Source organism: Pandoraea terrae (assembly GCF_902459695.1).
Taxonomy (GTDB): domain Bacteria; phylum Pseudomonadota; class Gammaproteobacteria; order Burkholderiales; family Burkholderiaceae; genus Pandoraea; species Pandoraea terrae.
This window is the reverse complement of the sequence record NZ_CABPRZ010000001.1, coordinates 56,388-287,073: the sequence shown is the minus strand read 5'-3', so window position 1 is coordinate 287,073 and position 230,686 is coordinate 56,388. Positions and strand designations below refer to the sequence as shown.

Here is a 230,686-nt window from a genome sequence, read left to right as displayed (position 1 = left end):
CCACCGTCAACATAGATGTTCTGTCCGGTGATCCATTCGCCTTGATCACTGCACAGGAACGCGACCAGGTGTGCGATGTCTTCGCCAGTACCTGCGCGTCCCAGGGAGATGTAGGCAGCAATCATGTCGTCCCACACCTTACCCCGCGGTACGTCGTCCAGTCGGCTCGTCTCGACGATCCCGGGAGCAACGACGTTTACTCGAATTTTCTTTGGCCCCAGTTCCCGTGCCATGATGGTCGTCAGTCCGTTGATAGCAACTTTCGTGGTGGCATATGCGCTGGTATCGGGGGCCAGCAGTTGCGCCGCGAGCGACGAAATGTTGATGATTGCTCCACCCTCACCTTGTTCGCCCATGCGCCTCGCAAACGCACGAGACATGTAGAATGTGCCGTTCAGGTTGGTGTTCATCACCCGTTGCCAGGTTTCGATCGACATCTCTGTAGCTGGCACGCGATCACCGCCGCGCGTTGCGCCGGCGTTGTTCACCAGGAAGTCCACTCGGCCGAATTCGTCTACCACACGCTCTAGCAGCGCATCCACCGACTCCGGGTTGCTGACGTCGGAAACCACCGGCAAGGCGCGCCGGCCGATCTGGCGAATTTCGTCGGCCACCGATTCGATATCGCGCCAGTTCACCTCGCGCTCGTCCTCAGGATACTGCTCCGCAGGGCGTCCTGTGCCCGTCAACACGACGTCGCAACCCGCTTGAGCCAACGCCAACGCAATCGGTCGGCCGATGCTACGCATTCGGCCTGCGCCGGTGACTACTGCAACCTTGCCTTCAAAACCGGTCAAAATGTACGACATGTCACCTCTCCCCTCTGAGTGTAAAACGCTGGGTGTTGCGTTAGACGGTGCCGGTAGCGCCATCGACTTGCGCAAGAATTTGTCGACGCAATTCATGACGCATGACTTTTTGGGTCGAATTGACGGGCAACGATGCAAGAAACACAACGCGCCGAGGCACTTTATAGGCGGCGAGTCGCTCGCCTAGGTGCTGCTTCAAGGCGTGCTCCGAAAGCGCTTTGCCTTCGATCAGCACGACAGCGACCACGATCTGTTCCCCGAGCCGATCATCTGGCACGCCGAAGGCGGCGGTCTGTGCAACGCAGCCATGCTCCATGACTGCAGCCTCCACCTCGTTGCATGAGATGTTTTCACCGCCCGAGATGACAATGTATTTTTTGCGATCGACGACGTGTAGATAACCTTCTGCATCCAGTCGGCCGATGTCGCCGGTTCTCAACCAACCTTCCTGCAAGACTTCCGCCGTGGCATGTGCCTGCTTGCAGTACTCACGCATCAGCATGGCGCCACGCACGAGAATTTCGCCTGGCTCACCGAGGGGGACTTCAACATCCTCTTCATTCACGATCCTGATATCGACGGAAGGGAACACTCTCCCGGACGCCGTCACATGGCTGTCCAACTCCTCACCGGCGATAGCGCACACCGTCCCACCGCACTCGGTCATGCCGTATCCAACACCGAGCACTGCTAGTGGAAAGGCCGTGGCAATCTCCTTGTAGAGTGCCGGTGCCAACGCCTGGCCACCGACACCAACCGAAAGCAGGGAATTGAAGCGCCGTCCGCTCCGATCCAGGCGTAGCATGTCCCAATACATCGCCGGTGCGCCGGAGAATGACGCGATGTGCTCTTGCGCAATCAGCGTCAGCGCGACGGCCGCGTCCCATTTGGGCAGGATGACAATCTTGCCGCCGCGCATCAGGCTAGTCAGGAACACCGCGTAGCAGCCGCTAACGCGAAACAGTGGAAAAGCCAGCAGTGACGCGGGTTGATGGGCCTCAGCTGCCCCGAAGGCATCCACACCTCGAAGCGCGACGATATGCGGGCGAACCAGTGCGCCTGACAGTTGGATGTGGGCCAGCCCTGTCAGCACACTGCGGTGGCTGAAGAGCGCTGCTTTCGATTTACCCGTGGTTCCGGAGGTGAACATGACGATTGCTTCGTCATCGGGTTGCACCGAAACCGGTTCGAGCGTCGCGCGCGCCCAGCCGTGCGTTACCTCGGTGAAGCTGAAGTTACCGAGTCGCGCGGTGCTGTCCGTTTCGCCATTGCTGACAACAATCATCGGGCACGATTTGTCGCCAGCTGCCAGCAGATGCGCTCGTCGCTCGTCGGCGATGACCATGACGCTGTCTGTCTCATCCAGCGCCGCTTCGACTTCCGCCATCGTTCCGCGGCTGTTGACCAGCACGGCGGTAGCACCTATTGCCGTCACTGCAATGAACGAGATCATCCATTCGGGTCGGTTGCTCATGACGATCGCAATCCGGTTGCCGTGCACGTTCGGCTTGCCGATTTTCTCTGTGAGGAACTGCCCAAGCGCAGCCGCCTTGCCAAAGACTTCGGCATAGGACATCAGTTGGTCATCGATGACGGTGAGGGTCCGTTGAGCATGCGTTGAAGCAAGTCGATAGATGTCGCACAAGTTCTGCGGACCGTTGCAAAAGACTCGGCAAGGATGGCCCTGGACCTCGACGGTACGCATCTCAAACGGTGCCCCAGGCGCTGTCAAAACGCTGATTGCATCGTCGAAGCCCGCGTGATACTCCGTGCTTGTCATTACGTTAGCGTCTCTTTTCTAGTTGTTTAATCAATCCATGACCAAGTCGCCGTGGCACGGTGAACGTGGAAGATGGCCGAAAACCGAGCCCTATTTTTACCCTGTGAGGAAGATAAACATCGTCCGATAAGACTATGAGACGTTCTCATTTTGAACCAAGGCCCTAGTCCAAACGGCCGTGTTTCAAACGTATTACCACGACGTACCATGGCAAGTTAAAGCCAAAGGCTGAATGCGTTTATCGCCTTGGTGACGATAAGTCAAAAGGGAGTCGAGCTATGAAGCTTGGTCGGATGCAACGCGTTGTTCCTGTTCCCCTCGTTTATGCAGGCTGGCGTTCATGATGCCGAGTGCCGCATTCAGTAATTCACCCGCCGCCGATGCGCTGGAAAGTGACCCGGCCAAAATGAGCTGGATGGTCGGGTCGCCACCACCGCCCGAGCGCATCATTCGTTTCGAGGATGGCAGTTACTTTCAGTATCCGCAGATGCGTTGGAGTGTCGCGCACTTCAGGGAGTTGATGCCGACAACTAACGTGTCGCGTGGCATTGGCGCACCCAACACGCTTGAGCGTTCGCTGCAGGCGGGTATTGATGAGGTGAGTTTTGTTCCGATGGGCAGTGATCGTCCGATGACCTGGCGCGATTCGTTGTTGGCGAACTACACCGATGGCATCGTCGTGCTGCACAAAGGGCGCGTCGTGTACGAGCGTTATTTTGGCGCATTGAAGCCCGAAGGGCAGCATGCGGCGATGTCGGTGACTAAGACCTTCGTCGGTACGCTGGCGGCGATGATGGTGGCCGACGGCACGCTTGATCCCGATCGCAAGGTGGTTGAGTACGTGCCGGAGCTGGGCAAGTCGGCGTTTGGCAGTGCGACTGTGCGCCAGTTGATGGACATGACCACGGGCATACGCTTCAGCGAGAACTACGCCGACCCGAAGGCTGACGTCTGGGCGCATGCCGCCGCCGGTAACCCTCTGCCAAAGCCGAAAGACTACACCGGGCCGCGCTCGTACTACGAGTTCCTGCAAACCGTGCAGCCAGAAGGGGTTCACGGTGAGGCGTTTCATTATCGCACGGCCAATACCGACGCCTTGGGCTGGGTTATGGCGAGGGTGAGTGGCAAAAGCGTCGCACAGCTGCTTTCCGAGTGTATCTGGAGCAAGCTGGGGGCTGAGCAGGATGCCTACATGACGGTCGACTCTACGGGTACGCCGTTTGCTGGCGGTGGTCTCAATGCGGGGCTGCGTGATCTGGCCCGGTTTGGAGAAATGATCCGCAACGATGGGCAGTACAACGGGCAGCAGGTCCTGCCAAAAGCGGCAGTCGACGACATTCGTCGCGGTGCCAGCAAGGAGTTCTTTGCCAAGGCGGGTTATCCTTTACTAACTGGCTGGAGCTACCACGACATGTGGTGGCACACCCATAATGAGCATGGTGCCTTCATGGCCCGAGGTGTCTATGGCCAGGCACTGTATATTGATCCAAAGGCCGAGGCCGTGATAGCGCGGTTCGCCAGCCATCCCGTCGCCGCCAACGCTGCTAACGATGCGACTTCCTTACCGGCCTATGATGCTGTTGCAAAGTACTTGATGAGCCGGTAACGCCAAGTTGTTGGCTCTGATTTGATTTTGAACCCGGGCTGCGCATCCCGCTTCGTAGGTGGCAATCATCGCCGTACATGGTCGGGTCAAGGTCCAGTCTGTGTGAAAACGCATGCGCCGTTTTGAAGTCTGCGTTGCTACGTAAAATCTGCCAGCATATGGTTGGTCAGCGGCCCCGTAATTTAAGTAGAAACGGAATTTTCGCCCCGAATTTGACTGTCAAACTTGCTCTAAAACGTTTTCACACAGCCTGGGTGGGATCCGGTCATCCGCGCAGGCTTGCCACGTGCACCGGTTCTTGCGGATAGCCGACAAGGTAGCAGACGTGACAATATCGACGCGAATGACCCGAGGCGGATATCAAAACTGACCAGCCTCGATGGCAAACCGCACATGCGGAGTGAAGGGCATCACAACTGACCGGTTCACGCGAGAAAATAGCATTGTGTTGGCGTCGGAATTCGGCAGTTCGGCGCCCATATGACGGTTGGTTTGGTCGGACTACTTGTAGTAACCGACGCCGCATCCCAGGCCGGCGACCGCGGTAACGAAGCTCGCCTTCGGCACCCACGTCTTGTCAGCGCCGGCCTTGGGAGACATGTAGCTGACCTCATTGACCTGGCCCTCTCTTGCCGCGTCATAGAGCCTTGGGCCATACACGTCGCCCGTAGGGTCCTTAAATGTCCTCGCATCCTTGCCGAGCAACCCCTTAACGTTGGGATTGCCGACCGCTACGAGGAGTCCGTCGTTGACATTGAAGCAGAACGGATAGAGGTCGCCAACAAGGAAGCCGTTTTCGCCCTTGTTGATCTGGTCGAGCGCCTTGGCCCTATCGGCTTTGATGGCCGCAACCGTCTTTTCAAGCATGGCCTTAGCGTCCGCCGCAGTACCTTGCGCGAATGCCGTAGTCGAGAACAAGGTAGCCATGGCGCCTAGCGCGCCAATCACGAGTTTACGAAACATGGACATTCCTCCCTGCTCTTCGAGCAATTTGCAATTGTCATGCACCGTGCACAGGCAGCAAGTCACCATATCCAAACATTGCCCCAATTATATCTGCCCGAGAAGCTTGGAAACGTGACAATCGAACGTACTCGCGTGTCTAGAATCGTCTAATAGACAACAAAGCACGCAGCGGGAACATGGGTAGAAACATGGGGAGGCAACAACAAAAACAAAAAAGCCCTTTAAATTCAAGGGCTTAATTGTGTGCTTGGCGGAGAGGGTGGGATTCGAACCCACGGTACGGTATAACCGTACACCGGATTTCGAGTCCGGCGCATTCGACCACTCTGCCACCTCTCCAAGCGTGTTCTGCTTTGGCTGCTGCCTGAGTGGCCTCAAGCAGCGAGAAAGAGATTATAGCGGATTTTTTCTCGCTGCCAAGACCCACGGCGAAAAAATTTACGCCGCCGGTGTCAGTGTTTCGATACCGCCCATGTACGGGCGCAGGACTTCCGGCACGGTCACCGAACCATCTGCGTTCTGATAGTTCTCAAGCACCGCGACCAAGGTACGCCCCACCGCCAGGCCCGATCCGTTAAGCGTGTGCACCAATTCCGGTTTGCCCTGCGCGTTGCGATAGCGCGCTTGCATGCGGCGGGCCTGGAAGCTTTCCATGTTCGAGCACGACGAAATTTCGCGGAAGGTATTCTGCGCCGGAATCCACACTTCCAGGTCGTACGTCTTTGCACTGCCGAAGCCCATGTCACCCGTGCAAAGCGTCACGGTGCGGAACGGCAGTTCCAGCTTCTTCAGAATCGCCTCGGCGTGCGACACCAATGCTTCGAGCGCATCGTACGATTGCTCGGGCGCCACCACGTGCACCAACTCGACCTTGTCGAACTGATGCTGACGGATCATGCCGCGCGTATCGCGGCCATAGCTTCCCGCCTCCGAACGGAAGCACGGCGTATGGGCGACCATGCGCATCGGCAATTGGTCCGCCGGCACGATTTCGTCTCGCACGAGATTCGTCAGCGACACTTCCGCCGTCGGGATCAGGTAGAAGTTCTCGACACGCTCGCCTTCTTCCGTACCCACCGTGCGCGGCACCTTGAACAGGTCTTCCTCGAACTTGGGCAACTGCCCCGTGCCGCGCATCGACGCCGCGTTCACGATGTACGGAACGTACGTCTCCGCGTAGCCGTGCTCGCTCGTATGCGTGTCAATCATGAACTGCGCCAACGCACGGTGCAAACGCGCAATGCCCCCCCTCATCACCGAGAAGCGCGCGCCCGCCAGCTTTGCCGCGGCGTCGAAATCGAGACCCAATGCGGCGCCCAGATCCACGTGATCGCGCGGCGTAAAGTCGAACGCGCGCGGCGTGCCCCAACGGCGCACTTCCACATTCTGCGTTTCATCGTCCCCCACCGGCACGCTTTCGTGCGGCAGATTCGGCACCCCCAGCAGCAAGTCCGACAAATCCGACTGAATCGTTTCCAGACGCATCGACGAGGTCTTCAATGCATCGGCAATCCCGCCCACTTCGGCAATCTCCGCCGAGGCGTCTTCCCCCTTGCCCTTCTTCATGCCCACCTGCTTCGAAAGCGCATTGCGGCGGGCCTGCAGTTCCTCGGTTTGTGTCTGGATCTGCTTGCGTTCGGCCTCGAGCGACGCGAATGCCTCCACGTCCAGCGCAAAGCCGCGCGCCTTCAGACGCGCTGCAACGCCGTCCAGATCCTTGCGAAGAAGTTGAATGTCGAGCATGGTGGGTAAGAAAATTAGAAACCGCTTATTCGGAACGGCGGTTCATCGCGCATTCGGCACGAAAAACCGCTTCAAGACGGCGATTTTACCGCAGGCGCGGCCGCAAATCGCCAAAGTGATCAGTTTTCAGGATCGTCCGAGGTCTCGCTCGGAGACGATCCGATCGGAGACGCGGCGCGATCGGCGGGCGGCGCGGTCGGGCCAGACGCCTCGGCGCCACCGTCTGGCGCACCGGCCTCCTTGCCGCCGCGCTTTTGCTTCGCCTGCGATTTGCGCCACTCTGCGTCGAGCGACTTCAGCCAGTTGAGCTTCTCGCCGATCTTGCCTTCGAGTCCGCGCGGCACCGGCCGATACCATTGCTGCGCGCGCAGGTCGTCCGGGAAATAGGTTTCGCCGGCGGCGTAAGCGTCAGGCTCGTCGTGGGCATACCGGTACTCGTGGCCGTAGCCCAATTCCTTCATCAGCTTGGTCGGCGCGTTGCGCAGATGCACCGGCACGGCACGCGACTTGTCCTTGGCGATGAATGCGCGCGCCTGGTTGTATGCGTTATACCCGGCGTTCGACTTGGGCGCCGCCGCCAGATACAGCACCGCCTGCGCCAAGGCCAGTTCGCCCTCGGGCGTGCCGAGGCGTTCATAGGTTTGCGCCGCGTCGAGCGCGATACGCGCCGCGCGCGGGTCGGCCAGGCCGATGTCCTCCCACGCCATGCGCACAATGCGCCGCGCGAGATAACGCGGGTCCGCCCCGCCGTCGAGCATGCGGCAGAACCAGTACAGCGCGCCGTCCGGCGAACTGCCGCGCACCGATTTGTGCAGCGCGCTGATCTGATCGTAGAACGCATCGCCGCCCTTGTCGAAGCGGCGAAGATTTTCCGCGAGCGCGCTGGCCAGCAGGGCCTCGTCGATTGTGTCCGAGTCCTGCGCGCGTGCCGCCTGCGCCACGATCTCGATATTGTTCAGCAGCTTCCGGCCATCGCCGTCGGCCGACCCGATCAAGCCTTGCTTCGCTTCGTCAGTGAACGTGAGGCCGCCCAACGCCGTGCCTGCACGCGCGAGCATCTCGCCCAGGTCATCGTCAGACAGGCTTTTGAGGACGTATACCGCCGCGCGCGATAACAGTGCGCCATTCACTTCGAATGACGGATTCTCGGTCGTTGCGCCGACAAAGATGAACAGCCCCGATTCGACATGCGGCAGGAAAGCGTCCTGCTGCGCCTTGTTGAACCGGTGAACCTCGTCGACAAACACGAGCGTCTGCTTGCCCTGCGCCCGCTGGATCTGCGCCGCCTCCACCGCATCGCGGATGTCCTTCACGCCCGAGAGCACCGCCGATAACGCAATGAAATAGGCCTTGAAGGCGTCGGCCATGAGGCGCGCCAAGGTGGTCTTGCCCACGCCAGGCGGGCCCCAAAGGATCATCGAATGCGGCCGCCCGGCCTCGAACGCAACACGCAGCGGCTTGCCCCGGCCCAGCAGGTGGCGCTGGCCGATGACGTCGTCGATGGTGTGCGGCCGCAAACGTTCGGCAAGCGGTACCGCGGCGGTTAGCGAGGCATCAAGCATGGTAGGAAGCAAAACGCGGCGGGACAGGCGCCCAGCCGCGTGAAAAATTCGGACATGACATCATTATGCCAGCCCGTCCCAAGTCGGGCTTCGACCGTGGCGGCGCCCCGGCTTTCAGCCCTGAATCACGTCGGCGCCCTTCGGCGTCACGAACTTGAAATGATCGGCAGGCAGCGGGGGATTCTTCTGGATGTTGCTGAAGGTGAGCAAGGTGACGTTGCCGAACGCGTCGTACAGTTCCATCGCCGCCAGATTGCCGTCCTTGAAGCCGATACCCACGCGCTGGAACTGGGTGTCCTTCGCTTTCGGCGTCAACTCCAACCACTCGATGCCGTTCTTCGTGCCGGAATCCTTGAGGTTGAAGTTCTTCTCGATGTCATTGCTCCCGAACAGGATCGCGGCCGGGCTCGCGCCGAGCGAATCGCCCAGCTTGCGGATCGTGACCTGATTCAGATCCTTGTCGTAGATATATAGCTTCTCACCGTCGGCCTGCAACAACTGGTCGTAAGGCTTCACGTAGCGCCACACGAAACGGCCCGGACGCGAAAACTCGAACGTGCCCGACGACGTACTCGCCACCTTGACCGCGCCATTCTGGCCCGGCTTCACCTGGCGCTGCTCGAAATTGCCGCGCGCCGTCTTCACTTGCGACGCAAACGCTTTCAACTGATCGCTACCGCCCGCGAATGCCGGCGCCACAAGCGCCGCCACGGCCACACCTGCGACCACGTGGGCGACACCCCGCATCACGCCACGCGCCATGCCCGGCGCAAAAAACTTGAATCCCTGCATACCTGTCATTCTCCCTCGCGATTCGGCACCAGGATCTCCCGGTTGCCGTTGCTCGCCATGGCGGATACCACGCCCGACTGCTCCATCTGCTCCAACAGCCGCGCGGCGCGGTTGTAGCCGATGCGCAAATGCCGCTGCACCAGCGAAATCGAGGCCCTGCGCTGCTTGAGCACCACCGCCACAGCCTGATCGTACAAAGGATCGGACTCGCCGCCGCCCTCGCCGGTTCCGCCGTCGAGGCTCCCGCCCTCTTCGCCGTCCGCCGCGCCGCCCTCGAGAATGCCCTCGATATAGTTCGCTTCACCCTGCTCTTTCAGGCGTTCGACCACGCGATGCACCTCATCGTCGGCCACGAACGCGCCATGCACGCGCAGCGGCAGGCCGGTGCCCGGCGGCATGTACAGCATGTCGCCCATGCCGAGCAGCGTTTCCGCGCCCTGTTGATCGAGAATCGTGCGCGAGTCGATCTTCGACGACACCTGGAACGCCACGCGCGTCGGGACGTTAGCCTTGATGAGGCCGGTGATGACGTCGACCGATGGACGCTGCGTCGCCAAAATCAGATGAATCCCCGCCGCACGCGCTTTCTGGGCAATACGCGCGATCAGCTCTTCGACCTTTTTGCCGACGACCATCATCAGGTCGGCCAGTTCGTCGATCACGACCACGATGTACGGCAAACGTGTCAGCGGTTCCGGTGCATCCGGCGTCAGCGAGAACGGATTCGGAATATGCTCCTCGCGCTTGGCGGCGTCGTCGATCTTGTTGTTGTACCCGGCCAGATTACGCACGCCCAGCTTGCTCATGAGCTTGTAGCGGCGTTCCATCTCGGCCACGACCCAGTTCAGCGCGTTGCCCGCCTGCCGCATGTCGGTGACGACCGGGCACAACAGATGCGCAATGCCCTCGTACATGCTCATTTCGAGCATCTTGGGATCGATCAGGATCAGCCGGACTTGATCGGCAGTCGCCTTGTACAACAGCGACAGGATCATGGCGTTGATGCCGACCGACTTGCCCGAGCCGGTGGTGCCCGCAACCAGCAAGTGCGGCATCTTCGCGAGATCCGCCACCACCGGCTTGCCGCCGATGTCCTTGCCGAGCGCCAGCGTCAGCAGCGACGCCGAGTCGTTGTAGATCTCCGAGCCGAGGATTTCCGTGAGACGCACCGTCTGACGGCGCGGATTCGGCAATTCGAGGCCCATGAAGTTCTTGCCGGGAATCGTCTCGACGACGCGAATCGACACGAGCGACAGCGAACGCGCCAGATCCTTCGCCAGGTTCACGATCTGGCTACCCTTCACGCCAGTGGCCGGCTCGATTTCGTAGCGCGTGATCACCGGGCCCGGATAGGCCGCCACCACATTGGCTTCGACGCCGAAGTCCTTGAGTTTCTTCTCGATCAGGCGCGACGTGAACTCCAGTGTTTCGGCCGACACGGTTTCCTGCGCGGCGGCCGGGGCATCGAGCAGCGCCAGCGGCGGCAGGATCGAATCGGGCAGTTCGGTGAAGAGCGGCACCTGCTTCTCTTTCTCGACGCGCTCCGACTTCGGCACCGCCATCACCGGCGGCACGATCTGCACCGGTTCGTGCACTTCGGCACGCACGCGGTTCTGCACGACCGCGCCCTCGCGGGCCATCGCGGCCTCTTCGCCCAGGCGGCGATCGCGCCGCGCCTCGCGCTTGCGTTTGATGTTCGTTGCGGTATCGAGGATCAGCGAGCCGAGCTTCTCCGACACGGACAGCCATGAAAAATGGAAAAACAGCGACAGGCCGAACGCCAGCAGCAACAACAGCGCCAGCGTCCCGCCCGTGAAGCCGAGCGCATGCTGGGCCGCGTTGCCGATCGATTCGCCCAGTACGCCGCCCGGCGCGCGCGGCAGTTGCGCCTTGAGCTTGTACAGGCGCAACGCCTCGATCCCGGTGCTCGCGAACAGCACCATGAGGAACGCGATGATCTCGACCCAGCCGCCATTCGACAGACGCTCGCGCAGCGGCGGCGTGGCGCTGCGCGCCGTAATGCGCCGGTAACCCGACACCAGGCGGCGGGCGAGGAATACCACCAGCCAGTACGCAGACAAGCCCAACGTCAGCAGCAGCAGATCGGACACCCATGCGCCCACGCGCCCCGCCCAATTGGCGATGCGGTCGATGTGCGCGGCATGTGTCCAGCTTGGATCCTGGCGGCTGTATGAGAACAGCGCCATCAGGAGGAAAACCGTCAGCGCAACCTGCGCCATCCAGCGGATTTCATGAAAAAGATGCGTCACCCGGTTGGGCAACGACGATCCGGCACCAGCAGAGTAGGAAGATTTGGTCGTCATCAAGCCAAGGGGTTGGGCGGCAGACGGGCGGCCTGCCACTCGGCAGGCTCCATTGTAAACACGTATTCGCACGGCTCCGCCACAAAAAGGTGACAAGGCGTGACAAGCCGGCGATCCGGCGGTGATCTTCTGCAAACGGCGCCGGGTTCGCCCCGCGCGATTGGCCGCGATTGGCCCATTATCCGGCCCAAACATGTCCGAATGGGCCTTGAAACGGCGAGATCCTCCCCAAAATGCACTTTAAGGACGCCGCCGGCGCCGCCATCGGACACACCCGCATGCCAGGCATGCGCTATCGCCGCGATTGCGAGGTCCGATGAACGAAACCGGCTCGGCCCCTTATAATGGCGCTTTATACGCGCTGCGTTCCATCCCGTTCAAGGGCCATCGTGCCCCCACGACAGGTCGGCCCGCGTCGCCAGCCCCCACTTCTTTCCGGTGAGTTCATTCATGTCCGCTCCCAAGCACGCAAAAGTCCTGATTCTCGGTTCTGGTCCGGCCGGCTACGCCGCCGCCGTCTATGCCGCGCGCGCCAACCTCAACCCCGTGTTGGTCACCGGCATCGCCCAGGGCGGTCAACTCATGACCACCACCGACGTCGAGAACTGGCCGGGCGACCCGACCGGCGTGCAAGGTCCCGAACTGATGGCCCGCATGCAGGCGCATGCCGAGCATTTCAACACGGAGATCGTGTTCGACCATATCCACACGGCGAAACTCGGCGAGCGTCCGCTGCGCCTGATCGGCGACTCGGGTGAATACACCTGCGACGCCCTGATCATCGCCACCGGCGCCTCGGCGCAATACCTCGGCCTGCCGTCCGAAGAAGCGTTCTCGGGCCGTGGCGTGTCGGCCTGCGCGACCTGCGATGGCTTCTTCTACAAGCAACAAGACGTCTGCGTCGTTGGCGGCGGCAACACCGCCGTCGAGGAAGCGCTTTACCTGTCCAATATTGCGCGCAAGGTCACCCTGATCCACCGCCGCGACAAGTTCCGCGCCGAACCGATCCTGATCGACCGCCTGCTGGACAAGGTCAAGCAGGGCGTCATCGATGTGAAGTACGACAGCGTGCTCGATGAAGTGCTCGGCGACGACTCGGGCGTCACCAGCGTGCGCATCAAGAACGCCAAGACGGGTGCCAGCGAAGACCTGCCGGTCCACGGTGTGTTCATCGCCATCGGCCACAAGCCGAACACCGACATCTTCGCGGGCCAGGTCGAGATGAAGAACGGCTACATCACCACGCACAGCGGCCTGAACGGCAACGCCACGGCCACCAGCGTACCGGGCGTGTTTGCCGCCGGCGATGTGCAGGATCACGTCTATCGCCAGGCCATCACCAGCGCCGGCACGGGCTGCATGGCCGCGCTCGACGCGCAGCGCTACCTGGAAGAAACCATTAACAAGTAAGCCAACGGCCAGCGCCGCGTTCCCGTTGCAAGATGAGCAAGAAGCCCCCCAAGCTGACCCTCGGCGATCTCGCCAGCCTGCGCGAAACACTGGCGCAGGATTCGGCCCGTCGTGAAGCCGAGCGTCTCGAAGCCGCGCGCCGCGCCAAGGCGGCCGCCGCCGACGCCAACATTTTCCGCAACAGTATTGGCGAGATCGCCCCGCTATCATCCAAGGGCGCACAGAACCGCGCCGAGCTGCCGCGCCGCACGCCCGAGCCGGTCGCCCGCCAGACGCAGGAAGATGAAGCCGCCGTCCTGCATGAATCGCTGTCGGACGAATTCGATCCCGAAGCGCTGCTGGAAGCCGACGACCGGCTTTCCTACCGGCGGCCCGGCATCAGCATGGACGCGCTGAACAAACTGCGCCGCGGCGACTGGGTCATCCAGAAACAGCTCGACCTGCACGGCATGCGCCGCGAAGAAGCCCGCGAAGCACTCGCCGCCTTTCTGAACGACGCCGTCAAACGCGGCCTGCGTTGTGTTCGCGTGATTCACGGCAAGGGACTCGGTTCCGTCAACCGGGAGCCGGTGCTGAAGGACAAAGTGCGCGGCTGGCTGGCCCAGAAGAATGAAGTGTTGGCCTATTGCCAGGCACGCGGACAGGACGGCGGGAGCGGTGCGCTGGTCGTATTGCTGCAACCGGCGCAACCGCGCCCGAACCGTTCGCACGACTGACTATACGCTGTCGATCGCCGCGCTGTCGGTGATCGCCGCCCGCCCGCCTGTGTGGGGTGTGCTGTGCGGTGTCAGACGGCCGCTTCGCCTTCCTCGCCCGTCCGGATACGGATGACGCGTTCGACGTCTGTCACGAAGATCTTGCCGTCACCGATCTTGCCCGTACGTGCAGCGCCCAGGATCGCGTCAATGACCTGATCGGCCTGCGACGATGCCACCACGACCTCGATCTTGATCTTCGGCAGGAAGTCGACCACGTACTCCGCGCCACGATACAGCTCGGTATGCCCCTTCTGGCGCCCGAAACCCTTGACTTCCGTGACAGTCAGGCCGGTTACGCCGACTTCGGCGAGCGCCTCGCGAACTTCGTCGAGCTTGAAGGGTTTGATGATGGAAGTTACGCGTTTCATTGTCGCCTCGATATATTTTCTGGATGTTGGGTGGATCGAACGTGACTATTGTAACGGCACCGCCGGCGTCCCGATGTGACACGCCGGCAACCGCTCAGGCATTGACGTCGTCGGGGATCGTGTCGAGCCGGGCCAACCACACGGCCGCTTCGCCGTCGCTCGGGGCGCGCCAGTCGCCGCGCGGCGAAAGCGAGCCGCCCGTGCCGACCTTCGGCGCATTCGGCACGCACGAGCGCTTGAACTGGCTCGTGCGGAAGAACCGGTCGAGGAAAATGCGCAGATTCTTCTTGATGGCCGGCAGGTCGTACTGATTGCACGTAGCGTGCGCGGCATCGGGCCACCGCCCCGCGTCGCGGTCATGCCACGCAGTGTATGCCAGGAAGGCGACCTTCGACGGCGCAAAACCGAAACGCAGGGTGTAGTAAAGATTGAAGTCCTGCAACTCGTACGGCCCGATGAAGTGCTCAGTCTTCTGCTCCGGCGCACCGTTGCCTTTGCCCGGGACCAGTTCGGGGCTGATGTCCGTCTCGAGAATGTCGATCAGCACATTCGATCCGGCGGCCGCCTTGGCCTTCGCCGGCGGTTCCGCGCCGCCGCCCAACTGGCCGGTTTCCGCCACCCAGCGCACCAGATGCGTGATCAGCGTTTTCGGCACGCTGGCATTGACGTTGTAATGCGACATATGGTCGCCCACGCCGTAGGTGCACCAGCCGAGGGCGAGTTCGCTCAAGTCGCCCGTGCCGATCACGATCGCCTGCTTGTGGTTGGCCAGACGGAACAGATGGTTGGTCCGCTCGCCCGCCTGCACATTCTCGAACGTCACGTCGAAGACTTCCTCGCCCGACGCATAGGGATGGCCAAGATCCTTCAACATCTGCATGCAGCTCGGACGGATATCGATTTCCTCGGCAGCACACCCGACCGCCTCCATCAATCGCCGCGCCTGGCGCAGGGTGCGGTCGCTCGTGGCAAAGCCTGGCATCGTATAGGCGAGAATGTTCGTGCGCGGCAGGCCCAGCCGGTCCATCGCCTTCGCGCAGACCAGTAGTGCATGCGTCGAATCCAGGCCGCCCGACACGCCGATCACCACCTTCTTGATGTGACTCGACGACAGCCGCTGCATCAGCGCCTGCACCTGAATGTTGTACACCTCGTGGCAGCGTTCGTCGCGCCGCGCCGGGTCGGCGGGCACATACGGAAAACGCTCGATCGCGCGCTCGAGCGGCAACGCGACATCGCGCGGCAACGGCAGTTCCATGCGCACGACGCGGAACTTCGCAACTTCGTCCGCGTGACGGCGCACGGACTGGCCGAAGGTCGTCTGATGCATGCGTTCGTGCGCGAGGCGCTCGAGATCGACGTCCGCAAAAATAATGTGGGAGGTGTCCAGGAATCGTTCGGACTCAGCCAGAAAATCACCGTTCTCGTAGATGAGCGCCTGTCCGTCCCACGCGAGATCGGTCGACGACTCGCCTTGTCCGGCGGACGAGTAAAGGTAGGCGGCCAGGCAACGGGCCGACTGCTGCGCCACCAACTGGCGCCGGTACGCGGCCTTGCCGACGAGGACGTTTGACGCGGACAGGTTGACGAGCACCGTGGCGCCCGCGAGGGCTGCGAACGACGACGGCGGGATCGGCACCCAGACATCTTCGCAAATTTCGACGTGGAAGCGTAGCAACGGCTGGTCGGCAGCCTCGAAGACAAGCGACGACCCGAACGGCACGGCCTGGCCCAACAGCGTGATCTCGCTGACGGATGTGCAATCGGCAGCGTTGAACTGACGTGCCTCGTAAAACTCGCTGTAGTTCGGCAGATAGCTCTTGGGCACGACCCCGTGGATACGGCCCCCGGCAACCACGACGGCGCAGTTGAAGAGCCGCTGGTCAACGCGCAGCGGCATGCCGACGATCAGCGCCGGCGCCAACTTGCCCGAGGCCGCCACGACCTCGGCCAGCGCCGCCTCGCAGGCATCGAGCAGTGCCCGTTGATGAAACAGGTCTTCGCATGTATAGGCCGACAGGCCCAGTTCGGGAAACGCGACGAGCGCCGCCCCCGCCTTGGCAGCCTGGCGCGCCACGGCGATCGTCTGTTGCGCGTTGTACGCGGGATCGGCGACCCGGCATTGCGGCACGCCCACGGCCACACGCGCGTAGTCGTGGTTGTAGAGATTGAGGAATCGGTTCGTCATGTCGGCGGCTACCTTGTGCATTCGCCCAGGCACCGGGAGATGCGGCCGGCCCGCGCGTCCCGGATTTGCGGAAACGGCTGAACTGGCGCGGCCCGGCGGGCGGTCAGACAGCCAGTATATTACGAGAGCGCCAGTTTCCGCGCGTGCGCGCCTTGCCAGGCCGTTGGCAGGCGCGCCCCGCAGCGCAGGTTTTATATGGCTGCGTTACTATCGGGCGTTGACGGCGGCGTTGCTGCTGCCGCCGGCCTCACGCGCGCCCCCGCTTATCCTTGATTGACCGAATGACCTATCGCACGCAAGTCGTCGAACGGCTCGACGCCCTCGGCCCGGCCGGCAGCGCCGCCTGGGACGCCCTTCTCGCCGCCCAAACCAATCCGACGCCGTTCCTGCGTCATGCCTTCCTGCAGGCACTCGAAGTGACCGGCTGCGTCACGCCCGAGACCGGCTGGGCGCCGCGCCACCTGCTGCTCTGGGACGGCGACACGCTCGCTGGCGCCGCGCCGCTGTACATGAAGGCGCATTCCTATGGGGAGTACGTGTTCGACTGGGCCTGGGCCGACGCCTACCAGCAACATGGACTCGCGTACTACCCCAAGCTCCTGTGCGCCGTGCCGTTCACGCCGGTGGCGGGAGCGCGCCTGCTCGCGCGCGATGATGCCGCGCGCCGGGCGCTCGTCGAGGCAATGATGGCGCTCGCCGCGGCCGAGGAAGTGTCCTCGCTGCACGTGCTGTTCCCAGACGACGCCGACTTCGCGGCGCTGCGCCACGAGGGCATGCTCGCCCGGCGCGGCGTGCAATTTCATTGGCAGAACCCCGGCTATGCCGACTTCGACGCCTTCCTCGCCACGCTCAATCAGAAGAAGCGGAAGAACATCCGCGCGGAACGCCGTACCGTCCGTGAGGCTGGCGTGACCTTCCGGCACGTCGACGGCTTCACCGCGACCGAAGCCGACTGGCGGCACTTCGCGCAGTGCTACCGCACCACGTACCGAGAGCATCACAGCACACCGTACCTGAACCTGAAGTTTTTCCTGAAGCTCGCCGAGACGATGCCCGAAAACCTGTTCCTCGTGATCGGCGAACGGAACGGCCAGGCGATCTCGAGCAGCTTGCTGGTGCATCAGCCCGGACCGGACGGCGGCACGCTGTACGGCCGCTACTGGGGGGCGCTGGAGCGGGTGCCGTGCCTACATTTCGAGACGGCCTACTACCAGCCGCAGGACCTGTGCATCGCGCGCGGCATCGCCCTGTTCGAGGGCGGCGCGCAGGGCGAACACAAGCTATGGCGAGGCTTCCTGCCGATTGTCACGCAATCGGCCCACTGGCTGGCTCATCCGTCGTTCTCCGACGCAGTGGCGCGCTTTCTTGCACGCGAACGCGGTGGCATCGACGCTTACGTGAGCGAACTCAACGACCACGCGCCCTTTCGCCAGGATCTGCCGGACACCGCCGCATCCTGATGCACACGTGAGGCGCCCATGAAAAAACCCGGCAGGGCTCAGCGCCGCTGCCGGGTTTTCGATGTGCCGCTACCGGGCTTAGCCCTTGTAGTTGGCGACGCCGTCGGTGATTTCCTTGTGGGCTTCGTCGATGCCGCCCCAGCCTTCGACCTTGACCCACTTGCCCTTCTCGAGCGCCTTGTATTGCTCGAAGAAATGCTTGATCTGGTCCTTCAGGTAACCCGGCACGTCGTCCAGCGACTGAATGTGTGCCGTCATCGGGCAGATCTTGTCGATCGGCACCACCACCAGCTTCGCGTCGACACCCGACTCGTCGGTCATCTTCAACATGCCGACCGCGCGGCAACGGACGACCGAACCGGCCAGCAGCGGGAACGGCGTGACGACGAGCGCGTCCACGGGGTCGCCGTCGCCGGCCAGCGTACGCGGGATGAAACCGTAGTTTGCCGGATAGCGCATGCCCGTGCCGATGAAACGGTCGACGACCAGCAGGCCGGTTTCCTTGTCAGCTTCGTATTTCACCGGATCGCTTTGCGCCGGGATTTCGATGATGACGTTGAAATCGTTGGGGATGTCCTTGCCCGCCGGCACGTTGTTAAAGCTCATGGTCGACTTCCTGTACTTGTAGAGAAATTTGAACGCGCCGGACCGGCCTCACCCCCGCCCGCACGGGCGCAGGCGGCAAACCAGCCGCGCGAGGGCCTGTTCACGCGCCCTTGACAGGGGCATATTATAGCCGGTTTGTCCTGCCAATCCGTGACGGCCGGGGCTTCGTCCGGCGGTGCACAATCCATGCCACATTGTTCTGCAGATGAGTAATAATGCCCTTCATCCAATCCGGGGCGTGCCCACGCCCTCATCGGGGGATGACAATGCCGGAAGCGCTCCACTTCATCGCCAACCGCTGGGTCGCCTCGGACAAGAGTCCGACGATCCCCGTGCTCGACCCGTCCGACGGCCAGCCGTTCACGAAGCTTGCCCGCGGTGACGCCGCCGACATCCATCACGCCGTCTCGGCTGCGCGAAGCGCGTTCGAAGGCGACTGGGGGCGGCTGTCCGCCGCCGAGCGCGGCCGGATCCTTTACCAGATCGCCAATACCCTTGCCCAGCATCACGAGGCGCTCGCCCAGCTCGAAGCCCGTGACACCGGCAAGCCGCTCAAGCAAGCCCGCGCCGACGCGGCGGCCATCGTCCGGTATTTCGAGTTCTACGCCGGCGCCGCAGACAAGCTGCACGGCGAGTCGCTGCCCTATCAGAACGGCTATACGGTCTTCACCCTGCGCGAGCCGCATGGCGTGACGGGGCACATCATTCCGTGGAACTACCCGCTGCAGATCTTCGGGCGCAGCGTGGCCGCCTCGCTGGCCGCCGGCAACGCCTGCGTGGTCAAACCGGCCGAAGACGCCTGCCTGTCGCTCCTGCGCGTGGCGGAACTCGCAGCCGAGGCCGGCTTGCCGCCGGGCGCGCTCAATCTGGTGACGGGTTACGGCGCGGAAGCCGGCGCGGCGCTCGCGCGGCATCCCGGCATCGATCACCTGTCCTTCACAGGCTCGCCCGCCACCGGCACGCTGATCACGCAGATGGCCGCCGAGCATCACACGCCGGTCACGCTCGAACTCGGCGGCAAGTCGCCGCAGATTGTGTTCGCCGATGCGGATTTCGACGCCCTGGTGCCTGTGGTCATCAACGCCATTGTCCAGAATGCCGGACAGACGTGTTCGGCCGGCAGCCGCCTGCTGGTGCAGCGCGACGCCTATGAGCCCTTGCTCGAACGCCTGGCCGCGGCGTTCTCCGTCTTGCGCGTGGGGCCGGCGAGTGCCGACCTCGATTGCGGGCCGCTCATCAGCGCGCGCCAGCAGCAACGCGTGTGGGATTTCCTGTCCGAGGCGCAACACGACGGCATCCCCCTGATGGCGCACGGAGAAGTCGACCCCGCAGCGCCCGAAGCGGGCTTCTATCAAGCGCCCACTCTTTTGCGCGACGTACCGCCCGAACACCGTCTGGCCCGCGAGGAAGTTTTCGGCCCGGTGTTGGCAGCGATGCCATTTGCCGACGAATCGGAGGCCGTACGCCTGGCCAACGGCACCCTGTACGGCCTCGTGGCCGGCGTCTGGACCCGGGATGGCGGCCGCCAGTTGCGCATGGCGCGCGCGGTGCGGGCCGGGCAGGTGTTCATCAACAACTACGGCGCCGGCGGCGGCGTGGAGTTGCCCTTCGGCGGCATGAAACACTCCGGCCACGGCCGCGAGAAAGGCTTCGAAGCCCTTTACGGCTTCACGACGTTGAAGACGATCGCCATCCGGCACGGATAACACATTCGCGACGACGCCGGCCGTCCCCCGGACGCCGGCGCGATCGCGGCATCCCTCAGGAGACACGCATGCGTTTGCAAGACAAAGTGGCTGTGGTGACAGGCGCCGGTTCCGGTTTCGGCGAAGGCATTGCCAGGACGTTCGCCCGCGAAGGCGCGGCCGTGATCGTCAACGATCTGAACGTCGCCGCTGGCGAGCGCGTGAGCGCCGAGATCGTCGCGGCAGGCGGACAGGCGGTCTTCGTTCATGGCGACGTCTCACGCGAAGGCGACCACGTCACGCTGCTGGAGAATGCCGTGACACATTTCGGCAAGCTCGACATCGTGGTCAACAACGCGGGCACCACTCACCGCAACAAGCCGCTGCTCGAAGTCACCGAGGCGGAGTTCGACCGCGTCTATGCCGTGAACGTCAAAAGCATCTTCTGGAGTGCGCGCGCGATGATGCCGTACTTCCTGCAGCGCGGCGGCGGCGTCATGATCAATATCGCCTCCACGGCCGGCGTGCGCCCTCGCCCCGGGCTTGTCTGGTACAACGGCAGCAAGGGCGCCGTCATCACCGCCAGCAAGGCCATGGCCGCCGAGTTCGGGCCGCACAATATCCGCGTGAACTGCGTCAACCCGGTGATCGGCGATACGGGCCTGACCGCCGAATTCATGGGCGTGCCGGACACCCCCGAGAACCGTCAGAAATTCCTCGCCGGGATTCCGCTCGGGCGCTTCTCCACGCCGCAGGACGTCGCCAACGCTTGCCTCTACCTCGCCTCCGACGACGCCAATTTCATTACCGGCGTCTGCCTCGAAGTGGACGGCGGGCGCTGCATCTGAAGCGCCGTCAGCACAACATAAGAAAAAAACAAGGCACCGGGCACACCGGTGCCCGTCACTGAGGAGAAAAGATGGAACCCATGAGCACCCCCATCGCCGGCATGCCGTCGGCGGCTTTTGAGGCGACCACTTACCGCAAGGTCGGCTGGCGCCTTATCCCGTTTTTGCTGCTGTGCTATGTCGTCGCGTACCTCGACCGCGTGAACGTCGGTTTCGCCAAATTGCAAATGGTGGGCGACCTGAAGTTTTCCGAAACGATTTTCGGCCTCGGTGCGGGCATCTTCTTCATCGGCTATTTCCTGTTCGAAGTCCCGAGCAACGTGATCCTGCACCGTGTGGGCGCGCGCGTGTGGATCGCGCGGATCATGATCTCGTGGGGCATCATCTCGGGCGCCACGTTGTTCGTGACCACGCCGTCGATGTTCTACGTGATGCGCTTCTTGCTGGGCGTGGCCGAAGCGGGCTTCTTCCCGGGCATCATCCTGTACCTCACCTACTGGTATCCGGCATCGCGGCGCGGCCGCATGACCGCCCTGTTCATGACTGCCGTTGCGCTTTCCGGCCTGATCGGCGGACCGATCTCAGGCTGGATCCTCAAGGACCTGAGCGGTGTGCGCGGCCTCGCCGGCTGGCAGTGGATGTTCCTGCTCGAAGCGATTCCTTCGGTCGTGATCGGCATTGCCGTGCTGTTGGTGCTCGATGACCGCATCCGCGACGCGAAGTGGCTCGACGATGAAGAAAAGACGCTGCTCGAACGTAATATTGCGAGCGACGTCGCCCACAAGGAAGACCTGCCGCTGCGGCGCGTATTCTCGAACGGCAAGGTCTGGGTGATGAGCCTGATCTATTTCTCGTTCGTGATCGGCCTGTATGGCGTCGGCTTCTGGCTGCCGACGATCATCAAGGGCACCGGCGTCACGGACCCGCTCACGATCGGCCTGCTCACCGCCATTCCCTATGGTTTCGCGGTCATTGCGATGGTGCTGGTGGGACGCCGCTCCGACCTGAAGGGCGAGCGCCGCTGGCATATCGCCATCCCGGCCTTCATCGGCGCAGCGGGCCTTTTCCTGAGCACGACGTGGAGCCACAACACGCAACTCGCGATGCTCGCGCTGACGTTCGCGACGATGGGGATCATGATCGTGCTGCCGCTCTTCTGGAGCATGCCGACGGCCTTCCTCGGCGGCACCGCGGCGGCGGCCGGCATCGCCATGATCAACTCGCTGGGCAACCTGGCCGGGTTCGTCGGCCCGTATCTGATCGGCTTCCTCAAGGACACCACGCAAAGCACCAACAGCGGCATGTTCCTGCTGACAGCCTTCATGGTGCTGGGCGGTCTGCTGACCTTGATGGTGCCGGCCCGAATCGTGAACCGGTGACGGCGATCAGCGCATGAGGCGCATGCGGCGAAAGGCTCGCGCGCAGTAGCGCAGCCTGCGCTCTGGGCGTAAGATGACACGGGCCGCCCCTTCGGGCGGTCTGTTTTTTTCTCCAGAGTGCCATGCGTCCCAACGACATCAGCGCCCATCCCGGTTCGCCCGGCGCCGCCGGCGCCGCGGCCCTGACGCCCGCCGACGTCAAGTCGATCCTGTCCGGGCTGTTGCTCATCATGTTTCTCGGCTCGCTCGACCAGACGATCGTCGCGCCCGCCCTGCCCACGATCGCCCGCGATCTCGGCAACTTCGACGCGGTGTCGTGGGTCGTCACCGCGTACCTGCTGTCGTCGACCGCGATCACGCCAATTGTCGGCAAACTTTCCGACCTGTTCGGGCGGCGCGGCATTATCGCGATCAGTGTCGCGGTCTTCCTCGTCGGCTCGATCCTGTGCGCCATTGCGCCCACCATGCTGGCCCTTATCGTGGCACGCGGCGTGCAAGGCCTGGGCGGCGGTGGACTCATCGCCCTCTCGAACACCGTGATCGCCGATATCGTCTCGCCGCGCGAGCGCGGACGCTACCAGGGCTACATTTCAGGGATGTTCGCCGTCTCCGGTGTCCTCGGCCCTGTCACCGGCGGCGTGTTTACCGAGTATCTGAACTGGACGCTCATCTTCTGGATCAACCTGCCGCTCGGCCTGCTCGCCATCTATCTGAGCGACCGGGCATTGAAGCACCTGCCCCGGCGCCAGGGGCGTCCGCGCATCGATTACGCCGGCTCGCTGCTGCTTATCGTGGCGACGGTTTGCCTGCTGCTCGCGCTGACGTGGGGCGGTCATCGCTATGCGTGGGTCTCGGCCGAGATCGCAGGGCTGCTTGCCGCGGCCGTGGTCGTCACGGGGCTTTTCCTGCTGCGCCAGCGAACGGCCGCCGAACCGCTGCTGCCGCTTGCCCTGCTGCGGCATCCGGTCTTCCGCATGACGTCGACAATGGCGGTACTCGTCATGATGGTCAACATCAGCATCGGCATCTATGTGCCGCTGTGCCTGCAGATCTACCGCGGCATGTCGGCAAGTACCTCGGGGCTCATGCTGATCCTGCCCCTGCTCGGCATCGTGGCAGGCGCGCTGTCTGCCGGGCGCTATATGCGCAACACCGGCCGTTACAAACTTCCGCCGCGCATCGGCCTGCCATCGGCGTTCGTCGGCCTGGTGGCCATGGCCATCGGCATCGGCTGGCTGCCGCTGGCGGCGATCGGGTTCTGTCTCGCGCTGGTCGGCATCGGTTTCGGGTCGTGCATGCCGGTGATGACGGTCGCGACGCAAAATGCCGTGCCGCCACGCGATATCGGCATCGCCACGGCCAGCCACGCGTTCTTCCGTGCGCTCGGCGGCATGATCGGCGTGGCCATGTTCGGCGCGGTGATCATCGGCTTGCTGCTGGTGGGATCGGACGCGGGCGCCCCGCGTGAACTGGCGGACCTGCTGCGCGCGGGCGGCCCGCCCCCCGCCGTGATCCCGCATTTGCGCGGCGCCTTCGGTGCATTCTTCGGGGGGTGTGCGCTGGTCACCGCGCTAGCGATCGTCGCGCTGGCGCGCCTGCCCGAATTGCCGTTGCGGCAAAGCTCGGCGAACGAGGCCGGCGGCCTCGACTGACGAAATCAGACCAGGGCGCACTCGCGATAGTGGCGGTTCGCGGCGTCCGTCTGACCGAGCCCCTCGAACAATTGCGCCAACGCCAGATGCAGGCGCACCTTGAGCCGGTGGTCGTCGGTATGACGCAAACCGCCTTCGAGGAACGTCTGCGCCTTGCCCCACAACCGCTGGTGCTGGCACAGCTTGCCGAGGGCAAACAGCAGGTCCGGATCGTTCGGATGGCCCGATTGCCACTGTTCTGCCTTCTGGATCAGCGGGAGCGCGTCGCCGCCGGCGCAGTCCGCATAACGGCGCAGCAGGCGTCCATCCCAGTGCTCCGCCAACGACGCTTCGACGATGTCGCGCGCCTCGCGCGGACGATCGAGCGACACCAGCAATTCGGCAGCGACGTCGGCCAGGCGCGGCGACAGGCGCACGTCCGCCGGCAGGCCGCGCCAGCAGGCGAGCAAGGCGTCTGCATCGTGGCGGTGATCACGCAGGATGCCTTCGCTGGCCGTTTGCTTGAGCTTCGCGGCCAACGCCGGATGCAGCGCCTCGCGCTTCTCGAGCACCTTCAGCAGGTTCAGGACTTCCGGCCACTGCTTCAAATGCTGATGCGCGCGCAACGCCACGAGCTGGGCCTGCATGCGGCGCGCGCCCTGGGCGCGCATTTCGGTCAACGCTTCGAGCGCACCCTCCGCGTCGCGCGCGTCGACACGCAACTCCGCTGTCTGCAGCAAACGCGCCTCTTCGAGATTGGTGCCTTGCGCATCGGCCAGCCACGCGTCGCGGCGCGCGAACTCGCGCATCCGGTGCGCCGCGCGCGCGCCGATGATCGACGCGACGCCGCGATTGTCGGCCTGTTCGGCCGCTTCGCGCGCGGCCTTCTCAGCGCGCGTATAACGACCGGCGAACAGGAACGCGACGGCGTCGCGCAACGCGATATTCGCGCGGCGGCTACGCTGCCGGTTGCGATAGGCTGCCACGCGCTCCGGCATCTTGTAGATGTTGCGCAAGATGCGGACGATGACGTACAGCGCCAGGAACAGCAAAAGAATGGCCAGTACAAACAGGTTCAGCGATACATCGATGCGATACGGCGGCACGAGCATCACGACCTGGCCGTGATTGAAGGTGGCCAGCACGGCAAACCCGGCGGCCACGGCGAACAGAAGCGTCAACCAGATCAGTCCCCGCATATGCGGCGCCCCCTTACGGCTTGTTCGTGACTTGCCCGATGGCCGCGAGGCTACCTTCGAGCGTGGGCAATTCGATCTTGCGTGCGCCGGTGTCGACCTGTTCGAGCAGTGTCTTCACGGCAGCGATGCGGCGCGATTTCGTATCGAAATACTTGTCCAGCGCCGTCTGCGCAACGCTCACGTCGCCATGCACGGCCGACGCATTGCGCGCCAGCAACGCAAGCCGTGCGTTGAGCAAGCGCAGCTTCAGGTTCGCCCGCAGGAATGCGCCCTGCTCCGGCGCGACCAGCATGACGTCCGGATCGTCCAGACGGCGCACCTGCACCAACTGCTTGAGGCTGCCCCACATCTCGGCCGACAGGCGATGCCACGCGGCAGCCCAGGCGTTCTTGTCACCGGCGCCGTCGGGGCCGGCCACATCTGCCTTCGGCGCCGCGCGTTGCTCTTCGGCCTGCAATGGCAGCGTGTCGATCATGGCGATAGCTTCGTCGAGCTTGCCGGTGAGTTGCGGCAAGTCGGCCGCCGGCACGGCTTTCAGGCGATCGATGTCCTTGCGCAACGCGTCGCGCACGCCGGCGAACTGCGCCGCTCCGGTGCGCGCCAGCCGTGCGTCCGCCCCTTCGAGCGCAATCAGCGCGCCGCGCACATTGCCGGCGAGCTGCAATTGCTGGTTGGCGCTCGTCACGATCTGCTCGGTTTCCGCCAGCACCCAGTCGTCGCGGTTGTGCGCGAGTTCCTGATACAGCTGCTCGAGCGCGACCTGCTGACTGCGCGAATCGGCGACGCGGCCTTCGAGCGCCGTGAGACGGCTCTGCACGTCACGCAGCGTATCGAGCGCCTGTTCGGTCTTGACCTGCGCCTGCATCAGGGTCGCATCGCCCGTCTGTTGACGCTTGGCGATTTCCTGCTGGGCGCGCTCGATCTTGTTGTTGAGCGTCAGCCCGCCGATGCCGGCCGCGACTGCGACCAGCACGAACAGCAGCCACGGCAACGCCGCGCCGCCGCGCCGCTTCGGCGCGGGCGGGGTCGGCCCGAGGCTTGGATCGAAGCCTGGCCCGAAGTTGGGCTTGCCGTACGACGCTTCGCCGCCGACGGCGGCAGGCCCCGTCGCAGCGGGATTCTGGGAAGACTCGGGAACGCGGTTATCTGTCGTCATGCTTGGCTTGAATGGGGTCCGCCCACGATTGTAGTGCCGCCAACAAGTTGTCGTCGCCGGCGGCGCATTGCGTAATCCTATCAAACCCGGCGGCACGCGCGGCATTCGCGATGCGCGCGTGCGACGTAAAACAGTCAGCGCCGTAGATTCGCGCCTGCGTGGCGGCGTCATATCGCGCGGCCACCAGGCTCGCAAGATGGCGCGTTGCCTCGGAACTCGTCAACACCCATGCGCAGCGCGTAGCGCTTGCCAGCAGGTCGTCGAGCGCCTGCCAGGCGGCATTCCCGGGGGCCGGCGCGCGGCGCGTATAAGCGCTCACCACATCGAGCCGCGCGCCGTGTGCGCGCAGCGTATCGGCCAACAGTTCACGTCCGCCCCCGCCACGGACCAAGAGTACGTGGCGCCCCGCATACGCCGGCAAATCGAGTTGCGCGAGCAGCGATTCGGAGTCGAAGCGCGCCTGCGCCCCCCCCGGTGGCACGATCACCGCGTGCGTGGGCGCGGCAATGCCGGCCTCGGCCAGTGCCGCCGCGCTGCCCGGACCGACCACGGCCACCGGCACACTCGCCGGCCATGCGCGGCCCAGCCGTTGCAGCGTGTGTGTGACGGCGTTCGGGGAAACGAACACGACGAGTGCGTACGCGCACAGATTGGCGAGCGCGTCGTCCAGCGCGCCAAGCTGACCGTCGTCGGACTGCGGCGCGATGTCCAGCAGCGGAAACGTCAGCACATCGATCCCGGATGCGCGCAACGCCGCGGCGAGACCGTCGGCCTGACCGGCGGGGCGCGTCAGGATCGCGCAGGGGCGAATGCCGGGCCGGCGCGTCGTCACGAACGCGTGGCGTCCTGTTCCGCCGCGCGTACGAGCGCCAGCGCGCCGTCGTCGACGAGCCGTTGCGCGACACGGGCGCCGAGCGCTTCGGCGTCGCCGGAGCTGACCACGGCCGCCGTCTCGCTGGCCGCCAGCGTGCGGCTGCCGTCGATCGCGGCAACGAACGCGCGCAGCGTCAGTTGCGCCCCTTCGAACTGCGCGAACGCTGCCAGCGGCACTTGGCACGAACCGCCGAGCGCACGCGAGACGGCGCGCTCGGCCGTCACGGCCAGCGCCGAAGCGACGTGATGCAGGGGCGCCAGCCAGGCCGCCAGTTCCGGCCGGCCGGCACGGATCTCGATACCCAGCGCACCCTGGCCGGCGGCCGGCAGGCTCGCCTCGGGCGGCAACACCGCGCGGATGCGCGGCGCAAGTCCCAGACGCTTGAGACCGGCGGCCGCGAGAATGATCGCCGCGAAATCGCCGCGATCGAGCTTGGCCAGGCGCGTGTCGAGGTTCCCGCGCAACGGCGCCACCTTCAGGTGCGGATAACGGGCACGCAGACTCATTTCCCGGCGCAGGCTCGAGGTACCGACCACGGCGCCCGCAGGCAGCGCGTCGAGACTGTCGTAGTCGTTACAGACGAACGCATCGCACGGATCCTCGCGCTCGAGGATCGCGCCGAGCGCGAAACCGTCGGGCAACTGCATTGGCACGTCCTTGAGCGAATGCACAGCCAGATCGGCCCGCCCGTCGGCCAGCGCAAGCTCGAGTTCCTTGACGAAAAGGCCCTTCCCGCCGACCTTCGCGAGCGACCGGTCGAGAATCTGATCGCCGCGCGTCGTCATTCCGAGAATACGGACGTCACACTGCGGATATAATTTGTGCAGCGCGTCACGCACGTGTTCGGCCTGCCACATCGCCAACCGGCTCTCGCGCGAGGCAATGACTAGTGTTTCAGGAGCAGCGAAGTTCATCAGCAACCGCGTGAATACCAAAAGAAAATGGTAACACGCTTGCCGGTTCAGTCGTTCTGGCCGGCCATGAGAGGAGCGTCATGAAGAGCAGCGCAACGGCAGGCGCAACGGTACTGCGCCCCACGAATTCCTCCGCAACCACGGTCGCCGGCAGCGCCGCCGCGCGCCGGGGCCGGGATGACAAAGACGCGCCCTTGCGGGAGGACATACGCTTCCTCGGCCGTCTGCTGGGCGAAGTCTTGCGCGAACAGCAGGGCAGCGAGATCTTCGACATCGTCGAGACCATCCGCCAGAACGCGGTCCGGTTTCACCGGGAAGGCGACGCCGCCGCCGCCGAAGCGCTCGATGCGCAGCTCAATGGCCTCACGCGCGAACAGTCGATTTCCGTCGTGCGCGCGTTCAGCTACTTCTCGCACCTCGCCAATATCGCGGAAGACCGCCACCATAATCGCCGCCGCCGCGTACACGCGCTGGCCGGCAGCAAGCCGAAGGCCGGCAGCCTCGCGTGCGCCCTGCAAAGCCTCGTTGCCGCCGACCGCGCCGATCCGGCCACGCTGCGGGCGTTCTTCTCGAGCGCGCTGATCGTGCCGGTGCTGACCGCGCACCCGACGGAAGTGCAACGCAAGAGCATTCTCGACGCGGAGCGCGAAATCGCCCGCCTGCTCGCCGAGCGCGACCTGCCGCTGACCGCTCGCGAGCTCGCGCAGAACACCGAGTTGATGCGCGCGCACGTCACGTCGCTGTGGATGACCCGCATGCTGCGCAGTTCGCGCCTGACGGTCGCCGACGAAATCGAAAACGCGCTGTCGTACTACCGCAGCACGTTCCTCACCGAAATCCCCGCGCTGTATGCCGACATCGGCGCCGAACTCTCGGCGGTGGCGCCCGACCTGCGTGCGCAGACGCTCGCGCCGTTCCTGCAGATGGGCAGCTGGATCGGCGGCGACCGCGATGGCAATCCGAACGTCACCGCACCGACGCTGACGCTCGCCATCACGCGCCAGGCGACCGAAATTTTTGCGTACTACCTCGACGAAGTGCACGCGCTCGGCGCCGAATTGTCCGTCTCCCACTTGCTCGCGGGGGCTAGCGACGCCCTGCTGACGCTGGCACAGCGCTCGCCCGACGACTCGCCGCACCGCGCGGACGAACCGTATCGCCGCGCGCTGATCGGCATCTACGCGCGCCTGGCGGCCACGTCGCAAGCCTGGGTCGGACATGTGCCGCACCGCGTGGCGGTCGGCCCGGCGCCGGCGTATCACAATGCCAGCGAGTTCGTCTCCGACCTGAACACGGTCGTCGCGTCGCTGACCGCGCATCACGGCGCGGCGCTCGTCAAGCAGCGGCTCGGACCGCTGGTGCGCGCGGCGGAAGTGTTCGGCTTCCACCTGGCCAGCATCGACCTGCGCCAGAGCTCCGACATTCATGAAGCCGTCGTCGCCGAACTGTTCGAGAAAGCCGGCGTCGTGGACGATTACGCGTCGCTTTCCGAGGACAGGAAGCTTGCGCTGTTGCTGGCGGAACTGCGCCAGCCGCGCCCGCTGTTCTCGCCGTACCTGGACTATTCGCAACGTACCCTCGACGAACTCGCCGTGTTCACCGCCGCACGCGAGATTCGCGCCCGCTTTGGCGGACGCGCCGTACGCAACTACATCATATCGCACACCGAAACGGTCAGCGATCTGGTGGAAGTCATGCTGCTGCAAAAGGAAACGGGCCTCTTCGACGGCGCACTCGGCGACATCAAGCATCCGGCGAAGCTCGGCATCATGGTCATCCCGCTGTTCGAGACGATCGCCGACTTGCGCAACGCGCCGGTCATCATGCGTGAATGGCTCGACGTGCCCGGCATGGACGCCGTCGTCACGCAACAGGGCGGCGAGCAGGAAGTCATGCTCGGTTACTCCGACAGCAACAAGGACGGCGGCTTCCTGACATCCAACTGGGAGCTCTACAAGGCGGAGCTTGCGCTGGTGCATCTTTTCGACGAGAAGCGCATTCGCCTGCGCCTGTTCCACGGCCGCGGCGGCACGGTCGGCCGAGGCGGCGGTCCGACCTATCAGGCCATCCTGTCGCAACCGCCGGGCACGGTCAACGGCCAGATCCGTCTGACAGAACAGGGCGAAATCATCGCCAGCAAGTTCGCCAACGCCGAGATCGGCCGGCGCAATCTGGAGACGATCGTGGCGGCCACGCTCGAAGCCACGCTGCTGCCGAGCCGCAATCAGCCGCCGAAGCTCGCGGCGTACGAGCAGGTCATGCAGGCGCTGTCCGATTCTGCGTTCTCCGCTTACCGCGCGCTGGTGTACGAAACACCGGGCTTCACCGACTATTTCTTCGCGGCCACGCCGATCGCGGAGATCGCCGAGCTCAATATCGGCTCGCGCCCGGCATCGCGCAAATTCTCCGACCCGAAGCACCGCCGCATCGAAGATCTGCGCGCGATTCCGTGGGGTTTCTCGTGGGGCCAGTGCCGCTTGCTGCTGACCGGCTGGTTTGGCTTCGGCAGCGCGGTCTCGGCCTACCTGGGCGGCGCGAAAACCGCGGCGGATCGCGAGAAGCGTCTGGCGCTGCTGCAGCAGATGCACAAGCGCTGGCCGTTCTTCTCGAACCTGTTGTCGAACATGGACATGGTGCTCGCGAAGACGGACCTCGCCGTCGCCTCGCGCTACGCGGAACTGGTGGCGGACGAAGCGCTGCGTCAGCGCGTGTTCGATCACATCGTGCGCGAGTGGGAGAGCACGACGCAAGCGCTCGGGCAGATTACCGGGCACGATGAGCGCCTGGCCGACAATCCGCTCCTGGCGCGTTCGATCAAGAACCGTTTCCCGTATCTGGATCCGCTCAATCACTTGCAGGTCGAGCTGCTGCGGCGTCACCGAACGGGCACGACCGACGAGCGCGCGCGGCGCGGGATTCACCTGTCGATCAACGGCATCGCGGCCGGCTTGCGCAATACCGGCTGATCCGGCGGAGCACGGCATCGTTGCATGACGGCGGGCGCGGCACATGCAGTGCCGCGGCCCGCTGCCGGCGGCGTAGGGCTAACTCAGCCCACAAACGCGCCCGGCACGGAGTCTTCACCGAGTACATTCAGCAGAATCGCCCAGTGCATGCTCTCGTCCCCGAGAATGCTCGCGGCGGCCTTCGACAAATCCCTGTTGTGGAACATGGGCACGGCGCCGAGATACGCGCCGGTCGCCCCTTTTTCCAGGCCGGCGGCGAAGCGCAGGACATCGGCTTGCGTCTTGAGTTGCGCGACGGGAAACTGATACTCCGCTGCTGCCTTGGCCGCAACCGGTTTCCCGCCCATCTTGTGCACCGCGCCGGCGAGCGCGTCGACATGGGCCTTGTGATGCCCTTGAAACTTCACGGCGACATCCAGCACCGGCTTTTGCAGCAAACCGCTCTCCGCACCCACCTGATAGGCGGCGATGGCTTGATATTCCAGTCCGATCGCAGTGTTGAGAATCGCAATGTCTTCGGTTTCGCTCTTCGACATCGTCGCGCCCCAGGCACCGCCACTGCGGCCCAGACTGACGGCCGCCAGCGCGCCCAGCGTCATGAGGCCCTGCGCGCGCAGGAATCCCCGGCGCGCCAACGTGGGGGCGTCATACGCATCTTGCGGGAGGCGGTCGGCGGACGAGACGGAATCGTTGTGTTCTTGCATGATGAGGCTCCTTTGGGGACCGGGCGTGATGCCCGTAACCCAGATACGAGCCTGCGCGTGCGCCGGATGCATGACGGTCAACATTTTGTCCGGATGACCGCCATTCGCTGGACAGATTGAGATTCCGCCCAACGACAGCCTCGGGCGTTCGCGCTAACATTCGGCTGACGTCGATTCGGCGCGACGCGTGCCGCCGTGACTTAGCGAGACTCCATGAGGCCTTTTGTGTTCCTTGCTCATCGTGTCGGGCGCCTGGCCTGCCTGAGTGTTCTGGCTGCGGGATATTCATGTGTCGCCCAGGCGGCATCCGATGCGACGGCGGCCGCCCAGCCCGCACCGCGCGGGGTTCGCACCATTGCGGCGCAGGCCGCGCAAGCCGCCGGGGGCTATCGCGCGGCAGCCTTGCCCGCGACGCCCCGGGATCCCGCCGGCGTCCGGCCGGCGGCAGCGGCCGACCCGGTGGTCGACCCGTTGCTGCAAGGCGTGCTCGAGCGCCTGGCGATCGGCGAAGCCGTCGCGCGGTCGAAGTTTGATACGGGCAAGCCCGTGCAGGACACGCCGCGCGAACAGGCGTTGCTCGATGCCGTGGCCAGGCAGGCGCCGCAATATGGCGTGACCGGGGCGCAAGCGCGCACATTCTTCCGCGCGCAGATCGAGGCGGGCAAAGTCGTGCAGACGGCGTTGCTGGCCCGCTGGCAGCGTCAAGGCGGTGCGCCGGGCAAGGCGGTGGATCTCGGCGCCACCCTGCGGCCGCGTCTCGATGCGCTGTCGGGCGAGCTGCTGCAAAATCTCGGACGTGTCTGTGCGCTGCCGGCCGGCTCGGCGCGCCAGGCCCGCATCCTTCAAGCGCGCGAGCGGCTGGCGCAGGCCCGCAAGCTGGGCGCGCTGCAGCGGGCGGCGTTCGATCAAGCCACGTCCGGGCTGTGCGCGGCGTCGGCAAAGCGGGGCATGACGCTGGCATTGCTATAATCAGGGTCTCGCGGCCCGCGTCTTGCGGTTTTTGACGCGCCCGACCGATTTCCCTAGTGCAGCCACGACAATGACATCCCAATTCTCCAAGAAGGGCGAAGCCTGGTCGGCCCGCTTCTCCGAACCTGTCTCCGATCTCGTCAAGCGTTATACGGCCTCGGTGTTCTTCGACAAGCGCCTGGCCCTGTTCGACATCGAAGGATCGCTCGCGCATGCCGACATGCTGGCGGCGCAGGGCATCATCGGCGCGCAGGATCTGGCCGACATCCAGCGCGGCATGACGCAGATCCGCGGTGAAATCGAGCGCGGCGAGTTCGACTGGCAACTCGACCTGGAAGACGTCCACCTGAATATCGAAGCCCGCCTGACGTCGCTGATCGGCGACGCGGGCAAGCGCCTGCATACCGGCCGTTCGCGCAACGACCAGGTCGCGACCGACATCCGTCTGTGGCTGCGCAGCGAAATCGACCAGATCGGTGCGCTGCTCGGCAATCTGCGTCGTGCGCTGCTCGACCTGGCCGCGCAACACAGCGCCACGATCCTGCCCGGGTTCACCCACCTGCAGGTGGCACAACCGGTCACGTTCGGCCATCACCTGCTCGCCTACGTCGAGATGTTTTCGCGTGATGCCGAGCGCATGGTCGACTTGCGCCGCCGCGTGAACCGTCTGCCGTTGGGCGCCGCCGCGCTGGCCGGCACCAGCTATCCGATCGACCGCGAACGCGTTGCCAAGACGCTCGGTTTCGACGAAGTCTGCAGCAATTCGCTCGACGCGGTGTCGGACCGTGATTTCGCCATTGAATTCTGCGCCGCAGCCGCGCTCGTCATGACGCACGTCTCGCGCTTCTCGGAAGAGCTGGTCCTCTGGATGAGCCCGCGCGTCGGCTTCATCGACCTTGCCGACCGTTTCTGCACCGGCAGCTCGATCATGCCGCAGAAGAAGAACCCGGACGTTCCCGAACTCGCGCGTGGCAAGACCGGCCGCGTCAATGGCCACCTGATCGCCCTGCTGACCCTGATGAAAGGCCAGCCGCTCGCGTACAACAAGGACAATCAGGAAGACAAGGAGCCGCTGTTCGACACGGTCGATACCGTTGTCGATACGCTGCGCATCTTCGCAGACATGGTGCCTGGCATCTCGGTGCGCGCCGAAGCCATGCGCAACGCTGCGCTGCAAGGCTTCTCGACCGCGACCGATCTGGCCGACTATCTCGTCAAGAAGGGCCTGCCGTTCCGCGATGCCCACGAAGCCGTGGCGCATGCGGTGCGCATCTGCTCGGATCGCGGCATCGACCTCGCCGATTTGTCGCTCGCCGAGTTGCAGGCGTTTTCACCGCTCGTCACCGATGACGTGTTCGGCTTCCTGACGCTGGAGGGCTCGGTGGCCAGCCGCAACCACATCGGCGGCACGGCGCCGGCGCAAGTCGAACGCGCCATCGCTGCTGCACGCGCCAAGCTGCCGCCACAATAACCCGCTCACGGGCAGGTGCGACGAAGAAAAAAGGGCCGCTCATTGAACGGCCCTTTTGCCATGCCCTGTTGCGTACGGCCGCAGCGCTCAGTCGCGCACGCAGTCCACGAAATACTCGGGACGGCCGTCGATTTCCTCGACGACGAGGCCATGGACATCCGTGTGGAAGCCCGGGAATCGCTCGTTGAAATCGCGGGCGAAGCGCAGGTACTGCACGATGGCGGCATTGAAGATCTCGCCGGGGATAAGCAGCGGAATGCCCGGCGGATACGGCGTGAGCAGCACGCTGGTCACACGGCCTTCAAGTTCGTCGATGGGCACGCGGTCGATATGGCGATGCGCGAGCTTGGAGAACGCGTCCGTCGGCTTCATGGCCGGCTGCATGTCCGTCAGGTACATCTCGGTCGTCACGCGTGCCACGTCGTTGGCCTTGTACACGCTGTGGATCTGATCGCACAGATCGCGCAGGCCGATACGCTCGTAGCGCGGGAATTGCTGCACGAACTCCGGCAGTACGCGCCACAGCGGCCGGTTGTGGTCGTAATCGTCCTTGAACTGCTGCAGCTCGGTGACCATCGAGTTCCAGCGGCCCTTGGTGATGCCGATCGTGAACATGATGAAGAACGAGTACAGCCCCGTCTTCTCGACAATGATGCCGTGTTCCGCGAGGTATTTCGTGACGATCGCGGCGGGAATTCCCGACTCGCCGAATTCGCCGTCGACGTCGAGGCCCGGGGTGATGATCGTGGCCTTGATCGGATCGAGCATGTTGAAGCCTTCGGCCAGCGCGCCGAAGCCATGCCAGCGTTCATTGGCGCGCAGCACCCAGTCTTCGCGCTCGCCGATGCCTTCGTCCGACAGATGCTCGGGGCCCCACACCGAGAACCACCACGAATCGCCGTACTCCTTGTCCACCTTGCGCATGGCGCGGCGGAAGTCGATGGCTTCGAGAATCGATTCCTCGACCAGCGCGGTGCCGCCCGGCGGCTCCATCATCGCGGCGGCCACGTCGCACGATGCGATGATCGCGTACTGCGGCGACGTCGACGTGTGCATCAGATACGCCTCGTTGAAGCGGTGCGTGTCGAACTTGCCGGCTTCCGAATCCTGCACCACGATCTGCGAGGCCTGCGAGATTCCGGCGAGCAGCTTGTGGGTGGAGTGCGTGGCGTAGACGATCGCTTCGGACGAGCGCGGACGGCCCTCGCCGATGGCGTGCATGTCGCGGTAAAACTCGTGGAAGGTCGCGTGCGGCAGCCAGGCTTCGTCGAAATGCAACGTGTCGATCGTGTTGCCGAGCATGTCCTTGATCATCTCGACGTTGTAGACAACGCCGTCGTAAGTGCTTTGCGTGATCGTGAGAATGCGCGGCTTTGCATCCGGATTGCGCGCCAGCGCTTCGCGGGCGAACGGATTCGCTTCGATCTTGCGGCGGATGCTCTCCGGCTCGAACTCCGACTTCGGAATCGGCCCAATAATACCGAGGTGATTGCGCGTGGGCGTAAGAAACACGGGCACCGCGCCGGTCATCGTGATCGCGTGCAGGATCGACTTGTGGCAGTTGCGGTCGACCACGACGATGTCGCCCGGCGCCACGGTGGCGTGCCACACGATCTTGTTCGAGGTCGACGTACCGTTCGTCACGAAGAACAGGTGATCGGCGCTGAAGATACGCGCAGCGTTGCGCTCGGAAGCGGCGACGGGACCATTGTGGTCAAGCAATTGGCCGAGTTCTTCCACGGCGTTGCAGACGTCGGCGCGCAGCATGTTCTCGCCGAAGAACTGGTGGAACATCTGCCCCACGGGGCTCTTCAGGAAGGCGACGCCGCCCGAGTGTCCGGGGCAGTGCCACGAGTACGAACCGTCGGCTGCGTAGTGCGTGAGCGCGCGGAAGAACGGCGGCGGCAGCGAGTCGAGATACGAACGCGCTTCGCGGATGATATGTCGCGCCACGAACTCGGGCGTATCCTCGAACATGTGGATGAACCCGTGCAGTTCGCGCAGGATATCGTTCGGGATATGGCGCGAGGTGCGGGTCTCGCCATACAGGAAGATGGGAATGTCCGGATTACGGCGGCGGACTTCCTCGACGAAGGCGCGCAGGTTGATGATGGCGAGCGCAAGCTCACCCTCGCCCTCGCCCCCGGATTCGCTGCTGAAGGTACCGAATTCGTCGTCGTCGATGGACAGGATGAAGCTCGACGCACGGCTCGCCTGCTGGGCGAACGAGGTCAGATCGCCGTAGCTGGTCAGGCCGAGCACTTCCATGCCCTCGGCTTCGATGGCCTCCGCCAACGAGCGGATCCCGGACCCGGAAATGTTTTCTGAGCGGAAATCCTCGTCGATGATGACGATCGGAAAACGGAATTTCATTGGCGTTCCTTCAAAGAAACGAGCCACACGCCGGATAGACGGTGGCTCATTGGGGGCGATGCGTGCGCATTCACCTGGGGCGGGTGGCCAGGGGCGCGCTAGGTCTTGGGCAGCGTGACGCCACGCTGTCCCTGATATTTGCCGCCGCGATCCTTGTACGAGGTCTCGCAGACTTCGTCGGACTCGAAAAACAGCACCTGCGCCACGCCTTCATTGGCGTAGATCTTGGCCGGCAACGGCGTGGTATTGGAGAACTCCAGGGTCACGTAGCCCTCCCATTCGGGTTCGAACGGCGTCACGTTGACGATGATGCCGCAACGCGCATACGTCGACTTGCCCAGGCAGACGGTCAGGACGTTCCGGGGAATGCGGAAGTACTCGACCGTGCGCGCGAGCGCGAACGAATTGGGCGGAATGATACAGACATCGCCTGAAAAATCGACGAAAGATTTCTCGTCGAAGTTCTTCGGGTCGACAATGGTCGAGTTGATGTTCGTGAAAATCTTGAATTCGGCGGCGCAGCGGATGTCGTAGCCATAGCTCGACGTGCCGAAGCTGACGATTTTTTGCCCGTCCTGCGAGGCTCGGACCTGCTTGGGCTCGAAGGGCTCGATCATGCCGTGCTCTTCGGCCATCCGCCGGATCCATTTATCGGACTTGATGGTCATATTGCGCCTGAATTCCGTGGTGCGTGGAAAGAAGGCGACATTTTACGCGATTGTTGCGGTGCGGGGCGGAAAGTGCTCCGGCCCCGCCCGCGCCTCAGGTGTTCTGCACCACGATCGACGGGAACTTGCTGCTCATGTCCTTCGCCTTCGACGCAATCTTGACCGCCATCTGGCGCGCAATGGCGCGGTAGCGCTCGGCCACCTTGCCGTCCGGCTCGGCCGCCACGCTCGGCACGCCCGCGTCGGCATGCACGCGAATGCTCATCTCCAGCGGCAACTTGCCCAGCAGATCGATACCGAAGTCGTGGCACATGCGCTCGCCGCCGCCCACGCCGAAAATCGGCTCCTCGTGGCCGCAGTTCGAGCAGATATGTACGCTCATGTTCTCGACCAGACCGAGAATCGGCACACCGACCTTCTCGAACATCTTCACGCCCTTGCGCGCGTCCAGCAACGCCAGATCCTGCGGCGTCGTGACAATCACCGCGCCGGTAACCGGCACCTTTTGCGCCAGCGTCAGCTGGACGTCGCCCGTGCCCGGCGGCATATCCACGATCAGATAGTCGAGGTCCTGCCAGTTCGTCTGGTTCAGCAATTGCTCGAGCGCCTGCGTCACCATCGGGCCGCGCCATACCATGGGGTTATCGGGCTCGATCAGGAAACCGATGGAACTCGCTTGCAGGCCGTGACCGATCATCGGCTCCAGCGTCTTGCCGTCCTTCGATTGCGGCTTGCCGTGGATACCGAGCAAGGTCGGCAACGACGGGCCGTAGATGTCGGCGTCCAGGATGCCGACGCGCGCACCTTCGTCAGCCAGCGCCAGCGCCAGATTAACCGCCGTGGTGCTCTTGCCCACGCCGCCCTTGCCCGAGGCCACGGCCACGATGTTCTTCACGCCCGGCAGCAGCTTCACGCCGCGCTGGACGGCATGGGCGACGATCTTCTGGCCCACCTGCACGATCACCTGTTCGACGCCCGGCAGCGTCGACACGGCCGCGACGATGCGCTCGCGCATGGCCTCGAATTGGCTCTTCGCGGGATAGCCGAACTCGATCTCGATGCCGACGTGGCCATTGTCGGCCGCCACCTGCTTGACATACTTGCCGCCGATCAGGTCGAGCCCGGTATCGGGGTCGACGATGCCGCGCAATACGTCGTTGATGCTTTCAACGTTCATCTCGGTCTCTCTCACATGTCCTGTCTCGCTGCCGCAAATCAAAATGCGCAGCAGCGCTAACAACTTGTAACAAACGTGGCGCACAGACTCGTCTACGATTCAAGCGCACGTGCTTTCGGGGAACTCCTCGCTGGAACTCCGGTCCCTTGCCTGCTGCCAGTACTCGGCAGTATTGTAAGAGGTAGTGCGCCGGCGCGATCAATAGCCCTGCCCGGCGCGCGTGCTTCGAGGCGGTTTCCACGCATGTCACACCACACAGCAAGTTAATCGATAAGGAGCCTTCCATGGACAAGAATACTCTTCGCGTATCCGCCGTCGTCGTCGCCGCCGCCGCACTGCTGGCCGGCTGCCAGACGCAGCAGGGCACCAACACGGCCGTCGGCACGGGCGTTGGCGCCGCGGTTGGCGCGGGGCTGGGCAACCTGATCGGCGGCAACACCACCGGCACGTTGGTCGGCGCCGCCGTCGGCGCGGCGGCAGGCGGTGCGGCCGGCTACAACTGGTCGGCCATCAAGGGCAAGCTGACCGGCGCGACGCAAGGCACGGGCACGCAGATCTCGGAACAACCCGACGGCTCGCTGAAGGTCAATATCCCGAGCTCCGTGTCATTCGCCACCAACAGCGCCACGATCGCGCCGAACTTCCGCAGCGTGCTCGACCAGGTCGCCCAGACGCTCAACCAGAGCCCTGAAGTCACGGCCGCGGTCGTGGGCCACACGGACAGCACCGGAAGCATGCAGTTGAACATGAATCTGTCGCGCGCGCGCGCCGAAAGCGTGGCCAACTATCTGGGTGACCACGGGGTGGCCCGTCAACGCCTGTCCGCCGAAGGCCGTGGCCCGAACCAGCCGGTCGCGGACAACGGCACGGAAGCCGGCCGCGCGCAAAACCGCCGCGTGGAGATTTATTTGCGCGCTGCGCAAGCAGCACCGCGCGGCTAAGCATGCTGCGCCGCACAATGAATCGTTTGAACTTATCCTGCGCGGGCGCCTCAGACCTCACGGAAGCGCCGTCCCGGCTTCCATCTCCTCTTTGTTTTTGACGTTTAGTGTGCCTAGTTCAGCCGGAGCCATGGTTCCGGCTTTTTTTTGCCCGTTATCCGCGTGAACAGGCACGAAAGCGGGGCGCGCCGCCCGCCCGAGCCCCGCGCCTGCTAAAATCACTGCTTGCGTCACTGACGTCCACTCCCTTCTTCACCCAACCCATACGACATGTCCCGCCGCATTCTTGTCACTTCCGCACTGCCGTACGCCAATGGCCAGATCCACATCGGCCACCTGGTGGAATACATCCAGACCGATATTTGGGTGCGGTTCATGCGAATGCAGGGGCATGAGGTGTACTACGTCGGTGCCGACGACACGCACGGTACGCCGGTCATGCTGCGTGCGGAGAAGGAAGGCATCACGCCCAAGCAGCTGATCGACCGCGTCTGGCTCGAGCACAAACGCGATTTCGACAGCTTCGGCATTTCGTTCGATAACTATTATTCGACCGATTCCGACGAAAACCGCGTGCTTTCCGAGCAGATTTACCTGGCGCTGCAAGCCGAGGGCCTGATCGAGGCGCGGGACATCGAACAAGCCTACGACCCGGTCAAGGAAATGTTCCTGCCGGACCGTTTCATCAAGGGCGAGTGCCCGAAGTGCGGCGCCAAGGACCAATACGGTGATTCCTGCGAAGTCTGCGGCTCGACCTACTTGCCGACGGAGCTGATCAATCCGTATTCGGTCGTGTCCGGTGCGACGCCTGTGCGCAAGACTTCGACGCACTATTTCTTCAAATTGTCGGACCCGCGCTGCGAACAGTTCCTGCGCCGGTGGGTCGCGGGCCTCGCCCAGCCCGAAGCTGCCAACAAGATGAAGGAATGGCTCGGCAATGGCGACGAGGCCGACGGCGGCTCGACGCTGGCCGATTGGGACATTTCGCGCGATGCGCCGTATTTCGGCTTCGAGATCCCGGGCGCACCCGGCAAGTATTTCTACGTCTGGCTCGATGCGCCGGTCGGCTATTACGCCAGTTTCAAGAATCTTTGCGAGCAGAAAGGCTTGAATTTCGAGGAATGGGTCAAGCCGGGGACGAACACCGAGCAGTTCCACTTCATCGGCAAGGACATCCTGTACTTCCACACGCTGTTCTGGCCCGCCATGCTCGAGTTCTCGGGCCATCGCACGCCGACCAACGTGTTCGCGCACGGCTTCCTGACCGTCGACGGCCAGAAGATGTCGAAGTCGCGCGGGACTTTCATCACGGCACAAAGCTTCATCGATTCGGGCCTGAATCCGGAATGGCTGCGCTATTACATCGGCGCGAAACTCAACAGCACGATGGAAGACATCGACCTGAACCTCGATGATTTCGTCGCGCGCGTGAACAGCGACCTGGTCGGCAAGTACGTCAACATTGCCAGCCGCGCGGCCGGCTTCCTGCTCAAGCGCTTCGAGGGCCGGATCTCCCCTGCCGCGATGTCGCTGCCGCTGCTGGTGGAGCTGCGTGCCGCCGCGCCGCAGATCGCCAGCCTGTTCGAGGCCCGCGAGTACGGCAAGGCGTTGCGCCACGTGATGGAGCTGGCGGACACCGTCAATGGTTACGTCGACACGGTCAAGCCCTGGGATCTCGCGAAGGACCCGGCCAACGCCGCGGCCCTGCACGAGGCATGCAGCGTTTGCCTGGAGGCATTCCGCCTGCTCACGCTGTACCTCAAGCCGGTGCTGCCGGGTACGGCCGAAGCGGTCGAGCGCTTCCTGAACATCGCGCCGCTGACGTGGCTGGACGTGGCCTCGCCGCTCTCCGAAGCCCATCCGGTGGCCGCCTACAAACACCTGATGACGCGCGTCGAGGGCAAGCAGATCGAAGCGATGCTCGCCGCGAACCGCGATTCGCTGCAGGCCGCCCCGCCCGCAGCTGCCGCCGACGCAAAGGGCAAAGCCGCGGCCGCAGCCAGGACGGCGGCTGTGCCTGCCGCTGATGTCGGCGACGGGTTCATCAGCATCGACGATTTCGCGAAGATCGATTTGCGTATCGCGCGTATCGTGGATTGCCAGCCAGTCGTGGGTTCCGACAAGCTGCTGCAACTGACGCTCGATGTCGGCGAAGAGAAAACCCGCAACGTGTTCTCGGGCATCAAGTCGGCCTATGCGCCTGAGCAGCTGGTCGGCAAGCTGACGGTGATGGTCGCCAACCTCGCGCCGCGCAAAATGAAGTTCGGGCTGTCAGAAGGCATGGTGCTCGCCGCCTCCGCCAAAGACGAAAAGGCCGAGCCGGGCATCTACATCCTCGAGCCCAACAGCGGCGCGAAGCCGGGCATGCGAGTGAAGTAAGCCCGCCGGGGCGGCGTGGGTGCCGCCCCGGGCCGATGGATCAGGGGCGCTCGCCCGCCGGATCAGGCGCGCGGGAGGTCGTGACGATGCGGCCGTCCGGCCCGAAATGCGCATTGAACAGCGCGCTGGTGTTCACGCCGTCTTCCAGCCAGCGCCAGCTCCAGACTTCTTCGCGCTTCAAGCGGTATTCCGCGACTGAGGTCGGCTTGCCGAGAAGGCGCCGCACGTCATCCTTCGTCATCCCGGGCCGCACTTGCTGGAAATTCTGGTCGGTCAGCGCCTGCGAGACGGCGCGCAACTTGCCGTCCGGGCCGATATCGACCATATAGGTCCGCAAGCCGCCCGGGCTGCGCGGATATTCAAGCCGGCGCGAGCCGTCCTCGTTCTCCCACACGATTTCGGGCTTGCCCATCTGGCCGCGGATGTCCGCTTCCGTCGACTCGCCGGGTTTCAAGTCCTTCAACATCAAATTGTCGGGCTTGACCGCATTGACCGCGTCGCGCGCCTGTTGGCGCACCTTGTCGATCTGCTGCTGGTCGCAGCCGAACAGCGCGAGCAGACTGGCAAACAGACCCATGGCGACTCCTTTGCTCAACGTTGTGGATAGCGGCATTGTGGACTCCTGCATATCGGGGCGTGGCGGGTGGCCACAGTGTACGACGACCACCGCGGCATTGGCATGCCGCGACAGCCGGCGCTCAATCAAAACGGCGGTTGAACAGGACGTCAAACCCGTTCAGCGAGCCGGCGCGCAGCACCAACTGCCAGCGGCGCGACGCCTGCCACGTCAATTTGACGATGGTCGCCGCGCTGGTCAGGCTCTGTTCGGCGCCGAGCGAGAAGTTGTCAGAGAGCGCGCGGCCGACCTTCACGACCTGCTGATCGTCGGGCAAGCCCGAATCGGACGTGCCGATGCCGAACTCGTCGATGCCGAGGTCCTTGATCACCTTCCTGCCGCCGGTCGCGCCCAATAGCGCCACAGCCGCGCCCGCCATCGCCTGCCGCTGCCCCAGGCCGGCGCTGTCGGGACCGTGGCCGAACAGCAGCCACGACAGCTTTTCCTCGTCGGAGACGTTCGGCTCGGACACCAGCGCCACGCGCAACTGACGGATGGTCCCGGTGACCAACACGCCGGCGGCCACGTCCTGATTGCGGCGCATGGCCTGAATGTAGATATCCGGATTGTCGAGCGGCCCCTGGAAGTTGATCAGGCCACGGTCAATCGCCAGTTTTCGGTCGAACGCTTCGTATGTGCCCTCGGCCACCTTGATCGTCCCTACGGCGCGCAGGGGGGTGAGCGGCTCGCCCTGCAATCGCAGGCTGCCGCGCAACAGCAAATCGGCGCCGGCCCCCTTGAAGCGGAAATCGCGGCCAAGATCGATCTCGATATCGATGCGTGGCGAGAAGCGGCCGGCCGGACGCGCGCCGATGCGCGCGGCTTCCTCGGTTGCCTTCACCGGCGCGCCCCGCGCCGTGGCGCCGCCGCGAACGACCAGAACGTCGTCGCCGAGCTTTGGCGCGCTCGCCGGCGGCATGTCGAAGCGAGCGCGATCCACCGTGAATTTGCCGGTGACGGCCAGCGTCTCGCCCGACCCCGCCGCTTTCGCCTGCCCTGTCAGCACCAGTTCCCGGTCCGGCGCGGCGAACAGTTGCAACTTGTCTGCGACGATGGAGACGTCCATGGCAGGTTCGGGCGTGTCGAGACGGATCCGGCCCGTGGCGCGCAGCGTCCCGCCGGCGCCGCCCGTGAAGACGACATCGCGCAAATCGATCGCATCGGGCGAGAGCGCCACGCGCACGCGGCCGTCGTTCAGACCGATGCCCGTATCGAACATCGCGACGGACAGCCCGTCCCCAGTCAGTTCCCCGGTGGGCCGCGGCCGCCCGACCGTTCCCGCCAACGTCATTTGCAGCTTCGCGCGGCCCTTGAATGCATACTGCGCGCCCGCGAGCGTCCCGAGCTTCGACAGGTCCGGTACCGCCATCGCGATCCGCCCCGACAGCGGCGCGTCATCGGGCACGCGCGGCAGGCCATTGTCGAGCTTGAGGGTCGTCGCGGCGTCCGCATCGAGCGTGCCTGCCAGTCCCGACGCAGCCCGCACGGTCGCCTTCGCCGTATTGCCGGACAGTTCAAGGCGGGCCTTGAGATCCGACAGTCCCAGCGCAATGCGCGAGATCGCGCCGCGCTCCGTGGTCAGCCCGGGAATGCCGGTGACCGTCACATTGACGTGCGGGTTCACGCCGCCGCGCGGCAGCGAAACATCGCCGCTGCGCCGAACGACTTCGACGAAGCCGTCGGCACGCTGGCCCAACTGCACATTCCAGCGGCCGTCCAGCACGAGATCGCTCGCGACGCTCGGCGTCTCGCCCGTCAGCGTGCCCACGACACTCAGGATCTGCCCGACGTCGAGCGCCTGCAACGCACCTGCGGACCGCATCTGGCCCGCGCCGTAGTCAAAGTTTGCGAGGACGAGCGTGCCGGCGGCCGTCGTCAACGTCGCCGCGCCCAGATGAATGTGCTCGCCCGAGGCCTCGACCTGCCACGGCGCAGCCAGGTGCAAACGGGCCGAGCCGCTGTTCTCCAACGTTTGCACGGTGCCCCGCCAGCCGACGCCGGCACGGGTGTCCGTCATGGCGCCCGCCGCCGCGACGGACACCCCGAGCGCCGCCTGCCGCACCTTTCCGTGCGCAAGCAACTTGAGCGTGTGCGCGCCGCGCGTGCCGGCCAGCGCGACGTTCACGCGATCCAGCGTGACGGCCGGGCTGGAGAATCCGGTACCGTCGAGCGTTGCGTTGAGCCGGTCCTGGGGCTGGCCATGCAGCCCGCCGCTGATATCGAGCTTGCCGCTCAGATGCGCCAGCTTCTGCTCGCCGAACGCCAGACTTTCCGCCCGCACGTTCGCGACGGCCGTCGGCCGTTCGATCGTGCCTGCCAATTGCCCATCGAGCTTGAGCAGGCCCGACAGACCGAAGCCCAGTTTGTCGAGCGCGGGCGCGTCAACATTGACCGACAACTTGTCCCCCGCCGCACCGAAACTGCCCTTCAGGACCACGCGGTTGCCCGCGACGAGCAGGCTGGCGTCGCTTGGCATCATGCGCGAACCGGCCAGGCGCAGCATGCCCCCGCCGCTCATCGGCAAATTGGCGTACGCGCTGTCGTGCAGCGCGAATTTCAGCGCCAGGCGCAATTCGGGCCGTAATTCGCCTTCCGCGTCGAGCTGCCCCGTGACGCTTGCCAGCGGCAACTTCGCCCCCTTCTTTTGCGGGCCGTAGAGGTCGTACCACGCCGCCGGATCGAAGCGTGTGAGCTCGATTTGCGCACGATACGGACCTTTCTCGCCGTTCCCGAGCGAGCCCGTGGCAGCCACCTGCCCGGCGCCGGCATCGAGCGACAGCGCGTGGATCGTCGTGCCATCCGCATTCAGCGTGACGTCGGCGCGCATGCGGCGGGCGGCGTCGCGCCAATCCATCACGATCCGCTGACCGCTGGCGTCGAGCGTCACGTCGAGCGGCCCCGCCAGCGCCGTCGCCGGCAGCTTGCCGTGGAGTTCGCGCAGATCCAGATCGCGCACGGCGAGCGCAAAGGCCCCGGCCATGGCCTCGGTGGCCTCTCCCGACGCCGCGTTCTTGACCGCCACCCGGCGCACTTCCCCGCTGCCCGTGAGCACCGCGCGCCGGGCCAAACGCACATCGAGCGACGCCAACGCCTGCCGCTGCGCGTCGAGTTCGACCTGGGCGCGCAATGAGGACACCGGCACGCGTGCGGCATCGATCGCCCCGGGCGCGGCATTGATCACGGTCAATGGACCACTGACGCGGAAGGTGGCGGCGTCCGGCACGGGGCGCAAATCGGCCTGCACCGACACATCCGCGATCGGCGCCGACGGCGCAAACTCGCGCGGATTCAAATGGTCGACGGAAATCTGTGCGCGCTTGAGCGGGACCTCGGCGAACGGCGCTGCATCCACCACGGCATGCCCATTCAGTTTCTCGCCGGTGGCGTCGAGCGTGACGCCGAGCGCCTCGAGCGAACCGGTCAGCCGCGCCTGCACCTGCACCGGCATCTTGCCAGCCGTGCCGCGCAAGCCCAGATCGCCACCCAGCACGAACGGGCGCAAACCCGACAGTTTCAGGTTCGCGTTGACGTCGCCGTAAGGCGTCGCCACACGATCGAGCAACAGCGTGTGGTCGCGGCCATCGCTGCGGCCCGACAAGCGCACGTCCTGCAACACCAGGTCGGGGGTGTGGAGCGTGAGCTTGGTCACGCGGATGTCGCCGAGCGTGAGTCCCAGGGGTAGCGTCAGGCTTTCGGGCAATTTGGTCGGCGTAGTGGTTGGCGGCGACGGGGGCAGCACGATCTCGACGTCGCCCGCGTGCAGACGATCGACGTTCAGATGCCACGGCTGCATGCCAAGCTGCCAACGGCCGTCGAGATGACTCACCGTAATGCGCGTCGCGCCGTCGAGATAGCGCACGTCATCCACACGAATGCCGTGCGCGAAGGTGCCGCCGCGCCATTCGCCAGTGAGCTTACCGTCCATCACGGAAACGGCCGTTTGCCAGAGCCAGCGGCTGCCGCGTTCATTCGTCAGCGCCCAGCCGAGCAACGCCGCGGCCAACGCCACGATCAGCAGCGGCGCGACGACGGTCCCGGCGAACCAACGCCCCCAGCGGTGCGGGCGACGGGGCGGCGTGGGCGGCGTGGGCGGCGTGGGCGGCGGGGTGGCGTCGCGCGTCATCAGAAGGCCACCCCGAGCGAGATCGACGGACGGAACTGCTTGTTGCGCGCGCCGTAGGCCAGATCGACATTGACGGGCCCGACGGGACTTCGCCAGCGAACGCCGACACCGACGCCGTTGTATATCGGCCCCTTGTTCAGGCCGTCCGTGGCCGTGCCGGTGTCCCAGAACACGGCGCCGCCCCATTCGCGCGTGAGCCAATGCTGGTATTCGGCGCTTGCGGTGCCCAAGTACTTGGTCGGAAATGTGGTGCCGCCGCGCACGATGCCGATGCTCTGGTACGTATAGCCGCGAATCGACCCCGATCCGCCGGCAGCATACAGGAGCGAAGCCGGAATACGCTGGTCGCTCCCGTTCGTGATGACCGCGCCCAGTTCGAGGCGGGCGATGACGATGTCGCGCTGCCCCACCGGGAAATATTGCCGGATGCGTCCGTAGACGCGCCCGAACGTCTGATCCGTCATCGCGCCCTGCACCGCCGCGCCGATCTGCGCGTTGATGATGTTGCCCTTGCGGGGAAAGATGAGGTCGTCCACGTTGCGGCGTGTCCAGGAAAAGCTTGGCACCATGGCGCGGTTCAGGAAGCGTTCGCCGGTGGCCGGCCGTTCATCGTCGCGGTAGAAGTCAAGCGCATAACTCCAATCATAGAACTCGCGTGTTCGCGCGCGCTTGACACCGACTTGCAGGCTTCGCTTGTCGAGCCCATTCAGATCGGTGCGGTCGAACGACGTGCGCAAACTGTTCACATAAGCGCCGGGGTCCGGCGGCATGGCGAGTTCGGCATAGCCGGTCTGACGTTTCTGTTCGATGCGCGCCTGCGTGTCGAAGACCCACGCGCGATCGAACACGTTGTAGTAGGAATAACGCCCCTGCACGCTGGCGCCCGTGTCGGTCGTATAACCGACGCCGCTTTGCACGCGCTGCGCCGGGAATTCACTGACCTTGACTTCGACCGGCGCACCGCTGGCCTTCGCCGGGTCTTGCGTCACGCCAATGACCACGTTGGAGAAATACGGCGTGTTCTGGATCTGGCGCTGCAATTCCTGCAGACGGTCGCCATCGAACGCCTCGCCCTCATGCAGCGGATTGACGTTGCGGATGATCTGCTCGGGATAGCGTTTGGTCCCGGTAATGACCAGCGGCCCGAGTGTAAACGGCGGCCCGCTGTCGTACGCGGCCGACAACGTCGCCTGCTGATGATCCGCATCGACGACGGCGCGCGAAAACCGCATGCGCGCGGCGTGATAGCGCTTCTGGCCCAACCGGAACAGCGTCTCGCTTTTCGCCTTGTCCCAGTCTTCCTGGCGAAACGGCTCACCCGCCGGCAATCCCCACGCATTCTTGAGTTGGGCGACGCGCTGCGGATCCTCCGACGCGACCGCTCCGGTGAATTCGAGGTCGACCCCTTCGATGTGCGTGCGCGGTCCCGGGTCGACCGTCACCCGGACGGTGCGCTTACCGTTATCGGTCTTGACGTCCACGTTCGTGACCGGCGAGAAGTACCCCTCCGTCGACACCAGTTCCTGCACCTGCTCGCCGGCGGTCGTCACGAGGTGTTCGAACTGCGCGTCGCCGATGTCGTCGCGGCCGGCAAAGCGCACCAGATCGAGGTGCGTCCTGAGGATTGTCGCCAGTGCCCGCGGCGCTTCGACCTGGACGCGATACTCGGCCTGTGCGGGCGTCGTCGCCAGCCCCAGCCACGCGAGAAGTGCCGTCAACGCGCAGGCAGCCATGTGGCGGCCACTGCGTTGGCGGGGAGATGTGTCGAATGCTGTCGTCAAACCTGTCCCTTTCGTGGAAGCTGCATAATGCTGAGGGGAACGTACGATTCCAACGCCCGCGAGGCGTATTTGACCATATCCCCGCAGCCGGTTCAGCAATTCGCGGGAAGTGTCGGCCGTTTGCGGTAAAATCGCCCTCGTTCGGCAGTGTTGGCTACCCATTCGGCTGCTCCGCCCATTTTTTAAGCACAACAATCATGTACGAGTCAGACATCACGCAATTCATCAAGCAACTCAAGGTTGAAAAACCGACACTCGAAGCCGAACAGCGCCAGGGCCGCGCCCTCCTTTGGGACAAGGCACCGATCGACCTGGACGAGCGCGCCCGCGCCGCCCAGTCGCGCGTTCAGCAACAACCGTACGTCTATCAGGGCGAATAAGACCGGGCATCCGCCCATTTGGTGCGGCCAGAATTTTCCCAAAATCACATCGACGTGAGCATCGCCACGCCCGAAGAATCGCCGGTCGAGCCGACGGAAATGCCGCCGGATGCCGCCGCACCGCCCGCACCGGGTCCGGATACGGACACGCCGGATGCCGTGCCCACTGGCCTCGATGACGCGATAACGATCGAAGCCCCGGCCGGCGCCAGCGCGCACGCGGCCGTGGTGGCGCACGCCGGTGCACCCGGCCATGCCGCGCAGAACGGCGCGACGCCGCCTCGCGCCGAACTGCACGCCCTCACCGACGGCCACGACAGCACGCCGGACGTCGTCGACGGCGTGGCCCGCGCGCGCCTGTACGGCGAGCCGCTGTTCGCGCTGCCGACCGATCTGTACATTCCGCCCGACGCGCTCGAAATCTTTCTCGAGGCGTTCGAAGGCCCCCTGGACTTGCTGCTGTACCTGATCCGCAAGCAGAACTTCAACGTCCTCGACATTCCGATGGCGCAGGTCACGAAGCAGTATCTGCTCTACGTCGAGCAGATTCGTCGCACCAACCTCGAGCTCGCATCGGAATATCTGTTGATGGCCGCGATGCTCATCGAGATCAAGTCGCGCATGCTGCTGCCGGTCAAGAAAGCCGACACCGGCGAGGAAGCCGAGGATCCGCGCGCCGAACTCGTGCGCCGCCTGCTCGAATACGAGCAGATGAAGCTCGCGGCGCAGAAGCTCGACACGCTGCCGGTGCTGGGCCGCGACTTCCTGCGCACGCAGGTGTACATCGAACAAAGCCTGCAACCGCGCTTTCCCGACGTCGATGCGGACGACCTGCGCGCCGCCTGGGCCGACGTCCTGCGCCGCGCCAAGTTGGTGCAACACCACAAGATTTCGCGTGAGGAACTGTCCGTTCGCGAGCACATGAGCCAGATCCTGCGCCGCCTGCAGGGCCAGCGCTTCATGGAATTCACGGAATTGTTCGACGTATCCCGCGGCGTGCCGCTTGTCGTCGTCAATTTCATTGCGATGCTCGAACTGTCGCGCGAATCGCTGCTGGAAATCACCCAGGCCGAGCCCTTCGCCCCGATTTACGTGCGCCTGACCTACCTGCCCAACTAGGCGCCGGCCGCGCCCTGGACATCCCGGAAAACGGGACCTTGGTTCCGTTTTCCGGAACGAAAACGGACCGTCCCGCCTGCCGAAACGGTTTTGCGCACGCCCGCCGGGATTTCCTCTACAATCCCTCGGACCGTTTTGCGCTGCAGCGCGCCCGAGCCGGATGCGGCCGGCGCAGCACCGGCTGTGATAGGCCCCCCTTACACAAAGCACGGAATATCAATGAAAGTCATCTCCTCGATTCATGAGCTGCGCGACCAATTGCGCGGGCAGAATCGCGTGGCGTTTGTGCCGACGATGGGCAACCTGCACGAAGGCCATTTGTCCCTGATGCGTCTGGCGCGCCAGCACGGCGACCCCGTCGTGACCAGCATCTTCGTCAATCGCCTGCAGTTCGGCCCGAACGAGGATTTCGACAAGTATCCGCGCACGCTGCAGGACGACGTCGAGAAGCTGCAGGCCGAAAACGTCTATGTTCTGTTCGCGCCGAACGAGCGCGAGATGTATCCGGAACCGCAAGAGTACCGCGTCGAGCCGCCGCACGATCTCGGCGACATTCTCGAAGGCGAGTTCCGTCCCGGCTTCTTCAAGGGCGTGTGCACCGTCGTCATGAAGCTGTTCTCGTGCGCCCAGCCGCGCGTCGCTGTGTTCGGCAAGAAGGACTACCAGCAGCTCATGATTGTGCGCCGCATGGTGCAGCAATTCGCGCTGCCGATCGACATCGTCGCGGCCGAGACGGTGCGCGCGCAAGACGGTCTGGCGCTGTCTTCGCGCAACCGTTTTCTGTCGGAAGCCGAGCGCGCCGAGGCGCCGAATCTGTACCGTCATCTGCAGCAGATCCGCGAAGCCGTGCTCGCGGGCAATACCGATTACGCCGGCCTGGAAGCCGCCGCGATGGCCGAGTTCACGGCGCGCGGATGGAAGCCCGACTACATCTCGATCCGCCTGCGCAGCAACCTGCGCCCGCCTGAAGCGGGTCCGGCGCCGGCCGAGAGTCTCGTGGTGCTCGCCGCCGCCAAGCTCGGCACGACCCGCCTGATCGATAACCTGGAAATCTGATATCCGCGGCGGACGCGCGTGGCGCGGCCGTCGTCTTTCCCCTTTTTACGCAACACCGCGTGACAGCAAGAGAAGAGGCCGTTATGTACCGCACCATGCTCAAGTCGAAGATTCACCGCGCCACCGTGACGCATTGCGAACTCCATTACGAAGGGTCGTGCGCCATCGACGAAAACCTGCTCGAAGCGTCGGGCCTCGTCGAGAACGAGCAGATCGACATCTTCAACGTCAACAACGGCGAACGTTTCACGACCTACGCCATCCGCGGCGAGCGCGGCAGCGGCATGATCTCGCTCAACGGCGCCGCCGCGCGCCGCGCGCAACTGGGCGATATCATCATCATCGTCTCGTACGCTTCGGTGAAGGAAGAAGACGTGCAAGCCGGTTTCAAGCCGAAGCTGGTGTTCGTCGACGAAAAGAATGTGCAGAAGAGCGAGCGCGACCACGTGCCGCTGCAAGCCTGGGAAGAGACCCGCGCCTTCGCCAGGTAAGGGGCTTCAGCGCAGGCAGGCCCACAGGCGCGGCAGGTCCAGATGGGCGGCGACGCTGTCGGCGAGCCGCTCGAGCGACGCCTCGCGCAGCGCATCGTAGTCCTGAGGTTGGGCATGGGCGAGTCCGGCCCACGACAATATCGCCGCGCATGCGTCGGGGGTATCGAACAGGCCGTGCAGATACGTGCCCATGACGTCGCCATCGTCCGATACTGCACCGTCCGGGCGCGCAGGCGCGCCCGATGCCGCCTCGAGATGGACGGACGGGCGCTGCAGGGCTGCGCCTTGCGTGACGCCCATATGGATTTCGTAGCCACGCACGACCGCACCCGAGCCGGAGGCTTCGGCGCCGGTTGACGGCGCCGATCCTGCCACCGCCGGCGACAGATGACCGCTGACAACCCGCAATTGCTTCTGCGGCGCCATCATCGTGTCGAAGTCGAGGAACCCCAGCCCCGCCGTCATGCCCGCATCGCCTTCGAGGCCGAGCGGATCGCGGATGGTCTTGCCCAGCATCTGGAAGCCGCCGCAAATGCCGAGCACCTTGCCGCCGTAGCGCAGGTGGCGCCGCAACGCCGGCTCCCAGCCTTGCGCCCGCAGCCACGCGAGATCCGCGCGCACGTGCTTGCTGCCGGGCAGGATGACGAGATCGGCCGGCGGCAACGGCAAACCGCCGCCGGCATACTGGAAATCGACCTGCGGGTGGGCGCGCAGGGCGTCGAAGTCGGTATGGTTGCTGATCCGCGGCAACGCCGGCACGACGACACGCAAGCGCTCGTGGGTCGTCGCGCCGGCGTGCCGTTGCGCCGGCAACATGTCTTCGCCGTCGAGATGGAGTCCGTGCAGATACGGCAAGACCCCTAGCACCGGCACGCCGGTGCGCGCCTCGATCCATTCGAGACCGCTGTCCAGCAAGGCCGGATCGCCGCGAAAACGATTGATGATGAATCCGCGAATGCGTGCGCGTTCGCTGTCGGACAGGCACGCCAGCGTGCCGATCAATTGTGCGAACACGCCGCCGCGCTCGATGTCGGCCACCAGCACGACCGGGCAGTCGACTGCCTCGGCAAAGCCCATGTTGGCGATATCGCGCGCGCGCAAGTTGACTTCCGCAGGACTGCCCGCGCCTTCTACGATCACTGCGTCATACGATTCGCGCAGCCGCCCGTAGGCGGCAAGCACCGCGGACATCGCGCGCGGCTTGTACGCATGATAGGCGCGCGCGTCGAGATCGGCGACGACATGCCCCCCGATGATGACCTGTGCGCCGCGATCGCTGCTCGGCTTGAGCAGCACCGGATTCATGTCGGTATGCGGCGCAATGCCGGCCGCCTGCGCCTGCAAGGCCTGCGCACGGCCGATCTCCCCGCCGTCGGCCGTTACGGCGCTGTTGAGCGCCATGTTCTGCGGCTTGAACGGCGCAACGCGCACGCCATCGCGACGCAACAGCCGGCACAGCGCCGCCACGACCGTACTCTTGCCGGCGTCCGACGACGTCCCCTGAATCATCAACGTGCCGCGCGGCGGCACCCGTGCAAGGGCGGCGTCCGGCGATTCGGACCGACGCGTCAGCGAGCGCGCGCGCGTCGCCGCATCGGCGCGCGAGGCAGGGGTGTCCGGCGAGCTTGCCGTCAGGTCGTTCGTCACAGGGATTTCACTCATGCGCGGATTATCGCACCGCTCGCCATTACAATATCGCCCATGAGTTCCCACAATCTGACCTTCGTGCTCGGCGGCGCGCGCTCGGGCAAGAGCGCGTTCGCAGAACAGCTCGCGCACGACAGCGCCCTGCCCGTCACCTACATCGCCACGGCACTGGACACCGGCGAGCGCGAAATGCGCGAACGCATCGCGCACCACCGCGCGCGTCGCCCGGCGCATTGGACAACCGTCGAAGCCGGTCTCGACCTGGCGGGCGCGATCGCCCATGCCGCCCGCCCCGATCATTGCGTGATCGTCGATTGCCTGCCGTTGTGGCTGGCCGGCTGGCTGTGCCCGCCCGGCGCGCGCGACGATACGCCGTTCGACGACGGTCCGTGGCTCGCCGCGTGCGCGCAGCTCGAAACGGCGCTCGCCACCGCACCGGGCCAACGCGTCGTCGTCAGCAACGAGATCGGCATGGGCGTGATTCCGATGGGCGCACTCACGCGCCGGTATGTCGACGAACTCGGCCGTCTCAATCAGCGTATCGCCGCCGTAAGTGATCGCGTACGCTTTGTCGTGGCCGGTCTGCCGATGGCTGTGAAAGGCTGAGGCGCGCACCGATGCTGACCGGAATCTCCCCGCAGGCGCTCTGGCTCGCCGCCCTGCTCGGCGTGATGCTCGACGCCTGGCTTGGCGAGCCGCGCCGCTGGCATCCGCTCGTCGGCTTCGGCAAGTTTGCCAACGGCGTCGAGGCGTGGCTCAACCAGGACCTTGCGACGCCCGCGCGCACGGCCATGGCGCGCGGCATGTGGGCCTGGCTGCTGTTGCTCGCGCCGCTGACGCTCGCCGCCCTCGCGCTCACATTTCTGCCGGGCTGGCTCGGCGTGGTATGGCAGGCGCTGGCCCTCTACATGGCGCTCGGCGCGCGCAGCCTGCGCGATCACGTGATGCCGATCGGCCGCGCGCTCGCCGCCGGCGACCTGGGGCACGCGCGCGCATTGACCGCCCGCATCGTTTCGCGCGACACCGACGATGCGGCGCCCGAAGCACTGGCACGGGCGGCCATCGAATCGACGCTGGAGAACGGCAACGACGCCATCTTCGGCGCACTCTTCTGGTTTGCCGTGGCAGGCGCGCCAGGTGTCGTACTGTTCCGGCTTGCCAACACGCTCGATGCGATGTGGGGCTACCGTACGCCGCAGTTCCTGTATTTCGGACGGCCGGCGGCGCGTATCGACGACGTTCTGAACTGGATTCCGGCGCGATTGACGGCGCTCAGCTACGCTCTGCTCGGCAACACGCGCGACGCATTGCAATGCTGGCGGGCACAGGCGCCCGCATGGTCGAGCCCCAACGCCGGCCCGGTGATGGCCGCCGGCGCGGGCAGCCTCGGCGTGCTGCTCGGCGGCCCCGCACGCTACGATGGCGAATGGGAGGCGCGTCCGCCGCTCGGCTGCGGCGCAGTCCCGTCCGGCGCGCATATCGCGGCGGCGTGGCACCTGGTGTCACGTGCGTTGTGGCTCTGGCTGGTGCTGGGCGGCGCGCTCGCCATGTTCGCCGCTTCGCTGGCTGAAGTCTCCCCCGATCTCTTGTGATGAACGATACCTGCACGCCGCGTCACGGCGGCAATCTCGGCGATGCGGTTCGCCGCTACGACCGCCCGCGCGAAGACTGGCTGGACCTCTCGACGGGCATCAATCCGCACGGTTACCCGGTGCCGCCGATACCCGCGCAGGCGTGGCAACGCCTGCCTGACGACGACGATGGTCTGCGCGACACCGCATCGGCGTACTACGGGGTGCCTGCATCGCATATCGCGGCCGCCGCCGGAAGCCAGGCGGTGATTCGCACGTTGCCGCGTCTGCTGCGCCCCGGACGCGTCGCCATCGCCCCGCTCACCTACAGCGAGTACGCGCCCGCGTTTGCTGCCGCCGGACATACGCCTGTCGCCTGGCCCGGCCCGCACGCGGCGCTGCCGGATGCCGATTACGTCGTCTGCGTGAATCCGAACAATCCGACGACCGACGTCGTGCCGGTGCCGACGCTGCGTGCATGGCAGATGCAGCTCGCGGCACGCGGCGGCATGCTCATCCTCGACGAAGCATTCGGCGACGTTTCGCCCGACGCGAGCCTCGCGCGCTCGGTTGGCGAACCGGGCCTCATTGTCCTGCGCTCGGTCGGAAAATTCTTCGGACTGGCAGGCGTGCGCGCCGGATTCGTGCTGGCCGAGCCAGTATGGGCGCAACGTATCGCACACGCGCTCGGCGCCTGGACGGTCAACGGCCCTGCACGTTTCGTCGTACGTCACGCGTTGGCCGATACCGTCTGGCAGGCCACCACGCGCGCCCGGTTGCTGACAGACGGCACACGACTGGCCGGCATGTTGGCGCGCGGCGGCTTGCCGGTGCGCGGTATGGCACTGTTTGCGTGGATACCCCATCCGCTGGCGCCGGCATGGCATGCGGCGTTGGCACAACTCGGGATCTGGACGCGTTTGTTCGATCCGCTGCCGCAGGGTGCAAACGGTGAGACAATGCCGAGCCTGCGCGTGGGCTTGCCCGGCACGCCCACCGAATGGACGCGCTTGGAGAACGCCATCGGCACACTCGGCGTGCCGCGCCGCGGTCCATAGCGGACGGTCCCCGCCGGGCCACGCGCCGCTTTCATTCCGCAAGCGCACCTGACGAACGGGTCAGCGTTGGGAACTGTCCGATTTCATCGACATCCAATGCGTGGACAAAGGCTTTCAGGGCGACGAGCTGGTACATTACAACGCATTACCTTAAAGCCTTTTTCTGTCAATTCGTTACAAATTGAATCATTTTTGCAACAAATGCTGACATTCCTCGTCAACCTGCGCCGGTAAACTGAGGTTTCTTTCGCAAGGGTTTCTCCCCCATATAAAAGGACGACCACATGAAAAAGCTTCCTCTGTTGCTTGCCACCCTGTTGACTGCCGCCGTTGTGACGGTGGGCTGTTCCAAGAAGGAAGAAAAAGCCGCTGCGCCGTCAGGCGATTCGGGCTCGACGTCGCAAATGGCGCCGGCTGCCGGCGGCGCCGCGAGCGACGCAGGCGCAGCCCCGGCGATGGCCGCCAGCGATGCGGGCGCTGCTGCGCCGGCACCGGCCTCGAACTGACGCCTCGCAAGGCCCGGCGATGCCGGGCCGCACGGCTGCGGTCACTACGCCCCCGATTGCCTCGCCGGCACCGGGGGCGTAGTCGTTTACCTCGCGAGTTCGTGCGGATTTCACACCTGCGGACGGTCCCGGCGAGGTTGTTGGATCCCGTGGCATCCCCGACAATGGCGTTTCATCCAATCCATACGCCGGCCGCCCGATGTCCCTGAGGTTCATGCTGTCCCGCTCAACGCCCGCCGTTCCCGACTGCGCCCCTCTGCCCGACACGGCGGCAATGGCTGCGCCGCTTTGCCGTTCGCGCACGACATGGACTGCCCTGGCCGCCGTGGCCCTCAGCTGCACGGCCGTTGCCGCGCACGCCCAGATCTCGGTCAAGGACGACACCGGCGCCACCGTCACCCTGCCCGCGCCGGCCAAACGCATCATCAGCCTGTCGCCACATGCGACCGAGCTGCTGTTCGCCGCAGGCGCCGGCGATCGCATCGTCGGTACCGTTGCCTACGCCGACTACCCCGAGGCCGCGCGCAAGATCACGCGCGTGGGCGACAACAGCGCGCTCGACCTCGAACGCATCATTGCGCTCAAGCCCGACCTGCTTGTCGTGTGGATGCACGGCAACTCGCAACGGCAAGTGGATCGCCTGCGCACGCTGGGACTCCCGCTGTTCTACAGCGAGCCGAAACATCTGACGGATCTGCCCGGCGCCATCGAGCGGCTGGGCACACTCACGGGCACGCCGGCCGCGGCGCAGATTTCCGCCAACCAGTTCCGGCAGGACTACGAGACGCTCCGCATGCGCTACGCGGCCCGTGCGCCCGTATCGGTCTTCTATCAGGTGTGGACGCAACCGTTGATGACACTCAACGGTACGCATATGGTGAGCGATGTGATTCGCCTGTGCGGCGGACGCAACATCTTCAGCGAGGAGTCGGCGCTGGTCCCGCGCGTGAGCATCGAGGCCGTGCTGGCTGCACGCCCCGAGGCGATGTTCACCGCCACGCCGGGGGCCACGTCGACGGACAAACCGCTGGCGACGCTCGACAATTGGCGCAAATGGCCTCAATTGCCGGCCGTGGCGAACAACAATCTGTTCGGGATCGACGGCGATCTGATCAATCGTCCCGCACCGCGCATTCTGCAAGGCGCAAAGACGATGTGCGAGGACCTCGATCTGGTGCGCCAGCGACGCGGCGACAAGCGTTGAAGCGGCCCGGCACGGGTGAATGCGCAGCGCAACGCGAGTCCGATATCCGCGTGAAATGTTCCTAAACGTTCCAGTGCACGAGCTGCCCGCGGCCATCGGCACCGATCGTCACGCGGCAAAGTCCGCCGAAGGCGATCGGCCAACGCAGGCAGCCCAGTACCGGCAAGCCGAGCACATGCGCTGTGAGCAGGCGGATCGGCCCGGCGTGCGCCACGACGACGTGGGGTCCGCCGCTTTCGGCGCTTTCGCCGGCGGCACGCGTCGCAGCGAGCCACGCAGCGAGCCGCGAAGCCACTTGCGCCGCCGACTCGCCCCCCGGCGCACCGCCGTGCTCCGGATCTTCCGCCCAGCGTTCGAGCTCCGCGCGCACGACATCCTGCCATGGCTGCATTTCCCACTCGCCGAAATGAATCTCGGCAAGCCGCGCGTCTTCCCTGACCGGCAGATCGTAGGGAAGCGCCAGATGCAAGGCGGCGATCCGCGCACGATGCAGTGGACTCGCGTGCATGACCGCGGGCACGGCGTCGCCCAGCCTATCGGCAAGCCGTGCGCGCATCGTGGCCAGGCACGCGTCGAGCTTGGTGGCATCGACGGGCACGTCGCTGCTGCCGTAGCAAATGCCCTCGGCCACATCTGGCGGCGGATGGCGCATCAGGATCAGATCCATGCACATACCGTCAGGTAAATCGACAGTTCTGCCAACTGCTGCGCGAAACCGAGGCAGTCGCCGGTGTAGCCGCCAAGGCGCCGATCGAAGTAGCGCACGAGCCCGCTGCGCAGCAAGATCAACACGGCGACGGCGGTCAGACCCGCACGCCAATCGGGCCAGAATAGCCACGGCACGCTGCACAGCACACCGAACAGCAGACTGCCCGCGCCGAGCCGCTGCGCCACCGGCTTCGCCTTGCCCTGCGCGCGCACGTAATCGAGCGTGCGCATCAGGCTGATGGCGGCAGCGCGGCTCGCGGCATGCGCGCCAATCGTCACGACGCCGAATCCCGCCCAGCCGTAGCGTGCCTGGACCGATGCGAGCGTCGCCCACTTGAGCAGCAGCGCGAGGATCAGCGCGGCGGCCCCGAAAGTGCCGATGCGTGAATCGTGCATGATGTCGAGCGTGCGCTCGCGCGTCATGCCGCCGCCGAAGGCGTCCACCGAATCGGCCAGCCCGTCCTCGTGAAACGCACCGGTCAACAGCAGACTCGCCGCCATGCCGAGCGCGATCGCCACGCCGGGCGGCCAGAGATGGCCCGACGACGCCGTCAATGCGGCGACACACGCGCCGACGCCCACGCCCACGAGCGGGAAATAGCGCGTCGCCGCATTCAGCTGTTCAGGGGCGTGACCGACCCACGCCGGAATCGGCACCCGCGTGAAATAGCCGAGCGCCGTCAGGAAATACCTGAGCTCTTCCCGCGCGCGGTGAAGGGAGCGCGGCAACACCCGGGATGCAGGGCGGTTCATCAGTGCCGCGCCGGGCCGGCCGCGGCGTCGGCTTCACCGCGATCGCTCACGCCCGCGCCTTCGAACGTCGCCATCTCGCACAGGAATGCGGCCGCAGCTTGGACCAACGGCATCGCCAGGGCCGCTCCGGTTCCTTCGCCCAGGCGCAGGCCCAGTTGCAGCAGCGGCTGTGCGCCCAGGGCGTCGAGCATTGCGCGATGACCGGCCTCGTCGGAGGCATGGGCAAACACACAGTACTCGAGCACGGCCGGCGCCAGCCGATGCGCCACGAGCAGCGCCGACGTGCTGATGAACCCGTCGACCACGATCACCAGCCCCAGCCGCGCCGCCGCGAGATACGCGCCGGTCATCATGGCAATTTCGAACCCGCCAAACGTGGCGAGCGTATCGAGCGCGTCAAGCGCAGGCGCGTGCGCGGCCAACGCCTGCGCCAGCACCGCCTGCTTGCGCGCGAGCCCCGCATCGTCCACGCCGGTGCCGCGCCCGACACACGCCGCGAGCGGCAGCCCTGTGAGCCGCTGCATCAGGCAAGCGGCCGCCGACGTATTGCCGATGCCCATTTCACCGAAACCGATCATGCGCGTGCCGAGCGCCGCGTGCGCGGCCACGCGCGCCGCGCCGGCCAGCATGGCCGTCTCCAGTTGCGCGCGGGTCATCGCAGGCGTCGTCAGGAAATTTCGCGTACCGGGCGCCACGGGAATGTCGACGAGCGACGGATGCGACGGAAACGTTGACGCCACGCCGGCATTGACGACCTCCAGCGCGATCGCATTGGCACGGCAGAACACGTTGATGGCCGCGCCGCCCGCGAGAAAATTCAGGACCATCTGCGCGGTCACGGCCTGCGGATACGGGCTCACGCCTGCCGCAACGATGCCGTGATCGCCGGCAAACACCAGCATGGCCGGCCGCGACAACGTTGGCGTGACCGTGTGTTGAATTCGTCCGATTTGCGCCGCCACGCGCTCGAGCGCGCCGAGGCTGCCCGGCGGTTTCGTCTTGCTGTCGATCGCGTGTTGCAATACGCCGTCCAGCGCGGCATCCGGCGAACGGACCGCCAGCAGATCGGGAAGCGTGTCGAGGGTAGGCACGGCCGTCATCGTTACATCTCCACGCCGGCTTGCGCGCGAATGCCCTGCGCGAAAGCGTGCTTGACCGGCGTCATGTCCGTCACCGTGTGCGCCGCGTCAATCAGCGCCTGCGGCGCGCCACGGCCGGTGATCACCACATGCTGCATCGGCGCACGCGCCTCGAGGTCCGCGATCACCGCGGCACAATCGAGGTAGCCGAGTTTGAGCGCGATATTCAACTCGTCGAGCAAAACCAGCCCGATCTCCGGATCGCGCAACAACGCACGTGCCTGCGCCCACGCCGCTTCCGCCTTGGCGATATCGCGTGTGCGGTCCTGCGTATTCCACGTGTAGCCTTCGCCCATGACGAAGAACTGGCACTCGTCCGGAAAGCGGCGCAGGAATTTCTCTTCGCCGGTGGGAATGGCGCCCTTGATGAACTGGACGATGCCGACTTTCATGCCGTGCCCCATGGCTCGGACCGCCATGCCGAAACCGGAGCTCGACTTGCCCTTGCCGTTGCCCGTCGTGACGACAATGACGCCGCAGTCGCGTGTTGCCTGTGCGATCTTGTCGTCAATGACGGCCTTCTTGCGCACCATGCGCGCGCGATGACGCTCGTTGCGGCCGTCGTCGGCCGGGATCTCGGAACCGTCAGGAATATCAGAGGTGTCTGTTGTCATGGATAGCGGTAAGTCAATGACGAATGATGGAAAACGCGCAACCCCGCATGGGGTCACGCACGCCGCACGGGTACAAGCGCTTCGTCCTCGCCATCGCGAATCAGACGCAGCGGATAGCCGAAGGCGTCGCTGCAATACTCGGCGCTCAGCACCTCGCCGGCCGGGCCTGCACGCCAGCCGCCGCGGCCGTCGAGCAGCAGCGCGTGCGTCGCGAAACGCCGCGCCAGATTGAGGTCATGGCAAGAGAATAACGCAGCCGACGTCCTCTCGGCCGCGCGCGCGGCCAACAACGCCAGGCATTCGATCTGGTGATGCAGGTCGAGGTGCGACACGGGTTCGTCGAGCAGGAGCAACGGCGTGTGTTGCGCGAACACGGCCGCGAGTGCGACACGCTGGCGCTCGCCCCCCGAGAGTGTCGTCACGTCGCGCTCGGCAAACGCCGACATCGCGACCGCGTCGAGCGCGGCATGCGCGGCAGCAAGGTCGGACGCGCTCTCCCAGGCGCCCCAACGGCCCTGCGCGAGATACGGGTGACGGCCTGCGAGCACGATTTCCAGCGCAGTGGCGCCGAACGCGTCGTGCGTCTGCTGGGGCATCAGCGCCCGCACGCGCGAGAGCCTGTCGAGCTTCCATTCGGCCAACGCCCTGCCTTGCACGAGGATCCGTCCCTGACCGTGGGCGACGCCGACGGGGCGCAACCCCGCCAATGTGCTCAGCAGGGTCGTCTTGCCGGCGCCGTTCGGGCCGGCAAGACACCAGCATTCGCCTGCAGCGACGCGCAGATTGAGTCCCTCGAGCAATTTCCGCGTGCCGGCAAACAGTGTGAGCTTCGCCGTCTCGATAAGGATTTCGCTCATGGCAGGGGACGCTTCGACAGGAGCCACAGGAACACCGGCACGCCGATCAGCGCCGTGATCGCGCCCACCGGCAATTGCGTCGGCGCCAGCAGCGTTCGCGCGGCAAGGTCGGCCACCATGACCAGAATCCCGCCGCCGAGCGCTGAGGCCGGCAGCAGCATGCGTTGATCGTTGCCGAATCCGAGACGCAGCAGGTGGGGGACGACGAGTCCGACGAAACCGATCGATCCTGCCGTCGTCACGGCCACGGCTGTCGCGAGCGACGCGGCCAGATAGATGCGCAGACGCAAGCGGCCGACCGCCACGCCAACGGATTGGGCGACCGCGTCGCCGCGCAGCAAGGCGTTCAATTCATGCGCAACCGGGCAGACGAGCAGCAGCGCCAGCAGCAGCGCCCCGAGTGGCAACGCCACCGAATCCACGCCGTTCAGATCGCCCGTGAGCCAGAACAGCATGCCGCGCAGGCTGGCGTCAGGCGCGAGCGTGAGAATCAGCGTGGCGACGGCGCCCATGCCGGCAGCGAGCATGACGCCGGTGAGCAACAGGCGCGCACTGCTGTCGTGGCCGCCCGTGCGCAGGAAACTGCGGTGCGACAACGACATGACGAGCGCGATGGCGGCCAGCGCGCCCGCAAAGGCACCGGCCTGGACCCACACGAACGGCAGCATCAGCGCCAGCCCCGCCAGCGCGAACACGGCGGCGCCCCCGGAAATCCCGAGCACATACGGATCGGCGAGCGGATTGCGCAGAAGCACCTGCATCATCGCGCCGGCACTCGCGAGCAGCCCGCCGCAGGCAAATGCGGCCAGTGCGCGCGGCAGGCGCAGGCGCATGACGACCTCGCCGGCAATGCCGCCGCCGCGCCCGGACACGAGGTCGACGAGCGCGCCGAACGAGACCGGCACGCTGCCGAGCATCAGGGAAACCGTCAAGACGGCGAGTGCGGCGGCGGCCAACAGGCCCCAGATGCGAAGCGCCCGCGGCAACGTCATGCGCGGCCCCGCCCCATGGGCATCGAGGCGGGCTTACGCATGACGCGCGCCATCAAAACTGCTTCCAGCCCAGCGTGATGTAGGCGGCGGTGCCCGGCGTGTTATAGCCGTAGGCGGTTTGATAGTTCTTGTTGAACAGGTTGTCGACATGCGCGGAAACATACCAGGATTTGTCGATATCGTACCGTGCCTGCACGTTGACCGTGGCATACGCGCCCAGATGCTGGGCGCCGGTGTCGATGCGCTCGCCGCTGTAGACGATATCGCCACCGACGCGGATCTTGCCGAACGCTTTGGATAGCGACAGGTTGGCAAAGCGTCGGGCGCGGCGGGGGAGCGTCGTGCCGGCCTGCTCGTCGGTCGGGTTTTGCATCGTGCCTGAGGCACGCACGTCGACGCCCAGCAAGTTGGCGCTGTACGTCAGTTCGGCCCCCTGCACGCGCGCTTTCTTCACGTTCTGTGCGAGGAACTGGCCATTGACCAGCGCCGTGGCGATCAAGTTCGTGTAGTCGGTCTGAAAGGCTGTCAGGCGCACAAGCCCCAAAGCGCCGTTGTATTGCACGCCCAACTCCTTCGAGATGGCGCGTTCGGGCTGCACGTTCGGATTGCCGAAGCCCGGGTAGAAAAGTTCGTTGAACGTCGGCGCGCGGAAGGCGTTCGACGCGTTGGCGAACAGCTTCCACTCCGGGGTGACAAGGAATCCATAGCCGAGGAAGTAGCTGTTTGCACCGCCGAAGTCCGAGTACTGGTCACGCCGTACGTTTGCCTGGAACTGGTTGCGGCCGACCTGGCCTTCGTAGCCGGCATAGCCGGAATCGACATGGCGATTGTTATGCCCGAACGCCGTCGAACCATCGACCGTCTGCTCCAGGCGCGTATACCCCGCGAGCAGCTTATGCTCCGCGTTCAGCGCATATTCGTTCTGCCAGTCGATCTGGCTGCTCGACGTGTGAACGTTGCCGTTGCCGTTGCCATTCAGGTACGTATAGCTATAGTCGTCGCCCTGCGTGAGGGCAAACTTGGTCAGCCATTGCGATGTCACACGGCCGTTGACGTAGGTCGATAACTGACGCACGCGGCTGTCAGTATCGTTGAGGTCGGTGGGTTTGCCGAAGGCGTTGTCGAAGCTCGTGCTGCCATCGCTCTGATACAGGCGCGCGCCGACTTCCCAATCCTGCGCAAACTGGCGCGATAACTGGGCCGTCACGCTCGTGTTGTCGTAGCCGTTCTTGTTCGGATTGGCCCTGGGTGCGAAACGCGGGTCCAGCGCAGAGAATCCGTCGGTATGAAAGCGCGAGACGTTGAGGCTGAAGCGCGTCTTGTGGTCTTCGCCGAGCGCGCCGTCGATGCCGGCATTGGCCTGCGTCGTGTTGTAGCGGCCATAACCGACTTCGGCGTGCATGCGCGGCGCGTGGTCGCCGCCTTTGCGCGTGAAGATCTGCACCACGCCGCCGACGGCTTGCGAGCCGTATAACGCGGAAACGTTACCGCGCACGATTTCGATGTGATCGATCTGCGACAGTTGCAGCTGCTCGATCGCCGTCGTGCCGAGCGTGGCCGAGCTGACAGGCACGCCGTCGATCAGCACGAGCGAACTGTTCGAATTGGCGCCGCGCATGAACAGACTGGCCGACGTACCGGGACCGCCGTTCTGGACGATCTCGACGCCGGCCCGGCCGCGCAGCAAGCTCGGCAGGTCGGCCTCCTGACTGTTTTCGATATCCTGGCGCGAGATGACGGTCGTCGCGGCGAGGGCTTGGGTAAGCTTCTGCTCGGTGCGCGACGCCGTCACGACCGTCGGGTCGAGTTGGACGTCGGCACTTTGGGCGTAAGCCGAAGGTGCAACGACTGCAGTAGAGAGCGCCAATGCGAGGGGCGCGAGCGCGAGCGGCGCCATGGCGCGAGCGTGGGTGCGCATGATAAGGTCTGACTTCCGTTGTTATCGATGTTTGCCTCGTCCCGTTCCCCCGCGGGTCGATGGCGCAAGGGGCACGTCGCGGGACTACGATGGGCAACGAAAGGTGCACCGGCGTACGAACAACGACGAAGCGCCGCGGCAGGCATGGCCTGCGCGGCGCGGCTCCCCACTCCTTCCGGCCGGTATCCGGGCTGGTCATCGTCACGGCTGGCCGGCCTTCCCGCAGCATCGAAGTCTGCAGTGGCATGATGGCGAGGCGCTATTCCGGAACCAAAAGGTCGGAATGATGACTTACCGTTGCGGGGGCAGCACAGGTTGGCCAGGCCGTGTGGGGCGCGGCTCCCTGTTTCCCGTTTAACTGCGTCCGCCGGAGGGGCGGGCGCGAGCACCGAAGTGCCGCAAGTGTAGGGGTCAATCGAATGAGCGTCAATGCTCGTTCGTCGGGCATTGGCCGCCGATTCCGTTAGAATGTAGGGCAATCAAGAGGACGCAGCCCGATGCTCACCGATCTCGAACATCTCACCGAAAAAATTGAACAGTTGGTTGTGGTCAGCCAACGCTTCCATCAACACAACCAGGCTCTGCTGTCCGAGCTCGAGCGCGCACGCGCCGAATGCGAGGAAACGCGCGGCGCGGCGGAGCAGTTGCGCCAGGAGCGCGACGCCCTGCGCCTGCAGCGCGACCAGCTTGCAGCCAAGATCGACGAAGCCCAGGTCCGCCTCAATGCGATCCTGGAAAAACTCCCGAACAACAGCCAGTCGGAGGGCCAGATGGATCTCCTCGGCGCCCCCGGAGGTGAATCCGCATGAGCATCAAGCAGATTGAAGTCCAGATTCTGGAGCAGTCGTACCGCCTGGCCTGCCCGCCGGAACATGAAGACGACCTGCGTGCGGCCGTGGCGCGTGTCGACGCGGAAATGAACAAGGTCCGCGCGCAAAGCACGGTGCGCGGCACCGACCGGATTGCGGTGATGGCAGCCCTTTCGCTGGCATCCGATTTGCTTGCGCTGGAAAAGAGCATCGCCGCCGGACAGGCGTTTCCCGCCGAAGAAATTCAGCGTACAATACAGCGCATGAACGATAGATTGACGACCGTGATCGATCAATATCAGGCGTGATTTTCAGTAGTTTTTTTGCTGATGCATCCGCCGATTTTTCCGGTATCATGAAGGCGTTCGACAAGTTAGTTTTCCCTGCCTGGTTCGCGAAGGCCTTAAATTCCTTGAACCAATGAACTCTGCAGGTTGCGGAAGTTTGTAGTGCTGGTGTGAGCGTCGCTTAGCCCGATGAACCCGAAGCGTTACTAACCGCGACCACCTTGAACCTCCCGGTTCAGGATGCCGGCTCAGCGGCTGTGGCGGGGACCCCATGCAAACGGCACTGCTTTCGCAGTGCCGTTTTTTTTATCCGCGATGCGCGATCAGAAGTGCGCGTCGTCGAGTTGCAGCGCCGAATCCGCCCCTTCCGTGATCGTCGTCGCCAGCCCGGGCGCTTGCGTGAGTACGTGATCGGCAAAAAAACGCGCGGTGGCAATTTTCGCATCGAAGAACAGCGGATCCGCATCGCGATGCGCCTGCGCAGCCAGCAGCGCACGCCCCAGTTGCCAGCCGCACAGCACGATGCCCGCCAGTTTCAGATAGGGAACGCTGCCAGCGAACACCGCATTCGGATCGTCTTTCGCGTTGGCCAGCACGTAGTCGACCACCCGCAACAACGCTTCTCGCCCGGCGGCCAGGCGTTCGGCCACCTTCCCTGCCACGCCGCCCGCCTGCGTCAGTTCGGTTTCCGTAGCGGCGACCTTCGCGCAGATCGCGCGCGCGACTTCGCCGCGGTCACGCAGCGTCTTGCGTCCCACGAGATCATTCGCCTGAATCGCGGTGGTGCCCTCGTAGATCGTGAGGATGCGCGCGTCGCGATAGTACTGGGCGACCCCTGTCTCCTCGATGAAGCCCATGCCCCCGTGAACCTGCACGCCCAGACTCGTGACATCGAGCGACATTTCCGTGCCCCAGCCCTTCACGATCGGCACCAAATACTCGTACATCGCCTGCGCCGCGCCGCGCACGATCGGATTGGCATCATGATGCGCAACGTCCGCCTGGGCGGCGGCGAAGTAGGCCAGCGCACGCGCGCCCTCGGTGAGCGCGCGCATCGTCATGAGCATGCGCTTGACGTCCGGGTGATGCACGATCGTCACGGCCTCCCTGGCCGAACCGTCGACCGGACGGCTTTGCACGCGTTCACGTGCGTAAGCGACTGCCTTCTGATATGCGCGGTCAGCCACGGCGATGCCCTGCATGCCGACCGCGAAACGCGCCGCGTTCATCATGATGAACATGTACTCGAGGCCGCGATTCTCCTCGCCGACCAGATGCCCAAGCGCGCCGCCATGATCACCGAATTGCAGCACTGCGGTCGGACTCGCCTTGATGCCAAGCTTGTGTTCGATCGACACGCAATGCACGTCGTTGCGCTCGCCCAGCGCGCCGCTCGCATCGACCTTGAATTTCGGGACGATGAACAGGGAGATGCCCTTGACGCCGGCAGGTGCGTCCGGCGTGCGCGCGAGCACGAGATGGACGATGTTCTCGGCCATGTCGTGTTCACCGTACGTGATGAAAATCTTCGTGCCGAAAATCTTGTAGGTGCCGTCGCCCTGCGGCTCTGCGCGCGTGCGCACCATCGCCAGGTCGGAGCCCGCCTGGGGCTCCGTCAGGTTCATCGTGCCGGTCCATTCGCCCGACAGCAGCTTCGGCACATACAGCGCCTGTTGCGCCGCATTGCCGGCCGTCAGCAACGCTTCGAGCGCGCCGTCGGTCAGCAACGGGCACAGCGCGAACGACAGGTTCGCGGCGTTGAGCATTTCGTTGCACGCGGTGGCCACGAGCTTCGGCAGGCCTTGGCCGCCGAATTCCTGCGGGTGCAGCACGCCCTGCCAGCCGGCTTCGCCGAACTGTTTGAATGCGGCCTTGAAGCCGGGCGTGGTGGTCACATTACCGTCACGCCAGGTACTCGGCTGCTGATCGCCCGTGACATTGAGCGGCGCGACGACCTCCTCGTTGAAGCGCGCAGCCTCCTCCAGCACGGCCTGCACGGTTTCCGGCGTGGCATCCTCATACCCGGGCAATGACGCCACATGCGAGAGTCCGGCCAGTTCGTTCATCACGAACAGTATGTCCTTGATCGGCGCTTGATAACTCATGTCGTTCCTCCAGTGCTTCGTTGGCAGTGAATTGTCGGTATCGGTGCCGGCCGGGCCGCAAGCGGGGACGGGTAAAAAAATGGGCGCCGGCGATCACGCCGTGCGCCCATCGGGTCAGGTCCGGCGAGCGGCACGTTCAAGCCGCCGCTCGCCCCGCGCCGGCGTCAGCCGAGCGCGCTGACCAGTTCGGGCACGAGCGTAAACAGATCGCCCACCAGCCCGTAATCGGCCACGCTGAAGATCGGCGCTTCGGGATCCTTGTTGATCGCCACGATCACCTTCGAATCCTTCATGCCCGCCAGATGCTGGATCGCGCCGGAGATGCCCACCGCGACATACAGCTGCGGCGCGACAATCTTGCCGGTTTGCCCGACCTGATAGTCGTTCGGCACGTAGCCCGCGTCCACCGCCGCGCGCGAGGCGCCCAGTGCCGCGTTCAGCTTGTCCGCCAGCGGCTCCAGCACCTTGGTGTAGTTCTCGCCCGAGCCCAGGCCGCGCCCGCCCGACACGATGACCTTCGCCGAGGTCAGCTCCGGACGGTCCAGCTTCGTCACCTCGCGGCCGACAAACTGCGAAAGCCCTGCGTCCGCCGCCGCCGGCACGGCTTCCACCGCCGCGCTGCCGCCCGTGGCTGCCGCCGCATCAAAGCCCGTGCCGCGCACCGTGATCACCTTCACGGGGTCGCTGCTCTGCACCGTGGCGATGGCGTTGCCTGCATAGATCGGACGCTCGAACGTGTCGGCGCTGTCGACCTTCGTGATATCCGAAATTTGCGCCACGTCGAGCAATGCCGCCACGCGCGGCGCAATGTTCTTGCCGTAGGCGGTGGCCGGCGCCAGGATGTGCGTATAACCTTCGGCGATCGCGACGACTTGCGCCGCCACGTTTTCCGCCAGGCCGTCGCCCAGATACGCCGCATCGGCCGTCAGCACCTTCTTTACGCCCGCGATTTGCGCGGCGGCCTGCGCGGCCGGGCCGGCGTTCGAACCGGCCACCAGCACGTGCACGTCTTCACCGCACTTGAGGGCCGCCGTGACGGTGTTCAGCGTTGCCGCCTTGATCGTTTGATTGTCGTGATCAGCGATGACCAAAATGCTCATGTCTCGTTCTCCTTACAGCACTTTGGCTTCGTTCTTGAGTTTCTCGACCAGCGCCGCAACGTCCGGCACCTTCACGCCCGCACCGCGCTTGGGCGGTTCGACCACTTTCAGCGTCTTCAGACGCGGCGAAACGTCCACCCCCAGGTCGGCCGGCTTGACGGTCTCAAGCGGCTTCTTCTTCGCCTTCATGATGTTGGGCAGCGTCACATAACGCGGCTCGTTCAGGCGCAGGTCGGTCGTGACCACCGCCGGCAGCGACAGGGAGACGGTTTCCAGCCCGCCGTCGACTTCACGCGTGACTTGCACGCGGCCGTCGGCCACCACCACCTTCGAGGCAAACGTCGCCTGCGGCAGCTTGGCCAGCGCGGCCAGCATCTGGCCCGTCTGGTTGGAATCGTCGTCGATCGCCTGCTTGCCCAGGATCACCAGCTGCGGCTGTTCCTTGTCGACCAGCGCCTTGAGAAGCTTGGCCACCGCCAGCGGTTGCAATTCTTCGTCCGACTCGATCAGGATGGCACGATCCGCGCCGATCGCCAGCGCCGTGCGCAGCGTCTCCTGCGCTTGCGCCACGCCCGCCGACACCGCGATCACCTCCGTCGCCACGCCCGCCTCCTTCAGGCGCACCGCCTCTTCCACCGCAATCTCGTCGAAGGGATTCATCGACATTTTCACGTTCGCAATGTCGACACCACTCCCGTCGCTTTTCACGCGGACCTTAACGTTGTAATCCACCACCCGTTTGACCGGTACCAGGATTCTCATGAACTCGCTCCAAAGTTACGTTTACGTCAATCCGTTGCCATTATAACCACACGCGGCATGACACTTATTATGTTGTTTTTTGGCATTTTGTTGCACAGGTCATGGGCCGGCATTTTGCCCCCTGTCGCGTGAGCAGGTGCACGATATCTACGACGCCCCACCCGCCGAACGATCGTGCTATTTTAATCACATCCGGTTCCGAACTCCTAGGCCTTTCTGGTGGCTTTCCTCTAGAGAATCCCACGCGCCTGACATATGAATATGATCGAATATCGACCCGGACGCCGCTTCGGCGCACCACAATGACCGGCCTTGACGCGATGCGGCCACGCCCGCGCAGCCGAAGCAGAGGAGACGCACGATGACGCTGCACACCGAATCCCGGCTCGACACCTGCGATGGCCAATCGTTGTACGTACAAGGCTGGCGGCCCAATCAGCGCGCGCCGCGCGCCGTGGTGGCCATCATCCACGGCATGGGCGAGCACGGCGGACGCTACCGGCGGCTGGCCGAACATTTCGCGACCCATGATCTTGCGACCGTCACGTTCGACTTGCGCGGACACGGCTTGTCGAGCGGCGCGCGCGTCTTCGTGAACCGGTTCGACGATTACCTCGGCGACACGGATATCTTCCTCACGCATGTGCGCTCCACCTTTGGCCCGACGCCCGTGTTCCTGCTCGGCCACAGCATGGGGGGCGCCATCGCTGCCCTGTACGCCATCACGCGCCAGCCGGACGTGCGCGGCCTCGCGCTCAGCAGCCCTGCGCTCGCCCCGGGCGAACCGGTGCCGCCATGGCTGCTCACCTTGGGCCGATGGGTGGCCCGTTGGCTGCCGCGCGTCCCCGTCTACAAGATTGATCCCGCCCGGATCGCGCGAGACCAGACGGTTGTCGAGGAGGCCCGCCGCGATCCGCTGAACGTCTACCGCGGCACCCCGGCGCGTACCGCGGCAGAACTGCTCTCCGCGATGGCCCGCATTCATACGGGGGCCGATGCGTTGCGCCTGCCGCTTTACATTTTCCATGGCACCGAGGATCGTCTGACGGCGCCCTACGCCAGCGAACAACTGCACGCCAGCGCCGCCTCGACCGACAAGACGTTGCGCATGTACCGGGGCCACTACCACGAGACCCTCAACGATCTCGACCGGGAGACCGTCATCCGCGACCTCACGCAATGGCTGCTGCACCATCTTCCGGCTGTCGCCGCGCGTCGCGACCACGCGGCGTGAACCCGCGCTAGCCACGCGTGCGGGCCTGCAAGGCGCGCACGCGCCCCAGCGCCGCCGTATCGGCGACAGCGGCCGAATACATGGCAGCCAGGTCTGCCTTGAGTGCGGTGCGCGACGCCCCGTCGAGATACACCATGTGCCCGGACGGGTAGAACCGCGCGGAGAGATTTTGCCGCACCTGCTGGCTGAGGAGCGGCATTTGCTGCAAGTCCATCACGGTCTGGTAGAACGGCGTGACGAAGTCATACACGCCGTTCGCCGACAGCACCTTGAGATCGACATTGAGCGCCATCACGGCGGCCAGATCGCCCGCCGTGTACAGAATCGTATTGCCTTGGGCATCGAGCCCTTGCTGCGCGCCGGTGGGATCGACGTGACCGAAATCCCAGTACTTGAACGCCTGGTCGTTCAGATCCGCAAACGACGAGTTCGAAGTGAATTTCAACTGTTCGTTCAGGTAGAAATTCCACATGGTCGTGTACACGCCGGTGACCGCCGTCATGGTTGGATCGTTGCCGCCGGAGTTCGGATCGATCTTGCCGGCAATGCCGGTGTCGATCGCTGTCACACGACCGTCGTAGGCGCCGAGCGCCACGCCCTTGTCCTCCAGCAGCGTCGTCAGGAACAACGCATGGCCGCGGCTGTCGTAGGCAGCCACGTCGAGTTGCCACGCGCGCAACGTGGCCACGTCGATCCCGGTGAACTCGCCGAGTTTCGCGACGACATCCGCGTCGACGGCCGGCAGCTTCCGTAGCGCCGCCAGATAGTCGGTGCGCGCGAATTGGGCCGCGTCGGCAAGGAGCGCCTCGAGTTGCGCCGGCACGGGGGTCACGCCCAGACGACCGTGATACCAGGCATCCGCGGCCGCCGTCGGCAACGCGCCGACCGGGTTGCCGGCCTGGCGATAATCCAGAATCGACGACTGCAGCGTGATGCCGTTCAGGTCGACGCCGTCTTCGTGCAGCCGGTACGCGAGCACGCAGCTGCGAGCGGTCCCGTACGATTCTCCGAACAGGAACTTGGGCGAATTCCAGCGGCTGTTTTTCGTGAGGAAGCGTTTAATGAATTGCTTGATTGATTCGGCATCCTTATCGACACCCCAGAAGTCTCGGTTCTTGTGCGGCGCAATCGCGGCCGAGTACCCGGTGCCCACCGGATTGATGAATACGAGATCGCTCCTGTCGAGCAAGCTGTCGGGGTTGTCTTCCATGGCATAAGGCGCTGGCGGCGTGAATCCCGGCATCGACGTCCTGATGCGGCGCGGCGCAAACGAGCCGAGCAGCACGAATACCGCCGACGAGCCCGGCCCGCCGTTATAGAAGAACGTGACCGGACGCGTCTGCTCCGGCTGATTGTCTTCCGTGAACGCCACGTAGAACAATTTGGCGTTCGGCAGCGAACTGCCCGGATCGACGGTGACGAGGTGGCCTGCCGTTGCGGTATAGCGAATCGTGCGGCCACCGATCTTCACCGTGTGCTTCGTGACGGCGGCATTCTCCGTGACGTCGGTGATCGCGTCGTCGGGGCCGTTGCCGTATGCGGTGGGGTCGAAATATGCCTGATCGGCGGCATGGCCGGACCCGCCTGCGCGCTTTGCCATGATGACTCCTTTGCAGAGGTTCGCCGCCCGTCCTCCTTACGCCCGCCGGCGCGCGCGACGATCAAAGTACCGCCGCCACCTTTTCGCCGTCCGGGCTGCCCAGGCCTGTGCAGGCGTCCCAACCCGGCGCCGCGGCGAACGTGCCGTTGTTGCCTTGCGTAATGTCGTTGCAAACGCCCGCGGCGCGATACAGCTTCGGATTGACATACCCGGCCGGACGGCCTTTGGCCACGTTGATGCGTGCGATCAGGGCGGCCCAAAGCGGCGCCACGGCGCTCGTCCCGCCGACGACAGTGCGCACCCCGTCGATCAGGACTTCGTAACCGGTCATTGGCGACGCATCGCCCGCGACATCCGGCACGCCCCGCCCCGGCAACGGAGCGCTACCGTCTACGCCGCGCAGCACCGACAATCCGTCCTGCCATGCCGGCACCGGAAACGCCCGACTGATGCCACCGCCGCTTGCGCCGCCGCCGCTGCCGTCGTTCCAGACCACTTCCAGCGCAATCGTCTGGTCCGGTGGCTGGCCGGCCACCTGCACGCGCGTGCCACCGCAGGCGAGCGCATACGGGCTCGCCGCAGGGAAATCGACGTGATCGCGCCCGTCGCCCGCGCCGTCGCCCGATCCGTTGTCCCCGGCGGCTGCGCATACGGTCACACCCAACGCGGCCGCTTCCTGCAGCACCGTATCGAAAGCGCGCAGCGACTGCGCCGTCCATGCGTCTTCAGGGCCGCCCCAACTGATCGAAATGACCGAAGGATTGTGTGTCGTGTCGTGCACCGCCCGGCTCACCGCGTCGAGAAAGCCGGCATCGCTGTTCTGGGTGAAGTAGACGGCCAACGTGGCGCCCGGGGCCAACGCGCCGGCGATCTCGATATCGAGCGTCACCTCGCCGTCCGGGCCTCCGGGGTCGCCGCTGGGTTGATTGCCGCCGCCATGTATGGCGATGGGAACCACGGTCGGCCGCGCCACGCCGAGCCCGTCGAAGTAGGTACGCAGGTCGTCGGGGCGATAGCCGCCGCCGAGCTCAATGATGCCAATGCACTGCCCCGCGCCGTCGCCGGCGGGAAAGCGGTACAGCGCACCGAGTTGCAGCGGGCTCAACGCAATGGCGGGGGGTGTCGCGGCCGGCCGGAATGGCGGCCGAATCCGGAAATGCGGACGGGCTTGCGGACGGTTGTCGAGACCAAGCACCGCCGTCACGACATCTCGAAGCTCATCCGGCAGATGGACGGGGCCGGTGCGGCCGCGAAACTGGCCGCTTGCGTGATAGTCATACTGGTGAAGCGTGACGTCGAAGGCTTGCTGGAACTGCGCAATCGCCCCGCGCAGGACGACCGTGCACGCTGCCGTGTCGACCCGGGCCATTGTCAGGCCATGCTGCGCAGCGAATGCCGCAAGTTTGGCGAGGTCGTCGTCGGAGGCGCCGAAACGCTTGGAAAAGGCGGCGCGCGACAAGGGCTGTGCCGCGGGTTCGCCCGCGGCCATGTCCCGCACCAGCGCGCGAAATATCGGTTCGTCCCGCCTGCGCAACGTGACGACGACGTCGATCGTTTCATGGGGATCGCACTGACCCGCGATCTTCGCGCCCCTGGCCACCGCGCGATCGCTTCCCGGCAATGGATGCTTTGCCATGATGCGCCACCTCCCCGGGCCGCAAAGGCCCACAATACGGCAGACCATTCGATTAAAGCACAGTTCCCTGCCCCCGTTACGCGGCCCGTTTCAGCCCGTTTCAGCCCGTTTTAGCCCAGTTACCGGCCGCGCCACGACCGGCCGCATGAGCGCGGCGGGGGTCACAAGCCCCCATGCCCTTGTCGACTGTCGGGAGACCCGGCGCGCTGGCGCCAACGGGACTACACTGGTGTCATATCCGCCATGAGACCAATGCGATGGAAAGGCAACAGAAGTTTTCGCCGCAGCGCATCACCCACCTGCATTTCTGGACACCTGCGCTGTTCACGTTCAAGACGACGCGCCCCCCCGAACTCAAGTTCGCGGCGGGTCAGTTCGTGCGGCTGGGGCTGGCGAAGGAAGACGGCGAACAGGTGTGGCGTGCCTACTCGTACGCGTCCGGACCTGGCGACGATGCTCTGGAGTTCTACTCAATCGTCGCGCCGGAGGGGGAATTCAGCCCACGCCTGGCCCAGATGAAAGTCGGCGACGAACTGCTCGTCGAACACGTATCGTACGGCTTCCTCACACTCGACCGGTTCGTCGACGGCAAGGATTTATGGATGCTCGCGACGGGCACGGGGCTCGCGCCGTTCATCTCCGTCCTGCGCGATCCCGCCGTGTGGCAGAAGTTCGAACGGATCTTTCTCGTGCACAGTGTTCGCTGGGCATCGGACCTGACGTACGCGGATTTGCTCACGGATTTTGCGCACGACGGCATCGATCCGGCCTGGACGAACAAACTTCGCTATTTCACGACGGTGACGCGCGAAGCTGCACCGGGCGCATTGCAGGGCCGCATTACGACACTGCTGGAGACCGGTGCGCTCGAGCGCGCCGTCGGCGCCAAGCTCAATCCGGACAGCTCCCGCATCATGGTGTGCGGCAATCCGGAAATGGTGCGCGACATGCGCAAACTCCTGACGGACGACGGCTACGCCGTCAGCCGCACGGCAACGCCCGGGCCGTTGGCGCTCGAGAATCAGTGGTAGTCGCGCGGCGTGGACAGGCCGCCGCGCGAGACCATCGGAGGATCGGGACGACGGAAACGGTCGGGACTAGCGCGACGGCCAGTTCGGTGACCGTTTGTCGATGAACGCCTGCACGCCTTCGAGGGCGCTCTCGTCCATCATGTTGCAGGCCATCGTCTGCCCGGCCAGCTGGTAGGCGGCTTCGATGCCCGTCTCCAGTTGCCGGTAGAAAAGCCCCTTGCCTGCGGCGACGGCGGCGGCCGGCTTCGCGCAAATCGCATGGCACAGCGCGCGCACCTCCGCATCGAGCTTTTCGACGGGCACGACGCGATTGACCAGCCCGCGTGCCTGTGCCGTGTCCGCATCGATGAAATCGCCCGTCAGCAACATCTCCATCGCCTGCTTGCGCGACAGATTGCGCGACAGCGCCACCCCCGGCGTCGCACAGAACAGTCCGACGTTGATCCCTGACACGGCAAAGCGCGCCGTCGATGACGCCACGGCCAGATCGCACATCGCGACCAACTGGCAACCGGCGGCCGTCGCGATGCCATGCACGCGCGCGATCACCGGCTGCGGCATGCGCTGCATCGTCAACATGACACGCGTGCATTGAGCGAATAGCGCCTGGTAATACGCAAGTGAGGGCGCCGCCCGCATCTCCTTGAGATCGTGCCCCGCACAAAACGCGGGCCCGGCCCCTGCCAACACGACGACACGCGCCAACTTGTCGGCCGCCACCGTCTCCAGCGCCTGCTGCAGCTCGGTGAGCAGCGCCTCGGACAGCGCGTTGAACTGACGCGGACGGTTCAACGTCAACGTCACCACGCCTGCGTCCTGATCCTCACCGCGCGTGACGCACACAAGCGCGTCTTCTGCCTGCCGAGTCATGACTGATCTCCTCGCGCCGCCGGTCGCGCGCGCCTGCGTGGCCGCCCGCGCAGATGTTCTAAATGTCGGCCAACACCTTCAGGTGCGCCACGACGCTGCGGCCGAGCGCAGACAGGTTGTAGCCGCCCTCCAGGCAACTGACGATCCGGCCCTTCGCATGGCGCATCGCGATCGCCTTGACCTTCTCCGTGATCCACGCGAAGTCCGCCTCCGTCAGACCGAGGCCACCGAGATCGTCTTCGCGATGCGCGTCGAAACCTGCGGAGAAGAAAATCATTTCCGGACGGAAGGCGTCGAGTTGTCCGAGCCAGCCGAAGTCGATCGCCTCGCGTGCCGCCATCCCGCTGGTGCGGGCGGCGAGCGGAATATTGTGCATGTTCGGCGCCGGGTGATCGAAGCCCGAGAACGGATAGAACGGGTGCTGGAAAATGCCGCACATGAACACGCGGGGATCGTTCGAAAATGCCGCCTCGGTGCCATTGCCGTGGTGCACGTCGAAATCGACGATCGCCACGCGCGACAAACCGTGGACCTCGAGCGCATGGTGCGCCGCGATCGCGACGTTGTTGAACAGGCAGAACCCCATGGCGCGCGTGGGCGTGGCGTGGTGCCCCGGCGGACGCACGCTGCAGAACGCGTTGTCGAGCTCGCCCTGCAGCACTGCGTCGGTCGCCGCGACCGCCGCGCCCGCGGCCCGCAGGGCGGCACGGTACGAATGCGGGTTGAGCACCGTGTCCGGATCGAGCGGGAAATAGCCGGTGGCCGGCACGCTGTCGCGCACGTACGCCACATGTTCAGGCGTATGCACGCGCAGCAGGCTCGATTCGTCGGCGAGCGGCGCTTCGCGGCGCTCCAGAAGGCCGTCGATGCGGCCGGCAATCAGCTGATCCTCGATGGCGCGCAGACGCTCCGGACATTCCGGATGCCATTCGCCCATTTCGTGGCGCACGCAGTCAGGGTGCGTATAAAACCCGGTAGCCATTTGATGCTCGATGTCGTTTTGTGATGGGGGCAAGGCGGATTTCCCGCCTCGCCTTGTCTCCAGGGCAGCGCGCCCATCGCAGCAGCGCGCCGCACGGCCCGCCGCCTGCCCGGCGCAACATCCGCGCACCGGCATCGCACAGCATATGGCTGACGGGCCCTTCAAGCACTAAGGTATCACAGGTGCACTCGGTTATACTGCCGACTGAGCCTTTCCTCCCACCATCCGAGACGACATCACCGAATCAAGCATGACATTTCCGGTACGGACGCCTGATCATTCCCCGCGCGCCGTTTTCGCGCGCGAAGCCTCACCGAGCCAACGCTCGTTCCTTCCGTCGTTCCGGCCGATTTTGCGTCTGGCGGCCCCCGCGCGCTTCGCCGCGGGAGGTGTGCTCGCCGCCCTCATGCTGACGCTCGCCATGCCCGGCGCCGCGCAGACGAACGGCAAGCCCCGCACCAAGGTCGCCCAGGCAGTCCTCGAAGAAGAGGTCGTGCCGCAGCGCTACGCGAATCATCCCGATGTCGACGCATTCATCAACGACCTCGTCGCGCGCGACGGTTTCGACCGTGGCGAGTTGCAGAAGGTGTTCTCGCGCGTCGTGTTCTCGCAGACGGCCGCCCGCTTGGCTGCCCCGCCCGCCACCACGGCGAAGAAGAACTGGCAGGTGTATCAATCGCGCTTCCTCGACGGCATGCGCATCAACAACGGCGTGCGTTTCTGGAACGAGAACTCGGCCGCGCTGGCGCGTGCGTCGCAGGAGTTCGGCGTCCCCGAGGAAATCATCGTCGCCATCATCGGCGTCGAGACGATTTATGGCCGCAACATGGGTAACTTCCGAACCATCGACGCGCTGACCACGCTCGCGTTCGACTACCCGGCGGCACGCAACCGCACGGAACGCATGGCGCTGTTCCGCAAGGAACTCGAAAGCCTGCTGCTCTATGCGCGCGATCGCGGCATCGATCCGTTCAGCCTTTACGGTTCATACGCCGGGGCTATCGGCATCCCGCAGTTCATGCCGTCGAGCATTCGTGAATACGCCGTCGATTACAGCGGCAACGGCAAGATCAATCTGACTGGCGACGCGGCGGATGCCATCGGCAGCGTAGGAAATTTCCTCAAACTGCATGGATGGGAGGCGAATCGTCCGGTCATCTGGCACATTGCGCCCGACCCCGGCAGCCAGGGCGTCGCGGAAGCCGGGGCCGACGGTCGCCCCGAACCGCATTGGAAGCTTCAGGACTTCATCAAGGCAGGCCTGCTGATGAACGAATCGAAGCTCGATGTCGGCGCGGAGTTGGGCACACCCGTGCTGATCGTGGACTTGCCGACCCCCGGCCAGCCGACGCAGTACCGTGTGGGCCTGCAGAATTTCTACGTGCTGACGCGCTACAACCGCAGCTTCTTCTACGCCATGGCGGTGTACGAACTCAGCACCGCCATCAAGGCGGCGCGCGCCCCGTAAGCGCCGCCTGACGACGGCGCCTTGCACTTTGCCCCCGCCTAGGCCGGAAACACGCCGGTCGACAGATAGCGGTCGCCCCGGTCGCACACGACGAAGACGATCGTCGCGTTTTCGACCTCATGCGCCAGACGCAGGGCGATCTGGCAAGCGCCGCCCGAGGAAATGCCGCAAAAGATGCCTTCTTCGGCCGCCATGCGGCGCGCCATGATTTCCGAATCGGACTGGCTCACCTGCTCGGTGCGGTCCACCCGCGCGCGGTCGAAGATCTTCGGCAGATAAGCTTCCGGCCATTTGCGGATGCCCGGAATGCGCGATCCTTCGGCCGGTTCGGCGCCAACGATCTGGATTTCGGGGTTCTTTTCCTTCAGGAATTGCGAGACGCCCATGATCGTGCCGGTCGTGCCCATGGCGGAGACGAAATGGGTGATGCGCCCTTCCGTGTCACGCCACAATTCGGGACCGGTCGTTTCATAGTGCGCGAGCGGATTGTCCGGATTGGCGAACTGATCGAGGATGACGCCGCGGCCGTCGCGCTCCATCTGGCCGGCGAGATCCCGCGCGTATTCCATGCCGCCCTTGACCGGTGTGAGGATGATCTGCGCGCCGTACGCGGCCATGCTCTGACGACGCTCTACGCTGAGGTCCTCAGGCATGATCAGGACCATCTTGTAGCCGCGGATGGCAGCGGCCATCGCCAGCGCAATACCGGTGTTGCCGGACGTCGCTTCGATCAGCGTGTCGCCCGGCTTGATGCGCCCACGCGCCTGGGCGTGCTTGATCATCGACAGCGCCGGACGATCCTTCACCGAGCCTGCCGGGTTGTTGCCTTCGAGCTTGCCGAGAATGATGTTGTTGCGGCGGCGGATTTCGTCATCGGGCAATCGCACCAGTTGCACCAGCGGCGTATTGCCGATGGTGTCTTCAATCGTTTTATAAGCCATTACGCTGAGCTTCGGATGGAGATGGGATGAATGCATTCTAATCGACCCGGCCCCGCGCTGCTCATGCCCCGTCCGGCGGGCGATAAAAAACCCCGCGCCTGGCGGGGTTTCAGTACGGCGGCACACCGCGCCAGCTGCGTAATCAACGATTTTCCAGCAGCCAGCGGCAGTAGCGCGAAACACCTTCGCCGACGCTCAGGAACGGTGCCGCATAGCCGCCGTTGCGGCGCAGATTGTCGATGTTCGCCTGCGTAAAGCACTGATACTTGCCGCGCAGGGCGTCCGGAAACGGAATGTACTCGATCATGCGATGCTTGACGAGTTCCTCCAGCGGCAAGGCCGGCTTGCCTGCGTCCTCGCGCAGCGTATTGATGACTGCGACGGCGATATCGTTGAACGGCTGCGCCCGGCCCGTGCCCAGATTGAAGATGCCGCTGCGCTCCGGATGATCGAAGAAGTGCAGATTGACCTTGACGACGTCCTCGACGGACACGAAGTCGCGGCTTTGCATGCCGGCGCCATAGCCGTTGTATTCGCCGAACAGCTTGACGCGGCCCTCGGCGCGGAATTCGTTGAAGTTGTGGAACGCCACCGAGGCCATGCGGCCCTTATGGGCTTCGCGCGGCCCGTACACGTTGAAGTAACGGAAGCCGACAACCTGGCTCGGCAATTTGCCGCCGGCCTGGCGCATCATGCGGCGCACGACCTGGTCGAACAGGAACTTCGAATAGCCGTACACGTTGAGCGGCTTCTCGTGTTCGCGGTCTTCGACGAACACCTCCGATGCGCCGTAAGTCGCCGCCGACGACGCATACAGCAGCGGCACGCCTTGCGCGAGACACGCGTCGAGCAGCGCGCGCGTGTAGCGGAAGTTGTTTTCCATCATGTAGCGGCCATCGGTCTCCATCGTGTCGGAGCAGGCGCCTTCATGGAAAATCGCGCGTACGCGGCCGAACTCGCGGCGCGCGAAACGTGCCACGAACTCGGTCTTGTCGAGATAGTCGCTGATCTCGCAGTCGACGAGATTGCGGAACTTGTCGGCGCGCGTCAGGTTGTCGACGGCGACAATGTCGGTCTCGCCGCGGTCGTTGAGCGCCTTGACGATATTGGCGCCGACGAAGCCGGCCGCGCCGGTCACGATGATGGTCATGTCAGTTCGGAAAAAGTTCGGAGTAATCGACAGAAGCGGTGCCGAGCTTGCCCACCACGATGCTGCCCGCGCGGTTGGCATGCACGACCGCGTCGGCGAGCGGCAAGCCGGCGCCGAGCAGTACGGCCAGCGTCGCGATCACGGTGTCGCCCGCCCCGGAAACATCATACACTTCGCGCGCCTGCGCCGGCACGTTCATCACGCCCTCGCCCGTGAACAGGGTCATGCCCTCTTCCGAGCGCGTGAGCAGCAGGGCGTCGAGGTCAAGGCTGACACGCAGCTGCTGTGCGCGCGCCGTCAGATCGGCCTCCGATGTCCACTGCCCGACCACCTGCGTCAGTTCCGCACGATTCGGCGTCAGGATCGTGGCGCCCCGATAGCGCTCGTAGTCGCTGCCCTTCGGATCGACCAGCACCGGTTTGCCGGCAGCGCGCGCCGCCTCGATCATCGGCTGGACATGCGTCAGCCCGCCCTTGGCGTAGTCCGACAGCAACACCACGCCGTGCTGCGCGATGAGCTGACGGTACTGATCGAGCACCGTCAACAGGATCTCGTGGGCCGGCTGGTTTTCGAAGTCGATGCGCAGCAGTTGCTGCTGACGCGAGAGGATGCGCAGCTTGATGGTCGTCGACAGGTGGGCGTCGCGCGTGATGAACGGCGCCACGCCGCTCTCCCCCAGCAACTCAACGATCCGGTCACCCGGTTCGTCTTGCCCGACGACGCACAGCAGGCCCGCCGTCGCGCCCAGGGAGACAGCGTTGAGCGCAACGTTCGCCGCCCCGCCAAGGCGCTCTTCGTTGCGGCGTACGTGCACGACCGGCACCGGCGCCTCGGGGGAAATACGGTTGACGTCGCCAAACCAGTAACGGTCGAGCATCACGTCGCCCACCACAAGCACCCGCGAAGTGGCCAGCTGATCGCGGCTGACGGTGCGGGCGGCGGGCGCCGACAGCGCCGAAGTCGTCGAAGTCATCGCGGCTCCCCTTACACCGTCACATGCAGCGCGCGGCCGATGGCGTGGTATTCGATGCCGAGTTCGCGCATGGCTTCCGGCTCGTACAGATTACGGCCATCGAAAATCAGCGGCAGCTTCAGTTCCGTTTTCACGCGCTCGAAGTTCGGGCTGCGGAACGCCTTCCATTCCGTGACGATGACGAGCGCGTCGGCGCCGGCCAGCGTGTCATTCTGCGTCGCGCAGAAGGTAATACGCGCATGCGCATCAGGACGATCAGCAAAATCCAGCGCAATGACACGGCGCGCTTCATCCATCGCCACGGGGTCGTAGACTTTGACGCGCGCGCCGCGCGCGATCAGCTCGGCAATCACGCGCCGGCTCGGCGCTTCGCGCATGTCGTCCGTGTTCGGCTTGAACGCGAGCCCCCACAGCGCGAAGGTCCGGTCGGACAGATCCTCGCCCAGACGCGCGACGACCTTGCCGATCAGGACTTCCTTCTGATGATCGTTGACCTCTTCGACGGCGTTCAGAATGCGTAGCGGCAGGCCGTAATCCGAGGCGGTGCGCACGAGCGCCTGCACATCCTTCGGGAAACACGAGCCGCCGTAGCCGCAACCGGCATACAGGAAGTGATAGCCGATACGCGGGTCCGAGCCGATGCCCTGGCGCACCTGTTCGATGTCGGCGCCGACGCGATCGGCCAGATTGGCCAGTTCGTTCATGAACGAAATCCGCGTGGCCAGCATGGCGTTCGCCGCGTACTTCGTGAACTCCGCCGAGTGGACATCCATGTACAGCGTGCGCTCGTGATTGCGGTTGAACGGCGCATACAGACGCTTCATCGTTGCCTTGGCACGCAGACCGGCGTCATCCTCGTCGCTGCCGAGCACGATACGGTCGGGGCGCATGAAGTCTTCGACAGCCGCGCCTTCCTTCAGGAATTCGGGATTCGAGACCACCGAGAATTCGACGTCGAGCTTGCGCGCCTTCAGTTCCTCGGTGATCGCGGCGCTCACCCTGTCGGCGGTGCCGACCGGCACGGTCGACTTGTCGACTACCACCTTGAAATCGGTCGCGTAACGGCCGATGTTGCGTGCTGCGGCCACGACATACTGGAGGTCGGCCGAGCCGTCTTCGTCGGGCGGCGTGCCGACGGCGATGAACTGCACTTCGCCATGCGCCACGGAAGCCGGAATATCTGTCGAGAATTGCAGGCGGCCTGCCTCACGATTGCGCGCAATGATTTCCTGCAGTCCGGGCTCGTGAATCGGGACACCGCCGCTGTTCAGGATTTCGATCTTGCGCGGATCCACGTCAAGACAGAACACGTCGTTGCCGAGTTCGGCGAGGCATGCTCCGGTGACCAGGCCGACGTATCCGGTGCCGATAATGGTAACTTTCATGATGTTTTAGCGAAAAAAATAATCAGGTACTTGCCGCCACGTCGGCGCGGCGGGGTGTGTAGGTTTCCCAGCCGGTACAGCCTGGGCATTGCCAATAGAACAACCGGGCACGGAAACCGCATTGATCGCAGACGTAGCGTGGCAACGATTTGGTGCGCTGCTGGACCAGCTTGGCCATCAATTGCAAATCGGCCTGCGTCTGACCATCGGCCGCGGCGGCACGCGCCTCAAGCAGTTTCGTCATGCCCTGCGCGCTCGGCGCGCGCTGCATGCTTTCGCGCATCAGCGCAAGCGCAGCGCCGGCGCCTTCGAGCGCGAGCGTCTTCTCGTAGACGATCTCGAGCAGATCGTCAGACGGATTCTTGAACAGCGCGTCACGCAACAGCGCCACGCCCTCCGGCGCGCGTCCGAGCGCCTCATACGCGCGCATCAGCCGCTTGGCCGCCAGGCCCAGGTATATCGGATTCTGCTGCTCGATGTCGCGCAACGCGCGCAGGGCGCCCTGCGCATCGCCGGCCGCCAGCAGCAAATCGCCGCGCAACAGCGTCGCCCGGACATTGGCGGGGTTGGCGCGCAAGGCGGCGTCGAGTTCGCCTGCCACCGCCGGCATATCCTTGCGCTGCATGGCTTCCTGCGCAAGCTCGCAATGGAATTGTGCGATTTCCTTCTGATACGACACCGACGGATCCTGCTCCGCGATCTGTTCGGCCGCCACCAGCGCCTTCTGCCACTCTTTCTCGATTTGATAGATGGTCAGCACGCTATGTTGCGCGGCCTTGGCATAACTGCCGGTTTGCAGCCGGCCGAAGGTGTCCTCTGCACGGTCGAGCAAACCCGCCTTGAGGAAGTCGTGGCCGAGTTCGAACAGCGCATGCTCCTGGTCGGCTTGCGGCAGGTCGTCCCGGGAAAGCAGGTTCTGATGCACGCGAATGGCCCGCTCGGTTTCGCCGCGGCGGCGAAACAGACTGCCAAGCGCGAAGTGCAGTTCCGTAGTTTCCGGGTCGAGCTTGGCGACCTCGATGAAGGCGTCGATGGCCTTGTCGGGCTGCTCGTTGAGCAGGAAATTGAGCCCGCGGAAATAGGACCGCGGCAAGTTGCTGCTCTCGGAGAGCAGGCTGCGCAGGTCGAATCGGGCAGCAGCCCAGCCCATGCCGAAAATCACGGGGATGGCGAGCAGCCACCAAACCTCGAATTCCATTATGCGATTACGTCCGGTTTCGTCCGTGTACGGGCGGTTGGAAGGGGTTTCGACGCAGCGTGCCGCGCAGCATCAGACCGGCGGCAGCATCGGCGGTTGATCGACCGCATTCGGATCGTTTTGGGCGCGTGCGAGTTCACGTCGGGCACGACGCAACTCCAGGCGGATACGCATCAGGCTCGGCAGCGTCGCGAGCACACCGATTACGCCGCCCACGACGAAAAACGCCAGGCCGATCATGATGAGCGGCGCCGTCCAGATATGGCCGAGGAACAGGTTCAGCGTGACTTCCGCAGTATTGGCCAGCGCCAGACTCAGGAGAAACAGAAAGACGACGAGTCGAATGATCCAAACAATCAGCTTCATGCCGAAAGGCTCCCGCAGCAGGATTGCCGTATGTTGAGGCGCACCACAGGCACCGCCACCGCCCTCGCGAGGCGCGGGCGGCACGTGCAGCGCGCGACGTGCGGCTATTGTACCGGATGTGCCCCGTCAAACGACGCAGCGTACTCGTTGCCGTCACAAGCCACGCCGTTTACGCGCGTGATGCGCACGATACGAGCCTCGGCCCATGGCCGAAGCCATGCTCGGTTGAACTTGATTTGCCAGCCCGTACACACCCGGGAAGCCCGGGGTGCTTCAAAAAGCCGGACGCAAAAAAAGCGCCCGCAGGCGCTTTCCTTGCTTGGCAAATCCCAAAACGGGCCAGATTACTGGTCCGACGCCTTGTGATCAACCCGCTCGCGCAGTTCCTTGCCCGGCTTGAAATGCGGCACGAATTTCTCCGGCACCAACACTTTCTCGCCCGACTTGGGGTTGCGCCCGACGCGCGGCGGCCGCCGGTTGAGCCCAAAACTGCCGAATCCGCGGATCTCGATCCGATGACCGCGCGCAAGCGCTTCCGTCATCGCATCGAGAATGGTCTTGACCGCGAAATCCGCGTCCTTGAGCACCAACTGGGGAAACCGCGCCGCCAACTGGTTGACCAATTCAGACTTGGTCATAAGCCCTGGACCTTACTGGTTCTGGCTGTCCAGCTTGGCCTTGAGCAACGCACCCAGGTTGGTGGTGCCGCTGGCAGCGGAGCTGTCCGTTGCCATCTTGCTCATGGCTTCCTGCTGTTCGGCCGAATCCTTGGCCTTGATCGACAGGTTGATGTTGCGCGACTTGCGATCGATGTTGACGATCATCGCATTGACGGCATCACCTTCCTTGAGCACGTTACGGGCATCTTCCACGCGGTCGTGGGCGATTTCCGAAGCACGCAGGTAACCTTCAACGTCATCGCCCAGCGAGACGACGGCACCCTTCGGGTCGACGGCCTTGACGGTACCGTTGACGATCGAGCCCTTGTCGTTGATGGCCACGAAGTTGTTGAACGGATCGCCTTCGAGTTGCTTGATACCCAGCGAGATGCGTTCCTTGTCGACGTCGATGCCCAGAACCACGGCTTCGACTTCGTCGCCCTTCTTGTACTTGCGCACGGCGTCTTCGCCGGTTTCGCTCCACGACAGGTCCGACAGGTGCACCAGACCGTCGATGCCGCCCGGCAGGCCGATGAACACGCCAAAGTCGGTGATCGACTTGATGCCGCCCTTGATCTTGTCGCCCTTCTTGAAGTTGCGCGAGAAGTCATCCCAGGGATTCGGCTTGCACTGCTTCATGCCCAAGCTGATACGGCGACGGTCTTCGTCGATTTCCAGGACCATGACTTCGACTTCGTCGCCCAGCTGGACAACCTTGGTCGGGGCCACGTTCTTGTTGGTCCAGTCCATTTCCGACACGTGAACCAGGCCTTCGATGCCCGATTCCACTTCGACGAACGCGCCGTAGTCGGTGATGTTGGTAACCTTGCCGAACAGGCGGGTGCCTTGCGGGTAACGGCGAGCAATGCCTTCCCACGGATCTTCGCCGAGTTGCTTGACGCCCAGCGAGACACGGCCCTTCTCTTGATCGAACTTGAGAATTTTGGCGGTGACTTCCTGGCCAACCGACAGGACTTCGCTCGGGTGACGCACGCGACGCCATGCGATGTCGGTGATGTGCAGCAGGCCGTCGATACCGCCCAGATCCACGAACGCGCCGTAGTCGGTGATGTTCTTGACCACGCCCTTGACGATCGCGCCTTCCTTCAGCGTTTCGAGCAGCTTGGCGCGCTCTTCGCCCTGGGTGGCTTCGATCACGGCGCGGCGCGACAGCACAACGTTGTTGCGCTTGCGGTCGAGCTTGATGACCTTGAATTCGAGGGTCTTGCCTTCGTACGGGGTCGTGTCCTTGACCGGACGCGTATCGACCAGCGAGCCCGGCAGGAACGCACGGATGCCGTTGACCATGACAGTCAGGCCGCCCTTCACCTTGCCGGTGATGGTGCCGGTGACCAGGTCGCCCGACTCCAGGGCCTTTTCCAGTTGCAGCCACGAGGCCAGACGCTTGGCCTTGTCGCGCGACAGCACGGTGTCGCCGTAGCCGTTTTCCAGGGCATCGATCGCCACGGAAACGAAATCGCCGGACTGAACCTCGACCTCGCCCTGATCATTCAGGAATTCTTCGATGGGGATGTACGCTTCGGACTTCAAGCCGGCGTTAACGACCACGAAGTTGTGGTCAACCCGCACGACTTCAGCGCTGATGACTTCACCAGCGCGCATGTCTTGGCGGGAGAGCGACTCTTCGAACAGAGCCGCGAATGATTCGTTGGTCGAGGTTTGCAGGTCGGACATAAATGTGGATTACGCCATCGGACTTCGTCAATTCGTCTCAAGGCCCCGGACAATCCGGATTCGGGGGAATGACGTCGCCGCAACGGAAGGGTTAGAAGTTAATTAACAACGCCCGGGAGACATGTCGGCATGACAGCCACGACGACTTCTCTCAGGCACCTTGCGGATACTGCGCTTGTGCGAACCATTCGAGCACCCGGGACACCGCCTCATCGACGTTGAGCCCGGACGTATCGAGCACCCGCGCACCTTCTGCCGGCCTGAGCGGCGCTTCCGCACGAGTACGATCCCGGGCATCCCGCGCTTCCAGATCCAACAGAAGACTATCTATATTAGCAGAAAAACCTTTTTCTATCAATTGCTTATAGCGCCGCTGCGCGCGGGCCTGCGGGGTGGCCGTCAGGAACACCTTCAAATCGGCTTCCGGGAAAATCACCGTGCCCATGTCGCGGCCGTCCGCGACGAGGCCCGGCGCGGTCTTGAAGGCCCGCTGCAACGCCACGAGCGCATGGCGCACCGAGGGATGCACGGCGATCGAGGAAGCCTGGTTGCCGATCGCCTCGGCCCGAATCGCATCCGACACGTCTTCGCCCGCGAGCCAGATGCGCTGATCGGCAAAGCGGACGTCGAGCGTCTCGGCCAACACGGCCAATGCGCCGGAATCGTCCGGGTCAATGCCGTGGCGCGCGCTCGCCAGGGCCGTCAGCCGGTACAGCGCGCCGCTATCAAGATAGTGAAAGCCCAAGGCATCCGCGACACGATGCGCCACCGTGCCCTTGCCCGACGCGGTCGGCCCGTCCACGGTAATGACGGGAATCGAATCATCCGCTATCAAATCTGACATCCAATTGTCCTGATCTATTATTGCCGCCTGGAAAGAAAATTTTCCTTGTAGATGAAAATGATTATCGTGCAATTGGCCGACAGTCAGCGTGCGACGCGCGAGAACTCGGCGAAATAATCAGGGAACGTCTTGGCCACGCATTTCGGATCGTTGATCGTTACGGGCACACCGCCCAGGCTCACCAGCGAAAAACACATCGCCATGCGGTGATCGTCGTACGTATCGATGGCTGCGCCCGGCGTGAGCGATACGGGCGGCGTGACGCGCAGATAGTCCGCGCCCTCCTCGACGGTCGCGCCGACCTTGCGCAACTCCGTCGCCATCGCGGCAAGCCGGTCCGTTTCCTTCACGCGCCAGCTTGCGATATTGCGCAGCGTGGTCGTACCGTTCGCGAACAGCGCCGCCACCGCGATCGTCATCGCCGCATCGGGAATATGGTTGAAGTCCATGTCGACGGCGCGCAGTTTGCCGTCCGGCGTGTCGATGCCGGCAACTTCGATGGCATCGTCATGCAGCACGACGCGCGCGCCCATCGCTTCAAGCGCTTCGGTGAACCGGACGTCGCCCTGAATGCTGTCGCGCCCCACACCTTCCACGCGCAGCGGCCCTTTGCCGATCGCACCCGCGGCGAGGAAGTACGATGCCGACGACGCATCGCCCTCGACGCGAATCTCGCCCGGGCTGCGGTAGGCCGCTCCGCTGGCCCCTGCCGACGGCAATGTGAAACGCGACCAGCCGTCTTGCTTGACGTCGATCCCGAAGCGGCGCAGCAGGCGCAACGTGATGTCGATATACGGTTTCGAAATCAGCTCGCCATCGACTTCGACGACGATCTCGCCGCTCGCGCAAGGCAACAGCGGCAACGTCATCAGCAGGGCCGTCAGGAACTGGCTCGAGACATCGCCGCGCACCTTGATCGGCGCGGCGCTCGCCTGTACCGCCGACGGATGGACATGCAGCGGAGGGAAGCCGGCGTTGCCGAGGTAATCAATCTGCGCGCCGAGTTGCCGCAGGCCGTCGACGAGATCGCCGATCGGACGCTCATGCATGCGCGCGACGCCTGAAATTTCATAGTCGCCGCGGTTCAGCGCGAGCGCCGCCGTCAACGGCCGGATCGCCGTACCGGCGTTGCCCATGAACAACTTTGCCGACTTGATCGGGAAGTCGCCGCCGCAACCGTCCACGATGAAATCGCGCGACTCGCCTTGCTGCGTCCACGACACGCCGAGCGTGCGCAGCGCATCGAGCATGACGCGGGTATCGTCGGACGCGAGCAGGTCGCGCACCCGTGTGCGGCCACGGCTCAATGCCGCGAGCAGCAGAACGCGGTTGGAAATGCTTTTCGAGCCGGGCAAACGGATCGTGCCTTCGGCATGGCCGTACGGGCCGAGATTCAGAGTTTCCATTACTTTTCCTGTTGCTTGGCCCATTGCGTACGCGCCTGACTCGCGCGCAGGAACACGGCTTCGAGCCCCGCACCGTCGCCCGCGGCAATCGCCGTGCGCAGCGCGCCGAGCGTGGCCAGGTAGCCGTCGAGTTCGGTGAGCAATGCGTCGCGATTGGCCACGCAGATATCGCGCCACATTTCGGGATTCGAGGCCGCGATGCGCGTGAAGTCGCGAAAGCCGCCGCCCGCAAAATCGAATTTCAGGGCGGCGTCCGGCGCGTCGAGCATCTGCGCGATCAGTGCGTACGACAGCACGTGCGGCAGATGGCTCACGGATGCGAACACACGGTCGTGCTGCTCGGCGCTCATCTCCGATACGCGCGCACCGGCGGCTTCCCACATCTCGCGCACCCGGCTCACGTCTTGTGCGCGATTGTCATGCTGCGGGCACACGACCACGCGGCGCTTGACGTAAAGATCGGCCTTGGCCGCCGCCACGCCGCTCAGTTCCGCGCCCGCGATCGGATGGCCCGGCACGAATCGCCAGGCGGCGTCGCCAAGCACCCGGCGCGCGGCCGCCACGGCATCGCACTTCGTGCTGCCGGCGTCCGTCACGATGGTGCCGCCCGACAAGTGCGGCGCAATGGCCTGCAGCAGTGCCGGCGTCTGTGCCACCGGCGCCGCAAGTACGACGATGTCCGCGTCGCGCACGGCCTCGCGTGCGTCGAGTGCGATGTCGATCACGCCCAGCGCTACGGCGCGCTCAAGCGACGCGGCGCTGCGGCCCACGCCAACGACCTGTTCGGCCACACCCGCGGCCTTCAGTGCCTTGGCGAGCGAGCCGCCGATGAGTCCCACGCCGAAGATGGCGAGTTTTTGAATGTTCATACGTCGTTCGCGGCGTGCTTGACGCTGCGTTGTGTGTCTTGCAGGACACCGCGTTGGGCGCAGCGCCGAAAGCATCCGCGCTCAACCCGCGCGCGGATACGAACCGAGAATCTTGCAGTACGCGGCGTGCTGGCGCAGTTCCTCCAGCGCGGCGGCGACCTTGTCGTCGTTACGATGACCTTCGATGTCGACGTAGAAGTAGTATTCCCACGCACCGCTCTTGGCCGGACGCGACTCGAAACGCGACATCGACACGCCATGACGGGCGAGCGGCTCGAGCAGCTTCACGACCGCGCCGGCGCGGTTCGGCACCGACAGGATCAGCGACGTCTGGTCACGCCCGCTCGGATCGGGATCGAGCGTGCCGATCACGACGAAACGCGTTCGATTGTGCGGATCGTCCTGAATATGCGTATGCGCGATTTGCAGGCCGTACTTGATCGCCGCAGCATCGCCCGCGATGGCCGCCACGGTCGAATCGGCGGCCGCCAGGCGCGCGCCTTCGGCGTTGCTCGCCACGGCCTGACGCTCAAGTTGCGGGTAGTTCGCCGTCAGCCAGTGCTGGCATTGCGCGAGCGACTGCGCGTGCGCGCACACGCGTGTCACGCCGTCAAGCTTGCCGCTTTGCGTCATCAGGTTGTGATGGATCGGCAACGCCACTTCGCCACTGATCGTCAACGGACTTTGCAGCAGCAGATCAAGCGTGCGCGACACGACGCCTTCCGTCGAATTCTCGACCGGCACCACGCCGAAATCGGCGCCCCCGGCCTCCACGCTGCGAAAGACTTCGTCGAGCGACGGGCATGGCTGCCCAGTCACGCTCTGGCCAAAATGCGAAAACGCAGCCTGTTCGCTGTATGTCCCGGCGGGGCCAAGATAGGCGACCGTCGAGACCTTCTCCAGCGCGCGGCTGGCCGACATGATTTCACGCCAGATCGCGGCAAGATTGTCGCCATACAACGGACCGGCGTTGGCTTCCTGCAAACGCGTAATGACCTGCAGTTCACGCTCGGGCCGGAACACCGGCGCGCCGAAGCGCTTCTTGACTTCGCCGACCTCAAGCGCGACAGCAGCGCGCTGGTTGAGCAGCGCCAGCAGTTGTTGGTCGATGGCATCGATTTTCTCGCGCAGCGGGCGCAACGATGCGTTCAGATCGTCTTCCATGGATAGCTTCTTGTGTCGGTGCGGCATGAGACTCCGCCTTATTCTGCGCGCCGCGTCGGAGGCATGTCCGGCCGCGCGGCGCCTGCATTTCCGTCAGCCGTGGCTGCGCTCAAATTCGCGCAGGTAATCGACCAGGGCTGTCACGCCCTCGAGCGGCATCGCGTTGTAGATCGATGCGCGCATGCCGCCCACGGACTTGTGGCCCTTGAGCTGCAGCAGCCCGCGCTCGCGCGCGCCGGCAAGGAATACATCGTTGAGGGTTTCGTCGTGCAGGAAAAACGGCACGTTCATGCGCGAGCGGCAGTCCTTCGCGACTGCGGTGCGGTAGAAACCGCTATTGTCGAGATATCCATACAGCAGCTCGGCCTTCGCCTTGTTCTGCGCCTCCATGGCGGCCAGGCCGCCGCGGCGCTTGAGCCACTGGAACACGAGGCCGGCGATATAGATCGCGTAGGTCGGCGGCGTGTTGTACATCGAATCGTTCTCGGCAACCGTTTTCCAGTGGAAGGCCGTCGGGCACACCGGCAGCGAGCGGTCGAGCAGGTCGTCGCGCACGATGACGAGCGTCAGCCCCGAAGGACCAATGTTCTTCTGCGCGCCGCCGTAGATCACACCGAACCGGCTCACGTCGAGCGGCCGCGACAGGATATGCGACGAGACGTCCGCGACGAGCGGCACATCCGGCAAGCCGGCGGCGGCAAGATCGGGCGTCCAGAAATATTCGACGCCGTGGATGGTTTCATTCGTGCAGACGTGCACGTACGCCGGATCCTTCGACAACCGCCATTCGGCCTGCGCAGGCAGGCGCGTGAATTTGTCGGCCTCGGTCGAGGCGGCGATGTTGACGTCGCAATAACGCCGCGCTTCCTTCTGCGACTTGACCGACCAGGCGCCGGTCACGACATAGTCCGCCGTGCGGCGTTCGTCAGGCCGCTGACCCAGCAGGTTCATGGGGATGATCGCGTTCTCCGCGAGCGCCCCGCCCTGCATGAACAGGATGCGGTAGTTGTCGGGCACGGCGAGCAGTTCGCGCAGGTCGGCCTGTGCCTGGGCGAGGATGCTCATGAACTCGCGGCCGCGATGGCTCATTTCCATCACGCCCATGCCGGCACCGTGCCAGTCGAGCATTTCCTCGGCGGCCTGCTGAAGGACCTCCGCGGGCAGCGCCGCCGGACCGGCGGAGAAGTTGAAAGCGCGCGTCATATTGGTAACTGCTGTAAAAGTGAAGCGCAAACCCCCGAGCGCGCCCAGGCAGCTTGCGTTTCGCCTTTTGCTTGGCGAACCGGCACGTGCCGGTGGCTCAGAGGCCGCCGAACGCCGCATCCGGCCAGCATAATGCAAATGGCCGTTTGCGAACCATCAGCAAACGGCCATTATGGGTCAAACCCGGCAGAAAATCACTTCTTGGCGGGCGCCTTGGCAGCCGGACCCGACTTTGCGACTGCCGCGACTTCCTTGACCGCCAGATCCTTCGACGTGTCGACGGACGACTTCATGTACTTTTGCATCAGGCCACCGACCACTTCCTGGCCAACCTGATCCTGCACCTTGATGTACTTCTGGCCGACCGGGCTCTTGTAGAAATTGGTCAGACCCTTGATCTCATCCGTGGTGTAGTACTTGCCGTAAGCCGTGTACTGAGCCTGGATGGCATCGTTCTTGAAGGCGTCGGAGTTGAACACCTTGCCGGCCTGATCCACCAGCTTCGGCATGGCGTTTTGCTGAAGCGACGGCACGGCGGCCTGCTTCTGCTGGTCCGACATGGTCTTGTTCTCGACCAATGCCTGTTCCAGGATGGCGGGAACCATCTGCTTGGCTTGTTGCTGCGCGCCTTCGCCGATTGCAGCGACCAGCTTGTTGGCGTCAATCGCGTCCAGCAGATCCTTGATGGCCGCCTTTTTTTCGGCGTCCAACGGGGCGCTTGATTGTGCCATCGCCATTGCCGGCGCTGCCATCAGCAGCCACATCCACTTTTTGACGTTGTATTGCATAGTATGAGTCACTCCAAAATTCGCGGGCCTGGGCCCCCGATGAATAGATGCATCCTCGCCTGAGTTATTCACTGCATCCGGCCAGATTCTACTGACTTCTCTGGATTTTCCGCTTAAAGCTTACAACGATTTACGATTCGGTTGCCTCGCCGGCATCCGCATCGGCCCCACCATTTTCACCATTCTCACCGCCGTCCCCGACTTCGGCGTCGGTTTCGACGATGCGCTGCAGACCGGACAGGGTCGTGCCCTCGTCCAGGCTGATCAGCGTGACGCCCTGCGTGGCCCGGCCCATTTCCCGGATTTCCGAGACACGGGTACGAATCAGCACGCCGCCAGTGGTGATCAGCATGATTTCATCGTCAGGCTCGACAAGCGTCGCGGCCACCACGCGGCCGTTGCGCTCGCTCGTCTGGATTGCAATCATACCCTTAGTGCCACGGCCGTGGCGCGTATATTCCACGATCGAAGTGCGCTTGCCGTAGCCGTTTTCGGTCGCCGTCAGCACGGACTGCTGCTCATTCTCGGCAACCAGCAGCGCGATAACCGTCTGACCGTCGTCGAGCTGCATGCCGCGCACCCCGCGCGCCTCGCGGCCCATCGGACGCACGTCGTTCTCGTCGAAACGCACCGCCTTGCCGGCGTCGGAGAACAACATGACGTCGTGGGCGCCATCGGTAATCGCAGCGCCGATGAGCACATCGCCTTCGTCCAGATTGACGGCGATGATGCCCTTCTTGAGTGGCCGGCTGAAGGCTTCGAGCGGCGTCTTCTTGACGGTCCCGAGGCTCGTGGCCATGAAGACATAGCGGTCGGCCGAGAATTCCTTGACCGGCAACACGACGTTGATCTTCTCGCCGTCCATCAGCGGGAACATATTGACGATCGGGCGGCCGCGCGAGTTGCGCGAACCCTGCGGCACTTCATAGACCTTGATCCAGTACACGCGGCCACGGTTCGAGAAGCACAGGATCGTGTCGTGCGTATTGGCAATGAACAGCGTGTCGATCCAGTCGTCTTCCTTCGTCGCGGCGGCCTGCTTGCCGCGCCCGCCGCGCTTCTGCGCACGGTATTCGGACAACGGCATCGACTTGATATAGCCGGAGTGCGACAGCGTGACGACCATGTCCTGAGGCGTGATCAGGTCTTCGGTGTCGAGTTCGGTCGCGTTCGGCTCGATGTGCGAGCGGCGCGCGTCGCCGAATTCGGCGCGAACGGCGGTCAGTTCCTCGCTGATGATGACCGTGATACGAGCCGGCTTGGCCAGGATGTCGAGCAGATCGGCGATCTGCGACATGACTTCCTTGTACTCGGAGACGATCTTGTCCTGCTCGAGACCGGTCAGGCGCTGCAGACGCATCTGCAGGATTTCCTGTGCCTGCGTGTCGGACAGACGGTACATGCCGTCGCCCTGCATGCCGACAGCCGGGTCGAGCCCTTCCGGGCGGAAGGCCTCGCGGCCGCCCGCGGCATCCGCTTCGGCGCGCGAAAGCATCTCGCGCACGACCGACGAATCCCACGACTTGTCCATCAGCGCCGCCTTGGCGATCGGCGGCGTCGGCGCCGCCTTGATGATGGCGATGAATTCGTCGATGTTGGCCAGCGCGACGGCAAGGCCTTCAAGCACGTGGCCGCGATCACGGGCGCGGCGCAGTTCGAAAATGGTACGGCGCGTGATCACTTCGCGGCGGTGAGCCAGGAAGTGGGTCAGCATTTCGCGCAGATTCAGCAGTTTCGGCTCACCGTCGACCAGCGCGACCATGTTCATGCCGAACGTGTCCTGCAACTGCGTATGCTTGTACAGGTTGTTCAGTACGACTTCAGGGACTTCGCCACGCTTGAGTTCGATGACAACGCGCATGCCGCTCTTGTCGGACTCGTCGCGAATGTCGGAAATACCTTCCAGGCGCTTCTCGTTGACGAGCTCGGCAATACGCTCCAGCAGCGAGCGCTTGTTCACCTGGTACGGCAGTTCGTCGACGATGATCGCGACGCGCTGGCCGCGGTCGATGTCTTCGAAGTGGGTCTTGGCGCGCATGACCACGCGCCCGCGGCCTGTGCGATACCCCTCACGCACGCCCGAGATGCCGTAAATGATGCCGGCCGTCGGGAAATCCGGCGCCGGAATGATCTCGATCAGTTCGTCGACCGTGGCATCGGGGTTTTTCAGCAGGTGCAGGCAAGCCTCGACAACCTCGTTGAGGTTGTGCGGCGGAATGTTGGTGGCCATGCCGACCGCGATGCCCGACGAACCGTTGAGCAACAGGTTCGGAATGCGGGCCGGCAGGATGGCCGGCTCCTTTTCGCTGCCGTCGTAGTTCGGCCCGAAGTCGACCGTTTCGCGGTCGATGTCGGCGAGCAGCTCATGGCCGATCTTGGCCATGCGGATTTCGGTGTAACGCATGGCCGCGGCATTGTCGCCGTCGACCGACCCGAAGTTGCCCTGGCCATCGACCAGCATGTAGCGCAACGAAAAGTCCTGCGCCATGCGAACGATCGTGTCGTATACAGAAGCATCACCGTGAGGATGGTACTTACCGATGACGTCACCGACGATACGCGCCGACTTCTTGTAGGCGCGATTCCAGTCGTTGTTCAGCTCGTGCATGGCGAACAGCACGCGCCGGTGCACCGGCTTCAGGCCATCCCGCACGTCCGGCAAGGCGCGGCCCACAATCACGCTCATTGCGTAACTGAGGTATGACCGGCGCATTTCTTCTTCCAGCGAAATCGGGAGGGTTTCTTTGGCGAACTGATCCATTATCCGTATCTATCAAACGCAAATCGCGATAGGCGGGTGCCGGCGATATGATCATGCGATTCTAACATGCGCAGCATCCCCCTCCGAAATCCGCGTGCTGCGTCGCACAAGCGATCCCGAGGACGCCAAAACGACAGTGACGAGCGCATGACAAAGGCTGATACAAGGCACCCGCTTTTGTGTTGCGCACACACCACAATCGCGTCACGAGGGGCGGGAATCCTGGGTTTTTTCTCGCGGCCCCGAGAGTCGCTATGGCAAAATGCCGAGGCATAAGTTAGACATTACTCGAAGTGTATGGGCAATGCCTTGGCAGAAATGGCGATGTTATACTCCGAGCGATGTAAGACTTTGGTTTCGTCGTCTAGGCTCGCAGTAAACCTGCGGTAATCTCATTTCGAGAGGAGAAATATGAATAAATTCGCTAAGCTCGCGATCGTTGCAGCTACCGCAGTGATGGCTGCATCGGCTATGGCTCAAAATTATGTCCAGACCGCTCCGGGTCCGATCGCGGCCTCGAAACAAGATGTGAACGACAACTGGGTCAACGGTAGCGGCGAGTGGGTTTGGAAAAACGGCTCGGACGAACTGTGCTGGCGCGATGCCAACTGGACCCCGGCGACGGCGAACGCCAAGTGCGACGGCTCGATCATCGCCCAGGCTGCACCGGCTCCGGCACCGGCACCGGCACCGACGCCGGCACCGGCCAGCCAGAAGGTGACGTACCAAGCTGACGCCCTGTTCGATTTCGACAAGGCTGTCCTGAAGCCGGAAGGCAAGGAAAAGCTGAACGACCTGGCCTCGAAGATCCAGGGCATCAACCTGGAAGTCGTGGTTGCCACGGGCCACACCGACCGCATCGGTAGCGACAAGTACAACGACCGTCTGTCGGTCCGTCGCGCTGAAGCCGTCAAGGCCTATCTGGTGAGCAAGGGCATCGAAGCCAACCGCGTCTACACGGAAGGCAAGGGCAAGCGCAACCCGGTCAAGACGGATTGCAACCAGAAGAACACCAAGGCACTGCACGAATGCCTGGCACCGAACCGCCGCGTTGAAGTCGAAGTGGTCGGCACCAGCAAGTAAATCGTCTCACGACGATGAAAGAACCCCGCCACGGCGGGGTTTTTTTTCAGGCTTCGCTGGCGAGTTGTGGATACTGGCGTTTTACCATGAAGGTCATGAGCGCCCTGACCGGCCGGTCGCGCCACCAGGCGCCGGTTTCCAGCGGCTTGAACATCATGCGGGCAGCTGCCTCGACCGGCATGTACTGCTTCATGACGTCGCCTGATATTTCCAGGAAGGTTTCCCAGGTCATCGGCGCGAACGGCTGTGGCGAGCGCCAGAAATCGTTCAGCGGTTCGAACGCGAAGGCGAGATCTTCATCGCGCACCAGTTCGCTGCGGGCCACGATCGTGCGGAGCCGTCTGATCACCCCGTGCTGCTCGACCGCGTTATAGCGGTCGAACGTCTTGCGGAAATAGCGATAGTGGCCCACCTCTTCGGCGCTGAGCTTGTGCATCATCTGCTTGAGCTCCTCGGTCGGCATAAAGCTTTCCAGACAGCGGTACATCATGGCGGTCTGCGTCTCCGTCACGCAACGTGAGAGCGCCTCGAGCGCCAGCGACGGGCGCATGTACTGGACATCACAACGCGGCTTGTAGCGATCCAGAAAAGCGGCGTACGCCGGGTGCCAGTCGAACTCCGGCCAGACCCGTGCGATATAGTCGCGCGCCAGGCGGCCGTGTTCGACCTCTTCCGGCAGCCAGGTGTCGCGCAGCCACCCTTGCATTTCGTCGTCCTCGGCGTACATCTGATTGAGGGTCTCGACGAATTCGGGCACGCTCGTCTCAACGAACGAGACGGTCGCCAGTGTGTAGAAAATATACGCATTGGATCGAACAGACGGCTCTGCTGCCATGACACGCTCCCAAGATCGGTTAGACATGTATGCTAGAAGCTCGCTCGTACGGTCCGGATTGGCCGAGGATCGCCGCAGCGCGTGCCAACGGCTGGACGGCGGACAGTCCCGGACCTCGCTACCCCGTAGTGGTGCTCGACTTATAGTATAGGAATTACTGGAATGATGCAGCGCCGCAATATCGCTGACATATTTCCATGCATTGTCACTACTGCATTCGAGGCCGTGGCCCCCGACAGGTTCAACGTGATACGCTGCCGCATTGAATGGAACCGTTACCGTATGTTACGGCGCTTGCCATCGCGGACCAGGCATCGTGCGGCCGTGCGCGTTCCGTTTTCCCGTGATCCCTTTGCTACCCGACTGCCCAGACCGCTGCCCCATGACGCACCGCTATTGGCTGATGAAATCCGAACCCGAAGAGGCCAGCATCGACGACCTGGCTGCCGCCGCGCACCAGACCTTGCCGTGGACCGGCGTTCGCAACTACCAGGCCCGGAATTTCATGCGCGACGGCATGAAGATTGGCGACGGCGTCCTCTTCTACCATTCCAGTTGCGCAGTGCCCGGCATCGCCGGCCTGGCGACGGTCGCCTCCACGCCGTATCCCGATCCGACCCAGTTCGACCCCAAGAGCAAGTATTTCGATCCGAAGTCGACGCCGGAGAATCCTCGCTGGTTGCTCGTCGACGTCAAGCTTGACCGCAAGACTTCGCTGATCCCGCTGACGACCTTGCGTGAGACGCCCGAACTTGCGCAGATGCAGGTGCTCACGCGCGGCAACCGGCTATCGATTACGCCGGTCGCGCCCGAGCATTGGCGCTACATTACCGGGCGTATGTTGAAGTAATCCTCGGGGAACCAATCTGCGCATGCGGCCGTCTCTGAAGGGCCCGGCGGACCTCTCTCTCATTGACGATTGACGTCCGGCGGATGCAGATGCACCTTTGCATGATGCAGTCTCAAATCTAGAGGATGCCTATGAAACTCAAATCGGCTGCCGCCGCCCTTCTCCTCGCCGCCGCCGGCGCCGCCCACGCACAGGCGGGCGAATTCCATGCCCCTGTCGCGGGCGTGTTGAGCCTGGACGCGCAAGCTACGGCCGACGTCCCGCAGGATACCGTGCATATCACCATGTTCGCCGAACAGCAGGGCAGCGATCCCGCCGCCATTTCCGCCGCGCTGAACCGCAAGGCGGCCGACGCCGTGAAGATCGCGAAGGCGCAGACTGACGTTGACGTCCAGACCGGCAACGTATCGCTGTATCCGACGAGCGACCGTGACGGCCGCATTTCGGCGTGGCGCGGCCGCACCGAATTATTGTTGAAGTCGAAGGATTTCCCGGCAGCGTCGCGCCTGGCGAGCCAGCTGAGCGGCCAGATGCAGATTGGCGGCGTATCGTTCTCGTTATCGCGTGAAGCGCAGCGCGCCACCCAGGCCAAGCTCACGGAACAGGCGATCGCGTCGTTCCGCGAGCAGGCGCAGAGCAATGCACGCGCCTTCGGCTACGGCGGCTACACCATTCGTCAGGTCCAGGTTGGCCAGAACGCGCCGATCATGCCGCGCCAATACATGGTCATGAGCGCGATGGCTGACAAGGCGGCGGCGCCTGCCATGCCGCTCGAAGGCGGCAAGGCGCAGGTCACCGTCACCGTGTCCGGCTCGGTCCAGATGACCCGGTAATGAAGCACAAAGGGAGGGGACACATGCCCCTCCCCGACGTTCACCGACAACGCCAGCCGCAGTCACATCACCGCAAACCGCTCCCGCAGCAAATTCTTCTGCACCTTGCCCATCGCATTACGCGGCAGTTCCGAGACAAAGTGAACGCGCTTGGGCACCTTGAAGTTGGCGATCTTCTGCTTGAGCGCGCCGATCACTGCGGCCTCATCGGGCACCGCGCCGCCTCGGGGCACGATCACGGCGACCACCGCCTCGCCGAAATCCGGATGCGGCACGCCGATCACGGCCGATTCGGCCACGCCCGTCATCTCGTCGATGAATCCCTCGATCTCCTTCGGATACACGTTGAACCCGCCCGAGATGATCAGGTCCTTGGAGCGCCCCACGATGTGCAAGTACCCGTCGTCGTCGAATTTACCCACATCGCCCGTCTTGAAGTAGCCGTCCTCCGTGAACTCGTCCGCCGTCTTCTCCGGCATCCGCCAGTAGCCGGCGAACACATTCGGTCCGCGTACCTGGATGTGACCGATCTCCCCCTGCCCGCTGGCCACCCCGGCATCGTCGACAATACGCACGAACACCCCCGGCAGCGGCACCCCCACCGTTCCTGCGCGGCGCACCTGCGCGGCCTCGCCGCGGTACGGATTCGAGACCAGCATGACCGTTTCCGACATCCCGTAGCGCTCGAGAATCGTGTGCGCCGTACGTTCGCGGAATGCCTCGAACGTCTCCCGCAGCAGCGGCGCAGAGCCCGACACGAACAGACGGATCTGCTCGCATGCCTGCCGGTCGAGCCCCGCTTCGGCCAGCAGGCGCACGTAGTAGGTCGGCACCCCCATGAAGACCGTCGAGCGCGGCAAATGGCGTAGCACCTGCTGCGCATCGAACTTCGGCAGCCAGATCATCTTGCTGCCCGACAGAAGCGCCGCGTGACTCGCCACGAACAGCCCGTGCACGTGGAAGATCGGCAACGCATGCAGCAAGACGTCGCTACCTGCCGGACGATCGGCCCAGCCCCAGAACTCATGCAGCACGCGCGCATTGCTCGCGAGATTGCCGTGTGACAACATCGCGCCCTTGCTGCGGCCTGTCGTCCCGGACGTGTACAGGATCGCGGCGAGATCCTCCGGCGCGCGCGGCACCGTCGCGAACGTGTCCGAATGATACGCCGCACGTTCGAGCAGCGACCCCGTACGGTCGTCGCCCAGCGTGAAGACATGTCCCACGTTCGCCTTGAATGCCACCTTCGACACCCAGCCGAAATTCGCGGGGCTGCACACTACGACCGACGGTTCCGCATTTTCGACAAAGTATGCAATCTCCGCCTCACGATACGCAGTGTTCAGCGGCAGATACACCAACCCCGCACGCAGCGTCGCGAGATACAGGAGCAAAGCTTCGGGCGACTTCTCGACCTGCACCGCGACGCGCGCGCCCTGTGGCAGATCGAGACTGGCCAGCAAATGGGCCAGGCGTGCGGAAGCATGCTCCATATCGTCCCAGCTGTAATAAAGACCGTCCGGCGTTTCGATCGCACAGGCGGACATGTCGGCGGGAAAACGGGCGGCAAACTGTGTATAAAGATTGGCGTCGGACATCGTCAATGGGGCGCACCGGTCGTGCGCAAAAAAATCATGTCGAATCATCGTTGGGCGGCAGCCGGCTTGAATGGCCGGCGGTGTCACATGATAGCGGCTGATCGCCAGATCATCGGGTAGTGAATCACCGGCCCGTGAAGCGCGGCGCACGCTTTGCGAGGAACGCCTCGACGCCCTCCCGGTGGTCATCCGAATTCCAGTAGGCGAATGCCGCCTGCCATTCCGCTTCCGAGAGTGGCGGCACCGGCGGCGACAGCCGCGCAATCAATTGCTTGTTGATGCGTGCCGCCAACGGTGCGCCCGCAGCGATCCGCCGCGCTGCCGCGTACGCTGCGTCCGCGACATCCATATCGGCGGCGACACGCGTCAGCAACCCCTTCTCCTGCGCTTCCGCCGCGCCGAAAACGCGGCCCTCGAGCAGGATCTCCAGCACGGTCGCCCGGCCAGCCAGCGCGAGCACCCCGCGCAGTTCTCCCGGCGCCATCGGAAAGCCCAGCTTGTTGATCGGCACGCCGAACCGGCTGCCCTCTCCCGCGATACGCAGATCGCAATGCGCTGCGATCTCGAGCCCGCCGCCGACACACACGCCCTCGATCAGCGCCACGGTCGGATGCCGGCACGCGGCCAACGCGTCCAGCGCCGGACCAATGATCTCCCCGTGGTAGTGCCGCAAGGCATCGTAGCTGCCGCGCTGCACCGGGAATTCCTCGATGTCTGCGCCCGCCGCGAAATTACCGTCCTCGCCGCGCACCACGATGACCCGCACCCGCTCGTCAACATCGAGCGCGACGGCCATCTCCCGCAGCGCTTGCCACATCGCCGCCGATATCGCGTTGAGCTTGCCGGGATTGGACAGCGACAGCGTGACGATGCCGTCGGCCAATGCGCTGTCGTCACGCCGCACTGCCCCTGCTGATGTCCCGCTCATCGCGGCCCTCCTGCTCGATTCATGCCTGTGTAAGGGTTCGGAGACTCGACCGCGTCGTTACCGACACTGAATGCTTCGGCCTGAGTCGTTTGCCCCGAATCATGCCGGACGATGGGCTCCCTTGCGCCGGTAAGACCACCACAACATCCACACGCCGACGATCACCATCGGCAAGGATAGCCATTGGCCCATTGACAGGCCAAGCGACAACAACCCCAGGAAGCTGTCCGGCTCTCGCGTGAACTCGACCAGGAATCGGAATGCGCCGTAGCCGATCAGGAACATGCCCGAGACCGCGCCGACCGGTCGCGCGCGCCGCGCGAAAATCCACATCACGAGGAACAGCGCAATGCCTTCGAGGGCAACCTCGTAGAGCTGCGACGGATGACGCGTCAGGCCTTGGTACTGCGTCCAGACGGCTTGCAGCCCCATGTCAGCCAGGCGCTGCGGATGCGACGCCGCCCAAATGGCGTCCTCCTGCGCCGCTTGCGGGAACAGCATCGACCACGGTGCATCGGCGCGCGTGACACGCCCCCACAATTCGCCATTGATGAAGTTGCCCAGACGGCCGGCCGCCAGGCCCAGCGGAATCAGCGGCGCGATCATGTCCGTGCCGCTCAGCAGCGGTTGGCCGCGCTTTCGCGTGAACAGCCACATCGCTACCAGCACGCCGAGGAAGCCGCCGTGGAACGACATACCCCCCTCCCACACCTTGAAGATGTCGAGCGGGTTCGCCAGGTAATACGACAACTTGTAGAAAATCACGTAGCCGAGACGGCCGCCGAGGATCACGCCGAGCACACCGTAGAACAGCATGTCGTCGAGATCCTGCGCGCGCCAACCTTGCGCGGCAATGTGCGGCTGGCGCACGCGCAGGCGGCCTACCGTCAGGAACAGAAGGAATGCGACGAGGTACATGAGACCGTACCAGCGGATCGCCAAGGGGCCGAGATGAATCGCGACCGGATCGAATTGAGGATGAATCAGCATGGATCAGAAGAATGAATTCGCAATCAAAAGTTCCTGACGTACCGCGGTTTCGCCCACGGCCGGCGTGTTATTCGTATTTCCATGGATTACGCCGGCCCGTGGGCCATGTCCTGCGGCAGCGCAGGCAGCCGTAGCGCCACACCGCGCGCGGTTTCCAGAAACCCTTCCAGCACCGGCGTGACTTCCGCGGTGCGCCACAACAGCCCGGTCTCGATCAGGGCGTTCCTTGCCCGCAACGCACGATACACCACGCCAGTTCGCCGCAGATGACACAACGACTGCGGCACCAACGCCACCCCCATGCCCGCGGAGACGAGACTGACGATCGTCTGCATCTGGATCGCCTCCTGCCCCACGCGCGGCGTCAGCCCGCATGCACTATAGCAACCCATAATGATGTCATAAAAGGCCGGCGCGACGCGGCGCGGAAACACGATCAATGGCTCGCGCGCATAATCGTTCAGGCTCACGGCTTCGGTACCGGCCCCGGCGCGGTCTGCCGGAAGGGCCAGCATCAGCGGCTCGCGCACGATCGGCAAATACGACAACTCGCTTGCGAAACGCGCCGGCACCGGGGGGATGAAAAGGCCCGCATCCAGGCGGCCCGCCATCAAGGCCTCGATCTGCACGTCGCTCGTCGCCTCCAGCAACTGCAACCGCACGCGCGGGTAACGCTCGCCGAACTCTCGCAACAGTGGCGGCAGGATGCCATAGTCGGCGGTTGAGACAAAGCCCAGCGACAAGGTGCCGACTTCGCCGTGCGCCAGTCCTTGGGCGAGCGCCTTCAGGCCGTCGGCATCGCCCAGGATGCGCCGCACCTCCGGTAGCAGCTGGCGCCCGACCGCAGTCAACTCCACCGAGCGCTTGGTGCGCACGAACAGCGGCGCCCCGAGCGAATCCTCGAGCGCCCGGATTTGTTGCGAGAGCGGCGGTTGGGTCATCGCCAACCGCTGGGCCGCGCGCCCGAAATGGCGCTCTTCGGCGACGGCGACGAAATAGCGAAGCTGACGAAGATCCATGATATGTTTTTCGACTTAATACGAGTCAAATAATATATTTGACATTCAGATAAGGAAAGACGATTCTTGTTTGCCTGAAAATACGCGCCGCGCCGCCAGCAGCGCGCCCCATGGAACGAAGGAGATTGTCATGGCCTACAACCGCCGCTCACGCAACGTCACGCAAGGCGTGGCGCGCTCGCCCAATCGCTCGATGTACTACGCGCTGGGCTACAAGGAAGAAGATTTCGAGAACCCGATGATCGGCGTGGCCAACGGCCATTCGACCATCACGCCGTGCAATGCCGGCCTGCAACGCCTGACGGACGCCGCAGTCACCGCCATCAAGGAAAGCCAGGCCAACGCGCAGACGTTCGGCACGCCGACGATCTCGGACGGCATGTCGATGGGCACGGAAGGCATGAAGTACTCGCTCGTGTCGCGCGAGGTCATCGCCGACTGTATCGAAACGGCCGTGCAAGGCCAATGGATGGACGGCGTGGTTGCCATCGGCGGCTGCGACAAGAATATGCCGGGCGGCATGATCGCGCTGGCGCGCATGAACGTGCCGGGCATCTACGTCTACGGCGGCACCATCAAGCCGGGCAACTGGAAGGGCAAGGACCTGACGATCGTTTCGTCGTTCGAAGCCGTGGGTGAATTCACCGCGGGCCGCATGACCGAAGCGGACTTCAAGGGCATCGAGAAGAATGCGTGCCCGAGCTCGGGTTCGTGCGGCGGCATGTATACCGCCAACACCATGAGTTCGTCGTTCGAAGCGCTCGGCATGTCGCTGCTGTATTCGTCAACGATGGCCAACCCGGACCAGGAGAAGGTCGACTCGGCGGCCGAATCGGCGCGCGTGCTCGTCGAAGCCGTGAAGAAGGACCTGAAGCCGCGCGACATCATCACGAAGAAGTCGATCGAAAACGCGGTGGCGCTGATCATGGCGACGGGCGGCTCGACCAACGCCGTGCTGCATTACCTCGCCATCGCGCACGCCGCTGAAGTGGAATGGACGATCGACGATTTCGAGCGCATCCGCCGCCGTGTACCGGTCATCTGCAACCTGAAGCCGTCGGGCCAGTATGTCGCGACGGATCTGCATCGCGCCGGCGGCATCCCGCAAGTGCTCAAGCTGCTGCTCGACGCGGGCTTGCTGCACGGCGACTGCATGACGATCACCGGCCGCACGATGGCTGAGGAACTCGCGAACGTGCCGTCGGTGCCGCGTGAAGACCAGGAAGTCATCTTCCCGATCAGCCGCGCACTGTACAAGGAAGGGCATCTGGCGATCCTGAAGGGCAATCTCGCCGAAGATGGCGCGGTTGCGAAGATCACCGGCCTGAAGAATCCGGTCATCACGGGCCCGGCGCGCGTGTTCGACGACGAGCAAAGCGCCATGGAAGCGATTCTCGCCGACAAGATCCAGGCCGGCGACATCCTCGTGCTGCGCTACCTCGGCCCGCAAGGCGGCCCGGGCATGCCGGAAATGCTGGCGCCGACCTCGGCGATCATCGGCAAGGGCCTCGGCGAGTCTGTCGGCTTCATCACCGATGGCCGTTTCTCGGGTGGCACCTGGGGCATGGTGGTCGGTCACGTCGCGCCGGAAGCGTTCGTCGGCGGCACCATCGCTTTGGTCCAGGAAGGCGATTCCATCACGATCGACGCGCACAAGCTGCTGTTGCAACTGAACGTGGCCGACGACGAACTGGCGCGCCGCAAGGCCGCGTGGAAGAAACCGACACCGCGTTACACGCGCGGTGTGCTGGCCAAGTACGCCGCGCTGGCGCTGCCGGCCAACAAGGGCGCGGTGACCGGCTGATCGGGGCTGATCGCCCCCGCACCTTCGCACGTCCCGGGAGGGCGGCCGCGCAAAGCGGCTGCCCGTATAATGGCCCGGCGATGCAGCGTCTGCCCCGAATAGATAACACGGACAACTGGGCATCAAACGCGCATCGCGGCCATTCAACTCGGGGAGTGTCGAATGAAAGCGTCAACCAGCCACGTCGACAGCGTCTTGCCCCGGCGTCGCGCCGGGCGCGTTGCCAGGGCATTGTGGTTCCTTGCCGCCGGCCTCCCGGCTGGCGTCTCGCTCCCGGCGGCCGCGCAAAGCGCCCAGGCGCTGCAAACCCTCGCGCAACAACGCAATTGCCTGACCTGTCACGCCACCGATCGCCGTGTGCTTGCGCCGTCGTTTCGCGACATCGCACGCCGATACGCGGGGCAGAATGAAGCGCCGGACCAACTCGCGCGGGCGATCGTCAGCGGAAGCAGCGGAATTTGGGGGACGATCCCGATGCCGGCCAATCCGCAACTGGACCCCGGCGAGGCGTCGCAGCTCGCCCTCTGGGTCCTCAGCCTGACGAAGTAGCGTCTGACGGAAAACGCGCAGGCGCGCGTTCAGCGCGACCCGCGCGCCATCTCGTCAAGGATCGCCTGACGGATGCGCGAGGGCAGTTGCTGCTCGAGTTCATCGGCGACCTGCTTGCCGATGAACTGGACGAGCCATGCGATCTGATCGATCAGGGCGTCGTGGCAGCGCCGCTCCACCAGCGTCGTGATGTCGTCCGCCAGTTGCAGCGTCAAGCGGGCGCTGACGCGCTCGGCCAGCCCTGCGATGTCGGACGGAACACCCTCGGCCGGCGGCGCCGCCGGCGGGACTGCGCCCGGCGAGAGCACTTCCGTCAACGTCGGAATGCCAGGGTCGGCGCGTTCGCCGTCGGGAGTCGATGTCATGCGCGTTGGTCGTAGTTGTTGAGCGTGTAGCCCCGGTCACGGTAGAAGCGGTAGCGCTCGCGCGCGCCGGCCAACTGCTCCGGCGTCTCGCCGACCACCTCCAGCACCCGCTCGAAGCGCGCAAAATGCGTCGGCACCGACACGCCGAGGTTGAGCAGCACCTGATGATGCTGCGCCTCGTCGTCCGGCCCCGCCAGCAGGACCGGCGACTGCGCCGCAACCGCATCGCCATTCATGCAATGCGGCACGAACTCGAGCGGCGCAAAAGTCCAGAGCGCCTGATCGAACTCCCGCAGCAGATCCGGCTCGGCTACCACGACCAGCCTCTGGCCGCTCAGGTAGACCTTGCGCGCGAGCCGGCAGGCGTAGGCCAGCCGGTCCGCGACATGGGTGTGGAAGTCGACGCGTGTCACCGGGCTTCGCGATCGATCAGGAACTGCGTCAGCAGCGGCACCGGACGGCCCGTCGCTCCCTTGGCCGCACCGCTCTTCCAGGCCGTGCCCGCGACATCCAGGTGGGCCCATTCGTATTTCTCGGTAAAGCGCGCGAGGAAGCACGCGGCCGTCACGCTGCCGGCCGGACGTCCGCCGATGTTCGCGACGTCGGCGAAGTTCGACTTGAGCTGTTCCTGGTATTCGTCCTCGACGGGCAGACGCCACGCCGTGTCGCCCGCCAGGCGGCCGGCAGCGAGCAGTTGGTCGGCCAGGACATCGCTTTTCGAGAACAGGCCCGAGTTGATGTGCCCGAGCGCGATGATGCACGCGCCGGTGAGCGTGGCCACGTCGATGACGGCAGCCGGCTTGAAACGCTCGGCGTAAGTCAGCGCATCGCACAGGATCAAGCGGCCTTCCGCATCGGTGTTCAGGACTTCGATGGTCTGGCCCGACATGCTGGTGACGATATCGCCCGGCTTCGTGGCCAGGCCGCTCGGCATGTTTTCGGTGGCGGGGACGATGGCGATGACATTGAGCTTCAGTCCCATTTCCGCCACGGCGCGCAGGGTGCCGAGCACGGAGCCCGCACCGCACATGTCGTACTTCATCTCGTCCATGCCCTCGCCCGGCTTGAGAGAGATGCCGCCCGTGTCGAACGTGACGCCCTTGCCGACCAGCACGATCGGCGCATTCTTGGCGGCCGCGCCCTGGTACTTGAGGACGATGAACCGCGGCGGCTCGACCGAACCGCGCGACACGGACAGGAACGCCCCCATCTTGAGCGCTTCGATCTGCTTCGGCCCGAGGATTTCGGACGACAGCTTGAATTCCTTCGCCAGACTCCTGGCCGTCTCGGCCAGATACGTGGGCGTGCAGACGTTGCCCGGCAGATTGCCCAGATCCTTCGTCAGCGCCATGCCGTTGGCGATGGCGCCACCTTGCAGGGCGGCGTTCCGGGCGGCCTTCACATCGTCTGCGGCAACCGTCAGCACGACCTTGCGCAGGGCCGGCGCGGGGGCTTCGACCTTGCTCTTCATCGCCGTGAAGCGATAGGTGGCATCGCGCAGGGCGATCACCGCCGTGCGCACCGCCCATGCAGTGTCGCGGCCGCTCACCGGCGTCGCGGTCAGCGACCAGAAGGCATCGGCGGCGCGGGTGGTAATCAGTGCGCGCACAGCGGCGCGCGTGGCTTCAGCGAAGGACTTGGCATTCAGTTGCGCTTCGCGGCCCATGCCGACGAGCAGGACGCGCGCGGCGCCCCAGCCGGCGACTTCGTGCAGGAGGACCGTGCTGCCGAGCTTGCCGTCGAGCTCGCCGCGCTTTACCATTCGCCCCAGCAAGCCCTTGCTCGCCGTATCAAGCTGTTTGGCGAGGCCCGATAGCGCCTGTTGTTCGAACACGCCAACCACGAGACAATCGGTCTTGACGTTGATCGCGTCGCCGCCGGCGGCCGCGGCCGTCTTCAGGCCTTTGCTCGGTTCGGAGGCTTTTATGCTAAAGTCCATCGCGCTTATCCTCGGATAAAATTCGTTCGAGCCGCAATTATCCGCTTTTTTCCGCGCTCGCCCAACCGCGACCGCCATCCACACTCCGTCACATGATTTTTCAGCGTTCCCTGCAGCGCGAGCTGAATTACACCGCCGGGGCCGTTTTCATGGTGCTGATCACCGTCATGCTCACCACCATGATGATCCGCATTCTCGGCTTCGCGGCTTCGGGTCGTGCCGACCCGCGCGACGTCCTGGTGCTGATCGGCCTCGCCGTGGTCGGCTATCTCGCCGTCATCCTGATCGTCACCCTGTTCGTCTCGATCCTGTTTGTGCTGACGCGCTGGTACAGGGACTCCGAGATGGTCGTCTGGTTCGCTTCGGGCCTGTCGATCACCGATTTCATTCGCCCGGTGTTGCGATTTTCGGCGCCGTTCATTGCGGTGATCGCATTTTGCGCACTGGTCGCGTGGCCGTGGGCCAATCAGCAGATCGACCTGCTCCAGCAACGTTTCGCCCAGCGCGACGACGTCTCGATGATCGCCCCCGGCCAGTTTCGCGAGTCTGCGGGCAATCATCGCGTCTTCTTTGTCGAAGGCGTGTCGGCCGACGCTACGCACGTGCACAACGTGTTCGTGTCCGGCACCGAGAGCGGCAAGGTCAACGTGGTCGTCTCCAAGGAGGGCCGCATCGAATCGGCGCCCGATGGCGACCGTTATATCGTGCTGGAAAAGGGCCGCCGATATGACGGCGAACCCGGCAAGCCCGACTACCGCGTCATGGAGTTCGAACGCTACGGCGTGAAGATCGACAACAAACCCGTGAGCAACGCCGAGAACGCGCCGACGAAGGGCGTGCCGACCGCCACCCTGTTCCGCGAAATGACGCCCATCTTCCAGGGCGAAATCGTCTGGCGCTTCGGCCTGCCGATCCTGGCGCTCAATCTGGTGCTGCTGGCGATCCCGCTGGCCTATCAGAATCCGCGCCATGGCCGCACGGTCAATCTGATCATGGCCGTGCTGATCTATCTCTCCTACACGAATCTGTTGAGCCTGTCGCAGGCGTGGGTGGCGCAGGAACGCTTGCCGCTTGCCATCGGCGTCTGGCTGTTACATGTCATCGCCTGCGGGGTGATCGTGCTGCTGTATCTGCGGCGCGTGCGCTTCCGCGGCCTGTTCAGCGGCCGCTTGCGTGTGGGCAGCCTGTTCGGCCGCGGCGCCAAGGGAGCGCGCTGAATGCGGATCTACGAACGCTATTTCGCGCGCCAGATCTACCTGGCCTTCATTTTCATCCTGCTCGCCTTTGTGGGCCTGTTCGTGTTCTTCGATCTGGTCGGCGAGCTCGGCGACGTGGGGCGCGGCGGCTACAAGTTCCAGCACGCGCTGCTCTACGTGATGCTGTTCGCACCACAGCGGATGTACGAAATCATTCCGGTCGCCACCCTGATCTCGGCGATCTACGTTTGCGCCCAACTGGCCGGCAATTCGGAATTCACCATTTTCCGCGTCTCGGGCCTCGCCACGATGCGGGCGCTGCGCTCGCTGCTGAAGATCGGCTTGCCGCTGGTGATCCTGACATTCATGATCGGCGAACTGGTCGCGCCGCACGCCCAGCAACTGGCGCAGCAGATTCGCCTGGAGGCGCTTGGCAATTCGGTGTCGTCCGGCTTCCGTTCGGGCGTCTGGGTCAAGGACACGCTCGGTCAGGACGACAGCCGGATCACGCGCTTCATCAACGTCGGCACGCTCAATCCCGATAACTCGATCGCCAACGTCCGCATCTATGAGTTCGATGCCAATTTCCGGCTCGACAGCGTGCGCCTGGCGGCGGACGGCCGGTTCGAACAGCCGAACTACTGGCGTTTGACGAACGTCTCGGAGACGCGTTTCCAGGCCGCACCCGCCGCCGGTTCCGCCAAGCCCGATCCCTTGCGCGCCGTGGTCGAATCGAAGCAGGTCCATATTGACGACGTCCGCATGAAGTCGGAACTGACGCCCCAGATCCTGTCGGTACTGATGGTGCAGCCCGACAACATGGCGATCTACAGCCTCTACAAATACATCGGCCACTTGAAGGAAAACCAGCAGAACACGGATCGTTACTCGCTGGCCCTGTGGCAGAAGATTCTGTATCCGTTCGCAGTGTTCGTGATGATGGCGCTGGCGCTGCCGTTCGCGTATCTGCATGCGCGGGCCGGCGCCATCGGGCTGAAGGTATTCGGCGGCATCATGCTCGGCATGAGCTTCCAGCTGCTCAACAGCCTGTTCTCGCATCTCGGGCTGCTCAACACCTGGCCGGGGTGGTTCACTGCAGCCCTGCCTTCCGCGCTTTACCTGGTTCTCGCGATCGTGGCGCTGCGCTGGGTGGACAAGCATTGATGGGCACGCCTGGCCTGATCCTGTTTGGACATGGCGCGCGCGATGCGCGCTGGGCCGAACCGTTCGAGCGGCTTCGCGAACGCGTCGCCCAACAACGCCCGGATGCGCACGTGCGGCTCGCGTTTCTCGATCTGATGACGCCAAACTTGCCCGACGCCGTCGCCGAGCTGGCCAGCGCCGGCTGCACGGATGTCACGATCATCCCGGTCTTCTTTGGTCAGGGCGGCCATGTGCGGCGCGACTTGCCGGCCATCGTTGCGCAGTGTCAGGCCGCCCATCCAGGGGTTGCCATTCGTTCCGCCACGGCTGTCGGCGAAGACGATGACGTGCTCGACGCGCTCGCCGCCTACTGTCTGCGCATGCTGGGCAGGGCCTAGGCGCACGCCGCGTCACGCGACATGTCCCGCCCTCAGGAACAAAAGCCCGGTTTCCCGGGCTTTTTAACATGACTTCGCGGATCGCGTCGCGCGCGCCACACACCGCCTACGCTGCTGCCAGCACCTGTGCCAGCAATGCCGGCGTGCTGACTTGCGCATTGGCGAAGGCCTCGCCGATCAGCAGCACGCTCGGCTGTGCCGCATCGAACCACTCGGCCGCACGACCGTCGCGAACGTCGCCCAAGGTCAGCTGCACGCTGCGCTCGCGCGGCGTTGTTGCCGCTTCCACGATCGCCACCGGCGTCGCAGCGGCGCGGCCGTGGGCAATCAGTTCCGAAGCGATGCGCTGCGCCGCGTCGCGCCCCATGTAGTAGACCAGCGAATCGGCCGATGCTTGCGCCGTGATTTCGGCGGAATCCGCCGCACGGCTTTGTGTCGCGAACGCGACGCTGCGGGCCACGCCACGCAGCGTCAGCGAGCGCTTGAGCGACGCGGCGCTCGCCAGCGCCGCCGTGATGCCGGGCACCACTTCCACTTCGATCCCCGCCGCTTCGCAGGCGCGAAGTTCTTCGTCCGCACGGCCGAAAAGCATCGGGTCGCCGCCCTTCAGGCGGACCACGACGCCATGCGTCCTGGCGTAGTCGACCAGCCGCTTGTTGATGAAGTGCTGCGCACTCGAATGCCGGCCGCAGCGTTTGCCGGCAGGGACCAACCGGGCTTGCGGCGCGAGCGCGAGCATCTCGGGCTCGACCAGCGCGTCGTGCAGCACGACGTCAGCCATCGCGAGCAAGCGCGCGCCGCGCACCGTGATCAGGTCCGCAGCCCCCGGGCCGGCGCCGATCAGGTAGACCTTGCCCATGTCCGTCGTCACGCCGCCAACGTGCGGATCATGCCCGCAGCGACGGTGTGATGCGTCGCCTCGTCAATCAGCACGAACGAACCCGTCGCCGGATGCGAATCGTAAGTGTCGGCCGCGAGCGGCTTCTGCAGACTCAGCTGCACCGCGCCGATGTCGTTCATCGCGAGCGTGGTCTTGTCCGTGCCGTGAGACAGCGTGGTGACGTCCAGCACCGTGTCCACGCTGCCGACACGCACATACACCGTGCTCGTCGCCTGCTTGAGCAGATACTTGCGCTGCGGCGACAGCGGTTCCTCGTCGAACCAGCATACGTCCGCGCCCAGCTTGCGCGACGGCTGCAGCGCCGATTCCGTCGACACGAAGGTGTCGCCGCGCGAGACGTCGACATCTTCCGCCAGACGAACCGTCACGCACTGGCCGGCGAACGCCTGATCCAGCAAGCCGCTCGGGCCGACGATCTCGGCGACGGTCGCGCTCCGGTTGCTCGGTAGAACGCGCAACGATTGGCCGACGCGGATCGCGCCCGATTCGACACGGCCCATGTAGCCGCGGAAGTCGTCGGCCTGGCTGCCGTCCTGGCGCGCCACCAGTTGCACCGGGAAGCGCAGCTCGCCGTCTTGCTCGGCCACGGGCAGCGATTCAAGCACGTCGAGCAGCGGTTCGTCCTGATACCAGGGCATCTTTTCGCTGGCGAACACGATGTTGTCGCCCTTGAGCGCCGACACCGGCACGAAACGCACGTCTTGCAGGCCCAGGCGCTGCGCGAGTTCAAGATACGCCGCGCGGATGGCATTGAAGCGCGCCTCGCTGAAGTCGATCAGGTCCATCTTGTTGATGGCGACGATCACGTGCTGCAAGCCAAGTAGCTTGACGATCGCGCTGTGGCGCTTCGTCTGTGCCAGCAGTTCGGTCTGGCCATCGACTTCCGTCACGCGCGTGGCGTCGACCAGAATGATCGCCGCATGCGCGGTCGAGGCGCCCGTCACCATGTTGCGGGTGTACTGCTCGTGTCCCGGCGTATCGGCGATGATGAACTTGCGGCGCGCCGTCGCGAAATAACGGTAGGCCACGTCGATCGTGATGCCTTGCTCGCGCTCGGCTTCGAGGCCGTCGGTCAGCAGGGAGAAGTCGATGTCTTCACCGGCCGTGCGCTTGTGCTTGGCGCGCGACAGGGCGGACAGTTGGTCGGTCAGCACCGACTTGCTGTCGTACAGCAGGCGGCCGATCAGGGTGCTCTTGCCATCGTCGACGCTGCCTGCAGTAATGAAGCGCAGCACGCCAAGGTCTTCGTTCAGGGGGGTGAGGCTCATGATTCTCGATTCCGTATTCGTTGCATCCAGCGGCGTCGTGCGCCAGCCTGGATTTAGAAATAGCCTTGCTTCTTGCGCTGCTCCATCGCCGCTTCGGACGCTTGATCGTCCATGCGCGTGGCGCCGCGTTCCGTGATGTCGGTCACCGCCGTCTCGGCGATGATATCCACCGCGTTGGCTGCGTCGCTCGCCACCGGGCAGGTGCAACTGATATCGCCGACGGTACGGAAACGGACCGAGGCGAGTTCGCTCGTCTCGCCGTCCAGCTTCGGCGTGAGCGGCGTCACCGGCACCAGCAGGCCGTTGCGGCGCACGATTTCACGCTCGTGCGTGTAATAGATCGACGGCAGGTCAAGGTTTTCGCGGGCGATGTATTGCCACACGTCCAGCTCGGTCCAGTTCGAGATCGGGAACACGCGCAGATGCTCGCCGTTGTGCAGGCGCGCGTTGAACAGGTGCCACAGTTCCGGGCGCTGCGCCTTCGGATCCCACTGGCCGAATTCATCGCGGAACGAGAAAATGCGCTCCTTCGCACGGGCCTTTTCTTCATCGCGGCGTGCGCCGCCGATCATCGCGTCGAAGCCGTGTTCGGCGATGGTCTCCAGCAGCGTCACGGCTTGCGCTGCGTTGCGCGAGTCGGTTTCGCGGCGCAGGCGGACCGTCCCCTTGCGGATCGAGTCTTCCACATGGCCGACGACAAGCCGCGCGCCGAGATTGCGGGCGTGACGGTCACGAAACTCGATGACTTCCGGATAGTTGTGGCCGGTATCGATATGGACGAGCGGAAACGGCAGTTCCGTCTTGCGGTTCGGACCGAGGCCGAAGGCCTTCAGCGCCAGATGCAGCACGACGACCGAATCCTTGCCGCCCGAAAACAGCAGCGCCGGGTTGCGGCACTCCGCCACCACCTCGCGCAAGATGTACATCGATTCGGCTTCGAGCCAATCGAGATGGTCCATCCGGGTTTGCCCGGTCTGTACAACTTCGTGCATCGCGCCCATGTCGTCCTTCCTCTATCCTTGATTCGTCAGATTCTGTCGGCGGCGCCCGGCTCATGCCGAGGGCGCCTGCCCTGTGTTCGTCAGTGCGGCTGCACCACCGTCACCGGAATGCTCTTGAGATTGCTCATGTGCAAGCCGCATTCCTTGCTGTCCTTCGACTCCCACCACCAGCGTCCGGCGCGGCTGTCTTCGCCCGGCTTGATGGCGCGCGTGCATGGCTCGCAGCCGATGCTCGGATAACCGCGCGCATGCAGCGGGTTCACGGGCACGTCGCGCGCGGTCAGGTACGCCCAGACCTGCGCTTCCGTCCAGTCGAACAGCGGGTTGTACTTGGCGATGCCGCGGGCGTCGTCATGTTCGTTCAGCGACAGTTCCCCGCGCGTCACCGACTGCTCGCGGCGCTGGCCGGTCAGCCACGCGTCGGCATCGGCCAGCGCACGGCCCAGCGGCTCGACCTTGCGGATCTGGCAGCATTGCTTGCGCAGGTCCACGCTTTCGTAAAAGGCATTCTTGCCATGCGCGGCGACATACGCCTCGACGTCGTCCTGGCGCGGCGCGTATTCCACGATCGAATAGCCGTAGCGCGCCTTGACCTTGGCCAGCATGCCCACGGTTTCGTCATGCAGACGGCCCGTATTGAGCGTGAAGATCTCGATCGGCAGTTGATTGCGCAAAATCGCGTGCGTGAGCAGCATATCTTCTGCCGCGAGACTGCTGGCGAATTTCACGCGGCCTTGCGGGCCGTGCGCGTGCGCAATACGCGTCAGGCGCTCGACCAGTACCGCTTCGAGATCGTCGAGCGTGGCGGCGTCTTGCGTACCGTCGCGATCGGGGGAAATGTCGTTTCGCATGCAGCGAACTCCTTGTATTGTCTGGGAACTGCTTGTCAAGCCGCCGGCCGCATTACGCGACCAGCTTTACGGCCGCGAGCGTCAGCGTCGCCGCCAGGGCGCCGCGCACAATGCGCTCCGGCAGGTGGCGGGTCAGCTTTGCGCCCAGCCAGATGCCCGGCAATGAACCGATCAGCAGGCTGCCGAGCAGCGTCCAGTGCACCGTGTTGAGCCAAATATGGCCCAGGGCGGCCATCGCCGTCAGCGGCACCGCGTAAGCGATGTCGGTGCCGGCGACTTCGGCCGGCTCCAATTCCGGATACAACAGTAGAATCAATGTTGCGCCGACGGCACCGGCACCGATCGACGACACCGTAACCAGTACGCCGATCACTGCACCGACGAACACCGTGGCTGCTGCCTGGTGCCGCCCGTGCAGTTGCCACGCCGGATGCGCGCGCAGGGCGCTCAGCAGACGGGCGCGAAACAGCAGCGACAGGACCGTGAGCAGCACCGATACCGCAATCGTCAGCTTGATGGCGTGCAGCGCACCGGCTTCGATGCCGCCCAGGCGCTTCAACGCCAGGATCGTGACCAACGCCGCCGGCAGCGCACCGAACGTCAGACGCTTTACGATCGCCCACTTCACGTGGCCGTGCGAACGGTGTGCAGCGGTACCGAAGCTTTTGGTAATGGCGGCGAAAGCCAGGTCGGTCCCCACTGCCACCGGGGCCGTATAGCCGAGCAGCAACGTCAGCAGCGGGGTCATCAGCGAACCGCCGCCCACGCCGGTCATGCCGACCAGCAGGCCGACGCCAAAGCCGGAAATCGGTTCGAGCCAAAGCGACATGGGGTTAGGTTCCTAAATGCCTGTCGGGAATAACGTTATCGAAACAATGAGCCAAATCGTAATGAAAACCCTATATACTTCAAACGAATAAAAAATTGTTTGTATATTTTCCAAAGTTATACAAATGAACCTGCACCAATTTCGATTCGTCCGCGAGGCGGTCCGTCAGAACTTCAATTTGACCGAGGCCGCCAAGGCGCTATTTACGTCCCAACCGGGTGTTTCCAAGGCCATCATCGAGCTCGAGGAAGAGCTCGGGGTCGATATTTTCGCCCGTCATGGCAAGCGCATTCGCAACCTGACCGAGCCCGGCCGGATCATCTTCGAGTCCGTTGAGCGGATCCTGCTCGAGGTCGAAAGCCTCAAGCGCATCGGCAAGGACTACGCCGCGCAGGATCAGGGCAACCTGACCATCGCCACCACGCACACGCAGGCGCGCTATTCGCTGCCGCACGCGGTGGCGGAGTTCAAGAAGCGCTTTCCGAAGGTGCGGCTGTCGATTCTGCAGGGCAGCCCGACCCAGATCGCGGACATGGTCTTGCACGATCAGGCAGACATCGCCATCGCGACCGAAGCCATCTCGGGCTATAAGGATCTCGTCTCGCTGCCCTGCTATCAGTGGCACCACGTGGCGGTCGTGCCGCCCGATCACCCGCTGCTGCAATTGCAGAACGTCGGCGTCGAAGACCTCGCGCGCTACCCATTGATTACCTACGATCCGCAGTTCGCCGGGCGCGCCAAGATCGATCAGGCGTTCGCCTTGCGGCACATCCAGCCGGACATCGTGCTCGAAGCCATCGACGCGGACGTCATCAAGACTTACGTCGAACTGGGGCTGGGCGTCGGCGTGCTGGCCGGCGTGGCGTTCGATCCGGAGCGCGACCGCAATCTGCGTGCGATTCAGGTCGGGCATCTGTTTGGCTCAAACGTTACCCGTGTGGCGCTCAAGCAGGGCGCGTATCTGCGCAGCTACGTCTATACGATGGTCGAATTGCTGTCGCCCATCCTCACGCGCAAGCTCGTCGAGCAGGCCCTGCGCGGCGAGCACGAGAGCTACGAGCTGTAAATCCGCCCGATGACGCACGACGGACACGCCATGACCGGGTCCGTCGGCGCGCCATGCCCGCCGCCTCCGCCCTCCGCCCTCCGCCCTCCGCCCTCCGCTTTCCGCTTTCCCGCTTCGTTCCCCCTCCCTTCCCGCCTCGCCCGCTATCCAGCGCGGCCTATTTTGCGTGCATTTGCGTTTTCACCGCCGTCGCCGGATGCCGTCAGCCGCATCACGCCAATTTGCCACGCGATGCGCGTAAACCCCGACCCCGTACGCTGGCGACACGCCAATAATTACGTTATAGTAAATTCATATCACAATACGTAATTTCAGACAGCTTTCGCAGGAGACAACGCATTGTGCTGAGCACATATACCTATCCTCGCTTCGCCTACCGCACGCCGCCCGAGCTGGCAAGCGTCTCGACAGGCGAAAACGCAACGGCGGGCGCACACCGCTACCCGGTTGTCGTCGTCGGCGCGGGGCCCATCGGGCTTGCGACGGCGATCGACCTGGCCCAGCAAGGCGTGCCCGTGGTCGTGATCGACGATGACGAAACCGTCAGCGTGGGCTCGCGCGGCCTTTGCTACGCCAAGCGCACCCTGGAAATCCTCGACCGGCTCGGCTGCGGCGACCCGGTCGTTGCAAAGGGCGTGTCCTGGCATGTCGGCAGGGTGTTCTTCGGCAAGGAGGAGGTGTACAACTTCGAGTTGCAGGCCGAACCCCATTACAAGCGCCCCGGCATGGTCAATCTGCAACAGTATTATCTGGAGCAGTATCTGGTCGAGCGGGCGCAGCAGTTGCCCAATCTTGACCTGCGCTGGAAGAGCCGCGTCGTCGGCATCGAGCAACACGGCGACGGCGCCGAGTTGCGTGTCGAGACGCCTGAAGGCGAATACACAATCGCGGCGCAATGGGTCGTGGCTTGCGACGGCGCACGCAGCCCTGTGCGCAAACTGCTCGGCGTCGACGTCGAAGGCAAGATCTTCAAAGATCGCTTCCTGATCGCCGACGTTGTCATGAAGGCCGATTTCCCCGCCGAGCGCTGGTTCTGGTTCACGCCGCCGTTTCACAACGGCCAGTCGGTGCTGCTGCACCGCGAAGCCGACAACGTCTGGCGCATCGACTTCCAGTTGGGCTGGGACGCCGATCCGGAAGAAGAGAAGAAGCCGGAGCGCGTGATCCCGCGCATTCGCGCCATGCTTGGCCCCGACGCCGAGTTCGAACTCGAGTGGGTGAGCGTGTATACCTTCCAGTGCCGCCGGATGGCGGATTTCCGTCATGGCCGCGTCCTGTTCGCAGGCGATGCCGCGCATCAGGTCTCGCCATTCGGGGCACGCGGCGCGAACTCGGGCATTCAGGATGCCGACAATCTGGCATGGAAGCTCAAGTATGTACTGGCGGGCGTGGCGCCCGAATCCTTGCTCGACTCCTACAGTCAGGAGCGTGGCCGCGCGGCCGACGAGAATCTGCGGCACTCCACCCGTTCGACCGATTTCATCACGCCGAAGAGCGCCGTCAGCCGGTTGTTCCGCGACGCCACCTTGACACTGGCGCGCACCGCGCCGTTCGCGCGCGCGTTGGTCAACAGCGGACGGCTCTCAACGGCAACGCTCCTGACGGACTCCCCGCTGAACACGCCGGACGCGCCCGACGCCGGCTTCCCCGCGCGCATGGCGCCGGGCACGCCGCTCGACGACGCGCCTGTGACCGATGCCGCAGGCGCGCAGGGCTGGCTCGTTGAAAAGGCCGGCAACCGGTTTGTCGGCCTCTATTTCGCGGGGGCGGATGCGCCCGGCGCGGCCCGGTGCGCGGCACTGCGTGCGTTGGCCCATACGTCAGCGCCGATTGACGTCCTCGTCATCGCCAGCGTGCCCGGTTTGGCGGCCGACGGACTGACTGTCCTGCATGACGCACAAGGCATTGCGACACAGCGTTATCACGCGCAGCCGGGGACGTTCTATCTGGTGCGTCCCGACCAGCATGTATGCGCGCGCTGGTGCGCGTTCGATCCGGCCGCGGTGGCCGCTGCCCTTGCCCGCGCACTGGGTCTGGAGGACTGACATGGCACTGATGCTCGACAACAACTTCAGGCAACCGGATGACGTCTATCACGCGATCATCGACGCGCACCGCGACTTGTCCGATGCGCAGAGCCAGGCGATGAATGCGCAGTTGGTCCTCCTGCTCGCCAATCACATCGGCGACGCCACCGTGCTGGACGAGGCGTTGGCGCTGGCGCGCAACAACGCGTTGGCCATGCCGGCATAAGCCGGAAACGCGCGCGAATTTTTTTCCGGCAATCGCGGCCAACGCCTGAAACCCGCTCGGTGCCGCGCGGAGGTCTTCCGCCTGCCATAGCAAGCACAGCTAAGGTATGCTTGCGTGACTCGTTCCCAAGGAGACCTCATGCGCGTTCCCCCTCGTCCGCTCGTTATGGTGGCGGCTGCCGCCCTGCTGGGTGCGGCCACGCTTGCGCGTGCCGACGTCACCGTCGGCATCGACCTTTCTTCGACCGGCCCGGCGGCGGCGATCGGCATCGCGAGCAAGAACGCGATCCAGCTGTGGCCTGACCAGATCGGCGGTCAGAAGGCGCATTACATCATTCTGGACGACGGCTCCGACCCGGGCGCCGCGGTACGCAACGTGCGCAAGCTGATCAGCGAGAACAAGGTCGACGTCGTTGTCGGCCCGAACATCACGCCGAGCGCGTTGGCCATGCTCGATCCGGTCTCCGAGGCGGAAACCCCGATGATCACGCTGGTCGGCTCGGCCAGCGTTGTGGAGCCGCAGGATGCGAAACGCCAGTGGGCCTTCAAGATGGCGGCCAACGATTCCGCCATGGCCGACGTCATGACGCGCTACATGGCCAACCATGGCGTCAAGAACGTCGCGTTCATCGGCTTCGCAGATGCTTACGGCGAGAGCTGGTGGCGCGAATTCTCGAAGTTCGCCGAGCTCCGCAAGCTGCATATCGTCGCTCAGGAGCGCTTCAACCGTACCGACACGAGCGTGACGGGCCAGGTGCTCAAGCTGATGGCGGCCAAGCCGGACGCCGTGCTGATCGCCGGTTCCGGCACGCCGGCGGCGTTGCCGCAGCGCACCTTGATCGAGCGCGGTTTTGGCGGCAAGATTTACCAGACGCACGGCATCGCCACCTACGACTTCATTCGCGTGGGCGGCAAGGATGTCGAGGGGACCCTGTTCCCGACGCAACCGGGCGTGGTAGCCAAGCTGTTGCCCGCGAACCACCCGGCGCGCACGGCGGCTTTGGCATTCACGAAAAAGTATGAGGCGAAGTTCGGCACGGATACCGTGACCCAGTTCGCCGCCGACGCCTACGGCGTGTGGGACCTGCTCAACAATGCGGTGCCGCGTGCGGCCAAGACGGCGCAGCCGGGCACGCCGGCCTTCCGCCGCGCGTTGCGCGAGGCGCTAGAGAATACGCGTGACCTGCCGATTCCGAACGGGATCATGAACACGAGCCCGCGCGATCATGTCGGACTTGACCAGCGGGCAAGCGTGATGGGGCAGATCAAGGGCGGCAAGTTCGTCTACGTGGCTGACTGAGGCTGACGTTGGAGGGGCCGCATCGGCCCGCCGGCTGGCAGACGCGGCACGTCTTCCGGTCATGGCGGGACGGCGCGGCCTTTTTTGCATTTCGGGACTACGAGTACGACAACAATGACGAAAGAGACAATTGCCTTTATCGGGCTCGGTTCGATGGGTGGGCAGATGGCCCGTCATCTGATGGACGCCGGCTACGCGCTGCGCGTTTATGCGCGCCGGGCGGAAGCGGCGGCCCCGTTCGTCGCGCACGGTGCGACAGCGTGCGCGACGCCGGCTGAAGCGGCACGTGGCGCGGATTTCATTGTGACGAATGTCACGACCACGCAGGACGTGGAGAATGTGCTGCTCGGTGCCGACGGCGTGATACATGGCGCGCGGCGCGGCGCGATTTGCGTCGATCACAGTACGATTTCGGCACAAGCCACGCGAGGCATTGCGGCGCGTCTGGCCGAAGCCGGCATCGAGATGGTCGACGCGCCGGTGTCGGGCGGCCCGACGCGCGCCGAGGATGCGACGCTGTCGATCATGGTCGGCGGCACGGATGCCAACGTGGCGAAAGTGCGCCCGCTGCTGGAGGCGCTCGGCACGACCATCACGCACGTGGGCGGCATCGGCACCGGGCAGGTGGCGAAGGCGTGCAACCAGATCGTGCAGGTAGTGAACATCCAGGGGATCGCGGAGGCGATGCTCTACGCGAGCCGCAACGGGGCCGATCTGGACAAGGTGCTGGCGGCGATTTCGCAAGGTTTGGCCGGTAGCCGCATGCTCGATCAGATGGGCCCGAAAATGGCGCATCGGGATTTCGCGGCGGGGATTGAGGCGCGCCTGCACGACAAGGATTTCGGGATGATCGCGGAGGCGGTCGAGGCGGCAGGGCTGGATTTACCCGCGATCGCGCTGGTCAAGCGGCAATTGTCCGCGCTGATGGCGCAGGGGTGGGGGCATGACGATACTTCGTCGCTGTTTCGCGTGATCGAGGCGCAGCAAAAGGGGTGAAACTGTCTTCCGTTTCGGCGGGCGCCAGGTTCGGGCCTGAACGCGGGCCTAAAATTTGCGTGGAATGCAGGGTGGGTGCTTGTACGACGGTTGGTTTTCGTTCATAATCTCGCCTTCGTCCGGTGCCAAAAGCCCGGACAGCGCCGACGGGTCTTCCGACCCGCACATGGCCGCCCAGGTGGTGAAATTGGTAGACGCAGGGGACTCAAAATCCCCCGCCGCAAGGCGTGCCGGTTCGATTCCGGCCCTGGGCACCACAGTCTTTATATGGGATTTGGCGAATTTGCCTAAATCTCTTCCGCTCCGCAATTCTCCTTTTGCTCCGCAATTCCGGTTATTTGGTCGGCGCGACCTTGTCGCCCAGGCGAGCTCGCACGCAGTGTTCCGTCATCGCCACTGACGTATGGCCGAGTTGCTTTTGCGCCTTGCGAATGTCGCCCGACGCTTCCGTTTTGTCCGTTCCTGCCTTCGCCCTCAGGTCTCGAAACCGGAAGGCGTCTTTGGATAGCCTGCGATGGAAACAGGAAGTCGAAAAGCCGCCAAATCTCCGTCAATAGATGGCACGTCCTCAAACGGACCGATCATGAACAACGGCGTCAGAAAAAACTAAGGCTGCCCGGAGGCAGCCTGAAGATCATCGCCGAGCGCCAACCGGCCCGGCAAGTTTGAATGCATTAAACGTGAGCGGCCTGTTCCAGCACCTCGTCCGCCCACTGATTAATGCTCTTGCCCGCCGCTTGCGCTGCGATGCTGACCGCCGCATGAACTTCCGGCCGGATTCTTAACATCAGTTTCCCTGACGCCGGTTTGTGCGGATCACGACCGGTACTTGCGCAGTCGGCAAGATAATGGTCCACAGCCTCATGAAACGCTTCCGTCAGACTTGCAACGGTGTCCCCGTGGAACGTGATGCTATCCGCAATACCAAGCACTCGCCCAACGAAGATGCTGTCTCTCGGATCGAACTCGACCCGCCCACTATATCCCTTGTAATTCATTGCATGACTCATGGCAAGATCCCCAATTCCGCGAACCACTTCCGTAGCTCCTCGACCTGATACTTCTTGGCTTCCTTTCCCGGATGAGGTCGATGCATATACAAACGGCGTCCACCAAGCTCAAACGCGATCCGGGAACCATCCCCTTCTCTGACTTCGCCACCGACGTTGGCTACCAGCGCTTCGATGTCCGCGAATACGATCCCGCCAGACGTTGGCCGGTGAAAAATTGCATCAAGGGTCTTTCGGTGCTTGGTTTTCATCGATTTTTATGATAGCAAAATCTGCTATCAAATGCAATCATTTTTTGATATCACGGGCAGGACCGAGCGGAAGGCCGAGAGTGCGAGAACACTGACACTGATCCCGCTCCGCAACGGTTTTCATATTTTTGCGGAATATTCCGCAAATGCCTGAAGCCGCTCGTTCGCGCCAAGGCAGCCACACACTCCAGCCGTTGGGTTAGCGCGTCTGCCTCTCAGGCTGCGCATGCGGAATGCGCGCTAGCGTGCTTATCGGGGACGAGAATGAACGAAGCTGGCGCAGTAGCCGCCTAATCCGTGCAGGTGCTGCTGGGTCATTACACGAAGTAGACCCAGCAAATTGATGTCGGCCTGCCGCGGGCGACTGGGGGTCGACACCTGCACCAGGCCCGTCAAGGGCCGGTGCAGGCCATCAGCTACTGCAAGTGCTGACCGCCGTTGATAGCGATATTTGCGCCGGTCACGAATGCCGCATCGTCGGAGCATAGGAACGCAATGAGCGCAGCGACCTCTTCCGGCTTGCCCAACCGGCCGGCCGGTATCTGCGGAAGAATTTTCGTGTCCAGTACCTCTTGCGGCACCGCCGCGACCATCCTGGTCGCCAGGTAGCCCGGCGAGACGGTGTTCACGGTCACGCCCTTCCTGGCCACCTCGAGCGCCAGCGACTTGGTGAAGCCGTGCATACCCGCCTTGGCTGCAGCATAGTTGGTTTGCCCGAAAGCGCCTTTCGAGCCATTGACAGATGCCACATTGATGACACGCCCCCATTCACGCTCGACCATGCCCTCACACACCGGTTTGGTCATATTGAAGACCGAATCGAGATTCGTGCGGATGACTGCGTCCCAATTGACCTTGTCGAGCTTCTTGAGCGTCATGTCACGCGTAATGCCGGCGTTGTTCACCAGAATATCTATCGACCCAACCTCGGCCAGGATAGCCGCTACGCACTGGCGGCATGAATCGTAATCGGCGACGTCGACCGGGTAGGCGTGGAATTTGCGTTGTTGCGACGCTTTGCTTGCGAGCCATTCGTCCACAATGGTGTTGCCGGGTGAATGGGTCACCACCACCTGATACCCCGCGTCATGCAGCTTGACGCTGATGGCGTCACCCAGTCCACCCATGCCGCCCGTGACCAGTGCAATACGTTTTGTCATGATGTACTCCCTGAGTTCAAGGCCTTCGGTCGCTCAATTCGATTTTTTTTCCTTGTGTGCGGCCGAGGGACCATTCCGTGGCGTCGACACCAGATCGAAATTGGCCTTGGCGAGTTCAAACGATTGCTGAACCATCGCTGTCATTTGCTTGAACGCGTCCGCCATCGGCGGGCATTCGCCCGTGTATGCCATAGCATCCAGACAGTTGTCCTGCCAGGTTTTGACGGCATCGCGAAAGTCGCTGAAGGCGGCCTTCTGCAGGCTCTGCGTTTCGGCCAGGCAACCGAGGCAGAAGTTATTGAACCACGTCATTTGATCCTGCAGCAGGCTGGCCTGTAGCGGGACGAAGGTGGCCCAGTCCCTGGCGCCGGCGAGGGTCTGCACGGTTTGCTGCGTCGAGGCCGCGCGCTCGTCGGCCGCCTTCAGCGCCTGCGCACGCATGCGGTTGAGTTGCTCCAGCCAGAGATTGCCAAGACTCATGCTCAGCGTAACGTTGGCCTTTTGTAGACTCCTTACCGAGTTCGCGTCGAATGCCATGCTTCAGTCTCCTGGTTTATTGATGGCGTCACACACTGCAGTACCGGGACGATGTGTGTCCCTTTCATTCCATGCGGCTGATTGCGCCGCGCTGTAAGTCACCCGCGTTGCGCAGCCCGGCGCCATCCGCTGTCGGTAAGGACCAGGCCACCATGCCATGCGTGGGCCGCGTAGCCCCGCTTGAGCAGTTCGGTGACGACGGGCGCCGGCACGGGCGGCGGCGTGTCCGATGGCCCCAGTTCGCCCAGTATCTTGAGCGTGGCGATTGCGCTGGAGGAAAGGTCTCGGTTCATGAAGTAAGCTTGTCGACTTGATATCGATGAAATAGTTGGCATTCGAAGGATGCAGGCATGCCGCCACGCCTTCATGCGATCAGGCGAGCATCACCACGCCCCGCGGGGGCACCTCAAAATCGAAGCGGTGAAACGACGTTGGAACGAACTGAATTACTGCGGAATGGGGCGTTTGATCGCCGTAGGTTCGGGAGTCAGACCGCTGGTTCGCGCGATTGCGGGATGGGCGTCAAGATTGCCGTAGCAGAGGAAATCGAAAGCGTGCAACATGTGCTTCTCCTCAAATCCTGGGGCAAACCGTTTCGGTGGATGGAGAGCCGTCACGCAACGACCGCGCGCAACAGCGCCAACGCAAAGTGTCACCGTACGACCGCGTTTCTCCGTGACATTCACGTGAAACGACAGAGTAAGTCATTATCGTAGAGAACATCCTTACCGAACGCAAGCAACAAAAAATACGATACTGGTTGGCCCGCATTTTCTCAGCGCGTGCCTGGTGCCAACGGGCTCCCGGTGTCCAGGACGCCGTTCGGCGAAATTTTCTGCCAACGCGTTACAGCCGGGAGATGATCATCACCGGATACCCCGGCGCTCACACATGTCGTTATCCATTAATTTCAAATCGTTGTTTGATAGATGAGCGTCGATTACATCGTTGACTGCATCGTTGTGCCGAACGAATTTACAGATTTTTACAAACCACGCATTAAACGTGTACCGATTAGCTATCAGCTGTTCGTCGTTGTTTTGAATGGGGGATGGGATGACTTGGTTAGCTGACGTCGTGCTGATCGTTCATGCGCTGTTCGTCGTCGCAGTCGTCGGCGGACTGGGTTTGATCTGGCTCGGCGTGGCATGTCGGTGGCGCTGGATACGTATCGTGTGGCTGCGCGGCGCGCATCTCGCAGCGGTCGCGTTCGTCGCGCTATCCTCGCTCGTCGGCTGGGCCTGTCCGCTGACCATTTTCGAAGACAGGCTGCGCGGGCGTACACAGGTACCGGACGGCTTCATACAGCGCTGGGTCGGGCACCTGTTGTATCACGACTGGCCAACGTGGGTTTTCACGAGCCTCTATTTGGTGTTCGCAGTGCTTGTCGCACTGACATGGCGCCAGGTTCCGCCGCGTCGCTAATGCGTTGGGTCAACCAGATTGCTCGGCGTACCCCCTACGAAATTCTCGATGTTGTCTATCAACTGGTCGGCCAGTGCTTGCTGCGCTTCATCCGACGCCCACGCGACATGGGGCGTCACGATGACGTTCGGCCGTCCCGCGATGCGCATCAGCGGGTTGTCCTCGGCCGGCGGCTCTCCCGAGACCACATCGAAGCCCGCGCCGCTCACGAGGCCCTCGTCGAGCGCGCGTGCGAGATCGGCTTCATCGACGAGTCCGCCGCGCGCCGTGTTGATGATGAGAGGCCTTTGCTTCATCGCGCGGAATTCGGGCATCGCAAGCATGCCGCGTGTCTGCGGCGTGAGCGGGCTGTGCACGGTAATGACGTCGCTCGTCGCGAGCATCTCGTCCCACGGCGTATAGAGCGGCCCGAGCCCCTGCCTGCCCTTATGCGCCGCGAATATCGGCCGCATGCCGAAAACCTTCGCGATCTCTGCGACGCGCTGTCCGAGCACGCCTTCCCCTATGATGCCGAGCGTCGCGCCTGCGAGATCGTGGATCGGGTGATCGAAGAAGCAGAACTGCCCTGACTTCTGCCAGACGCCTTTGAGCACATCGTCGCGATATGCGATCAGGTTGCGGCGCAGCGCGAGCATCAGCGCGAACGTATGCTCGGGTACCGTGTTCACCGCGTAGCCGCGAATGTTCGCCACCGCGATGCCGTGACGCGCGCACGCGGCTTTGTCGACGCAATCGGTGCCGGTCGCCGCAACGGCCACGAGCTTGAGCCCCGGGCTTTGCGCGAGCACGTCCGCGGTAAGCGCGACCTTGTTCGTGATGACGATGGACGCGCCCGCTATGCGCGCGGCGACGTCTTCCGGATGCGTCTGCGCGTGCTCGGTCAGTTCGTGCGCAAAGCCGGGCGAGCGCAGCCTGATTTGGGGAGCGAGCGTGGCGCGGTCGAGGATTACGATCTTGTGCATGGCTCAGTTCTCGATAAGTTGAAGGTGGCGCTTCGCCTCAGCGACGATATGTGCGGGCGTGATGCCGAAATGTTGATAGAGCACCTCCGCAGGCCCCGACGCGCCGAAGCCCTGCATGCCGACGAAGCCGCCGCGCTCGCCGAGATAGCGGTCCCAGCCGAAGCGCACGGCGGCCTCCACCGCGACGCGCACCGTGTCCGTGCCGAGCACGGATGCGCGGTAGGCGGCATCCTGTTCGTCGAAGAGTTCGCAGCAGGGCATCGACACGACGGCCGTCGCGATGCCTTCGTCCTGCAAGCGCGCGCGCGCCGCGAGTGCAAGCGCGACTTCCGATCCGGTCGCAACGAGCGTGACGCGGCGCCTGTCGCCGTCGGCTTCCGCAAGCACATAGGCCCCTCGCTGTGAGAGGTTCTCGGCGGTGTGCGTCGTGCGCACCAGCGGCAACGCCTGGCGCGCGAAGACAAGCGCGCTCGGGCCGCTCCGATGCTCGAGCGCGAGCATCCAGCACTCGGCGGCTTCTACAGCGTCGGCGGGACGGAACACACGCATGTTCGGCATGGCGCGCAGCGACGCGAGGATCTCGACGGGCTGATGTGTCGGACCGTTCCTGCCGACGCCGATGGAGTCGTGGCTAAACACAAACTTCACCGGCAGGCCCATCAAGGCGGCCATGCGCATCGCGGGGCGTTCGTAGTCTGAAAACGCAAGATAAGTGACGGCGAGCGGGATGACGCCGCCATGCGCGGCCATGCCGTTCGCCATCGCGCCCATCAGGTGCTCGCGCACGCCGCAGTGCACATAGGCGCCGCCTCGCTCCTTCGCGGTGAATGCAGTCAGGCTGCGTTTGTGGCCGGTCGGCGCTTCGAGGTCCGCACAACCGACCATTCGTTCCGGCAGATACGGCGCGAGCAGGTCGTTGATCTCGCCGGAGATCGTGATGCCGGGCGGCGCCTCACCGGATTTGACCGCAATGACAGCGCGCTGCCGGTATGCCTCGAGCACGTCGCGCCAGCCGTCGGGCAGACGGCCCGCCTGAATGCGCTCGAACTCGACGCGCGCTTGGGCTGGCAACGCGGCCACGCGCTCGTGCCACGCGCGATACTCGCCTTCGTTGCGGCGCCCCGCGCTGCGCCATTCGTCAAGCACGTCGGCGGGCACTTCGAACGGCGCGTGCGGCCAGCCGAGTTGGGTGCGCGCGGTGTCGGCGTCTGCATCGAAAAGCTTGCCGCTATGGCCGCCGCGCTGCCCCTGCAATCGCGCAATGCCGCGTGCGATCACGGTGCGGCACGCGATCATCGAGGGACGCGGGTCCTTGCGCGCCATCGTGAGCGCCGCCGATACCGCTTCGAGATCGTGCCCGTCCACTTCGATCACATGCCAGCCCGCGACGCGAAAGCGCGCGCTCACGTCCTCGGAGATCGACAGCGACGTGCTGCCGTCATCGGTGATCTGGTTGTCGTCCCAGCAGAGGATCAGCTTGCCGAGTTGCAGATGCCCCGCGAGCGAGATCATCTCCTGGCCGATGCCTTCCTGCAGGCAGCCATCGCCGACGAACGCATACGTGTAATGATCGACGATGGCGTCGCCGAAGCGCGCGTTCAAATAGGCCTCCGCCACCGCCATGCCGAACGCGTTGGCGATGCCCTGCCCGAGCGGCCCGGTCGTCACTTCGATGCCGAGCGCCGGATCGAACTCGGGATGGCCCGCACAGTGCGAGCCCATCTCGCGAAACGATTTGAGCGCATCGAGCCCGAAGTGCGCGTAGCCTGTCAGATGCAGCAGCGCATACAGCAGCATCGAACCGTGCCCGTTCGACAGGACGAAGCGGTCGCGGTCGGGCCACTTGGGATCGGCGGGATTGAACTTCAAGTGGCGCGTGAACAGCGCAGTCGCGATTTCGGCCATGCCGAGCGGCACGCCTTGATGGCCCTCGCCTGCGCGCACGATCGCGTCGATCGCGAGGAAGCGGACGGCATCGGCGAGCGGCCGGGCCTTGTGATTTGACATGACGCATCTCTCCTGTGCCGCCCTGTCACGGGCGGCGTCTATGGCAAGCTTTGGAACAAGCGTCCCCTCGCGCGAACGGCGAGGGGCGCGAATCAATGCAGGAAGCCGGTCGAAATCCAGGGCACCGCGGCGACCACGATCAGGCCGACGATCAGCGCCGCGATATAGCCGGCGATCGGCTTCATGCCCTCGTCCGGATTGATGCGGCTCACCGCGCACGCGGAGTAGTAGCCGACGCCGAACGGCGGCGCGAACAGGCCGACGCCCATCGCGAGGATCACGACCATGGCATAGTGCACGTCGTTGATGCCCATCTGGCGGGCGATCGGAAACATCAGCGGGCCGAACAGCACGATCGCGGGAATGCCTTCGAGCACGCTACCCAGCACGATGAACGCGATGATCGATGCGGCCATGAACATCGCCGCGCCGCCCGGCAACGCGCCCATCGCGCGGGCGAGCTGGCCGGAGAAGCCCGATTGCGTGAGCGCCCATGCCATGCTCGTCGCGGCGCCGATGATCAGCAGAATCGCACCCGACAGCGCGGCAGTGTCGATCAGCATCGGCTTCAGGCGCGCCCATTCGAAGCGGCGATAGATCAGAAGGCCCGCGAGCACGGCATACACGATGCCGATCGTCGATACCTCGGTCGCCGTCGCGATGCCTTCGACCACCGCCGCGCGGATCACAAACGGCAGCGCGAGCGCCGGCACGGCGATCAGCAGCTTCTTCAGGATCTCGCCACGGGTCGCGCGGCGCACGGCCGAAAGATCGTCGCTGCGATAGCGCCACCACACAACCGCGCACAGCGTCACCGCGAGCACGATGCCCGGCAGCATGCCGCCGGTGAAGAGCGCGGAGATCGACACGCCCGTGACCGAGCCCAGGGTGATCAGCACGAGGCTCGGCGGAATCGTCTCGGTCTGCGCGCCGGTTGCCGCGAGCAGCGCAACGAGATCGCCGGGCTTCGCGCCTCGCGCCTTCATCTCGGGGAAGAGCACCGGCGCGACCGCCGCCATGTCAGCGGCCTTCGAACCGGAGATGCCCGAAACGAGATACATTGCGCCGACGAGCACATACGACAGACCGCCGCGCACGTGACCGAGCAGGCTCGCGAGAAAGGCGATCATCGCGGCGGCCATGCCGGTCATTTCGATCAACTGGCCAAGGAACACGAAGAGCGGCACCGAGAGCAGGATCAGGTGCGACATGCCCTCGTCCATGCGACCGACCACGACAACGAGCGGTGTGCTCGTCGTGAGCGCGAGATAACCGAAGGCCGCGAGGCCGAACGAGAACGCGATCGGCACGCCCGAGAGCACCGTGAGCGCCACCAGGCCGACAAAGAAGATCAGCAGGTTGACGTTGCCGAGATCGCGGAACACGGGCGCGAGCGCAACGAAGCTGCCAGCGATCGCCGCGACAAGCGCCAGCGCGGAGATCGTCAGACGCCAGTTGGCGCTCTTGATGAGCCGCAGGCACGCGACGAGCAGCATCAGCCCCGTGCCGACAGGCAGCGCCGCGGCCCGCCACGTGTTCGCGATATCAAGCGCGGGCGTCGTGATGAAGGCCTCGTCCTGCGCGAACTCCACGGCCGGTCCGATCACGAGCATGAGGAACGCGAGCGGCGCCGCGATCGCAATCACGTCGAGAAACGCGCGCACGCCTGGCGACGCCATGCCGACCAGCGCTGTCATGCGCATGTGCTCGCCGCGCCGCAATGCGACCACGGCGCCGAGCATCGCGAGCCACAGGAACAGAATGGACGCGAGTTCGTCGGACCAGACCAGCGGCGTGTGCATCACATAGCGGCTCGTCACGCCCGCCAGCAGCACGACGATTTCCGCGACCACCAGCAGTGCTGCGGGTATCTCCACAAGATGACCGAGGATGGTGTCGAGGGCACCGGCCAGGCGGCGTGGCGCCGCGTGCGAGAACGTGAACGTGGTCATGGCTTTACACCAGTTTGCCGACGTTCTTTTCGAGGAGCGCCCAGCCCTCGTTGCCGTACTTGGCTTTCCAATCGCTGTAGAAGCTCGTCTTGCGCAATGCGCTGCGGAACGCCTCGCGATCGACTTCAACGATGTTGATGCCCTTCGCCTTCAGGTCGCCGCGCAGCGATACGTTGAGCTTCGCGATGTCGGCGCGCTGCAGCATGCCGGCGGCCTCGAATTCGCGCGTGACGATCGCCCGCATGTCGGCGGGAAGTCTCTCCCATGCGCGCCGGTTGCCGAGAATCCAGTACGCGTCCCACACGTGCGAGGTCAGGCTGATCGACTTCTGCACTTCATAGAGCTTGGCCGTCGCGATGATCGGCAGCGGATTCTCCTGGCCTTCCACCACGCCCGTCTGCAGCGCCGAATAGAGTTCGTTGAAGTTGATCGGCGCGGGGCCGGCGCCGAGGGCCTTGAAGAGCGAGGTGAGCATTGGCGCCTGCGGCACGCGGATCTTGAAGCCAGTCAGGTCCTCGGGCTTCTTCACGACGCGTGTCGACGAACTGATCTGACGGAAGCCGTTGTCCCAGGCACGCGATACCGACACGATGCCCGACTTCTCGATCTGCCCGCGCACATAGGCGCCGAGGTCGCCGTCCATCGCCTTCCAGACGGCGTTGTAGTCCTGGAACGCGAAGCCCGTGTTGACGATGCCGGCAGCCGGCGCGAGCGTCGCGAGAATCGACGATGCCTGGTTGAAGAACTCCACGCCGCCACTTCTCACCTGCGAGAGCAGGTCGGTGTCGGAGCCGAGCTGGTTGGCCGGGAAGAGCTTGATGTCGAGCTTGCCGCCGGTCGCTTCGCGGATCTTGTTGAGCGCTTCCTGCGCGCGGATGTTGACAGGGTGGCTCGGGTCCTGGCCGGTCGCAAGCTTGTAGTTGAACTCGGCGGCGGACGCGCGGCGCGAAAGGCCCCACAGCGGCGCAGCAGCGGCGACGGTTGCGCCTGCCTTCAGGAACGTGCGCCGGTCGATGCCCTTCTGGGCGTTCGGACGGGTTGTCATGGTGTGCTCCTCCAATACGGGGTATCGGTGTCGTTGTCGCGCCTTGTGAAGCGCGTTATATGGCGCCTCGTGGACGCGTCATTTCCTACGATCGGCAACCCGCTCTGCGGCGCGTTTGCCTTGAACGCTTCGATCAGCCGTGTGGGCGATCGAGGCGTTCGGGTCCTGCCGCTACGCTCAACCGTGGATCAGCATGCCTCCGTTGACGTCAATGACGGCGCCGGTGATGTACGACGAAATGTCCGCCGCGAGGAACAGGAACGCACCCGCAACGTCATCGGGCACGCCGAGACGGTCGAGCGGAATGCCCGCCAGAATCTCGCCGCGCTTGTCGTCCGGGATCTTGCCCGCGTTGATGTCCGTCTGGATCAGGCCCGGCGTCACGCAATTGACGCGAATGCCGTCGCCGCCGAGTTCCCGCGCCATCGCCTTCGCGAGACCGAGCACGCCCGCCTTCGCAGCCGAATAGTGCGGCCCGCCCAGAATGCCTCCGCCGCGCTGCGCGGAAACCGACGACATGCAGCCGATTGAGCCCCCCTTCTGCTTCTTCATCTGCGGCACGACGGCTTGCGAGAGATACAGCACGCCGCGCAGGTTGACGTCGAGAATGCGGTCCCAGCTTTCCGGGTCGATGTCGAGGAGCTTCGCCGCCTGCGTGATGCCGGCGTTGTTGATGAGCACGTCGATGCTGCCGAAGTCCGCCACGACCTTTTCCACTGCGGCGTGGCACGCCTGCCGGTCGGTTACGTTGCACGCGTAGCCGCGATGCTGCGCGCCGATCGATGCCGCCGCTTCTTTCGCCTGCGCTTCGTCGAGATCGAGAATCGCCACCTTGGCGCCGTGTTTCGCGAACATGCGGGCGGTCGCCATGCCGATGCCGCGCGGAGATGCTGCGCCGGAAATGACGGCAACCTTGCCGTCGAGAAGACGCGAGTCAGACATGATAGGTTACTCCTGAGGATGGTGTGGTGTGCGTTGTTTGCAGCTTTGATTGATACGCCGGCTTCAGCCGAGCCAGCCCTTGATGGTGTCGACCATCGCGTTCGTCGAGATGCCGTAGCGGTCGTGCAGGGTCGGCAAGGCGCCCGCGTCGAGGAAGGCATCGGGCAATGCGATCTGGCGGAACGGCGGCGTGACGCCCGCCGTGAGCAGCGCCGACGCGACCGCTTCGCCGAGTCCACCGATCACCGTATGGTTCTGCGCGACCACGACGAGGCGGCCCGAGCGCTTGGCCTCGCGCAGGATCGTGGCGGTGTCGAGCGGCTTGATGGTCGGCACGTGCAGCACGCCCACGCCGACGTTGTCCGCTTCGAATGCCTTCGCCACCTCGAGCGCGCGCATCGTCATGATGCCGGTCGAGATGATGAGCACCTCGGCGCCGTCGCGCAGCAACTTGGCTTTGCCAAGCTCGAACTGGTAGTCGTATTCGTCGAGCACGACCGGCACGTTGCCGCGCAAGAGGCGCGCATACACGGGACCTTTATGGTCGGCGATAGCGGGCACCATCTGTTCGATTTCGAGCGCATCGCACGGATCGATCACCGTCATGTTCGGCATCGCGCGCATCAGCGCGAGATCTTCCGCCGCCTGGTGGCTCGGGCCGTAGCCCGTCGTGAGTCCCGGCAGCGCACAAACGATCTTCACGTCGAGGTTGTCTTCGGCGATCGCCTGATGCATGAAGTCGTACGCGCGGCGCGTCGCGAAGACGGCATACGTCGTGACGAACGGCTGCGCGCCCTCGTGCGCGAGACCCGCAGCCGCGCCCATCAACAGTTGCTCGGCCATGCCCATCTGATAGTAGCGCTCGGGGAACGCCTGAGCAAAGAGATGCAGGTCGGTGTACTTGCCGAGATCGGCGGTCATGCCGACGACGTTCTGCCGCGCGCGCGCCAGTTCGACAAGCGCATGCCCGAACGGCGCGGACCGCGTGATCTGCCCTTCGCCTGCAATGGAGGCGATCATCGCCGACGTCTTCAGACGCGGCTTCTTGCTGATGACGGCATCGTTCATGCTTGTCTCCCTGCTTCGAGTGCGGCAAGCGCGAGCTGCCATTCATGCGGATCGACGCGGATGAAGTGGTTCTTCTCGCGCGCCTCGAGGAACGGCACACCGCAGCCCATGCGCGTATCGCAGACGATCATGCGCGGCTGCGCTTGCGGATGGTTGCGCGCGTTGTCGAAGGCTGCCTTTACTGCATCGATATCGTTGCCGTCGACGCGTTGCGTGTACCAGCCGAACGCTTCCAGTTTTTCGACGAGCGGCTCAAACGCCATGATCTGCGTCGACGGACCGTCGGCCTGCTGGTTGTTCACGTCGACGATGGCGATCAGGTTGTCGAGCTTCCAGTGAGCCGCCGACATGATGCCCTCCCAGATCGCGCCTTCATCGAGTTCGCCATCGGAGAAAAGCGTGTACACGAATGCGTCCGAGCCCTTGCGCTTGAGGCCGAGGCAGCGGCCCACCGCGATCGTGAGGCCATGTCCGAGCGAGCCGCCCGACATTTCCATGCCCGGCGTGTAGCTCGCCATGCCTGACATCGGCAGGCGGCTGTCGTCGCTGCCGTAGGTTTCGAGTTCTTCGGGCGGCAGGAAGCCGGCTTCGAACAGCGCGGCATACAACGCGATCGCATAGTGGCCGTTCGACAGAAGGAAGCGGTCGCGTCCTTCCCACTCGGGATCGTCGGGCTGATAGCGCATCGCGCCGAAGTAGGCCACCGCCAGCACGTCGGCGATATCGAGAGCCTGGCCAATGTAGCCCTGCCCCTGCACCTCGCCCATCATCAGCGCATTGCGCCGGATGCGGTAGGCGCGTTCCGCGAGATGGGCGCGTTGCCCGGCTTCGCTCGTATTCACGCGTATCTCCTTCTCTTTCGGCAGACGTATCTTCCGGTCTGCCGGCATTGATTTGGGATGATGTGAAGGACCTGCCTGAAGCCCCTCCCATCGACCCTCGCCACCCCGGGAAAACCCTTGTCGCATAAGGCCGGCGAGTGATTACAGCGTATCTGCTTGAGTTCAGCCGCTCAAACGAATTAAAGTGGCTTATCGTTGAATTGAATTCATCCGGGTACTGCAATGCAACATCGTACGACGCTCAAGTCCATCCAAGCCTTCGAGGCCGCCGCCAGGCTTTCGTCATTTGCGCTTGCAGCAGAAGAGTTGTTTGTAACGCCCTCGGCGATCAGTCATCAGGTGAAGCTCCTGGAGGAGCAATTGGGCGTGCGGCTCTTTCATCGCGTACATCGCGCGGTGATCCTCACGGACACCGGCCGCAAGTACGCTGAGGAAATCAGCGCCGCGTTCGGGCGCATCGAGCGTGCGACGCGCGACATCGGCCGCGTCGCAAAGAGCGACATCCTCACCGTGCATTCGACGCCGAGCTTCGCGACCCAATGGCTCATGTCGCGTCTCGCGCGTTTTAGCGCGCTGAATCCGGATATCGACGTGCGGCTCAATGCGTCAACCGAAGCCTGCGACCTCACTACGGGCTCGGTCGATGTGGAGATCCGTTACGGCGCACGCAAGCTGCAGCCCGCGGGCACGATGGTGCTCGAGTTTCCGCCGGAAACCATCGTGCCGCTCTGCTCGCCGGCGCTGATGCGAGGCGAGCATCCGATCCGCACGGTGGCGGACTTGCAGCACCATGCGCTGATTCACAGCGAGGGGTGTCTCGTGGGATGGCGCGACTGGATGCGCCTGCATCGCAAGACCGTCATCGACATCACGCGCGGTCCGCGCTTCACGCGCTCGTTCATGGCGATCAGCGCCGCGGCCGATGGTTTAGGTGTCTGCCTGGAAAGCCTGCTGCTCGTGCGCAGGGAACTCGAAACGGGACGACTCATGGCGCCGCTTGGCGTCGAAGGGCTCAGGGTAAACGGGTATACGATGAATCTGCTGAAGTCGCGCGCGGAACTGCCGAAGCTGCGCAGTTTCCAGGACTGGATCTTTGCCGAGCTCAACAAGTAAATCAAGCGCTCGGCGCGACCGAGGCGCCGACGATCCCATGCCGCTGCAGCGAGAGCGCAACGAAGCCCGACGCCTTCATCTCTTCAACGAACACGTTAAGCGCAACGGCTGCGGCGCTACCGCGGCGCTTCGGGGTGCCCATCGCCTGCTGGATCACCATGAACCGTTCGTCGAGCAACCGAAGTCCCGGCGTCTTGTTCGCGTCTGCTTCGAGTTGCTGCTTCACACCCGCAGCGACTTCCAGGTTCTGTTCGAGGAATGTCTGCACGACCGTCGGTGAAGTAGGCGCGCGAACGATCTGCGCCGCCTTGAGTTCGCGCGTGAGAAACAGGTCGTATGCACTGCCCTTGCCTACGGCAACGCGGTGATGCGCCTGATCCACATCCTGATTCGATTTGATCGGCGAATCGTTACGGACGAGATAGTAGCCTTCGATCAGTACATATGGCGCCGTGAACGCAATCGTCTCTGCGCGCAATGGATCGACCGCAAAGAAGCCGAAATCAGCGCGCTCCTCACTCACTGCCTGGACTGATTTGCCCGCTGCGTCGAAGACCATTAGTTCCAGTTCGACGTTCAGCCTTTCAGCGAACGCTCGCGCAAGGTCGACCGACACGCCGAACGGCTCACCGGACACGGCATCCTTGTTGGCGAGAATGGGGTTGCCGAGATTGATCGACGCGCGCAACTTGCCAGTGGGCGTGAACGCGGTGACAACAGACTGATCGATGTTCATGGACGCTCTCGTTGCGACCGCGTCTTTTGGCGTGCGGTCTTAAGGTTCAAGAATTTTGCTGATGCGGGACAGTGCGTCGAGCGTGTGCAGCAAGTGCTCGCGCATTGCTTCGGCCGCTTTTTCGTTTTGCTCGCGTTCGAGCAGTTCGAGTAAGTGCAAATGTTGCTTCGCGTGTTCGGCGTAACGTTCGCGGTCCTGCATCGAGCGGTACGACAGCAGGCGGCGCACGCGGTTGACCCGCCTGATCGTATCGATGAAGAAGCTGTTGCCCGATGCCTCGACCAGTGACTCATGAAACCGGACGCCGCGCTCGTGCAACTGGTCCGCGGTATCTGTTTCGATGCCGCCCGCGAGCAGGTGCTTTTCAACTTCGCGACACCGTTCCAGCACCTTGCGCTCGAGCCGGTATCCAGGCTCCAGCAGCGCCGCCGGTTCGAGCGCAAGACGCAGCCGGTATGACTTCAACAGGCTGTCGGGCGTAGTCAGCATCGGAGAGAACTGCCAGCCGTAACCCGGCTTGCGCTCGGCCCACCCCTCCTGGGCGATGCGGCCGAGCACGGCAGTCAGCTGCGCGCTGGTCAAACCGTAACGGTTGCGGATCAACTGCTCGGAGAACTCGGCAGGCAGCTCCCCTTTCAGGCGGTCTTCAGCGATCTGGAAATACACGCTCGTCACGGGATCGGTTTCGGCCAGGCCCAACGCTCCCACAACATCCGAAAGCGGTGCGACAACAGGTGTTGCGACAAAGAATCCCCGATTCCTTTCCCGGGTCACAATGCCTTTCTCATGCAGAAGCGCTAGCGCCTCATTGACGGGCGAACGGGAAACACGCAGGCGGTCCGCGAGCATTTGCGCGGGCAGATGCGCGCCGACGTCCAATCCTTCCGTCTTGATCAGTTCAACAATCTGGGTTGCGATGGATCTGTCGTTCATTTAAGTCTTGCCTTCTGCCTTCCGCGTAGCGCGGCAGCGGCTATGTCTCAAGCCCCCTGCGTCGCCAAACTTTTCTGCAATATCAACGGGATGACGCCGCCCGAACGCAACAGCGTGCATTCGAGCCGGGTTTCAACCGCCGCCGTCGCTTCGATGGGTTGCGCGCTCCCGTTCGCACGGACGATACGCACGGACACCTTGCAACGAGGTGACAGCATATCAGGCGATGCGTCGACCTCGAGCTTATCACCCGGCCGAAGGTCGAGCGAGTCCGGGTTCGTGCCGGGCGCAAAGCGAAGCGGGAGGATACCCATGCCAATCAGGTTCGAGCGATGAATGCGTTCGAAGCTGACGGCCAACACTGCGCGAATGCCGAGAAGCCGCTGGCCCTTGGCTGCCCAGTCGCGCGACGAACCCGTGCCGTAGCGCTCACCCGCGACGAGCACGACGGAATCGCCGTCATGCTGGTAGCGCTGAGCGGCCTCAAAAATCGGCATCACGTCGCCGCTCGGTATATGTAGCGTGTGTGCGACGGGCATGCCGGGGCGCAAGCGGTTGACCAGCGTTCTGTTGTAGAAGGCTGCCCTTAACATCACTTCCCAGTTGCCGCGCCGTGATGCGAAGACGTTGAGGTCGTCACGATCGTCGCCTCGCGAGACGAGGAAGTCTGCGACGTAGCTGTCCTTCGGTATCGCGCTGGCGGGCGAGATGTGATCCGTCGTCACATCATCGCCGAGCACCAGCAGCGGATAGGCGCTGTACTTGCCGAGCTGGCTGCCCTGTGTCGCGGCGGCGAACGGCGGCCGGCGCAAGGCAGTCGACGCCGGGTTCCAGGGGAACTGCGCGCTGTCGGGCGCATCGAGATCGTGCCATGCCGGATTTTTGCTGGCGAGCGCGAATGCGCGCGGAAAGTCACGCGGATCGGCAGCTGCGGCCACGAGTTCGGTCACTTCTTCACGCGTGGGCCAGAGATCATGCAGAAACACGGGCTCGCCGCCGGACGCATGCTGGATCGGCTCGTGGCTCAGGTCGATCCGGGCATCGCCAGCGAGCGCGAAGGCGATCACGAGCGGTGGCGACATGATGAACCCGAGGTCGAGATCCGGATGAATACGACCCGGAAAATTGCGGTTACCGGACAGCATTGCCACGGGATAGATTCGCCTGTCGGCCATCGCCTCGCGAACCGGCTGGGTCAAAGGTCCCGAGTTGCCTATGCAGGTCGTGCAGCCATATCCGACGATGTCGAATCCCACTGCCGACAGATCGTCGATCAGATTGGCCCGTTCGAGGTAAGCGGCGGCGGCAGGCGAGCCAGGGCCGAGAGACGTCTTGATCCACGACGGCACCTTCAGACCCCGTGCGCGTGCCTTGCGCGCCAGCAGGCCGGCGGCGATCAGCAGCGCCGGATCGGACGTGTTCGTGCAGCTCGTGATCGCGGCAATCGCGACCGGGTGCTTCGGCATGAACGGATGAGGCTGGACCGGGTGGAAGTCGAGTTTCGCGAGCTCGGCGGACGTCTGCGAGTAGTCGAGCAGGTCCTGCGGCCGACGCGGACCGGCAATGTGCATCCCGATGTTGGCCAGGTCGATGTCGATCGTGCGCGTGTAGCGTGGCTCGGCGTGCGGATCGAACCACACGCCGGCCTGTCGCGAGAACGCTTCGACGAGCCGGACTGATGGCGCCGGACGGTTCGTCGCGCGCAGATAGTCGAGCGTGTGATGATCGACCGGGAAGAAGCCGGTCGATGCGCCATACTCCGGTGCCATGTTAGCGACGACGGCCCGATCACCGGCAGTGAGCGTCGCCACCCCGGGACCGAAATACTCGACAAACTCTCCTGAGACGCCAATTGCACGAAGCCGCTGTGTGATTGTCAGCGCGAGGTCGGTGGCGAGCACGCCCGGCCGCATCGCCCCCGTCAATCGCACGCCGATCACATCGGGGATGCGCTGCATCACCGGCATGCCGAACATCACCGTCTGCGCTTCGAGCCCTCCCACCCCCCAGCCGAGCACGCCGATGCCGTTGATCATCGGCGTATGACTGTCCGTGCCGATCAGCGTATCCGGTACCGCCCACGATTCGCCATTGCGCTCGACCGTCGTCACGACGGTGGCCAGCTGTTCGAGGTTGATCGTATGCATGATCCCCGTGCCCGGCGGATGAATCCGCACCCCCTTCAGCGCCTTCGAGGCCCAGCGCAGGAACCGGTAGCGCTCCGCGTTGCGGCGTAGTTCGAGCTTCAGGTTCAACGCCGCCGCATCCCGTTGCGCGAAGTATTCGACCGCCAGCGAATGATCGACCGATGAATCGACAGGCAGCACCGGACCCAGCGACGCGGGATCCGCGCCGGCTTCCGCCAACGCGTCTCGCATGCCGGCGATATCGACCAGCGCGGGCGTGCTCGTGGTGTCGTGCATCAGCACGCGGTTGGGCTGGAACGCAATCTCGGCTTCGCTGGTCGCGCGCACCTTCCACGCGAGGATGCCTTCCACGGCTTGCTGCCGTTCTTCACCTTCCGTGTTCCGGATGACGTTTTCCAGCAGCAGTCGCAATACGACGGGCAACTCGCGCAGCGTGTCGCCGAACAGGCCGGGCAGATCGACATAGCGATACGACGCGCCATCGACCACCAACCGGGCTTCCGTGGGGGAGTAAGTATTTTCCATGACTGCATTTTTGCATATTAACATGTCAAAATGCAATCTAGCACAAACCCCAAATACACCAATTCGGAGACATCCCGTGAGGAAAACTGACCGTGACTGGCGCAAAGCGGACCCGGACCGCGCTCGACGACGCATCGTTCAAGGGACTGCGGCGCTGGGCGCGCTGGCCGCGATCGCGCCTGTCACGCGGTCGGTTTTCGCGCGTGAACCGGCGTTGCGCCAGACAGATTTCAAAGGAAGGAAGCCCATGTTTGCTTATGTCGGATCGCGGACTACCCGCGAACGGAATGCCCACGGCGACGGTATCAGCGTCTATCAGGTCGACACCGGAACGGGCGCGCTTGAACGCGTCCAGCTCGTGGAGGACCTCGTCAATCCATCGTTCCTCGCGCTGAGCGGCAACGGCGAACGCCTTTACACCGTGCATGGCGACATGAGCGACATCAGTGCATTCAAGGTGGACAAGGCGTCGGGCAAGCTCACTTTCATGAACCGGCAAAGCACGCAGGGCAAGAATCCGGTCCACCTTGCGATTGATCCATCGGGCCGCTACATCGTCGTGTCAAACCACATCGGCGCGAGCCTTGCGGTCCTGCCGATCGCGGCGGACGGGTCGCTTCAGGAACTGACCCAACTGGTTCACCTCGAAGGCCCGATCGGTCCGCATCGTATCGAGCAGAAGCAGGCCAAGCCGCACTTCAATCCCTTCGACCCGACCGGCAGGTTCGTCATCGTTCCGGACAAGGGTCTGGATCGCGTTTTCACGTTCCGCTTCAAGGACGGGCAACTCTCCCCCGCCAACCCTGCGTTCACTGTGTCGCGCGAGACGGCCGGTCCGCGTCATGTCGCCTTTCATCCGAACGGCGCCTATGCGTACGTCGTCAACGAACTTGACTCGACGGTGACGACCTACCGCTATTCGTCGGATAGCGGCGCTTTGACGCCAGTACAGATCGTGTCGTCGTTGCCCGATACCTACACGGGCAACAGTCGCGCATCGGAAATCGAGGTCGACCGCACAGGCCGCTTCGTCTATGCGTCGAATCGCGGCTACGACAGCATCGCCGTTTTCCGCATCGACCAGGCGACCGGACACCTGAGCTTCATCAACGCTGAACCAACGCTGGGACGCACGCCGCGTTTCATGACCTGCACCCCGGACGGTCGCTTCATGTACGCGCTGAACGAAGATAGCGACAGCATCGTCGCGTTCTCCGTCCATCCGAGCACGGGACAACTGAAGCCGACCGGATTTTCCGTCGAATCGGGCAGCCCCGTGTGCATGGTGTTCTCGCAACACCAGGCCTAGTCCGCAATATCGAATTCAGAGGCATCTGGCGGGCTTGCCTGCCGGTGAAGACATATGCAAGTTATCACCCCAATCGACGAACGGGCGCTTGTGCGCAAGATCGCCTGGCGCATCATTCCGTTCGTTTTTATCCTTTACATCATTTCGTACCTCGACCGCGCGAACATCGGCTACGCGGCGTTGCAGATGAACAAGGCGCTGGCGCTCAGCAGCGAAGCATTCGGCTTTGCCTCAGGTATTTTCTTCATCGGCTACTTCCTGTTCGAAGTGCCCAGCAACGTCATGCTGAACAAATACGGCGCCCGCGTATGGATTGCCCGCATTCTCGTGACGTGGGGCGTCGTCGCAGTGATTTCGGCATTCGTGCAGAACGCGACGCAACTTTACGTACTGCGCTTTCTGCTGGGGGTCGCCGAGGCGGGGTTCTTTCCAGGCATCATTGTCTACCTGACGTACTGGTTCCGTGCAAAAGAACTCGCGACAACGGTCGCGCTCTTCACGGCGGCGATTCCCGTCTCGTACATCATCGGCGCGCCGCTGAGCACCTGGATCATGGATAACGTCCACTGGTTCGGATGGAGCGGCTGGCGCTGGATGCTGGTGCTCGAAGGTGGGCCCGCGTTGATCGGCGGATTGATGTGCTTCATCTATCTGACGGACCGCCCATCGGACGCGAAGTGGCTCAAGCCCGAAGAGCGAGACTGGTTGCAGGGTGAACTGGAAAACGACAAGAAAGCGAGGCCGAATGCGCAGCATTTCGGTTCGATCAAGGCGATGACCAACCCGAAAGTGCTGTATCTGTCGTTTATCTATTTCGTGTATCAGTGCGGCAGTCTCGGCGTCGGTTACTGGATGCCGCAGATCATCCGGGGTTTCTCGAAGACCCTGAGTCATACCCAGGTCGGACTCATCGCGATGGTGCCGTATGTGCTTGCCACGATTGTGATGGTGCTCTGGTCGCGCAGTTCGGATCGCCATAACGAGCGACGTCTGCACTCGGCGATTCCGCTGGCTGTGGCCGCGCTGGCACTGCTCGGCGCCGGGCTCACGACGAATCCGTACGTGTCGATCGCGATGATCAGCCTGAGTCTCGCTGGACTTTACGCATTCAAGTCGCCGTTCTGGGCGCTGCCGACGCTGTTTCTTACGCGCTCAACGGCAGCTGTATCGATTGCGGTCATCAATTCAGTGGGCAATCTGGGGGGCTTCGTCGGACCGTTCGCAATCGGATACATCAAGGGCTCAGGCGCCAGCGCAACACCGGGGCTGCTGTTCCTGGCCGGATTGCTTGTCGTGTCGTTCCTGATGACACTCTTCATCCGCGTCACAGCGCAGCGCGCATCGGATACCACTGCGGCCGTTGCAAATCAGGGTCATTAGCATTCGTCGGCGCGGGACATTTGAGGCGCGCAAACCGTTATCGCATGAACCGTTGGATCTTCCAGAGAGGCATCTATGTCAAGACTACCGAAACCGTTTACATTCTGCGTCGCGATTGCGCTTGCGAGCGTCGTTAACATGTCACCCGTGCAGGCCGATGACACGCAAACGATTTCCATCATGGTTGGCGGCATTTCGAAGTTCATCTACCTGCCCGTCAAGTTGGCGGATCAACTGGGGTATTTCAAGGACGAGAAGCTCCACTTCGAGCTGCTTTCCCAGCCCTCCGGCGTCGACGCCGAGAACGAACTCCTTGCGGGAGCAGTGCAAGCCGTGGCCGGCGCCTACGACCATACGATCGACCTGCAGAGCAAGGGCAAGGAGGTTCAGTCGATCGCAACGTTCCTTCAGGTTCCCGGCGAGGTTGAGGTCGTCGCAAAGGGGTCTCTCATGAAGAGCATGGCGGACGCGACGGGCAAGACGTTCGGGGTGACGGGCCTGGGATCGTCGACCGACTTCCTGACACGGTACATCGCGCTGAAAAGCGGCGTCACATCCCGCCAATATTCGACACTGCCGGTCGGCGCCGACAATTCATTCATTGCCGCCGTTGCGCAGCATCGGATAGATGCGGGCATGACCACGGAGCCCACGGTCTCGCGACTTCTTGAAACGGGAGATGCTTCAGTGCTGGTCGATATGCGGACGGTCGAAGGAACAAAAAAGGCGCTAGGCGGTATCTATCCGTTCACAGGCCTGTATGTGGATGCGCGCTGGCTGGCTCGGCACAAGACACAGGCAGCTGGCTTGGCGCGAGCGATTGCCCGCACCATGGCCTACATTCACACGCACTCCGCCGAGGACATCGCAGACAAAATGCCGAAGGACTATTACGGGGGAAACAAAGCCCTCTACGTGCAAGCGCTAAAGGCGACCATGTCGATGTATACACCCGATGGAAGAATGCCTGCGGGCGGACCTGAAAACGTACTTAACGTTCTGTCGACGATCAATCCGGCCATCAAGGGCAAGCAGATCGACCTGAGTAGAACCTACACGAACGAATTTATTGTGGCTACCAAGGCGCCATGACTGCTCGGTGACGAGGCACTGCGACAGGTGATTTTGCCTCGTAGACGTTTCCTTCACCGCTACCTTTATACCGGAGGTATACCGCCTGGGACCTTCAATACGTTGGACACCTGGACGGGTACCGCGAATTGGAAAACGAACGGCGGCTCCGAGCTCGAAGGCGGTCATAACTCTCAATAGCGCGATCGGCTGATTCGGGCCGCTATGCAAAGCTTTACTTAGCGACCCGTTGCCGTCGTTCGACCCCGCGCAACCACGGCGACAGCTTCCAGCTGCAGAGCCGCCGCCTGAGCGACCAAAAAATGGTACGGACGAGTGACCCTTCATGGCCGATAGCAGCAACTCTGGCGTCAGTCAGCAAAGCAGTTATTCAACAATCTAACGGCCTTCTCCCAATCCCCGACTCGGACAACTCTGAAAAGCATGTAAAACCGTAAAATTCGGGTTGTGCAAGGCGTGCGGCGCTCGTAAGCTCTTCCTTGTCGCGGCAGACAACCGCGACTCGGGAGTGAGATCCTGATGTGAATCTAGTCGGTGCACGGCCGCGATGTTTGCGGCCGAACGCGCCACGCACATGCATACACCCTCATCACAACGGGTGGGCTCAGACCGGGTGACCTTCGGGTCAACCGTCAATGACTATTCACGCGGTATCTCACCCCGGTTTGTAGCCCGCCCACCCGTCGTTATCGAGGTCTCCTCTTCGCTGGCAGCGCCAGGGCGGGCGCTTTTTTACCGCGCAGCAAGGAGGCTGACTAATGTCTGAAGTCCAGGGTCAACTCTCCCCCGAAGAAGACGAAGCAATCACCAAAGCATTGAAGTACGGAGACGCGGAATCACTGCGACTCAATGAGTTGACGAGCCGAATCGTGGCGCTATCCGCGATCGGCAGCCAGGGCACGATCTCTTCACTAGACGAGAATTTCATCAGCGCGTTCTTTGAGCAGATGGAAGAACTCGCGACGGAAGCCTACGCACTCGCCGAGAAGATCGGCCGGCAACGCAGTGCAGCCAGGACTGGTGTCGCACAGCCATCGGTATAGAAGCAAGTAGCAGTAAGTAGCCAATTTCGCCGGACTGCGATCGCCGTCCGGCATTTCGCTATTTCAGCAGCGTCAGTCCCAATACCTCAGCGTGATGAGGGCTTACCCAGGGATGCGACGAGCGCCGACGTCGTCTGATTCTCGTCAAGGCAGTCAAACATCCTGACGCGGTCCTCGGCGAGTACCGGCATCCCGTCCCCGGCAATTTTTTCGGCATGGTCACGATCGCGATGCTGCTGCCCTCGTCGGTCTCCTTAACGGTAAGCTGCACGCCGGTTGAAACAGCAGACGGGTGAGAATCTTGCCCGTGACCGGCGTGCGGACAGTGGCGACATCAGTGCGGCTTGCTACCGGTCGCGGCAAGGAGTTCCTTTACCGCCGTCCGAGCGCTTGCGGACACGTCCTGTTTAAAGGCCAAGGTCAGACCACGCGCGACGCATGCGTCGTCATAGGAAAAAAGCTTGCTTGTTGCCGCGTTCACGATCTCCCCATGAGCCGCCTCCTGCAATCGGCAGTTCCGTGTCGTCTGCGCTTGCGGCAGTTTTATCGGCGTCGCAAACGCCTTGCTGTCAAACCCATGAGAGGCCCCGGGGTATTCGGTCAACTCGATATTCTTTCCGTTCACCCGCAGGCGATTGACATACTCCCGGCACGCTGCAACCGGAATGTAGTCGTCCGCACTGCCGTAGAAAATCCGGACCGGCTTCGCCGAGATATCCTCGTCCTGCCGATATCCTGTGTTGCAAGGCGGATAGAAGGCCACGTAGGCGGAGAACTCGCGGCCGGAGGCCGGGCCATGCATCCGCTGGAACCGCTTCAGGCTCGCATAGAGCGCGGCGTGGCCGCCCCAGGACAGACCCATCAGCATTATCCTTTCCGGGTCGATGCGAGGGTGTTTCTGCAGCGTTTCCAGCGCACGGTAGGCGTCCTCTATCTGCACGAGGCGTCCTAGCTTGGACATATCGTTGATGGTGCTGACGATGCCGCGACCGGCATAGCTATCGACGACGAAGGTGGCGACCCCCATGGCAAGCAAGTCCTGCTCCCAATCCGTCACCGTGCTTGTAATGCCTGCTGTACCGTGCAACAAAACGACAACCGGGAATCGCTCCGTGCCTGCACGCGGCAGCCGCAGTTCACCTGCAATGGTGACAGGCTTGCCCGGCCTGTCATCCAGAAATTCCTCGTCGGTCAGGGTACTTGATTGGAACGGAATGACCTCCGTGCGCGCGACCTGCGCATGCCCGACACATGACAGGCTGGTGACGAAGACGAAAAACGCCGCGGGAATGGCATGACGGAAATATGCACTGCAACTTTCGCGCGTAAGCATGGCTAGCTCCTTATCCATCACGCGTTATTGGGCGACGCAATGCGGACAGGATAGTCGATGCTCAGGGAATTGCCACCCGGCGCTTCCCCCAGCGTCTCCAAAAGGAATTCGGCGAAGACCGCTATTGCGGGCGGCACCGGCGGGCGGCTCTCGCACATGAGCTGCCCTTCGAGTTGGTCCCGATCGCGCAAACGGCCGCCTCAAAACGGGCCCTCAGGCGGCAAACGTTACGCGCGCGAAACAAATGTAATTGTCTGTTAATGCGAAGCGGCGTAGCGCTGTTTTGACGACAGAAGCGTCCTTCCGTTTTGGTACGATCGCGCGTTTCCCACCAACGCCTCTCCGCCGTGAATCACCGGTATGTATCGTTGCTTCGTGAGCATTGCGCACGGTGGCTTGCCCGCATCCAACCGCTGGCTGCCGCCGGCGGCACGAAAGCAAGACTCGTTTTCAACGACGCGCTGCGCCGCCTTCGCCACCCGACGCGACGCGGCATCGCGCTGGCGCTCGCCGCGTTGCCGGCGCTGTTCCTGCTGTACGTGCTTGCGCTCGTGCCGTTTACGCCGGGCATCGGCGACATTCGCAAAGCCCGCGTCGATCGGCCAGCGTTGATCGTGTCGGCCGACGGCAAGCTGCTCGATGAATTCAAGCCTGTCAATCGCGAGTGGGTGTCGCTCAAGCAGATCTCGCCGTACATGGTGGATGCATTGATCGCCACCGAAGACCACCGCTTCTACGAGCATCACGGCATCGACTGGAGGCGCACCGCGTCGGCCGCGCTGCATACGTTCTCAGGTGACCGGCAAGGAGGCTCGACGATTACACAGCAGCTCGCCCGCAACCTGTATCCCGACGAAATCGGCCGCGCGCCGACGCTCACGCGCAAGCTCAGGGAAGCGATCACGGCGTTCAAAATCGAAGCCGTTTACAGCAAGGACCAGATCCTCGAGACATACCTGAACACGGTGCCGTTCCTTTACAACGCGTTCGGCGTGGAAATGGCCGCACGCACCTACTTCGGCAAATCGGCCGACGGGCTCGACGTCCTCGAAAGCGCAACGCTCGTCGGCATGCTGAAGGCCAACACTGCCTACAACCCTGTACTCAATCCAGCGCGCGCGTTGCAGCGGCGAAACACAGTGCTCGGGCAGATGAACAAGTATGGGAAGCTCAAGCCCGACGCCTACAGTTGGTTAATGCGACAACCGCTCAAGGTCGATTTCGAGTTACAGACCGCGCGACCGGGCGCCGCGCCGCATTTCTCGGCGCTATTGCGCAAGTGGCTGATCGCCTGGGCCGATCGCAACGGATACAACATTTATGCCGACGGGCTGGTCGTGCGCACGACCATCGATTCCCGTCTGCAGGCGATGGCGACGCGGGCGATGGACTGGCAGACGGACCAGTTGCAATCCATTGCAAACGAGGCATGGAACGAACGCACGGGCTGCTGGCCGGGCAACGACCTGTTCCGGACATTCATCCGGCAGACGCCCGATTACCGCGCCGCACGCGATGCGGGTCAATCGGATCAGGCCGCGCTCAGGAAGCTCGGGACGAACCCCACGTTCGTCCGCGCGCTCTGCCGGAGCAAGACGCAAATCCAGGCGGGTTTTGTCGCGATCGATCCGCGCAACGGAGATATCAAGGCATGGGTCGGCAGCCGCGATTTCAGCGACGAACCGTTCGATCACGTGCAGCAGGCCCGGCGTCAGCCAGGTTCGACGTTCAAGCCGTTCGTCTACGGCGCGGCCTTTGCGGACGGCGCGCGGCCGAGCGATACGATCGTAGACCGGAACGTCTCCATTCCGCTGTCCGGCCATGCGAGCTGGCGGCCTACCGACGCGGAACCGCCCACTGACCGACCGATGACGCTGCGCGACGCGCTTGTGTATTCGCGCAACCGCGTTACCGCTCAACTCATGCAAAAGGAACGCCCTGAGAAGGTTGCACGGCTCGCGCGCGCGATGGGTGTGCGCGAAAGCCCGCTCGAAGCGGTGCCGTCGCTTGCGCTCGGCACGAGCCCTGTCACGCTCAAGGAAATGGTCTCGGCGTACAGCACGATCGCGAACCGCGGCGCCTATAGGGAGCCGCGCACGGTCACGCGCATCGAGGATCACGACGGCAAGGTGCTCGCCGAATTCGCAAGCGCAGCGCCGGAACAGGCGCTGCCCGCTGGCGCAGCGCAAACGCTCGTCGATGTGATGCGCGACGTCGTCCGCCGGGGCACCGGCGCGGGCATCCGGACGCGCTTCGGGATTCGCGCCGACGTGGCCGGCAAGACGGGCACGACGCAGGACAACACGGATAGCTGGTTCATCCTGATGCATCCGCACCTCGTCGCCGGCGCATGGGTGGGTTTCGACGATGGACGTGTGACGCTCGGCAACGACTATTGGGGCCAGGGCGCGCACAGCGCCTTGCCGATGGTGGGCGCGTTCTACGACATGGCGCTACGCGCGAGAGTCATCGATCCGGATGCGCAGTTCGGCCCCGACATCCGGAATCCTCGCACGGTTCATGCGCGACGACATCGACACTTCCTCTTCTGGGGGTTCTGATGTCGTCGCCGGCGGACGCGATATCCGGCATCGCTTCCAAAAGCCGCTCCTTTTGCCAGGAATTACGCCAACCGGGACAGGGCCAGCAGCGCCAGCGTGACGGTGATCGCCCCGCCAATGCGGGTGGCGATCTGCGCGAACGGCATCAGTTCCATGCGATTGGCGGCCGTCAGGATGGCCACATCGCCCGTGCCGCCCTGTCCGCTGTGACAGGCGTTGACGATTGCCGCCTCGATCGGGTACATCTTGAGCCAGCGCCCGACCACGAAGCCTGTCGCCATCAATGAAGCCACCGTGGCGGCGATGGTGACGATGTTTGTGATGTTGAACGCGGCGACCAGCTTGTCCCACGGCGTCATCGCCACGCCGATGGCGAACAGCAGCGGGTAGGTCACGGCGGCGGCGAAGAATTTGTAGACGACCTGCGCCCCGCTTTGCAGTTGCGGCGATACTGCGCGTGTCAGTTTGATCAGCACGGCGATGAACAGCATACATACCGGCGCCGGAAACCCGAACAGACGTTGTGACAGCAGCCCGACCAGGTACAGCGTGATGGCGGTGACGCCGGCCGCCGCGATGGTGTTGACGTCGGGTGCGGCGGGGGTGTCCTGCGTCTGAGCCGGTTGCGGCGGGAAACTGTCTTCACCCGGCTGAAGGCGGCCCTCCCCGGTGAGATGCGGATAACGCTTGCCGACGAAGTTCAAAGCGCCGGAGAAGAGAATCGCGCACAGGCTGCCCAGCATCACCGGCGGCAGGACTTGCGCGAACAATTCGCCTTGCGACTGGTGCAGGATGTCGGAGTAACCGATCGAAAGCGGGATCGCGCCTTCGCCCACGCCGCCGGCCAGGATCGGGATCACCACGTAGAACAGCGTGTGTTTGGCTTCCATGCCAAGTGCCACGCCGACCGCCGTCCCCACGATCCCTGCCACGATCGAACCGGCGGCCAGCGGCACGAAAATCTTGATGAACCCCTTGATCAGCACTTCCCGGTCCATGGCGAAGATGCTGCCCACGATGATCGATGCGATGAACAGATAGAGGAAATTGCTCGTCTTGGTGAATTCGGTCACCACGCCCAGCATGCGCGCCGGCAGCAGATGATGGAACGCCAGGAACGACGGGATGAAGGTAGCGAAGATCGCCGCCGCGCCGATGTTGCGCAGCAGCGGCACGCGCTTGCCGAGTTCGGCGCAGGTGAAACCGCACAGCGCCATGATGGCGATCGCCATGGAAATCTCGCCGGGGACTTTGCCCGTGAACACGAACCCCGCCACCAGGCCGAGCAGGATCAGATAGACCGGCAGCGGAATAATGCCGATGCGGAATTCGACCAGTTTCCACCAGCCATGCGGCCAGAACCCGGCCCTGGTGGCAACGGCCGCTTGCGTGTCGCGTTGCGGTGAGAGGCTTGCTATGTTTTCCATGAACGGCTCCTTTGGGCGCGCGCGCGACCGGCGATCGATTGGCGCGCGATCGTTCGATTGAATATAAGGGGCTGACCCTCACACGCAGTGCTGCGCGGGGTAATGGCGCACGCGCCGCGGCGCGGACGTGCGTTGTCTCCTGACGCTCTGTTGTGATAGGTATGCGGCGGAGTATAGGGGGCGCAGGCTTTCAGCCAGCTTTCATCGCGAATGCTGCGTCGCACAAAGCGAGATGCCAACGGGCGCATGAACCGACGCCGCCCGAGGCGTTTGCCGCCGCGTTGCTGACCGCCGTCGAGTGGAGTCGCTGAAAACGCACACCACTCAGCCAAACGGGCGCACGCCGATCAACCATCCGTGAAGCACAAAAGCGAACAGCGCCCAACCCGCCAGCCCGACGACGACGACGACCGCGTCGCGCGCCAGGGTTCCGGCTGGATAGCGTGTGTTCGCAGCCCGGTCGCGACGCCACGCCGTCATGAAACTCGCCACAGCCCAGACGAGGAAAGCGCCGAATAGCACGACGGCAGCCAAGGTGCCATTCGCGAACAGGTGCGCCAAGGCCGAGAGTTGCACCCCTGCCACCATCGGGTGAGCGACTGCGGCCTTGATGCGGTTGCCTGGCACGTACGCTGCTGCGAGCAGAACGGACGACAGTAGCATAAGCAGTGCGGCGACATGCCGCCCCCACGTCGGCGGCGTCCAGAGGACCACGGGGTGCCCGCGCGCGAGGCCATAGCCCCAGACGATCAGCCCTAGCCCGACGGCCGAAGCCACCGAGTAGAAGCCCTTCCAGCCGTTCGGGCCCAACCGGGCAATCTGCGCTGTGCGCCAAGGTTCAGCGACGATTCGGACGGAGTGTGTGCCCAGAAAGATCAGCAATCCTAGTATGAGTACCGTCATGTTGAACTCCTCGCGTTCTTGTGCCTTGAGATTATCGCGCAGGACGCCAATGTCTTCAGCCCCAAGATTGCGGAGCGCTCATCGGCTTGGGGAACAGGCGTTCAACGGTGCCCCCTACCGGCGGCAAGCTGGCCCTCCAGCAACTGCCACCGATGTTCGACGGCACCTAGCCAGCCGAATTCGAAACCGCACGCGACCTCGCGTGGGCCGACGGCACTTCCGCGCCACTGTTGAAGCGGGTCTCGGGCAGGAAGAACAGGCCGATGATAAATGTGCAAGAGGCGACCACAACTGGATACCAGAGGCCGTAGAAGATATCGCCGGTTGCCGCCACCATTGCGAACGCCGTCGCTGGCATGAAGCCGCCGAACCAACCGTTTCCGATGTTGTAGGGTAGTGACGTCGCTGTGTAGCGCACCTGCGGGGGGAACAACTCGACAAGCCATGCGGCCGCGGGGCTATACACCATCGTCAGATAGATGATTAGCACTGTCATCAACAAAATCAGCATGGGCCGATTAACGTCAGCGGATACGGCAGTGATCGGGTATCCGCTCGCCGCCAGCGCTTGCGTCACGCGGGTATTCAATGCGCTGGACTGAGTCGCGAAGTCAGCTTCAGACAGCTTGGCTCCGTCGACGGCCGGAATGACCTGTCCACCGATGTGAATGGATGCGGGCGCTCCCGCTGGCTGAACCACGGTGGTATAGGGCACCGAGCTCCGCGCCAGTACAGCTTTCGCCGAGTCACAGGACGTCGTGAAGGCAGCCGTGCCGACCGGGTTGAACTGCACCGAGCAGCTCTCGGGGGTCGCATGGAGTTCGACTGGTGCGGCGGCCCTTGCATGCTCGAGCTGCGGGTTGGCATAGTGCGCAATCGACTTGTAGATGGGGAAGTAGGTCAGTGCGGCGAGCAGGCAACCAGTGAGAATGACGGGCTTGCGACCGATACGGTCCGACAGCCACCCGAAGAAGACATAGAACGGCAGACCGATGACGAGGGAAAGCGCCAGCACTTCGTTAGCAATTCGGCCATCCACCTTGAGCGTCTGCAGAAGAAAGAACTGAATGTAGAACTGGCTCGTGTACGCCACTACCCCGAGGCCGGCCGTGCATCCGAGCAACGAGAAAAGAACCATCATCGCGTTACGGCGGTTGCCGAAGGTGTCACGCAGCGGCGCCTTTGACTGCGCCCCCTTCTGCTGCATTTTCTCGAATTCCGGGCTCTCCTTGAGCTTCAGGCGAATCCACATAGACACACCCAGCAACGCAATTGAGAATAGAAACGGTACACGCCATCCCCATGCCATGAACTGCGCTTCGCCAATGAGGGTTCTCACGCCAAGGATGACAAAAAGAGAAAGCAGCAGTCCGCCCGAACCGGTCGTCTGTATCCATGATGTGTTGAAGCCACGCACGGACGGTGTCGAATATTCGGCGACGTAGGTCACGGCTCCGCCGTACTCGCCACCGACAGCAAGGCCTTGCAACAGCCGTAGCGCAATCAACATAATCGGCGCAGCGATGCCGACTGATGCATACGACGGCAGCAGGCCGACAATGAAGGTCGGCAAGCCCATCAGAACGATGGTGATGAGGAAGGTGTGCTTGCGACCGCTCATGTCTCCGAGACGACCGAACAGCAGCGAGCCGAACGGTCGTACGACGAAGCCCGCGGCGAAGGCTAGCAACGCGAAGATGAACGAGGCGGTCGGATTAACGCCCGAGAAAAACTGCTTCGCAATGACGGTCGACAACGAACCGTACAGATAGAAGTCATACCACTCGAACATCGTGCCAAGCGATGAGGCAAGAATGACCTTGCGGCGCTCGCGTGACTCAGCGGATGTAGATGATGCAGTGCTGCTCGACATGACGTACTCCAGATTCGGCGCTATTTACTACAATAATGGAAGCGGCTCGGTGATAGGGCAGCCGATGTCGCGAGGGACCGATGCTGACTGCGCGAGTGCTTTCTTGGGAATGGGACTCAAACGACGCGGTGTTCCTTGAGGGAGCGGGACGCGTACCATCCAATCGCTGCACAGCAGGCTCCCGCGACAAATACCGAGGTATAAGAATGCGTGGCGTCGATGAAGTAGCCCGAGACCACCGGCGCGAGCGAACCAACGAGCGCAGCGAAGGTGTTCATGAACCCGCCGATAGGGCCGCCGGCAGAGGTCGGAAACATAATCGTGGTGAACGGCCAAACCAGCACCCACATGTTCACGAACACGGAGAACACCACGGCGGTCACAAGAATCGCCCACACCGGCACGATTGCCTTTCCCAGCATCGCGAACAGAATGAAGCAGCCCGACAATGCAACGGTCACAAGAAGGGAGACTGAAAGCGCACGGACGCGGCCCACCTTGTCCGAAATCAAGCCACTGAGCGGCTGGCAGATGGCTGCCGGAAACGCAGCAACGAACGCCCAGAGGAGCCCTGCGCTGCTCAGCTTCAACCCATATTCGGCGACAAGATACGAAGCAAACCACGTCCACACGAAGTACTTGCAGCCCTGATATCCCGCGTAGACCACCGCGAGCAGATACGGGTACTTGGAGGTGCGCATGATGTGCCCGAACTTGGGCTCGTCATGTGCTTCGACTTTCGCACCTTTTGCCGTGACCACCCTGTCGAGGGACTTGAGGCCAACCGCTTCCGGACGATTTCTGATGACGAACGGCACGATGAGCATCATGATGAGGCCCGGAATCGCCGAATACAGAAACCCGGTTTGCATCGCGGTCAGCCCGAACGCCATCGTGCTGCCGGTCAATAGGAACGGCATCACCGCACCGCCGCTGCCGGTCCCCAACGCGCCGCCCATCGCAAGCAGCCCTGTCTGCGTGCCTCGAAGGCTGGGCGCAAACCAGCGGGCCAGGACGGGATTCAACGGCACCCACACCGCTGCCGCACCGATGCCGATAACCGCCCGGGCCGTGATAGCCAGCGCGATGCTGTCTTCGTGAAAAGCGAACACGATGCTCGCTAGTGCAATCATTGCGGTGCCGAGGGTCACCGTCCACCGCGCGCCGAGCCAGCGCTCGCTGATGTATCCCCACGGCAACTGACTGACCGCATAAGCGATGAGAAAGGCCGAGTCAATCCAGCCGACGGTCGCGGCATTCCAGCCGTGCTCCTGGCGCAGCAGGGGCATGACAGTCGGAATGTTGTACCGCATGAAGAGGTCGATGAAGTACACGGCCCAGGCGACGGCCAGGATAATCCAGGAACGTCGATACGCCGTTACGGGAGCACTGACCGATTTTTCGGTCGTGTCCGGCGACGCAGCTTCAGCACTGTCCGCCAGGTTGGTTTTTGCCACGTACATCATGAGTCTCCGGCTGGGTCGTTTCGTTGACGACGCTTGATGTTCGGTCGAGGTAAGGCTGGCTTCGCGTTCAGACCATCCCGAGCTTCTTGAGCGTATCGGCGAGACCGAGGAGCTCTACGGTGCTCTTACCGGCCTCCACTCCCGCGCGAATGCCGTTCTCCTTGTCCTCGCGTGTGCGGCTCATACGGATAACGCCCTCCACGGCGCTTTGCTCGACGACCACGAGACCGTCACGGTCACCAACGACGATATCGCCCGGATTCACAATAACGCCGCCGATGGATACAGGCACGTTCACCTTCCCCGGCTGGTTCTTGTTGGTCCCTTTGATGGAAAGTCCACGCGAGAATGTGGGAAAGCCTAATTCGATGATGGCATTGGCGTCGCGAACGGAACCATCGATGACCAGACCCACGATGCCGAGCTTCTGAGCGGCCAACGTCAGCAAGTCACCCCACGGCCCAGCTTCGATGAATGCCTTGGCATCGACGACGAGGACGTCGCCGGGCTTGGCTTTCGTCAGCGCATAGTGAATGGCGAGGTTGTCGCTCGGACGGCAGTCGACGGTAAGCGCCGGCCCCGCGAGTCGGAGCGACGGGTCAATGGGACGCAGTGCGCCGTCGATGGCACCCTTCTGCCCCTGGGCTTCGTGAATCGTCGCGGTACCCAGTTGCTTGAGCGTTTCGATTTGTTCCTTGCTGACAGACATGGTGCTTCTCCAAAATTTAGAACGAGTGGGGGCTGGCAGCCGGGCTGCCACATTTGAATCGAGGGAATCGAGAGGGGTTAAGCGGCTTCGATCACCGCTTCAGAGGAAAGCCAGTTCAGAGCGTCTTGGAGCGTTGGCTTCTCGGTAGGCAAAGGCAACACATCGAGCTTCTCCGCCGTCCTGGCAAACCGGTGCTGAACGCCGTCGAGGACATCTGACAAGATGCCGATACTTGCAAGCTGGCGCTCGGCTTCATCAACTTCGTGCATGCGCCGGCGGGCGTGAATGACGTGAGTGGTGACGAGCATCTCCAGAAACTGCGGCAGCGATGCCTTGTCGATGTCCTGCAGGACGTCATAGAGCGCCGGGCGTAGCCCTTGACGTTCGGCGGCCATCAGTACCTCAACCGCGAGTGCTTCCATGCCCTTCGTGAAAACGCTGCGAAGGATTTTCAACGACATGGCGTCGCCGGCGTGGCTATTCGGAAGAACATCCGGAGCGGCGCCGGAAGCGTCGGACAGGAGCGACGAGAATGCATCGGCTGCGTCGCCCGAGCACAGCAATGGCGTGCGCGCGCCGAGCAATGCGATGGCGCCCATGATGGCGACGTCGGCATATGCGATGCCCTTGTCAGTCGCCTGGACCGCCGCCTGGCGCTTTTCGTCCGGCGCGGCCGTCGTGAAGTCCGCGAAAGCGGCTTCCTGCTTCATGTGGCCGAAGCAGTGTTGCGCGACGTGGAGAGATTTCGTTCCGACCACGCAGGACAACACCCAGTCAGCATCATTCAGCCACGGGCCTACCGACTCATGGATGGAAAGTTTGAGCCCACTCGCGAGTTGCGCGGCAGACTCCGAGATGCGTTGCTCGCATAGCAAAAGTGTCACGTCAGAGCCGCCCGCAAGAGCGTGTGCGTAGCAGCGCCCCACTTCGCCCAACCCGATGATTGCAATGTTCATTGATTCCTCCTTCGATGGCCAAAGAGTACAAATAAAATACAATTCACTCAAGCGGAACTAACGAACTCGCGGGAATACCCCTAAAATTAGACCGTCAGACGTTTCTTGCAACTAAATTCGGCACAATGTAAAAACAATGGATCCTGTAAGATATCGCCGGAGCCGAGCGGCAGACGCATCTGCGGGCCGCCAGGCGGTCAGACGGACCTCCTTTGCAGTAGCCACGGCGAGTCAGCGAAAACGAGTGAAGCGACAATGAAAAAGGGAATGGATTTCGCCTACGACACCATGCGCAAACGCATTCTGTCGGGGCAGTACCAGCCTGGGACGCAGTTGAAGGAAGAGCATCTCGCCGACGAGTTGGGCATGAGCCGGACGCCGGTTCGAGCCGCGCTCAAGAAGCTGTCGGAGGACAAGCTGGTATCTGTTGAAGCGAATCGGGGGGTGTTCGTCGCCGGGTGGACGCGCTGGGACATTGAGGAAATGTTCAGTCTGCGAGCCCTTCTGGAGCCGCATGCAGCAAGACTTGCCGCCGACCGCGCTTCGGATGAGGACATTGCCGAACTGAACCGCATCAATGCCGAGATGGCGGACGCCATCGGTAGCGGCGCAGACGATGCTGTGCTTCGCATTCAGTCGGCCAACAGGGCGTTTCACACCTACCTGCTGGACTGTGCGAAGTCCCAACGGCTGAAGTCGATGCTGGTGACCCTTATCGACATGCCCGTCATCACCCGCTCGTTCTTTTTGTATTCGGCACCGGACTTCGCGCGCAGCTTGCAGCAGCACCAGGACATTGCCTACGCAGTTCAGACTCACGACGGCGAACTTGCCTGTCATCTGATGGAGGCACATATCCGCCTGTCGTACCGGCGCTTTATGAAGGAGCGCCTGGACACGCCGGCGGGCGGAACGACCGATTCTCAATGACCTTTGGGTGACCATGCACGGCCTCACGTAAACCCCATGAGGTAGATGGCAACACCCGTCGCGAAATACAAAAAATAAACAAATTCACCGTGGAGCCCTTGAATGACCCCGTTTTCCGGAGGGGAAGAACCTCCCCGTGTGACCCTGCCTGCCAATGCGTGTGATTGCCATATGCATGTCTTCGACTCGGCGCGTGAGCCGGTCGCCAGTGCGGTGGTGACACCGCCGACGGCAACGATTGCTGACTACAAACGTCTGCAGGCTCGACTTGGCACCACGCGCCATGTGCTTGTTCAACCGTCCACCTATGGCACCGACAATAGCCTGATGCTCGCCGCCCTTGAAGTGCAGCGCGCGTGCGCTCGCGGTGTCGCGGTCGTTGACGACTCGGTCAGCGATAACGAGTTGCGCAAGATGGATGAAGCTGGCGTCGTCGGCATTCGATTCAATCAGGTGCAGCCTGGCGCAACTTCGATGACGATGCTCACGACACTTGCGTCGCGAGTACGCGAACTCGGATGGCATATCCAGCTGCACTTGTCGAGCCAACAGATTATCGATTACGCGGATAGGTTGTTAGCCTTGAACGCACCCGTTGTTCTCGACCACTATGCACGCGTCCATCATTCAACGGAAATTGAAGATGCCGTGCGTGCAGACCTGTGGCGTCTGATGCGCTCGGGGCACGTCTGGTTGAAACTGTCAGCGCCTTACCTTTCCAGTCATTCGAATTCGCCGCCATACCCCGATCTGGCGCAGACCGCTGGTGCGCTGGTCAGCGATTTTCCAGATCGTCTCGTGTGGGGCACCGATTGGCCACACGCCACGGAAGCGTCGAAACCGAATGATGCGCGCTTGCTGGATTGGTTCGCCGACGTTGTCCCGGACGTGGACACCCTCAACCGAATCCTTGTTGATAATCCCCGGAACCTCTATGGCTTTGAGTAATTCTCTCGCCGCTAACTTCATTCCGGCAAGCCCGCCTTTCGCAAGCCGTCATAGAAACGCTCGCGCTGTGCCAGGAACACCGGGTTGGTAGACCGCTCGGTGGCTTTCAGGCCGCTTATCGTCTGAATCTCGATGTATTGCTTATATCGGTCCAGGTTTTCGTGCGCCTTGGCGGTGCGTCCGTGAAGCCCGTCGATTGATGCCATCCACATGTAGGCAAACCCGACCCGGGGATCTGCAGCGACCATCTTCTCCATTTCAGCGTAGGCCTCGTCGTCGTGTCCCAGGTGGAACTGGGCAATGCCGGCGATCAAGTGTGCATACGCGGCGCGGGTCTGGTCCATTGGACTGAGGCGGAGCGCCATGTCGACATGCTGCTGCGCTTCTTCAGCGTGCCCGAGTTCGATCCTGATCAGGCCGATGCGCATGTGAGCGTGCGCATGACTTGGATTCAGGGACAGGCAAGACTCGAAGGCCGCCTGCGCCGCCTCGAGCCGCCCGCGAAGAATGAGGACCTGCCCGAGGGCGAAGTGGGCAGTCGCGTTGTTGACATCGATCGCGAGCGCCTTGTTTGCCGCTTCGTCCGCTTCGCGAAGCATCTCCTGCGGGTGGGCGATGTGCCTGCCGAAGATCTGCCCCGCCAACGCGAGGCTGAGCCCGGCCCACGCCGACGCCGATTTCGGCGCCGTTTTCAGTGCCGCGCGGAACTCGTCGGCGGCGGCCTCCCAGTCCGAGCGCGCCGACGCCCGCCGCAGTTCGGCGAAGCCCCGCATGATGTGATCGATCGCGTCGCGCGGTTCGGGCCGATCTGCCCCCCAGCCGCCGACGACATCCATGATCCGGATATCGAGTGCGTTCGCGATGCGCGGCCCCAGGTCGCGCCGCCAGTTCCATTGGCTCTCGTCCGGATACTCGAGCGTGTCGGCCCAGAGCACGGTACCTGATTCCGCGGACAACAACTGGACATTGATTCGCACGTCGCTGCCGGACCGCCAGACACCGCCCGTTACGACGAAGTGAACCTCCAGGTCTTGGCCGGCGCGGCGCACGTCCGATGCCGTGTCGCGGTACGTTTGGGTGGAAGCCTGGCCCATGACCAGCGTGTCGGGCAAGCGCGACACATCAGCAATCACGTCGGCCGTGATGCCCTCGGCGAAGTACGCCTGCGACGGATCGCCGCTGAGATTGGCGAACGGCAGCACGGCAATCGAGCGCCGGCCGACCGGCATGGTCCCGCGCTCCCCTTCCGTCCTTTCCCTGTGCCACCAGACCCACGAACTGGCACCTGTGAGCGCAATCAGGCCGACTGCCAGCGCCAGGGCGATCCGTCGCCGGTTCATGGCGGCATCGCTCGAAGAGCGCTCTACGACTAGCGGGGCGGGCGGGATCGGACGGCCTGCATCGGCTTGGTCGAGCCCGACCGGTTGAAGTTCGAGTATGTAGCCGCGGCGGGGCACGGTGCGGACCACTTGCTGCTGATGGTCGCCCAAGGCTGAACGAAGCTCGCTGACGCACTGCACCAAGGAGTCGTCGGTAACGATGACGTCAGGCCACACCGCCTGGACGAGTGCCTCCTTTGCCAGGAGCCGCCTTGGGTGCTGCGCCAGGTAGGTCAGTAGCGTAAAGGTCTTGGGCCTGAGGGCCACCACCTGCCCGCCGATACGCAGTTCACCGCGCCCCAGGTCGACCTCGAACCCCGGGAAACGCAGCACGCCCTCCACCGCCTGAGCGCCGCCGACGGATTCCGCCGGATTTTTCGGATCATTTTCGGGATTCATTCGGCGTATCGTCGGGCCGCCCGACGCCTCCCAGCCTACGCTGGTATGTGCCATCTACCCATTGGAGAATATCATGTCAACGAAACACCTTCTACCGCACAGGATTGATCGCGACAGGCTTCCCGCATCGTCGAATTTCATGCGTCGGCTCGTGGCGGCAGCACGACGGCTGGCGATCGCGCGCACCGGGCTTTTGATCGCCGTATCGACTACGGCCCTGTTCGTGGTGCTTGTTGCACTGGCCCGGCTGATCTCGACATCGGCATCGGTGAATGCCGACGCGGGGTCCATTGCCACGCCAGCCCGTGCCCCCGTTGAAGACCGCAGCGATACAGTCCCGGCCGCCGCGCTGGGCTGGGAGTTCTCGGTGCTCGATTCGGCACCGCGTTCAGGCGCGGCCACCGACTTCTGACGCCTGGGCAGTCCATCCCGCGACGCGATCACTGAGCGTCAGTCCAAGCCCGGGACGCGTTGGCACGATCATGCGGCCGTCGCGCGTCTCGAGCTTTTCATTGAACAGCGGTTCCAGCCACTCGAAGTGTTCGACCCACGGTTCGCGGGTGTAGCACGCCGCAAGATGCACGTGCAGTTCCATGGCGAAGTGCGGCGCCAGCATCAGTCCCGCGTGATCCGCCAACGCCGCCACCTTGAGAAATGGCGTGATCCCTCCTACACGCGGTGCATCCGGCATCAGATAATCCGCTGCGCGCAGCTTGATCGGTTGCGCGGCAAACCCCGCCCTTCAGGGCGGGGTCAAGAGCGCGGACGTCAAAGCCGGCCGTGTCTTTGACTTTAGTGCGGCGTTTGCCGCTGTTCGATGTACTGCCGGATAACGGCGATGGGGGCGCCGCTACCGCTTCCGGCGAAACAGGATAGCGACCACAGCGCCTCCCCAAAATCAGAAAAAACGCCATGTCTGCCGGGCCGTATTTCGTTGTGGGCCGTCATAGCGCAACGTATGATTGAGGCCATGAAACGTCTTCAGGTCTTCAAATACGCACTGATGCCGAACGGCGAACAGGCGCGCGATATGCGCCGCTTCGCCGGGTCGTGCCGGTACGTCTTCAACAAGGCGTTGGCGATGCAAAAGGCGAATCACGAGGCGGGTCACAAGTTCATCGGCTACGTGGCCATGGCGAAGCACTTGACCGGCTGGCGCAATGGCCCTGACACGCCCTGGCTCAAGCAGGCGCCCTGCCACCCGTTGCAACATGCCTTGAAGGACCTGGAGAAGGCATACAAAAATTTCTTCGCCAAGCGCGCCGACTTCCCGCGCTTCAAGCGCAAGGGCAGCGGCGATGCCTTCCGCTACCCCGACCCGAAACAGATCAAGCTCGATCAGGCCAACAACCGCCTCTTTCTTCCCAAGTTGGGCTGGCTGCGTTACCGCAACAGCCGGGAGGTTCTTGGCGAGTTGCGCAACGTGACCGTGAGCCAGTCGGGCGGCAAGTGGTTCGTGTCAATTCAGACGCAACGTGAAATCGAGCAAGCTTTGCCCACGACGAGAACCGCCATCGGCATCGATGTCGGCATCGCCAGATTCGCCACCCTGAGCGACGCGAGCTTCATCGCGCCGCTCAACAGCTTCAGGAAACACCAGCAGCGGCTGGCCCGCTACCAGCGCCGCATGAGCCGCAAGGTCAAGTTCAGCAACAACTGGAAGACGGCGAAGGCCCGCGTCCAGAGGATTTACACCCGCATCGCCAACGCCCGCAAAGATTTCCTGCACAAGACCACGACGACGATCAGCCAAAACCACGCGCTCGTCTGCATTGAGGATTTGCAGGTACGGAAACTCTCCAGGTCTTCCAGGGGCAACAGCGAACAGCACGGCAAGAGGGTGCGGTGGAAGTCTGGCCTCAATCGTGCCATGCTCGACCAAGGCTGGGGCGAGTTCAGGCGGCAGCTCGACTACAAGATGTTGTGGAACGGCGGCATGCTGCTGGCCGTGCCGCCACACCACACCAGTCAGACGTGCCCTTGCTGCGGCCATATAGCGAAAGACAACCGGCAGACTCAGGCGCAATTCCAGTGCGTCGATTGCGGTTACGAAAATCACGCCGATGTGGTCGGCGCGATCAATGTGTTAGCGCGAGGGCATCGCGTTTTAGCCTGTGGAGAGTCGGCGCATTCAGGCCGCTCGATGAAGCAGGAACCCACCGAAGCGACTACGCAAATTACCGCGTAGCGCAGTAGATCCTATGAAGCATCCTGGCCGTCGCGAGTCGGCCGCCGGGAACGACGAATCGTCGCCGAGGACCGGCAAGACAGCGGTTCCGTATGCGGGTGCACGCGACGAGTCGCCCTGCCCCGGCTTGACCGGATCGCGGACAGGAGTCGTGGAGATGGCAAAAAAATACGAGCGCAAGCAGGCGCCGGTGATCGCCGGTGCCGCGAAGAGCGTCACGTTGATTGACGTTGCGCGCGTTGCGGGCGTCGCGCCGATGACCGTGTCACGCGCACTGAATCGGCCCGAACTGGTTCGAAGCGATACGCAGAGAAAAGTGATCGAGGCCGTTCGGGCGACGGGATACGTACCGAATATGCTCGCCGGCGGATTAGCGAGCAGCAAGAGTCATCTGGTCGCAATCCTGCTCCCGACAATTGCCAACTCGATTTTTTCTGACACCGTTCAGGCATTGATGGACGGTCTGACGACTTCCGGCTACCAAACGCTTCTCGGGCTCACTGGATACTCCACCTCGCGCGAGGAAGCGCTTGTCGAAGCTATCCTTGGCCGTCGGCCAGACGGAATCGTCCTCGCGGGCACGAGCCACACCGATGCGACGATCGAACGGCTGACAAAAGCGAAGATCCCGGTCGTCGAAATCTGGGACCTGACCGACAATCCGATCGATATGGTCATCGGTTTCTCACATGAGAAGGTTGGTGTGGCGGTCGCGCGGCATCTCATTCGCAAGGGGTACCAGCGATTTGGGATTGTCTCCGTCGATGACCCACGCGGCCTACGCCGCTGCGAGAGTTTGAAGAACGAGCTAGCCAAGCATGGCATCGTAGACACGTCGTTCGAAGTGCTTCCGGCGCCGGCGACGTTGCAGGGTGGGCGAGAAGGGCTCACTCGAATATTGGCGTCATCTTCGCCGGAGATTGTCGTTTGCAGTTCCGACACCTTGGCGCAGGGCGTGCTCGCGGAGGCTGCGAGCCGCGGATTGAATGTCCCTCGTGATGTTGCAGTGATGGGCTTCGGCGACCTCAACACCGCGGCACACGTCTGTCCCGCTTTGTCGACGGTTCGGGTCGACGGGGCTACGATCGGGAAAAATGCCGCCGAGGCTTTGCTTACCCGCTTTGCTGCGGAATCGGGGTATGAGGGCGAACGGCTCAATGTGCGGATCGACACTGGGTTTACCATCGTTGACCGAGAAAGCGCTTGAGTTCGCTTTGATCCAAGCGGGGCCGACGTTCGAACGTCCATGTGATGTGGCGGACGAACGACCGCAGATGGCCGATCTGCGATGAACGCAACCGGCCGAGTTCGAGCCACTTCTACCCTTCGACCCGGCGTGGCGTTTACAGCAGCTTCCAGGGTGCAACGGTCATTCGTGTATTCGGGGCGGCCGGCATGTGCTCGGCCTAAGCCGACATCGGCCCGTCAGCGTTGACGCGTCTGCTAGGCGCCAGTGACCGGACGTTCACCGGTCTGTGGCGGCGAACGTCCGTTTCGAACTTCAGCGAAAGCGTGCTCTCGACCCGTTGCCGTCGCTCGAGCCGTCAGAAGTGCAACGGCGGGTATCAGGGTCGAGAAGTCGTTCGGTGCAGTCACTGGAACACGTGGAGTTGGCCATTGCGGACGTCCTTGGGAAGCCGTAGGCTAACGCGGCGAGCGTCCGCTTTTTTTGAAGTCATCGGCGTTTGTGCCCCCATAAGGGGCAGCGGGCCATGCATGCGATTTCAGACACGTCCCGGTTGCCTGCCGCCCCCCTGACCGCCGATAATCACAGGATCTATTGTTTTGTCCTGTGCCTCGGACTACCCGAATGACAGACCTGCTTCGCAACTCACCCGACTACGCCGCATGGCTGACCGACCTGAAGTTGCGAGTCGAACAGGCGCGGCAACGCGCAGCGCTCTCCGTCAACCGTGAATTGATCTCGCTTTATTGGCAGATTGGTCGTGACATATTGGAGCGGCAACGGCGTCAAGGATGGGGCGCAAAGGTAATCGACCAACTTGCCCGGGACCTAAAAGCAGCTTTTCCCGACATGCGGGGATTCTCGCCACGCAATCTCAAATACATGCGAGCTTTTGCCGAGGCGTGGCCGGACGGCGCGTTTGTGCAGCAAGCTGCTGCACATTTACCATGGTTCCATCTGTGCACGCTCCTCGACAAACTGAAAGCAAACGCTGAACGCGAGTGGTACGCGGCCAAAGCCGTCGAACACGGTTGGTCGCGCAATGTGCTGGCCATGCAGATCGAAACGCGCCTGCACGAGCGGCAAGGTGGCGCGGTCACAAACTTTCGGGACCGCTTGACGCCGCCTCAGTCCGACTTAGCGCGCGCAACGCTCAAGGATCCTTACATCTTCGATTTTCTCGGCTTAACCGACGACGCGCAGGAGCGTGATATCGAAAGGGCACTCACACAGCACATCACCCGCTTCCTGATCGAACTTGGCGCCGGCTTCGCCTTCGTGGGTCGCCAATATCGGCTGGACGTCGGCGGCGATGAGTTCTTCATCGACTTGTTGTTCTATCATCTCAAGCTGCGCTGCTACGTGGTAGTAGAGTTGAAGACTACGCCGTTCAAACCGGAATACGCGGGCCAGCTCAATTTCTACCTGTCTGCAGTTGACGCCCAGTTGAAGCGCGCTGACGATCAGCAGACCATCGGACTACTGCTATGCCGGGAAAAGAACCGGCTCGTCGCCGAGTATGCGCTCCGAGGCATGGCTAAGCCGATTGGGGTGGCTGAGTACCAACTATTGCGCGAAGTCCCCGCCCCACTTGTTTCAGACCTTCCGTCAATCGAGCAAATCGAAGCCGAACTTGGCTCGGACAAAAAATAGAAGGCACAGAAAGCAGACATGCATTATGAGGCCCCCTCAGGCACCGACCGTCCGCAATGGCCGAGAGGCAACGTTCGCTTTCGCCCATGTGCTGGCCGTTTGCTGAGCCGAGCGGACGTCTGAATGTCCGGACCACCGGGTGGGCGAATGACGCATCATGGCCGGAAGTTCGCGTTCACACAAACTGCCGGAAAGCTGACGTTGAGGATTCCAATGTCCGTTCTGTCGACCGCTCATCGAACTGGTGCTATCGGCCAGTAGCCGACATTTCCTCGACCCGTTGCTCGGACGCTCAGGCGTCGGCTGTTGCTCGGAAGCTGCCAATGGAACGGGCGCATAAGTTTGCGCGCGACGCCGGTCGGAGCGCAAAACTGCCGACGCCGAATTTTCTGACGAACCGGTGAAGATGGTCCGCTCACTATTTGCACTCGTGCAGGTCTGGCTCGAACTCAGTCCCGCCGGGAGCGCCGCGCCACGTGAGCCCCTGATGGGCGAGCGCCTGCCGGATCTGCTCTTGTCCACTGAGTTCGTCGAGCGGAAAAATATCGCTGTCTTCGTACGTCCACCAGGCGGATGTCATGGGCGGCTCGAAAAACAAAAAAGCGCTGTCCGAACCCGCTTGCCGTGAATGCCACCGCAGAGCGGCACCATCCGGGTAGCCGGCTGCCATCAGTTGCGCCATCAGTTGCTGGGTGATGTCATGGGTAGCTTCGTAGTCAGACCGCTTCAGCGCGTGATCCCACATGGCGTCCAACGCGGAATTCGCATCGACCAGCTCGCGGCGGTAGGGCGTACGCAAATCCAGCAGGGGCACCTCGACGGTCAACGACAGCCGCGCAAGGCTCATTCCTTTAAGGTGAACAGGGTCCGTGTAGACGTAGCCTTGACGGACGCCAGCATTGCGTAGTGCGGTTTCCCAAAGCGCGGCGGCCGGCGTGTCTCCCGCGTAAAACATGCTATGAAAGCCGTCGCGCCACGCCAGCCGCGCTTTGGAGTTAGGGTTACTGGCGGTCGGAGAATATACGGCCGGGAACACATGCCAATAGTCGCCGGGTCTCAAAATACCACATTGAACCCGATGCAAGACGTCGTCCTCACCAGTGGGCATTGCGGTCCCCATCAAACTCCCGCTTGGCCACGTCGATAACCCGCTGAGCATCAAACTTGAATACTTGAGCTGGGCTTTCCGCGTCAAGCCTCGGATGGGGCGAGTACAACCAGAACGCACGCCGCCAACCACCGCGGTCGTCATCGCCACCGGGCAATGCCTTTAGTAACTGCGCCACCTCTGGCAGCACTTTGCCATGCGCGTCAAACTGGAAATCGGGATGCCGGAACGTGCGAAGTGGGGCATCCCATACGCCAAGGAGTGCACCACTCGCACGAAGGCGGGCTGCATATTGAGCCGGATTCTTTCCAAGCGAGCCGCCAGCCATCTCCGCTACGCGCTTGCCATCGGGCCAACCCTTCGCCAGTAGTTCATTGCGGAATTTGATAGCAGCTTGGTGCGGATCGGGCGCCGCAGGTAATGATGGCGTTGGGTCATTGAAATCGCTACCCTCCTGCTCGTGAATGGAGTCAAGGAGCTTCAAAATGTCCCATCGATTGCCCTCAACTGCGAGGCATAGCACTCGGTTCAAATTAGCTGACCAGATCAGCTCAAGGTCTCGCCAAGTCTCGACGTGCAAGGGTTCGATATGCGCAAAATCGCAAGCGCTGATTCGGAAGAAGAGACGCGCGTCCTGGGCACGCCACCGGGAGCGGGCCAGCTGCTCTCTTAGCGCCGAGTTAGTGCGTGCTACGTAGTCCACCAAGTGAAGGCTGTCTGTAACAAGAGAATAGGGGACGGATGGACGGTTGTGCGAAATGAATATACGTAGCCTGGCGCCGTGCTGGGGACGCTCGCCAACAATTTCTTCAACACTGACATGCCCCATTGCGACGACAGGCTGATTCCCATTGCCGGCAACCTCGATAAAGTCAATCGATGACATCGCCTTCTCCTTACCTTTGGCCTCTGCCAATTACAGCGCTCAATGAGTCTAGCATATTCTCGTTATCTACGTTAGGCTAGTTATCCTGATTGGGGGGGGTAGATTGCGGTTGCCGGGGAAGCATCCATCCTTCGCTCGCGGTGTCGGGAGCGAATCGCGGCTACGCTGGCTTACGCGTCACAACACGCCAACCTGGCTTGCGCCCACTGGGGCAGTTGAGGTCCGGCGTTTTTTGGTAGCGCACATTGTTGGCGCCGCGAACGAATCTACCTGCGCCGATAACTCGATGTGGCGACCGGCGGTTGTACCGGGGAAGCGGTCGTTGCAGTGGTCTGGTTCCGAACGGCGGAAACGGGTCGAGAGTACGCTTTCGATGAAGTTCGAAACGGACGTTCTCCGCTACAGACCGGTCAACGTCCGGTCACTGGCGCTTGGCAGATGGGCCAACGCCGACAGGCAGACGTCCGCTAAGGCCGACGAGGCGACGAAGGTCGCCTGCGCGCGAATGTCTCTCGTCTGGTGCGGAGCGGCCCTTCGAACGTCAGAGGGAACCAACTAGCCAATGACCGGCCTCGGCCGGTAAGAGCCGCCGGCAGCCTTCCGCTTTCGTCAGCGGTGATGGACGGCAACCGGTCCAATTACCGACGCTCCGCCGGATTTGCACGCATCGGCAGCTTCTGAGGTTGAACTGTCATAGGTACCCGCCCCCTAACAGGTCATGTGCATTCAGGATGGCATAAGCGATGTCCGGATTTTTCTCGAGACACCGGCGAATGGCTGCGGGAATGGATTGCCGGGTCTTTCGGCACAGCCCGGGGCGTTCGGCTAGCTGTATGTTGATGCCTCGTACCGTGCGAACTTCGTGAAGACTCGGCGCAATCTGCAACAGAATGCCCAACTGGGCTTGCATAAGTTCTGCAATGTGCTTCAAGTCGGCGAAGCTGGAGATGGTTTCAATACGCGCAATCAGTCTTTTCTCTTCTGCCTGCGTCAGGCGCAAGATGCGGATATCTCCGTGCGGGTCGTGCAATACGCGATCTCGATTACAGGTGCAGGCGCCGGGTGGGCACTCCTTGCGAATTGGAAAAGGGACCGGCTCTACCATAGGGCTGGCTACGCAGTTGGCTGGGGGACGGGTATCGAACATCTTTCATTGACCATCCGAGTATCCTTAGCCTGCCAGGCGCTGTCAAACCTATGCGAGCAACTCGGCCTTTGCCAACCTTCACGTAACGGCGTGGGGAGGCGGATCCAGGTTGCTTTTCGGACATTCGGGGCTCCGATGCCGCGGATGTCCGCTGTCACTGCCGCCCGACGCATACTGTCGGCCCTGAGCGGCCCCTCGGTACGCCGTGACTCGGCGTTGCGGGCGCACCGCCTGCAGGTGCGCAGACATTACGCTACACTCGACCGGATTCGCGGGCAATGACCGCCCGCTCAACCAAGGGAATGCCATGACTCAAGCTTTGCAACAGATTCCGCTCGTGCGCAACGATGGTACGCAAGCCACGCTCGCCGACTACCGCGGCAAAGTACTGCTCGTCGTCAACGTCGCCTCGAAATGCGGCCTGACGCCGCAGTACGAAGGACTTGAGCGTCTGTACGAAGACAAGCGCGGCGCCGGCCTCGAAGTGCTCGCGTTCCCGGCCAACAATTTCAAGGGCCAGGAGCCGGGCACCGACGCGGAAATTCTCGATTTCTGCTCGACGCAATACAACGTCACGTTCCCGCTGTTCTCGAAGATCTCGGTGCTCGGGGACGATCGCCATCCGCTGTACGCAGGGCTCGTCGACGCGCAGCCGGCTGCCACGGGCGAAGGCCCGTTCCGTGAACGCCTGAAAGGTTATGGCGTCGTGCGCGAGAATCCCGCCGACGTGCTGTGGAATTTTGAGAAGTTTCTTATCGGCCGCAACGGCGAGGTCGTGGGCCGTTTCTCGCCGGATGTGACGGCCGACGACGAGCGCCTCATGGCCGCCATCGACGCCGAACTGACGAAGGCCGCGTAACCGTCAGCGTCGATACGCGTCCGACACTGCACTGAACGCCTTCCAGTTCCCGGAAGGCAGACCGACCCCGGCGCGGCGCAGGCCGTATCCGGGGTGTGCCTGGGCAGCTTACTGCTTGCTCGTGTCCGTCATGAATTTGCCGGCCGGCGCCGGGGCCTGACCGCTGCCTTTCTGACGGCGTGTCGTTCCGTCCAGACCGCCATCGACCGCCCATTCTGCGAATACCGTCGGACCCGGCTCGAAATCGCGCGGCTTCCAGTCCGGTGTCAGGATATCCTCGTCGGCGTAATACTCGACGAGCGCGCCACACGGATTCTTGAAGTACCAGAAATACGCCGACGAAATCGGATGACGGCCCGGGCCGAGTTGCGTTTCCCAGCCGCAGCGGTCAATGTGCAGACCACCGCCGAACACCTCATGAATATCGCGCACGGTGAACGCCACGTGATTCAGGCCGCGCTTGCCATTCGGCAACTGCAGCAGGAACAGGTCGTGATGGCCGCCGTGCGGCGCGCAGCGCATGAAGGCGCCACGGCCCGGGTAGCGGTCCGACATCTCGAAGCCGAGCTTCTCACGGTAAAACGCCTCGGTTTCGGCCAGCGTGTTCGTGAAGAACACCACGTGACCGACTTCGATCGGCTGCGCGCGTTCATACACCGGGCTCGGCGTATCGATACGCGTGGGTAGTCCCCACGGGTTCGACGGCGAGCCCTTGATGTCCAGCTCGCGCTTGCCCGTGACTTCGATGCGGATCGCCAGACCGTTCGGGTCGATGCAGCCGACTGCGCCGTCTGCCGAGAAGTAGCCCGGTTGGCCGGCGAGCGTGTCGGCGAGCGCCGCCACTTCCGCCGCCGTCGCGACGCCCCAGGTCACTTCGCGCAACGTTGGGCCCTCTTCCATCGCCGGCGGCAGCGACGGATCGTTGTGTAAAACAGCCAGCACGCGCCCGCCGTTGAGCGTTTCGAAACGCACGCTGGTCGCGTCGGCGCCGACTTCCTTCAGGCCCCAATCGGCGAGGAAGCGGCGGCAGGCGTCGAGGTCGAGTACGCCGTAGGTGATTTGTTCGATGCCGAGAATCGTCATGGTCGTTCGTTTATCCAGTCGTTTGCGCTTACAGGTCCAGCACGAGCCGATCGCCCTTGCAGCCCGAAACGCAGATCATCATCACCTTGCCCGACTCGCGCTCCTTCGCGCTCAGCACGGAATCGCGGTGATCGGGGCAGCCCTCAAGCACACGCGTCTCGCACGCACCGCACACACCCTCCATGCAGCTGTGGTCGGCGTTGATGCCCGCCGCCAGTAGCGTGTCGAGCAATGTCGCACCCGCAGACACCGTCACTTCCTTGTTCGATTTCGCGAGCTTGACGACATAGCCCGACGTCGTCGCGGGCGCCGGCGCATCGGGCGCGGGGGCGAAACGCTCGACGTGCACGTCGGCGATGCCGGCATTGGCGCAGGCCGACTCAAACGCATCGAGCATGACACCGGGACCGCAACAGTACGCATGCGTGCCTGCGGGTTGATCGTCCAGATATTGGGCAAGCGATGTCGGCTTGCCGCCATTCTGTTCGTCGAAATAGCACACCACGTCGCCGCCGAGCGCTTCAATCTCCTCGAGGAACGCCGCGCCCTTCACGCTACGGGCGCAATACACCAACTGGACGCTGCGGCCGAGTTCGAGCAAACGACGGTACATGCACAGGATCGGCGTAACGCCGATGCCGCCGGCCACCAGCACCGTGTGCGCGGCGTCTTCAACCAGCTCGAAATGATTGCGCGGCGGCGAAATCTCGAGCGTCATGCCGACGCGGAAATTGTCGTGGATGAAACGCGAACCGCCGCGGCTCTTCGGATCGGCCAGGATGCCGAGCACGTAACGGTTCGGCTCGTGGGGCGCATTCACGAGCGAATACGAGCGCACCAGCCCGCTCGGCAAATGCAGATCGATGTGCGCACCGGGGGTGAACGGCGGGAATGCTGGCTGGGCCGATGCATTCGTGTCGTCGTTGGGAACGAGTTCGATGCTCATGATGCCCTCCGCTTCATAGCGGAGGGTGCGCACCATGGCCGACAGGGTTTGCTTGCTGCTCATATCGCGGCTCATTCAAACAACATGTGACAAATCGATGTCGAGACGCGCGAACGCCTCGATCGCGACACGCAACTCCGGAAACCCAGCCCGCTCACCTTCACCAGCATCGCTGCGAATGCGGCGCACGCTGAGGTGTTCGGAGGCGGCGTTCACGCGTTCTGCATCCGTTCGAGTTCGGCCTTCGCCAGGTTCTTCATGTGACGGCGCAGACGCACGATGCCCATGTCATGCTGATACAGGTGTTCATGCTGATTGGCGTCCGGCTCCATGTCTTCGAGCATCACCCGGTCCTGCTCGAGCACGGCCCAGTGACGCGCCTCAAGACGGCTGCGATACAGGAAGCGCCATGTATCGCGCTGCCAGCCATCGACCTTGCGGCAGCGCCAGTGGAACACGGCGGCCATGTTCGGGCCGATCGGCGTGTAGCTGCCGACGATGATGAAATTGCCGCCAGGGCCGCCCGTCTTCGGATACGGAATTTCAAGACGCATCCAGTGGATACCGGTGTCGGCCCACTCGGTCCAGTCGAAGTTGACGTCGCGCTGACCTTCTTTCTCGAACACGAAGCCCTGCTCCGTGTCGCGGATGCGGAAGGCGGCAGTGTTGTCGCCCTCGGCCATCGAGTGCGATTGCTTGTGCAGGAACGTGCCGTGCATCGGGTCCATCACGTTGTCGAGCACGTAACGGTAGTCGCCCTTCCATTCGGTGTAGCACAGGAACGACGAATATTCGGCAGTCGTGAGTTCGTCCGGCAGCACGAGCGCGGGCGGCGTTTCGACGTGAACGTCGGCGTTGTACATGAAGACCGCGCCATTGCGTTCTTCAACGTGATACGCCTGCGTGGCGCGCGAGCCTTCGAGCTTGCAGCCCGGGCTGCCCGGCACACGCGTGACGACACCGTCGCAACGCACTTGCACGCCGTGATAGCCGCAGGCGATGCGGTCACCCATCACGATGCCTTTCGACAACGGCGCGCCGCGATGCGGGCAATGGTCGTCAAGCGCATAAACCTTGTTGTCCTGGTCGCGCCAGAACACGAGTTTCTTGCCCAAACGGCGCAGCGATACCGGCTCGCGGCCGATCATCGACGACGGACAAATGGGATACCACAAATTCTTCAAACCGCGTTCCAGGATGGCATCGGCGGTAATGACGGGCTGGTGCGTAGTCATGGGGGACCTCTTCGCTTCAATCTTCGCTTCGACTTGTCGGGGGCGTCGGACGCTGCCGCGCTTACTCTTCGGCCAGACGGGCCATTTCCTTGGCAAATCCGTCTTCCGTCCACGCATCGCCTTCCTGCGGGCCCGGGCCCACGCGGTTCAGATAAGCGACGAGGCCGTTCAGATCGTGGATGCCTTGCGCGTAGGCGCGCTCGATGCTGTCGCCGAGCAGGCTTTCATATTGCGTCGGCTCATGGCGCCGCGCTTGATGCGGTTCGAGATATCGGTCCATCATTTCCCTCCATTGCGAACCCGTTCACGAATACGCGCGTGGACGGGGACGAAGTCATAAGTCGGATAGCATTCGGTGCGGAACACGCCCCACGCCGAACGTTCCAGTTCGACGTTGACGACGGGCAGCAGATGCGGCGGCAGTTCGAGCGTGACAATCTGGCCGAAGCCCATTGCCACCGTCCACGACACCACCCGCACGCCTTCGGGCGGGAAGCGCTCCCACCAGTCGGCGGCCTTCAGGCGTGCCTGAAAATCGTCGAGATTGTTCGATTGATCATGCTTCAGGAAAACCGTCAGCAGCATCGTCTCGGGCGTTTGGCTCATGGCCGGTCCTTATTGCACGAACTGGTTGGTGTACAGGTCCGCGGGATTCGTCTTCTCGCGGATCACTTTTTCGGCGAAGTAGAAATCCTGCAGCTTCTGCACGCGCGCCGGATCGAAAGCGCCCAGACGCGCCTGGCCCGGGTACACATTGCGGGCGTAGTACGTCAGCACTTTTTCGATTTCAGCCTCCTTGCCCTTGTAGGCCGGCACCGCGGCGACGTAATCGCGCGTGGCGCTCGCCGGATCCTTCATGATTTCGCCGACAGCGCGCAGCGTGGCATGCACGAACTTGCGGATCATGTCCGGGCGTTTGGCCACGGTTTCATCCGACGCCAGGATCGCCTGCGCCATGCCCGGGAAATATTTGTCGGTCGACGTCATCGTAATCTTCACGCCGGCGTTCTCGATGTTCATGCCCCACTCGGGCGTGCCGACCATCACTTCGGCCTTGCCGGCCGCGACCTGCTGCCAGACGCCGGCCGGGCCCGCGCCCTGAATGTGCGCGTCATTACGCGTGAGCCCGGCGCTGGCGAGCAAGCCCAGCGTGGCATAGAAGCCGGTGTCCTGATACGCGAGAACGGTGATCGTCTTGCCCTTCAGGTCGGCCGGCGACTTGATGTTCGCGTCGTTACGCGTGACCAGCTGGTGCAGCGTACGGCCGCCGAGCAGCGCCACGCCCTTGATCGGAATGCCGTTCGGACGCAGCACGATCGGCGTGTCGCCGAGGCCGCCGCCCAGATCGCCGTTGCCCGAGGCCAATTGCTTACCGACGTCGGCGCCGCCCTGCACGGTCAGGAAACGGACCTGCAGGCCCTCCTGGGCATAGTAGCCCTTCTTGTCCGCCAGCATCAGCGGTGCAAACGCCGGCAGGTTGGCCGGGGCCGGCAACAGATACGTGATCTGCTGCAGCGCCGGTTGGCCGGGTTGTTGCGCCAGGACCGGCACAGCAAGTCCGGCCAGGGTGGCCAGGCCGGCGGCCAGAACGGCGCGGCGCGCCAGGGATGCACGGAGAATCGACAACATGTCTGCCTCGCTCAAAAAAAGTAGGAACGGCAACGCCGTCAGTCAAACGTCAAACTTGCCCCGCCCACGCGAGCGGATGGTCATTCAGGCCCCAGTAGAGACTCTTCTGTTGGGTATATTCCAGCAGGCCGAGACGGCCCTTCTCACGCCCCATGCCGCTGTCCTTCCAGCCGCCGAACGGCGTCGAGATGGAGAACTGCTTGTACGTATTGATCCAGACGGTGCCCGTGTTCAGCGCGCGCGCCATGCGCCAGGCGCGCTTGTAGTCGCACGTCCAGAGACCGGCGGCGAGGCCGAACACGCTGTCGTTCGCTTCGGCCAGCAGATCGGCTTCGCTCTCGAACGGCATCACCGCCAGCACCGGCCCGAAGATTTCTTCCTGGCACATGCGCGCCGTGTTGCTCAGGCCCGCGATGATCGTCGGCTGGTAGAAGTAGCCGTTCTCGCGCCCCTCGCCCGTCGGACGCTCGCCGCCGCACAGCAGGCGGCCGCCTTCGTCCAGGCCGATTGCCACGTAGCGTTCGATCGATTCGCGATGCGACGCTGTCACGAGCGGCCCCATCTGCGTGTCTTCGCGCAGCGGATCGCCCACGCGCAACTGCTTTGCGCCGGCCACAAGACGCGACACGAAGGCGTCGTAGATCGACGCATGCACGAACAGGCGCGAGCCGGCAATGCACGATTCGCCCGACGAGCTGAAAATGCCATACAGCACCCCCGCCACGGCGTGGTCGATGTCCGCATCTTCAAACACGATCGTCGGCGACTTGCCGCCGAGTTCGAGCGACACCGGCATCAACTTTTCCGCCGCAAGGCGCGCAATGCCGCGGCCCACTTCGGTACCGCCGGTGAAGGCCACTTTCCTGACCTTCGGATGACGGACCAGCGCATCGCCGATGACGGAGCCCTTGCCCGGCAATACCGACAGCACGCCGCGCGGCACGCCGGCGGCCTCGCAGATCCGGCCGAGTTCGAGCGACGCGAGCGGCGTCACCTCGGCGGGCTTGAGCACCACGGCGTTGCCAGCCGCCAGTGCCGGCGCAATTTTCTGCGCATCGGACGCGATCGGCGAGTTCCAGGGCGTGATGGCCGCGACGACACCGAGCGGTTCGTGCACGCTCATCGTCAGGAAATCGCCGCGCGACGGCGTCAGGGTTTCCTCGATGGTTTCCAGGCACGCGGCGAAGTAGCGGAATGTACCTGCAGCGCTGGCGACGAGCGCCCGCGTCTCGGAAATCGGCTTGCCGTTGTCGCGGCGTTGCAGATGCGCGAGCGCTTCAGCCCTGGCCTGGATGCCGTCGGCCACGCGATGCAGCACGGCGGCGCGCTGGTGCGGCTTGAGACCAGCCCAGTCGGCGCGACGCCAGGCAGCATCGGCTGCCTCGACGGCTTCTTGCGCATCTTCCGCGCCGGCGGCAGCGATCTCGGCGTTCACGCTCTGATCGGCCGGGTAAAGGGATTCGTAACGGCGGCCGGTACCGGCACGCCACTCGCCCGCGACCAGGATGTCGCTCGGGAAATCTTTCAACAAATCTTGATGACTCATGATCGCGGGTCCTGCTTCGTCAAGTCAGATCACGCAGTTCGCTACGCGGTTGCGCAGCGCACGGATCGCGGAAAACGCCGTCAACGCCGACGTTTTCGGGTTATCGGGCAACGGCTTGCCGCTCATCTCGAGCGACATCTCGCCGAACGCCCCGGAGGCGGCAATGTGATGCACGTTGCGCGTCACCGATGGATCGGCGATCAGGCGCACGCGCGTCCGATCGAGCCCGAGACCGGCCAGCGCAATCGTGGCGGCCACGTTGGCGTTCTTCGGGTACAGCCGGGCCGCATCGCGCGCGCTGCCTTCGAAGATCACCGTGGGCGCCGTCAGTCTCGCGAGATCGCACACTTGCTCGGCGGGCGTACCCTGCCAGCCCAGCGGCGGCTTGCGTCCCGTGTAGACGACTTCATCGAGCCCGCCGTGACGCGCCGAGGCCAATGCGTCGATACCGCCGATGGCGCCCGACAATAGCGTGACGGTCGATGCGCCTTCGCGTGCCGCCGCTTCCAGCGCTTCAAGCAGCGCGACGTCCGACAGGGCGCCGATCGATGCAACGGCGCAATCGATGCCCGCCTTGAGCAGCGGCACGACGTGGCACGACAGCGCGCTGTGCCCCGCGCACTCGAGCACGAAATCCGGACGGCTGCGCAGCGCCGCAGCCGACGACACGACTTCCGTGTCCGCCCCCACCGACTCGCGCACACGGGCGGCGGCGTCTTCCGGCACGATCACGTGGCCGACGCGCAGCAACGGATCGGCTTCGAACGCGTGGTAGACCTTCGAGCCGATCGCGCCGAAGCCGATCAGCGCGACGTCCACCGGGCGATGCAAGGCTTCATGCATGAGCGGGCTCCCGCACCGGCGGGCCGGCGAAGTGCGCGGCGAAATTGCCGACGGACAGCATGTCGACTTCGAGCAGTACCGGGCCGTCGTGGGCCAGTGCTCGCGACACCGCACCCTCCGCCTGATCGATCGACGTGATACGTTCGTGCGTCAGGCCCATGCTCGCGCAGAACGCTGCGAAATCCGGCTGATGCAGTTGCACGTAGTGGCGGCGGCCGCCGTATTGCGCATCCTGAATATTGCGGATGACGCCATAACACTGGTCATTCATCAACACGACCACGAGCGGCGCCTTCTCCTGCACGGCGGTCACGAGTTCGCCGACGTTGACCATCAGGCCGCCGTCGCCGCACAGCGCGACTGTCTTGCGGGCATTGCCGGCCAGCGCCGCGCCGATGCCCATCTGCATGCCCTGGCCAATCCCGCCACCCAGCGCATGCACGCCGGCGCGCGGCGAAAAGATCTTCAGCAGACGGTTGCCCCACGTGCTGTTCGAGATCGTGACGTCGCGCACCCAGTTGAAGTCGCGGCCCAATCCGCCTTGCAGCGCAGCCACGAGCTCACGGTACGGTCCGAGCCCTTCGGCGACTTGCGTCACGGCACGATCACGTGCGGCCGACAGGTCGGCGTGGAACGCCGGGTCGATGGACATGCGGCCTTCCAGACGGTCTGCTAGGGCCTCCAGCACCGACGCCGAATCGCCGTGCACGAACAATTCGTTGTGATAGCCGCGGTTGTCGGCGAGCGCATCGGCGTCGACGCGATACAGCGGCTTGGGCAGGCCGAGCTTGTACTTCAGCGTCTCGTTGCCGCGCAGACGCGAACCGACGACGAGCAACGCGTCGCACGTCTTGTAGAACTGTTCGACGGCCGGGTGCACGTTGAAAGCGCCGAGCGTGGCGGCGTGATCTTCCGGCACGATGCCGCGGCCTTGCACGCTGGTCACGACGCCAAAGCCCATGTCGACCAGACGCTTGACGGCGCTTTGCGCGCCGCGCGCGCCGCCGCCAAGCCACAACAGCGGACGGCGGGCCGAAGCCAACTGATCGGCCAGACGCGCCACACGGGCGTCGTCATGCGTCGGCACCGGGATATGCGGCGCGTCGATGTCGGCCGGCCACGCAATTTCGGCGGCTTGGATATCGATCGGGATTTCCACGCTGACCGGGCCTGTCGGGGCCGTCAGCGCGGCACGCACGGCCTCGCGCAGCGTTGCGAGCGCCGTGTCGGCGGTGCGAACGCGAAAGGCGGCCTTCGAAATCGACGTCAGCATCGTCAGCTGGTCCGGCGCTTCGTGGATATAGGCGAGATCGCGGTCCAGATACTCGGTCTCGATCTGCCCCGTGATGTGCAACACCGGCGTGCCGGCCGTGAGCGCTTCGACCATCGCGCCGGCGGCGTTGCCCGCGGCTGTGCCGGTACTGGTGAAGGCAACACCGAGACCGCCCGTGACACGCGCCAGGCCGTCAGCCATGTTGACGGCGCCGGCTTCGCCGCGCGCGCCGACGTAGCGGATTTTCTCGCGGCGTGCAATTGCGTCGAGAATCGGCATGTTGTGAATCGAGATCACGCCGAACGCGGTCGCGACACCGTTTTGCTCGAGAAACGCGGCGATCAGTTCGCCGACGGTGGTGGTGTTAGACATGTCTTGCCAAGCCTCCGGATACATCGATATGGCTGCCCGTCGTATAGGACGACAGCGGACTCGCCAGGAAAAAGATTGCCGATGCGGCTTCTTCGGGCCGCCCCAGGCGTTGCAACTGAATCTGCTTCTTTCGTGCCAGATTGCCGGTCCATGCTTCCCAGCTCTGGCCCGGCTCGGCCTCTGCCGCAAAACGGCGGCGCCATTGGCCTGATTCGACCAGTCCGATCAAAATCGAATTGACGCGCACGTTGTCCGGCGCGAATTCCGTCGCCAGTGAACGCACGAGGTTCTGAATGCCCGCGCGCGCCGAAGACGTCGCCACCATGTGCGGCTCCGGCTGCAAGGCAAGCAGCGAGTTCACGCAGACAATCGCGGCCTGGCCCTGCGCGCGTGCCGCATCGCGCAACATCGGCAGGAAGGCGCGCGTCGGACGAATGATGCTGAAATACTTCAGTTCCAGTTCTTCGCGCCATGCCTCGTCCGTCGTGTCCTCGAACTTCGAGACGCGACCTTGTCCGGCGTTGTTGACGAGCATGTCGACGCGACCGAATTCGCCCTGCACCCGGGCGGCCAGGCCCGCCATGCCGTCGGCGGACAGGACGTCGCATTGCGCAGCGATCAGGCGCGCGTCCGGATGGCGTTCGCGCAGATGCGCTTCGGCCTGCGCGAGGCGCTCGCCATTACGCCCGCAGATGGCGACGGACGCGCCGGCGTCGAGCAGACGGTCGGCGCTCGCCAGGCCGATGCCGGAGGAGCCGCCGGTCACGACGGCGGCGCGGTCGGAGAGGTCGATCTTGATCATTTCAATCCCAGTGACTTCATATAGGGGGAGGTGCGGCCGTCCCGGTCATCCCTTGCCGGCCGGTAATTCAAGCAGTGCGACAACTCGTCGGCGGCGTGCCGGACCTGTTCGATCAGGCCGGCGTCGAGCATGGCCGGGTCGATATCGGCGCGCGGAATCGTCACCGTGACCGCCGCGCAAATCCGGCCCGTGTCGTTGCGCACCGGCGCGCTGATCACGGAGATGCCGCGCTCGAACGACGATGCCGACACGGCATAGCCACGCTCGGCGTCTTCGCGCACGCGCTCGTACAGCGCCGCCACTGTTGCCGGCGTCTGCGGTGTGTACTTCTCGAGCGTCTTTTCCGGATACAGCGTCTTCAGTTCATTCAAGGTCAGGTCGCCCATCAGCACGTGGCCGTGGACCGTTGCGTGCGCCGGAAGGCGCGTGCCGACGTTGACCTTGATTGAATTGAAGACGCCCGCCACGCTTTGCGCCTTGGCCACGAACACGATGTCGCGCCCGTCGCGGATGACGATGTGGCTCGTCAATTGCGTGGCGTCGCGCAGGCGTTCGAGGATCGGAATGCCGAGATCGGTCAATTCGAGCGAGCTCAGGTACTCAAAGCCCAGGCGCAACACCGCCACGCCCAGGCGAAAGTTCTTTTCGCCGCCGGCGCGCTCGAGGAAACCCATGGCTTCGAGCGTCTGCAGCAGACGGAACACGGTCGTACGCGGAATCCCCAGACGTTGCGCCAGTTCGGGCGCGCCGAACACCGGCTCGCGCGGCGAGAATTGGGTCAGGATGCGCAGGCCGCGTTCGAGCCCCGGCACCAGATAACGCATTTCGCCGGTGGCCGCATTTGCGGCGTTTGCGTCTTCCACGAGTTCCGCGCCTTGCCGCATTTCGATGTCGTCGGCGGCGTCCATTTCCACCGCTTCGGCTTTCGTTGCACGAACCATATCAACGGCCTCCTGCGCGCACGCGGCCGATGAGCTCGGCGAGCAACGCGTTGAGTAACTCAGGCGCCTCGATATATGAGGCGTGACCGGCATGGTCGATGACGCGCAACGGCACGCCCGCGGCGTCGGCGATCGTGCCGCAGCCGCCGGGCGGCGTGACAGCATCGGACGCCCCGACGGCGACGGCGACCGGATGGCCGCCCGCCGCGACGTACGCAGCGAGATCCTCAGCAAGATCGGCGTTGGCGAGCAAATGTGTCGCCTGCCGATAGCCTTCCGGCAAGATGCGCGCCATATTCCACTTCACCCATGCACGCGCTTGCTCGCCGGCCTCCGGCGCGACAAGATTGTCGCTGCGCTGGGCGGCCATGCCTTCCGGGCCGAGCGCGGCGAGCATCGCCAGACGCGCATCGCGCTTGCCCGCGCGCACGGTCGCGTCGGCACGGCCATAACCGGCGGCGGGCGAGCACAGGAACAGCCCGCGCACCCGTTGCGGCCAGCGCTTGGCGAACGACGCCGCCATGATCGCGCCGAGCGAATGCCCGACGAGCACGACGTCCGTCAACCCCAGGGCCGTGAGCCACGCGTTGAGCGCTGCGGCGTAATCCTCGGCCTGCGGCTCGGCGGCGGCGACGGGCGTGCTGCCGCCATAGCCCGGGGCATCCCATGCATAAAGCGTCGCGGCGAGGCCGGGGGCTTCGAACTGGGCCAACCACGACGCCGCGCCCGATCCGATGCCGTGCAGCAACACCACCGGCACGCCGCCTTCGCCCGCCATGCGGTAGCCGATGGTGCCGGCCGCCGTGGCGACGGTGCGATAGGGGAACGCGGCCAGGCGCGCCGCGAGCGATGCGGCGGCGGTGTCGGGCGTTACGGTATTGGCTTGCGCTTGCATGATGGATATCGGAATTTTTCGGGGCAATCTGCGGACCGGCGGCCGGCGGTCTTACTTTGCTTCGCGCTTGATCTTGGCAAGCGGCGAATCGGGCGGGTACGTCGGCGTGATCGGCTTGTTCGAGCCGAGCATCACGCACATCAACGCGTCTTCGTCGCCGATGTTGATTTCCGTGCGGTACACGCCGGGGGGCACCGAGATCAGGTCGCGCTCGCCGAGCGTGGCTTCCCACGTCTGGCCGTCCTTCTCGCAGACCACCTTGATCTTGCCGCGCAGCACGAAGAAGATTTCCTCGACGTCGATATGAATGTGGCTCGGACCGATGTTGCCGGCCGGGATGACCATCGTCGAGAACGTGAAATGACCGGCCGGAACGGTGTTGGTGTCCGCTGCCACGCCGGTGCCGCCAGTGCCCACATAGCGCATTTGCGCACGGCGGTACTTCGGATCGTAGTCGGCCTGGAACTTGAGGGCATCCCAGTCGTACTTGCGGGTCGCGAAACGCGCCACGCGCGAGTCCAGCCAGTCGCCGAACGCGACATTCTCGGGCTGGGTCCAGCTATCCACGGCGGCGGGCGTGGCGGTGTTGATGACTTCGGCTTGCGCCATTTTCAGACTCCTTGGAGGCGTTGCGAATTTCAGTACATAACGAAGCCGCCGTTGACCGGCAGCACTTGGCCGGTCACAAAGCGCGCCGCGTCGGAAAGCAGGAACAGCACCGGGCCGGTGACATCGTCGGGCACTTGTGCACGCGGCAACGCCCGGCCTTCGAGGTAATAGCGATGCCGCTCGGCCGGTACGTAGGCAGTTGCCTCGACTTCGACGAGCCCCGGCGCGATGGCGTTGACAGTGATCCCGGCGTCGCCAAATTCGCGCGCGAGCGTGCGCGTCATGGCGATCACCGCGCCTTTGCTGGCGGTGTATGCCAGCAGACGCGGTGCGCCCCACAGCGCGGTGTCGGACGCGATGTTGACGACACGCCCGTTGGAGGACGCACGCAGGAACGGCAGCGCCGCCATCGTCATGAGCCACGTGCCGCGCACGTTCACGTCCATGACGGCATCCCACGTCTCGATGGTCAGTTGATCGGCGGTCTTGCCGCCGGAATTGGTGATCGCGCCGTTGTTGACGAGCGCGTCGATGCCGCCCATCTGCGCCGCCGCGGCTTGCGCGGCACGTTCGACCGACTCCGCGTCGCGCAGATCGACGGCCACGAACGCCACCGGCGCGCCGGCGGCGGCCAGTTCAGCGGCGAGCGCACGGCCCGCGTCTTCGAGGATGTCGGCGATCACGACCTGCGCGCCCACGGCGGCTGCCGCGCGCACGAACGCAGCGCCTAGCCCTCGCGCGCCGCCCGTGATCAGGATCTTGCGGCCAGCCAGCGTAGGCAGGCTTTTCGGATCGAGCGGTGCAATGTCAAGGTTATCGCTCACGACGGACTCCGTATCAGGCGATGTTCATGGCGGCGCGCGGCACGTAGTGCAGCGCACGGCGCTCGAGCCATACGACGGCGGCGTAGGCCGCGATGCCGATGACCGTCAGCCCCGCGATGGCGACGAACACCATGGCCGTATTGCCCTGGCCTTCGCCGTAGACGAGCAGATAGCCGAGTCCGCGATCCCCACCAACGAGCTCGCCGACCGTCACGCCGATCACGGCGAGCGTCGAGGCAATGCGCAGGCCGGCGAAAAGCGCCTGCATGGCCGACGGAAACTCGACGAAGCGGAAGATCTGCCAGCGGCGGCCGCACAGGGCGCGCACCAGATTGACCATGTCCGGATCGACCGAACGCACGGCGCCGAGCACGTTGATCATCACCGGGAAGAACACGATCAGCACGGCGACGAGGATCTTCGGATAGACCGTGTAGCCCATCCACATCACGAACAGCGGCGCGAAGGCCACCTTCGGCGCGATCTGCAGCGCGAGGATATACGGCGAGAGCATGGCTTCGGTCGAGGGCGACAGGCCGAGCACCACGCCGATCAGGACGCCGAGCGCCGAGCCGATCACGAAGCCCGCGACGACTTCTAGCGCGGTCACGCCGATATGCGTCCAGAGGTTCTCCGCGCCGAACATCCGTACGCCCTCGACGAGCGTGGAGGACAACTTCGGCAGAACGAATTCGGGCACGCCGAACGCGCTCGGGCCCCATTGCCACAGGGCCGCGAAGATCAGCAGCAGCACGAGGCTGCCGGCGGTCAATTGGGCTTTGTTCAAGGCTTTCATAACTGGCTTTCCGTGAATGAGGTCGGCGCGGGGCTCAACCGAGATGGTCGTTGCGGCCGACCTTGAGCAGATCCATCAGGTGCGCGACGTAGTCGTTCATGCCGTGTTGCTTGCGGCGCTCGATCGGGTTGTCGCGGTACGGCAGGTCGATCCTGATTTCCTCGATGATCGTGCCCGGGCGCTCGCTCATCACGAACACGCGGTCCGACAATGCGATCGCTTCGGCCAGATCGTGGGTGATCATCAACGCGGTCTTGCCTTCTGCGGCCAACATCTGCGCGAGATCTTGCTGCAGCACCATCTTGGTTTGCGCGTCGAGCGCGGAGAACGGTTCGTCCATCAGCAGCACGTCGGGTTCGATGGCCAGCGTGCGGGCCAGCGCTGCGCGCTGGCGCATGCCGCCGGACAGTTGATGCGGGTAATGGTGTTCAAAGTTCTTGAGATGGCACTTCTCGAGCAGGCGCGTGGCCGCTGCCGCGCGCTCGGCCTTGCTGCGCCCGCGGATCTGCATGCCGAGTTCCACGTTCGCCTGAATCGAGCGCCACGGCATCAGCAGGTCCTTCTGCAGCATGAACGCAACTTGTTGCGACGGACCTTTGACCTGGCGCCCGGCCAGCAGCACCTGTCCTTCGCTCGGCGCGTACAGGCCTGCCCCCATATTGAGCAGTGTGCTCTTGCCGCAGCCGCTCGGGCCGATCAGCGACACGAACTCGCCGGGCTGGATGGCGAGCGACACATTCGTGACGGCCGTCATTTCGCCCTTGCCCTGGCGATTGGCGAACCGTCGCGTCACGCCGCGATATTCAATGGCGAACGGCGACGGCGCCGTGGCGCCGTGCGGTGAGCGAGCGTCGGCGGACAGCACGTCCGCAACATTCGTCTCTTCCAACTTCATCGACCTGAGCATGGGAAACCACCGTGATTCTGGATGTTCAACTTGCCTTTGGCGGCGGAGGTCTTCGTCTCTCGCTCACCCGGATTGCTGCTACTGCGTCTTGTCTTGCTTCGTTTCACATATGAAACGATGATTTACTAATGGATCAATTATAGGATGAGCTTTTCGAAGTCAAAATGATTTTTTGATTAGGGGAAACCCGGGGTACGGCGAACCGCCTCTGGTGTGCAAGCGGAGGCGGCGAGGCCTCCGCTGCGGCTTAGAACGAGTGGTGCATCCCGGTCATGACGACCAGCTGGCCCGACGTCGACGACGGGCTGATCGTGTTGACGGCCGTGACTGCGCCATTGCCGCTGGCGTGCTGATACACGCCGCTCACGTAGACTTGCGTACGCTTGGACAGCGAATACACGTCACCCAGTTGCACCTGCGTCCAGCGCTTGCCCGACAGCGTCGTATTGGCCACGCCGAAGGTGATCTGATTCGCGGCGCCCGTCGCGAAGTTCGCTCCGCCGTCCCACGACTGGTACGTATCGCTCTGCCCCGGCGACTCGAGCTTCACGCGCGTGTAGAGCGCATGCAGCAGCCACGGTCCGATGACGTACGACAACCCCGCGCCCATGTTCTGCACGTTCGACGCGGCATAGGTGCCCACCGGCTGCCCCTGGAACGTCGGCCCACCGAGCACGGCCACGTTCGGCGTGCGGTTGTTCTCGTTCGAGTAAACCACCGACGCCTTGAACGGACCGTTCGCGTAGTTCGCGCCGACACTGTATTTGCGGCCGACCGCGAAGTTCGTGGTGTTGCCGAACGCGAACATGCCGGCGAACTTCAGGCCGGCGAAATCGGGCGTGACGTAGCGCACCGCATTGTCGATCTGCACGACCGAGGTGTTCGCGAGTTCGTCGATATTGCCCGGGTGGAACATGTACCAGTTCTGGCCCAGGTAGGCGGTCGAGTAGGGACCGAGCCAGTCGAAGTTGAACGGCGTCATGTGGCCGATCGTCACCGTGCCGAGGCGGTCCGACTGCAGACCGACCCATGATTGGCGGTTGAACATCGCGCCGGCCTTGATCGTGTTGCCCGTGAGCGTCGAAAAGCCATTCTCGAGCAGGAAGATCGCCTTGTTGCCGCCGCCCAGGTCTTCGCTGCCGCGCAAGCCCCAGCGATCCGGCTGCGCGCCGCCCTGCTCCGCGATCCAGTTGGCGTGGCCAGCCTGATTGCTGATGTACGCCACGCCCGCATCGAGACTGCCGTACAGCGTGACGCTGCTTTGGGCATGCGCCGCCGCCGCGCCCGCCGCGAGCAATGCCGCCGCCGCCAGTCTCGAAAACTTCATGCCGGCCCGGCTGCGCATCGCCCGCCCCGTCGGAAACCGCTTCATCTGTGTACTCCTGTTATTCGATTGCGTGGGAGGTGATCCACGAGTCCCGATCGCATCGCTCCCCAGCGTTGCGCCTTCGCCCTATGTTCCACCTATGAAACGTTGGATTAAATATGGAACCAACTGAGTGAAGCTTAGGCGAAGGGGCCGTTCAGTTGCGCAGCGGAGATGCCCGGATTGGCGACAGGAATTTGTCGTGGTAATTCGCGCGCGATCCGGGATCCGGCAGGCGTAATCAGTCGCCGCACGCAAAATCGAAACCATGTTTCGACATGCAAAACGCGGCGTACGAAGCGTGGTGCCCCGCCCGGCATGGGTTTCCGGGCTGTCGCGAGGCGGGTTGCGATTTTTCGGCATCATGACGGACTTGTCATGGGGCAGTGCTGCGCCGCCCCGAGTCCGGAACGTACGATTTCATCATGCCCCAAGCCCTCACCGACGGAATGCCGATGCCGCAGCGCATCTGGGCCGTCGTCACCATCGTGCTCGCGCTTTCGCTGGCCGTGCTCGACAGTTCGATCGCCAACGTGGCGTTGCCGACCATCGCGCGCGACCTGAACGCCAGCCCGGCGACCTCGATCTGGGTCGTCAACGCCTATCAACTCGCGATCACGATCTCCCTGCTGCCGCTGGCCGCCCTCGGCGACATCGTCGGCTACCGCAGGATCTACCGCGTTGGCCTCGCGCTTTTCACGCTGGCGTCGCTCGCCTGCGCCCTGTCCGACTCGCTGGCGACACTGACGCTCGCCCGCGTGGCGCAAGGGTTTGGTGCGGCCGGCATCATGAGCGTCAACACAGCGCTGGTGCGCAACATCTATCCGAGCCGGTTGCTGGGCCGCGGCGTGGCGTTGAACGCGCTGGTGGTCGCCATCTCAAGCGCCGCCGGGCCGACGATCGCCGCCGGTGTGCTGGCCGTCGCCCACTGGCCGTGGCTCTTCGCGATCAACGTGCCGATCGGCCTGATCGCGTTCGCCATCGCCATGCGCGCATTGCCCGACAGCGCCCGGTCGCCGCATCCGTTCGACTGGATCGGGGCCATCCTGAGCGCGTTGACGTTCGGCCTCATGATTTCCGGCATCGACGCCTTCGGGCATGGCCAAAGCGGCGCGATGATCGCGGCGGAACTCGGGCTCGCGGTGCTGATCGGCTTCGTGTTCGTGCGCCGCCAATTGTCCCAGCCGGTGCCGCTGCTGCCGGTCGACCTGCTGCGGATCCCCATCTTCGCGTTGTCGATCTGCACCTCGATCGCCTCGTTCGCGGCGCAGATGCTGGCTTTCGTCTGCCTGCCCTTTTTCCTGCAGGAAACGCTCGGCTTCGACCATGTGCAAACGGGCTTGCTGATGACCGCATGGCCGCTGACGATCGTCGTCGTCGCGCCACTGTCCGGGCGGCTTGTCGAGCACTACAAGCCCGGATTGCTCGGCGCGATCGGCCTGGCCGCCTTCGCTGCGGGCCTGACCGCCCTGGCCATGCTGCCCGCGCAGCCGGCGTCGTTCGACATCATCTGGCGCATGGCGCTGTGCGGCGCAGGCTTCGGCCTGTTTCAATCGCCCAACAACTACGCGATGCTGTCGTCAGCCCCGCGCCATCGCAGCGGTGGCGCAAGCGGCATGCTGGGCACCGCCCGGCTGACCGGCCAGACGACCGGCGCCGCGCTCGTCGCCCTGATCTTCGGCATAGCGCCCCATATGGACGGCACGCGCATCGCGCTGTTCGCCGCCGCCGCCTTCGCCGCCGTGGCCGCCATCGTGAGCAGCTTGCGGACGATGCCGAACACGGTCACCGAACCGCATGCAGACAGCGGCCATTGAACGCGTCACGGCGCCGACCGCCGCGCGTGCTACACTGCCGAGTTTTACGGCTCTTTCGGGCCCGCACGTGACATGAGTTTCTGCGCCATCGATTTCGGGACTTCGAATTCGGCCGTCGCCGTGCCAGGCGGTGCCAACTCGGGCGCCGCCATGCGCCTGGTCGAACTCGAAGCCGGCTACGGCACCTTGCCGACCGCCGTGTTCTTCAACGCTGACGAAGGCGGCAAGCCGTCGTTCGGCCGTAGTGCCATCACCCATTATGTCGACGGTTTCGACGGACGCCTGATGCGTTCGCTCAAAAGCCTGCTCGGCTCCTCGCTGATCGAATCGACGACCGATATCGGCAACGGTTCCGCGATGCGTTACATCGACGTCATCGGCACATTCCTGCGCCATCTGCGCCAGCATGCCCTGCGTGACACCGGCGGCGAATTGCGCCAGGTGGTGATGGGGCGTCCGGTGTTCTTCGTCGACGATGATCCGGGCGCCGACGCGGCCGCCCAGCGTTCGCTCGAACAGAGCGCGCGCGACGTCGGCTTCACCGATGTCCAGTTCCAGTTCGAGCCGATCGCGGCCGCCTTCGACTACGAATCGCGCCTCGACCATGAGCAGCAGGTCCTGGTCATCGATATCGGCGGAGGTACCTCCGACTTTTCGCTGGTGCGCGTGGGCCCGGCACGTGCGCAACGCCTCGAGCGCAAGGACGATGTCCTTGCCCACCACGGCGTCCACGTGGCAGGCACCGACTTCGACCGCCGCATCGAACTGGCGACGCTGTTGCGTGAGCTCGGCTACAAATCGCTCGGTCCGGACGGCAAGGAAGTGCCCAACCGGATCTATTTCGATCTGGCGACATGGCACCTGATCAACACGATCTACACGCCGAAGCGCGTGGCCGAACTGTCGTTGATGGGCCACCTGTATGCCGAACAGGGCTACCACCGCCGCCTGATGCGCACTGTCGAGGACCGTCTCGGCCACGCCCTCGTCGGGCTCGCGGAAGACGCCAAGATCGCGGTGGCCGACGGCGGCCAGACCCGCATCGACCTGTCGCTGATCGAACGGGCGCTTGACATCGCGTTTTCGGAAGAGGGGCTCAAAGCCGCGGTCGAAGACGAGATCGGCCGCATCGTCGATGCCGCACGGCATACGGCGTCGCTCGGCGGCTTGCGCCCCGAGCAGGTCGACGCGTTGTATTTCACCGGCGGCTCGACCGGCCTGCGCTGCCTGTCGGGCGCACTCGCGGCGGCATTCCCGAATGCCAAGCCGGTGTTCGGCGACCGTCTGGCCAGCGTCGCGCTTGGGCTCGGCATTCACGCCCGGCGCGTATTCGCGTAAACCGCCGCGCATCGACCGCTGCGCGGCGCGCAGACGTTACTGGAACGCGACTTCGTTGAAACTGCGCAGCTTGCGGCTGTGCAGGCGGTCGAGACCGTTGTCGCGCAACAGTTCCATGGCCTTGACGCCGATCTTCAGATGCTGATCGACGCGTTCGCGATAGAACCGGTCCGCCATGCCGGGCAGCTTCAATTCACCATGCAGCGGCTTGTCGGACACGCATAGCAATGTGCCGTAAGGCACGCGGAAGCGGAAGCCGTTGGCGGCGATCGTCGCACTTTCCATATCGAGCGCAATGGCGCGGCTCTGGCTCATACGCTGGACCGGCTCACGATGGTCGCGCAGCTCCCAGTTACGGTTGTCGACGGTCACCACGGTGCCGGTACGCATCACGCGCTTGAGTTCATAGTCGCCCAACTGCGTGACTTCGGCCACGGCACGCTCCAGCGCCACCTGCACTTCAGCCAGCGCCGGCACCGGCACCCACAGCGGCAAGTCCGCGTCGAGCACATGATCTTCGCGCACGTATCCGTGCGCAAGCACATAGTCGCCGAGTCGTTGCGAATTGCGCAGGCCGGCGCAATGGCCGAGCATGACCCACGCGTGCGGGCGCAGCACGGCAATGTGATCGGTAATGGTCTTCGCGTTCGACGGACCCACGCCGATGTTGACCATCGTGATGCCCGCGCCGTCCGCACGCACCAGGTGATACGCCGGCATCTGCGGCAGCCTCGGCGGCGGTGTGCCTTCGACGGCGCGCGAAGCCACGTTCGCATTCCAGTGCATCACGTTGCCCGGTTCGACAAATGCCGAATACTGGCTACGGTAGGCGCGTTCGTCCGGGTCATCGGTCGCGCTCATCAGCTCGCGCCCGAGTTCCACGAACTCGTCGATATAGAACTGATAGTTCGTGAACAGCACGTAATTCTGGAAATGCTCGGGCGACGTGGCTGTGTAATGACGCAAGCGGTGCAGCGAATAATCGACGCGTGGTCCGGTAAAAAGAGCCAGCGGATGAATCTCGTCAGTCCCTTCGGTATGCGTGCCGTTGACGATACTGTCGTCCATGCTCCTGAGATCGGGCACATCGAACACCGTGCGCATGGCGCGCAGGTGCGACTGGTCGAGATCGCCTTCGAGATAGACGCCTTCGTTGTACGCGAAATGCACCGGAATCGGCTCGTCGGACACACCGACTTCGAACGCTACATCGTGGTTGAGCGCCAGCCGGCGCAGTTGCTCGACGTAATAATTGGCGAACAGATCGGGCCGCGTCACGGTCGTCTGGTAGGTCCCGGGACCGGAAACGAAGCCGTATGACAGGCGTTTATCGAGTTGCGTGATGTCTTCGGTGGTAATGCGGATGAACGGATAGTGCGCGCTCACGCGGCGCGACACATCTTTCTCCCCCGAAAAACGCTCGAAGGCGGCGCGCAAATAGGCGGTGCTGGTCTCGTAAATCGTCTTCAGGTATTCAACCGCTTCGACCGGATCGGTAATCGACCGGGTAGCGTGGACCGGTTCTTTTTCGGACATGCACATACCTCGTTAATTGCCACATCGTTGGCGGCGGGTTCATCGCCTCATGGGCGATGTTTCGCTTCGTTTCGAGCAGTATGCGCTTATTCTGACACGACCGGCACGAACAGGGTTCGCGCCGGCCGCCTACTGCGTCAATCTTCCAGCCGCATTCCGACTTTCAGCGTGACTTGCCAGTGCGCCACCTTGCCATCCTCGATATGGCCGCGCGTCTCGATGATTTCGAACCAGTTCAGATGCCGCAGCGTCTCGGACGCCTTCTCGATTGCGCTCTTCACCGCGTCGTCGATAGACGTCGGCGACGAGCCCGTCAGTTCAATCTGCTTGTACACATGATTTGACATTACCGCCCTCCCGGAAATGGTGCGTTCGGAATGTTGCGCAGTACAACTCAGGCAGACGGGACGGAACGTGCAATGTTCCCGCCTTCGTCGATGCTAGGCGCACCGGCCGGTACGCGCAAGTCGGATCCGCCCGTAGCCTTCCTACACACGCGCCGGCGGATCCGTCGCGGCTTCGTCCAGCAGCCACGCGCGGAAGGCTTCGAGGGGCGCGCCGTGGCTCAATTCGGTCGGATAGACGAGGTAATACCCGCCCTCGGCCACGAGCGGCGCGTCGACCGGCACGATCAGGCCGAGCCGTTCCAGTTGCCCCGCCACGAGAAACCGGGGCACCAGCGATACGCCGAGACCGGCTGCCGCCGCGGAGATCAGCATGGTGTGCAGTTCGTAACGAATCCCCTGCATGGCGCGAGCGTCATCGACGCCGGCGGCGCCGAACCATTCCGCCCAGGCGCTCGGACGCGTCGTTGAATGCAGCAACGGGTAGTCGAGCAGGCCGGCGGGCTCGCGGATCGGCCCCTTCAGGAGCGACGGCGTGCAGATCGGCACGACCTCCTCGCCGAACAGATAGTCGGACGACGTGCCCGGCCACGTCGGCTTGCCATAATGGATGGCCGCTTCGAAGTGGCTGTCGTCGAACGGAAACACGCTGGTGCGCACCCCCATGTTGACGCCGATGTCGTCATGTTTGGCGTAGAAACGCGGCATGCGCGGAATCAGCCATTCCGACGCGAACGTCGGCAATACCGCCAACTCCAGTGAACCGCCCCCGCCCCCGTGCGCAATGATCGACAGCGTGTCGCGGTCGAGATTTTCCAGCGCGCGGCGTACCTGCGTGCCATACAGCTTGCCGGCACGCGTGAGGATGACGCGCTTTTTTTCACGTGCGAACAGCCGCACGCCGAGATTCTGCTCGAGCGCGTTGATTTGCCGCGACACCGCGCTCTCGGTCAACGATAGTTCGCGGGCCGCGCGCGTGAAGCTTTCATGACGGGCGGCGGCTTCGAAGGCGAGCAGCGCCCCCATGCTGGGGATCTTGAATCTACGCATAAACAGGCCTTAGTTCCCTAAACGCATCAAGTCCTGATTTTAACTCGCTTTACGGCGCGCGCCGACGGAGCCAATAATCGGCCCGGTTTCCCCTATTCCGCCCCGCACGCGCGGGGACTCGAAGACGTTTGAGCGCCATGCACAATCCCAATCTCCAGCAAATGCTGGTGCAGCATCTCGGTGAATCCCGCACCGCCAGTCTTTTCGCGACCCTGAACCTGCCGAGCCTGCTCAACGAATGGCACGAAGGTATCGTCACGCGCGCGGAACTCGCCCAGGCCATGAACATGGCGTTGTTCGCAGATCTCATCGATCGATCGCCCAATGGCCGCGTCTACACCGACGAGGTCGTCGCGAACGGCGGCGGCGTGTACTTCGATCATGGCGCGCTGCGCACCGTGCGCTGGGCCGACAACGGCGCGCTGCCGCCGGGCGAAGCGGCGTTCACGCGCATCCTGCGTCCGCTGGGCTTTATCGCGAACGGCCGCTATCCGCTCGACCGTCTCGGCATGACCGGCCGGGCCTACGCCCATCGCGACGCGCCGGACGAAATCGCCCAGTTCTTTGTCAGCGAACTTCATCCCGAGCGCTTCTCCGACGCGTTCCAGCGCGCCGTAAGCCGCGTGGTCGGCCAATCGCGCGATCCGCTGACGCCACGCGCGGCCATGCAGTTGTGGGAATTGGAACGCGATGGCGTGCTGCCGCTCGACGAAGCCTGCACCTTGCTGCCGGTGATCGTCGGCGCGTTCGCTCGCCAGCATGACACGCCGAACTTGGCCGATTACGAAACGATTCTGGCCGAGTCGGCCGAGATGGCGTGGATTGCCACCGAAGGCAACGCGTTCAACCACGCGACAGACCGCGTGGAAGACGTGTTCCAGCTGTCGGACGCCGAGCAAGCGAAAGGCCGCCCGATGAAGCCCGAGGTCGAACGCTCGCGTTCGGGGCGGGTATTCCAGACGGCGTATCGCGCCGATACGGTCACGCGCGAGTTCCGCCAGGCGGACGGCAGCATCATCACACGCGACGTCCCCGGTTCCTTCTACGAATTCATCACGCGCCGCCGCTACTTCGACCGCGATGCCGGGCGCTGGACGACCGATCTGCGCTTCGATGCGGGCAATGCCCAGGGCATTTTCAAGATGACGGCCAAGGTGGCCGCGCAGTAAGTGCAGCAAGCACACATGCGGGGAATTCGGGCGACACAGTAAGGCGCAAGGCGCGCGTTATCCGTGGCGACGTTGCGGCACGTTGTCGGCGGCCTCGGGCGGTCCGCCATGACGCAGCCAGTCGAGCGCGCCCTCCCCGGCCGTCTCGGCGCCCGGCACAGCGCGCCGGATGGACACGCCCACTGCAAGCACGTCGATCATCACGAGATGCAGGATCCGCGAAATCATCGACAGATGTGAATCGAGCGCCTCGACGTGATCGTTGGGCAAGACCAGCGTTGCCTTCTTCGCGAGCGGTGAATGACGCGCCGTCAACGCAATCACGCGCGCGCCTCGCGCGAGTGCAAGATCCACCGTCCGGTTCAAATCCGCTGACCGGCCCGATGCCGAGATTGCGACAACCACGTCGTCGGGCGTCAGCATGGCGGCAGAGGCGGACTGCAGGTAGGGATCGCCGTAGGCAATCGTCTGCATGCCGAATCGAAAGAATTTGTAGTGCGCGTCTTCGGCGATGAGCCCCGAATTGCCGAGGCCATAGAACTCAATGCGGCGGGCTTCGTCGAGCATCGTGACTGCAGCGTCCACCGTGTCGGCATCGAGGTGCTCTCGCACCTGCAGAATCGAAGACACCGTGTTGTCCAGCACCTTCGCGCTGAACTCGGCGGCGCCGTCGCCGAGATGCACCTGTCCGTGCCGCACCGGCAGCGTCCCCGTCAGCGCACTGGCGAGCTTGAGCTTGAAGTCCGACAGCCCCTGGCATCCCAACGAGCGGCAGAAGCGAATGACGGTCGGCTGGCTGACTCGCGCGTGTCGCGCAATCTCCGCCACCGGTTCCGCGAGCAACGCGCGCGGCTGCTTGAGCGCCAGCTCCGCGACCCGCTGCTCCGCCGGACTCAACGAATCGCGCAGGCGATGCAGCCGGTCGATCAGCGCGCCAGCGCCAACCGCGTGCGTGCCGAGTTGCTCCGCGAGAATCGCGGAGGTACCGAGGAAGGCCGGATATTCTGCCGTGATGACGAACGTCGGAATCTTGGCCAGATACCCTTCAAAGCGCCCCTTCGCCTCGAAGCGCTTTCGAAACGACGAGCGCTCGAACAAAGGGCCGAGTTTTGGCACGACGCCGCCGCCGATATACACCCCGCCGATCGCGCCGAGCGTGACCGCGACGTTGCCCGCGAGCGTGCCGAGAATGCCGCAGAAGCAGTCGACCGTCTCCGCGCAGAGGGCATCCTTGCCGCGCTTGGCCCGCGCCACGATCTCGGCGGTGTCAATGTCCTCGGCCGGCTCTCCGCTGCGTTCGGCCAGCGCCTGATAAATCAGCGTCATGCCCGGCCCCGCCGCGAGGCGCTCGAACGACACGTGCGGGAAGCGTTTCCAGGCATGGCGCAGAATGTCCGCCTCGCGCTCGTCGGCGGGCGCGAAGGTCGCATGGCCGCCTTCGCTGCCCAGCGCGATCCAGCGGTCGCCGGCCGGGATCAAGCCCGAAACGCCGACGCCAGTCCCGGGGCCGAGCAGGCCGAGTACGCCGTTGGGGCGGGCAGCGCCGCCGCCAACCTGGCGCAGCTGTTTGCTATTGAGGTACGGCAGCGCCATCGCCAGCGCCGTGAAGTCGTTGACGACCAGCAACGTCTCGAAGCGCAACGCGCGCCGCGTGGCCTCGATCGAGAAATGCCACGGCCGGTTCGTCATGCGGACTTCGTCGCCTTCGATCGGATTGGCGATCGCGATGGCGGCATGGCATACCGGCGGCAAGCCGGCGGCGGACGCGCTCGATTCCACCGACGCGAGGTAGGCGAGGATGACTTCGGCGACGCCAGCGTAATCGTCGCAGACGTAGTCGCGGATTTCCGTCAGTTCGCCCGGCGCAAGTTCCAGCGCGAACCGGGCATTCGTGCCGCCAATATCGGCCAACAGACGCGGACCGCCCGGATGGGGCGCGTTATTCCTCACTCCAGAAGACATCAAGCGTCACTCCTTCGCTATGGATCAGGCGCGAGATCGCGTTGTCCTGATCGGCCGACTGCGCGGCTTCGAATACGGCCCGCTTGGCAACCCCCTGAATCTGCAGAAAGCATCGGCCGGCCTCGCGCAGGCCGGCGAGCGACCAGCTCACGCGCAGGTATGGCGCCTGCGCCGGCTGCACGAGCACGAAACGGTCATCGGTCGTGTTCACATGGGGCCATTGCGGCGCGTCGGCGAACAGCGATGCCGTATGACCGTCCTCGCCCATGCCGAGCACGCATACGCTTGGCGCGCCGTGCGTCCATGTGTCATTGAGCATGCGCACGTGAACCTTGGGCTTGGCGGCCATGTCGACGAGCGGCAGCCAGCGCGCCGTCGCCGCCCCGGCGAGCAGGGTCTCGGCCACCAGGCGCGCATTGCTGTCGGCGTGATCGGGCGGCAGCCACCGGTCGTCGGCGAGCGTGATGTCGACCTGCTCCCACGCCAACGGCAACATGCCCAGCCGCGCCAGGAAGGCCCGCGGACTCGTGCCGCCCGACACGGCGAGCAAGGGGCGCGGCACCCGATCGAGGGCATCGTCGAGCGCGGCGGCGACAGCGTCGGCCAGCGCCGCCGATTGTTCCGAGCGGGTCGCGAACGGGCGCCAGATCACCATGATGTCCCCCTGTCGCGCAGCGCGGCAAGACAACGTTCCAAGGCGTGGCGAGTGCAATGGCGATGGCGCGTCGTGTTCAATTTTCCTCCTCGAGCCAGCACGTGCCGTGTTGCGCAAGCAGTGCGCTGGCGGCAGGCGGCCCCCACGTGCCGGCGGCGTAGCGTTTCGGTGGCTTGCCGCTGGTGGCCCAGTATTTCTGGATCGGTTCGACCCAGCGCCAGGCTTGCTCCTGTTCATCGCGCCGCACGAACAGCGCCAGACGGCCGTGAATCACGTCGAGCAGCAAACGCTCGTACGCGTCCATCCGGTCAGCGTGGAAGAACTGATCGAAGGCGAGATCCAGGTGAACCGTCTGCAGATGCATGCCCTCACCCGGTTGCTTGGCGAGGCAGTACAGGCGAATCGATTCGTTCGGCTGCAAACGGATGACGAGCCGGTTCGCCCCGCCGCGCGCGGATTGCGGGCCCAGCAACGGATATGGCACCGGCCGGAAATTGACGACGATCTCCGCGACACGCTCGGCGAGCCGCTTACCGGTGCGCAGGAAGAACGGCACGCCGGCCCAGCGCCAGTTGTCGATTTCAACCTTGAGCGCGACGAACGTTTCCGTTTCGCTGTTCGCATGCACACCGGGTTCATCGAGATAGCCGGGCACCGCAACGCCTTTGCTGGCGCCGGCGGCATATTGCCCGCGCACGACGTCGCGCCCGACCTGATCCTCATCCAGCTTGCGCAGCGAGCGCAGCACGCGCAGCTTCTCGTCGCGCACGGCGTCGGAGGTCATGGAGAAAGGCGGCTCCATGGCGACGATCGAGAGCAGTTGCAGCAAGTGGTTCTGCACCATGTCGCGCAACGCGCCGGTTTGATCGTAGAAGTCCCCGCGACCTTCCGCGCCCAGCTCCTCGGCGATGGTGATCTGGATGCTTTCGATCCATTCGCGGCGCCACAGCGGCTCGAACAGCGCATTGCCGAAACGCAACGCAAGCAGGTTCTGCACCGACTCTTTGCCCAGGTAGTGATCGATCCGGTAGATCTGCGCTTCCGTGAAGATTGCGCCGACCGCATCGTTGATCGCCATCGAAGACTTCAGGTCAGTGCCCAGCGGCTTCTCGAGCACGATGCGCGCGCCTTCATTGAGGTTTGCGTGGTGCAGGCCCTCGCAGATGGGCGCGAACAGCGATGGCCCCGTCGCCAGATAGAAGACGCGCGTGCCCTTGTATTGCTCGAGACGTTCGGCGAGCACGCCGTAGTCTTCCTTTCGGGAAAGATCGAGCGGCAGGTAATCGATCAGCGCGAGAAAGCGCTCCCAGGTGCCGGCGACCCAGATGCCTTCGTCCAGATGCGGGCGGACATGCTTCTCGGCCCAGTCGTGATACCCGGCGGCATCGAGCGGGCTGCGGGCGACGGCGAGAATGCGCCCCTCGTCGCCGAGTTTGCCCGTGTGAAAGGCGCGGTAAAGCGAAGGCAACACCTTGCGCAGCGACAGATCGCCGGTAGCGCCGAACAGTACAAAGGTATACGGTAAAGGCGTGTTCATGAAACCGTGTCACTCCGGATGGATGGCATGTTCGCGGCCGCCGGACGGCATCTTCGGCATGCGCGGCGAGCGCACCCGGCGACGGCTTTGACACTGCATTGTAGTTTAACTACACTGCAAATCAACAAAACTTGTGTTTTGACTACATCGAAAGCGGCGCGTCCGCCGCCAACCCTGCCTCTCAAGCCCCCTGTACAGCCATGACCGATTCCTACAAGCAAGCGGCGCTGCATCCGGTGGTACAGCGCGTCACAGAGCGATTGATCGAACGCAGCCGCAACTCGCGTGCGGCGTATTTGGCGGGGGTCGCCCGGGCCGGGCATAGCCGCCCCGGGCGCGACAAGCTCGGCTGCGCGAACCTTGCCCACGCGATGGCTGCCGCTCCGGCCGACGACCGGCTGAAGATCCGCTCGGAACGCGCGTGCAACATCGGCATCGTGACGGCCTACAACGACATGTTGTCGGCGCACCAGCCGTTCGACGAATTCCCCGACGTCATCAAGGCGGCGGCGCGCGCGCATGGTGCGAGCGCGCAGGTCGCGGGCGGCGTGCCAGCCATGTGCGATGGCGTCACGCAGGGTTACGCCGGCATGGAGTTGTCGCTATTCTCGCGCGACGTCATCGCGCTGGCCTCGGGCATTGCGCTATCGCATCAGATGTTCGATGCGGCGATGTTCCTCGGCGTGTGCGACAAGATCGTGCCGGGGTTGGTGATGGGCGCGCTCGCGTTCGGCCATCTGCCGGCGGTGTTCGCGCCCGCGGGTCCGATGCCGTCGGGTTTGCCGAACGACGAGAAGTCGCGCATTCGTCAGGAGTACGCAGCCGGGCGCGTGACGCGCGCTGCGTTGCTCGACTCTGAGTTGGCGGCGTATCACACTTCGGGCACTTGCACCTTCTACGGCACGGCGAACAGCAATCAGATGCTGATGGAATTCATGGGCCTGCATCTGCCGGGCGCATCGTTCATCAATCCGCACACGCCGCTGCGCCATGCGTTGACGCAGGCGGCGACGGCCCGCGCCGTGGCGCTCTCGAGGACCGACATCAACACGGCGAAGATCCTGGACGAGCGCGCGTTCGTCAATGGCGTGGTGGGCTTGCTTGCCACGGGCGGATCGACGAACCACACCCTGCACCTGGTGGCGATGGCGCATGCTGGCGGCATCCTGCTCGACTGGCAGGATATCGCCGAGTTGTCGGACGTGACGCCGTTGTTGGCGCGCGTGTATCCGAGCGGAAGCGCGGACGTCAACCAATTCCAGGCGGCCGGCGGGCTGAATTTCCTGATTCGAGAATTGCTCGATGCCGGCTTCCTGCATGACGATGTGACGACCGTCATGGGGCACGGCATGCGCGCATATACGCAGGAAGCGTTTCTTACCGAAGACGCGCTCGCGTGGCAGGACGCACCGCGGGAAAGTCTCGATGAGAGCATTGTGCGGCCAGCATCGCGCCCGTTCGCGCCGGAGGGTGGATTGCGCATCCTTCAAGGCAATCTGGGACGTGCGGTGATCAAGTCGTCCGCCGTGAAACCGGCGCATCAGAAGGTGCGCGCGCCGGCTCGCGTTTTCGCCGATCAGGAGGAAGCGCAGGCTGCGTTCAAGGCCGGCGAGCTGCATCGCGACGTCATCGTGGTGGTGCGCTTCCAGGGACCGAAGGCAAACGGCATGCCAGAGCTGCACAAGCTGATGCCGATGCTCGGGTTGCTGCAGGACGAAGGCTTTCACGTGGCGCTGGTGACGGACGGGCGGATGTCCGGTGCGTCTGGCAAGGTGCCGGCGGCGATTCATTTGTCGCCCGAAGCGATGACGGGCGGCATGTTGACGCGTGTGCGCGACGGCGATGTGATCTCGCTCGACTGTGAGGCGAATGTACTGCGTTGCGAGGTGGATGACGCAGAGTTTGCCGCGCGCCCGGCGGCGCAGGCGCCGGAGCGGCCGTTCGACCCTTGGCGCAATATGTTCGCGCTGTTTCGTAATAACGTCGGCGATGCGCCGCATGGCGCTTCGCCCTTGTATGACGACAGTGAATATCCGAAGCACGAAGACAGGTAAACATTCACTTTGAGGCGCGGGGATCAGTTCCCCCGAACCGTCCCCGCTAGCCGTGCTCCGAATTCGTGTGTTTCCCTACGGAGCACGGATGTCCAAGATGATACGGAAGTGATGCCCGTTTTGGGGGTCGTCTGTCGGTCTTTCGGAATATTCCCTCTGTTAATTCAGACCCTCTCTGTTCGCGCCCCTTTTTCTGCGTCGTATTCGACGACAAACCAACGAGCGGATATTTGCCACGCCTCCAATCGCCCCACCGACGATCATCCGGCCCGCCACTGCCCCACACCAGACGATGGCGCGGTCGTCATGAACGTTACCCACGCTTTCAACCATTCCGTCGCAGATTGGCTTGCCTCGAGGAGAATTTTCCCGTTTGGCCGGCAAGTTGCCACGTTTTTGCCAACTCCCGGCTAAAGTTCGGAATCGTCTGATGGCGGTCCCCGTCGCGTTTGCGGAGAATGTCTCCATCGCCGAATCATTGGCGATCGGGTGTCGAAACCCGCAAACCGTAGCGGACGGGCCGTCAATTGACGGCATGTTCGCGCACGCCTTCATTGGGCGGGCCTGGGCTGGAACACGCTTGCGTGTGCCGGTTCATACGGTCCCGGTTTTCGACTCCGGCCTTGTGCCCGCCCACCTCATTCTCGGATGAGGTGCGGGATGACAACCGCACTCGTTGGAGACCGTATGACGTATCAATCCCATTCCGAATTCACCTCGCAACTGTCGTTGGCCGAGCAGACTTCGCTTCTCGGTCTGCTGGGACAGCGCTTGAGCGATGACACGCAATCCCCAAGCGATCAAACTCGTGACATCTACGCTCAACTGAGCGCCGTGAGTAGCACCGTTCGCGAAACCGTCTCGAACGCGAGCGACGATCTTCTGCAGGTGAGCGATGCGATGGATGTACTGCTTGACTTGCTCGACAATGCCGCGAGCGTACCGGTATCGGGCGCAAAGCTCCATTGCCTGATCGCGCCGCTCAAGGGTCGGCTCGACGCTGTCACTCGCGAAATGTCGGCGCTGGTATGAAACGGGTGCCGTTCTGATAGCGCTCCGAAAGCGAAATACCGGTTACGCGAAGTGCCCGGAGCACAAGGCGGATCCTCGCGAGGGGGCCGCCTTGCTTCATATATATACGGGGATTCACTTTTAGTAGCTGCCTTCTAGGTCGGCAATGCGTACGAGCGACGTTCGGTGATAGCCGCAATCCTCTGGTCGCCGCCGCCCGCCCCCCGTTCGGCACCTCGGCTAGTTGCGTGTCGAGTTCCGCCCTCGTGGCGGGGTCCGGCTCCGCGCCCCGCGCCTTCTTGAGCGCTTCCGCCTCCTTCCCGCAGTTGACGACGAAGCCGCCACCTCGCGCTGGAACGCCTCCATGATCGCGACGCCGCCGTTGATCTCCTCCTGGTTAGAGATCTTGCCAATACAGAAAACCAGTCTAAAAATTAAACGTACCAAGTAACACGAGAAATTCGACTAGTACCTCCTCCGCCTCGTCTTTGTGCAGGTCGCACCATTGATCATCCCAATCGCGTGGCCTACCATCGGAGTCCCATGCCTCCAACGCCAGCGCGTTTACTATCTCCAGTTCGAACCATGCGTCCCGGTATTGGGCTGCAATTTTAGGATCGACGGATGACGGCATTTCATCACACCATGTTTCTGCGAACAGAACGAACTCAGCAAACGACAGTTGGCTCTTGAGTGCTTGCTGCGCCCGAAGTCTCATTTCATGTAGCCAAATGCCATTTCCCATAATTCAAAGTAATTGCGTTACTCTGCTTGTCCCTAACGATATAAATATTGCTTGTAGAATTGCAATGTATTGTCGCCCCCCTCAGCTCGGCTTTTCCACGCCGGTCGGGATGGTACTCTTTACGCCGGAACGTGTTATGCCTCGATCCTGCGTTCGATTCAACGCGTGACCAGCATAATCCGCCCCATCGATACTCGCTACAGAATTTCGCGGTGGCCGACAAGGCGGATTTTTCCGATTAAAAATGGGACGGTATTGCGCCCCCCTCAGTGCAATAACGCAATTCCCTCGGATGTGGAATTCGCCATACAGGGGCAAGGTCACATGCTCATACGTATTTAACAAGAATTGCCGATGGAAAATCGTCAATGCGCTTACAGTCCAACCATGATTCACCTTCTCTCAGCAAATGGAACCTAACCGTACAAACAACTCCGACTTCAGGGCCGTTATCGTAGTCCATTATCAGAGCTGCCTTCCCAAGCCTTTTGTCCCAGTGATTCGAGAATTCATTAACAAATGAAACAGCGTAGCCAAATACGTCGCTGTCACAATAGTCCTCGACGTGAAACTTGTTTATAGAAGCCTCATACCCGGAAAGGTCATGGAAACTTGAAACGATGAAGTCTTTTTCTGGGAGTACTCGACCATCAAAGAAGGCACAAAAGAACACGCACCCATCGACACTACAAAATCCAGCATCAATCAATTTTCGCAAATCACTTGACAACGAAACGGGAACACTTCCCATATCCGCCAAGTATCGCCTCATGCGCTGATTGGTGAAAATCATCTCCTTGCCCCCAGATATTCATACAACGCCTTGTCGATCGACCTCGAGAATACACTGTCTCCCAAGAGCTCCTGCACCTTCCTAGGGGCCAGTTCACCGGTCCTCTGATCGAAGAATTTTTTGCTGTTCGGATCATAGTAGTACTTACTCCCGGCGTTATCCTGATAGTGTATTTGTCCCGGCCTTAAGCCTGGGGAAGGATTTTCTACGTCAATCCGTTCTTTCCCTCGCCCTTTCCATAAGGTCTTGCTGGCAGTTTTCACACCGCCCAAACCGAGCATCTCTCCATTGAAAATCGTTGCATCCGGACGATCAGCGGATATCTTCGGCGCGTGAACATCCCGCTTCTTCGCCCCGGTGACCGCGACGGCGACTGCCGCCGCTGTTCGCGCCATTTCCGGCGTGACCCCGAATCTTTCCTGTAGCTGCTTGGCGAACTCCGGCTCGTTGACTGCTCCCACTGCATCGTTGTAGTGCAGCAGATAGATCCCGAGATCGTTCTTGATTTCGCTGGGTAGTTTTTCACCCACTGCCGCATCGAGTGCTCTGCGGAAGTCGCCTAGCTCAGCAAGGTAATTGCCGAACTCGCCCTGACACGCTTGCGGGTCGGCCGCACATGTCGCGATGACTTTTGCTTGATTATCCGCACTCAGCTGGCGGTATTTGTCACGCACTTGCGTGCACGTGTTTGTGCGCTCGCAGCCCTTGGCTTCCTGGATCAGCGACTTGAATTCGCCAAGGTTCAGCGCGTTGTTTTCTGTTTCTATTTTTGCGCCCGTGCTTGCCGTGGCAACGTCTGTGCCGGTCGCGCCGGCGATCCCAGCAACGATCGACGTCACCAGATTCGTGCGCGCGTGCTTTTCCTCCTGACTCAGGTCTTCACCCGATTTCCCGCCCGCCTTGTCCAGCAGGTTGTTCAGCACCACGCTCGCCGAGCCGCCCAACGCACCCGCGCCGCAGTCACCGCCCGACGCTGCTGCTCCCGCGCATCCCACGATGCCCTGCAAGGCCGCCCGCGCCGTCTCGCTCTTCAGCCCGTCGGCAATCGCCTTGACCTTTTCGACGCCCAGGCTCTGGATGTAGTTGATCGTCGCTTTGGTGACCAGATCGCCCATACCGCCCGTCACGTTGCCGCCTGCCGCTGCCGTGATCGCCGTGACGACTCGACCGTAGTCGCCGCCCGGAGCCCACTTGCGCGCTTCTTGCAGTTCCTGATCGAGCGCGGCGCGTCTTGCCGGGTCGGTCTCCTGGTCGCGCGCTTTTTCCAGCGCATCGGCCTCCTGCGCCCGGTTGGTCACGAACACGCCCACTTCGCGCTGCAGCGCCTCCACGATCTCGAAGCCGGCGCGGATCTCCTGCTCGTTAAAGATCTTGCCCAGTGCGTTGCTGCCGTCGCGCTCCGACGACACCTCGCGGTTCGTCGCGGCGATGGTCTGCCGCGCCGTCTTGCCGGTGATGGCCTGCTGCTTCTCGGCGTCGGTGATCTCGATCACCCCGGCACTGATACCGCTTTTGGTCGTGCTGGTGGCGCTCCCCGCCGCTGCCACGATCATCGGCGGGGTCACGGACACCCCACCCGACGCGCCGCCTGAAGCCGGCGCCTCGTGCCCGGGCACCACCCCCGCGCCGGTCGTGGCGTGCCCGGCCTGATCGGTGCCGACCTTGGCGTCGCTGCCGCCCGAATTGAAGCCGCCGCCGATGCTCACGCCCAACGCGTCATACTCGGCCCGGTTCTCGAGGTCGCGCTGCGTCAGGGTACCCGTCTTCAAGCGATTCCGGCCTGCCTCGGCCGCTTGATCGGTCGAGGCGATCACCGCGCCCACCAGATCGGTGTTGCCCGCCACAACCACGTCGAAGCCGCCGTCGCCGGCCTGGATGCCAGACTGCTGCTGCACGCTCGCGTAGTCGCTCCTGATCTGCTGGTGACTCACGTTGATCGCACCGGACACCGTGCCTAACCCGACGGTCGCGCTGCCGCCAAGCGACTGGTCGCGGCTGTGGTAGTTGTCGTGGTCCTGCAGGCTCTCGAGCTTCAGGTCGCCGCCGACCTTCGCCGCAACCGACTCGCCACGCACCTGCGCGCCGCGCAGCGTGGTGTCGCCGCCGGATTGCATCGACACCGTGCCGCCCGCCGTCACATGCGTGGTGGTCCACGTCTGCGCGTCACCCTCGGCCTTGCCGCGCGAGCCGCTCGCGCTGGCGGTGATGCCCACCGACGTTTTCTTGCCGAAGCTCGCGCCCACCCCGATGCCGCCGCTTGCGCCGCTGCTGTTGCGGCGCGTGCTTGAGGTGTTCTCTGCGGCCTCCAGCGCGATGTCACCATCGGCCGCAAGCGTCACGTCGCCGCCGGCCGTCACGTCGCTGCCGCGCACCGTCACGCTCGACCGATCGCCAGATGGGTCACCCCCGCGGTCACCCTCACGGTCACCACCGCCGGTCGCCCGGATCGAGATGTCGCCGCCGGCTGCCACCGTCGAGCCGCTCGCATTTGACGCGCTGCGCGTCTCGCGGCTGGTCTGCTTGGAGGCGCCCACCGTGACCGACACGCTCACGCCGCCGAGCGCATCCGGATCCTTCCGGAGCGCGTCGTAGGCGTTCTTGCCGGCCAAGCCCACCGTGGCCCCCGCCAGCGCCTTCATGCGGGCGTCGCCCGCCTGGCTCGTGGCACGGGCCGTTTGGGTGGTGGTCTGCGCCGCCGCGACCAGCGGGTTCGTCACCGTCACGGTCACGCCCGACTGGCGGAACTCATGCTCGCGCTGCAGCGACGACGTGTCGCGTGCCTCCACGATCTCGACCTGCTGGCCGGCGATGGCGACGTTGCCCTCGCGCGCGATCACGTCGCTGCCCGCCTGGCGATAGCGCCCGCCGGCTTCGAGCGTGACGTCGCCCTTGACCGCCCCCACGGTCGCGCGCGCCGACGCTTCGAGCTGCTCGGCGGCCTGGTCGCGCACGTTGCGGCTGCCCACGGTCACGCTGAACCCGCCACCGCCGCCCATCACCCCGCGCGTGCGTTCCTCGCGTGCGTCCTGATACGCGCTGGTTTGCCGGGCGGCCTCGATAGTGATGTCGCGCCCGGCCTGGATCGCGGTGCCATCGGTCGATACGGCCTGGCTGCCGACGATGGCCACATCCCGGCCGGCCTCGAGCGACACGCGCTGCCCCGACACCAGCGCGCCCTGCGTGGTTGTCTCGGTGGCGATGCTGCGCCGGGCAATCGTGCTCTTCGACAGCCAGCCGCTGGTCGCCTCGATCCGCTCCGCCTGGTCGGCGTGACGCGCCTGCGCGCTGGCCTCCAGCCGCACGTCGCCACCGGCGCTCACGCGAATCCCGCCCGCCTCGCTGCTCGCGGCCCCGCCGCGCATCGTCACGTCGCCGCCCGCGCGCACGCTCAGGTCGCCCGCCGTTTCAATCGACGTGCCGACCTCGTCACGCGAGGCGGTCTCGCGCCAGTTCTGCGCGTCCCACACGATGCGCTGAGCGGCGCCGACCTCCACCGTCCCCAGCGACACATTGCGCCCCGCCTTGAGCGCGGTCGTCCCCGCGTTCGACGCATTGCCAATGTCGGCCGCCGTCAGGTTGACGTCCCGGCCGCCCTTGACGACCAGCTTGCCGTCGTGATTCCCGTCCTGCCTCCCGTCGTGATTCCCGTCTTGTTTGCCGTCCTGCTTGCCGGTCACGTAAAGCCCGGCGATGCGGCCGAGGTTGCGCCCGCTGCCTTGCGCGCCTGCGCCCGCTTGCACGCTGCTTACAACGTTGACGTCGCGCCCCGCTGAGATGCCCAGCGACGTTTGCGCCTCGAGCACGCCGCCCAGATTGTCGACATCCTGTCTTGCCTGCACCTCGACGGCATCGCCGCGGATCCTGCCACCCAGGTTGCGCAAGTTCTCCACCGTGATCGACACGACCTCGCGCCCGGCGATGGTGCCGTGGTTGAGCACGTCGCCGGCGCTCTTCAGGTCGACGGCAGCGCCCCCCAGCACGGCGCCCGAGCCGTCAATGTCGCCCGGCTTGACCCGCACATACAGCTGCGGCACCAGCACCCGCGCGGCACTGCCATCCGGCAGCGTCACCTCGCGCTCCACCAGCCACACCATGTCGCTCGTGAGCTGCGCCATCTGCTCGGCCGTCAACGCGACGCCCGGGCGCAACTTGAACTGCTGCGCGAAGGTCGCGCCGTTCTCCAGCAACGCCCGGTACTGCGCCTCATCGCTATCAAACCCCGGCATGCGGCGCTCGCCGGTGAGCCGCAGCACCTGTTCGCGCAGCAGGTGCTGCTCGTAGAAGCCATCGCCGATGCGCTGATGGAATTGCCCCGGGTCCATGCGCAGGCGCTCGAACATGAAGTCCGACGACAGCCATTGCCGTTGATCCGTGAATCTCGGGTCGGTCTCCACCAGGTAGCGGGCAGACGTGTCCGGAAGAATGCGAAACAGGCTGTTGTCGGGCAGGCTCACCGGCGCGTAGGCGCTGCGCACGATGCGCGCGACGTGGTCCGGAGCCGACGCATCCCGCACCGGCACTTCGATGATGACGCGGGCGTCGGGCCCATCGGGCCCATCGGGCCGTTCCCGGCGCCTCACCTCCGGATCGCCCGCCTGCCCCGGCTGCTCGGTCAGATCCGAGGCGTCGTGCCGGCCGATCGCCTGCCGCGAATACTCAGGGCTTGCATTGCCGCTCACGACGCCCGGACGCAGCTTCACCGACTGGAGCCGCGGCGCCGGTTGATACGCCGCCTGCGCCGCATGCTGCTCGTCGGAGCCTCGCCGGCGATTGCGCCAGTAGCGGGTCGCCACCCCGGAATCGGTCTCGACCTGCTCGCCTGCCACTTCGATGTTTTGCACTTCGCCCGCTGCGATTGACAGCGGCCCGCCGGCCACGATGCGGCTCTTGTCGTTGGTAACGAGCTCGGCCTCGATCGTCATCGCGCCGCCCGAGCTCATCTTGCCGGGATCACTGCTGACCACGACCGGCGTGGTGACCACGCGCGTGTACTCGTAGCGCACGTAGGCGTCGTTGTTCAAGCGGCCGGGGTCGTCGGGCACGGGGGGCGGGCGGTCTTCGGTGAGCATGACGGGCACTTCATGCGTCTCGAAGCGCACTTCATCCTCGCGATACCGCCGCGTGCCCCGGTTGGTGTACTCGTACTCGACGATGCGCTTGGGCGCACCGGCCTGCATCTCGGTGCGAAAGTGGTCGTCGATGTTCTCGACGCGGTTGGCCGATACGCGCAGTGCGCGCGTCGCCTCGATCGACGCGCTGCGATTCTCGATATGACGCGCGCGTCCCACCGCGCGACGCTCGGCATCCAGTTGCCCGCCGATGACGATATCGCCGAGGCTGAACAGCGCCGCATGTTCGCGGTTCAGCAGATGGCCGACACCCACGTCGAGCCGTTCACGCGCGGCGATCACGGCCGCGCGGCCGTCCTCGGCGTCGTTATGCAACACCGCCGCCGCGATGCCGAGTTGGTCGCCGTAGATCCTTCCGCTGCCGAGGTTGCGCAGCGTGGGCGCGGCAAGGTAGGTGAGCCGTGCGTCGATCAAGCCCCGGTTGACGATGTCAGAGGTCGCCTCGAGATGTGTCTCGTCCCCGCTCAGGACACCGTCGGCCCGATTGTCGATCCGCGCGGCCTGCACGCGCAGGCGCTTGGCGGCCTCCACGCGTTGGGAATTCGTGAAGGTCCCCAACGTCTCAAGGCTCAAGTTACCGTGCGCGCGCAATCGGCCGCCGGGCGCGAAATCGCCGACGAGCGCGAGCGTCAGATCGCCGCGCGACAGCACATCCCCGCCCCCGATCAGGGCCGCGGCGTACAGGCCCAGCCGCTCGCCCGCCAGCAACGTGCCGCCCGCGTTGACGAGATTCAGTGTGCCCGCTGCGCCCTGCTGCCAGGCGGAAGTCGCCATCCGGCTTGCCGAGACTTCCGGCAGGCCCCGGATGACCAGCGCGCGTCCCGACGTGATGGTCCCGCCGGTGTTGTCGAGTTGCGCCGCGGCGGTCAACGACAGGACATCGTTGGCGACCATCGCGCCGTCGCGATTGTGGATGTGCGCAGCGGTGAGCGACAGCGAATTCGCTTCGATGCCGCCCGCCTGCCGGGTGTCGCCGTTGTCGATGGTGTCGGCCGCGATCGACAAGGTGCCGCCACTGCGCAGCAAACCACGACGATTGTCGAGCCGCCCGCCGAGACGCATGTCGATCGGCCCCAGCGCCTGCACCTCGCCGCCCGCGTTGCGCCAATCGCGTGCGGTCAGCGTCATCGCGCCCTCGCTGGTGATACGGCCGCCCAGCGTGTTCGATACGTGCGCCGACGACAGTGACAAGGCCCCGCCGGATGCGAGCACACCGGCATCGTTGAGCACCGCGCCCACGACACCGACAGCCAGGCCGCCCGCCGCCGAGCCCAATTTGCCGCCGCGATTGTCCAACGCACCGGCGGCGAGCGTCACGCCATCGCGGGCAACCATTTCTCCGTCGCGATTATCCAGCGTGTCGTCTGCATGAACGTCGAGCGTACCGCCCGTGCCGAGGTGGCCGCCCCGATTGTCCAGCCTGCCGCGCACGCGCATGCGCGTCGCGGTTTGGCCCGTTTGCCGGACGTTTGCGCCGCGCTGCGACCAATCATCCGCATCGATGCCGAGTCCCCGCGCCACGATGCGTGCGCCATCGATCACCGCGCGGCCAACCGAGAACTGCAGGAAGCCGTTGCTGGCGATGCCCCCGCCAATGCCGTCGAGCTGCGGCGTCGCGAGCACGAAGGTGCCGCGCCCGGCGTGCTGGATCTGGCCGTCGTCGTTGCGCAGCCGCCCGGCCGCAAGCCGCAGTGCGCGGGCGTTGCTCGCGAGCGTGCCGCGGCGGTTATCGAACGTGCCGTCGATGACGAAGCGGGAATCGTCCTCGCCCGTCTGGCGGATGTCGCCGCCGACGTTGGACCAGTCATGCGCATCGACCAGAACGCGTGACGCGGAAATCGTGGCGCTGTCGGTCAGCAGATGGGCTGGCGTGCCCAGGTGCAAGGTCGCCTGCGCGTGCAGGGAAGCGTTCCTGGCCAAGAGGTCACCCGCGCGGGCACGCACGTCGATCTCGTGCGCCTGCATCTGGGCGCCGTCCAGGTCGACGCGCGCGCCGGACATCACGATGGACTGCCCTGCCAGCGACTTGCCGCTGACCTGCAAGGCGCCCTCCGACACGACGGAGAGGCGCCCCACATGTCCTGTCATGCCCTCGGCGTCAACACCGGCCGCCAGGGTGCCGCTGGCCGATTGACGCACCGCGCCCGCTTGCCAGGACGCATTGCCGCCGGCAGCGGCGGTGCCGTGGTTGACCCATTGCCCGGCGATGGCCGCCGTCAGGTTGCGTCTGGCGTAGAGCGTTCCGGCATTGGCGAGCGAGGCGGCCTGCAACTGCACGTCGGCATCCGAGACCAGTTTGCCCTGATTGCTCACCCAACCGTCGGCGGAAAGCGTGAGGCCGTGCTCACCGGCGCCGATTTCGCCATGGTTGCGCACGCCGACGCCCGCCTCGGTCGCAAGCAGATAGATCTTGCCCGCGTACATGCCGCCCAGTTGCGCCACGTCGATGGCAAACGCCGGCGCCTGCCCCGCTGGCGGGGCGTCACTGGCGCGCGCGGCAAGCGTTCGATCGAAGTCTCCTGCGCCGGTGACCACGCGCATATCCTTGGCCCACACCTTGCCCGCCACGCGTGCCGCACGCGCCAGGATCCCGGTGTAGTCGACGTCGCGCGTGTTCATGCCGCGCGCCCCGATCGCCACGGCGCCGTCGCCGATGTGAAAGCCGGCGACCTCGCCCCCGGACATCTGCGGCGCGCCGGCGGCGAACGTGGCGCGGTGCGCGTTGATCACGCCGCAACCGTCGCAGACGATGCCGGCCGGGTTGGCCACGATCAGCTCCGCCCGGTCACCCGCGATCTCCAGGAATCCGCCCAGCTGGCTGGGCCCGCCCGCCACCACTTCGTTCAACACCACGCGGGCCGAGCCGCCCGCCAACGCAGGATTGCCGTTGACCCAGCCGCCCAGCGCCGTTTGTGTTGCCTCGCGGGCGTTGTTGAGGATCGCGCCACGGCCGTCCACATCGAACTGCACATACCGGTTATGCGACACGCCCGCGCCGTTCGGCGTCTGGATATCGACCTGAATGACGCCATTGGCGCTGTGCGTCACGATCGGATGTTGACTGCCCGCCGCGTTGGGATCCGCCACGATCTGCGCATGGACAGGCACGCCCCACAACGCGCCCCAGCCGATGGCGGCGATTGCCGCCCATCCGATGCGCCGCGCCCGGGGCCGCCATGCCATGCCCGACGGCGGCGTGCTTGCCGTGCCTGATACAGCGCCGGTTCGCGCAGCACATTTGACGTTTTCGGCGACGGCCATTAACTGCCCGCGCCGGCGATTGAAGACGATACGAAAGCGTTTGGCGTTCATCGAAAACACCTCGGTAAGCGGATGATGGGAAGTACGGCGTCGTGTCGAGCGGGAAAACCTGCGGTCATGACGACCACCCGACGTTGAATCCGGCGACCGTACTGGCGGCCCTGAACCCCGGCGGCTGATGCAGCGGTCGACCAGTGAAGACATCCCAGTGAAAGCCGCGATACGCGCCGCGCAATCCGATCACCGCGCCGGCGATCGACGTACCCGGCAACGCGCGGGTGGACCGGCCAGCGACTTGGCCGTAGTCGATCCCGGCATAGAGTTCCTGTCCCGTGCGGCCGAGTTGAATACCCATGTCGTTGCGCAGGAACCAGCCGCGCTCGCCCAATAGCGTTTGCTCACCGTCGAACCCGCGCACGGTGTACCGGCCGCCGATCGAGAATCGGTCCTGTGAGATGAGCGGCGTCCGATTCCATTGGCCGCGCCAAGCCGCGAGATAGCGCATGCGCGCACCGCCCACGGCGAACGGAATATGGAGTTGTGCGTCGCCAAGCACGATTGACGGGCGGGCGGTGCCGCCGCCAAACGCCGCTTCCGGGGCTGGCAACGCACCGAACGCGCCTGTGCCGCGCCGATAGGCGAGCGACATTGCAACGGTCGCGCCGGCGATGAACTCCCGATGCACAAGACCGGCTTCCCACCCGGCCATCCGCCGCCGCTGCATCAGAAGCTCCCGATTCGCGAAGTAGTTCTTCGATGCGCGCGTCCAGCCTGCGACGTACACGCCCAACCGGCGCACGGCGTCGCGATACAACACGCGTGAGAGACGAAGTTCGGCATTCTGACTGTCGCCCGCATAGCGAATCGGCGGGCCGTAGCGCATGGGCACCGATTGGTGATACGTGTACCCGCCAATCGTCGCGCCCAGGCGCCAATAACCGAATGGCAGCGAATAGTGGAAGGTATGGCTGCGCGCCCCTTTGTCGCCACGCTCGCCGCCGCCAAGGTCATGGCCCAGGTTGACGTAGAACAGATCGTTCAGCGTGAACCCGTTGTCATGGGCGAACGTGACATAGCCCTGGTACTTGCCCGTGTACCGGCTGCCGGCGTCATTCACGCCGACATTGAGACGAACCGGCAGGCCTTGCCGCCACCGGATCACCAGATCGCTTTCGCCCGGCGCCGCGTGAGCGCCGTCGGGGGACGCAATGGCAATGTCGACGTCGACCTTCGGCACTTGCCGGAAGTTTTCCAGCCCCTGCTCCAGGTCCCGCAAATTGAGGACGTCGCCGCGACGTACGGGCAAGGCATTCCACGCCCCCGCACGTGCCGACGTGCCCTCCTCAAACCGGATGTCGCCGACACGTCCAGGCACAAGCGTCAGCGTCAACGTGCCTCCGGCAAGCGATTGCCGTGCGACCAGCACCCGCGTCGTGACATAGCCTCGCGCCACGATGGCGTTCTGCGTACGACGAACGACCGCTTCGATGCCCTCGGCGCCAACGCAGCGGCCAGTGACGAGGTCGTCGGCCGGATTCGCAGCACCCAACGCCCACTGAAATTCACTGGCGCCTTCTCCGGCAAGCGCCAGTGTGCGAATGGGAAAGCAAGGCACTTCGTTCACCGGCAGTCGTGTCCGGTCCTCCAACGGTGTCGCCTCATGAACGCCCGGCACGGCCTCCCATTGCGCACGCAACGCGCGTTGTGCCTCGCGATTGCGAACACTTTCCCGGGCGGCAGCGTCGGGTGAAAACGCCGCTTGCGCGGCTGCCGGCGAGGGCCGTAGCACAACGACTGCAAAGTAAAACGTAAAGAAAGCGCCGACGGTACGGCATACGGCGTTGAAGGCAAACGACATCATGAACGGGCAACTTGCAGCGCGAGCGTCAACGCGCAGGCGCGATGCAGTGCCCCTGCGTCAGGTCAAAACCTGACGAAGCGGGGCGACCATACGCTGCCGGCGGCGAAGTGGCTCTGGTCGGGGGATTGGGACGGCGCTGGAAAGACGCAACGAGACGGGCACGTCGCATGAACGGTCGTCAACACACGGGCGCCAATGCTACGCAATGTTAGCCCGCAGGGGAACACGGAAAATTCCGAAAATCGCTCAAAGCACGTCGCCAACTGCCGAGTGCGCCGGGCGCAGCAGCGCGTGCGACCGGAAGCTCCGGCCGCACGATTTCATGTTGAATTGCGAGGGAATGATTGCGCGCCCGCTTGCAGCAACCGCACTCGGTGGATTGCCGAGCGCGGCGCGCAAGAACGCGATGGCGGCTTACTGCCAGCCGAAGCGGCGTGTGAAGGCCGTCTTGACCATTTGCGTGAGCACGGCATAGCCGAGCAGCAGCGCTGCCAGCATGGGGAAATACGCCAACGGCAACGCTTCCATGCGGAAGTATTCGGCGAGCGGCGTCATCGGCAGCGCGATGCCGATCAGCATCACCATGCCGGTCATCACCAGCAACGGCCAACCGGCAATGCTCTGCACGAACGGAATGCGGCGCGTGCGGATCAGGTGCACGATCAGCGTTTGCGACAGCAGTCCTTCGACAAACCAGCCCGACTGGAACAAAGTCTGATGTTCCGCCGCGTTCGCGCCGAACAGATGCCACATGCCAAGGAAGGTCAACACGTCGAAGATCGAACTGACCGGCCCGAAGCAGATCATGAAGCGGCTCAGGTCGGCCGGGTTCCAGCGCTGCGGTGCCGCGAGCTGTTCGTCGTCGACGTTATCGAACGGGATCGTCGTCTGCGACAGATCGTACAGCAGGTTCTGCGTGAGCAATTGCAGCGGCAACATGGGCAGGAACGGCAGGAATGCGCTCGCGATCAGCACCGAGAAGACATTGCCGAAGTTCGAGCTGGCCGTCATCTTGATGTACTTGAGCATGTTCGCAAACGTGCGGCGGCCTTCGATCACGCCCTGCTCCAGCACCATCAGGCTCTTCTCGAGCAGGATCAGGTCGGCCGCTTCCTTGGCGATATCGACGGCCGTGTCGACCGAGATGCCGATATCGGCCGCGCGCAGCGCCGGCGCATCATTGATGCCGTCGCCCATGAAACCGACGACGTGTCCGTTCGCACGCAACACGCGCACGATCCGCTCCTTGTGAGCGGGCGTGAGCTTCGCGAACACGTTGGCGCGCGCCACGCACGTGGCCAGTTCCGCGTCGGTCATCTTCTCGACTTCGTCGCCGCGAACGCACCCCGACACCTTCAACCCGACTTCGCGGCACACTTTCGTCGTGACGAGATCGTTGTCGCCGGTCAGCACCTTGACCGTGACGCCAGCCGCAGCAAGCGCCTTCAACGCCGGCGCCGTCGATTCCTTGGGCGGGTCCAGGAAGGCGATGTACCCGACGAGCACCAATTCGCGCTCATCCGCCACGCTGTATGCCTCCTGCACCGGCGGCAGATGACGCGTTGCCACGGCCACCACGCGCAGCCCTTCCGCATTGAGGTCGCCCGTGACGCGGCGCAGTTGCGTGAGCAATTCGGGCGTCAGCGGTTCAACCTGCGCGCCATGCTGCACGCGATCGCACACGGCAAGCACTTCCTCGACAGCACCCTTGCAAATCAGTTCATGGTGCTCACCATTTTCGCTCACCACCACCGACATGCGGCGGCGTTGGAAATCGAACGGAATCTCATCGATCTTGCGATACCGGTTCACGACGTCGAGCCGCTGATGCAATTCGCCATGATTGAGCACGGCCACATCGAGCAGGTTCTTCAGGCCGGTCTGGTAGAAGCTGTTCAGGTAAGCGTACTCAAGGACATCTTCCGACAGTTGCCCCCACACATTGGTGTGACGTTCGAGACAGATCTTGTCCTGCGTCAGCGTGCCGGTCTTGTCCGTGCAAAGCACGTCCATCGCGCCGAAGTTCTGGATCGCGTCGAGCCGCTTCACGATCACCTTCTTCTTCGAGAGCATCACCGCGCCCTTGGCGAGCGTGGCCGTCACGATCATGGGCAGCATTTCCGGCGTGAGGCCGACGGCCACCGACAGCGCGAACAGCGCCGCCTCGAGCCAGTCGTGTTTGGTCACGCCATTGATGACGAGCACCAGCGGCGACATGACAAGCATGAAGCGGATCAACACCCAGCTCACGCGGTTCACGCCTTGCTGGAACGATGTCAGCGTGCGTTCCTGCGCAGTCACGCGTTGCGCGAGTGAGCCGAAGAACGTCCGCGCGCCGGTGCTCACGACGACCGCGCAGGCCGAGCCGCTGACGACGTTCGTCCCCATGAATGCGAGGTTGTCGTACTCAAGCGGATTGGTGCCGGCGGCATCGCTCGCATGCGAGAATTTCTCGACCGGCAATGCCTCGCCCGTCAGCGCCGACTGGCTTACGAACAAGTCCTTCGCGGCGAGCACGCGGACGTCGGCCGGAATCATGTCGCCGGCGGCCAGCAGCACGATATCGCCGGGCACAAGCTCGCTCAGCGGGATCTCGCGGCCCAGGCGCCCGCCGCGGACCATCGCGGCCGGATCGGCGCCGTCGAGGACGTCGCGGCGCAATACCGTGGCGGTGGTGCTGACCATCGCCTTCAACTGCTCGGCGGCCTTGTTGGAACGGGCTTCCTGAACGAAGCGCAACACCGTGGAAATGATCACCATCGTAGCGATGATGATCGTTCCCTCGGTGTCGTCAGTAGCGAACGAGACTGTCGCCAGTACCGTCAACAGCAGGTTGAACGGATTTCGGTAGCATTGAAACAAGTGCTGCCACCAGGGCAGCGGCTTCTCGTGCTCGACTTCGTTGGGCCCGACGTGCGCACGAACGGTCGCGGCCTCGTCATCGGACAGCCCGTCGCGGCGCGATTGCAGCCGGACAAGCAGATCGGGCGCGGCGGTACGCGCCGCGTCGAGCAAACCTGGTGGTGCCTCGTGGCCGTGTGCGGGGACGTCGAGGGTATCGAGGCCGTCCGGAATGGGATCGCGCTTGAAGTAGCGCAGGCCGAGCCGGGCGCCGAGTACGGCGATGACGCGCTCGCTGAGAGTCAGGGCTTGTTGCATGATGAAATTCCTTCGAAACGGAACACGGCGGCTCTCCCTGCCACGCGGCGCCGGTCGCGACGCGCGCGGATGCGGACGATGACGACGAATCGCGTCATGGCGCAAGCGCACACGTCGGGACAGCCCGAACGGCAAGACAAGAACTTCTAAGGGAGCGTGCTACGTGAGACGAGACCTGAACAGCCTCGCCGGCGCGCGCTAACCCGGCAAATGCGAGTTAGCGGCTGGGAAATTCCCGGGACTAACTCGCGGTAATGGCGTCGGCGGATGCCGACCGACTACTACCTGAACAACTGTCCACGAGGACCTCCTGAGTACTATGACGGCGCGATTCTACCCTTGGCCGTCCTGAAAGAAAAGGCACGATTCCTGCTGTTACAAAAAAATCACGGTATTTCCCCTACCCGGGCGGCACCCGATGCAGGACAATTGCCGGTTCGCGTCACATGACTGACACACTTTCGTCACAATTTTCTGCTCGCGGAATGGAAAACCTGAATCGCGCCCTGTTTCTCTGGATCAACGCTTCGTCCTCGGCCAGCCCGGGTGAAATCGCCGTCGCCGTGTTCTGCGCGAAATACCTGATCGCACTGGTACCCCTCGGCCTCATCGCGCTATGGTTCGCCGGCGGCCGCGATCGTGAAAGTGCGGTGCATGGCCTGATCGGGCTGGCGCTGGCCCTCGCGATCAGCGGCTTGACCGGCTTGCTCTGGCCGGAACCGCGCCCGTTCGTGGCCGGCCTCGGCACGCAATGGCTTGCGCACGCACCGACGCCCGCGTTCCCCAGCAATCACGGCACGATCATGTTCACCGCCGCCTTCGTGCTGATGAACACCATCGCCCGTTCGCCACGGCTGCTTGGCCGGCTGCTGTTGCTGTGCGCGTTCCCGGTCGCCTGGGCGCGCATCTATCTCGGGGTGCATTGGCCGGTCGACATGGCGGGCGGCTTCGCCGTCGCGCTTGTCGTGGCGCTGATCATGCGCATGACGGCCGCGCGGGAAACGAGCCGTGTGGCCTGCGCCATATTGGAAGGGATCTATCGTGGCGTAATGGCCTGGCCGATCTCGCGCGGCTGGCTGCGCCGTTGAGGGGCCTGCCGGCCGCCGGTGGCATTCCGCGGTGATATTCGCCCGCCGCTTCCGGCTGATCGTCGACGGCGAGCAGTTCCAGCGATATCTGATGGCCGCCCGGGCGCCGCTTCCGCTAAAATCGTTCCGTCAGGGCCCGCCAGGCCCCAGGCCGGCAGACGCCGGCCGCCGCCCACGGGACTCCCGGGCGAGTGCCCTTTGGCGCGCGCCGCGGCGCTCACCGCACTTCAGGAACGTCATGTCTACAAATCAGCAGTTGTTCGACCGTGCCCAGCAAACCATTCCCGGCGGCGTGAATTCGCCGGTGCGCGCCTTCCGCTCGGTCGGCGGCACGCCGCGCTTCATCGCCCGCGCGCAAGGCCCCTATATGTGGGACGCCGAAGGGATGCGCTACATCGACTACATCGGCTCGTGGGGCCCGATGATCGTCGGCCATCTGCACCCGGAGGTCGTCGCCGCCGTGGAAACCGCGCTGCATTCAGGTTTTTCCTTCGGCGCGCCGACGGAAGGCGAAGTGATGATGGCCGAGGAAATCGGCAAGCTCGTGCCGTCCATTGAACAAGTCCGGCTGGTCTCGTCAGGCACGGAAGCCACCATGAGCGCGTTGCGGCTCGCGCGCGGCTTCACGGGCCGCAACAAAATCGTCAAGTTCGAGGGCTGCTACCATGGACATGCCGACAGCCTGCTCGTGAAGGCCGGCTCGGGCCTGTTGACGTTTGCCGACACGACGCGCAACGCGCCGTCCTCGGCCGGCGTGCCGGAAGTCGTCACGCGCGACACGCTCGTGCTCGAATACAACAACGTCGAACAGTTGCGCGACATCTTCGCGGGACAGGGCGGCGACATCGCCGCAGTGATCGTCGAGCCGGTCGCCGGGAACATGAACCTCGTGCGCGCTACGCCCGATTTCCTGCAGACGATGCGCGAGCTGTGCGGCGCGCACGGCGCCGTGCTGATCTTCGACGAAGTCATGTGCGGCTTCCGCGTCGGCCTCGGCGGCGCACAGGCGATGTATGGCATCACGCCCGACCTGACCTGCCTCGGCAAGGTTATCGGCGGCGGCATGCCGGCGGCGGCCTTCGGCGGACGGCGCGACATCATGGCCCATCTTGCACCGCTGGGCGGCGTCTACCAGGCCGGCACACTCTCGGGCAATCCGCTCGCCGTCGCCGCCGGCCTGGCCACGTTGAAGCTTATCCAGGCGCCGGGGTTTTATGACCGCCTGACGGCACAGACGGCAAAACTGACCGCCGGCCTGACCGAAGCCGCGGCGGCGGCCGGCGTGCCGTTCTCGGCCGACAGCGTCGGCGGCATGTTCGGCCTGTATTTCCGGGCGACGGTGCCGGGCAGCTACGCTGAAGTGACGACGGCCGATGTGCCGCGCTTCAACAAATTCTTCCACGCAATGCTCGACCGCGGCGTGTACCTGGCGCCGAGCGCGTTTGAGGCCGGTTTCGTCTCGAGCATGCACGACGACGCTGTTCTCGAGGCCACCTTTGCCGCCGCGCGCGAAGCGTTCGCCGCGATCGTCTGAGCCCCCTGAGCGCCGCCCGGCTTACGCCGTCAGCCCGATACATCACAACAAGGAAATCGATCATGCGACTGGCCCTGCCCCTGTCCTTTGCGCAACGCCCCGCACGTACGTTCGGCCGCTGGCTGGTGCTCGGCGTGCTCGCGTCGCTGCTGTCGGCGTGCGGGTATAACGACATCCAGGTCAAGGACGAAGCCGTCAAGGCTGCGTGGAGCGAAGTCGTCAACCAGTATCAGCGCCGCGCCGATCTGGTGCCGAACCTCGTCAACACGGTGAAGGGCTATGCGGCACAGGAGAAGTCCACGCTGACCGACGTCATCGAGGCGCGCGCCAAGGCGACCAGCATCACGGTCACGCCCGAGACGCTCAACGATCCGGAAGCGTTCAAGCGCTTCCAGCAAGCACAGGGCGAATTGTCCGGCGCGTTGTCGCGTTTGATGGCTGTCACGGAAAACTACCCGAACCTGAAGTCGGACGGACTGTTCCGCGACCTTCAATCGCAACTGGAAGGGACCGAAAACCGCATCACCGTGGCGCGCAACCGCTACATCCAGTCGGTGCAGGATTACAACGTCTACGTACGCAGCTTCCCGAACAACCTGACGGCGAAGATGTTCGGCTACGGACCGAAGGCGAATTTCACGGTCGACAACGAGAAGGCGATCTCGACGGCGCCGGCCGTCAAGTTCTGATCCAGGCGCACCGATCATGACCCGACTGCCGCGTCCCGCGACGTCCGGACGGTTCGATGCATGGCCGGCTCGCGCCGTCCGCTGGCTCGCCGGCGCACTCGCGCTCTGGCTCGCGCTCTGCGCATGGCCCGCGGCGGCCGTCGCCGGCCAGGCCGCCGTGCCGCCGCTCACCGCGCGCGTCACCGATCTCACGAACACACTCTCGCCCGACCAGCGTAATGCGCTCGAAGCCCAACTTGCGCAGTATGAACAGCAGCGCGGCAGCCAGATCTTCATCCTGATGGTGCCGAGCACCGCACCGGAGACCATCGACGCATACAGCATCCGCGTTGCCGACGCGTGGAAAGCCGGCCGCAAAGGGATCGACGACGGCGTGATCGTGCTCATCGCCAAGAACAATCCAAACGACTTGCGCAAGATGCGCATCGAAGTCGGGCGCGGCGTGCAGGGTTCGTTGACGGACGCCATATCCGGCCGCATCCTGCGCGATGTCATGGCGCCGCACTTTCGCAGCGGCGACTTCTTCGGCGGTCTGGCCGCCGGCGTCGCCGCGGTCGAAGCGGCATTGAACCAGGAAGCGTTGCCGGCACCGCAGTTGCCCGCGAGCAAGCCGCCCCAATCCGACCTGTCCGACTTTCTGCCGCTGCTGTTCATCGTCTTCGTGATCGTGATGGTCGTGGCGATGGAGCGCCGCCGCTTCACCGGCCCCGGCTTGCCGGGCGCCGTCGCCGACGACCCCCGCCAGCGTGTCTTTCAAGGCCAGCGCGGGCGCTTCGGCCCCGGCGGCGTGGGTGGGCTGGGAGGACTCGGCGGCATGGGCGGATGGGGGCGCGGCGGGGGCGGTGGATTCGGCGGCGGGGGCGGCGGCTTCGGCGGCGGGGGCGGCGGCGGCTTCGATGGCGGCGGTTCTTCCGGCAACTGGTGAGCGCATATGCAACACGATGAATTTGCCATGCCCCATGAGGCCCGACACGACCTGTCCCGTTGGTTCCGGCACCTTGGCACGACACGTGCCCACGCGCGCTGGATCTTCCCCGAGAAGGCGCTGGGCGCGCTCGAGGCTGCCATCGGCGCATCCGAAGCCGAACACCGCTGCGAGATTCGCCTGGTCATCGAGGCGGCCATGCCGCTGGGCGCCGTATGGCGCGGCCAGACCTGCCGGCAACGCGCAGTGCATCTGTTTCATCAATTGGGCATCGCGCACACCGACGAACGCACGGGCATTCTCCTCTATATCAACGTCGCCGATCACGACATCGAACTGCTCGCGGACCGGGGCGTCAATACGCATGTCGCCGCCGATGCGTGGGACGGGCTCGTCGCGCGGCTGGTGGACGGATTCAGGCAGGAGCGCTATCTGGACAGCGCCCTCGCAGCGCTCGACGAACTCCGTGTCATCGCCCGGCATTTCCTGCCCGCGCACGCGGGGCGTCAACCGGACAACGCGCTGACGGACCGTCCGCTCATGCTCTAGTCCACCCGAAACGCGGTAAGCTTCTGGTTTCGGGCGGCGCATGTCGCCGCCCGGCGCACTTGGAACGTTTATGTTTTCAGACCAGGATTTCGATTACATGCGCCGCGCGCTTGCACTGGGCGAGCACGGCATGTTCACGACGGCGCCCAACCCGCGCGTCGGGTGCGTGATCGTCTCGCAAGGGCGCGTGATCGGCGAAGGCTGGACACAGCCGGCGGGGCAGGATCATGCGGAGATCCAGGCGCTCAAGCACGCCGCCGCGCGCGGCCACAGCGTGCGCGGCGCGACCGCCTACGTCACGCTCGAGCCTTGCAGCCACTTCGGCCGGACGCCACCGTGCGCGAACGCGCTAATCGAAGCCGGCATCAAACGCGTGATCGCGGCCATGGAAGATCCGAATCCGCTCGTGGCCGGCCGCGGACTCGCGATACTGCGCAATGCCGGCATCGAGGTGCGCTGCGGTTTGCTCGAACAGGAAGCGCAGGAACTCAACATCGGTTTCGTCTCGCGCATGACGCGCGGCTTGCCGTGGGTGCGCCTGAAAGTGGCTGCCAGTCTCGACGGCAAAACCGCGCTTCACAACGGCGTGAGCCAATGGCTGACGGGCGAGACGGCCCGCGCCGACGGCCATGCCTGGCGTGCGCGCGCCTGCGCCATCCTGACCGGCATCGGCACCGTGCGCGAGGACAACCCCGCGCTGACCGTGCGTGCCGTGCCGACACCGCGCCAGCCGTTGCGCGTGCTGGTCGACAGCCAACTCGACGTTCCGCTGTCCGCGCGCGTGCTTGCCGACGGCCACGCGCTGGTCGCGTGCGCGAATGCCCCGGCCGAGCGCGCGGCCCATCTGCGCGAACTTGGCATCGAAGTGCTCGACCTGCCCAATCCGCACGGCAAGGTCGACTTGCCCGCCCTGATGCGCGCTCTCGGCGAACGGCAGATCAACGAACTGCACGTGGAAGCGGGTTTCAAGCTCAACGGCTCACTGTTGCGCGAGGGTTGCGTCGACGAATTGCTGACGTATCTCGCCCCGAGCATTCTTGGCGACGCGCAAGGCATGTTCAACCTGCCGGCACTGACCGATCTCGCGCCGCGCATCGCGCTTCGATTTCATGACGTACGTCTTCTGGACGACGATCTCCGGATCGTCGCCCGCGTGCGTCGCGACTAGGTTCCTCGCATCATCCCTTTCAGGAGCGTTTCCCTCATGTTTACCGGAATCGTCGCGGCAGTGGGCCGCATCGACAGTGTCACGCCAATCGACGGCAGCGCCGAGGCGGGCGTGCGCCTGCGCGTGCATGCACCCGAACTCGATTTGTCCGACGTCGCCCTGGGCGACAGCGTTGCCATTCAGGGCGCATGCATGACCGTCGTGGAAAAGGACGCCGAGACCTTCGACGTCGAAGTCTCGCGCGAGAGCCTGTCGAAAACGGCGGGACTCACGCAAGCCGGTGAAGTCAATCTGGAGAAGGCGATGCGTGCGCACGACCGGCTCGGCGGCCACATCGTGTCGGGCCACGTCGACGGACTCGGTCGCGTGACGCATTTTGCCCCGGTCGGCGAATCGTACGAGTTGCGCGTTCTCGCGCCCGCCGACATGGGGAAGTTTCTCGCGTACAAGGGATCCGCAACCGTTAACGGCGTGAGCCTGACGGTCAACCGTATCGCGGATCAGGCCGATGGCTGCGAGTTTTCGATCAACCTGATCCCCCACACGGTCGCGGTCACCACGCTCAAACATCTGAAGGTGGGCGATGCGGTGAATCTGGAGATCGACCTGATTGCGCGTTACGTAGAACGGATGCTGTCGACGTCGCAGACCGCCTGATCGCGAAAAACGTGGCATCTTTGACCCCGACACCCCCATCAATCTGCCCTCCCCGGCAACTTCCTGCCAAATATCACCCCTGGCGCTAGTTGGACTCCGAAGTACGCTACCATTGGTCATCGCCCACGCCCCCCGGTCGGCGTGGGTGACCCCGTACTGTTTGCCGGACCAGGCCATGCCTGGCGCCGGCCGAAAAAAACATCAAGGAGACACCCAGGATGCAGTTCCGTCACAAGTCCGTTTTCGTCGCTGCCACGCTCGCCGTCCTCGGCAGTGCCGCCCAAGCGGAAACCGTCAAGATCGCGATCGCCGGCCCGTTCAGCGGATCGGTTGCCCAGTATGGCGACATGGTCAAGGCTGGCGCCCTGACCGCCATTGAACAGATCAATGCCGCGGGCGGCGCGGGCGGCAACAAGCTCGAAGCCGTGATGATGGACGACGCTTGCGAACCGAAGCAGGCCGTGGCCGTCGCCAACAAGATCGTCAGCCAGAAAATCAAATATGTGATCGGTCACGTGTGTTCGGGTTCGACCATTCCGGCGTCGGACATCTACGAGAACGAAGGCATCGTGATGGTGACGCCGTCGGCCACCGCGCCTCAGCTGACCGAAGGCAAGAAGCGCCAGTTCATCTTCCGCACCATCGGCCGCGATGACCAGCAAGGCCCGGCGGCAGCGCAGTACATCATCACCAAGGTCAAGCCGAAGAAGGTTGCCATCCTGCACGACAAGCAGTCGTATGGCCAGGGCATCGCCACCTCGGTGAAGAAGGATCTCGAAGCGGCCAAGATTCCCGTGGCGGTGTTCGAAGGCATCAACGCTGGCGACTCCGACTACTCGGCCGTCATCACCAAGCTCAAGTCGCAAGGCGTGGACTTTGTCTACTTCGGCGGCTATCACCCGGAGATGGGCCTGCTGATGCGCCAGGCGCGCGAGCAAGGCGTGAAGGCAGCCTTCATGGGACCGGAAGGCGTGGGCAACAAGGACGTGACGGCCATCGCCGGCGCGGCCTCCGAAGGCATGCTGGTGACGCTGCCGGCCGACTTCGCCGCCGACCCGGCCAACGTGAAGGTGGTCAAGGCCTTCGCCGACAGCAAGCGCGACGCGAACGGTCCGTTCCAGATGCCCGCCTACGCCGGCGTTTCGATCATCGCCAACGCCATCGCCGGTGCGAAGAGCACCGATCCCGCCAAGGTCGCGGACTACATGCACAAGCATCCGTTCCAGACCCCGATCGGCATGGTCAATTACGACACGAGCGGCGACCTGCGGTTGTTCAAGTTCGTCGTCTACAAGTGGCACAAGGACGCCACGAAGACCGTCGCCAACTGATTTACTGACGTTCCGGCCCGTCCACCCCGCCCGCCGCAAGGCAGGCGGGGCGTTTCCGTATTCGGCCCTGACGTCGTGAGGCTCCCCGCATGAACGAATTCTTCCCACAGCTCGCCCAGCAACTGGTCAATGGCCTGACGCTGGGCGCGATCTATGCATTGATTGCCATCGGCTACACAATGGTCTACGGCATTATCGGCATGATCAACTTTGCCCATGGCGAGATCTATATGATCGGCGCCTATGTCGGGCTCGTCGTGCTGACCGCGATCGGCGCCCAGGCGGGTTACCCCCTGCCCCTGGTGCTCGGCGCGGCGCTGCTGGTATCGGTACTGATCACGGGGCTCTACGGTTTCGCGATCGAGCGGGTGGCGTATCGCCCGCTGCGCGGCGGCCCCCGGCTCGGTCCGCTGATCTCGGCGATCGGCATGTCCATCTTCCTGCAGAACTACGTGCAAATCGGCCAGGGCGCGCGCGACGTGTCGGTGCCGATGCTGATCGCCGGCGCGATCGATATTCCGATGGGCGGCGACTTCACCGTCACCATTCCGTATTCGCGCCTGCTGATCGTCAGCGTCACCGTGGTCTTGATGATTGCACTCACGCTGTTTATCGGCGGCTCCCGCATGGGGCGCGCGTGCCGCGCCTGTGCCGAAGACATGCGCATGGCGAACCTGCTCGGCATCGACACGAACCGGGTGATCTCCTTCACCTTCGTGCTCGGCGCGATGCTGGCCGCCGTCGGCGGCGTGCTGATCGGCCTCAGCATCGGCAAGCTCAATCCCTATATCGGCTTCATTGTCGGCATCAAGGCCTTCACGGCGGCGGTGCTCGGCGGCATCGGCAGCATTCCCGGCGCCATGCTGGGCGGCGTACTGCTGGGTCTTGCCGAAACGCTCGCCTCGGGCTACATGCCGTCCGAATACAAGGACGTCGTGGCCTTTGGCCTCCTGGTATTGGTGCTGCTGTTCCGCCCCACCGGTTTGCTCGGCAAGCCGGATGTCGAAAAGGTGTGAGGTCATATGACACAAGGACTTTCCATGAAAGCCGGTGTGGCGCCCGCAGCGCCGGCCACCGGCACGCTCAAGGGCGCTGCGATCGCCGCGTTGGTGACGATCTTGCTCACCGCACCCATCCTCGGCCTGCAACTGAAACTGGAGGGTTATCAGGTGGTGCTGGAGCAGCACTGGCGCCCCGTGTGGATCGCGGCCGCCGTGGTCTTCCTGTTCCAGCTCTGCAAGCCCATGCTCACGCGCACCGGCCGTGGGCTCAGGCTGCCGGCGATGCCCGCGCTCGGCAAGCGCCAGCAGCGCGCGGCGGTCTGGGTGCTGCTGGCGATCGGTCTCGTCTGGCCGTTCATCGGCTCGCGCGGCGCGGTCGACGTGGCCACGCTTGCGTTGATCTACGCGATCCTGGGCCTGGGGCTGAACATCGTCGTCGGCTTCGCCGGCCTGCTCGATCTCGGGTACGTGGGCTTCTATGCGGTCGGAGGCTATACGTACGCGCTGCTCAATCAGTACTTCGGCCTGAGCTTCTGGGAATGCCTGCCGATCGCTGCGCTGATGTCGGCGACCTTCGGCTTCCTGCTGGGTTTTCCGGTGCTCCGCCTGCGTGGCGACTACCTGGCTATCGTGACGCTCGGCTTCGGCGAAATCATCCGCCTGCTGCTCAATAACCTGACGCGCCTCACGGGCGGGCCAGACGGCGTCTCCGGCATTCCGAAGCCGACCGTGTTCGGTTTCGAGATGGCGCGCAGCGCCAGTGTCGAGGGCGCGAAAACGTTCCACGACCTGATCGGCATCCCGTACAGCGGCTCGCACATGGTGATCTTCCTCTACCTGCTGGCGTTCCTGCTGCTGGGTTTCACGCTGTTCGTCACGAGCCGCCTGATCCGCATGCCGCTGGGCCGCGCGTGGGAAGCCCTGCGCGAGGACGAGATCGCTTGCCGCTCGCTCGGCCTGAACCCGACGCGTATCAAGCTCTCGGCGTTCACGCTCGGTGCGTCGTTCGCAGGTTTGGGCGGCGCCTTCTTCGCCGCACGCCAGGGGCTGGTCACGCCGGAGTCGTTCACGTTCATCGAATCGGCGCTGATTCTCGCCGTGGTGGTGCTCGGCGGCATGGGTTCGCAGCTCGGCGTCATCCTCGCCGCCATTCTGCTGACCGTGCTGCCCGAGGTGGCGCGCGGCTTCGCGGAGTACCGCATGCTGATCTTCGGCCTTGTGATGGTGCTCATGATGATGTGGCGGCCGCAGGGCCTGCTGCCTGCCAACCGTCCGCATGTGGAGTTGCCGCAATGAGTGCAGAACTGCTGAAACTATCCGGCCTGCAAATGCGCTTCGGCGGCTTGCTGGCCGTGGATGGCGTCGATTTCGACGTGCGCCCCAATGAAGTCTTTGCGATTATCGGCCCGAACGGCGCCGGCAAGACCACCGTGTTCAACTGCGTGGGGGGCTTCTACAAGCCGAGCGGCGGCGAGATTGTGCTCGACGGACAGCCGATCACCGGCCTGCCGAGCCATCTCGTGGCGCGGCGCGGACTGGTGCGCACATTTCAGAACATCCGCCTGTTTCGCCAACTGACGGTGGTGGAGAACCTGCTGGTTGCGCAGCACATGCGCGTGCACAGCGGGTTCCTGCAAGGACTGTTCACGACGGCCGCCTATCGCCGCGCGGAACGTACGGCGCTCGAGCGCGCCGCGCACTGGCTCGACCGCATGGGACTGACGGCGGTTGCCAATCGCGAAGCCGGCACGCTGTCCTACGGACACCAGCGCCGGCTTGAAATTGCGCGCTGCATGATTACCGAGCCGCGCTTGCTGATGCTCGACGAACCTGCCGCGGGTCTCAACCCGCAGGAAAAGATCGAGTTGCAGCATCTGGTCGACGCACTGCGCCGCGAGTTCGGCATTTCGGTGCTGCTGATCGAGCACGACATGAGCCTCGTGATGGGCGTCTCGGACCGGATCCTCGTGATGGAGCACGGCCGCCCGATCATGATCGGCAAGCCGGACGAAGTGCGCAACGACCCGCGCGTGATCAAGGCCTATCTCGGAGAGGAATGATGCTGAAGCTGGAGCAAATCCACACCCACTACGGCGCGGTGGAAGCCTTGGCGGGCGTGTCGATCGAAGTCAGGAAAGGCGAGATCGTCACCCTCATCGGGAGCAATGGCGCCGGCAAGACCACGTTGATGATGACGGTTTGCGGCTCGCCGCGGGCGTCGAGCGGACGCGTGCTGTTCGAGGACCAGGACATTACGTCCCGACCGACGCACGACATCATGCGGCGGGGCATGGCCATCTCGCCGGAAGGACGGCGCGTGTTTCCGAGCCTGACCGTGCTGGAGAACCTGAAGATGGGCGGCTTCTTTTCGTCGAAAGACGAGATCGAAGCCGGCATCGACTACGTGTTCAAGCTGTTCCCCCGGCTCGCGCAACGGGGCCGGCAACGTGCCGGCACCATGTCCGGCGGCGAGCAGCAGATGCTCGCGATCGGCCGCGCGCTGATGAGCCGTCCGCGCCTGTTGCTGCTCGACGAGCCGACGCTCGGGCTCGCGCCGCTGGTGATCGCGCAGATCTTCGACATCATCCGCACGATTCGCGACGAAGGCGTCACCGTGTTCTTGGTCGAGCAGAATGCGAACAAGGCGCTGCACGTGGCCGATCGCGGCTACGTGCTGGAGACCGGACGCGTGGTGCTTGCCGACACGGCGGCCAACCTGCTGGCCAACGACAACATCAAACGCGCGTACCTCGGCGGCTGAACGCCGTGGAAGGGGCGCCTGCGGGCGCCCCGCCATCTCAAGCCCCTTATTGCGACTTCGTGTAGGCGGCATGGAACCCCATGTCGGCGTGGCGTTGACGGGTGGCTTCGCCACCATGGATCGCCGTCGCGGTGTAACTTGGCCCTTCGCGCAACAATCCCCCGCTGACGGACACCGGCTTGGCGTAGAATAGAGCCTTTCCGAATTCCGCTCACGCACCGCCTGCTATGCCGCTGGCCACAACAGAAGAAATCATCGCCGAGCTCAAGGCCGGCCGAATGGTCGTCCTGGTCGACGAAGAAGACCGAGAAAACGAAGGCGACCTGGTGATGGCCGCTGAATTTGCCACGCCCGAAGCCATCAATTTCATGGCGAAGTACGGCCGTGGCCTGATTTGCCTCACGCTCACCCAAGCCCGCTGCAAGCAATTGAACCTGGGCTTGATGACGCAACGCAACGGCACGCAATACGGCACCGCCTTCACCCAGTCGATCGAGGCCGCAACCGGCGTCACCACTGGCATTTCCGCCGCGGACCGGGCGCACACGGTGCGCACGGCCATCGCCAAGGATGCCCGCCCGGACGATATCGTCCAGCCTGGTCACGTGTTCCCGATCATGGCCCAACCGGGCGGCGTGCTGGTCCGCGCCGGTCACACAGAAGCCGGCTGCGACCTGACCGCCATGGCCGGCCTGGCGCCGGCCGCCGTGATCTGCGAGATCATGAACGACGACGGCACGATGGCGCGTCTGCCGGAACTGCTCGTGTTCGCCGAGCAGCACGGCATCAAGATCGGCACGATCGTCGACCTGATCCATTACCGCATTCGCACCGAATCGATGATCGAGACGGTCGCGACGCGCGACATGGAAACCGCCTACGGTACGTTCCGGGCCACGCTTTACCGCGACAAGCCCAGCGGCAGCCCGCATCTGGCACTCGTGTGCGGCACGCCGCGTCCCGACGAGGAAACGCTGGTGCGCGTGCATGAGCCGTTGTCGGTGCTCGATCTGCTCGAAACCGGCGCCACCACCCACTCCTGGACCCTGTACAGCGCCATGAGGGAAGTGGCGCGGGCCGGCCAGGGCGTCATCGTCCTGCTCAATTGCGCCGATCAAGCCGCGCATCTGTTCTCGCAGTTCGAAGCGTTGGACGAAGCCGAGCGCACCGCGGCCGCTACGCGCCGCCCGATCGACTTCCGCACGCACGGCGTGGGTTCACAAATCCTGCGTGAGCTGGGCGTCGGTAAAATGCGGGTGATGGCGAGCCCGCGCAAGATCCCGAACATGGCGGGCTACGGACTGGAAGTCTGCGGCTTCCAGCCGATGCCCGACAGCGCGGCGGCCTGATCGCCGCCATACAGTAGCCTGCCCGGTCCGTCCGCTTTGCGGATGAGGCCGTGGCACCTTATGCCGTTGCATCCGCTGCGCCCGCGCAGCGATTTTTGTTTGCTTTCGCCGCCTGGACGGTACTTTTTAAGGAAGCCCATCATGGAAATCGGACAATACCAGCCCGAACTCGACGGCGAGGGCCTGCGTGTCGGCATCGTGCAGGCACGTTTCAATGACGCCGTATGCACGGCCCTGCGCGACGCGGCCGTCGCGGAACTCGATCGCCTCGGCGTCGAGGGCGAGGACGTCCTGCTCGTGACCGTGCCCGGCGCGCTGGAAATTCCGTTGGCGCTGCAGAAAATGGCCGAATCCGGCCAGTTCGATGCCCTTATCGCGCTTGGCGCGGTGATTCGCGGAGAAACGTATCACTTTGAACTGGTGTCGAACGAAAGCGGCGCCGGCATCACGCGCATCGGCCTCGATTTCGGCCTGCCCATCGCCAATGCGGTGTTGACGACCGAAAACGACGAACAGGCCGAAGTGCGCGCCGCCGAGAAGGGCCGCGACGCGGCTCGCGTGGCAGTGGAAATGGCGAATCTGTCGGAAGCGCTCGACGCCCTGCGAAGCGAAGACGAAGAAGACGAAGACGAAGAAGAGGAAGGTCGGTAATGAAGAGTGCTCGCCGCCGCGCGCGCGAATTTGCGCTGCAAGGCTTGTATCAATGGCTGCTCTCGCGCAGCAGTGCGGGAGAAATTGACGCGCATCTGCGCACGACGCCGGGCTATGACAAGGCCGACCGTACCCATCTGGACGCCCTGCTCCATGGCAGCATCCAGGAAGCCGACGGTCTGTCGCAGGACCTGCAACCGTTTCTCGACCGGCCGGCCGCCGAGTTGTCGCCGGTCGAACACGCGGTGCTGGTAATCGGTGCGTATGAACTGCGCCATCACCTCGACATCCCCTACCGCGTCGTGATTAACGAAGCGGTCGAACTGGCGAAGACCTTCGGCGGCGTGGAAGGCTATCGCTACGTCAACGGCGTGCTGGACAAGTTCGCGGCGCAGGCGCGCCCGGATGAAGTCGCCAAGCGCAACGCGGGACGCGGCAACTGAGGACAGCAAGATGGGCACGGGCATCGATCGACTGACGCCTGCGCTGGCACTGGCCCAGCGTGTCGAGCAAGTGGCGCCGTTTCACGTGATGGAGCTCGCCAAGCAGGCAGCGCGTCGTGAACGCGAGGGACATCGCGTGATTCACATGGGTATCGGTGAGCCGGACTTTACCGCGCCCGACGCCGTCATCGAGGCGGCCACCCGGGCCATGCGTGACGGCCGCACGCAATACACGAACGCCTTGGGCGTGACGGCCCTGCGTGAGGCGATTGCCGGCTTCTACCGCGATCGCTACGGTCTCGAAGTGGCGCCCGAACGCATCATCGTAACGGCCGGCGCATCCGCGGCGCTCGTGCTGGCTTGCGCCGCGCTTGTCAATCCCGGCGACGAAGTCCTGATGCCCGACCCGTGCTACCCGTGCAACCGCCATTTCGTGGCGACGTTCGAGGGTAAGCCGGTGTTGATTCCGTCGGGACCTGCCGAGCGCTTCCAGTTGACGGCCGAGCGGATCGAGGCACATTGGGGCAAGCGCACGCGCGGCGTTCTGCTCGCCTCGCCGTCGAATCCCACCGGCACGTCGATCGAAGACGACGAACTCGCCCGCATCGTAAAGACGGTCCGCGCCCGCGGAGGCTTCACGGTCGTCGACGAGATTTACCAGGGGCTGTCTTACGACGGCGAGCCGACGTCGGCGTTGTCCTATGGCGAAGACGTCCTCGTCGTCAGCAGTTTTTCCAAGTATTTCAACATGACGGGCTGGCGCCTGGGCTGGCTGGTTGTGCCGCCGTCGCTGGTGCCGGCATTCGAGAAGCTCTCGCAGAATCTGTTCATTTGCGCGTCGGCCATCGCCCAGCACGCGGCGACGGCGTGTTTCCTGCCGGACACCCTCGCCATTTACGAAGCGCGCAAGGAAGCGTTCCGCGCACGCCGCGACTACGTGGTGCCGGCGCTTGAGCGTTTGGGATTCAAGGTGCCGGTGATGCCCGACGGCGCCTTCTACGTCTACGCGAACGCCGACGGCGTGAATCACCCGGCCGCTGGCGACAGCGACGCGTTGACGCAGGCGCTGCTCCAGGAAGCCGACGTCGTGCTCGTGCCCGGCATGGATTTCGGCTTCGCCGAACCGCGCCGCTATATCCGCCTGTCCTACGCGACGTCGCTCGATTCGCTGCACGAGGCGATGGGGCGCATCGAGAAGGTGTTCGGCCGGCACTGATCGTTTCCGGTATCGCTGCCCGAAGCTGCCGTCCCCCGCTACGCTGAATGAAAACAAAAAAAAACCGCTGAATCGCTTCAGCGGTTTTTTTTGTGCGCCTATCCCCATTCAGCCACGCAGCGCGAACCTATGCCAACGGCGTGCCAACCGCGCACCGACCGGAGTTACGCTACCGTGCCGTCGTCCGCCTGCAGCGGATGGCCGGCGGCTGCCGCCTTGCCCGCGGCTGCCGGCGCAGCCGACGTGGTCGAAGCGTCATCGGCCTTGGCCGGCGCGGCCGGCTTGGCGGCCGGCTTGGCGGAACTGACCAGCACCGGTGCCTGCGGCGCCGTGATCGAGACCTTGTGGCCCATCGACACGCTGCGCAGACGATCGCGCTCGGCCATCACCTTCGCACCGTACCCGCCGTCGCCGGCGCTCGTCGAGCCGACGTACAGACGCAGGCCGCCGGGCAGAGAACCGCCACGTGCGATGCATTCCTTCAGAATCAGCGCCCCGACCTTGATGTTCGCGAGCGGGTGCAGCGCCGCTTCCGGGCCGCCGAAATATTCAAGCTTGTCCCGATGCACTTTCGACATGACCTGCATTAGGCCTTGCGCGCCGACTGTGCTCTCGGCATACGGATTGAAGCCCGATTCGATCGCCATCACGGCGAGCAGCAGCATAGGATCGAGGCCGACTTCCTTGCCCGTCGAGTAGGCGGCACGCACCAGATTGCCCGTGACGTCGGCCGCCACGCGGTAACGGCGTGCCAGGTAGTCGGCGACCATGACCTGTTCGCGCGAACCGAACGCCGCACGGCCATCGCGCGCATCTGTCGCGATTCGTGTGGCGGGAATGTACGCCGCCAGGACGGCTGCGGACGGGACGTGCTGTGCCGCTTGCGCCATCAGGTTCGGATCGCCCGCAGGCGCGACCTTGTTGTTG

196 protein-coding genes, 2 tRNA genes, 1 other RNA gene, 2 pseudogenes and 1 riboswitch (2 of these 202 only partly in view) are annotated in these 230,686 nt (G+C 64.0%); of the genes and pseudogenes, 78 read left to right on the top strand and 123 right to left on the bottom strand.

Annotated elements, in window-relative coordinates:
- Positions 1-809: the 5' portion of an SDR family NAD(P)-dependent oxidoreductase gene (locus PTE30175_RS01275; RefSeq protein WP_150695233.1), read on the bottom strand. 25 nt of this gene lie to the left of the window's left edge; the window shows 809 of its 834 coding nt (coding positions 1-809); its start codon is at positions 807-809; the stop codon falls past the left edge of the window.
- A 40-nt stretch (positions 810-849) separates the two neighbouring features.
- Positions 850-2,589: a class I adenylate-forming enzyme family protein gene (locus PTE30175_RS01270; protein ID WP_150695232.1), complete on the bottom strand. Its 1,740-nt coding sequence runs from the start codon at positions 2,587-2,589 to the stop codon at positions 850-852.
- A gap of 340 nt (positions 2,590-2,929) precedes the next feature.
- On the opposite strand from PTE30175_RS01270, the gene PTE30175_RS01265 reads away from it, so the two are divergent.
- Positions 2,930-4,195, top strand: coding sequence for a serine hydrolase domain-containing protein (locus PTE30175_RS01265; RefSeq protein ID WP_150695231.1), 1,266 nt, complete (start codon positions 2,930-2,932; stop codon positions 4,193-4,195).
- 501 nt (positions 4,196-4,696) lie between these two features.
- Here the strand turns inward: PTE30175_RS01265 and PTE30175_RS01260 are convergent.
- The 6 genes from PTE30175_RS01260 to PTE30175_RS01235 all read right to left on the bottom strand — a co-directional run bounded on the left by PTE30175_RS01260 (position 4,697) and on the right by PTE30175_RS01235 (position 11,582).
- Positions 4,697-5,158, bottom strand: coding sequence for a cache domain-containing protein (locus PTE30175_RS01260; RefSeq protein ID WP_150695230.1), 462 nt, complete (start codon positions 5,156-5,158; stop codon positions 4,697-4,699).
- A 251-nt stretch (positions 5,159-5,409) separates the two neighbouring features.
- Positions 5,410-5,500: transfer RNA gene (locus tag PTE30175_RS01255), tRNA-Ser, on the bottom strand.
- Positions 5,501-5,599: 99 nt separating this feature from the next.
- Positions 5,600-6,904 (bottom strand): serine--tRNA ligase, encoded by a 1,305-nt coding sequence (gene serS, locus PTE30175_RS01250; RefSeq protein WP_150695229.1) that lies wholly within the window; start codon positions 6,902-6,904, stop codon positions 5,600-5,602.
- A gap of 119 nt (positions 6,905-7,023) precedes the next feature.
- Complete coding sequence (locus PTE30175_RS01245; protein WP_150695228.1) at positions 7,024-8,466, bottom strand: replication-associated recombination protein A; 1,443 nt, start codon at positions 8,464-8,466, stop codon at positions 7,024-7,026.
- Between the two features lie 114 nt (positions 8,467-8,580).
- Positions 8,581-9,258 carry an outer membrane lipoprotein chaperone LolA gene (gene lolA / locus PTE30175_RS01240; RefSeq protein ID WP_420819596.1) on the bottom strand — a complete coding sequence of 226 codons (678 nt, stop codon included), beginning with the start codon at positions 9,256-9,258 and terminating at the stop codon, positions 8,581-8,583.
- A 5-nt stretch (positions 9,259-9,263) separates the two neighbouring features.
- A complete protein-coding gene (locus PTE30175_RS01235) occupies positions 9,264-11,582 on the bottom strand; it encodes a DNA translocase FtsK (protein WP_150695226.1) in 2,319 nt (772 codons plus the stop codon).
- Positions 11,583-12,032: 450 nt separating this feature from the next.
- Between PTE30175_RS01235 and trxB the strand changes: the two genes are divergently transcribed.
- The gene (gene trxB / locus PTE30175_RS01230) at positions 12,033-12,992 is read left to right on the top strand and encodes a thioredoxin-disulfide reductase (protein WP_150695225.1); all 960 of its coding nucleotides are present in this window, start codon (positions 12,033-12,035) and stop codon (positions 12,990-12,992) included.
- A gap of 32 nt (positions 12,993-13,024) precedes the next feature.
- Positions 13,025-13,708: a Smr/MutS family protein gene (locus PTE30175_RS01225; RefSeq protein WP_150695224.1), complete on the top strand. Its 684-nt coding sequence runs from the start codon at positions 13,025-13,027 to the stop codon at positions 13,706-13,708.
- 71 nt (positions 13,709-13,779) lie between these two features.
- Here the strand turns inward: PTE30175_RS01225 and PTE30175_RS01220 are convergent, their stop codons facing one another.
- Positions 13,780-14,118 carry a P-II family nitrogen regulator gene (locus tag PTE30175_RS01220; protein ID WP_150695223.1) on the bottom strand — a complete coding sequence of 113 codons (339 nt, stop codon included), beginning with the start codon at positions 14,116-14,118 and terminating at the stop codon, positions 13,780-13,782.
- A 94-nt stretch (positions 14,119-14,212) separates the two neighbouring features.
- Positions 14,213-16,306, bottom strand: coding sequence for an NAD(+) synthase (locus PTE30175_RS01215; protein ID WP_150695222.1), 2,094 nt, complete (start codon positions 16,304-16,306; stop codon positions 14,213-14,215).
- Positions 16,307-16,587: 281 nt separating this feature from the next.
- Here PTE30175_RS01215 and PTE30175_RS01210 point away from each other — a divergent pair, with 281 nt between their 5' ends.
- Positions 16,588-17,766 (top strand): GNAT family N-acetyltransferase, encoded by a 1,179-nt coding sequence (locus tag PTE30175_RS01210; RefSeq protein ID WP_150695221.1) that lies wholly within the window; start codon positions 16,588-16,590, stop codon positions 17,764-17,766.
- A 78-nt stretch (positions 17,767-17,844) separates the two neighbouring features.
- On the opposite strand, the gene ppa is transcribed toward PTE30175_RS01210, so the two are convergent.
- Positions 17,845-18,372 (bottom strand): inorganic diphosphatase, encoded by a 528-nt coding sequence (gene ppa, locus PTE30175_RS01205; protein WP_150695220.1) that lies wholly within the window; start codon positions 18,370-18,372, stop codon positions 17,845-17,847.
- 266 nt (positions 18,373-18,638) lie between these two features.
- Between ppa and PTE30175_RS01200 the strand changes: the two genes are divergently transcribed.
- The 4 genes from PTE30175_RS01200 (at position 18,639) to PTE30175_RS01185 (ending at position 23,936) form a co-directional block, all read left to right on the top strand.
- Positions 18,639-20,078 (top strand): aldehyde dehydrogenase family protein, encoded by a 1,440-nt coding sequence (locus tag PTE30175_RS01200; protein ID WP_150695219.1) that lies wholly within the window; start codon positions 18,639-18,641, stop codon positions 20,076-20,078.
- 68 nt (positions 20,079-20,146) lie between these two features.
- Positions 20,147-20,905 carry an SDR family oxidoreductase gene (locus PTE30175_RS01195; protein ID WP_150695218.1) on the top strand — a complete coding sequence of 253 codons (759 nt, stop codon included), beginning with the start codon at positions 20,147-20,149 and terminating at the stop codon, positions 20,903-20,905.
- 80 nt (positions 20,906-20,985) lie between these two features.
- Complete coding sequence (locus PTE30175_RS01190; RefSeq protein ID WP_224788541.1) at positions 20,986-22,284, top strand: MFS transporter; 1,299 nt, start codon at positions 20,986-20,988, stop codon at positions 22,282-22,284.
- A 122-nt stretch (positions 22,285-22,406) separates the two neighbouring features.
- The gene (locus PTE30175_RS01185; protein ID WP_150695216.1) at positions 22,407-23,936 is read left to right on the top strand and encodes an MDR family MFS transporter; all 1,530 of its coding nucleotides are present in this window, start codon (positions 22,407-22,409) and stop codon (positions 23,934-23,936) included.
- 5 nt (positions 23,937-23,941) lie between these two features.
- Here PTE30175_RS01185 and PTE30175_RS01180 read toward each other — a convergent pair whose 3' ends face one another.
- The 4 genes from PTE30175_RS01180 to hemC are packed head-to-tail and all read right to left on the bottom strand — an operon-like array spanning position 23,942 to position 28,058.
- A complete protein-coding gene (locus tag PTE30175_RS01180) occupies positions 23,942-25,114 on the bottom strand; it encodes a heme biosynthesis protein HemY (RefSeq protein ID WP_150695215.1) in 1,173 nt (390 codons plus the stop codon).
- Positions 25,115-25,127: 13 nt separating this feature from the next.
- Entirely contained in the window at positions 25,128-26,270 is a 1,143-nt protein-coding gene (locus PTE30175_RS01175; protein ID WP_191628735.1) for a uroporphyrinogen-III C-methyltransferase, read from the bottom strand.
- Positions 26,257-27,102, bottom strand: a complete 846-nt coding sequence (locus PTE30175_RS01170; RefSeq protein ID WP_150695213.1) for a uroporphyrinogen-III synthase — start codon at positions 27,100-27,102, stop codon at positions 26,257-26,259. The genes PTE30175_RS01175 and PTE30175_RS01170 overlap by 14 nt, the downstream gene beginning before the upstream one ends.
- Complete coding sequence (hemC, locus tag PTE30175_RS01165) at positions 27,099-28,058, bottom strand: hydroxymethylbilane synthase (RefSeq protein ID WP_150695212.1); 960 nt, start codon at positions 28,056-28,058, stop codon at positions 27,099-27,101. Before hemC ends, PTE30175_RS01170 begins: the two co-directional genes overlap by 4 nt.
- Positions 28,059-28,138: 80 nt before the next feature.
- Between hemC and ppc the strand changes: the two genes are divergently transcribed.
- Entirely contained in the window at positions 28,139-31,024 is a 2,886-nt protein-coding gene (gene ppc, locus PTE30175_RS01160) for a phosphoenolpyruvate carboxylase (RefSeq protein WP_150695211.1), read from the top strand.
- A gap of 83 nt (positions 31,025-31,107) precedes the next feature.
- Here the strand turns inward: ppc and PTE30175_RS01155 are convergent, their stop codons facing one another.
- The gene (locus tag PTE30175_RS01155) at positions 31,108-31,728 is read right to left on the bottom strand and encodes a ferritin-like domain-containing protein (protein ID WP_150695210.1); all 621 of its coding nucleotides are present in this window, start codon (positions 31,726-31,728) and stop codon (positions 31,108-31,110) included.
- 213 nt (positions 31,729-31,941) lie between these two features.
- Between PTE30175_RS01155 and aroQ the strand changes: the two genes are divergently transcribed.
- Complete coding sequence (gene aroQ, locus PTE30175_RS01150; protein WP_150695209.1) at positions 31,942-32,697, top strand: gamma subclass chorismate mutase AroQ; 756 nt, start codon at positions 31,942-31,944, stop codon at positions 32,695-32,697.
- Positions 32,698-32,767: 70 nt separating this feature from the next.
- Positions 32,768-34,168, top strand: coding sequence for an argininosuccinate lyase (gene argH / locus PTE30175_RS01145; RefSeq protein ID WP_150695208.1), 1,401 nt, complete (start codon positions 32,768-32,770; stop codon positions 34,166-34,168).
- Between the two features lie 87 nt (positions 34,169-34,255).
- Here argH and PTE30175_RS01140 read toward each other — a convergent pair whose 3' ends face one another.
- From PTE30175_RS01140 to apbC, 3 genes are all read right to left on the bottom strand, one after another.
- The gene (locus PTE30175_RS01140; RefSeq protein WP_150695207.1) at positions 34,256-36,541 is read right to left on the bottom strand and encodes an arginine/lysine/ornithine decarboxylase; all 2,286 of its coding nucleotides are present in this window, start codon (positions 36,539-36,541) and stop codon (positions 34,256-34,258) included.
- A 98-nt stretch (positions 36,542-36,639) separates the two neighbouring features.
- The gene (gene dcd, locus PTE30175_RS01135; protein ID WP_150695206.1) at positions 36,640-37,209 is read right to left on the bottom strand and encodes a dCTP deaminase; all 570 of its coding nucleotides are present in this window, start codon (positions 37,207-37,209) and stop codon (positions 36,640-36,642) included.
- Between the two features lie 94 nt (positions 37,210-37,303).
- Positions 37,304-38,386, bottom strand: coding sequence for an iron-sulfur cluster carrier protein ApbC (gene apbC / locus PTE30175_RS01130; protein WP_150695205.1), 1,083 nt, complete (start codon positions 38,384-38,386; stop codon positions 37,304-37,306).
- Between the two features lie 284 nt (positions 38,387-38,670).
- On the opposite strand from apbC, the gene PTE30175_RS01125 reads away from it, so the two are divergent.
- Together PTE30175_RS01125 and metG are read left to right on the top strand one after the other, a co-directional pair.
- Complete coding sequence (locus PTE30175_RS01125; protein ID WP_150695204.1) at positions 38,671-39,327, top strand: YiaD family glycine zipper/OmpA-like lipoprotein; 657 nt, start codon at positions 38,671-38,673, stop codon at positions 39,325-39,327.
- A gap of 270 nt (positions 39,328-39,597) precedes the next feature.
- Entirely contained in the window at positions 39,598-41,706 is a 2,109-nt protein-coding gene (metG, locus tag PTE30175_RS01120; RefSeq protein ID WP_150695203.1) for a methionine--tRNA ligase, read from the top strand.
- A 40-nt stretch (positions 41,707-41,746) separates the two neighbouring features.
- On the opposite strand, the gene bamE is transcribed toward metG, so the two are convergent.
- The 3 genes from bamE to PTE30175_RS01105 all read right to left on the bottom strand — a co-directional run bounded on the left by bamE (position 41,747) and on the right by PTE30175_RS01105 (position 48,178).
- Positions 41,747-42,283, bottom strand: a complete 537-nt coding sequence (gene bamE, locus PTE30175_RS01115; protein WP_150695391.1) for an outer membrane protein assembly factor BamE domain-containing protein — start codon at positions 42,281-42,283, stop codon at positions 41,747-41,749.
- A 121-nt stretch (positions 42,284-42,404) separates the two neighbouring features.
- Positions 42,405-46,445, bottom strand: a complete 4,041-nt coding sequence (locus PTE30175_RS01110) for a translocation/assembly module TamB domain-containing protein (RefSeq protein WP_150695202.1) — start codon at positions 46,443-46,445, stop codon at positions 42,405-42,407.
- On the bottom strand, positions 46,445-48,178 hold the full coding sequence (locus PTE30175_RS01105) for an autotransporter assembly complex protein TamA (RefSeq protein WP_150695390.1): 1,734 nt from the start codon (positions 48,176-48,178) through the stop codon (positions 46,445-46,447). The genes PTE30175_RS01110 and PTE30175_RS01105 overlap by 1 nt, the downstream gene beginning before the upstream one ends.
- 245 nt (positions 48,179-48,423) lie before the next feature.
- Between PTE30175_RS01105 and PTE30175_RS01100 the strand changes: the two genes are divergently transcribed.
- The 4 genes from PTE30175_RS01100 to panD all read left to right on the top strand — a co-directional run bounded on the left by PTE30175_RS01100 (position 48,424) and on the right by panD (position 51,272).
- On the top strand, positions 48,424-48,606 hold the full coding sequence (locus PTE30175_RS01100; protein WP_150695201.1) for a DUF3460 family protein: 183 nt from the start codon (positions 48,424-48,426) through the stop codon (positions 48,604-48,606).
- A gap of 54 nt (positions 48,607-48,660) precedes the next feature.
- Positions 48,661-49,725, top strand: coding sequence for a segregation and condensation protein A (locus tag PTE30175_RS01095; protein ID WP_224788539.1), 1,065 nt, complete (start codon positions 48,661-48,663; stop codon positions 49,723-49,725).
- Between the two features lie 219 nt (positions 49,726-49,944).
- Positions 49,945-50,781 carry a pantoate--beta-alanine ligase gene (panC, locus tag PTE30175_RS01090; protein WP_150695200.1) on the top strand — a complete coding sequence of 279 codons (837 nt, stop codon included), beginning with the start codon at positions 49,945-49,947 and terminating at the stop codon, positions 50,779-50,781.
- Between the two features lie 83 nt (positions 50,782-50,864).
- The gene (gene panD, locus PTE30175_RS01085) at positions 50,865-51,272 is read left to right on the top strand and encodes an aspartate 1-decarboxylase (protein WP_150695199.1); all 408 of its coding nucleotides are present in this window, start codon (positions 50,865-50,867) and stop codon (positions 51,270-51,272) included.
- Between the two features lie 6 nt (positions 51,273-51,278).
- On the opposite strand, the gene PTE30175_RS01080 is transcribed toward panD, so the two are convergent.
- Complete coding sequence (locus PTE30175_RS01080) at positions 51,279-52,934, bottom strand: cobyric acid synthase (RefSeq protein WP_150695198.1); 1,656 nt, start codon at positions 52,932-52,934, stop codon at positions 51,279-51,281.
- A gap of 39 nt (positions 52,935-52,973) precedes the next feature.
- Between PTE30175_RS01080 and cobU the strand changes: the two genes are divergently transcribed.
- The 5 genes from cobU (at position 52,974) to PTE30175_RS01055 (ending at position 57,258) form a co-directional block, all read left to right on the top strand.
- A complete protein-coding gene (cobU, locus tag PTE30175_RS01075; protein ID WP_150695197.1) occupies positions 52,974-53,525 on the top strand; it encodes a bifunctional adenosylcobinamide kinase/adenosylcobinamide-phosphate guanylyltransferase in 552 nt (183 codons plus the stop codon).
- Positions 53,526-53,536: 11 nt separating this feature from the next.
- Complete coding sequence (cbiB, locus tag PTE30175_RS01070) at positions 53,537-54,511, top strand: adenosylcobinamide-phosphate synthase CbiB (RefSeq protein ID WP_150695196.1); 975 nt, start codon at positions 53,537-53,539, stop codon at positions 54,509-54,511.
- A complete protein-coding gene (gene cobD, locus PTE30175_RS01065) occupies positions 54,511-55,548 on the top strand; it encodes a threonine-phosphate decarboxylase CobD (protein WP_150695195.1) in 1,038 nt (345 codons plus the stop codon). The genes cbiB and cobD overlap by 1 nt, the downstream gene beginning before the upstream one ends.
- A gap of 284 nt (positions 55,549-55,832) precedes the next feature.
- Positions 55,833-56,054 (top strand): hypothetical protein, encoded by a 222-nt coding sequence (locus tag PTE30175_RS01060; RefSeq protein ID WP_150695194.1) that lies wholly within the window; start codon positions 55,833-55,835, stop codon positions 56,052-56,054.
- A 274-nt stretch (positions 56,055-56,328) separates the two neighbouring features.
- Positions 56,329-57,258 (top strand): cobalamin-binding protein, encoded by a 930-nt coding sequence (locus PTE30175_RS01055; protein WP_150695388.1) that lies wholly within the window; start codon positions 56,329-56,331, stop codon positions 57,256-57,258.
- 61 nt (positions 57,259-57,319) lie between these two features.
- On the opposite strand, the gene PTE30175_RS01050 is transcribed toward PTE30175_RS01055, so the two are convergent.
- From PTE30175_RS01050 to PTE30175_RS01020, 7 genes are read right to left on the bottom strand one after another with little or no spacing between them, the layout of a single operon-like run.
- A complete protein-coding gene (locus PTE30175_RS01050) occupies positions 57,320-57,925 on the bottom strand; it encodes a histidine phosphatase family protein (protein WP_191628733.1) in 606 nt (201 codons plus the stop codon).
- Positions 57,916-58,719, bottom strand: coding sequence for an adenosylcobinamide-GDP ribazoletransferase (locus tag PTE30175_RS01045; RefSeq protein ID WP_150695192.1), 804 nt, complete (start codon positions 58,717-58,719; stop codon positions 57,916-57,918). Before PTE30175_RS01045 ends, PTE30175_RS01050 begins: the two co-directional genes overlap by 10 nt.
- Positions 58,719-59,819 carry a nicotinate-nucleotide--dimethylbenzimidazole phosphoribosyltransferase gene (gene cobT, locus PTE30175_RS01040; protein WP_150695191.1) on the bottom strand — a complete coding sequence of 367 codons (1,101 nt, stop codon included), beginning with the start codon at positions 59,817-59,819 and terminating at the stop codon, positions 58,719-58,721. Before cobT ends, PTE30175_RS01045 begins: the two co-directional genes overlap by 1 nt.
- 2 nt (positions 59,820-59,821) lie before the next feature.
- Entirely contained in the window at positions 59,822-60,472 is a 651-nt protein-coding gene (gene cobO / locus PTE30175_RS01035) for a cob(I)yrinic acid a,c-diamide adenosyltransferase (RefSeq protein WP_150695190.1), read from the bottom strand.
- Between the two features lie 53 nt (positions 60,473-60,525).
- Positions 60,526-61,329 (bottom strand): ABC transporter ATP-binding protein, encoded by an 804-nt coding sequence (locus PTE30175_RS01030; protein WP_150695189.1) that lies wholly within the window; start codon positions 61,327-61,329, stop codon positions 60,526-60,528.
- Positions 61,326-62,321 (bottom strand): FecCD family ABC transporter permease, encoded by a 996-nt coding sequence (locus tag PTE30175_RS01025; RefSeq protein WP_150695188.1) that lies wholly within the window; start codon positions 62,319-62,321, stop codon positions 61,326-61,328. The genes PTE30175_RS01030 and PTE30175_RS01025 overlap by 4 nt, the downstream gene beginning before the upstream one ends.
- 52 nt (positions 62,322-62,373) lie before the next feature.
- The gene (locus PTE30175_RS01020; RefSeq protein ID WP_150695187.1) at positions 62,374-64,239 is read right to left on the bottom strand and encodes a TonB-dependent receptor plug domain-containing protein; all 1,866 of its coding nucleotides are present in this window, start codon (positions 64,237-64,239) and stop codon (positions 62,374-62,376) included.
- Positions 64,240-64,399: 160 nt separating this feature from the next.
- A riboswitch (cobalamin riboswitch) is annotated at positions 64,400-64,646 on the bottom strand.
- Positions 64,647-64,736: 90 nt separating this feature from the next.
- Here PTE30175_RS01020 and PTE30175_RS01015 point away from each other — a divergent pair.
- From PTE30175_RS01015 to ssrS, 3 genes are all read left to right on the top strand, one after another.
- Complete coding sequence (locus PTE30175_RS01015; RefSeq protein ID WP_150695186.1) at positions 64,737-65,048, top strand: ATPase; 312 nt, start codon at positions 64,737-64,739, stop codon at positions 65,046-65,048.
- The gene (locus PTE30175_RS01010) at positions 65,045-65,356 is read left to right on the top strand and encodes a cell division protein ZapA (RefSeq protein WP_150695185.1); all 312 of its coding nucleotides are present in this window, start codon (positions 65,045-65,047) and stop codon (positions 65,354-65,356) included. The genes PTE30175_RS01015 and PTE30175_RS01010 overlap by 4 nt, the downstream gene beginning before the upstream one ends.
- Before the next feature lie 69 nt (positions 65,357-65,425).
- Positions 65,426-65,606: non-coding RNA, 6S RNA (ssrS, locus tag PTE30175_RS01005), on the top strand.
- 52 nt (positions 65,607-65,658) lie between these two features.
- Here ssrS and PTE30175_RS01000 read toward each other — a convergent pair.
- From PTE30175_RS01000 to PTE30175_RS00990, 3 genes are all read right to left on the bottom strand, one after another.
- Entirely contained in the window at positions 65,659-67,440 is a 1,782-nt protein-coding gene (locus PTE30175_RS01000) for an acyl-CoA dehydrogenase (protein ID WP_150695184.1), read from the bottom strand.
- A 164-nt stretch (positions 67,441-67,604) separates the two neighbouring features.
- Positions 67,605-68,540, bottom strand: a complete 936-nt coding sequence (locus tag PTE30175_RS00995; RefSeq protein ID WP_150695183.1) for an electron transfer flavoprotein subunit alpha/FixB family protein — start codon at positions 68,538-68,540, stop codon at positions 67,605-67,607.
- 12 nt (positions 68,541-68,552) lie between these two features.
- Entirely contained in the window at positions 68,553-69,302 is a 750-nt protein-coding gene (locus PTE30175_RS00990; protein WP_150695182.1) for an electron transfer flavoprotein subunit beta/FixA family protein, read from the bottom strand.
- A 361-nt stretch (positions 69,303-69,663) separates the two neighbouring features.
- Here PTE30175_RS00990 and PTE30175_RS00985 point away from each other — a divergent pair, with 361 nt between their 5' ends.
- Entirely contained in the window at positions 69,664-70,536 is an 873-nt protein-coding gene (locus PTE30175_RS00985; RefSeq protein ID WP_150695181.1) for an alpha/beta hydrolase, read from the top strand.
- Between the two features lie 7 nt (positions 70,537-70,543).
- Here the strand turns inward: PTE30175_RS00985 and PTE30175_RS00980 are convergent, their stop codons facing one another.
- On the bottom strand, positions 70,544-72,136 hold the full coding sequence (locus tag PTE30175_RS00980) for a S10 family peptidase (RefSeq protein WP_150695180.1): 1,593 nt from the start codon (positions 72,134-72,136) through the stop codon (positions 70,544-70,546).
- Positions 72,137-72,197: 61 nt separating this feature from the next.
- A complete protein-coding gene (locus PTE30175_RS00975; RefSeq protein WP_191628773.1) occupies positions 72,198-73,775 on the bottom strand; it encodes a S53 family peptidase in 1,578 nt (525 codons plus the stop codon).
- A 254-nt stretch (positions 73,776-74,029) separates the two neighbouring features.
- Here PTE30175_RS00975 and PTE30175_RS00970 point away from each other — a divergent pair, with 254 nt between their 5' ends.
- The gene (locus PTE30175_RS00970; protein WP_150695178.1) at positions 74,030-74,803 is read left to right on the top strand and encodes a ferredoxin--NADP reductase; all 774 of its coding nucleotides are present in this window, start codon (positions 74,030-74,032) and stop codon (positions 74,801-74,803) included.
- A gap of 66 nt (positions 74,804-74,869) precedes the next feature.
- On the opposite strand, the gene PTE30175_RS00965 is transcribed toward PTE30175_RS00970, so the two are convergent.
- Positions 74,870-75,673: an enoyl-CoA hydratase gene (locus PTE30175_RS00965; RefSeq protein WP_150695177.1), complete on the bottom strand. Its 804-nt coding sequence runs from the start codon at positions 75,671-75,673 to the stop codon at positions 74,870-74,872.
- A gap of 58 nt (positions 75,674-75,731) precedes the next feature.
- Complete coding sequence (locus PTE30175_RS00960; protein ID WP_150695176.1) at positions 75,732-76,655, bottom strand: histone deacetylase family protein; 924 nt, start codon at positions 76,653-76,655, stop codon at positions 75,732-75,734.
- 250 nt (positions 76,656-76,905) lie between these two features.
- Here PTE30175_RS00960 and mltB point away from each other — a divergent pair, with 250 nt between their 5' ends.
- Positions 76,906-78,123 carry a lytic murein transglycosylase B gene (gene mltB / locus PTE30175_RS00955; protein ID WP_150695175.1) on the top strand — a complete coding sequence of 406 codons (1,218 nt, stop codon included), beginning with the start codon at positions 76,906-76,908 and terminating at the stop codon, positions 78,121-78,123.
- A gap of 38 nt (positions 78,124-78,161) precedes the next feature.
- Here the strand turns inward: mltB and cysM are convergent, their stop codons facing one another.
- The 15 genes from cysM to gyrA form a co-directional block, all read right to left on the bottom strand.
- Complete coding sequence (cysM, locus tag PTE30175_RS00950; RefSeq protein ID WP_150695174.1) at positions 78,162-79,064, bottom strand: cysteine synthase CysM; 903 nt, start codon at positions 79,062-79,064, stop codon at positions 78,162-78,164.
- Between the two features lie 142 nt (positions 79,065-79,206).
- Positions 79,207-80,214: an ADP-glyceromanno-heptose 6-epimerase gene (rfaD, locus tag PTE30175_RS00945; RefSeq protein WP_150695173.1), complete on the bottom strand. Its 1,008-nt coding sequence runs from the start codon at positions 80,212-80,214 to the stop codon at positions 79,207-79,209.
- 1 nt (position 80,215) lies between these two features.
- Positions 80,216-81,187 carry a D-glycero-beta-D-manno-heptose-7-phosphate kinase gene (gene rfaE1, locus PTE30175_RS00940; protein WP_150695172.1) on the bottom strand — a complete coding sequence of 324 codons (972 nt, stop codon included), beginning with the start codon at positions 81,185-81,187 and terminating at the stop codon, positions 80,216-80,218.
- Between the two features lie 11 nt (positions 81,188-81,198).
- Positions 81,199-82,572: a UDP-glucose dehydrogenase family protein gene (locus PTE30175_RS00935; RefSeq protein ID WP_150695171.1), complete on the bottom strand. Its 1,374-nt coding sequence runs from the start codon at positions 82,570-82,572 to the stop codon at positions 81,199-81,201.
- Positions 82,573-82,594: 22 nt separating this feature from the next.
- The gene (gene lapB, locus PTE30175_RS00930) at positions 82,595-83,770 is read right to left on the bottom strand and encodes a lipopolysaccharide assembly protein LapB (RefSeq protein WP_150695170.1); all 1,176 of its coding nucleotides are present in this window, start codon (positions 83,768-83,770) and stop codon (positions 82,595-82,597) included.
- Positions 83,771-83,842: 72 nt separating this feature from the next.
- Complete coding sequence (locus tag PTE30175_RS00925) at positions 83,843-84,136, bottom strand: lipopolysaccharide assembly protein LapA domain-containing protein (protein WP_150695169.1); 294 nt, start codon at positions 84,134-84,136, stop codon at positions 83,843-83,845.
- Between the two features lie 344 nt (positions 84,137-84,480).
- Positions 84,481-84,774 (bottom strand): integration host factor subunit beta, encoded by a 294-nt coding sequence (locus tag PTE30175_RS00920; RefSeq protein WP_150695168.1) that lies wholly within the window; start codon positions 84,772-84,774, stop codon positions 84,481-84,483.
- A gap of 12 nt (positions 84,775-84,786) precedes the next feature.
- On the bottom strand, positions 84,787-86,490 hold the full coding sequence (gene rpsA / locus PTE30175_RS00915) for a 30S ribosomal protein S1 (RefSeq protein WP_150695167.1): 1,704 nt from the start codon (positions 86,488-86,490) through the stop codon (positions 84,787-84,789).
- 151 nt (positions 86,491-86,641) lie between these two features.
- On the bottom strand, positions 86,642-87,334 hold the full coding sequence (cmk, locus tag PTE30175_RS00910) for a (d)CMP kinase (protein ID WP_150695387.1): 693 nt from the start codon (positions 87,332-87,334) through the stop codon (positions 86,642-86,644).
- An 83-nt stretch (positions 87,335-87,417) separates the two neighbouring features.
- Entirely contained in the window at positions 87,418-88,740 is a 1,323-nt protein-coding gene (gene aroA / locus PTE30175_RS00905; protein WP_150695166.1) for a 3-phosphoshikimate 1-carboxyvinyltransferase, read from the bottom strand.
- Positions 88,740-89,609 carry a prephenate dehydrogenase gene (locus tag PTE30175_RS00900; RefSeq protein WP_263596268.1) on the bottom strand — a complete coding sequence of 290 codons (870 nt, stop codon included), beginning with the start codon at positions 89,607-89,609 and terminating at the stop codon, positions 88,740-88,742. Before PTE30175_RS00900 ends, aroA begins: the two co-directional genes overlap by 1 nt.
- A gap of 81 nt (positions 89,610-89,690) precedes the next feature.
- Positions 89,691-90,773: a prephenate dehydratase gene (gene pheA, locus PTE30175_RS00895; protein WP_150695164.1), complete on the bottom strand. Its 1,083-nt coding sequence runs from the start codon at positions 90,771-90,773 to the stop codon at positions 89,691-89,693.
- A gap of 93 nt (positions 90,774-90,866) precedes the next feature.
- On the bottom strand, positions 90,867-91,976 hold the full coding sequence (gene serC, locus PTE30175_RS00890; RefSeq protein WP_150695163.1) for a 3-phosphoserine/phosphohydroxythreonine transaminase: 1,110 nt from the start codon (positions 91,974-91,976) through the stop codon (positions 90,867-90,869).
- 194 nt (positions 91,977-92,170) lie between these two features.
- Positions 92,171-92,764, bottom strand: a complete 594-nt coding sequence (locus tag PTE30175_RS00885; RefSeq protein WP_150695162.1) for a DUF2059 domain-containing protein — start codon at positions 92,762-92,764, stop codon at positions 92,171-92,173.
- Between the two features lie 130 nt (positions 92,765-92,894).
- Positions 92,895-95,525 carry a DNA gyrase subunit A gene (gene gyrA, locus PTE30175_RS00880; protein ID WP_150695161.1) on the bottom strand — a complete coding sequence of 877 codons (2,631 nt, stop codon included), beginning with the start codon at positions 95,523-95,525 and terminating at the stop codon, positions 92,895-92,897.
- A 411-nt stretch (positions 95,526-95,936) separates the two neighbouring features.
- Here gyrA and ompA point away from each other — a divergent pair, with 411 nt between their 5' ends.
- Entirely contained in the window at positions 95,937-96,608 is a 672-nt protein-coding gene (gene ompA, locus PTE30175_RS00875; protein WP_150695160.1) for an outer membrane protein OmpA, read from the top strand.
- A 46-nt stretch (positions 96,609-96,654) separates the two neighbouring features.
- On the opposite strand, the gene PTE30175_RS00870 is transcribed toward ompA, so the two are convergent.
- Positions 96,655-97,365: a hypothetical protein gene (locus PTE30175_RS00870; RefSeq protein ID WP_150695159.1), complete on the bottom strand. Its 711-nt coding sequence runs from the start codon at positions 97,363-97,365 to the stop codon at positions 96,655-96,657.
- A 460-nt stretch (positions 97,366-97,825) separates the two neighbouring features.
- On the opposite strand from PTE30175_RS00870, the gene PTE30175_RS00865 reads away from it, so the two are divergent.
- Together PTE30175_RS00865 and PTE30175_RS00860 are read left to right on the top strand one after the other, a co-directional pair.
- Positions 97,826-98,293, top strand: coding sequence for an EVE domain-containing protein (locus tag PTE30175_RS00865; protein ID WP_150695158.1), 468 nt, complete (start codon positions 97,826-97,828; stop codon positions 98,291-98,293).
- A 131-nt stretch (positions 98,294-98,424) separates the two neighbouring features.
- A complete protein-coding gene (locus tag PTE30175_RS00860; RefSeq protein WP_150695157.1) occupies positions 98,425-99,126 on the top strand; it encodes an SIMPL domain-containing protein in 702 nt (233 codons plus the stop codon).
- A gap of 62 nt (positions 99,127-99,188) precedes the next feature.
- Here PTE30175_RS00860 and PTE30175_RS00855 read toward each other — a convergent pair whose 3' ends face one another.
- From PTE30175_RS00855 to PTE30175_RS00840, 4 genes are all read right to left on the bottom strand, one after another.
- On the bottom strand, positions 99,189-100,724 hold the full coding sequence (locus PTE30175_RS00855; protein ID WP_150695156.1) for a malonate--CoA ligase: 1,536 nt from the start codon (positions 100,722-100,724) through the stop codon (positions 99,189-99,191).
- Between the two features lie 124 nt (positions 100,725-100,848).
- Positions 100,849-101,652 carry an enoyl-CoA hydratase/isomerase family protein gene (locus tag PTE30175_RS00850; protein ID WP_150695155.1) on the bottom strand — a complete coding sequence of 268 codons (804 nt, stop codon included), beginning with the start codon at positions 101,650-101,652 and terminating at the stop codon, positions 100,849-100,851.
- Between the two features lie 99 nt (positions 101,653-101,751).
- A complete protein-coding gene (gene lgt, locus PTE30175_RS00845) occupies positions 101,752-102,642 on the bottom strand; it encodes a prolipoprotein diacylglyceryl transferase (protein WP_150695154.1) in 891 nt (296 codons plus the stop codon).
- An 86-nt stretch (positions 102,643-102,728) separates the two neighbouring features.
- The gene (locus PTE30175_RS00840) at positions 102,729-103,661 is read right to left on the bottom strand and encodes a LysR family transcriptional regulator (protein WP_150695153.1); all 933 of its coding nucleotides are present in this window, start codon (positions 103,659-103,661) and stop codon (positions 102,729-102,731) included.
- A 130-nt stretch (positions 103,662-103,791) separates the two neighbouring features.
- Between PTE30175_RS00840 and ilvD the strand changes: the two genes are divergently transcribed.
- Entirely contained in the window at positions 103,792-105,465 is a 1,674-nt protein-coding gene (gene ilvD / locus PTE30175_RS00835; RefSeq protein ID WP_150695152.1) for a dihydroxy-acid dehydratase, read from the top strand.
- Between the two features lie 162 nt (positions 105,466-105,627).
- A complete protein-coding gene (locus tag PTE30175_RS00830) occupies positions 105,628-106,014 on the top strand; it encodes a c-type cytochrome (RefSeq protein ID WP_150695151.1) in 387 nt (128 codons plus the stop codon).
- Between the two features lie 29 nt (positions 106,015-106,043).
- Here PTE30175_RS00830 and PTE30175_RS00825 read toward each other — a convergent pair whose 3' ends face one another.
- From PTE30175_RS00825 to PTE30175_RS00815, 3 genes are read right to left on the bottom strand one after another with little or no spacing between them, the layout of a single operon-like run.
- Positions 106,044-106,379, bottom strand: a complete 336-nt coding sequence (locus tag PTE30175_RS00825) for a DUF2486 family protein (RefSeq protein ID WP_150695150.1) — start codon at positions 106,377-106,379, stop codon at positions 106,044-106,046.
- The gene (locus tag PTE30175_RS00820) at positions 106,376-106,792 is read right to left on the bottom strand and encodes a DNA polymerase III subunit chi (RefSeq protein WP_150695149.1); all 417 of its coding nucleotides are present in this window, start codon (positions 106,790-106,792) and stop codon (positions 106,376-106,378) included. The genes PTE30175_RS00825 and PTE30175_RS00820 overlap by 4 nt, the downstream gene beginning before the upstream one ends.
- Positions 106,789-108,318, bottom strand: coding sequence for a leucyl aminopeptidase (locus PTE30175_RS00815; protein ID WP_150695148.1), 1,530 nt, complete (start codon positions 108,316-108,318; stop codon positions 106,789-106,791). Before PTE30175_RS00815 ends, PTE30175_RS00820 begins: the two co-directional genes overlap by 4 nt.
- A gap of 92 nt (positions 108,319-108,410) precedes the next feature.
- Between PTE30175_RS00815 and lptF the strand changes: the two genes are divergently transcribed.
- Genes lptF through PTE30175_RS00795 form a run of 3 tightly spaced genes read left to right on the top strand, consistent with a single transcriptional unit; the run spans position 108,411 to position 111,055 of the window.
- The gene (gene lptF, locus PTE30175_RS00805) at positions 108,411-109,535 is read left to right on the top strand and encodes an LPS export ABC transporter permease LptF (RefSeq protein WP_150695147.1); all 1,125 of its coding nucleotides are present in this window, start codon (positions 108,411-108,413) and stop codon (positions 109,533-109,535) included.
- The gene (lptG, locus tag PTE30175_RS00800) at positions 109,536-110,678 is read left to right on the top strand and encodes an LPS export ABC transporter permease LptG (RefSeq protein ID WP_150695146.1); all 1,143 of its coding nucleotides are present in this window, start codon (positions 109,536-109,538) and stop codon (positions 110,676-110,678) included. It abuts the gene before it with no gap.
- Positions 110,678-111,055 (top strand): sirohydrochlorin chelatase, encoded by a 378-nt coding sequence (locus PTE30175_RS00795; protein WP_150695145.1) that lies wholly within the window; start codon positions 110,678-110,680, stop codon positions 111,053-111,055. The genes lptG and PTE30175_RS00795 overlap by 1 nt, the downstream gene beginning before the upstream one ends.
- A 106-nt stretch (positions 111,056-111,161) precedes the next feature.
- On the opposite strand, the gene cobA is transcribed toward PTE30175_RS00795, so the two are convergent.
- The 5 genes from cobA to PTE30175_RS00770 all read right to left on the bottom strand — a co-directional run bounded on the left by cobA (position 111,162) and on the right by PTE30175_RS00770 (position 115,905).
- Entirely contained in the window at positions 111,162-111,914 is a 753-nt protein-coding gene (gene cobA / locus PTE30175_RS00790; RefSeq protein ID WP_150695385.1) for a uroporphyrinogen-III C-methyltransferase, read from the bottom strand.
- Positions 111,915-111,922: 8 nt separating this feature from the next.
- Complete coding sequence (locus tag PTE30175_RS00785) at positions 111,923-113,224, bottom strand: sulfate adenylyltransferase subunit 1 (protein WP_150695144.1); 1,302 nt, start codon at positions 113,222-113,224, stop codon at positions 111,923-111,925.
- Positions 113,225-113,277: 53 nt separating this feature from the next.
- Entirely contained in the window at positions 113,278-114,225 is a 948-nt protein-coding gene (gene cysD / locus PTE30175_RS00780) for a sulfate adenylyltransferase subunit CysD (RefSeq protein ID WP_150695143.1), read from the bottom strand.
- A gap of 80 nt (positions 114,226-114,305) precedes the next feature.
- Entirely contained in the window at positions 114,306-115,076 is a 771-nt protein-coding gene (locus PTE30175_RS00775; RefSeq protein ID WP_150695142.1) for a phosphoadenylyl-sulfate reductase, read from the bottom strand.
- Between the two features lie 52 nt (positions 115,077-115,128).
- Positions 115,129-115,905 carry a sulfite exporter TauE/SafE family protein gene (locus PTE30175_RS00770; RefSeq protein WP_150695141.1) on the bottom strand — a complete coding sequence of 259 codons (777 nt, stop codon included), beginning with the start codon at positions 115,903-115,905 and terminating at the stop codon, positions 115,129-115,131.
- Positions 115,906-116,029: 124 nt separating this feature from the next.
- On the opposite strand from PTE30175_RS00770, the gene PTE30175_RS00765 reads away from it, so the two are divergent.
- The 6 genes from PTE30175_RS00765 to PTE30175_RS00740 all read left to right on the top strand — a co-directional run bounded on the left by PTE30175_RS00765 (position 116,030) and on the right by PTE30175_RS00740 (position 121,776).
- The gene (locus PTE30175_RS00765) at positions 116,030-116,971 is read left to right on the top strand and encodes a CysB family HTH-type transcriptional regulator (protein WP_150695140.1); all 942 of its coding nucleotides are present in this window, start codon (positions 116,030-116,032) and stop codon (positions 116,969-116,971) included.
- A 341-nt stretch (positions 116,972-117,312) separates the two neighbouring features.
- Entirely contained in the window at positions 117,313-119,016 is a 1,704-nt protein-coding gene (locus PTE30175_RS00760; RefSeq protein WP_150695139.1) for an FAD-dependent oxidoreductase, read from the top strand.
- A gap of 1 nt (position 119,017) precedes the next feature.
- Positions 119,018-119,224: a DUF2783 domain-containing protein gene (locus PTE30175_RS00755; RefSeq protein WP_150695138.1), complete on the top strand. Its 207-nt coding sequence runs from the start codon at positions 119,018-119,020 to the stop codon at positions 119,222-119,224.
- Positions 119,225-119,362: 138 nt separating this feature from the next.
- The gene (locus PTE30175_RS00750; RefSeq protein WP_150695137.1) at positions 119,363-120,523 is read left to right on the top strand and encodes an ABC transporter substrate-binding protein; all 1,161 of its coding nucleotides are present in this window, start codon (positions 119,363-119,365) and stop codon (positions 120,521-120,523) included.
- Positions 120,524-120,637: 114 nt separating this feature from the next.
- Entirely contained in the window at positions 120,638-121,519 is an 882-nt protein-coding gene (locus tag PTE30175_RS00745; protein WP_150695136.1) for an NAD(P)-dependent oxidoreductase, read from the top strand.
- Positions 121,520-121,691: 172 nt separating this feature from the next.
- Positions 121,692-121,776 (top strand) — tRNA-Leu (locus tag PTE30175_RS00740).
- Between the two features lie 417 nt (positions 121,777-122,193).
- On the opposite strand, the gene PTE30175_RS00730 is transcribed toward PTE30175_RS00740, so the two are convergent.
- The 5 genes from PTE30175_RS00730 to PTE30175_RS00710 all read right to left on the bottom strand — a co-directional run bounded on the left by PTE30175_RS00730 (position 122,194) and on the right by PTE30175_RS00710 (position 124,770).
- Complete coding sequence (locus PTE30175_RS00730; protein WP_150695135.1) at positions 122,194-122,529, bottom strand: type II toxin-antitoxin system HicB family antitoxin; 336 nt, start codon at positions 122,527-122,529, stop codon at positions 122,194-122,196.
- Complete coding sequence (locus PTE30175_RS00725) at positions 122,526-122,696, bottom strand: type II toxin-antitoxin system HicA family toxin (RefSeq protein ID WP_338044395.1); 171 nt, start codon at positions 122,694-122,696, stop codon at positions 122,526-122,528. Before PTE30175_RS00725 ends, PTE30175_RS00730 begins: the two co-directional genes overlap by 4 nt.
- 500 nt (positions 122,697-123,196) lie before the next feature.
- On the bottom strand, positions 123,197-123,940 hold the full coding sequence (phbB, locus tag PTE30175_RS00720; protein WP_150695133.1) for an acetoacetyl-CoA reductase: 744 nt from the start codon (positions 123,938-123,940) through the stop codon (positions 123,197-123,199).
- Between the two features lie 33 nt (positions 123,941-123,973).
- The gene (locus tag PTE30175_RS00715) at positions 123,974-124,477 is read right to left on the bottom strand and encodes a phasin family protein (protein ID WP_150695132.1); all 504 of its coding nucleotides are present in this window, start codon (positions 124,475-124,477) and stop codon (positions 123,974-123,976) included.
- A gap of 98 nt (positions 124,478-124,575) precedes the next feature.
- A complete protein-coding gene (locus tag PTE30175_RS00710) occupies positions 124,576-124,770 on the bottom strand; it encodes a hypothetical protein (RefSeq protein WP_150695131.1) in 195 nt (64 codons plus the stop codon).
- Between the two features lie 763 nt (positions 124,771-125,533).
- On the opposite strand from PTE30175_RS00710, the gene PTE30175_RS00705 reads away from it, so the two are divergent.
- Positions 125,534-125,902 carry a DUF2784 domain-containing protein gene (locus PTE30175_RS00705; RefSeq protein ID WP_150695130.1) on the top strand — a complete coding sequence of 123 codons (369 nt, stop codon included), beginning with the start codon at positions 125,534-125,536 and terminating at the stop codon, positions 125,900-125,902.
- Here the strand turns inward: PTE30175_RS00705 and PTE30175_RS00700 are convergent.
- From PTE30175_RS00700 to PTE30175_RS00670, 7 genes are all read right to left on the bottom strand, one after another.
- Positions 125,899-126,864, bottom strand: coding sequence for a D-2-hydroxyacid dehydrogenase (locus PTE30175_RS00700; RefSeq protein WP_150695129.1), 966 nt, complete (start codon positions 126,862-126,864; stop codon positions 125,899-125,901). The two genes, PTE30175_RS00705 and PTE30175_RS00700, sit on opposite strands and share 4 nt — an antisense overlap.
- A 3-nt stretch (positions 126,865-126,867) precedes the next feature.
- Positions 126,868-128,871: a transketolase gene (gene tkt, locus PTE30175_RS00695; protein WP_150695128.1), complete on the bottom strand. Its 2,004-nt coding sequence runs from the start codon at positions 128,869-128,871 to the stop codon at positions 126,868-126,870.
- 92 nt (positions 128,872-128,963) lie between these two features.
- Complete coding sequence (locus PTE30175_RS00690) at positions 128,964-130,823, bottom strand: TRAP transporter large permease (RefSeq protein WP_150695127.1); 1,860 nt, start codon at positions 130,821-130,823, stop codon at positions 128,964-128,966.
- A gap of 4 nt (positions 130,824-130,827) precedes the next feature.
- On the bottom strand, positions 130,828-131,868 hold the full coding sequence (locus PTE30175_RS00685; protein ID WP_150695126.1) for a TRAP transporter substrate-binding protein: 1,041 nt from the start codon (positions 131,866-131,868) through the stop codon (positions 130,828-130,830).
- A 177-nt stretch (positions 131,869-132,045) separates the two neighbouring features.
- Positions 132,046-132,810, bottom strand: a complete 765-nt coding sequence (locus PTE30175_RS00680) for an SDR family NAD(P)-dependent oxidoreductase (RefSeq protein ID WP_150695125.1) — start codon at positions 132,808-132,810, stop codon at positions 132,046-132,048.
- 63 nt (positions 132,811-132,873) lie between these two features.
- The gene (locus PTE30175_RS00675) at positions 132,874-133,878 is read right to left on the bottom strand and encodes a transketolase family protein (RefSeq protein WP_150695124.1); all 1,005 of its coding nucleotides are present in this window, start codon (positions 133,876-133,878) and stop codon (positions 132,874-132,876) included.
- Entirely contained in the window at positions 133,875-134,720 is an 846-nt protein-coding gene (locus PTE30175_RS00670) for a transketolase (RefSeq protein ID WP_150695123.1), read from the bottom strand. The genes PTE30175_RS00675 and PTE30175_RS00670 overlap by 4 nt, the downstream gene beginning before the upstream one ends.
- 222 nt (positions 134,721-134,942) lie before the next feature.
- Between PTE30175_RS00670 and gcvA the strand changes: the two genes are divergently transcribed.
- The gene (gene gcvA, locus PTE30175_RS00665; protein WP_150695122.1) at positions 134,943-135,833 is read left to right on the top strand and encodes a transcriptional regulator GcvA; all 891 of its coding nucleotides are present in this window, start codon (positions 134,943-134,945) and stop codon (positions 135,831-135,833) included.
- Position 135,834: 1 nt separating this feature from the next.
- On the opposite strand, the gene PTE30175_RS00660 is transcribed toward gcvA, so the two are convergent.
- Genes PTE30175_RS00660 through acnA form a run of 3 tightly spaced genes read right to left on the bottom strand, consistent with a single transcriptional unit; the run spans position 135,835 to position 140,174 of the window.
- Positions 135,835-136,569 (bottom strand): ABC transporter substrate-binding protein, encoded by a 735-nt coding sequence (locus PTE30175_RS00660; protein WP_150695121.1) that lies wholly within the window; start codon positions 136,567-136,569, stop codon positions 135,835-135,837.
- 39 nt (positions 136,570-136,608) lie between these two features.
- Positions 136,609-137,502 (bottom strand): GntR family transcriptional regulator, encoded by an 894-nt coding sequence (locus tag PTE30175_RS00655; RefSeq protein ID WP_150695120.1) that lies wholly within the window; start codon positions 137,500-137,502, stop codon positions 136,609-136,611.
- A gap of 47 nt (positions 137,503-137,549) precedes the next feature.
- Positions 137,550-140,174, bottom strand: a complete 2,625-nt coding sequence (gene acnA, locus PTE30175_RS00650) for an aconitate hydratase AcnA (RefSeq protein WP_150695119.1) — start codon at positions 140,172-140,174, stop codon at positions 137,550-137,552.
- A gap of 247 nt (positions 140,175-140,421) precedes the next feature.
- Between acnA and PTE30175_RS00645 the strand changes: the two genes are divergently transcribed.
- The 4 genes from PTE30175_RS00645 (at position 140,422) to PTE30175_RS00630 (ending at position 144,998) form a co-directional block, all read left to right on the top strand.
- Positions 140,422-141,483 carry a lactonase family protein gene (locus PTE30175_RS00645; protein ID WP_150695118.1) on the top strand — a complete coding sequence of 354 codons (1,062 nt, stop codon included), beginning with the start codon at positions 140,422-140,424 and terminating at the stop codon, positions 141,481-141,483.
- Between the two features lie 54 nt (positions 141,484-141,537).
- Positions 141,538-142,863: an MFS transporter gene (locus PTE30175_RS00640; RefSeq protein ID WP_150695117.1), complete on the top strand. Its 1,326-nt coding sequence runs from the start codon at positions 141,538-141,540 to the stop codon at positions 142,861-142,863.
- A gap of 138 nt (positions 142,864-143,001) precedes the next feature.
- Positions 143,002-143,955, top strand: coding sequence for an ABC transporter substrate-binding protein (locus PTE30175_RS00635; protein ID WP_224788551.1), 954 nt, complete (start codon positions 143,002-143,004; stop codon positions 143,953-143,955).
- 758 nt (positions 143,956-144,713) lie between these two features.
- Entirely contained in the window at positions 144,714-144,998 is a 285-nt protein-coding gene (locus tag PTE30175_RS00630; RefSeq protein ID WP_150695115.1) for a hypothetical protein, read from the top strand.
- A gap of 334 nt (positions 144,999-145,332) precedes the next feature.
- Here PTE30175_RS00630 and PTE30175_RS00620 read toward each other — a convergent pair whose 3' ends face one another.
- Positions 145,333-146,331 (bottom strand): dienelactone hydrolase family protein, encoded by a 999-nt coding sequence (locus PTE30175_RS00620; RefSeq protein ID WP_150695114.1) that lies wholly within the window; start codon positions 146,329-146,331, stop codon positions 145,333-145,335.
- Positions 146,332-146,678: 347 nt separating this feature from the next.
- Between PTE30175_RS00620 and PTE30175_RS00615 the strand changes: the two genes are divergently transcribed.
- Positions 146,679-148,892, top strand: a complete 2,214-nt coding sequence (locus tag PTE30175_RS00615; RefSeq protein WP_150695113.1) for a penicillin-binding protein 1A — start codon at positions 146,679-146,681, stop codon at positions 148,890-148,892.
- A gap of 62 nt (positions 148,893-148,954) precedes the next feature.
- Here the strand turns inward: PTE30175_RS00615 and PTE30175_RS00610 are convergent, their stop codons facing one another.
- From PTE30175_RS00610 to PTE30175_RS00585, 6 genes are all read right to left on the bottom strand, one after another.
- The gene (locus tag PTE30175_RS00610) at positions 148,955-150,319 is read right to left on the bottom strand and encodes a 2-hydroxycarboxylate transporter family protein (protein ID WP_150695112.1); all 1,365 of its coding nucleotides are present in this window, start codon (positions 150,317-150,319) and stop codon (positions 148,955-148,957) included.
- Between the two features lie 324 nt (positions 150,320-150,643).
- Complete coding sequence (locus PTE30175_RS00605; protein ID WP_150695111.1) at positions 150,644-151,222, bottom strand: NnrU family protein; 579 nt, start codon at positions 151,220-151,222, stop codon at positions 150,644-150,646.
- 166 nt (positions 151,223-151,388) lie between these two features.
- Complete coding sequence (locus tag PTE30175_RS00600) at positions 151,389-153,095, bottom strand: MFS transporter (protein ID WP_150695110.1); 1,707 nt, start codon at positions 153,093-153,095, stop codon at positions 151,389-151,391.
- A 116-nt stretch (positions 153,096-153,211) separates the two neighbouring features.
- Positions 153,212-154,561, bottom strand: coding sequence for an MFS transporter (locus PTE30175_RS00595; protein WP_150695109.1), 1,350 nt, complete (start codon positions 154,559-154,561; stop codon positions 153,212-153,214).
- Positions 154,562-154,628: 67 nt separating this feature from the next.
- Positions 154,629-155,270 (bottom strand): 4-carboxy-4-hydroxy-2-oxoadipate aldolase/oxaloacetate decarboxylase, encoded by a 642-nt coding sequence (locus tag PTE30175_RS00590; protein WP_150695108.1) that lies wholly within the window; start codon positions 155,268-155,270, stop codon positions 154,629-154,631.
- A 77-nt stretch (positions 155,271-155,347) separates the two neighbouring features.
- On the bottom strand, positions 155,348-156,226 hold the full coding sequence (locus PTE30175_RS00585; protein ID WP_150695107.1) for an NAD(P)-binding domain-containing protein: 879 nt from the start codon (positions 156,224-156,226) through the stop codon (positions 155,348-155,350).
- Between the two features lie 255 nt (positions 156,227-156,481).
- Here PTE30175_RS00585 and PTE30175_RS00580 point away from each other — a divergent pair, with 255 nt between their 5' ends.
- Positions 156,482-157,156: a GntR family transcriptional regulator gene (locus PTE30175_RS00580; RefSeq protein ID WP_224788538.1), complete on the top strand. Its 675-nt coding sequence runs from the start codon at positions 156,482-156,484 to the stop codon at positions 157,154-157,156.
- Positions 157,157-157,258: 102 nt separating this feature from the next.
- Entirely contained in the window at positions 157,259-158,104 is an 846-nt protein-coding gene (locus PTE30175_RS00575) for an amidohydrolase family protein (RefSeq protein WP_150695106.1), read from the top strand.
- Between the two features lie 17 nt (positions 158,105-158,121).
- Here the strand turns inward: PTE30175_RS00575 and PTE30175_RS00570 are convergent, their stop codons facing one another.
- Positions 158,122-159,825 carry a winged helix-turn-helix domain-containing tetratricopeptide repeat protein gene (locus tag PTE30175_RS00570; protein ID WP_191628729.1) on the bottom strand — a complete coding sequence of 568 codons (1,704 nt, stop codon included), beginning with the start codon at positions 159,823-159,825 and terminating at the stop codon, positions 158,122-158,124.
- A gap of 130 nt (positions 159,826-159,955) precedes the next feature.
- On the opposite strand from PTE30175_RS00570, the gene PTE30175_RS00565 reads away from it, so the two are divergent.
- On the top strand, positions 159,956-160,294 hold the full coding sequence (locus tag PTE30175_RS00565; protein ID WP_150695104.1) for a hypothetical protein: 339 nt from the start codon (positions 159,956-159,958) through the stop codon (positions 160,292-160,294).
- Here PTE30175_RS00565 and PTE30175_RS00560 read toward each other — a convergent pair.
- A pseudogene (locus PTE30175_RS00560) lies at positions 160,271-160,600 on the bottom strand (enolase C-terminal domain-like protein); the annotation flags it as partial. The gene PTE30175_RS00565 and the pseudogene PTE30175_RS00560 sit on opposite strands and share 24 nt — an antisense overlap.
- 74 nt (positions 160,601-160,674) lie before the next feature.
- Positions 160,675-160,767: pseudogene (locus PTE30175_RS00555) on the bottom strand (IS200/IS605 family transposase); the annotation flags it as partial.
- Positions 160,768-160,852: 85 nt separating this feature from the next.
- Here PTE30175_RS00555 and PTE30175_RS00550 point away from each other — a divergent pair.
- The 3 genes from PTE30175_RS00550 to PTE30175_RS00540 all read left to right on the top strand — a co-directional run bounded on the left by PTE30175_RS00550 (position 160,853) and on the right by PTE30175_RS00540 (position 164,909).
- Positions 160,853-162,070: an RNA-guided endonuclease InsQ/TnpB family protein gene (locus PTE30175_RS00550; RefSeq protein ID WP_150695103.1), complete on the top strand. Its 1,218-nt coding sequence runs from the start codon at positions 160,853-160,855 to the stop codon at positions 162,068-162,070.
- Positions 162,071-162,227: 157 nt separating this feature from the next.
- On the top strand, positions 162,228-163,277 hold the full coding sequence (locus PTE30175_RS00545) for a LacI family DNA-binding transcriptional regulator (RefSeq protein ID WP_150695102.1): 1,050 nt from the start codon (positions 162,228-162,230) through the stop codon (positions 163,275-163,277).
- Positions 163,278-163,880: 603 nt separating this feature from the next.
- Positions 163,881-164,909 (top strand): PDDEXK nuclease domain-containing protein, encoded by a 1,029-nt coding sequence (locus tag PTE30175_RS00540; protein WP_150695101.1) that lies wholly within the window; start codon positions 163,881-163,883, stop codon positions 164,907-164,909.
- Between the two features lie 418 nt (positions 164,910-165,327).
- Here the strand turns inward: PTE30175_RS00540 and PTE30175_RS00535 are convergent, their stop codons facing one another.
- From PTE30175_RS00535 to PTE30175_RS00525, 3 genes are all read right to left on the bottom strand, one after another.
- Positions 165,328-166,017, bottom strand: coding sequence for an RES family NAD+ phosphorylase (locus PTE30175_RS00535; RefSeq protein ID WP_191628727.1), 690 nt, complete (start codon positions 166,015-166,017; stop codon positions 165,328-165,330).
- The gene (locus PTE30175_RS28440; RefSeq protein WP_224788537.1) at positions 166,004-166,903 is read right to left on the bottom strand and encodes a hypothetical protein; all 900 of its coding nucleotides are present in this window, start codon (positions 166,901-166,903) and stop codon (positions 166,004-166,006) included. The genes PTE30175_RS00535 and PTE30175_RS28440 overlap by 14 nt, the downstream gene beginning before the upstream one ends.
- 691 nt (positions 166,904-167,594) lie before the next feature.
- Entirely contained in the window at positions 167,595-168,008 is a 414-nt protein-coding gene (locus tag PTE30175_RS00525; RefSeq protein WP_150695381.1) for a hypothetical protein, read from the bottom strand.
- Between the two features lie 349 nt (positions 168,009-168,357).
- On the opposite strand from PTE30175_RS00525, the gene PTE30175_RS00520 reads away from it, so the two are divergent.
- Positions 168,358-168,909: a glutathione peroxidase gene (locus PTE30175_RS00520; protein ID WP_150695099.1), complete on the top strand. Its 552-nt coding sequence runs from the start codon at positions 168,358-168,360 to the stop codon at positions 168,907-168,909.
- Between the two features lie 108 nt (positions 168,910-169,017).
- Here PTE30175_RS00520 and PTE30175_RS00515 read toward each other — a convergent pair whose 3' ends face one another.
- From PTE30175_RS00515 to PTE30175_RS00435, 18 genes are all read right to left on the bottom strand, one after another.
- Positions 169,018-169,992, bottom strand: a complete 975-nt coding sequence (locus tag PTE30175_RS00515; RefSeq protein ID WP_150695098.1) for a VOC family protein — start codon at positions 169,990-169,992, stop codon at positions 169,018-169,020.
- Positions 169,993-170,020: 28 nt separating this feature from the next.
- Positions 170,021-171,001: a PDR/VanB family oxidoreductase gene (locus PTE30175_RS00510; RefSeq protein ID WP_150695097.1), complete on the bottom strand. Its 981-nt coding sequence runs from the start codon at positions 170,999-171,001 to the stop codon at positions 170,021-170,023.
- A gap of 12 nt (positions 171,002-171,013) precedes the next feature.
- Positions 171,014-171,154: a hypothetical protein gene (locus PTE30175_RS28095; protein WP_191628724.1), complete on the bottom strand. Its 141-nt coding sequence runs from the start codon at positions 171,152-171,154 to the stop codon at positions 171,014-171,016.
- Positions 171,151-172,173 carry an aromatic ring-hydroxylating oxygenase subunit alpha gene (locus PTE30175_RS00505; protein ID WP_150695096.1) on the bottom strand — a complete coding sequence of 341 codons (1,023 nt, stop codon included), beginning with the start codon at positions 172,171-172,173 and terminating at the stop codon, positions 171,151-171,153. The genes PTE30175_RS28095 and PTE30175_RS00505 overlap by 4 nt, the downstream gene beginning before the upstream one ends.
- Before the next feature lie 61 nt (positions 172,174-172,234).
- Entirely contained in the window at positions 172,235-172,453 is a 219-nt protein-coding gene (locus PTE30175_RS00500; protein ID WP_224788550.1) for a recombinase-like helix-turn-helix domain-containing protein, read from the bottom strand.
- A complete protein-coding gene (locus PTE30175_RS00495) occupies positions 172,453-172,779 on the bottom strand; it encodes a hypothetical protein (RefSeq protein WP_150695094.1) in 327 nt (108 codons plus the stop codon). The genes PTE30175_RS00500 and PTE30175_RS00495 overlap by 1 nt, the downstream gene beginning before the upstream one ends.
- A gap of 9 nt (positions 172,780-172,788) precedes the next feature.
- Entirely contained in the window at positions 172,789-173,802 is a 1,014-nt protein-coding gene (locus PTE30175_RS00490; RefSeq protein ID WP_150695093.1) for an ABC transporter substrate-binding protein, read from the bottom strand.
- 49 nt (positions 173,803-173,851) lie between these two features.
- Entirely contained in the window at positions 173,852-175,348 is a 1,497-nt protein-coding gene (locus tag PTE30175_RS00485; protein ID WP_150695092.1) for an aldehyde dehydrogenase, read from the bottom strand.
- A gap of 24 nt (positions 175,349-175,372) precedes the next feature.
- On the bottom strand, positions 175,373-176,191 hold the full coding sequence (locus tag PTE30175_RS00480; protein ID WP_150695091.1) for an aspartate dehydrogenase: 819 nt from the start codon (positions 176,189-176,191) through the stop codon (positions 175,373-175,375).
- On the bottom strand, positions 176,184-177,836 hold the full coding sequence (locus PTE30175_RS00475; protein ID WP_150695090.1) for a thiamine pyrophosphate-binding protein: 1,653 nt from the start codon (positions 177,834-177,836) through the stop codon (positions 176,184-176,186). The genes PTE30175_RS00480 and PTE30175_RS00475 overlap by 8 nt, the downstream gene beginning before the upstream one ends.
- Positions 177,829-178,638 carry an SDR family oxidoreductase gene (locus PTE30175_RS00470; RefSeq protein ID WP_150695089.1) on the bottom strand — a complete coding sequence of 270 codons (810 nt, stop codon included), beginning with the start codon at positions 178,636-178,638 and terminating at the stop codon, positions 177,829-177,831. Before PTE30175_RS00470 ends, PTE30175_RS00475 begins: the two co-directional genes overlap by 8 nt.
- Positions 178,635-179,462, bottom strand: a complete 828-nt coding sequence (locus PTE30175_RS00465; protein ID WP_150695380.1) for an IclR family transcriptional regulator — start codon at positions 179,460-179,462, stop codon at positions 178,635-178,637. Before PTE30175_RS00465 ends, PTE30175_RS00470 begins: the two co-directional genes overlap by 4 nt.
- Before the next feature lie 118 nt (positions 179,463-179,580).
- Positions 179,581-180,474 carry an alpha/beta fold hydrolase gene (locus PTE30175_RS00460; RefSeq protein WP_150695088.1) on the bottom strand — a complete coding sequence of 298 codons (894 nt, stop codon included), beginning with the start codon at positions 180,472-180,474 and terminating at the stop codon, positions 179,581-179,583.
- Positions 180,475-180,525: 51 nt separating this feature from the next.
- Positions 180,526-181,083 carry a cupin domain-containing protein gene (locus PTE30175_RS00455; protein WP_150695087.1) on the bottom strand — a complete coding sequence of 186 codons (558 nt, stop codon included), beginning with the start codon at positions 181,081-181,083 and terminating at the stop codon, positions 180,526-180,528.
- A 29-nt stretch (positions 181,084-181,112) separates the two neighbouring features.
- Positions 181,113-181,907, bottom strand: coding sequence for an SDR family oxidoreductase (locus PTE30175_RS00450; protein ID WP_224788536.1), 795 nt, complete (start codon positions 181,905-181,907; stop codon positions 181,113-181,115).
- Positions 181,908-181,920: 13 nt separating this feature from the next.
- The gene (locus PTE30175_RS00445; RefSeq protein WP_150695086.1) at positions 181,921-182,703 is read right to left on the bottom strand and encodes an ABC transporter permease; all 783 of its coding nucleotides are present in this window, start codon (positions 182,701-182,703) and stop codon (positions 181,921-181,923) included.
- A gap of 34 nt (positions 182,704-182,737) precedes the next feature.
- A complete protein-coding gene (locus PTE30175_RS00440; protein WP_150695085.1) occupies positions 182,738-183,610 on the bottom strand; it encodes an ABC transporter ATP-binding protein in 873 nt (290 codons plus the stop codon).
- A 247-nt stretch (positions 183,611-183,857) separates the two neighbouring features.
- Entirely contained in the window at positions 183,858-184,937 is a 1,080-nt protein-coding gene (locus tag PTE30175_RS00435) for a porin (RefSeq protein ID WP_224788549.1), read from the bottom strand.
- 464 nt (positions 184,938-185,401) lie between these two features.
- On the opposite strand from PTE30175_RS00435, the gene PTE30175_RS00430 reads away from it, so the two are divergent.
- Positions 185,402-186,793 (top strand): MFS transporter, encoded by a 1,392-nt coding sequence (locus PTE30175_RS00430; RefSeq protein WP_150695083.1) that lies wholly within the window; start codon positions 185,402-185,404, stop codon positions 186,791-186,793.
- Positions 186,794-186,865: 72 nt separating this feature from the next.
- Entirely contained in the window at positions 186,866-188,131 is a 1,266-nt protein-coding gene (locus PTE30175_RS00425) for an Hsp70 family protein (protein ID WP_150695082.1), read from the top strand.
- 36 nt (positions 188,132-188,167) lie between these two features.
- Here the strand turns inward: PTE30175_RS00425 and PTE30175_RS00420 are convergent, their stop codons facing one another.
- The 3 genes from PTE30175_RS00420 to PTE30175_RS00410 all read right to left on the bottom strand — a co-directional run bounded on the left by PTE30175_RS00420 (position 188,168) and on the right by PTE30175_RS00410 (position 191,061).
- Positions 188,168-189,667 (bottom strand): AMP nucleosidase, encoded by a 1,500-nt coding sequence (locus PTE30175_RS00420; RefSeq protein ID WP_191628720.1) that lies wholly within the window; start codon positions 189,665-189,667, stop codon positions 188,168-188,170.
- A 137-nt stretch (positions 189,668-189,804) separates the two neighbouring features.
- Positions 189,805-190,014: a dodecin gene (locus PTE30175_RS00415; protein ID WP_150695080.1), complete on the bottom strand. Its 210-nt coding sequence runs from the start codon at positions 190,012-190,014 to the stop codon at positions 189,805-189,807.
- A 141-nt stretch (positions 190,015-190,155) separates the two neighbouring features.
- Entirely contained in the window at positions 190,156-191,061 is a 906-nt protein-coding gene (locus tag PTE30175_RS00410; protein ID WP_150695079.1) for a LysR substrate-binding domain-containing protein, read from the bottom strand.
- Between the two features lie 137 nt (positions 191,062-191,198).
- On the opposite strand from PTE30175_RS00410, the gene PTE30175_RS00405 reads away from it, so the two are divergent.
- Positions 191,199-192,230 (top strand): DUF1338 domain-containing protein, encoded by a 1,032-nt coding sequence (locus tag PTE30175_RS00405; protein ID WP_150695078.1) that lies wholly within the window; start codon positions 191,199-191,201, stop codon positions 192,228-192,230.
- A gap of 57 nt (positions 192,231-192,287) precedes the next feature.
- Here the strand turns inward: PTE30175_RS00405 and PTE30175_RS00400 are convergent, their stop codons facing one another.
- The 3 genes from PTE30175_RS00400 to zwf form a co-directional block, all read right to left on the bottom strand.
- Positions 192,288-194,192 (bottom strand): bifunctional transcriptional regulator/glucokinase, encoded by a 1,905-nt coding sequence (locus tag PTE30175_RS00400; protein WP_150695077.1) that lies wholly within the window; start codon positions 194,190-194,192, stop codon positions 192,288-192,290.
- Positions 194,170-194,847 (bottom strand): 6-phosphogluconolactonase, encoded by a 678-nt coding sequence (gene pgl / locus PTE30175_RS00395; RefSeq protein ID WP_150695076.1) that lies wholly within the window; start codon positions 194,845-194,847, stop codon positions 194,170-194,172. The genes PTE30175_RS00400 and pgl overlap by 23 nt, the downstream gene beginning before the upstream one ends.
- Positions 194,848-194,923: 76 nt before the next feature.
- Positions 194,924-196,384 (bottom strand): glucose-6-phosphate dehydrogenase, encoded by a 1,461-nt coding sequence (gene zwf / locus PTE30175_RS00390; RefSeq protein WP_150695075.1) that lies wholly within the window; start codon positions 196,382-196,384, stop codon positions 194,924-194,926.
- A gap of 200 nt (positions 196,385-196,584) precedes the next feature.
- On the opposite strand from zwf, the gene edd reads away from it, so the two are divergent.
- Both edd and PTE30175_RS00380 read left to right on the top strand, forming a co-directional pair.
- Positions 196,585-198,438: a phosphogluconate dehydratase gene (gene edd, locus PTE30175_RS00385; protein ID WP_191628718.1), complete on the top strand. Its 1,854-nt coding sequence runs from the start codon at positions 196,585-196,587 to the stop codon at positions 198,436-198,438.
- A 687-nt stretch (positions 198,439-199,125) separates the two neighbouring features.
- The gene (locus PTE30175_RS00380; RefSeq protein WP_191628716.1) at positions 199,126-199,470 is read left to right on the top strand and encodes a DUF1484 family protein; all 345 of its coding nucleotides are present in this window, start codon (positions 199,126-199,128) and stop codon (positions 199,468-199,470) included.
- Between the two features lie 406 nt (positions 199,471-199,876).
- Here PTE30175_RS00380 and PTE30175_RS00375 read toward each other — a convergent pair whose 3' ends face one another.
- The 5 genes from PTE30175_RS00375 to mgtA all read right to left on the bottom strand — a co-directional run bounded on the left by PTE30175_RS00375 (position 199,877) and on the right by mgtA (position 214,397).
- Entirely contained in the window at positions 199,877-200,167 is a 291-nt protein-coding gene (locus PTE30175_RS00375; RefSeq protein ID WP_150695073.1) for a hypothetical protein, read from the bottom strand.
- Between the two features lie 355 nt (positions 200,168-200,522).
- A complete protein-coding gene (locus tag PTE30175_RS00370) occupies positions 200,523-200,987 on the bottom strand; it encodes a hypothetical protein (RefSeq protein ID WP_150695072.1) in 465 nt (154 codons plus the stop codon).
- Positions 200,984-209,428, bottom strand: coding sequence for a hemagglutinin repeat-containing protein (locus tag PTE30175_RS00365; RefSeq protein WP_191628714.1), 8,445 nt, complete (start codon positions 209,426-209,428; stop codon positions 200,984-200,986). Before PTE30175_RS00365 ends, PTE30175_RS00370 begins: the two co-directional genes overlap by 4 nt.
- Positions 209,429-209,492: 64 nt before the next feature.
- Positions 209,493-211,238 (bottom strand): ShlB/FhaC/HecB family hemolysin secretion/activation protein, encoded by a 1,746-nt coding sequence (locus PTE30175_RS00360; protein WP_224788535.1) that lies wholly within the window; start codon positions 211,236-211,238, stop codon positions 209,493-209,495.
- Between the two features lie 414 nt (positions 211,239-211,652).
- The gene (mgtA, locus tag PTE30175_RS00355) at positions 211,653-214,397 is read right to left on the bottom strand and encodes a magnesium-translocating P-type ATPase (protein ID WP_150695070.1); all 2,745 of its coding nucleotides are present in this window, start codon (positions 214,395-214,397) and stop codon (positions 211,653-211,655) included.
- 267 nt (positions 214,398-214,664) lie between these two features.
- On the opposite strand from mgtA, the gene PTE30175_RS28090 reads away from it, so the two are divergent.
- The 17 genes from PTE30175_RS28090 (at position 214,665) to PTE30175_RS00270 (ending at position 229,759) form a co-directional block, all read left to right on the top strand.
- Positions 214,665-214,847 (top strand): hypothetical protein, encoded by a 183-nt coding sequence (locus tag PTE30175_RS28090; protein ID WP_191628712.1) that lies wholly within the window; start codon positions 214,665-214,667, stop codon positions 214,845-214,847.
- Between the two features lie 35 nt (positions 214,848-214,882).
- Complete coding sequence (locus PTE30175_RS00350; RefSeq protein ID WP_191628710.1) at positions 214,883-215,485, top strand: phosphatase PAP2 family protein; 603 nt, start codon at positions 214,883-214,885, stop codon at positions 215,483-215,485.
- Positions 215,486-215,723: 238 nt separating this feature from the next.
- Positions 215,724-217,019 carry a glutamate-1-semialdehyde 2,1-aminomutase gene (hemL, locus tag PTE30175_RS00340; RefSeq protein WP_150695068.1) on the top strand — a complete coding sequence of 432 codons (1,296 nt, stop codon included), beginning with the start codon at positions 215,724-215,726 and terminating at the stop codon, positions 217,017-217,019.
- 62 nt (positions 217,020-217,081) lie between these two features.
- Positions 217,082-217,708: a LemA family protein gene (locus PTE30175_RS00335; protein WP_150695067.1), complete on the top strand. Its 627-nt coding sequence runs from the start codon at positions 217,082-217,084 to the stop codon at positions 217,706-217,708.
- 16 nt (positions 217,709-217,724) lie between these two features.
- On the top strand, positions 217,725-218,633 hold the full coding sequence (locus PTE30175_RS00330) for a TPM domain-containing protein (RefSeq protein WP_150695066.1): 909 nt from the start codon (positions 217,725-217,727) through the stop codon (positions 218,631-218,633).
- Between the two features lie 6 nt (positions 218,634-218,639).
- Positions 218,640-219,182, top strand: coding sequence for a TPM domain-containing protein (locus PTE30175_RS00325; RefSeq protein WP_150695065.1), 543 nt, complete (start codon positions 218,640-218,642; stop codon positions 219,180-219,182).
- A gap of 70 nt (positions 219,183-219,252) precedes the next feature.
- Positions 219,253-220,350, top strand: coding sequence for a bifunctional diaminohydroxyphosphoribosylaminopyrimidine deaminase/5-amino-6-(5-phosphoribosylamino)uracil reductase RibD (gene ribD, locus PTE30175_RS00320; RefSeq protein ID WP_150695064.1), 1,098 nt, complete (start codon positions 219,253-219,255; stop codon positions 220,348-220,350).
- A 36-nt stretch (positions 220,351-220,386) separates the two neighbouring features.
- Positions 220,387-221,007, top strand: a complete 621-nt coding sequence (locus PTE30175_RS00315; RefSeq protein WP_150695063.1) for a riboflavin synthase — start codon at positions 220,387-220,389, stop codon at positions 221,005-221,007.
- A gap of 218 nt (positions 221,008-221,225) precedes the next feature.
- Positions 221,226-222,338: a branched-chain amino acid ABC transporter substrate-binding protein gene (locus tag PTE30175_RS00310; protein ID WP_150695062.1), complete on the top strand. Its 1,113-nt coding sequence runs from the start codon at positions 221,226-221,228 to the stop codon at positions 222,336-222,338.
- Between the two features lie 89 nt (positions 222,339-222,427).
- Positions 222,428-223,354: a high-affinity branched-chain amino acid ABC transporter permease LivH gene (livH, locus tag PTE30175_RS00305; RefSeq protein WP_150695061.1), complete on the top strand. Its 927-nt coding sequence runs from the start codon at positions 222,428-222,430 to the stop codon at positions 223,352-223,354.
- A gap of 6 nt (positions 223,355-223,360) precedes the next feature.
- The gene (locus PTE30175_RS00300; protein WP_150695060.1) at positions 223,361-224,635 is read left to right on the top strand and encodes a high-affinity branched-chain amino acid ABC transporter permease LivM; all 1,275 of its coding nucleotides are present in this window, start codon (positions 223,361-223,363) and stop codon (positions 224,633-224,635) included.
- Positions 224,632-225,399 (top strand): high-affinity branched-chain amino acid ABC transporter ATP-binding protein LivG, encoded by a 768-nt coding sequence (gene livG / locus PTE30175_RS00295; RefSeq protein ID WP_150695059.1) that lies wholly within the window; start codon positions 224,632-224,634, stop codon positions 225,397-225,399. Before PTE30175_RS00300 ends, livG begins: the two co-directional genes overlap by 4 nt.
- Entirely contained in the window at positions 225,399-226,100 is a 702-nt protein-coding gene (locus PTE30175_RS00290) for an ABC transporter ATP-binding protein (RefSeq protein ID WP_150695376.1), read from the top strand. Before livG ends, PTE30175_RS00290 begins: the two co-directional genes overlap by 1 nt.
- 227 nt (positions 226,101-226,327) lie before the next feature.
- A complete protein-coding gene (gene ribBA / locus PTE30175_RS00285) occupies positions 226,328-227,449 on the top strand; it encodes a bifunctional 3,4-dihydroxy-2-butanone-4-phosphate synthase/GTP cyclohydrolase II (RefSeq protein WP_150695058.1) in 1,122 nt (373 codons plus the stop codon).
- A gap of 141 nt (positions 227,450-227,590) precedes the next feature.
- Entirely contained in the window at positions 227,591-228,100 is a 510-nt protein-coding gene (gene ribH, locus PTE30175_RS00280) for a 6,7-dimethyl-8-ribityllumazine synthase (RefSeq protein WP_150695057.1), read from the top strand.
- Positions 228,100-228,543, top strand: coding sequence for a transcription antitermination factor NusB (gene nusB / locus PTE30175_RS00275; RefSeq protein ID WP_150695056.1), 444 nt, complete (start codon positions 228,100-228,102; stop codon positions 228,541-228,543). Before ribH ends, nusB begins: the two co-directional genes overlap by 1 nt.
- A gap of 10 nt (positions 228,544-228,553) precedes the next feature.
- Complete coding sequence (locus PTE30175_RS00270) at positions 228,554-229,759, top strand: pyridoxal phosphate-dependent aminotransferase (RefSeq protein WP_420819594.1); 1,206 nt, start codon at positions 228,554-228,556, stop codon at positions 229,757-229,759.
- 164 nt (positions 229,760-229,923) lie between these two features.
- On the opposite strand, the gene PTE30175_RS00265 is transcribed toward PTE30175_RS00270, so the two are convergent.
- A protein-coding gene (locus PTE30175_RS00265; protein WP_150695055.1) for a lytic transglycosylase domain-containing protein crosses the window boundary here: on the bottom strand, positions 229,924-230,686 show its 3' portion. The gene runs 314 nt beyond the window's last position; only the last 763 of its 1,077 coding nucleotides appear in the window; the start codon falls outside the window, past its right edge; its stop codon occupies positions 229,924-229,926.

Excerpts from the sequence above, each read along its gene's own strand:
- PTE30175_RS01270 (WP_150695232.1), bottom strand. The coding sequence starts at position 2,589 with ATGACAAGCACGGAGTATCACGCGGGCTTCGACGATGCAATCAGCGTT.
- PTE30175_RS01265 (WP_150695231.1), top strand. The coding sequence starts at position 2,930 with ATGATGCCGAGTGCCGCATTCAGTAATTCACCCGCCGCCGATGCGCTG.
- PTE30175_RS01260 (WP_150695230.1), bottom strand. The coding sequence starts at position 5,158 with ATGTTTCGTAAACTCGTGATTGGCGCGCTAGGCGCCATGGCTACCTTG.
- serS (WP_150695229.1), bottom strand. The coding sequence starts at position 6,904 with ATGCTCGACATTCAACTTCTTCGCAAGGATCTGGACGGCGTTGCAGCG.
- PTE30175_RS01245 (WP_150695228.1), bottom strand. The coding sequence starts at position 8,466 with ATGCTTGATGCCTCGCTAACCGCCGCGGTACCGCTTGCCGAACGTTTG.
- lolA (WP_420819596.1), bottom strand. The coding sequence starts at position 9,258 with ATGCAGGGATTCAAGTTTTTTGCGCCGGGCATGGCGCGTGGCGTGATG.
- PTE30175_RS01235 (WP_150695226.1), bottom strand. The coding sequence starts at position 11,582 with ATGACGACCAAATCTTCCTACTCTGCTGGTGCCGGATCGTCGTTGCCC.
- trxB (WP_150695225.1), top strand. The coding sequence starts at position 12,033 with ATGTCCGCTCCCAAGCACGCAAAAGTCCTGATTCTCGGTTCTGGTCCG.
- PTE30175_RS01225 (WP_150695224.1), top strand. The coding sequence starts at position 13,025 with ATGAGCAAGAAGCCCCCCAAGCTGACCCTCGGCGATCTCGCCAGCCTG.
- PTE30175_RS01220 (WP_150695223.1), bottom strand. The coding sequence starts at position 14,118 with ATGAAACGCGTAACTTCCATCATCAAACCCTTCAAGCTCGACGAAGTT.
- PTE30175_RS01215 (WP_150695222.1), bottom strand. The coding sequence starts at position 16,306 with ATGACGAACCGATTCCTCAATCTCTACAACCACGACTACGCGCGTGTG.
- PTE30175_RS01210 (WP_150695221.1), top strand. The coding sequence starts at position 16,588 with ATGACCTATCGCACGCAAGTCGTCGAACGGCTCGACGCCCTCGGCCCG.
- ppa (WP_150695220.1), bottom strand. The coding sequence starts at position 18,372 with ATGAGCTTTAACAACGTGCCGGCGGGCAAGGACATCCCCAACGATTTC.
- PTE30175_RS01200 (WP_150695219.1), top strand. The coding sequence starts at position 18,639 with ATGCCGGAAGCGCTCCACTTCATCGCCAACCGCTGGGTCGCCTCGGAC.
- PTE30175_RS01195 (WP_150695218.1), top strand. The coding sequence starts at position 20,147 with ATGCGTTTGCAAGACAAAGTGGCTGTGGTGACAGGCGCCGGTTCCGGT.
- PTE30175_RS01190 (WP_224788541.1), top strand. The coding sequence starts at position 20,986 with ATGAGCACCCCCATCGCCGGCATGCCGTCGGCGGCTTTTGAGGCGACC.
- PTE30175_RS01185 (WP_150695216.1), top strand. The coding sequence starts at position 22,407 with ATGCGTCCCAACGACATCAGCGCCCATCCCGGTTCGCCCGGCGCCGCC.
- PTE30175_RS01180 (WP_150695215.1), bottom strand. The coding sequence starts at position 25,114 with ATGCGGGGACTGATCTGGTTGACGCTTCTGTTCGCCGTGGCCGCCGGG.
- PTE30175_RS01175 (WP_191628735.1), bottom strand. The coding sequence starts at position 26,270 with ATGACGACAGATAACCGCGTTCCCGAGTCTTCCCAGAATCCCGCTGCG.
- hemC (WP_150695212.1), bottom strand. The coding sequence starts at position 28,058 with ATGAACTTCGCTGCTCCTGAAACACTAGTCATTGCCTCGCGCGAGAGC.
- ppc (WP_150695211.1), top strand. The coding sequence starts at position 28,139 with ATGAAGAGCAGCGCAACGGCAGGCGCAACGGTACTGCGCCCCACGAAT.
- PTE30175_RS01155 (WP_150695210.1), bottom strand. The coding sequence starts at position 31,728 with ATGCAAGAACACAACGATTCCGTCTCGTCCGCCGACCGCCTCCCGCAA.
- aroQ (WP_150695209.1), top strand. The coding sequence starts at position 31,942 with ATGAGGCCTTTTGTGTTCCTTGCTCATCGTGTCGGGCGCCTGGCCTGC.
- argH (WP_150695208.1), top strand. The coding sequence starts at position 32,768 with ATGACATCCCAATTCTCCAAGAAGGGCGAAGCCTGGTCGGCCCGCTTC.
- PTE30175_RS01140 (WP_150695207.1), bottom strand. The coding sequence starts at position 36,541 with ATGAAATTCCGTTTTCCGATCGTCATCATCGACGAGGATTTCCGCTCA.
- dcd (WP_150695206.1), bottom strand. The coding sequence starts at position 37,209 with ATGACCATCAAGTCCGATAAATGGATCCGGCGGATGGCCGAAGAGCAC.
- apbC (WP_150695205.1), bottom strand. The coding sequence starts at position 38,386 with ATGAACGTTGAAAGCATCAACGACGTATTGCGCGGCATCGTCGACCCC.
- PTE30175_RS01125 (WP_150695204.1), top strand. The coding sequence starts at position 38,671 with ATGGACAAGAATACTCTTCGCGTATCCGCCGTCGTCGTCGCCGCCGCC.
- metG (WP_150695203.1), top strand. The coding sequence starts at position 39,598 with ATGTCCCGCCGCATTCTTGTCACTTCCGCACTGCCGTACGCCAATGGC.
- bamE (WP_150695391.1), bottom strand. The coding sequence starts at position 42,283 with ATGGGTCTGTTTGCCAGTCTGCTCGCGCTGTTCGGCTGCGACCAGCAG.
- PTE30175_RS01110 (WP_150695202.1), bottom strand. The coding sequence starts at position 46,445 with ATGACGCGCGACGCCACCCCGCCGCCCACGCCGCCCACGCCGCCCACG.
- PTE30175_RS01105 (WP_150695390.1), bottom strand. The coding sequence starts at position 48,178 with ATGGCTGCCTGCGCGTTGACGGCACTTCTCGCGTGGCTGGGGCTGGCG.
- PTE30175_RS01100 (WP_150695201.1), top strand. The coding sequence starts at position 48,424 with ATGTACGAGTCAGACATCACGCAATTCATCAAGCAACTCAAGGTTGAA.
- panC (WP_150695200.1), top strand. The coding sequence starts at position 49,945 with ATGAAAGTCATCTCCTCGATTCATGAGCTGCGCGACCAATTGCGCGGG.
- panD (WP_150695199.1), top strand. The coding sequence starts at position 50,865 with ATGTACCGCACCATGCTCAAGTCGAAGATTCACCGCGCCACCGTGACG.
- PTE30175_RS01080 (WP_150695198.1), bottom strand. The coding sequence starts at position 52,934 with ATGAGTGAAATCCCTGTGACGAACGACCTGACGGCAAGCTCGCCGGAC.
- cobU (WP_150695197.1), top strand. The coding sequence starts at position 52,974 with ATGAGTTCCCACAATCTGACCTTCGTGCTCGGCGGCGCGCGCTCGGGC.
- cbiB (WP_150695196.1), top strand. The coding sequence starts at position 53,537 with ATGCTGACCGGAATCTCCCCGCAGGCGCTCTGGCTCGCCGCCCTGCTC.
- cobD (WP_150695195.1), top strand. The coding sequence starts at position 54,511 with ATGAACGATACCTGCACGCCGCGTCACGGCGGCAATCTCGGCGATGCG.
- PTE30175_RS01060 (WP_150695194.1), top strand. The coding sequence starts at position 55,833 with ATGAAAAAGCTTCCTCTGTTGCTTGCCACCCTGTTGACTGCCGCCGTT.
- PTE30175_RS01055 (WP_150695388.1), top strand. The coding sequence starts at position 56,329 with ATGGCTGCGCCGCTTTGCCGTTCGCGCACGACATGGACTGCCCTGGCC.
- PTE30175_RS01050 (WP_191628733.1), bottom strand. The coding sequence starts at position 57,925 with ATGGATCTGATCCTGATGCGCCATCCGCCGCCAGATGTGGCCGAGGGC.
- PTE30175_RS01045 (WP_150695192.1), bottom strand. The coding sequence starts at position 58,719 with ATGAACCGCCCTGCATCCCGGGTGTTGCCGCGCTCCCTTCACCGCGCG.
- cobT (WP_150695191.1), bottom strand. The coding sequence starts at position 59,819 with ATGACGGCCGTGCCTACCCTCGACACGCTTCCCGATCTGCTGGCGGTC.
- cobO (WP_150695190.1), bottom strand. The coding sequence starts at position 60,472 with ATGACAACAGACACCTCTGATATTCCTGACGGTTCCGAGATCCCGGCC.
- PTE30175_RS01030 (WP_150695189.1), bottom strand. The coding sequence starts at position 61,329 with ATGAGCGAAATCCTTATCGAGACGGCGAAGCTCACACTGTTTGCCGGC.
- PTE30175_RS01025 (WP_150695188.1), bottom strand. The coding sequence starts at position 62,321 with ATGACGTTGCCGCGGGCGCTTCGCATCTGGGGCCTGTTGGCCGCCGCC.
- PTE30175_RS01020 (WP_150695187.1), bottom strand. The coding sequence starts at position 64,239 with ATGCGCACCCACGCTCGCGCCATGGCGCCGCTCGCGCTCGCGCCCCTC.
- PTE30175_RS01015 (WP_150695186.1), top strand. The coding sequence starts at position 64,737 with ATGCTCACCGATCTCGAACATCTCACCGAAAAAATTGAACAGTTGGTT.
- PTE30175_RS01010 (WP_150695185.1), top strand. The coding sequence starts at position 65,045 with ATGAGCATCAAGCAGATTGAAGTCCAGATTCTGGAGCAGTCGTACCGC.
- PTE30175_RS01000 (WP_150695184.1), bottom strand. The coding sequence starts at position 67,440 with ATGAGTTATCAAGCGCCGATCAAGGACATACTGTTCGTGATGAACGAA.
- PTE30175_RS00995 (WP_150695183.1), bottom strand. The coding sequence starts at position 68,540 with ATGAGCATTTTGGTCATCGCTGATCACGACAATCAAACGATCAAGGCG.
- PTE30175_RS00990 (WP_150695182.1), bottom strand. The coding sequence starts at position 69,302 with ATGAGAATCCTGGTACCGGTCAAACGGGTGGTGGATTACAACGTTAAG.
- PTE30175_RS00985 (WP_150695181.1), top strand. The coding sequence starts at position 69,664 with ATGACGCTGCACACCGAATCCCGGCTCGACACCTGCGATGGCCAATCG.
- PTE30175_RS00980 (WP_150695180.1), bottom strand. The coding sequence starts at position 72,136 with ATGGCAAAGCGCGCAGGCGGGTCCGGCCATGCCGCCGATCAGGCATAT.
- PTE30175_RS00970 (WP_150695178.1), top strand. The coding sequence starts at position 74,030 with ATGGAAAGGCAACAGAAGTTTTCGCCGCAGCGCATCACCCACCTGCAT.
- PTE30175_RS00965 (WP_150695177.1), bottom strand. The coding sequence starts at position 75,673 with ATGACTCGGCAGGCAGAAGACGCGCTTGTGTGCGTCACGCGCGGTGAG.
- PTE30175_RS00960 (WP_150695176.1), bottom strand. The coding sequence starts at position 76,655 with ATGGCTACCGGGTTTTATACGCACCCTGACTGCGTGCGCCACGAAATG.
- mltB (WP_150695175.1), top strand. The coding sequence starts at position 76,906 with ATGACATTTCCGGTACGGACGCCTGATCATTCCCCGCGCGCCGTTTTC.
- cysM (WP_150695174.1), bottom strand. The coding sequence starts at position 79,064 with ATGGCTTATAAAACGATTGAAGACACCATCGGCAATACGCCGCTGGTG.
- rfaD (WP_150695173.1), bottom strand. The coding sequence starts at position 80,214 with ATGACCATCATCGTGACCGGCGCGGCCGGCTTCGTCGGCGCCAATATC.
- rfaE1 (WP_150695172.1), bottom strand. The coding sequence starts at position 81,187 with ATGACTTCGACGACTTCGGCGCTGTCGGCGCCCGCCGCCCGCACCGTC.
- PTE30175_RS00935 (WP_150695171.1), bottom strand. The coding sequence starts at position 82,572 with ATGAAAGTTACCATTATCGGCACCGGATACGTCGGCCTGGTCACCGGA.
- lapB (WP_150695170.1), bottom strand. The coding sequence starts at position 83,770 with ATGGAATTCGAGGTTTGGTGGCTGCTCGCCATCCCCGTGATTTTCGGC.
- PTE30175_RS00925 (WP_150695169.1), bottom strand. The coding sequence starts at position 84,136 with ATGAAGCTGATTGTTTGGATCATTCGACTCGTCGTCTTTCTGTTTCTC.
- PTE30175_RS00920 (WP_150695168.1), bottom strand. The coding sequence starts at position 84,774 with ATGACCAAGTCTGAATTGGTCAACCAGTTGGCGGCGCGGTTTCCCCAG.
- rpsA (WP_150695167.1), bottom strand. The coding sequence starts at position 86,490 with ATGTCCGACCTGCAAACCTCGACCAACGAATCATTCGCGGCTCTGTTC.
- cmk (WP_150695387.1), bottom strand. The coding sequence starts at position 87,334 with ATGTCAGATTTGATAGCGGATGATTCGATTCCCGTCATTACCGTGGAC.
- aroA (WP_150695166.1), bottom strand. The coding sequence starts at position 88,740 with ATGGAAACTCTGAATCTCGGCCCGTACGGCCATGCCGAAGGCACGATC.
- PTE30175_RS00900 (WP_263596268.1), bottom strand. The coding sequence starts at position 89,609 with ATGAACATTCAAAAACTCGCCATCTTCGGCGTGGGACTCATCGGCGGC.
- pheA (WP_150695164.1), bottom strand. The coding sequence starts at position 90,773 with ATGGAAGACGATCTGAACGCATCGTTGCGCCCGCTGCGCGAGAAAATC.
- serC (WP_150695163.1), bottom strand. The coding sequence starts at position 91,976 with ATGACGCGCGCTTTCAACTTCTCCGCCGGTCCGGCGGCGCTGCCCGCG.
- PTE30175_RS00885 (WP_150695162.1), bottom strand. The coding sequence starts at position 92,764 with ATGCAATACAACGTCAAAAAGTGGATGTGGCTGCTGATGGCAGCGCCG.
- gyrA (WP_150695161.1), bottom strand. The coding sequence starts at position 95,525 with ATGGATCAGTTCGCCAAAGAAACCCTCCCGATTTCGCTGGAAGAAGAA.
- ompA (WP_150695160.1), top strand. The coding sequence starts at position 95,937 with ATGAATAAATTCGCTAAGCTCGCGATCGTTGCAGCTACCGCAGTGATG.
- PTE30175_RS00865 (WP_150695158.1), top strand. The coding sequence starts at position 97,826 with ATGACGCACCGCTATTGGCTGATGAAATCCGAACCCGAAGAGGCCAGC.
- PTE30175_RS00860 (WP_150695157.1), top strand. The coding sequence starts at position 98,425 with ATGAAACTCAAATCGGCTGCCGCCGCCCTTCTCCTCGCCGCCGCCGGC.
- PTE30175_RS00855 (WP_150695156.1), bottom strand. The coding sequence starts at position 100,724 with ATGTCCGACGCCAATCTTTATACACAGTTTGCCGCCCGTTTTCCCGCC.
- PTE30175_RS00850 (WP_150695155.1), bottom strand. The coding sequence starts at position 101,652 with ATGAGCGGGACATCAGCAGGGGCAGTGCGGCGTGACGACAGCGCATTG.
- lgt (WP_150695154.1), bottom strand. The coding sequence starts at position 102,642 with ATGCTGATTCATCCTCAATTCGATCCGGTCGCGATTCATCTCGGCCCC.
- PTE30175_RS00840 (WP_150695153.1), bottom strand. The coding sequence starts at position 103,661 with ATGGATCTTCGTCAGCTTCGCTATTTCGTCGCCGTCGCCGAAGAGCGC.
- ilvD (WP_150695152.1), top strand. The coding sequence starts at position 103,792 with ATGGCCTACAACCGCCGCTCACGCAACGTCACGCAAGGCGTGGCGCGC.
- PTE30175_RS00830 (WP_150695151.1), top strand. The coding sequence starts at position 105,628 with ATGAAAGCGTCAACCAGCCACGTCGACAGCGTCTTGCCCCGGCGTCGC.
- PTE30175_RS00825 (WP_150695150.1), bottom strand. The coding sequence starts at position 106,379 with ATGACATCGACTCCCGACGGCGAACGCGCCGACCCTGGCATTCCGACG.
- PTE30175_RS00815 (WP_150695148.1), bottom strand. The coding sequence starts at position 108,318 with ATGGACTTTAGCATAAAAGCCTCCGAACCGAGCAAAGGCCTGAAGACG.
- lptF (WP_150695147.1), top strand. The coding sequence starts at position 108,411 with ATGATTTTTCAGCGTTCCCTGCAGCGCGAGCTGAATTACACCGCCGGG.
- lptG (WP_150695146.1), top strand. The coding sequence starts at position 109,536 with ATGCGGATCTACGAACGCTATTTCGCGCGCCAGATCTACCTGGCCTTC.
- PTE30175_RS00795 (WP_150695145.1), top strand. The coding sequence starts at position 110,678 with ATGGGCACGCCTGGCCTGATCCTGTTTGGACATGGCGCGCGCGATGCG.
- cobA (WP_150695385.1), bottom strand. The coding sequence starts at position 111,914 with ATGGGCAAGGTCTACCTGATCGGCGCCGGCCCGGGGGCTGCGGACCTG.
- PTE30175_RS00785 (WP_150695144.1), bottom strand. The coding sequence starts at position 113,224 with ATGAGCCTCACCCCCCTGAACGAAGACCTTGGCGTGCTGCGCTTCATT.
- cysD (WP_150695143.1), bottom strand. The coding sequence starts at position 114,225 with ATGGGCGCGATGCACGAAGTTGTACAGACCGGGCAAACCCGGATGGAC.
- PTE30175_RS00775 (WP_150695142.1), bottom strand. The coding sequence starts at position 115,076 with ATGCGAAACGACATTTCCCCCGATCGCGACGGTACGCAAGACGCCGCC.
- PTE30175_RS00770 (WP_150695141.1), bottom strand. The coding sequence starts at position 115,905 with ATGTCGCTTTGGCTCGAACCGATTTCCGGCTTTGGCGTCGGCCTGCTG.
- PTE30175_RS00765 (WP_150695140.1), top strand. The coding sequence starts at position 116,030 with ATGAACCTGCACCAATTTCGATTCGTCCGCGAGGCGGTCCGTCAGAAC.
- PTE30175_RS00755 (WP_150695138.1), top strand. The coding sequence starts at position 119,018 with ATGGCACTGATGCTCGACAACAACTTCAGGCAACCGGATGACGTCTAT.
- PTE30175_RS00750 (WP_150695137.1), top strand. The coding sequence starts at position 119,363 with ATGCGCGTTCCCCCTCGTCCGCTCGTTATGGTGGCGGCTGCCGCCCTG.
- PTE30175_RS00745 (WP_150695136.1), top strand. The coding sequence starts at position 120,638 with ATGACGAAAGAGACAATTGCCTTTATCGGGCTCGGTTCGATGGGTGGG.
- PTE30175_RS00730 (WP_150695135.1), bottom strand. The coding sequence starts at position 122,529 with ATGAGTCATGCAATGAATTACAAGGGATATAGTGGGCGGGTCGAGTTC.
- phbB (WP_150695133.1), bottom strand. The coding sequence starts at position 123,940 with ATGACAAAACGTATTGCACTGGTCACGGGCGGCATGGGTGGACTGGGT.
- PTE30175_RS00715 (WP_150695132.1), bottom strand. The coding sequence starts at position 124,477 with ATGGCATTCGACGCGAACTCGGTAAGGAGTCTACAAAAGGCCAACGTT.
- PTE30175_RS00710 (WP_150695131.1), bottom strand. The coding sequence starts at position 124,770 with ATGAACCGAGACCTTTCCTCCAGCGCAATCGCCACGCTCAAGATACTG.
- PTE30175_RS00705 (WP_150695130.1), top strand. The coding sequence starts at position 125,534 with ATGACTTGGTTAGCTGACGTCGTGCTGATCGTTCATGCGCTGTTCGTC.
- PTE30175_RS00700 (WP_150695129.1), bottom strand. The coding sequence starts at position 126,864 with ATGCACAAGATCGTAATCCTCGACCGCGCCACGCTCGCTCCCCAAATC.
- tkt (WP_150695128.1), bottom strand. The coding sequence starts at position 128,871 with ATGTCAAATCACAAGGCCCGGCCGCTCGCCGATGCCGTCCGCTTCCTC.
- PTE30175_RS00690 (WP_150695127.1), bottom strand. The coding sequence starts at position 130,823 with ATGACCACGTTCACGTTCTCGCACGCGGCGCCACGCCGCCTGGCCGGT.
- PTE30175_RS00685 (WP_150695126.1), bottom strand. The coding sequence starts at position 131,868 with ATGACAACCCGTCCGAACGCCCAGAAGGGCATCGACCGGCGCACGTTC.
- PTE30175_RS00680 (WP_150695125.1), bottom strand. The coding sequence starts at position 132,810 with ATGTCTGACTCGCGTCTTCTCGACGGCAAGGTTGCCGTCATTTCCGGC.
- PTE30175_RS00675 (WP_150695124.1), bottom strand. The coding sequence starts at position 133,878 with ATGAACGATGCCGTCATCAGCAAGAAGCCGCGTCTGAAGACGTCGGCG.
- gcvA (WP_150695122.1), top strand. The coding sequence starts at position 134,943 with ATGCAACATCGTACGACGCTCAAGTCCATCCAAGCCTTCGAGGCCGCC.
- PTE30175_RS00660 (WP_150695121.1), bottom strand. The coding sequence starts at position 136,569 with ATGAACATCGATCAGTCTGTTGTCACCGCGTTCACGCCCACTGGCAAG.
- PTE30175_RS00655 (WP_150695120.1), bottom strand. The coding sequence starts at position 137,502 with ATGAACGACAGATCCATCGCAACCCAGATTGTTGAACTGATCAAGACG.
- acnA (WP_150695119.1), bottom strand. The coding sequence starts at position 140,174 with ATGGAAAATACTTACTCCCCCACGGAAGCCCGGTTGGTGGTCGATGGC.
- PTE30175_RS00645 (WP_150695118.1), top strand. The coding sequence starts at position 140,422 with ATGTTTGCTTATGTCGGATCGCGGACTACCCGCGAACGGAATGCCCAC.
- PTE30175_RS00640 (WP_150695117.1), top strand. The coding sequence starts at position 141,538 with ATGCAAGTTATCACCCCAATCGACGAACGGGCGCTTGTGCGCAAGATC.
- PTE30175_RS00635 (WP_224788551.1), top strand. The coding sequence starts at position 143,002 with ATGTCACCCGTGCAGGCCGATGACACGCAAACGATTTCCATCATGGTT.
- PTE30175_RS00630 (WP_150695115.1), top strand. The coding sequence starts at position 144,714 with ATGTCTGAAGTCCAGGGTCAACTCTCCCCCGAAGAAGACGAAGCAATC.
- PTE30175_RS00620 (WP_150695114.1), bottom strand. The coding sequence starts at position 146,331 with ATGCTTACGCGCGAAAGTTGCAGTGCATATTTCCGTCATGCCATTCCC.
- PTE30175_RS00610 (WP_150695112.1), bottom strand. The coding sequence starts at position 150,319 with ATGGAAAACATAGCAAGCCTCTCACCGCAACGCGACACGCAAGCGGCC.
- PTE30175_RS00605 (WP_150695111.1), bottom strand. The coding sequence starts at position 151,222 with ATGACGGTACTCATACTAGGATTGCTGATCTTTCTGGGCACACACTCC.
- PTE30175_RS00600 (WP_150695110.1), bottom strand. The coding sequence starts at position 153,095 with ATGTCGAGCAGCACTGCATCATCTACATCCGCTGAGTCACGCGAGCGC.
- PTE30175_RS00595 (WP_150695109.1), bottom strand. The coding sequence starts at position 154,561 with ATGATGTACGTGGCAAAAACCAACCTGGCGGACAGTGCTGAAGCTGCG.
- PTE30175_RS00590 (WP_150695108.1), bottom strand. The coding sequence starts at position 155,270 with ATGTCTGTCAGCAAGGAACAAATCGAAACGCTCAAGCAACTGGGTACC.
- PTE30175_RS00585 (WP_150695107.1), bottom strand. The coding sequence starts at position 156,226 with ATGAACATTGCAATCATCGGGTTGGGCGAAGTGGGGCGCTGCTACGCA.
- PTE30175_RS00580 (WP_224788538.1), top strand. The coding sequence starts at position 156,482 with ATGAAAAAGGGAATGGATTTCGCCTACGACACCATGCGCAAACGCATT.
- PTE30175_RS00575 (WP_150695106.1), top strand. The coding sequence starts at position 157,259 with ATGACCCCGTTTTCCGGAGGGGAAGAACCTCCCCGTGTGACCCTGCCT.
- PTE30175_RS00565 (WP_150695104.1), top strand. The coding sequence starts at position 159,956 with ATGTCAACGAAACACCTTCTACCGCACAGGATTGATCGCGACAGGCTT.
- PTE30175_RS00550 (WP_150695103.1), top strand. The coding sequence starts at position 160,853 with ATGAAACGTCTTCAGGTCTTCAAATACGCACTGATGCCGAACGGCGAA.
- PTE30175_RS00545 (WP_150695102.1), top strand. The coding sequence starts at position 162,228 with ATGGCAAAAAAATACGAGCGCAAGCAGGCGCCGGTGATCGCCGGTGCC.
- PTE30175_RS00540 (WP_150695101.1), top strand. The coding sequence starts at position 163,881 with ATGACAGACCTGCTTCGCAACTCACCCGACTACGCCGCATGGCTGACC.
- PTE30175_RS00535 (WP_191628727.1), bottom strand. The coding sequence starts at position 166,017 with ATGCCCACTGGTGAGGACGACGTCTTGCATCGGGTTCAATGTGGTATT.
- PTE30175_RS28440 (WP_224788537.1), bottom strand. The coding sequence starts at position 166,903 with ATGTCATCGATTGACTTTATCGAGGTTGCCGGCAATGGGAATCAGCCT.
- PTE30175_RS00525 (WP_150695381.1), bottom strand. The coding sequence starts at position 168,008 with ATGGTAGAGCCGGTCCCTTTTCCAATTCGCAAGGAGTGCCCACCCGGC.
- PTE30175_RS00520 (WP_150695099.1), top strand. The coding sequence starts at position 168,358 with ATGACTCAAGCTTTGCAACAGATTCCGCTCGTGCGCAACGATGGTACG.
- PTE30175_RS00515 (WP_150695098.1), bottom strand. The coding sequence starts at position 169,992 with ATGACGATTCTCGGCATCGAACAAATCACCTACGGCGTACTCGACCTC.
- PTE30175_RS00510 (WP_150695097.1), bottom strand. The coding sequence starts at position 171,001 with ATGAGCAGCAAGCAAACCCTGTCGGCCATGGTGCGCACCCTCCGCTAT.
- PTE30175_RS00505 (WP_150695096.1), bottom strand. The coding sequence starts at position 172,173 with ATGACTACGCACCAGCCCGTCATTACCGCCGATGCCATCCTGGAACGC.
- PTE30175_RS00500 (WP_224788550.1), bottom strand. The coding sequence starts at position 172,453 with ATGGACCGATATCTCGAACCGCATCAAGCGCGGCGCCATGAGCCGACG.
- PTE30175_RS00495 (WP_150695094.1), bottom strand. The coding sequence starts at position 172,779 with ATGAGCCAAACGCCCGAGACGATGCTGCTGACGGTTTTCCTGAAGCAT.
- PTE30175_RS00490 (WP_150695093.1), bottom strand. The coding sequence starts at position 173,802 with ATGTTGTCGATTCTCCGTGCATCCCTGGCGCGCCGCGCCGTTCTGGCC.
- PTE30175_RS00485 (WP_150695092.1), bottom strand. The coding sequence starts at position 175,348 with ATGAGTCATCAAGATTTGTTGAAAGATTTCCCGAGCGACATCCTGGTC.
- PTE30175_RS00480 (WP_150695091.1), bottom strand. The coding sequence starts at position 176,191 with ATGCATGAAGCCTTGCATCGCCCGGTGGACGTCGCGCTGATCGGCTTC.
- PTE30175_RS00475 (WP_150695090.1), bottom strand. The coding sequence starts at position 177,836 with ATGTCTAACACCACCACCGTCGGCGAACTGATCGCCGCGTTTCTCGAG.
- PTE30175_RS00470 (WP_150695089.1), bottom strand. The coding sequence starts at position 178,638 with ATGATCAAGATCGACCTCTCCGACCGCGCCGCCGTCGTGACCGGCGGC.
- PTE30175_RS00465 (WP_150695380.1), bottom strand. The coding sequence starts at position 179,462 with ATGCGTTATCTGGTGCCGGGGCTCGAACGCGGCCTGCGCATCCTGACC.
- PTE30175_RS00460 (WP_150695088.1), bottom strand. The coding sequence starts at position 180,474 with ATGCAAGCGCAAGCCAATACCGTAACGCCCGACACCGCCGCCGCATCG.
- PTE30175_RS00455 (WP_150695087.1), bottom strand. The coding sequence starts at position 181,083 with ATGGCGCAAGCCGAAGTCATCAACACCGCCACGCCCGCCGCCGTGGAT.
- PTE30175_RS00445 (WP_150695086.1), bottom strand. The coding sequence starts at position 182,703 with ATGAAAGCCTTGAACAAAGCCCAATTGACCGCCGGCAGCCTCGTGCTG.
- PTE30175_RS00440 (WP_150695085.1), bottom strand. The coding sequence starts at position 183,610 with ATGCTCAGGTCGATGAAGTTGGAAGAGACGAATGTTGCGGACGTGCTG.
- PTE30175_RS00435 (WP_224788549.1), bottom strand. The coding sequence starts at position 184,937 with ATGAAGTTTTCGAGACTGGCGGCGGCGGCATTGCTCGCGGCGGGCGCG.
- PTE30175_RS00430 (WP_150695083.1), top strand. The coding sequence starts at position 185,402 with ATGCCCCAAGCCCTCACCGACGGAATGCCGATGCCGCAGCGCATCTGG.
- PTE30175_RS00425 (WP_150695082.1), top strand. The coding sequence starts at position 186,866 with ATGAGTTTCTGCGCCATCGATTTCGGGACTTCGAATTCGGCCGTCGCC.
- PTE30175_RS00420 (WP_191628720.1), bottom strand. The coding sequence starts at position 189,667 with ATGTCCGAAAAAGAACCGGTCCACGCTACCCGGTCGATTACCGATCCG.
- PTE30175_RS00415 (WP_150695080.1), bottom strand. The coding sequence starts at position 190,014 with ATGTCAAATCATGTGTACAAGCAGATTGAACTGACGGGCTCGTCGCCG.
- PTE30175_RS00410 (WP_150695079.1), bottom strand. The coding sequence starts at position 191,061 with ATGCGTAGATTCAAGATCCCCAGCATGGGGGCGCTGCTCGCCTTCGAA.
- PTE30175_RS00405 (WP_150695078.1), top strand. The coding sequence starts at position 191,199 with ATGCACAATCCCAATCTCCAGCAAATGCTGGTGCAGCATCTCGGTGAA.
- PTE30175_RS00400 (WP_150695077.1), bottom strand. The coding sequence starts at position 194,192 with ATGTCTTCTGGAGTGAGGAATAACGCGCCCCATCCGGGCGGTCCGCGT.
- pgl (WP_150695076.1), bottom strand. The coding sequence starts at position 194,847 with ATGGTGATCTGGCGCCCGTTCGCGACCCGCTCGGAACAATCGGCGGCG.
- zwf (WP_150695075.1), bottom strand. The coding sequence starts at position 196,384 with ATGAACACGCCTTTACCGTATACCTTTGTACTGTTCGGCGCTACCGGC.
- edd (WP_191628718.1), top strand. The coding sequence starts at position 196,585 with ATGACCGATTCCTACAAGCAAGCGGCGCTGCATCCGGTGGTACAGCGC.
- PTE30175_RS00380 (WP_191628716.1), top strand. The coding sequence starts at position 199,126 with ATGACGTATCAATCCCATTCCGAATTCACCTCGCAACTGTCGTTGGCC.
- PTE30175_RS00375 (WP_150695073.1), bottom strand. The coding sequence starts at position 200,167 with ATGAGACTTCGGGCGCAGCAAGCACTCAAGAGCCAACTGTCGTTTGCT.
- PTE30175_RS00370 (WP_150695072.1), bottom strand. The coding sequence starts at position 200,987 with ATGATTTTCACCAATCAGCGCATGAGGCGATACTTGGCGGATATGGGA.
- PTE30175_RS00365 (WP_191628714.1), bottom strand. The coding sequence starts at position 209,428 with ATGAACGCCAAACGCTTTCGTATCGTCTTCAATCGCCGGCGCGGGCAG.
- PTE30175_RS00360 (WP_224788535.1), bottom strand. The coding sequence starts at position 211,238 with ATGATGTCGTTTGCCTTCAACGCCGTATGCCGTACCGTCGGCGCTTTC.
- mgtA (WP_150695070.1), bottom strand. The coding sequence starts at position 214,397 with ATGCAACAAGCCCTGACTCTCAGCGAGCGCGTCATCGCCGTACTCGGC.
- PTE30175_RS28090 (WP_191628712.1), top strand. The coding sequence starts at position 214,665 with ATGCCGACCGACTACTACCTGAACAACTGTCCACGAGGACCTCCTGAG.
- PTE30175_RS00350 (WP_191628710.1), top strand. The coding sequence starts at position 214,883 with ATGGAAAACCTGAATCGCGCCCTGTTTCTCTGGATCAACGCTTCGTCC.
- hemL (WP_150695068.1), top strand. The coding sequence starts at position 215,724 with ATGTCTACAAATCAGCAGTTGTTCGACCGTGCCCAGCAAACCATTCCC.
- PTE30175_RS00335 (WP_150695067.1), top strand. The coding sequence starts at position 217,082 with ATGCGACTGGCCCTGCCCCTGTCCTTTGCGCAACGCCCCGCACGTACG.
- PTE30175_RS00330 (WP_150695066.1), top strand. The coding sequence starts at position 217,725 with ATGACCCGACTGCCGCGTCCCGCGACGTCCGGACGGTTCGATGCATGG.
- PTE30175_RS00325 (WP_150695065.1), top strand. The coding sequence starts at position 218,640 with ATGCAACACGATGAATTTGCCATGCCCCATGAGGCCCGACACGACCTG.
- ribD (WP_150695064.1), top strand. The coding sequence starts at position 219,253 with ATGTTTTCAGACCAGGATTTCGATTACATGCGCCGCGCGCTTGCACTG.
- PTE30175_RS00315 (WP_150695063.1), top strand. The coding sequence starts at position 220,387 with ATGTTTACCGGAATCGTCGCGGCAGTGGGCCGCATCGACAGTGTCACG.
- PTE30175_RS00310 (WP_150695062.1), top strand. The coding sequence starts at position 221,226 with ATGCAGTTCCGTCACAAGTCCGTTTTCGTCGCTGCCACGCTCGCCGTC.
- livH (WP_150695061.1), top strand. The coding sequence starts at position 222,428 with ATGAACGAATTCTTCCCACAGCTCGCCCAGCAACTGGTCAATGGCCTG.
- PTE30175_RS00300 (WP_150695060.1), top strand. The coding sequence starts at position 223,361 with ATGACACAAGGACTTTCCATGAAAGCCGGTGTGGCGCCCGCAGCGCCG.
- livG (WP_150695059.1), top strand. The coding sequence starts at position 224,632 with ATGAGTGCAGAACTGCTGAAACTATCCGGCCTGCAAATGCGCTTCGGC.
- PTE30175_RS00290 (WP_150695376.1), top strand. The coding sequence starts at position 225,399 with ATGCTGAAGCTGGAGCAAATCCACACCCACTACGGCGCGGTGGAAGCC.
- ribBA (WP_150695058.1), top strand. The coding sequence starts at position 226,328 with ATGCCGCTGGCCACAACAGAAGAAATCATCGCCGAGCTCAAGGCCGGC.
- ribH (WP_150695057.1), top strand. The coding sequence starts at position 227,591 with ATGGAAATCGGACAATACCAGCCCGAACTCGACGGCGAGGGCCTGCGT.
- nusB (WP_150695056.1), top strand. The coding sequence starts at position 228,100 with ATGAAGAGTGCTCGCCGCCGCGCGCGCGAATTTGCGCTGCAAGGCTTG.
- PTE30175_RS00270 (WP_420819594.1), top strand. The coding sequence starts at position 228,554 with ATGGGCACGGGCATCGATCGACTGACGCCTGCGCTGGCACTGGCCCAG.